Annotated in this window: 214 protein-coding genes, 1 tRNA gene, 4 pseudogenes and 1 riboswitch (2 of these 220 only partly in view); of the genes and pseudogenes, 105 read left to right on the top strand and 114 right to left on the bottom strand. The window is 70.7% G+C overall.

All coding sequences use genetic code 11. From position 1 onward, the window contains the following. Together KI385_RS27250 and KI385_RS27245 are read right to left on the bottom strand one after the other, a co-directional pair. Nucleotides 1–1410, bottom strand: the 5' portion of a protein-coding gene (locus tag KI385_RS27250) for an MFS transporter (RefSeq protein ID WP_238574812.1). Its footprint begins 18 nt before the window's first position; only the first 1410 of its 1428 coding nucleotides appear in the window; its start codon is at nt 1408–1410; the stop codon falls past the left edge of the window. A gap of 28 nt (nt 1411–1438) precedes the next feature. Then, on the bottom strand, nt 1439–1903 hold the full coding sequence (locus KI385_RS27245; RefSeq protein WP_128505212.1) for a MarR family winged helix-turn-helix transcriptional regulator: 465 nt from the start codon (nt 1901–1903) through the stop codon (nt 1439–1441). 132 nt (nt 1904–2035) lie between these two features. On the opposite strand from KI385_RS27245, the gene KI385_RS27240 reads away from it, so the two are divergent. After that, nucleotides 2036–2227: a ribbon-helix-helix protein, CopG family gene (locus tag KI385_RS27240; RefSeq protein ID WP_238574811.1), complete on the top strand. Its 192-nt coding sequence runs from the start codon at nt 2036–2038 to the stop codon at nt 2225–2227. Here the strand turns inward: KI385_RS27240 and KI385_RS27235 are convergent. Continuing rightward, nucleotides 2220–3692 (bottom strand): NCS2 family permease, encoded by a 1473-nt coding sequence (locus tag KI385_RS27235; RefSeq protein WP_238574810.1) that lies wholly within the window; start codon nt 3690–3692, stop codon nt 2220–2222. The genes KI385_RS27240 and KI385_RS27235 overlap by 8 nt on opposite strands. A 261-nt stretch (nt 3693–3953) precedes the next feature. Here KI385_RS27235 and KI385_RS27230 point away from each other — a divergent pair, with 261 nt between their 5' ends. Together KI385_RS27230 and KI385_RS27225 are read left to right on the top strand one after the other, a co-directional pair. Beyond that, nucleotides 3954–4211, top strand: a complete 258-nt coding sequence (locus KI385_RS27230; RefSeq protein WP_128505221.1) for a DUF2530 domain-containing protein — start codon at nt 3954–3956, stop codon at nt 4209–4211. Between the two features lie 78 nt (nt 4212–4289). After that, nucleotides 4290–6707 (top strand): HAD-IC family P-type ATPase, encoded by a 2418-nt coding sequence (locus KI385_RS27225; protein ID WP_238574809.1) that lies wholly within the window; start codon nt 4290–4292, stop codon nt 6705–6707. Between the two features lie 43 nt (nt 6708–6750). On the opposite strand, the gene KI385_RS27220 is transcribed toward KI385_RS27225, so the two are convergent. From KI385_RS27220 to KI385_RS27210, 3 genes are all read right to left on the bottom strand, one after another. Next, a complete protein-coding gene (locus KI385_RS27220) occupies nt 6751–7986 on the bottom strand; it encodes an IPT/TIG domain-containing protein (RefSeq protein WP_238574808.1) in 1236 nt (411 codons plus the stop codon). Nucleotides 7987–8072: 86 nt separating this feature from the next. After that, nucleotides 8073–8891, bottom strand: coding sequence for an IPT/TIG domain-containing protein (locus KI385_RS27215; protein WP_238574807.1), 819 nt, complete (start codon nt 8889–8891; stop codon nt 8073–8075). Nucleotides 8892–9065: 174 nt separating this feature from the next. Continuing rightward, the gene (locus KI385_RS27210; protein WP_238574806.1) at nt 9066–9647 is read right to left on the bottom strand and encodes a hypothetical protein; all 582 of its coding nucleotides are present in this window, start codon (nt 9645–9647) and stop codon (nt 9066–9068) included. Between the two features lie 484 nt (nt 9648–10131). On the opposite strand from KI385_RS27210, the gene KI385_RS27205 reads away from it, so the two are divergent. Then, on the top strand, nt 10132–10323 hold the full coding sequence (locus KI385_RS27205) for a hypothetical protein (RefSeq protein WP_238574805.1): 192 nt from the start codon (nt 10132–10134) through the stop codon (nt 10321–10323). A gap of 242 nt (nt 10324–10565) precedes the next feature. On the opposite strand, the gene KI385_RS27200 is transcribed toward KI385_RS27205, so the two are convergent. Continuing rightward, nucleotides 10566–13850 (bottom strand): sacsin N-terminal ATP-binding-like domain-containing protein, encoded by a 3285-nt coding sequence (locus tag KI385_RS27200; protein WP_238574804.1) that lies wholly within the window; start codon nt 13848–13850, stop codon nt 10566–10568. 240 nt (nt 13851–14090) lie between these two features. Beyond that, nucleotides 14091–14996 carry a DUF3027 domain-containing protein gene (locus KI385_RS27195; protein WP_238574803.1) on the bottom strand — a complete coding sequence of 302 codons (906 nt, stop codon included), beginning with the start codon at nt 14994–14996 and terminating at the stop codon, nt 14091–14093. Nucleotides 14997–15427: 431 nt separating this feature from the next. Between KI385_RS27195 and KI385_RS27190 the strand changes: the two genes are divergently transcribed. From KI385_RS27190 to KI385_RS27175, 4 genes are all read left to right on the top strand, one after another. Beyond that, complete coding sequence (locus KI385_RS27190) at nt 15428–16843, top strand: MFS transporter (RefSeq protein ID WP_238577854.1); 1416 nt, start codon at nt 15428–15430, stop codon at nt 16841–16843. Between the two features lie 70 nt (nt 16844–16913). Further along, on the top strand, nt 16914–17417 hold the full coding sequence (locus tag KI385_RS27185; RefSeq protein ID WP_238574802.1) for a hypothetical protein: 504 nt from the start codon (nt 16914–16916) through the stop codon (nt 17415–17417). A 46-nt stretch (nt 17418–17463) separates the two neighbouring features. After that, nucleotides 17464–18228 carry a futalosine hydrolase gene (locus KI385_RS27180; RefSeq protein WP_238577853.1) on the top strand — a complete coding sequence of 255 codons (765 nt, stop codon included), beginning with the start codon at nt 17464–17466 and terminating at the stop codon, nt 18226–18228. Continuing rightward, nucleotides 18225–19076 carry a 1,4-dihydroxy-6-naphtoate synthase gene (locus KI385_RS27175; protein WP_238574801.1) on the top strand — a complete coding sequence of 284 codons (852 nt, stop codon included), beginning with the start codon at nt 18225–18227 and terminating at the stop codon, nt 19074–19076. The genes KI385_RS27180 and KI385_RS27175 overlap by 4 nt, the downstream gene beginning before the upstream one ends. Nucleotides 19077–19117: 41 nt before the next feature. Here the strand turns inward: KI385_RS27175 and KI385_RS43995 are convergent, their stop codons facing one another. Beyond that, nucleotides 19118–19501 (bottom strand): cold-shock protein, encoded by a 384-nt coding sequence (locus tag KI385_RS43995; protein ID WP_281066906.1) that lies wholly within the window; start codon nt 19499–19501, stop codon nt 19118–19120. A gap of 196 nt (nt 19502–19697) precedes the next feature. Here KI385_RS43995 and KI385_RS27165 point away from each other — a divergent pair, with 196 nt between their 5' ends. Then, nucleotides 19698–19967, top strand: coding sequence for a hypothetical protein (locus tag KI385_RS27165; RefSeq protein WP_425356960.1), 270 nt, complete (start codon nt 19698–19700; stop codon nt 19965–19967). Here the strand turns inward: KI385_RS27165 and KI385_RS27160 are convergent. Continuing rightward, nucleotides 19913–20569, bottom strand: coding sequence for an HAD family hydrolase (locus KI385_RS27160; protein ID WP_238574800.1), 657 nt, complete (start codon nt 20567–20569; stop codon nt 19913–19915). The genes KI385_RS27165 and KI385_RS27160 overlap by 55 nt on opposite strands. A gap of 143 nt (nt 20570–20712) precedes the next feature. Between KI385_RS27160 and KI385_RS27155 the strand changes: the two genes are divergently transcribed. The 4 genes from KI385_RS27155 (at nt 20713) to KI385_RS27140 (ending at nt 24801) form a co-directional block, all read left to right on the top strand. Then, complete coding sequence (locus KI385_RS27155; RefSeq protein ID WP_238574799.1) at nt 20713–21717, top strand: FecCD family ABC transporter permease; 1005 nt, start codon at nt 20713–20715, stop codon at nt 21715–21717. After that, nucleotides 21714–22808, top strand: a complete 1095-nt coding sequence (locus KI385_RS27150; RefSeq protein ID WP_238574798.1) for a FecCD family ABC transporter permease — start codon at nt 21714–21716, stop codon at nt 22806–22808. The genes KI385_RS27155 and KI385_RS27150 overlap by 4 nt, the downstream gene beginning before the upstream one ends. 65 nt (nt 22809–22873) lie before the next feature. Further along, nucleotides 22874–23665, top strand: a complete 792-nt coding sequence (locus tag KI385_RS27145; RefSeq protein ID WP_238577851.1) for an ABC transporter ATP-binding protein — start codon at nt 22874–22876, stop codon at nt 23663–23665. Nucleotides 23666–23721: 56 nt separating this feature from the next. Further along, nucleotides 23722–24801, top strand: a complete 1080-nt coding sequence (locus tag KI385_RS27140; RefSeq protein WP_238574797.1) for an ABC transporter substrate-binding protein — start codon at nt 23722–23724, stop codon at nt 24799–24801. Nucleotides 24802–24850: 49 nt separating this feature from the next. Here the strand turns inward: KI385_RS27140 and KI385_RS27135 are convergent, their stop codons facing one another. Continuing rightward, nucleotides 24851–26077: a hypothetical protein gene (locus tag KI385_RS27135; protein WP_238574796.1), complete on the bottom strand. Its 1227-nt coding sequence runs from the start codon at nt 26075–26077 to the stop codon at nt 24851–24853. Nucleotides 26078–26253: 176 nt separating this feature from the next. Here KI385_RS27135 and KI385_RS27130 point away from each other — a divergent pair, with 176 nt between their 5' ends. The 3 genes from KI385_RS27130 (at nt 26254) to KI385_RS27120 (ending at nt 31513) form a co-directional block, all read left to right on the top strand. Then, complete coding sequence (locus KI385_RS27130; protein ID WP_238574795.1) at nt 26254–28791, top strand: helicase C-terminal domain-containing protein; 2538 nt, start codon at nt 26254–26256, stop codon at nt 28789–28791. A 582-nt stretch (nt 28792–29373) separates the two neighbouring features. Next, nucleotides 29374–29670, top strand: a complete 297-nt coding sequence (locus KI385_RS43990; RefSeq protein WP_281066988.1) for a CGNR zinc finger domain-containing protein — start codon at nt 29374–29376, stop codon at nt 29668–29670. Between the two features lie 190 nt (nt 29671–29860). Next, nucleotides 29861–31513 carry a DNA repair helicase XPB gene (locus KI385_RS27120; protein ID WP_238574794.1) on the top strand — a complete coding sequence of 551 codons (1653 nt, stop codon included), beginning with the start codon at nt 29861–29863 and terminating at the stop codon, nt 31511–31513. A 31-nt stretch (nt 31514–31544) separates the two neighbouring features. Here KI385_RS27120 and KI385_RS27115 read toward each other — a convergent pair whose 3' ends face one another. Further along, the gene (locus KI385_RS27115; RefSeq protein ID WP_238574793.1) at nt 31545–32840 is read right to left on the bottom strand and encodes a glycosyltransferase 87 family protein; all 1296 of its coding nucleotides are present in this window, start codon (nt 32838–32840) and stop codon (nt 31545–31547) included. Nucleotides 32841–33111: 271 nt separating this feature from the next. Further along, entirely contained in the window at nt 33112–33321 is a 210-nt protein-coding gene (locus KI385_RS27110) for a hypothetical protein (RefSeq protein ID WP_238574792.1), read from the bottom strand. A gap of 372 nt (nt 33322–33693) precedes the next feature. Here KI385_RS27110 and KI385_RS27105 point away from each other — a divergent pair, with 372 nt between their 5' ends. Continuing rightward, the gene (locus KI385_RS27105) at nt 33694–35784 is read left to right on the top strand and encodes a HelD family protein (RefSeq protein ID WP_425357097.1); all 2091 of its coding nucleotides are present in this window, start codon (nt 33694–33696) and stop codon (nt 35782–35784) included. Nucleotides 35785–35836: 52 nt separating this feature from the next. Here the strand turns inward: KI385_RS27105 and KI385_RS27100 are convergent, their stop codons facing one another. Next, entirely contained in the window at nt 35837–36175 is a 339-nt protein-coding gene (locus KI385_RS27100) for an ArsR/SmtB family transcription factor (protein ID WP_238574790.1), read from the bottom strand. A gap of 152 nt (nt 36176–36327) precedes the next feature. On the opposite strand from KI385_RS27100, the gene KI385_RS27095 reads away from it, so the two are divergent. Further along, complete coding sequence (locus KI385_RS27095) at nt 36328–37605, top strand: MFS transporter (RefSeq protein WP_238574789.1); 1278 nt, start codon at nt 36328–36330, stop codon at nt 37603–37605. Here KI385_RS27095 and KI385_RS27090 read toward each other — a convergent pair. Next, the gene (locus tag KI385_RS27090) at nt 37593–38315 is read right to left on the bottom strand and encodes a copper homeostasis protein CutC (RefSeq protein WP_238574788.1); all 723 of its coding nucleotides are present in this window, start codon (nt 38313–38315) and stop codon (nt 37593–37595) included. The genes KI385_RS27095 and KI385_RS27090 overlap by 13 nt on opposite strands. Nucleotides 38316–38534: 219 nt before the next feature. Here KI385_RS27090 and KI385_RS27085 point away from each other — a divergent pair, with 219 nt between their 5' ends. Continuing rightward, entirely contained in the window at nt 38535–39236 is a 702-nt protein-coding gene (locus KI385_RS27085; protein ID WP_238574787.1) for an HD domain-containing protein, read from the top strand. Nucleotides 39237–39413: 177 nt separating this feature from the next. Next, the gene (locus tag KI385_RS27080; RefSeq protein WP_238574786.1) at nt 39414–40679 is read left to right on the top strand and encodes a Cmx/CmrA family chloramphenicol efflux MFS transporter; all 1266 of its coding nucleotides are present in this window, start codon (nt 39414–39416) and stop codon (nt 40677–40679) included. A gap of 50 nt (nt 40680–40729) precedes the next feature. Here KI385_RS27080 and KI385_RS27075 read toward each other — a convergent pair whose 3' ends face one another. The 3 genes from KI385_RS27075 to KI385_RS27065 form a co-directional block, all read right to left on the bottom strand. Next, a complete protein-coding gene (locus KI385_RS27075) occupies nt 40730–41302 on the bottom strand; it encodes a pyridoxamine 5'-phosphate oxidase family protein (protein ID WP_238574785.1) in 573 nt (190 codons plus the stop codon). Between the two features lie 129 nt (nt 41303–41431). Beyond that, nucleotides 41432–41707 (bottom strand): DUF4031 domain-containing protein, encoded by a 276-nt coding sequence (locus tag KI385_RS27070; RefSeq protein WP_238574784.1) that lies wholly within the window; start codon nt 41705–41707, stop codon nt 41432–41434. Nucleotides 41708–41733: 26 nt separating this feature from the next. Next, the gene (locus KI385_RS27065) at nt 41734–42096 is read right to left on the bottom strand and encodes a hypothetical protein (protein WP_238574783.1); all 363 of its coding nucleotides are present in this window, start codon (nt 42094–42096) and stop codon (nt 41734–41736) included. 131 nt (nt 42097–42227) lie between these two features. Between KI385_RS27065 and KI385_RS27060 the strand changes: the two genes are divergently transcribed. The 6 genes from KI385_RS27060 to KI385_RS27035 all read left to right on the top strand — a co-directional run bounded on the left by KI385_RS27060 (nt 42228) and on the right by KI385_RS27035 (nt 49363). Further along, nucleotides 42228–43175 (top strand): MurR/RpiR family transcriptional regulator, encoded by a 948-nt coding sequence (locus tag KI385_RS27060; RefSeq protein WP_128506520.1) that lies wholly within the window; start codon nt 42228–42230, stop codon nt 43173–43175. A 28-nt stretch (nt 43176–43203) separates the two neighbouring features. Continuing rightward, entirely contained in the window at nt 43204–44142 is a 939-nt protein-coding gene (gene murQ / locus KI385_RS27055) for an N-acetylmuramic acid 6-phosphate etherase (RefSeq protein WP_238574782.1), read from the top strand. Between the two features lie 121 nt (nt 44143–44263). Next, the gene (locus KI385_RS27050) at nt 44264–45823 is read left to right on the top strand and encodes a PTS transporter subunit EIIC (protein WP_238574781.1); all 1560 of its coding nucleotides are present in this window, start codon (nt 44264–44266) and stop codon (nt 45821–45823) included. Nucleotides 45824–45962: 139 nt separating this feature from the next. After that, the gene (locus KI385_RS27045) at nt 45963–46232 is read left to right on the top strand and encodes a hypothetical protein (RefSeq protein WP_238574780.1); all 270 of its coding nucleotides are present in this window, start codon (nt 45963–45965) and stop codon (nt 46230–46232) included. After that, entirely contained in the window at nt 46225–46866 is a 642-nt protein-coding gene (locus KI385_RS27040; protein WP_238574779.1) for a DUF6879 family protein, read from the top strand. Before KI385_RS27045 ends, KI385_RS27040 begins: the two co-directional genes overlap by 8 nt. Before the next feature lie 256 nt (nt 46867–47122). Beyond that, the gene (locus KI385_RS27035) at nt 47123–49363 is read left to right on the top strand and encodes an ATP-binding protein (protein WP_238574778.1); all 2241 of its coding nucleotides are present in this window, start codon (nt 47123–47125) and stop codon (nt 49361–49363) included. Between the two features lie 95 nt (nt 49364–49458). On the opposite strand, the gene KI385_RS27030 is transcribed toward KI385_RS27035, so the two are convergent. The 5 genes from KI385_RS27030 to KI385_RS27010 form a co-directional block, all read right to left on the bottom strand. Next, nucleotides 49459–49638 carry a hypothetical protein gene (locus KI385_RS27030; protein ID WP_238574777.1) on the bottom strand — a complete coding sequence of 60 codons (180 nt, stop codon included), beginning with the start codon at nt 49636–49638 and terminating at the stop codon, nt 49459–49461. A gap of 270 nt (nt 49639–49908) precedes the next feature. Further along, nucleotides 49909–50211: a hypothetical protein gene (locus KI385_RS27025; RefSeq protein ID WP_238574776.1), complete on the bottom strand. Its 303-nt coding sequence runs from the start codon at nt 50209–50211 to the stop codon at nt 49909–49911. Nucleotides 50212–51082: 871 nt separating this feature from the next. Further along, a complete protein-coding gene (locus KI385_RS44240) occupies nt 51083–51364 on the bottom strand; it encodes a MerR family transcriptional regulator (RefSeq protein ID WP_342593472.1) in 282 nt (93 codons plus the stop codon). A gap of 332 nt (nt 51365–51696) precedes the next feature. After that, the gene (locus KI385_RS27015) at nt 51697–51978 is read right to left on the bottom strand and encodes a hypothetical protein (RefSeq protein WP_238574775.1); all 282 of its coding nucleotides are present in this window, start codon (nt 51976–51978) and stop codon (nt 51697–51699) included. A gap of 921 nt (nt 51979–52899) precedes the next feature. Then, on the bottom strand, nt 52900–53151 hold the full coding sequence (locus KI385_RS27010) for a hypothetical protein (RefSeq protein ID WP_238574774.1): 252 nt from the start codon (nt 53149–53151) through the stop codon (nt 52900–52902). A gap of 120 nt (nt 53152–53271) precedes the next feature. Between KI385_RS27010 and KI385_RS27005 the strand changes: the two genes are divergently transcribed. The 3 genes from KI385_RS27005 (at nt 53272) to KI385_RS26995 (ending at nt 55513) form a co-directional block, all read left to right on the top strand. Then, the gene (locus KI385_RS27005) at nt 53272–54111 is read left to right on the top strand and encodes a helix-turn-helix domain-containing protein (protein ID WP_238574773.1); all 840 of its coding nucleotides are present in this window, start codon (nt 53272–53274) and stop codon (nt 54109–54111) included. Next, nucleotides 54095–54373, top strand: coding sequence for a DUF397 domain-containing protein (locus tag KI385_RS27000; protein WP_238574772.1), 279 nt, complete (start codon nt 54095–54097; stop codon nt 54371–54373). Before KI385_RS27005 ends, KI385_RS27000 begins: the two co-directional genes overlap by 17 nt. A gap of 228 nt (nt 54374–54601) precedes the next feature. Next, nucleotides 54602–55513: a hypothetical protein gene (locus tag KI385_RS26995; RefSeq protein ID WP_238574771.1), complete on the top strand. Its 912-nt coding sequence runs from the start codon at nt 54602–54604 to the stop codon at nt 55511–55513. Here the strand turns inward: KI385_RS26995 and KI385_RS26990 are convergent. Then, entirely contained in the window at nt 55500–56975 is a 1476-nt protein-coding gene (locus KI385_RS26990; RefSeq protein WP_238574770.1) for an FG-GAP-like repeat-containing protein, read from the bottom strand. The genes KI385_RS26995 and KI385_RS26990 overlap by 14 nt on opposite strands. Before the next feature lie 199 nt (nt 56976–57174). On the opposite strand from KI385_RS26990, the gene KI385_RS26985 reads away from it, so the two are divergent. Further along, nucleotides 57175–58323 carry a winged helix DNA-binding domain-containing protein gene (locus KI385_RS26985; RefSeq protein ID WP_238574769.1) on the top strand — a complete coding sequence of 383 codons (1149 nt, stop codon included), beginning with the start codon at nt 57175–57177 and terminating at the stop codon, nt 58321–58323. Between the two features lie 8 nt (nt 58324–58331). On the opposite strand, the gene KI385_RS26980 is transcribed toward KI385_RS26985, so the two are convergent. The 6 genes from KI385_RS26980 to thrC all read right to left on the bottom strand — a co-directional run bounded on the left by KI385_RS26980 (nt 58332) and on the right by thrC (nt 64012). Next, nucleotides 58332–58697, bottom strand: a complete 366-nt coding sequence (locus KI385_RS26980) for a hypothetical protein (RefSeq protein WP_238574768.1) — start codon at nt 58695–58697, stop codon at nt 58332–58334. Between the two features lie 53 nt (nt 58698–58750). Continuing rightward, nucleotides 58751–59449 (bottom strand): DUF998 domain-containing protein, encoded by a 699-nt coding sequence (locus KI385_RS26975; RefSeq protein ID WP_238574767.1) that lies wholly within the window; start codon nt 59447–59449, stop codon nt 58751–58753. Between the two features lie 318 nt (nt 59450–59767). After that, entirely contained in the window at nt 59768–61390 is a 1623-nt protein-coding gene (groL, locus tag KI385_RS26970) for a chaperonin GroEL (RefSeq protein WP_238574766.1), read from the bottom strand. Nucleotides 61391–61741: 351 nt separating this feature from the next. After that, the gene (locus KI385_RS26965; protein WP_003986833.1) at nt 61742–61945 is read right to left on the bottom strand and encodes a cold-shock protein; all 204 of its coding nucleotides are present in this window, start codon (nt 61943–61945) and stop codon (nt 61742–61744) included. 422 nt (nt 61946–62367) lie between these two features. Next, complete coding sequence (locus KI385_RS26960) at nt 62368–62646, bottom strand: MoaD/ThiS family protein (protein WP_238574765.1); 279 nt, start codon at nt 62644–62646, stop codon at nt 62368–62370. An 82-nt stretch (nt 62647–62728) separates the two neighbouring features. Then, a complete protein-coding gene (gene thrC, locus KI385_RS26955) occupies nt 62729–64012 on the bottom strand; it encodes a threonine synthase (RefSeq protein WP_238574764.1) in 1284 nt (427 codons plus the stop codon). A 17-nt stretch (nt 64013–64029) separates the two neighbouring features. Further along, nucleotides 64030–64191: riboswitch (SAM riboswitch) on the bottom strand. A gap of 172 nt (nt 64192–64363) precedes the next feature. Between thrC and KI385_RS26950 the strand changes: the two genes are divergently transcribed. Next, nucleotides 64364–65326, top strand: a complete 963-nt coding sequence (locus tag KI385_RS26950; protein WP_238574763.1) for a glucosyl-3-phosphoglycerate synthase — start codon at nt 64364–64366, stop codon at nt 65324–65326. Between the two features lie 49 nt (nt 65327–65375). Next, nucleotides 65376–66815 carry an alpha,alpha-trehalose-phosphate synthase (UDP-forming) gene (locus KI385_RS26945; protein WP_238574762.1) on the top strand — a complete coding sequence of 480 codons (1440 nt, stop codon included), beginning with the start codon at nt 65376–65378 and terminating at the stop codon, nt 66813–66815. Between the two features lie 320 nt (nt 66816–67135). Here the strand turns inward: KI385_RS26945 and otsB are convergent, their stop codons facing one another. The 3 genes from otsB to KI385_RS26930 all read right to left on the bottom strand — a co-directional run bounded on the left by otsB (nt 67136) and on the right by KI385_RS26930 (nt 69957). Further along, a complete protein-coding gene (gene otsB / locus KI385_RS26940) occupies nt 67136–68044 on the bottom strand; it encodes a trehalose-phosphatase (RefSeq protein WP_238574761.1) in 909 nt (302 codons plus the stop codon). An 88-nt stretch (nt 68045–68132) separates the two neighbouring features. Continuing rightward, nucleotides 68133–68552, bottom strand: a complete 420-nt coding sequence (locus KI385_RS26935; RefSeq protein WP_238574760.1) for a DUF3263 domain-containing protein — start codon at nt 68550–68552, stop codon at nt 68133–68135. A gap of 133 nt (nt 68553–68685) precedes the next feature. After that, nucleotides 68686–69957: an extracellular solute-binding protein gene (locus tag KI385_RS26930; protein ID WP_483439808.1), complete on the bottom strand. Its 1272-nt coding sequence runs from the start codon at nt 69955–69957 to the stop codon at nt 68686–68688. Nucleotides 69958–70184: 227 nt separating this feature from the next. On the opposite strand from KI385_RS26930, the gene KI385_RS26925 reads away from it, so the two are divergent. The 3 genes from KI385_RS26925 to KI385_RS26915 all read left to right on the top strand — a co-directional run bounded on the left by KI385_RS26925 (nt 70185) and on the right by KI385_RS26915 (nt 73474). Continuing rightward, on the top strand, nt 70185–71141 hold the full coding sequence (locus KI385_RS26925) for an ROK family protein (protein WP_238574758.1): 957 nt from the start codon (nt 70185–70187) through the stop codon (nt 71139–71141). Beyond that, nucleotides 71141–72352: an N-acetylglucosamine-6-phosphate deacetylase gene (gene nagA / locus KI385_RS26920; RefSeq protein ID WP_238574757.1), complete on the top strand. Its 1212-nt coding sequence runs from the start codon at nt 71141–71143 to the stop codon at nt 72350–72352. Before KI385_RS26925 ends, nagA begins: the two co-directional genes overlap by 1 nt. A gap of 195 nt (nt 72353–72547) precedes the next feature. Continuing rightward, nucleotides 72548–73474: a 1-phosphofructokinase family hexose kinase gene (locus tag KI385_RS26915; protein ID WP_238574756.1), complete on the top strand. Its 927-nt coding sequence runs from the start codon at nt 72548–72550 to the stop codon at nt 73472–73474. Between the two features lie 212 nt (nt 73475–73686). Here KI385_RS26915 and KI385_RS26910 read toward each other — a convergent pair whose 3' ends face one another. Both KI385_RS26910 and cdgB read right to left on the bottom strand, forming a co-directional pair. Then, nucleotides 73687–74607 (bottom strand): CBM35 domain-containing protein, encoded by a 921-nt coding sequence (locus KI385_RS26910; RefSeq protein ID WP_238574755.1) that lies wholly within the window; start codon nt 74605–74607, stop codon nt 73687–73689. Nucleotides 74608–74849: 242 nt separating this feature from the next. After that, nucleotides 74850–76523: a diguanylate cyclase CdgB gene (gene cdgB, locus KI385_RS26905; protein ID WP_238574754.1), complete on the bottom strand. Its 1674-nt coding sequence runs from the start codon at nt 76521–76523 to the stop codon at nt 74850–74852. 312 nt (nt 76524–76835) lie between these two features. On the opposite strand from cdgB, the gene KI385_RS26900 reads away from it, so the two are divergent. After that, a complete protein-coding gene (locus tag KI385_RS26900; RefSeq protein WP_425356959.1) occupies nt 76836–77450 on the top strand; it encodes a flavin reductase family protein in 615 nt (204 codons plus the stop codon). Between the two features lie 41 nt (nt 77451–77491). Here KI385_RS26900 and arfB read toward each other — a convergent pair whose 3' ends face one another. Continuing rightward, nucleotides 77492–77920 (bottom strand): alternative ribosome rescue aminoacyl-tRNA hydrolase ArfB, encoded by a 429-nt coding sequence (gene arfB / locus KI385_RS26895; RefSeq protein ID WP_128510042.1) that lies wholly within the window; start codon nt 77918–77920, stop codon nt 77492–77494. Nucleotides 77921–78123: 203 nt separating this feature from the next. Between arfB and KI385_RS26890 the strand changes: the two genes are divergently transcribed. Beyond that, entirely contained in the window at nt 78124–78699 is a 576-nt protein-coding gene (locus KI385_RS26890; RefSeq protein WP_128510041.1) for a TerD family protein, read from the top strand. A 237-nt stretch (nt 78700–78936) separates the two neighbouring features. On the opposite strand, the gene KI385_RS26885 is transcribed toward KI385_RS26890, so the two are convergent. After that, on the bottom strand, nt 78937–79206 hold the full coding sequence (locus tag KI385_RS26885) for a helix-turn-helix domain-containing protein (RefSeq protein WP_238574752.1): 270 nt from the start codon (nt 79204–79206) through the stop codon (nt 78937–78939). 73 nt (nt 79207–79279) lie between these two features. Here KI385_RS26885 and map point away from each other — a divergent pair, with 73 nt between their 5' ends. Then, nucleotides 79280–80047: a type I methionyl aminopeptidase gene (map, locus tag KI385_RS26880; protein ID WP_238574751.1), complete on the top strand. Its 768-nt coding sequence runs from the start codon at nt 79280–79282 to the stop codon at nt 80045–80047. Nucleotides 80048–80344: 297 nt separating this feature from the next. Here map and KI385_RS26875 read toward each other — a convergent pair whose 3' ends face one another. Further along, complete coding sequence (locus KI385_RS26875; protein ID WP_238574750.1) at nt 80345–80929, bottom strand: GlcG/HbpS family heme-binding protein; 585 nt, start codon at nt 80927–80929, stop codon at nt 80345–80347. 470 nt (nt 80930–81399) lie between these two features. Here KI385_RS26875 and KI385_RS26870 point away from each other — a divergent pair, with 470 nt between their 5' ends. Further along, entirely contained in the window at nt 81400–82635 is a 1236-nt protein-coding gene (locus KI385_RS26870) for a sensor histidine kinase (RefSeq protein ID WP_238577849.1), read from the top strand. Then, nucleotides 82632–83375 (top strand): response regulator, encoded by a 744-nt coding sequence (locus KI385_RS26865; RefSeq protein WP_238574749.1) that lies wholly within the window; start codon nt 82632–82634, stop codon nt 83373–83375. Before KI385_RS26870 ends, KI385_RS26865 begins: the two co-directional genes overlap by 4 nt. Nucleotides 83376–83385: 10 nt before the next feature. Here KI385_RS26865 and KI385_RS26860 read toward each other — a convergent pair whose 3' ends face one another. Next, entirely contained in the window at nt 83386–84705 is a 1320-nt protein-coding gene (locus tag KI385_RS26860; RefSeq protein ID WP_238574744.1) for an SGNH/GDSL hydrolase family protein, read from the bottom strand. A 219-nt stretch (nt 84706–84924) separates the two neighbouring features. Here KI385_RS26860 and KI385_RS26855 point away from each other — a divergent pair, with 219 nt between their 5' ends. Continuing rightward, nucleotides 84925–85422 (top strand): hypothetical protein, encoded by a 498-nt coding sequence (locus KI385_RS26855; protein ID WP_238574742.1) that lies wholly within the window; start codon nt 84925–84927, stop codon nt 85420–85422. 41 nt (nt 85423–85463) lie between these two features. Here the strand turns inward: KI385_RS26855 and KI385_RS26850 are convergent, their stop codons facing one another. Continuing rightward, nucleotides 85464–86108 (bottom strand): pentapeptide repeat-containing protein, encoded by a 645-nt coding sequence (locus KI385_RS26850; protein ID WP_238577848.1) that lies wholly within the window; start codon nt 86106–86108, stop codon nt 85464–85466. 288 nt (nt 86109–86396) lie between these two features. Here KI385_RS26850 and KI385_RS26845 point away from each other — a divergent pair, with 288 nt between their 5' ends. Together KI385_RS26845 and KI385_RS26840 are read left to right on the top strand one after the other, a co-directional pair. Next, on the top strand, nt 86397–87584 hold the full coding sequence (locus KI385_RS26845) for an FAD-dependent oxidoreductase (protein ID WP_238574738.1): 1188 nt from the start codon (nt 86397–86399) through the stop codon (nt 87582–87584). A gap of 79 nt (nt 87585–87663) precedes the next feature. Then, nucleotides 87664–88677: a zinc-binding dehydrogenase gene (locus tag KI385_RS26840; protein ID WP_238574736.1), complete on the top strand. Its 1014-nt coding sequence runs from the start codon at nt 87664–87666 to the stop codon at nt 88675–88677. Between the two features lie 116 nt (nt 88678–88793). Here the strand turns inward: KI385_RS26840 and KI385_RS26835 are convergent, their stop codons facing one another. The 3 genes from KI385_RS26835 to KI385_RS26825 all read right to left on the bottom strand — a co-directional run bounded on the left by KI385_RS26835 (nt 88794) and on the right by KI385_RS26825 (nt 91400). Beyond that, on the bottom strand, nt 88794–89894 hold the full coding sequence (locus KI385_RS26835; protein WP_238574735.1) for an aminopeptidase P family protein: 1101 nt from the start codon (nt 89892–89894) through the stop codon (nt 88794–88796). 85 nt (nt 89895–89979) lie between these two features. Further along, complete coding sequence (locus KI385_RS26830; protein ID WP_238574734.1) at nt 89980–90618, bottom strand: DsbA family oxidoreductase; 639 nt, start codon at nt 90616–90618, stop codon at nt 89980–89982. A gap of 14 nt (nt 90619–90632) precedes the next feature. Then, nucleotides 90633–91400 (bottom strand): SDR family NAD(P)-dependent oxidoreductase, encoded by a 768-nt coding sequence (locus tag KI385_RS26825; RefSeq protein ID WP_425356958.1) that lies wholly within the window; start codon nt 91398–91400, stop codon nt 90633–90635. A 116-nt stretch (nt 91401–91516) separates the two neighbouring features. On the opposite strand from KI385_RS26825, the gene KI385_RS26820 reads away from it, so the two are divergent. Then, the gene (locus KI385_RS26820) at nt 91517–92539 is read left to right on the top strand and encodes a helix-turn-helix domain-containing protein (protein ID WP_425356957.1); all 1023 of its coding nucleotides are present in this window, start codon (nt 91517–91519) and stop codon (nt 92537–92539) included. A gap of 168 nt (nt 92540–92707) precedes the next feature. Here the strand turns inward: KI385_RS26820 and KI385_RS26815 are convergent, their stop codons facing one another. Continuing rightward, nucleotides 92708–93379, bottom strand: a complete 672-nt coding sequence (locus KI385_RS26815) for a class I SAM-dependent methyltransferase (RefSeq protein ID WP_238577847.1) — start codon at nt 93377–93379, stop codon at nt 92708–92710. 672 nt (nt 93380–94051) lie between these two features. Between KI385_RS26815 and KI385_RS26810 the strand changes: the two genes are divergently transcribed. Next, nucleotides 94052–95524 carry an amino acid permease gene (locus tag KI385_RS26810; protein WP_238574729.1) on the top strand — a complete coding sequence of 491 codons (1473 nt, stop codon included), beginning with the start codon at nt 94052–94054 and terminating at the stop codon, nt 95522–95524. Nucleotides 95525–95737: 213 nt separating this feature from the next. Here KI385_RS26810 and KI385_RS26805 read toward each other — a convergent pair whose 3' ends face one another. Then, nucleotides 95738–97096: an FG-GAP-like repeat-containing protein gene (locus KI385_RS26805; protein ID WP_238574728.1), complete on the bottom strand. Its 1359-nt coding sequence runs from the start codon at nt 97094–97096 to the stop codon at nt 95738–95740. Between the two features lie 808 nt (nt 97097–97904). Between KI385_RS26805 and KI385_RS26800 the strand changes: the two genes are divergently transcribed. Together KI385_RS26800 and KI385_RS26795 are read left to right on the top strand one after the other, a co-directional pair. Then, a complete protein-coding gene (locus KI385_RS26800) occupies nt 97905–98351 on the top strand; it encodes a hypothetical protein (protein WP_238574727.1) in 447 nt (148 codons plus the stop codon). A gap of 387 nt (nt 98352–98738) precedes the next feature. Beyond that, a pseudogene (locus KI385_RS26795) lies at nt 98739–98879 on the top strand (site-specific integrase); the annotation flags it as partial. A 91-nt stretch (nt 98880–98970) separates the two neighbouring features. On the opposite strand, the gene KI385_RS26790 reads toward KI385_RS26795, so the two are convergent. Further along, nucleotides 98971–99044 (bottom strand) — tRNA-Thr (locus KI385_RS26790). 179 nt (nt 99045–99223) lie between these two features. On the opposite strand from KI385_RS26790, the gene KI385_RS26785 reads away from it, so the two are divergent. The 3 genes from KI385_RS26785 to KI385_RS26775 all read left to right on the top strand — a co-directional run bounded on the left by KI385_RS26785 (nt 99224) and on the right by KI385_RS26775 (nt 101822). After that, complete coding sequence (locus KI385_RS26785) at nt 99224–100360, top strand: ABC transporter ATP-binding protein (protein ID WP_238574726.1); 1137 nt, start codon at nt 99224–99226, stop codon at nt 100358–100360. 286 nt (nt 100361–100646) lie between these two features. After that, a complete protein-coding gene (locus KI385_RS26780) occupies nt 100647–101063 on the top strand; it encodes a hypothetical protein (RefSeq protein WP_238574725.1) in 417 nt (138 codons plus the stop codon). A 30-nt stretch (nt 101064–101093) separates the two neighbouring features. Beyond that, entirely contained in the window at nt 101094–101822 is a 729-nt protein-coding gene (locus tag KI385_RS26775) for a nucleotidyltransferase family protein (RefSeq protein WP_238574724.1), read from the top strand. 872 nt (nt 101823–102694) lie between these two features. Here KI385_RS26775 and KI385_RS26770 read toward each other — a convergent pair. From KI385_RS26770 to KI385_RS26740, 7 genes are all read right to left on the bottom strand, one after another. Beyond that, a complete protein-coding gene (locus tag KI385_RS26770; protein WP_238574723.1) occupies nt 102695–104335 on the bottom strand; it encodes a DoxX family membrane protein in 1641 nt (546 codons plus the stop codon). 157 nt (nt 104336–104492) lie between these two features. Further along, on the bottom strand, nt 104493–105449 hold the full coding sequence (rlmB, locus tag KI385_RS26765) for a 23S rRNA (guanosine(2251)-2'-O)-methyltransferase RlmB (RefSeq protein WP_238574722.1): 957 nt from the start codon (nt 105447–105449) through the stop codon (nt 104493–104495). Nucleotides 105450–105577: 128 nt separating this feature from the next. Further along, nucleotides 105578–106972 (bottom strand): cysteine--tRNA ligase, encoded by a 1395-nt coding sequence (gene cysS / locus KI385_RS26760; RefSeq protein WP_238574721.1) that lies wholly within the window; start codon nt 106970–106972, stop codon nt 105578–105580. 117 nt (nt 106973–107089) lie between these two features. Continuing rightward, nucleotides 107090–107494, bottom strand: coding sequence for a PPOX class F420-dependent oxidoreductase (locus KI385_RS26755; RefSeq protein WP_238574719.1), 405 nt, complete (start codon nt 107492–107494; stop codon nt 107090–107092). A 124-nt stretch (nt 107495–107618) separates the two neighbouring features. Further along, nucleotides 107619–108158 (bottom strand): 2-C-methyl-D-erythritol 2,4-cyclodiphosphate synthase, encoded by a 540-nt coding sequence (ispF, locus tag KI385_RS26750; RefSeq protein ID WP_238574718.1) that lies wholly within the window; start codon nt 108156–108158, stop codon nt 107619–107621. After that, nucleotides 108145–108891: a 2-C-methyl-D-erythritol 4-phosphate cytidylyltransferase gene (gene ispD / locus KI385_RS26745; RefSeq protein WP_238574716.1), complete on the bottom strand. Its 747-nt coding sequence runs from the start codon at nt 108889–108891 to the stop codon at nt 108145–108147. The genes ispF and ispD overlap by 14 nt, the downstream gene beginning before the upstream one ends. Before the next feature lie 403 nt (nt 108892–109294). Continuing rightward, nucleotides 109295–109777 carry a CarD family transcriptional regulator gene (locus tag KI385_RS26740; RefSeq protein ID WP_003953493.1) on the bottom strand — a complete coding sequence of 161 codons (483 nt, stop codon included), beginning with the start codon at nt 109775–109777 and terminating at the stop codon, nt 109295–109297. An 887-nt stretch (nt 109778–110664) separates the two neighbouring features. Here KI385_RS26740 and KI385_RS26735 point away from each other — a divergent pair. Then, on the top strand, nt 110665–111327 hold the full coding sequence (locus KI385_RS26735) for a copper chaperone PCu(A)C (RefSeq protein WP_238574714.1): 663 nt from the start codon (nt 110665–110667) through the stop codon (nt 111325–111327). A 76-nt stretch (nt 111328–111403) separates the two neighbouring features. Here KI385_RS26735 and phoP read toward each other — a convergent pair whose 3' ends face one another. Next, the gene (gene phoP / locus KI385_RS26730; protein WP_465270440.1) at nt 111404–112075 is read right to left on the bottom strand and encodes a two-component system response regulator PhoP; all 672 of its coding nucleotides are present in this window, start codon (nt 112073–112075) and stop codon (nt 111404–111406) included. 5 nt (nt 112076–112080) lie between these two features. After that, nucleotides 112081–113349 (bottom strand): two-component system sensor histidine kinase PhoR, encoded by a 1269-nt coding sequence (gene phoR / locus KI385_RS26725; RefSeq protein WP_238574713.1) that lies wholly within the window; start codon nt 113347–113349, stop codon nt 112081–112083. A gap of 539 nt (nt 113350–113888) precedes the next feature. Here phoR and phoU point away from each other — a divergent pair. Continuing rightward, nucleotides 113889–114566 (top strand): phosphate signaling complex protein PhoU, encoded by a 678-nt coding sequence (phoU, locus tag KI385_RS26720; RefSeq protein WP_238574712.1) that lies wholly within the window; start codon nt 113889–113891, stop codon nt 114564–114566. A gap of 458 nt (nt 114567–115024) precedes the next feature. Here phoU and KI385_RS26715 read toward each other — a convergent pair whose 3' ends face one another. Together KI385_RS26715 and KI385_RS26710 are read right to left on the bottom strand one after the other, a co-directional pair. After that, entirely contained in the window at nt 115025–115273 is a 249-nt protein-coding gene (locus KI385_RS26715) for an SCO4226 family nickel-binding protein (RefSeq protein ID WP_128509943.1), read from the bottom strand. 1245 nt (nt 115274–116518) lie between these two features. Next, nucleotides 116519–117280, bottom strand: a complete 762-nt coding sequence (locus KI385_RS26710; protein WP_238574711.1) for a phosphoglyceromutase — start codon at nt 117278–117280, stop codon at nt 116519–116521. Nucleotides 117281–117516: 236 nt separating this feature from the next. Here KI385_RS26710 and KI385_RS26705 point away from each other — a divergent pair, with 236 nt between their 5' ends. Then, nucleotides 117517–118929, top strand: a complete 1413-nt coding sequence (locus KI385_RS26705; protein ID WP_238574708.1) for an MDR family MFS transporter — start codon at nt 117517–117519, stop codon at nt 118927–118929. 50 nt (nt 118930–118979) lie between these two features. Next, on the top strand, nt 118980–119309 hold the full coding sequence (locus tag KI385_RS26700) for a deoxyxylulose-5-phosphate synthase (RefSeq protein WP_238574706.1): 330 nt from the start codon (nt 118980–118982) through the stop codon (nt 119307–119309). Between the two features lie 44 nt (nt 119310–119353). On the opposite strand, the gene KI385_RS26695 is transcribed toward KI385_RS26700, so the two are convergent. The 3 genes from KI385_RS26695 to KI385_RS26685 are packed head-to-tail and all read right to left on the bottom strand — an operon-like array spanning nt 119354 to nt 123103. Then, a complete protein-coding gene (locus tag KI385_RS26695) occupies nt 119354–120559 on the bottom strand; it encodes an acyltransferase family protein (RefSeq protein ID WP_238574705.1) in 1206 nt (401 codons plus the stop codon). 25 nt (nt 120560–120584) lie between these two features. Next, nucleotides 120585–121262, bottom strand: a complete 678-nt coding sequence (locus KI385_RS26690; RefSeq protein ID WP_238574704.1) for a TetR/AcrR family transcriptional regulator — start codon at nt 121260–121262, stop codon at nt 120585–120587. Between the two features lie 59 nt (nt 121263–121321). Further along, complete coding sequence (locus KI385_RS26685; protein WP_238574702.1) at nt 121322–123103, bottom strand: glycoside hydrolase family 55 protein; 1782 nt, start codon at nt 123101–123103, stop codon at nt 121322–121324. 244 nt (nt 123104–123347) lie between these two features. Between KI385_RS26685 and KI385_RS26680 the strand changes: the two genes are divergently transcribed. Further along, a complete protein-coding gene (locus tag KI385_RS26680; protein WP_238574701.1) occupies nt 123348–124697 on the top strand; it encodes an alpha/beta hydrolase family protein in 1350 nt (449 codons plus the stop codon). A gap of 41 nt (nt 124698–124738) precedes the next feature. Here the strand turns inward: KI385_RS26680 and KI385_RS26675 are convergent, their stop codons facing one another. Continuing rightward, nucleotides 124739–125290 carry a type III secretion system chaperone family protein gene (locus KI385_RS26675; RefSeq protein WP_238574700.1) on the bottom strand — a complete coding sequence of 184 codons (552 nt, stop codon included), beginning with the start codon at nt 125288–125290 and terminating at the stop codon, nt 124739–124741. Then, nucleotides 125283–126653, bottom strand: a complete 1371-nt coding sequence (gene mshA, locus KI385_RS26670) for a D-inositol-3-phosphate glycosyltransferase (protein ID WP_238574699.1) — start codon at nt 126651–126653, stop codon at nt 125283–125285. The genes KI385_RS26675 and mshA overlap by 8 nt, the downstream gene beginning before the upstream one ends. A gap of 156 nt (nt 126654–126809) precedes the next feature. Between mshA and KI385_RS26665 the strand changes: the two genes are divergently transcribed. Together KI385_RS26665 and KI385_RS26660 are read left to right on the top strand one after the other, a co-directional pair. Beyond that, complete coding sequence (locus KI385_RS26665) at nt 126810–127658, top strand: class I SAM-dependent methyltransferase (RefSeq protein WP_238574698.1); 849 nt, start codon at nt 126810–126812, stop codon at nt 127656–127658. A gap of 221 nt (nt 127659–127879) precedes the next feature. After that, nucleotides 127880–128113: pseudogene (locus KI385_RS26660) on the top strand (chaplin); the annotation flags it as partial. 182 nt (nt 128114–128295) lie between these two features. Here the strand turns inward: KI385_RS26660 and KI385_RS26655 are convergent. Then, the gene (locus KI385_RS26655; RefSeq protein WP_238574697.1) at nt 128296–129195 is read right to left on the bottom strand and encodes a helix-turn-helix transcriptional regulator; all 900 of its coding nucleotides are present in this window, start codon (nt 129193–129195) and stop codon (nt 128296–128298) included. A 131-nt stretch (nt 129196–129326) separates the two neighbouring features. Between KI385_RS26655 and KI385_RS26650 the strand changes: the two genes are divergently transcribed. Further along, nucleotides 129327–130334, top strand: a complete 1008-nt coding sequence (locus KI385_RS26650; RefSeq protein WP_238574696.1) for an aldo/keto reductase — start codon at nt 129327–129329, stop codon at nt 130332–130334. A gap of 93 nt (nt 130335–130427) precedes the next feature. Here the strand turns inward: KI385_RS26650 and KI385_RS26645 are convergent. Together KI385_RS26645 and KI385_RS26640 are read right to left on the bottom strand one after the other, a co-directional pair. Continuing rightward, nucleotides 130428–130628 (bottom strand): annotated as a pseudogene (locus KI385_RS26645) (hypothetical protein); the annotation flags it as partial. A 26-nt stretch (nt 130629–130654) separates the two neighbouring features. Beyond that, complete coding sequence (locus KI385_RS26640) at nt 130655–131197, bottom strand: CGNR zinc finger domain-containing protein (RefSeq protein WP_238574695.1); 543 nt, start codon at nt 131195–131197, stop codon at nt 130655–130657. A gap of 196 nt (nt 131198–131393) precedes the next feature. On the opposite strand from KI385_RS26640, the gene KI385_RS26635 reads away from it, so the two are divergent. Further along, entirely contained in the window at nt 131394–132074 is a 681-nt protein-coding gene (locus KI385_RS26635; protein ID WP_238574694.1) for an alpha/beta hydrolase, read from the top strand. A gap of 560 nt (nt 132075–132634) precedes the next feature. Here the strand turns inward: KI385_RS26635 and KI385_RS26630 are convergent. Further along, nucleotides 132635–132859, bottom strand: a pseudogene (locus tag KI385_RS26630) (hypothetical protein); the annotation flags it as partial. 362 nt (nt 132860–133221) lie between these two features. On the opposite strand from KI385_RS26630, the gene KI385_RS26620 reads away from it, so the two are divergent. Further along, the gene (locus KI385_RS26620; RefSeq protein ID WP_238574693.1) at nt 133222–135006 is read left to right on the top strand and encodes a recombinase family protein; all 1785 of its coding nucleotides are present in this window, start codon (nt 133222–133224) and stop codon (nt 135004–135006) included. Here KI385_RS26620 and KI385_RS26615 read toward each other — a convergent pair. The 5 genes from KI385_RS26615 to KI385_RS26595 form a co-directional block, all read right to left on the bottom strand. Beyond that, nucleotides 134972–135403 (bottom strand): NUDIX hydrolase, encoded by a 432-nt coding sequence (locus KI385_RS26615; protein WP_238574692.1) that lies wholly within the window; start codon nt 135401–135403, stop codon nt 134972–134974. The genes KI385_RS26620 and KI385_RS26615 overlap by 35 nt on opposite strands. Before the next feature lie 77 nt (nt 135404–135480). Then, complete coding sequence (locus KI385_RS26610; RefSeq protein WP_425356956.1) at nt 135481–136884, bottom strand: CHAD domain-containing protein; 1404 nt, start codon at nt 136882–136884, stop codon at nt 135481–135483. Then, nucleotides 136847–139129 carry an RNA degradosome polyphosphate kinase gene (locus KI385_RS26605; protein ID WP_238574690.1) on the bottom strand — a complete coding sequence of 761 codons (2283 nt, stop codon included), beginning with the start codon at nt 139127–139129 and terminating at the stop codon, nt 136847–136849. Before KI385_RS26605 ends, KI385_RS26610 begins: the two co-directional genes overlap by 38 nt. A 313-nt stretch (nt 139130–139442) precedes the next feature. After that, complete coding sequence (locus tag KI385_RS26600; protein WP_238574689.1) at nt 139443–140498, bottom strand: ABC transporter permease; 1056 nt, start codon at nt 140496–140498, stop codon at nt 139443–139445. After that, entirely contained in the window at nt 140495–141646 is a 1152-nt protein-coding gene (locus tag KI385_RS26595) for an ATP-binding cassette domain-containing protein (protein ID WP_238574688.1), read from the bottom strand. Before KI385_RS26595 ends, KI385_RS26600 begins: the two co-directional genes overlap by 4 nt. 100 nt (nt 141647–141746) lie before the next feature. Between KI385_RS26595 and KI385_RS26590 the strand changes: the two genes are divergently transcribed. Then, nucleotides 141747–142352 (top strand): GNAT family N-acetyltransferase, encoded by a 606-nt coding sequence (locus KI385_RS26590; protein WP_238574687.1) that lies wholly within the window; start codon nt 141747–141749, stop codon nt 142350–142352. Between the two features lie 100 nt (nt 142353–142452). On the opposite strand, the gene mshD is transcribed toward KI385_RS26590, so the two are convergent. Further along, the gene (gene mshD, locus KI385_RS26585; protein WP_238574686.1) at nt 142453–143391 is read right to left on the bottom strand and encodes a mycothiol synthase; all 939 of its coding nucleotides are present in this window, start codon (nt 143389–143391) and stop codon (nt 142453–142455) included. 155 nt (nt 143392–143546) lie between these two features. Between mshD and KI385_RS26580 the strand changes: the two genes are divergently transcribed. Further along, nucleotides 143547–145358 carry a bifunctional metallophosphatase/5'-nucleotidase gene (locus KI385_RS26580; RefSeq protein WP_238574685.1) on the top strand — a complete coding sequence of 604 codons (1812 nt, stop codon included), beginning with the start codon at nt 143547–143549 and terminating at the stop codon, nt 145356–145358. A gap of 116 nt (nt 145359–145474) precedes the next feature. Here the strand turns inward: KI385_RS26580 and KI385_RS26575 are convergent, their stop codons facing one another. Then, nucleotides 145475–146401 (bottom strand): aminoglycoside phosphotransferase family protein, encoded by a 927-nt coding sequence (locus KI385_RS26575; protein ID WP_238574684.1) that lies wholly within the window; start codon nt 146399–146401, stop codon nt 145475–145477. 211 nt (nt 146402–146612) lie between these two features. Between KI385_RS26575 and KI385_RS26570 the strand changes: the two genes are divergently transcribed. Further along, a complete protein-coding gene (locus KI385_RS26570; protein WP_238574683.1) occupies nt 146613–147143 on the top strand; it encodes a DUF3995 domain-containing protein in 531 nt (176 codons plus the stop codon). Here the strand turns inward: KI385_RS26570 and KI385_RS26565 are convergent. Beyond that, a complete protein-coding gene (locus KI385_RS26565; protein ID WP_238574682.1) occupies nt 147122–147979 on the bottom strand; it encodes an NAD(P)H-binding protein in 858 nt (285 codons plus the stop codon). The two genes, KI385_RS26570 and KI385_RS26565, sit on opposite strands and share 22 nt — an antisense overlap. A 240-nt stretch (nt 147980–148219) precedes the next feature. Here KI385_RS26565 and KI385_RS26560 point away from each other — a divergent pair, with 240 nt between their 5' ends. Continuing rightward, nucleotides 148220–149590: an LmeA family phospholipid-binding protein gene (locus tag KI385_RS26560; protein WP_238574681.1), complete on the top strand. Its 1371-nt coding sequence runs from the start codon at nt 148220–148222 to the stop codon at nt 149588–149590. A gap of 16 nt (nt 149591–149606) precedes the next feature. On the opposite strand, the gene KI385_RS26555 is transcribed toward KI385_RS26560, so the two are convergent. The 7 genes from KI385_RS26555 to KI385_RS26525 form a co-directional block, all read right to left on the bottom strand. Next, nucleotides 149607–151064, bottom strand: a complete 1458-nt coding sequence (locus KI385_RS26555; protein ID WP_238574680.1) for a HAMP domain-containing sensor histidine kinase — start codon at nt 151062–151064, stop codon at nt 149607–149609. Nucleotides 151065–151075: 11 nt separating this feature from the next. After that, complete coding sequence (locus KI385_RS26550; protein ID WP_238574679.1) at nt 151076–151813, bottom strand: response regulator transcription factor; 738 nt, start codon at nt 151811–151813, stop codon at nt 151076–151078. 175 nt (nt 151814–151988) lie between these two features. Then, complete coding sequence (locus KI385_RS26545; RefSeq protein WP_238574678.1) at nt 151989–153032, bottom strand: S1C family serine protease; 1044 nt, start codon at nt 153030–153032, stop codon at nt 151989–151991. Between the two features lie 115 nt (nt 153033–153147). Further along, nucleotides 153148–154173, bottom strand: a complete 1026-nt coding sequence (locus tag KI385_RS26540) for a LacI family DNA-binding transcriptional regulator (protein WP_238574677.1) — start codon at nt 154171–154173, stop codon at nt 153148–153150. Nucleotides 154174–154197: 24 nt separating this feature from the next. Next, a complete protein-coding gene (locus tag KI385_RS26535) occupies nt 154198–155043 on the bottom strand; it encodes a response regulator transcription factor (protein ID WP_238574676.1) in 846 nt (281 codons plus the stop codon). An 813-nt stretch (nt 155044–155856) separates the two neighbouring features. Continuing rightward, entirely contained in the window at nt 155857–157758 is a 1902-nt protein-coding gene (locus tag KI385_RS26530) for an ABC transporter ATP-binding protein (protein ID WP_238577846.1), read from the bottom strand. 113 nt (nt 157759–157871) lie between these two features. Continuing rightward, a complete protein-coding gene (locus KI385_RS26525; protein ID WP_238574675.1) occupies nt 157872–159605 on the bottom strand; it encodes an ABC transporter ATP-binding protein in 1734 nt (577 codons plus the stop codon). A 212-nt stretch (nt 159606–159817) separates the two neighbouring features. On the opposite strand from KI385_RS26525, the gene KI385_RS26520 reads away from it, so the two are divergent. The 7 genes from KI385_RS26520 (at nt 159818) to KI385_RS26495 (ending at nt 164408) form a co-directional block, all read left to right on the top strand. Then, nucleotides 159818–160063, top strand: coding sequence for a MoaD/ThiS family protein (locus tag KI385_RS26520; RefSeq protein ID WP_281066987.1), 246 nt, complete (start codon nt 159818–159820; stop codon nt 160061–160063). 10 nt (nt 160064–160073) lie between these two features. After that, on the top strand, nt 160074–161339 hold the full coding sequence (locus KI385_RS26515; RefSeq protein WP_238574673.1) for a hypothetical protein: 1266 nt from the start codon (nt 160074–160076) through the stop codon (nt 161337–161339). A gap of 175 nt (nt 161340–161514) precedes the next feature. Then, entirely contained in the window at nt 161515–162216 is a 702-nt protein-coding gene (locus KI385_RS26510) for an LmeA family phospholipid-binding protein (protein ID WP_238574672.1), read from the top strand. A gap of 317 nt (nt 162217–162533) precedes the next feature. Continuing rightward, the gene (locus KI385_RS44650; RefSeq protein WP_425356955.1) at nt 162534–162641 is read left to right on the top strand and encodes a putative leader peptide; all 108 of its coding nucleotides are present in this window, start codon (nt 162534–162536) and stop codon (nt 162639–162641) included. Between the two features lie 166 nt (nt 162642–162807). Further along, nucleotides 162808–163653: a sulfurtransferase gene (locus KI385_RS26505; RefSeq protein WP_238574671.1), complete on the top strand. Its 846-nt coding sequence runs from the start codon at nt 162808–162810 to the stop codon at nt 163651–163653. Between the two features lie 37 nt (nt 163654–163690). Beyond that, nucleotides 163691–163978, top strand: coding sequence for a DUF1416 domain-containing protein (locus tag KI385_RS26500; RefSeq protein WP_030660503.1), 288 nt, complete (start codon nt 163691–163693; stop codon nt 163976–163978). Nucleotides 163979–164123: 145 nt separating this feature from the next. Next, the gene (locus KI385_RS26495) at nt 164124–164408 is read left to right on the top strand and encodes a DUF3099 domain-containing protein (RefSeq protein ID WP_238574670.1); all 285 of its coding nucleotides are present in this window, start codon (nt 164124–164126) and stop codon (nt 164406–164408) included. Between the two features lie 82 nt (nt 164409–164490). Here KI385_RS26495 and KI385_RS26490 read toward each other — a convergent pair whose 3' ends face one another. Then, nucleotides 164491–164856, bottom strand: a complete 366-nt coding sequence (locus tag KI385_RS26490; RefSeq protein WP_033266312.1) for a DsrE family protein — start codon at nt 164854–164856, stop codon at nt 164491–164493. Between the two features lie 286 nt (nt 164857–165142). On the opposite strand from KI385_RS26490, the gene KI385_RS26485 reads away from it, so the two are divergent. The 6 genes from KI385_RS26485 to ygfZ all read left to right on the top strand — a co-directional run bounded on the left by KI385_RS26485 (nt 165143) and on the right by ygfZ (nt 170422). Continuing rightward, nucleotides 165143–165730 carry a heme-binding beta-barrel domain-containing protein gene (locus tag KI385_RS26485; RefSeq protein ID WP_238574669.1) on the top strand — a complete coding sequence of 196 codons (588 nt, stop codon included), beginning with the start codon at nt 165143–165145 and terminating at the stop codon, nt 165728–165730. A gap of 235 nt (nt 165731–165965) precedes the next feature. After that, nucleotides 165966–167060, top strand: a complete 1095-nt coding sequence (locus tag KI385_RS26480; RefSeq protein WP_238574668.1) for a FecCD family ABC transporter permease — start codon at nt 165966–165968, stop codon at nt 167058–167060. Beyond that, the gene (locus tag KI385_RS26475) at nt 167060–167896 is read left to right on the top strand and encodes an ABC transporter ATP-binding protein (RefSeq protein WP_238574667.1); all 837 of its coding nucleotides are present in this window, start codon (nt 167060–167062) and stop codon (nt 167894–167896) included. Before KI385_RS26480 ends, KI385_RS26475 begins: the two co-directional genes overlap by 1 nt. Nucleotides 167897–167907: 11 nt before the next feature. Then, nucleotides 167908–168927 (top strand): ABC transporter substrate-binding protein, encoded by a 1020-nt coding sequence (locus KI385_RS26470; RefSeq protein WP_238574666.1) that lies wholly within the window; start codon nt 167908–167910, stop codon nt 168925–168927. Between the two features lie 45 nt (nt 168928–168972). Next, nucleotides 168973–169410: a Fur family transcriptional regulator gene (locus KI385_RS26465; protein WP_128509920.1), complete on the top strand. Its 438-nt coding sequence runs from the start codon at nt 168973–168975 to the stop codon at nt 169408–169410. 31 nt (nt 169411–169441) lie between these two features. Further along, nucleotides 169442–170422, top strand: a complete 981-nt coding sequence (ygfZ, locus tag KI385_RS26460) for a CAF17-like 4Fe-4S cluster assembly/insertion protein YgfZ (protein WP_238574665.1) — start codon at nt 169442–169444, stop codon at nt 170420–170422. A gap of 52 nt (nt 170423–170474) precedes the next feature. Here the strand turns inward: ygfZ and dtd are convergent, their stop codons facing one another. Beyond that, nucleotides 170475–170900 (bottom strand): D-aminoacyl-tRNA deacylase, encoded by a 426-nt coding sequence (gene dtd, locus KI385_RS26455; protein ID WP_128509918.1) that lies wholly within the window; start codon nt 170898–170900, stop codon nt 170475–170477. 174 nt (nt 170901–171074) lie between these two features. Here dtd and KI385_RS26450 point away from each other — a divergent pair, with 174 nt between their 5' ends. From KI385_RS26450 to KI385_RS26435, 4 genes are all read left to right on the top strand, one after another. After that, entirely contained in the window at nt 171075–171836 is a 762-nt protein-coding gene (locus KI385_RS26450; RefSeq protein ID WP_425356954.1) for an RsiG family protein, read from the top strand. Between the two features lie 50 nt (nt 171837–171886). Next, the gene (locus KI385_RS26445; protein ID WP_238574664.1) at nt 171887–172933 is read left to right on the top strand and encodes an asparaginase; all 1047 of its coding nucleotides are present in this window, start codon (nt 171887–171889) and stop codon (nt 172931–172933) included. A 399-nt stretch (nt 172934–173332) separates the two neighbouring features. Next, complete coding sequence (locus tag KI385_RS26440; protein ID WP_238574663.1) at nt 173333–173764, top strand: ankyrin repeat domain-containing protein; 432 nt, start codon at nt 173333–173335, stop codon at nt 173762–173764. Between the two features lie 120 nt (nt 173765–173884). Beyond that, nucleotides 173885–174451: an NADPH-dependent FMN reductase gene (locus KI385_RS26435; RefSeq protein WP_238574662.1), complete on the top strand. Its 567-nt coding sequence runs from the start codon at nt 173885–173887 to the stop codon at nt 174449–174451. 89 nt (nt 174452–174540) lie between these two features. Here the strand turns inward: KI385_RS26435 and KI385_RS26430 are convergent, their stop codons facing one another. Next, nucleotides 174541–175119, bottom strand: coding sequence for a TetR/AcrR family transcriptional regulator (locus tag KI385_RS26430; RefSeq protein WP_238574661.1), 579 nt, complete (start codon nt 175117–175119; stop codon nt 174541–174543). A gap of 134 nt (nt 175120–175253) precedes the next feature. Between KI385_RS26430 and KI385_RS26425 the strand changes: the two genes are divergently transcribed. Together KI385_RS26425 and KI385_RS26420 are read left to right on the top strand one after the other, a co-directional pair. Further along, nucleotides 175254–175667, top strand: coding sequence for a VOC family protein (locus KI385_RS26425; RefSeq protein ID WP_238574660.1), 414 nt, complete (start codon nt 175254–175256; stop codon nt 175665–175667). 90 nt (nt 175668–175757) lie between these two features. Then, entirely contained in the window at nt 175758–176180 is a 423-nt protein-coding gene (locus tag KI385_RS26420; protein WP_238574659.1) for a winged helix-turn-helix transcriptional regulator, read from the top strand. Here the strand turns inward: KI385_RS26420 and KI385_RS26415 are convergent. From KI385_RS26415 to KI385_RS26405, 3 genes are all read right to left on the bottom strand, one after another. Continuing rightward, the gene (locus tag KI385_RS26415; RefSeq protein ID WP_238574658.1) at nt 176162–176428 is read right to left on the bottom strand and encodes a hypothetical protein; all 267 of its coding nucleotides are present in this window, start codon (nt 176426–176428) and stop codon (nt 176162–176164) included. The genes KI385_RS26420 and KI385_RS26415 overlap by 19 nt on opposite strands. Nucleotides 176429–176601: 173 nt before the next feature. Continuing rightward, complete coding sequence (locus tag KI385_RS26410; RefSeq protein ID WP_238574657.1) at nt 176602–177432, bottom strand: class I SAM-dependent methyltransferase; 831 nt, start codon at nt 177430–177432, stop codon at nt 176602–176604. 37 nt (nt 177433–177469) lie between these two features. After that, complete coding sequence (locus KI385_RS26405; RefSeq protein WP_238574656.1) at nt 177470–177880, bottom strand: VOC family protein; 411 nt, start codon at nt 177878–177880, stop codon at nt 177470–177472. A gap of 202 nt (nt 177881–178082) precedes the next feature. On the opposite strand from KI385_RS26405, the gene KI385_RS26400 reads away from it, so the two are divergent. Next, on the top strand, nt 178083–178664 hold the full coding sequence (locus KI385_RS26400) for a TetR/AcrR family transcriptional regulator (protein ID WP_238577844.1): 582 nt from the start codon (nt 178083–178085) through the stop codon (nt 178662–178664). Then, a complete protein-coding gene (locus tag KI385_RS26395) occupies nt 178664–179038 on the top strand; it encodes a VOC family protein (RefSeq protein WP_238574655.1) in 375 nt (124 codons plus the stop codon). Before KI385_RS26400 ends, KI385_RS26395 begins: the two co-directional genes overlap by 1 nt. A 115-nt stretch (nt 179039–179153) precedes the next feature. Here KI385_RS26395 and KI385_RS26390 read toward each other — a convergent pair whose 3' ends face one another. The 3 genes from KI385_RS26390 to KI385_RS26380 all read right to left on the bottom strand — a co-directional run bounded on the left by KI385_RS26390 (nt 179154) and on the right by KI385_RS26380 (nt 181109). Continuing rightward, nucleotides 179154–180146, bottom strand: a complete 993-nt coding sequence (locus KI385_RS26390) for an aldo/keto reductase (RefSeq protein ID WP_238574654.1) — start codon at nt 180144–180146, stop codon at nt 179154–179156. 175 nt (nt 180147–180321) lie between these two features. Beyond that, nucleotides 180322–180693 (bottom strand): transcriptional regulator, encoded by a 372-nt coding sequence (locus KI385_RS26385; protein ID WP_238574653.1) that lies wholly within the window; start codon nt 180691–180693, stop codon nt 180322–180324. After that, nucleotides 180690–181109, bottom strand: coding sequence for a hypothetical protein (locus KI385_RS26380; protein ID WP_238574652.1), 420 nt, complete (start codon nt 181107–181109; stop codon nt 180690–180692). The genes KI385_RS26385 and KI385_RS26380 overlap by 4 nt, the downstream gene beginning before the upstream one ends. 218 nt (nt 181110–181327) lie before the next feature. Between KI385_RS26380 and KI385_RS26375 the strand changes: the two genes are divergently transcribed. The 3 genes from KI385_RS26375 (at nt 181328) to KI385_RS26365 (ending at nt 184492) form a co-directional block, all read left to right on the top strand. Continuing rightward, complete coding sequence (locus KI385_RS26375) at nt 181328–182446, top strand: DUF6461 domain-containing protein (RefSeq protein ID WP_238574651.1); 1119 nt, start codon at nt 181328–181330, stop codon at nt 182444–182446. Between the two features lie 73 nt (nt 182447–182519). Further along, nucleotides 182520–183230, top strand: coding sequence for a DUF6882 domain-containing protein (locus tag KI385_RS26370; protein ID WP_238574650.1), 711 nt, complete (start codon nt 182520–182522; stop codon nt 183228–183230). A 329-nt stretch (nt 183231–183559) separates the two neighbouring features. After that, the gene (locus KI385_RS26365; RefSeq protein ID WP_238574649.1) at nt 183560–184492 is read left to right on the top strand and encodes a putative protein N(5)-glutamine methyltransferase; all 933 of its coding nucleotides are present in this window, start codon (nt 183560–183562) and stop codon (nt 184490–184492) included. Between the two features lie 556 nt (nt 184493–185048). On the opposite strand, the gene KI385_RS26360 is transcribed toward KI385_RS26365, so the two are convergent. Then, nucleotides 185049–185927, bottom strand: coding sequence for a GNAT family N-acetyltransferase (locus tag KI385_RS26360; protein WP_238574648.1), 879 nt, complete (start codon nt 185925–185927; stop codon nt 185049–185051). Between the two features lie 357 nt (nt 185928–186284). On the opposite strand from KI385_RS26360, the gene KI385_RS26355 reads away from it, so the two are divergent. The 3 genes from KI385_RS26355 (at nt 186285) to KI385_RS26345 (ending at nt 187928) form a co-directional block, all read left to right on the top strand. Then, on the top strand, nt 186285–186731 hold the full coding sequence (locus KI385_RS26355; protein WP_128509903.1) for a helix-turn-helix domain-containing protein: 447 nt from the start codon (nt 186285–186287) through the stop codon (nt 186729–186731). Nucleotides 186732–186764: 33 nt separating this feature from the next. After that, a complete protein-coding gene (locus KI385_RS26350; protein ID WP_238574647.1) occupies nt 186765–187379 on the top strand; it encodes a hypothetical protein in 615 nt (204 codons plus the stop codon). A 204-nt stretch (nt 187380–187583) separates the two neighbouring features. Continuing rightward, a complete protein-coding gene (locus tag KI385_RS26345) occupies nt 187584–187928 on the top strand; it encodes a DUF2516 family protein (RefSeq protein ID WP_181923886.1) in 345 nt (114 codons plus the stop codon). A gap of 65 nt (nt 187929–187993) precedes the next feature. On the opposite strand, the gene KI385_RS26340 is transcribed toward KI385_RS26345, so the two are convergent. Together KI385_RS26340 and KI385_RS26335 are read right to left on the bottom strand one after the other, a co-directional pair. Then, nucleotides 187994–189418, bottom strand: a complete 1425-nt coding sequence (locus KI385_RS26340) for a PP2C family protein-serine/threonine phosphatase (RefSeq protein WP_238574646.1) — start codon at nt 189416–189418, stop codon at nt 187994–187996. A 295-nt stretch (nt 189419–189713) separates the two neighbouring features. Further along, complete coding sequence (locus tag KI385_RS26335) at nt 189714–190844, bottom strand: C40 family peptidase (RefSeq protein WP_238574645.1); 1131 nt, start codon at nt 190842–190844, stop codon at nt 189714–189716. Nucleotides 190845–191317: 473 nt separating this feature from the next. Between KI385_RS26335 and pstS the strand changes: the two genes are divergently transcribed. The 4 genes from pstS to pstB all read left to right on the top strand — a co-directional run bounded on the left by pstS (nt 191318) and on the right by pstB (nt 195687). Next, complete coding sequence (pstS, locus tag KI385_RS26330; RefSeq protein WP_238574644.1) at nt 191318–192442, top strand: phosphate ABC transporter substrate-binding protein PstS; 1125 nt, start codon at nt 191318–191320, stop codon at nt 192440–192442. A 175-nt stretch (nt 192443–192617) separates the two neighbouring features. Beyond that, nucleotides 192618–193616: a phosphate ABC transporter permease subunit PstC gene (gene pstC, locus KI385_RS26325; protein WP_238574643.1), complete on the top strand. Its 999-nt coding sequence runs from the start codon at nt 192618–192620 to the stop codon at nt 193614–193616. Between the two features lie 73 nt (nt 193617–193689). Further along, complete coding sequence (pstA, locus tag KI385_RS26320; RefSeq protein ID WP_238574642.1) at nt 193690–194772, top strand: phosphate ABC transporter permease PstA; 1083 nt, start codon at nt 193690–193692, stop codon at nt 194770–194772. 138 nt (nt 194773–194910) lie between these two features. Next, complete coding sequence (gene pstB, locus KI385_RS26315; protein ID WP_238574641.1) at nt 194911–195687, top strand: phosphate ABC transporter ATP-binding protein PstB; 777 nt, start codon at nt 194911–194913, stop codon at nt 195685–195687. 180 nt (nt 195688–195867) lie between these two features. On the opposite strand, the gene KI385_RS26310 is transcribed toward pstB, so the two are convergent. Together KI385_RS26310 and KI385_RS26305 are read right to left on the bottom strand one after the other, a co-directional pair. Next, a complete protein-coding gene (locus KI385_RS26310; protein WP_238574640.1) occupies nt 195868–196866 on the bottom strand; it encodes an inorganic phosphate transporter in 999 nt (332 codons plus the stop codon). Nucleotides 196867–196875: 9 nt separating this feature from the next. Further along, entirely contained in the window at nt 196876–197496 is a 621-nt protein-coding gene (locus tag KI385_RS26305; protein WP_238574639.1) for a DUF47 domain-containing protein, read from the bottom strand. 194 nt (nt 197497–197690) lie between these two features. Here KI385_RS26305 and KI385_RS26300 point away from each other — a divergent pair, with 194 nt between their 5' ends. Beyond that, nucleotides 197691–198107: a metal-sensitive transcriptional regulator gene (locus KI385_RS26300; protein WP_238574638.1), complete on the top strand. Its 417-nt coding sequence runs from the start codon at nt 197691–197693 to the stop codon at nt 198105–198107. A gap of 41 nt (nt 198108–198148) precedes the next feature. Here the strand turns inward: KI385_RS26300 and KI385_RS26295 are convergent, their stop codons facing one another. Beyond that, on the bottom strand, nt 198149–198370 hold the full coding sequence (locus KI385_RS26295) for a hypothetical protein (RefSeq protein WP_238577843.1): 222 nt from the start codon (nt 198368–198370) through the stop codon (nt 198149–198151). A 147-nt stretch (nt 198371–198517) separates the two neighbouring features. Further along, nucleotides 198518–199384: an SCO4651 family lipoprotein gene (locus KI385_RS26290; RefSeq protein WP_238574637.1), complete on the bottom strand. Its 867-nt coding sequence runs from the start codon at nt 199382–199384 to the stop codon at nt 198518–198520. 173 nt (nt 199385–199557) lie between these two features. Here KI385_RS26290 and KI385_RS26285 point away from each other — a divergent pair, with 173 nt between their 5' ends. Then, nucleotides 199558–199737 (top strand): hypothetical protein, encoded by a 180-nt coding sequence (locus tag KI385_RS26285; protein ID WP_238574636.1) that lies wholly within the window; start codon nt 199558–199560, stop codon nt 199735–199737. Nucleotides 199738–200000: 263 nt separating this feature from the next. Beyond that, entirely contained in the window at nt 200001–201620 is a 1620-nt protein-coding gene (locus KI385_RS26280) for an FAD-binding oxidoreductase (protein ID WP_238574635.1), read from the top strand. Nucleotides 201621–201734: 114 nt separating this feature from the next. Here KI385_RS26280 and KI385_RS26275 read toward each other — a convergent pair whose 3' ends face one another. Together KI385_RS26275 and KI385_RS26270 are read right to left on the bottom strand one after the other, a co-directional pair. Continuing rightward, nucleotides 201735–202478, bottom strand: coding sequence for a phosphatase PAP2 family protein (locus KI385_RS26275; protein WP_238574634.1), 744 nt, complete (start codon nt 202476–202478; stop codon nt 201735–201737). Nucleotides 202479–202683: 205 nt separating this feature from the next. Beyond that, nucleotides 202684–203682 carry a bifunctional lytic transglycosylase/C40 family peptidase gene (locus tag KI385_RS26270; RefSeq protein WP_281066905.1) on the bottom strand — a complete coding sequence of 333 codons (999 nt, stop codon included), beginning with the start codon at nt 203680–203682 and terminating at the stop codon, nt 202684–202686. Nucleotides 203683–203889: 207 nt separating this feature from the next. Between KI385_RS26270 and KI385_RS43985 the strand changes: the two genes are divergently transcribed. The 7 genes from KI385_RS43985 (at nt 203890) to KI385_RS26240 (ending at nt 211897) form a co-directional block, all read left to right on the top strand. Beyond that, nucleotides 203890–204012, top strand: coding sequence for a hypothetical protein (locus KI385_RS43985; protein ID WP_280525004.1), 123 nt, complete (start codon nt 203890–203892; stop codon nt 204010–204012). A 284-nt stretch (nt 204013–204296) separates the two neighbouring features. Next, on the top strand, nt 204297–204605 hold the full coding sequence (locus KI385_RS26265) for a hypothetical protein (RefSeq protein WP_238577842.1): 309 nt from the start codon (nt 204297–204299) through the stop codon (nt 204603–204605). A 511-nt stretch (nt 204606–205116) separates the two neighbouring features. Then, nucleotides 205117–205974: a DUF8175 domain-containg protein gene (locus tag KI385_RS26260; protein WP_238574632.1), complete on the top strand. Its 858-nt coding sequence runs from the start codon at nt 205117–205119 to the stop codon at nt 205972–205974. Next, nucleotides 205964–207277, top strand: a complete 1314-nt coding sequence (locus tag KI385_RS26255) for a hypothetical protein (RefSeq protein ID WP_238574631.1) — start codon at nt 205964–205966, stop codon at nt 207275–207277. Before KI385_RS26260 ends, KI385_RS26255 begins: the two co-directional genes overlap by 11 nt. Beyond that, entirely contained in the window at nt 207274–208836 is a 1563-nt protein-coding gene (locus KI385_RS26250) for an SCO6880 family protein (RefSeq protein ID WP_238574630.1), read from the top strand. Before KI385_RS26255 ends, KI385_RS26250 begins: the two co-directional genes overlap by 4 nt. Before the next feature lie 29 nt (nt 208837–208865). Next, a complete protein-coding gene (locus KI385_RS26245; protein WP_128509929.1) occupies nt 208866–210290 on the top strand; it encodes an ATP-binding protein in 1425 nt (474 codons plus the stop codon). Then, a complete protein-coding gene (locus tag KI385_RS26240; protein ID WP_238574629.1) occupies nt 210287–211897 on the top strand; it encodes a type IV secretory system conjugative DNA transfer family protein in 1611 nt (536 codons plus the stop codon). The genes KI385_RS26245 and KI385_RS26240 overlap by 4 nt, the downstream gene beginning before the upstream one ends. Here KI385_RS26240 and KI385_RS26235 read toward each other — a convergent pair. The 15 genes from KI385_RS26235 to KI385_RS26165 form a co-directional block, all read right to left on the bottom strand. Then, on the bottom strand, nt 211886–212587 hold the full coding sequence (locus tag KI385_RS26235; RefSeq protein WP_238574628.1) for a thioesterase II family protein: 702 nt from the start codon (nt 212585–212587) through the stop codon (nt 211886–211888). The genes KI385_RS26240 and KI385_RS26235 overlap by 12 nt on opposite strands. A gap of 79 nt (nt 212588–212666) precedes the next feature. Then, the gene (locus KI385_RS26230; protein ID WP_238574627.1) at nt 212667–213473 is read right to left on the bottom strand and encodes an SDR family NAD(P)-dependent oxidoreductase; all 807 of its coding nucleotides are present in this window, start codon (nt 213471–213473) and stop codon (nt 212667–212669) included. Nucleotides 213474–213483: 10 nt separating this feature from the next. Further along, nucleotides 213484–214230, bottom strand: coding sequence for a 3-oxoacyl-ACP reductase family protein (locus KI385_RS26225; RefSeq protein ID WP_238574626.1), 747 nt, complete (start codon nt 214228–214230; stop codon nt 213484–213486). Between the two features lie 84 nt (nt 214231–214314). Beyond that, nucleotides 214315–217197, bottom strand: coding sequence for an aminotransferase class III-fold pyridoxal phosphate-dependent enzyme (locus KI385_RS26220; RefSeq protein ID WP_238574625.1), 2883 nt, complete (start codon nt 217195–217197; stop codon nt 214315–214317). Between the two features lie 22 nt (nt 217198–217219). Then, a complete protein-coding gene (locus tag KI385_RS26215) occupies nt 217220–218542 on the bottom strand; it encodes a beta-ketoacyl synthase N-terminal-like domain-containing protein (RefSeq protein WP_238574624.1) in 1323 nt (440 codons plus the stop codon). Continuing rightward, on the bottom strand, nt 218532–219821 hold the full coding sequence (locus KI385_RS26210; RefSeq protein ID WP_238574623.1) for a beta-ketoacyl-[acyl-carrier-protein] synthase family protein: 1290 nt from the start codon (nt 219819–219821) through the stop codon (nt 218532–218534). Before KI385_RS26210 ends, KI385_RS26215 begins: the two co-directional genes overlap by 11 nt. After that, complete coding sequence (locus KI385_RS26205) at nt 219818–221011, bottom strand: beta-ketoacyl synthase N-terminal-like domain-containing protein (protein ID WP_238574622.1); 1194 nt, start codon at nt 221009–221011, stop codon at nt 219818–219820. Before KI385_RS26205 ends, KI385_RS26210 begins: the two co-directional genes overlap by 4 nt. A gap of 8 nt (nt 221012–221019) precedes the next feature. Next, on the bottom strand, nt 221020–222324 hold the full coding sequence (locus KI385_RS26200) for a beta-ketoacyl-[acyl-carrier-protein] synthase family protein (RefSeq protein WP_238574621.1): 1305 nt from the start codon (nt 222322–222324) through the stop codon (nt 221020–221022). A gap of 61 nt (nt 222325–222385) precedes the next feature. Continuing rightward, nucleotides 222386–222964: an acyl carrier protein gene (locus KI385_RS26195; protein ID WP_238574620.1), complete on the bottom strand. Its 579-nt coding sequence runs from the start codon at nt 222962–222964 to the stop codon at nt 222386–222388. Between the two features lie 593 nt (nt 222965–223557). Then, a complete protein-coding gene (locus KI385_RS26190) occupies nt 223558–224781 on the bottom strand; it encodes an NAD(P)/FAD-dependent oxidoreductase (protein WP_238574619.1) in 1224 nt (407 codons plus the stop codon). A 3-nt stretch (nt 224782–224784) separates the two neighbouring features. Further along, complete coding sequence (locus KI385_RS26185) at nt 224785–224976, bottom strand: ferredoxin (protein ID WP_238574618.1); 192 nt, start codon at nt 224974–224976, stop codon at nt 224785–224787. A gap of 37 nt (nt 224977–225013) precedes the next feature. Next, nucleotides 225014–225664: a cytochrome P450 gene (locus KI385_RS26180; protein WP_238574617.1), complete on the bottom strand. Its 651-nt coding sequence runs from the start codon at nt 225662–225664 to the stop codon at nt 225014–225016. Beyond that, on the bottom strand, nt 225634–226191 hold the full coding sequence (locus KI385_RS26175; RefSeq protein WP_238574616.1) for a cytochrome P450: 558 nt from the start codon (nt 226189–226191) through the stop codon (nt 225634–225636). The genes KI385_RS26180 and KI385_RS26175 overlap by 31 nt, the downstream gene beginning before the upstream one ends. 159 nt (nt 226192–226350) lie before the next feature. Next, entirely contained in the window at nt 226351–226998 is a 648-nt protein-coding gene (locus KI385_RS26170) for a TetR/AcrR family transcriptional regulator (RefSeq protein ID WP_238574615.1), read from the bottom strand. Then, nucleotides 226995–227093, bottom strand: the end of a protein-coding gene (locus tag KI385_RS26165; protein ID WP_238574614.1) for a saccharopine dehydrogenase family protein. The gene runs 963 nt beyond the window's last position; the window shows 99 of its 1062 coding nt (coding positions 964–1062); its start codon lies off the right edge, out of view — the gene reads right to left on this strand; it ends in the stop codon at nt 226995–226997. Before KI385_RS26165 ends, KI385_RS26170 begins: the two co-directional genes overlap by 4 nt.

The raw sequence follows: 227093 nt of genomic DNA, 5'->3' as shown, positions 1-227093 counted from the left end.
CTCCTTCTCCGTCGAGGGTGTGCCGTCCGCGACCCGTGGCACGAACGCGACATGCTGATGGCCGCGGCGTAGGTCGATCTTGAGGCGTAGGCCGCCCACGCGGGCGAGGATCAGGCCGATGAGGGCCGCGGCCGCCATCGAGATCGCGCCGCCGACGAGGAAGCCGACGCGGGCGCCGAAGGTGTCGGTGACCCAGCCGACCACGGGTGCGCCGAGCGGGGTGCCGCCCATGAAGACCATCATGAACAGGCTCATCACCCGGCCGCGCATCAGCGGGTCGGTGGCCATCTGGACGCTTGAGTTGGCGGTGACGTTGATGGTCAGGCCGACCATGCCGATGGGCGCGAGGAGCGCCGCGAAGATCCAGAAGGACGGGGCGGCCGCGGCGGTGATCTCCAGGGCGCCGAAGAGCATGGCCGCGCCGACCAGCAGCCGTAGCCGGGAGCTGCCGCGGCGGGCCGCGAGCAGCGCGCCGATCAGGGAGCCGGCCGCCATCAGGCCGTTGAACAGGGCGTACGTGCCGGCGCCGGCGTGGAAGACGTGGTAGACGAACGCGGTCAGCCAGATCGGGAAGTTGAAGCCGAAGGTGCCGATGAAGCCAACCAGGACGATCGGCCAGATCAGGTCGGGGCGCCCGGAAACGTACCGCAGGCCCTCCCGCAACTGGCCCTTGCTGCGCGGGACCCGGGCGACCTTGTGGAGTTCGGCGGTGCGCATCATCAGCAGGCCGGCGACCGGCGCGATGAACGACAGGCCGTTGAACAGGAAGGCCCAGCCGCTGCCGAAGGCGGTGATCAGGACACCGGCGACGGCGGGCCCGATCAGCCGCGCGGACTGGAAGTTGGCGGAGTTGAGGCTGACGGCGTTGCGCAGTTCGTCCTGGCCGACCATCTCGGAGACAAAGGCCTGCCGGGCGGGGTTGTCGACGACGGTGACCAGGCCGAGGGCGAAGGCGACCAGGTAGACGTGCCAGACCTGCACCTGGCCGCTGAGCGTGAGCACGGCGAGGGCGAGGCCGGTCAGGCCCATGGCGGACTGGGTGAGCAGCAGCAGCCTGCGCTTGGCGAAGCGGTCGGCGATGACGCCGCCGTAGAGGCCGAAGAGCAGCATCGGCAGGAACTGCAGCGCGGTGGTGATGCCGACCGCGGCGGACGAGCCGGTGAGGCTGAGCACCAGCCAGTCCTGGGCGATGCGCTGCATCCAGGTGCCGGTGTTGGACACCATCTGGCCGGTGGCGAAGAGTCGGTAGTTACGTATGCGTAGCGAGCTGAACGTGCCCTTGCGCGGTGTGGCGGCGGGGCCTGCGGCGATACCCGGGGCGGTGCCCGGTGTGGTCGCGGTCGCGTCGGAAACCGTGTCTTCTTGGGAGTTCGGTGCGGGGGCGGAGTGTGCTCCGGATCCCGTACTCAAAGTGGGTTCGCCTCCTCGGCCTCAGGTTCTACAACTGTGCGAGCTTCTCCAGCACGGGCGCGGCGGCCCGCACCTTCGCCCACTCGTCCTCGTCCAGCCCGGAGGCCAGCTCGGCGAGCCAGGCGTTGCGCTTGCGGCGGCTCTCTTCGAGCATCGCCTCGGCCTGCTCGGTCTGGGTGACGACCTTCTGTCGGCGGTCGTCGGGGTGCGGTTCGAGCCGGACCAGCCCCTTGGCCTCCAGCATGGCCACGATGCGGGTCATCGACGGCGGCTGCACATGCTCTTTACGGGCCAGCTCGCCGGGGGTGGCATGGCCGCAGCGGGCGAGGGTGCCGAGCACCGACATCTCGGTGGGGCTCAGCGATTCGTCGACCCGCTGGTGCTTGAGTCGGCGGGACAGGCGCATCACGGCGGACCGCAGAGCGTTCACCGCGGCCGCGTCGTCTGGGGGCACCTCCCGGCCGTCAGGCTGGGGGCGGGACAGTTCCGGCATGGTCTTTAGCATAACTCATTACCCTCTCTAAGGAAAGCCGAAGGGGAGTTCCCCTCCGGAGATCACCCGTATGAGTGAGGACGCGGTCGAAAGTGACACACCTGACCGCTTGAGGAGAGGACCGTTGTCCATATGGGATCGCGAGTGCTCAGCCTGCGCGTGGACGGGGAGCTGCTGGAGCGCCTTCAGCAGCACGCCGCAAAACGCGGAATGAGCGTCCAGGACTATGTGGTCCGGACGCTCATCCGCGAGGACTTCGACGAGCGGTTCAAATCGTCCGTCGACGAGACGGAGAAGCTGGGGGTCTGGTGGTCGGCTACTTGACTCCGAGCGCCTGCTCGATCGGGTTGAGCAGGAAGTAGACGAGGAAGCAGAGACCGACGACGTTCAGCAGCCAGGGAATCCCCTTGAAGCGGCCGGTGGCCGCGCGCAGGAGGATGAAGGCCAGCACGCCGATGCCGATGCCGTTGGTGATGCTGTAGGTGAACGGCATCGAGATGATCGTCAGGAATGCCGGGATGCCGACGGTGAAGTCGTCCCAGTCGATGCTCTTGACGTTCGAGGCCATGATCAGGAAGCCGACGACGACCAGCGCGGGCGTCGCGGCCTGCGCCGGGACGACGGTCGCCAGCGGCGTGAAGACCAGCGCGAGGAGGAAGAGGCCACCGGTCATCAGGTTCGCGAGGCCGGTACGGGCACCCTCGCCGACGCCGGCCGTGGACTCCACGAAGCAGGTGTTGGCGGAGGCGGAGCCGAAGCCGCCGCCCGCGACCGCGAGGCCGTCGACCATGAGGATCCGGCCCATGTTCGGCAGCTGGCCGGTCTCGTTGTTCAGCAGACCGGCCTCCTCGCCGACGCCGATGATGGTGCCCATCGCGTCGAAGAAGCCGGACAGCAGCACGGTGAAGACGAAGAGGCAGCCGGTCAGCACGCCGACTTCCTTGAAGCCGCCGAAGAGGCTGATGTGGCCGATCAGACCGAAGTCCGGCGCCCCGATGATCTTGTCCGGGACGTTGGGGACCGCCAGGCCCCAGGCCGCGTCCGGGATGTCGGCGACGGCGTTGATGATGATCGCGACAACGGCCATGGTGACCATGCCGATCAGGATCGCGCCCTTGGTCTTGCGCACGATCAGCGTGAACATCAGCACCAGGCCGATCACGAAGACCAGCACCGGCCAGCCCGTGAGCTGACCGCCCTGGCCCAGCCCCATCGGGACGGTGGTGTGCGCGGCGTCCGGGTTACGGGTCACGAACCCGGCGTCGACCAGGCCGATCAGCGAGATGAACATGCCGATGCCGATGGCGATGGCCCGCCGTAGACCGTTGGGGATCGCGTCCATCACCCGCTGCCGCAGACCCGAGGCGACCAGGATCATCAGCACCAGACCGGCGAGCACGACCATGCCCATCGCGTCGGGCCAGCTCATCTTGGGTGCGAGCTGCAGCGAGACAACGGCGTTGATGCCGAGGCCGGCGGCGATGGCGATCGGGACATTGCCGATGAGGCCCATCAGGACCGTGCTCAGTCCGGCCATCAGCGCGGTGGCGGTGACCAGTTGCCCGTTGTCGAGGTGGTGGCCGAATTTATCGACACCGGAGCCGAGAATGATCGGGTTCAGCACGATGATGTAGGCCATCGCGAAAAACGTCGCCAGGCCGCCGCGCAGTTCACGGCTGACCGTCGAGCCCCGCTCGGAGATCTTGAAGAAGCGGTCGAAGCCGTTCTTGGGGGGCTTCGGCGCTGGGTTCTTGAGGGTGTCGACCGGCGTGGTGGCCGAGGGGGACATACGGGGACCTCAGTCGGACGGGCCTGGAGCAGGCGCGGGGGCCCGAGGGCCCGGAGCACGTACAGAACATGAATATCCGGATCAGATTGGATGAATCGACGATCCAATCCGGTCAGATCCAGAAAGGTTCAGTATGAATAAACAATGCGTTGATCGCTATCTCCGCGCGTAGACCCTTGCGGCGCACGGTCCCGAGCACCCGCCCCGCTTCCCCGCGCACCCCTGCCGACGGCGACCGGCCGGGCCCGTAAGCTGAGCACCATGTGGAAGAAGTCCGAACTGCGCGAGGCCCCGGCGCCCCTCGAAGGCCCGGTCGTCGGCACGATCACCGGCGGCACGATCATCTGGTTCGTCCTCTTCCTCGGCCAGCTCCCGTTCTACGGCTGGTACGCCGACAACGGCCACGCCTGGTGGGTATGGACCTGCCTGGCCGGCGCCGGCCTGGGACTGCTGGGCATCTGGTACGTCCGCAAGCGCGATGCCGCGATCAAGCGCGCCGCGGCGGCCGACGCCTCCTGAGCGCACCGACCCCCACCGTCACCGACGGCCCGCCCGGCCAGCGGGTGAATTGCGCATTCCGCCCGTAACGTCGAGGGCATGACGGAGCGGGCACGCACCGAGATCGAGCAACCCGAACCGGGCGGCGAGCCGGCCGGACGGACCGCCCAGGCACCGGTCAACCCCGGACTGACCGCGGCCGAGGTCGCGGAACGGGTCACCAGGGGCGAGGTCAACGACGTCCCCGTACGGTCCTCCCGCTCGACCGTCGAGATCGTCCGCGCCAATGTCTTCACCCGCTTCAACGCCATCATCGGCGTGCTGTTCGTGATCATCCTGATCGTCGGTCCGATCCAGGACGGGCTGTTCGGCTTCGTCATCGTCGCCAATACCGGCATCGGCATCATCCAGGAGCTGCGCGCCAAGAAGACCCTGGACAATCTGGCCGTCATCGGGGAGGCCAGGCCGACCGTGCGGCGCGACGGGGCCGCCGCCGAGATCCTCACCTCCGAGGTGGTGCTCGACGACATCATCGAACTCGGGCCCGGCGACAAGGTGATCGTCGACGGCGAGGTGCTGGAGACCGACAGCCTGGAGATCGATGAATCGCTGCTGACCGGCGAGGCCGACCCGGTCGTCAAGAAGCCCGGTGAAGCGGTGATGTCCGGCAGCTTCGTCGTCGCGGGCGGCGGTGCCTTCACCGCGACCAAGGTCGGCCGCCAGGCGTACGCCGCCCAGCTCGCCGAGGAGGCGAGCCGGTTCACCCTGGTCCACTCCGAGCTGCGGACCGGCATCAGCCAGATCCTCAAGTACGTGACCTGGATGATGATCCCGACCGCGATCGGCCTCATCCTCAGCCATCTGCTGACCCTCGGACTGCCCGGCGACGCGGCCATCCGCCGGATGGTCGCCGGCATCGTGCCGATGATCCCCGAGGGGCTGGTGCTGCTCACCTCCGTCGCCTTCGCGATCGGCGTGATCCGGCTCGGCCGCAAGAAGTGCCTGGTCCAGGAGCTGCCCGCGATCGAGGGGCTGGCCCGGGTCGATGTGGTGTGCCTGGACAAGACCGGCACCCTCACCGAGGGCGGGATGGACGTCAGCGCGCTACGCGTCCTGGAGGACGGGGACGAGCGGTACGTACGGCAGGTGCTCGGCGCGCTCGGCGACTCCGACCCGCGGCCCAACGCCTCCCTCAAGGCGATCATCAACGCCTTTCCCTTGAACGAGGCCTGGCGCTGCACCCAGTCGCTGCCGTTCTCCTCCGCCCGCAAATACAGCGGCGCGTCCTTCAACGACCCGGACGGCGAGAGCACCACCTGGCTGCTCGGCGCCCCGGACGTCCTGCTGCCGGCCGGTGACCCGGGCCTCGCCGAGATCGACGACCTCAACGCGCAGGGCCTGCGGGTGCTGCTGCTGGCCCGTGCCGAACGGGAACTGGACGACCCGGACGTCGCACAGCGCGCCCGGCCCACCGCACTGGTCGTCCTGGAGCAGCGGCTGCGCCCGGAAGCCCCCGACACTCTGCGCTACTTCGAGGAGCAGGGTGTCCGGGCCAAGGTGATCTCCGGCGACAACGCGGTGTCGGTGGGCGCGGTGGCCGGCAAGCTGGGGCTGCCGGGCGCGGACGCCCCGGTGGACGCGCGCCGACTGCCCGGCGATACGGACGCGATGGCGGCCGTACTCGACAAGGGCGCGGTGTTCGGCCGGGTCACCCCGCAGCAGAAGCGGGACATGGTCGCCGCCCTGCAGTCGCGCGGCCACAACGTCGCGATGACCGGCGACGGTGTCAATGACGTACTGGCCCTCAAGGACGCGGACATCGGCGTCTCGATGGGCTCCGGCTCCGAGGCCACCCGCGCCGTCGCCCAGATCGTTCTGCTCAACAACAGCTTCGCCACGCTGCCTTCGGTGGTCGCCGAGGGCCGCCGGGTGATCGGCAACATCACCCGGGTCGCCACCCTCTTCCTCACGAAGACCGTCTACTCGGTGCTGCTGGCGATCCTGGTCGCCTGCTGGCAGATCCCCTACCCGTACCTGCCCCGCCATCTGACCCTGCTGTCCACGCTGACCATCGGCGTCCCGGCGTTCTTCCTCGCCCTCGCCCCCAACAAGGAACGTGCCCGCCCGCACTTCGTCCGCCGGGTGATGCGCTACGCGGTGCCGTCCGGCCTGATCACGGGCGCGGCCGCCTTTGCCACCTACCTGCTGGCGCGCGGCTACTACAGCGGACCGGGCGCGCTGTCCGCCGAGACCAGCGCGGCGACCCTGACGCTCTTCCTCGCCGCGATCTGGGTACTGGCGATCATCGCCCGCCCCTACACCTGGTGGCGGATCGGCCTGGTCCTGACGATGGGGCTGGCGTTTGTGGTCGTCCTGGTCACTCCCTGGCTGCAGGCCTTCTTCGATCTGCGCCTGGTCGGTACGACGATGCCCTGGGCGGCCGTCGCCATCGCGGTGGTGGCGGCGGTGCTGCTGGAGGTCACCTGGCGGTGGGTGGACCGGCGCTTCCCGGCCTGAGGCGTCTCCCGGCATCCGGTCGGCGCGCCGGCTTCCGGGAGAGTCACGGCAGATATTGATAGGTGACGCTGTTGCTGTTGCCGGCCGGGGTGTGGACGACGACGGAGGCGGGGCCGAGCACTCCCGGAGGGGCGGTGGCGACGACCTGGGTGTCGGAGAGCGCGGTGAAGGACGCCGGGACGCCGGCGAAGCGTACGTCGTCGGTGTAGGTGAGGCCGCTGCCGACGATGGTGACGCCGGTCCCGCCGGCGACCGGACCTTGGGCGGGTTTGAGAGTGCTGAGGGCCGGGGTGGGGAGGTAGCTGTAGTAGGAGCCACCGAGCCCGGCCGGGCTGGTTCCGCCGGCAGTGGTCACCGTGACGGAGACGGTTCCGCTGCCACTGGGAGCGATGGCATTGACCTGGCTGTCCGACACGACACTGGCGCCGGTCGCCGCGGTGGCGCCGAAGCGGACCACGCTGGTGAGGGTCAGATTGGTGCCGTAGACGGTGACGGTGTTCCCGCCCGAGGACGGCCCCATGGCGGGATCGACGCCGGAGACGGCCGGGGGCGCGATGTAGTAGTACGGCACCGGGGCGCTGGTGCCTCCCGGCGTGGTCACCGAAACGCTGACCGGAGCGGCCGGTGCGGCGGGGGCCGTCACCGTGATCTGGGTGGCGGTGTTGCCGGTGATGACGGCGGTGTGACTGCCGAAGTCCACCGAAGTGGCACCGGTGAGATTGAAGCCGTTGAGGGTGACCGAGTTCCCTCCGGCCGTCGAGCCCTTGTTGGGCAACACCGAGGTGAGGACCGGAGCCACGACATAGGTGTAGGTGACGCCGTTGCTGGTGCCTCCCGGTGAGATGACCGTGACGGCGACCGAACCCGCACCGGCCGGTGCGGTCGCGGCGATCTGGTTGTCGCCGACGACCGAGAACGACGCGGTGGCCGAGCCGAATTTCACCGAGGTGGCACTGGTGAAACCGGAGCCGTTGACGATGACCGAGGTGCCCCCGACGGCCGGCCCCTGAACCGGGCTCAGCGAGGTGATCACCGGGGCGGCGAGGTAGGTGTACGTCACGCCGTTACTGGTGCCGCCCGGCGTGATGACCGTGACGGCGACCGGACCCGAACCCGCGGGCGCCGTGGTGGTGATCTGAGCGTCACTCACCAGCGTGAACGACGACACCGCAACGGTCCCGAACTTGACCGAGGTGGCACCCGTGAAACCGGAGCCGCTGATAGTGACCGCGGTGCCGCCCGCAGCGGGCCCGCTGGTGGGACTGATACTGCTGATCACGGGGGCCAAGGTGACACTCCTTCACACTCGCGCGCCGATGGGTGCCCCGGCCGGCGCGCACCGGCCGGGGCGGACAGTCAGGAAGCTCAGACGACGGTGAACACATCACCGCCGACGACCGCGCTCGTCCCACCAGGGGTGATGACTTGGACGTCGTAGGTGCCGACGGCGAGTCCGAGGGGAACAACGGCGACGAGGTGGGCGTCGTCCGGGCCGACGTTGAAACTGTCGGCCGACGTCGCCGCGCCTCCGCCGGTCGGGGTGAAGGTGACATCGATGACGCTGACGAAGGACGTACCGGTCACGGTGGTGCTCGTGCCGACCGGCCCCGTCGCGGGGCTCAGGCCGGTGACCGTCGGCAGGTTGTAGTAGGTGAACTGGGTCTCGGCGCCGCCCGAGAAGCTGGCGCCGCCGGCGGTGGTGACGGTGATGTCGACGGTGTCCGTACTGATGCCGGCCCCGAATGCCGGGTGGACGGGCGGTGTGACGGTGAGGTGGCCGTCGTTCACGACGGTCACCGCTCCCCCCGTCACGGTGCCTACCGTGCCGAAGGCCACCCCGCCGCCGACCACGTTCGCGGTCGCCAGCCCGCTGCCGTAGATGTCGACCGCCCCGGGAGCGATCGGTCCGATGTTGGCGACGACGCCCGAGCAGTCCGGGGTGCCGATGTAGAAGAACGGCACGGAGTTGCTGGTCAGGGTCCCCTGCGTGACGCTGACGGGGTACGAACCGGCGCACAGTGTCGGGATGGTGCAGGTGACGGTGGTGCCACCGCCGCCGACCGTGCCGGTGACCGACTTGGTACCGAAGTTGACCTTCGCAGGGGCGACGAAGCCGGTGCCTGTGACGACCAGGCTCTGTCCGTTGTGCCCCTGTGTGGGGGCTATGGAGGTGATGGTTGGCATGAGCTGTCTCCTTCGTTGGTGTTACGGGTGAGGGGTGCACCGGTCCGCGTCCCCGCGCATCCGGGGGGTGGCGAAGTGATGCGCGGGGACGTGCCGGACACGGGTCCAAGGGCCGCTCACGCCGGTACCCGGGAGGCCGGTGCTCTGGGAGCGGGGCGGCTTGGCCGCCCCGCTTCAGCAGTCGGGCAGTGCGGGCGGGTTGGCGCCGCAGGTGTTCGGCGTGTTGCCGCTGAACATGTCCGCGAGCAGTACGACACTGCCGGCGTTCTTGTAGATGCCGCCGCCGTCGACGCCGGCGGTGTTGTCCTTGACGCCGGTGGCGATGAGCGTCAGCGCGGTGTCGGAGTAGATGCCACCGCCGTATGCGGCACTGTTGTTGTGGATCGAGGAGGAGGTGGCGGTCACGGTGCCGCCCAGGTTGGCGATCCCGCCCCCCACGCCGATACCGGCGTCACCGCGGCTGATGCCGACCGTGGTGAGGGTGAGCTGGCCGTGGGCCTCCGGGTTCTGTGACGGCCCGTCGACCTCGATGATCCGGAACGGGGCGACGCCCGGCGCCCGGGTGATGTCCGTGGCCAGCCCGGTCATGGAGATCGGCGTGGTGATGTTCGGGAGTCCCGCCGGCCCCCCGGCCCCGCCGGAACTGTGCGCGGAGGTCAGGGAGTAGGTACAGAACGGCGCGAGGATCAGATTGCCGCCGCCTGCGAGGTTGGCCGCTTTGACCGCGTCGACCAGCGCTTTCTCGCTGCACGTCACGAGCGTCGGCTCTACCGCCTGTGCAGCCGGTGCAGCGGCCACCGAGCACACAGCCATGGCACTGGCCGCAGCCAGTAAAGGGAGAATTCGGATGGCTCGCAAAACGCCTCCTTGGACGATTTGTGAGCTACCCTCACCGGCCGAGATCTCTGCACGAAGATCAGCAGCCGACGCCATCGGCCATCACAGCACCACAAAGACCCCGATAAAGGGCCCAAAACCGGGCCTGGCGGACCTGGTTGGCTGCCACTCTTCGCTCCTCGGCCGGAGGGATGGGCAGCCCACTGGTCAGATGCCGAAAGTAACGCATTCGAGTGACACGGCCCGCAAGGTAAATGTCGGAACATCACCCCTTCGGCCGAGCGTGCGCCACATTCACCCCCCTTTGTTTGCGGCGGCTGCGGCGGGCGGATCAGATGCGGACCGGTAACGGAGTCCGGCCGGGCGTGGCGGCATCGCCGTCTCCCCCTTATGGTCGGTGCCCATGGCATTCCACACGGGGGACCTCACGTACGAGGTACTGGCCGGCACGCATCACCACTACCACCACTACCACTCCGGTAACAGCTCCTACGGGGGCGGCGACGGCGTCTTCGACTGGTGGGAATGGCTGATCCTGATCGTCGGCGCGATCGTGGTGATCTGGGCAATCGCCAAGAAATTCAGCTCGGACTAGCCGGCGCCCTGCGACTCCACTCTCGCTCGGCCTGTGGAGGGCAGGAGATATCGCCGAGGACGACGATCCCCACGCGATAGTCGACGAACTTCTGAATGATCTCGCACATTGGCAGACGGCATCGCCGATGAAATTCAAAGGCATCGCGTTCACCGCCGATGACCTCGCCCTCGGCCCCGCAATCAGCCGAACGATCGGCCCCCGTCGCATCACGACGGGGGCCGATCTCCTTTTCCGCTCCGTCAGTCGAACCAGCGCGCCCGCGCCAGCTCGTCACCCCGCTCCGGGTCCTCCAGCAGTGCCGCGACCTCGAAGCGGCGTGGCCACTGGGCCGTTGCCCAGGCGAGGCCGGCGGCCACGCCCTCCAGGGTTGCGGCGTGCAGGGTGCCGTCGGGGGTCCAGCGCCAGTCGAGTTCGGCGGTGTCGTCGGGGCCGTCGCCGACGATCAGTTCCTCGTGTTCCAGGTACGACTCCGGGGTGGCGGCGCCGAGCAGTGTCCGTACGGTTTCCGGGACCTCGTGGCGGACGCCCTCGGAGCGGACCTCGGCGCTGACCGCCTCGCTCAGCCGGCGTACCTGCAACAGCTCCGCCAGTTCGGCGGCGCGGGCCGGGCGGACCGGCAGCAGGGGGAGGCCGGTGGCGAGGGGCATCAGGTCCGGGGCGTCGGCGACCACGGCGTCCGCGGCGTCCACCACCCGGGCCTCCTGGTCGAGTACGGTCCGCAGTTCGTCGGGCAGGGTCACCTGGTCGGGGTCCAGGTCGGCCAACATGCCGTAGAGGGCGTGCAGTTGGGCGGTGCCGACGGTCAGGTCCGGGTCGGCGAGCCGGGCCAGCAGTTCCGCCGCGCCGCCCGGCTCGTCCAGGAGCGCGGAGACCGAGGTCCGTACGCCGAGTGCCCGCAGGACCTGGGCGTCGACGTCACCGGCGTCCGCGGACTCGTAGAGGCCGGCCAGCAGGGAATCGCCGCCCGCCGCCCGCAGACCGGCGGGGCGGCGGCCGTCCAGCACCGGGTGGCCGCGCAGCCACCAGGCGGTGTACGGGCGTACGGACTCGGTGGTGCCGTCGGGGAGCAGTACCCGTACGGGGGCGGTCAGCGCGTCGCGCAGGGGTGGCTGGGACAGCATCTCCAGGACCTGCGGCCAGGCGTCGTCGTCGACCAGATCGAGGTCGCGGACGGCCACCAGTTCGGTGACGACCGGCGGCACCGGGGTCTCCGGCAGGGCGTCGAGGATGTCCTCGCACCACACGTCGACGGCGTCCAGCAGCCCGACGTCGTCCGGCTCGGCGAAGTCCCCGTCCCGCGGCTCCATTTCGTCCGGGTCCAGCACCACATCGGTGGCCCGTACGAGCGCGAAGGCGGCCAGCACACCGACCGCGGTCAGCGGCTGCTCGCCCCACCGGGCGGCCAATTCCGCGTCGCATGCCGCGAGTTCACCCTCCCGGATGACCCGTTCGAAGGCGCTTCCCGGGAACACCAGCTCACCCGCCGGCGCCAGCTCGCCGTCCTCGTCGGGCAGCGCGAGCGCGCCCAGCCACGGTTCGTCACCGGGCGAGAGATTGGCGTCCCGGACCAGCCCGAGCACGGTCTCCGCCAGCTCCTCGGCGCCCAGCGGGGCCCCCACTCCGGCGTCGAACTCATCGGCGAAGACGTCGTAGGCGTCCTCGTCCGCGTCCAGCGAGTTCTCCACGGCCGCCCGTACCTGGGGCGTGGTCAGCACCGCGCGCGGCGCGGCCGGGGTGGCCCCGAGCTTCTCCAGCAGCGGGTGCACCGCCTCGGGGTGGGCGACCTTCAGCCCGAGCCGGGCGAGCGTACGGTGCCGGGCCGCGGCCTCGCCGCCCTCCTCCGGACCGCCCCCGGGCAGCGGCAGCAGCACCTGACGCGGCCCGATCGTGGTGCGTACGCCGCCGTTCTCCCCGCCCGGCCCCTGGCCCGCCGTGCCCGCCAGCGGCACCGGCAGCCCGCTGAGCCGGTCCGGGTCGGTGCCGGCCAGCGCGTCGTAGAGCCGCCACCACCAGCGCGGCGACCGCTCGACGCCCGCCAGCCGGTCGATCATCTCGCTGAGCGGCACCCGCGCCACGCCCAACGCCCGCAGCTCCGGCCGCCGTTCCAGCCCGGCCGGCAGCAGGCTGGGGAAGAGCTCGGCCAGCACCCCGACCGTTGCCGCGCCGGCGCCCTCCACCACCTCGGCGTCGACGGGCCGCAGCACATAGCGCTCCACGCCGCCCTCGTCCGCATCCCACTCGTCCTCCGGCGGGGCCTTCGGCGCGCCCCCGGCCGGCGCGCCCGCGCTCGGCAGGAACCGCACCCGCGGCAGCAGTTCCAGCACCTGCCGGCGCAGCTCACCGTCCAGACCGCCCTTGCCCAGCGGTCCCGGCACCAGATCGAGGGTGCCGACCGACACCGGCTGCCAGTCACCCAGCAGCGCCGCGTACGTCGCGGCCGCCCGCCCCACCAGGAAGTCCGCCAGCGGCCCCGGCGCGACATGCCGACGGGTCGGCTCCAGCGGGAACGACGCGATCAGCAGCGCGGGCAGCCCCAGCGGCTCGTCGGTCGGCGTCGGCGCATGCACCACCGGCGCCGTCCCCGGGCGCACCGGCGCGCCCTCGTCGTCCACCGGCACCGCCCAGGTCACCGACCAGGCCGGCCGCAGCCGCTCCTCGACGGGGCGGTCGGCGAGCAGCGCCGGGTCCAGCGGCCCGCCGTCGCTCGCCACCCGCCACCGGGTGGCTCCCCGCTCGCTGTCCTCGATCAGGACGTAGGCGCCGTCCTGGCTGCGCCTCAACTCCCGTACGCCCTCGGGGGTCTCGACGATCACCTCGGCCAGCCCCGGCAGCGTCAGCAGCAGCGCCGCGTCGATCCCGGCCAGCAGCCGCTCGGCCAGGTCCTGCGCCGCGCCGTCGCGCAGCGGCAGGACGACGGCGGTGTCGTACCCGTCGGGTGCGGTGCCCTCCGCCGGCAGCGGCAGCCGCAGCAGCGGCACATGCCCGTCGCGACGGCGCAACTCGCCGCCCAGGCCGGGGCTGTGGGCGGCCACGTCCTGCGTCAGCGCCTGCGCCTCGACCAGCGACCAGCGGACGCCGCCGGTGCGCCCCACGAGCGCCGGCTCATCACTGACGGACAGCACCGCGGCGAAGCCCACGCCGAACCGGCCGACCGCGCCGGCCGCCACGCTGGGCTCCCGCTTCGCGGAGGCGCGCAGCGTCGACAGCGACTCGACGCCGGTCGCGTCCAGCGGCGCACCGGTGTTGGACGACACGAGCACGGCGGGCGCGCCCCCGTTGGCCGCGTGCAGGGTCAGTCGCAGCCGGCCGGGGACACCGGCGCGGGCCGCCGCGTCCGCGGCGTTCTGCGCCAGCTCCACGACGAGCCGGTCGCGGTAGCCGCCGAGCGCGAGGTCCTCCTCGGCGTTGGCGTCCTCCCGGAACCGGGCCGGCGAGGCGGCCCAGGCGTCCAGCACGCCACGCCGCAATCGGGCCGTCCCGAACGGGTCTCCGGCTGCGCCTCGCACCCACGACGTAGCTGTCACTGTCCGTCTCCCTTGAAGCGTGTGTCCGTGGGCCGACGGTATCGCCCCACGTCGGCGGCCGGCCCGCCGTGCGTGTCCCGCCTTCGGCGCGGGGTGGTGTGTGGGGTGGGGCCCCGGTGTGTGAGGGGTGGCGGGGCCACACCCTGGTGGGGGGTGAGGGAAGAAACAGCAGAAGCTCGGCTGCGTGCCACGACGCGACCGAGCTTCCGGTTTTTCACACCGTCACGCCCAACGAACCCCTCAGCTGTGGCCGAGCTCCTCGGCAGGCCCGGTCTCCTCCACCGAGCCACCGTCCCGCTCGGGCCGGAGCGACAACGGCTCCACCACCGTCTCGTCCAGAACCGGTTCGGCCGGCCGCGGCGGCTTCGGCATGACGGCGGCCTCGGAATGGGCGCCGCACCCGTACGCGAGCGAGACCACCCGCCCGTCCGCCGGGGCGAACTCATTGGCGCAGACGCCGAACGCCTGGCGCAGGGAGCCCGCCATCGGGGTAAGGAATGCGCAGGTCATGCAGGTGGCGGGGGCCGCCTGAGCCATCGGGGTCTTGGCTCCGTAGGACTCTTCCCAACGGTCGGCCGCGGCGTGCAGGCCGTAGCGGGACAGGACCCGGGCGCGGCGCATGCCCAGCTCCTCGGCGACCGCCGCGATACTGCCCCGCTCGGGGGCGGGCTGGACCGCCGGCGAGCCCGGGAGGACGTCCGCCTCCTCGGTGTCCGCGACCTCCGCGGCCATCCCCTCGGCGATCACGGAGTTCGGCGCCGGGGCTTCCGCGCCGGTGTAGCCGGGCTCCAGGCGCAGGTCGTCGGCCTCGGTGGGCAGCAGATCGCCGGGGCCCATGTCGCCGGGGCGCAGCCGCTCGCTCCAGGGCACCCACTCCGGCGCGAGCAACGCGTCGGGGCCGGGCAGCAGGACCGCCTCGTCGATCGTGACGATCTTGGCGCGGGAGGCCCGGGCGACCGTCACGCCCCAGCGCCAGCCCCGGTAGCCGGGCTCGTTGCAGGCGAAGAGATGGGTGACGACGCGGTCTCCGTCGGCGACGGCATCGATGTGCTCGCCGACCGTGCCGGGCCGTGCGGCTTCCTCCGCCGCCTCCCGGGCAAGGTCGACCGCCTCGGCGCACAGGCGGTCAGGGGTACGGCTTCGCATCGCAGCACTCACAAGAATCGATTCTCTCTTCTACGCCGTCTCACGAGTGCGCCAGCCGGAGCTGTCCTTGTCCTGTCCGGACGACCGGCGGGGCCGGGGCGGGCGGAGCGGACCAGGGGACCGCGTCGACGTCCGCGCCCGGTCGTTTCGGTCGAGCGCACCTCTTACGTCCTATTCTGCGGGATCGCGAGGAGGCACGCGGCCAAAAACAACCGCCGGTGGCGCGCTACACACGCTACCCCTTCAACGGTGTACGACCCCTCGGTGGGAGCGCCAAATGTCAGCGGCAGCGACTGCGGGCCGGTACGCCCCGCGCGGCAGTGCGGACAAAGTGCCCTCTCCTGGGCGAGTTGGGGCACTATGGCCAGGGAGCTACCGCACGGGCGTCAAAGGTGTCGAAGGTGGCGAAGGCATCGCGGAAGTCGTCAGGGATGTCGCGCGCATCGACGCGCGGCGGGTACGGAGAGCGCCGGGGCCGCCGGGCGGGCCGGGCCGTCGGCCGAGCGCTGCACCGGCCGTTCACCGGTGCGGCGCGGGGCTTACGGCGTGCGACGCATGCGCACGGCGCGGGCGAGTCCGGGCTGGGCAAGCTGATCGAGCTGCATGCCGTGAACTCCGCCGGCGACATGCTGATCACCGTCGCGCTGGCCTCGACGGTTTTCTTCTCGGTGCCGACGCACGAGGCGCGGGGCCGGGTGGCGCTGTATCTGGCGGTCACCATGGCTCCGTTCGCGCTGCTCGCACCGGTGATCGGGCCGTTGCTGGACCGGGTGCCGCACGGCCGCCGGGCGGCGATGGCGGCCGCGATGCTGGCGCGGGCGCTGCTGGCGCTGACGATGTCGGGCGCGGTGGCCACCGGCGGCCTGGAGCTGTATCCGGCGGCGCTGGGTGTGCTGGTGTCGTCGAAGGCGTACGGCGTGGTGCGCAGCGCGGTGGTGCCACGGCTGCTGCCGCCGCGGATTTCGCTGGTCAAGGCCAATTCGCGGGTGACGCTCGCCGGGCTGCTGGCGACCGGGGTGGCGGCGCCGGCCGGTGCCGGGCTGCATCTGATCGGGCCGAGCTGGCCGCTGTACGGGGCGTTCCTGGTGTTTGCGACCGGTACGTTCCTGTCGTTCTCGCTGCCGCACAAGGTCGACTCGGGCAAGGGTGAGGCCCGGGCCCGGCTGGCGTCCCGGGACGTGTCGGCGGGGTCGGCGGGGTCGGCGGGGTCGGCGGGGTCGGCGGACGCCGAGCGCAAGCCCGGCCTGCGTACGGTCGGCCCGTCGGTGCTGCACGGTCTGCAGGCCAACGCCTCGCTGCGGGCGCTCTCCGGGTTCCTGACGTTCTTCCTGGCCTTCATGCTGCGCGAGCACCCGCTGGGCGGGCTGAGCCCGGCGGCCTCGCTCGGGCTGGTGGTGGCGGCGGCCGGTATCGGCGGTGCACTGGGGACCGCGGTCGGTGCCTGGCTGAAGGCCCGCGGGCCGGAGCCGATCATCGCGGCGATGCTGGGGCTGGCGCTGTGCGCGACGGTGTGCGCGGCGGTGTTCTACGACGCGGTGGCGGTGGTCGTGGTCACCGCCGCGGCGGCCACCGCGGGGCTGTGCCAGGCGCTGGCCAAGCTGTCGCTGGACGCGATGATCCAGCGCGATGTGCCCGAGGAGGTGCGGACGTCCGCGTTCGCCCGGTCCGAGACGGTGCTGCAGATGTCGTGGGTGGTGGGCGGCGCGATCGGCATTTCGCTGCCGCTGATCGGCGTGGTGGGGATGTCGGTGGCCGCGGGGCTGGTGGCGCTGGGCGTGGTGCTGGCCGTACGGGGCCTGCTGAGCGCGGCCCGGCGGGGCGGTACGCCGACCCCTCGGGTGGCCTGACATCCGAGGGGCGGCGCGGCACGCCGCACCCGCGCGTGGCGTGGGCCGGGGCGCCAGATAGCCTGCCCGTATGACCGCTGCGTTGATCTCCTGGGGCAAGGGCCGCCGTGCCGCTGCCGCCATCGGTGCCGTGTCCCTGGGTCTCATCACCCTCTCCGCCTGCGAGAAGCCGACCGCGCTCGCGACCGTGACCGTCGGGTCGTCAACGGTCACGGCCGAGGCCACCCCCGGCTGTGACGGAGGCGGCGAGGTCCTCTCCAAGAAGGCCATCGCGGCTTGCATCACCAAGAAGGGTGGCAAGACGATCACCGTCCACCCCGGTGAGAAGGTGCGCGTCGGCGTCGACCCGCAGATCGCCAAGTCCGGCTGGATCGTCATCGGCGGCGGCCCGGTCATGCGGGAGCCCAGCAAGGAGACATACCGCAGCTTCGACGCGGACACCCTCTTCATGCAGCAGAACCCGCAGACCGGCCAGACCACGTACACCAAGGACGTCACCCTCCAGGTCGCGGAGCTCGGCGACGGCGACGGCCCCAAGACGATGTGGCACTTCACGCTGAAGCAGAAGGACTGAGTGCGCTGATCGACGAGGTCCGGTGGCAGGCTGCGAGGGCTGTCTGATGCGGGTCCTGGTCGTCACAGCGGTGGCCGCCGAGCGCGACGCGGTGTGTGCCGCGGCGGGGACCTGCGAGGAGGCGGTGCTGCCCGGCGAGTACGCACTGCGGCGCGCATCTGCGCGGCAGGTGGCGCTCGATGTGCTGGCCGCCGGTGTCGGTCCGGCCGCCGCGGCCGCCGGCGCGGCCACCGCGCTGACCGCCGCCGCGCTCGCCGGGCGGCCCTACGACCTGGTCGTCTCGGCCGGTATCGGCGGCGGCTTCGCGCCCGGCGCCCCGCTCGGCTCGGTGGTGGTCGCGGACGCGATCGTCGCGGCCGACCTGGGCGCCGAGACCCCCGACGGCTTCATCCCGGTCACCGAACTCGGCTTCGGGACGGTGGCGCACCGCCCCGACCCGGAGCTTGTGCGGGCGGTCGCGGCGGCGGCCGGCGCTGCGCGCGGCACCGTCGTCACCGTCTCGACGGTCACCGGCAGCGGTGCGCGCAGTGCCGAGCTGGCGGAGCGTCATCCGGGTGTGCTGGCCGAGGCGATGGAGGGTTTCGGCGTCGCCGAGGCGGCCGCCGCACAGGGCGTGCCGGTGCTGGAGATCCGTACGGTCTCCAACGCCGTGGGCCCCCGCGACCGCGCCGCCTGGCGCATCAAGGACGCGCTCACCGCCCTGACCGACGCCTTCCGTACGATCCCGGGAGCGCTGGCCGCCGGGGCGCGCCGTGCGGATCGCCCCGGGCCGGCTCCGGAACCGGCACCATCCCCGAGGAGGACCCCGTGACCCGGCCGCTGAACATCGCGTACTCGCCGTGCCCGAACGACACCTTCGTCTTCGACGCGCTGGCGCACGGTCGCGTCCCGGACGCGCCGGAGCTCGCGGTCACCTTCGCCGATATCGACCTCACCAACGGCATGGCCGAGCGCGGTGAGTTCGATGTGCTGAAGGTGTCGTACGCGGTGCTGCCGTGGGTGCTGGACGACTATGCGCTGCTGCCCTGCGGCGGGGCGCTGGGGCGCGGCTGCGGGCCGCTGGTGCTGACCAAGGAGCAGGGCACGGCCGCGGAGCTGGCCGGCAAAACGGTCGCGGTGCCCAGCGAGCGGTCCACCGCGTATCTGCTGTTCCGGCTGTGGGCCGCGGCGGAGGTGCCGGGCGGTGTCGGCGAGATCGTGGTGCTGCCGTTCCACGAGATCATGCCGGCGGTGCGCGACGGCAAGGTCGATGCGGGCCTGGTCATTCACGAGGCGCGCTTCACGTACCAGAACTACGGCCTGGTCCGCCTGGCCGACATGGGTGAGCACTGGGAGTCCACCACCGGCCTGCCGATCCCGCTCGGCGCGATCATCGCCAAGCGGTCGCTGGGCGAGCGGACGCTGCACGATCTCGCGGCGGCGATCCGCACCTCGGTCCGGATGGCGTGGGACGACCCCGAGGCCTCCCGCCCGTACGTCCTGGAGCACGCCCAGGAGATGGACCCGAAGGTGGCGGACCAGCACATCGGGCTGTACGTCAACGAGTTCACCGCCGACCTCGGCGAGCACGGCTATGCCGCGGTGCGCGGGCTGCTCACGCGCGCCGCGGCCGAGGGGCTGGTTCCGCCCCTCGGCCGCGATGCGTTGAATTTCGGGTGAGTGTGCCGGCTGGGTGAGCCGGCCTCTCCGGGCCGGCTCGCTCAGACGTCCAGCTGGTCGGCGACCGCGCGCAGCATGCCGGCGATCTTCCCGCCGTGCGCCTTGTCGGGGTAGCGGCCGCGCTCCAGCTGCTGGGTGACGTTCTCCAGGAGCGTGGTGAGGTCCTGGACGATCGAGGCGAGTTCGTCGGGCTTGCGGCGCTGGGCCGCGGCCACCGAGGGTGCGGGGTCGAGGAGCGTCACGGTCAGCGCCTGGTCGCCGCGCTGGCCCGCGACCACGCCGAATTCGACGCGCTGGCCAGGCTTGAGTGCGGCCACGCCGTCGGGCAGCACCGACGAGTGCACGAAGACGTCACCGCCGTCATCGCGGGAGAGAAAGCCGAAGCCCTTCTCGCTGTTGAACCACTTGACCTTGCCGGTAGGCACGTCTGTCCTCGTCCTCGTACTCGTTGGAAAAAACTGGGCTGGGTCTACTGCGGAATCTGCGGAAGAAAATCAGGTCTGGATAGCAATGCAGCGGGCCGCAGGACCCGCCTTCACCAAGGCTAATGGTCCCAAGGCCGGTGGCAAGACGCCGCCGGGTGGATCCTCAGTGCTTCTGGCCCGGACTTACCCTGGTCAGGTGTCTGACGAAACTCCCCAGGCCGGGGATCTGCTGGTCCGAATCGGCGCGATCATGTTCCTAGTTGGCGCAGTGGCCACTCTCGCCACGGTGATGCCGCTGTTCCTCGGGACCGATCCGCTGCCGTCCGTCTTCTACGCGGTCTGCATGCTGATGGGCGTCGGCTTCCTTGTCGCGGCGACCGGAGTGATCCGTTCCGCCGTCGCTCAGCGCCGTCAGGCGGAGGCCGCTTCGTCCCCTTCTCCCTCTTCCGCCTCTTCTGCGACATAGCGCTCCAGCCACGACGGAAAGAGCGTCAGGTCGTCGAGCACCACATCGGCGCCGGCCGCCAGCAGTTCGCGTGCGTCGCACGGGCCGGTGGCGACGGCGACGGACAGCGCGCCCGCGGTGTGCGCGCCCCGCACATCACCCGTGTGGTCGCCGACGTAGACCCGCGCACCGTGCTCACGCAGCGCATCGGCCTTGGCTTCCGCCCACAGTGAGCCGATGACCGCGTCCGGCTCGATGCCCAGGTGCGCCAGGTGCAGCTTCGCGTTCGGCTCGTACTTGGCGGTCACCACGATCGCCCGGCTCCCGGCGGCATGCACCGCGGCGATCGCCTCCCGGGCGCCCGGCATGGCCGGCGTGGGCGCGATCGCGTACTCCGGGTACAGCTCGCGGTAGAAATCGCTGATCTCCGCCACCCGCTCCTCGGGGAACCACCGGCGGATCTCCTCCTCCAGCGGCGGCCCGAGCCGGGTCACCGCGGCCTCGGCGTCGACGACGGCGCCGGTCCTGGCGGACAGCTCCTGATACGCCGCCTTGATGCCGGGACGGGAGTCGATCAGCGTCATATCGAGGTCGAATCCGACCGTCAGGGGGTGCGCAGCCATGCGTGCCATTGTGCCCGCGGCCGCAAGCGGGCCGGACGCCCGTCCGGGCGCCGCCCCTCGATCAACGGGCCACCGGCGGCTCCCGTACCGTTAGCCCTGCCTTACCTAACTTCCGGACATCCACCACGAAGAGCGACGTACACATGAAGCCCCGGACGCACAGCCGCCGGCTCGGCCTGACGGCGGTCGCGGTGCTCGCCCTGCTGCTCGCGGTGCTCTTCTCCCTGGCCCTCGGCAGCCGCCAGTTCGCGCCGTCCGAGGTGCTCGACGCCCTTGTCCACGGCGGCAACAGTGACGCCGCCCAGGTCGTCCGCTTCCTGCGGCTGCCGCGCACCGAGATCGGACTGATGGTCGGCGCCGCGCTGGCGATGGCCGGCACGGTCATGCAGGGCATCACCCGCAACCCGATCGCCGACCCCGGCATCCTCGGCATCAGCCAGGGCGCCTCGGCCGCGGTGGTGATCGCCATCGCCTTCGCCGGGATCCACACCCTGACCGGCTATGTCTGGTTCGCGTTCACCGGCGCCGGGATCGCCTCGGTCGCGGTCCACGCCATCGCCTCCCGCGGCCGTGGCGGCGCGACGCCCGTCAAACTCGCGCTGTCCGGCGCCGCCATCAACGCCCTCCTGGTGTCGGTGACGATGGCGGTCCTCACCACCAAGGCCGCGGCCCTGGACGAGTTCCGGTTCTGGCAGGTCGGCTCGCTCACCGGCCGGGACGCCGAAGTGGCCGCCCAGATCTGGCCGTTCCTGCTGGCCGGCACGGTGCTCGTACTGTCCGTCGCACGCGGTCTGGACGCGCTGGCGCTCGGCGAGGACGTCGCCAGGGGCCTGGGCCAGAAGGTCGCCACCGTACGGATCGTGGGCGGGCTCGGGGCGACCGTGCTGACCGGCGCGGGCGTCGCCGCGGCCGGCCCGATCGCCTTCGTCGGCCTCGCCGTCCCGCATATCGCCCGCGCGATCGTGGGCAGCGACCACCGCTGGGTGCTGCCGATGGCGGCGCTGCTCGGCCCGGTCATCGTGCTGGTCTCGGACACCCTCGGCCGGATCGTCTTCCCGCCGTCGGAGGTCCCGGCGGGCGTGATGACCGCGCTGATCGGGGTGCCGTTCCTGGTGACGCTCGTACGGCGCAAGGCGGTGGCGGCATGACGGCCTCTTCGACGGCGACGGCTCCCCGGCGGCCGATACGCCCCGCCGGCTACGCCCTGGTCCGCGCCGGCCGCGCCTCCTTCCTCCTGCACCGCCGTGCGGCCGGGACCGCCGCGGTACTCACCGTCCTCCTGGCCGCCGGCTGCCTCGCCTCCCTCTGCATCGGCGAAAGCCTTGTCTCCCCCTCCGACGTCATCGACGTCGTCCTCGGCAGACCGTCCTCCCAGGAACTGGTCGTCGGCACGCTGCGGCTGCCGCGGCTGACCGTCGGCCTGCTGGTCGGCGCGGCCTTCGGGGCCGCCGGCGCGCTGATCCAGACGGTGGCCCGCAATCCGCTCGCCAGCCCCGACATCATCGGCGTCACCCAGGGCGCGAGCGCGCTGACGGTCGGCGCGATGACCTTCGGCATCACCTCGTACACCGTCCTGCCGTATCTGTCGGTGGCCGGCGGCGTCCTGGCGGCCGGGCTGGTTTATCTCTTCGCCTGGCGCGGCGGTCTGCACGCCACCCGCTTCGTCCTCATCGGCATCGGCTGCGCGGTCGCGCTCCGCTCCGTCACCCACCTCTTCCTGACCAAGGGCGACTATCTCGTCGCCCAGCAGGCCCAGGTGTGGATGACCGGCTCGCTCAACGGGCGCGGCTGGGCGGAGGCGGCGCCCCTGGGCTGGGCGCTGTTGGTGCTGCTGCCGTGTGTGCTGTGGGCGGCGCGCGCCCAGCGGACCGTCTCGCTGGACGACGACACCGCGACCGCGCTGGGCATCCGGCTGGGCCGTACCCGCCTCGGGCTCGTCGCGGTCGGCGTGGTCCTGGCGTCGATGGCGACCGGCGCGGCCGGCCCGGTGGACTTCGTGGCGCTGCTCGCCCCGCAGATCGCCCGCCGCCTTGCCCGTACGGCCCAGATCCCGCTGCTCTGCTCCGCGCTGCTGGGCGCCCTGGTCGTCGTCCTGGGCGATCTGCTCGCGCGAAAGATCTTCGCGCCGACGGAGCTGCCCGTGGGGGTGCTGACCGCCGCCGTCGGCGCCCCGTATCTGATCTGGCTGATCGTCAGGGGCCATCGCGTCCGTGGCCGTGCCGCAGGAGGAAATGCGTGACCGAGACCGGCGAGAGCGTCGTACGGCAGGACGAACCGGGCCGCGACGCGGGCTTTGCGAGCAGGCTGACGGCGCGCGGTCTGACGCTCGCCTACGAGGACCGCACGGTCGTCGACGGCCTGGACCTGGACGTGCCGCACGGCGCGGTCACCGTCGTCGTCGGCCCCAACGCCTGCGGCAAGTCGACGCTGCTGCGCGCCCTGGGCCGGCTGCTCGGCCCGCGCCGCGGTGCGGTCCTCCTGGACGGTACGGATCTGGCGCGGATCCCCACCAAGAAGATCGCCCAGTCGCTCGGCTTGCTGCCGCAGACCCCCGTCGCACCCGAGGCGATCACCGTCGCGGATCTGGTCGCGCGCGGCCGCCAGCCGCATCAGCGCTGGTGGCAGCAGTGGTCGGAGGAGGACGAGCGCGCCGTCACCGAGGCGATGGCGCGTACGGACGTGGCGCAGCTGGCCGACCGCGCGGTGGACGAACTCTCCGGCGGCCAGCGGCAGCGCGTCTGGATCGCGATGGCCCTCGCCCAGGAGACCGAACTCCTCCTGCTGGACGAGCCGACCACCTACCTGGACATCGCGCACCAGGTCGAGGTGCTGGACCTGGTACGGCAGTTGAACCACGACCGGGGCCGCACGGTCGTCGCCGTACTGCACGACCTCAACCAGGCCGCCCGCTACGCCGACCACCTGGTGGCGATGAAGGCGGGCCGGATCGTCGCCCAGGGGCACCCCGGCGAGGTCGTCACCGCGGAGCTGGTCCACGAGGTGTTCGGGCTGGAGTCGGTCGTGGTGCCGGATCCGGTGACGGGGTCGCCGCTGGTCGTGCCGGGGCGGCCGTGGGAGCCGGCGCGTCAGTGCTGACCGGGGCCGTCTTTGCTCAGCCGATCTTCTCGCCGTCCGAGCCGAAAGGACATGTCATGTTCCGTTCCACCGCCGCCGGGCGCGGCAGCACCGCCGCCGGGCGTCGTACCGCCGTCGCCCCCGCCACCGCCGTGACCGCCGCCGGCGCGCTCGCCGCCGCCCTCCTGCTGTCCGGCTGCGGCTCCGGCGACTCCTCGGCGTCCGGCTCCGACGGCACCTTCAAGGCCGCCGACTGCCCGAAGCAGCCCACCACGTCCTGGGCCACGCCGGTGACCGGCGGCGGACGGCACACGGTCAAGACGGCGATGGGCGAGGTGACGGTGCCGAACGCGCCGAAGCGGGTGGTCGTCCTGGACACCGCCGAGCTGGACTCGGCGATCACCCTGGGCGTCAAGCCGGTCGGCGCCACCCGCTCGGACGTCGCCTCCGGCTTCCTGGACTACCTCCCCAAGGACAAGGTCACCGGCATCAAGGACGTCGGCAAGATCGGCGCCCCGAACCTGGAGGCGGTCGCCGCGCTCCACCCCGATCTGATCCTGACCAGCAAGGTCCGCGACGGACAGCGCTACGCCCAGCTCACCAAGATCGCGCCGACGGTGATGACCGAGACCACCGGCTACCCCTGGAAACAGAACTTCGCCACGCACGCCGACGCGCTCGGCAAGATCCCCGAGGCGAAACGCGCCGTGGCCGCGTACGAGGCACATGCGAAGCGGGTCACGACGGCGCTCGGCGGCCCCGCGAAGGCCGGCGCGCTCCGCACCAACATCGTCCGCTTCGTCGAGGGCGCCGACACCCGTATCTACGGCTGCCAGAGCTACATCGGCACCGTCCTCGCCGACATCGGCACCGGCCCCACCGATGTCGTCACCGGCGCCAAGGACGGCCTGATGACCGAGGTCAGCCCCGAACAGATCAACAAGGCCGACGCCGACGCCGTCTTCTACGCGTCCTACGGCAGCCCGGAGAAGTCCAAGGAGGCCCAGGTCACCGGCGGCGGCCTGTGGAAGAACATGCGGGCCGTCACGGGCGGCCGGTCCTTCCGCGTCGACGACCAGCTGTGGATCCAGGGCATCGGCTACACGGCGGCGGACAAGATCCTGGCCGAGGTGCAGCAGCGGCTCGTGAAGAAGTGAGCGGGGTGGGTGAGCCGTCGTATGACGAGCGGCGGCCCACCCACTCGCTTCACCGTGCCGCCCGCCGCATCCGCCACAGCAGGAACAGCGCCGAGGCGACGGCCGCGACCCGAGCCATCACCGGCAGCCCGGCGGCCAGTTCCGGCCCCAGCCGGCCCTGGGCGATCGGCTCGCCCCAGCGCCCGTCGAACCGGCCCCACAGCCACACCACCAGCCCACCGACGACGACCCCCGGCACGCCGAGCGCGGCGAACTTGGCCTCGGCCCGGCTCAGCCGCCGCGAGACGTAGGCGAGCGCCCAGCCGCCCGCCAGCGCGAACCACGACCCCAGCACCGCACCGGCCACCAGCAGCAGCACGGCCAACGTCAGGACCGGGCTGAGCCATGCGCGCAGCGGGACCGGTGCCGCGGCCTCCTCTTCCTGGACCTCGGCCGCGCCCTCGTCCTCGGCCGGCGCGTCGGCCACCGCGCCGCGCCGCCTGGCGAGCGCCCGCCGCAGCAGCCCGGGAAGCGGACGCTCCCCCTCCGCCGCATCTCCGTCGGCCGCGCCCTGCTCTTTCTCCCCCTCGGCCCCCTCCGCACCGTCGCCGACCTTCTTCAACGACAGCGGGCGCTCGCCCTTGGGCCGGTCCCATATCTCCGGGATCTCGATCCCGCCGACGAACCCCGGCACGGTCTCGCCCGCCCCGAACGGCGACGGCTCCACCCGCCACCAGTCGGGCGCATCGCTCGCCTCACCCAACTCGTCCGTGCCGGCGAGATGCGGCGGCAGGCCGACGGCCGGCGCGCTGTCCGCCGCCCCGTCGCGCGGCGCGGGCACCTTGCCGTTCGCCTTCGCCCTGCCGTTCGCGGACGCCTTGCCGGTCAGCCCGCTGCGCCGGGCCAGACTGCTGAGCTTCTCGAACGCGGTGGTCCGCGGCGGTGGCGGATCGGCCGGCCGCGACGGCTGCGTGGGCTGCGGGGCGATAGGCACCTCGGGCCCGGCGCCCGAGGCGGACGTCTTCGCCCGAGCCTGTCCCGCGCCCGAACCGGCCCGGGAGGCCCCCGGCACCCGGTCGTCCGCGCTCCCCGCGGCCGCGACCACCGCCTCCGGCGTCCCCAGCCGCGCCAGCACCCGCTTCACCCCGGCCACCGAGTCGGCCTTCTGCCCGTCTATCTCGGCCCGGAGTCTGCTGACCAGCCGCATACGCGTGGCGGAGGGCAGCCCCCGCTGCTGGGCCAGGTCGCCGACCCGGCTCAGATAGTCAAAGACGAGCTGATCGCTCTCGATCCCCACGAAATCCCCTGCGGCGTCCGCTGGTTGCTGCCTCGACGGTACCCCTTCCCCCTTCGACCGGGCGGCAGGCGGGCGGGGGTGGGGCGAGGCGGCGTACGGGTGTCATGGCCGCGATCTGCCGGCGCCGTGCCGCCACCCGGTCCCCCCGCTTCCCTCGCCCCGCTAACGTAGGACGAATGACCACCGGTACACCGCGCACCCTCGCCGAGGAGCTCAGGACCCGCACCGACAGCGGGCTGATCGGGCTGCTGCGGGCGCGGCCCGACCTGCTCAATCCGGTGCCGGGCGATGTGACTCAGCTGGCCACCCGGGCCGGGACGCGGGCGTCGGTCGTCCGGGCGGTGGAGCGGCTCGACCGGTTCGCGCTGCAGACCGCCGAGGCGCTGGCGGTGGCGCCGGACCCGTGCCCGTACGAGACGCTGGGCGCGCTGATGGGCGGGGACGCCGGGGACCCGGCGGTCGCCGCCGAGCTGCCGCGGGCGGTGGCCGAGCTGCGTGCGCAGGCGCTGGTGTGGGGCCTGGACGAGCGGCTGCGGCTGGTGCGTACGGCCCGTGAGCTGCTCACGCCCAGTGCCGCGCACCCGTCGCCGACCGGCCTGGGCCCGAGCGTCGCCGAGGCCACGGCCGGGATGTCGCCGGGGCGGCTGCAGGAGATCATCTCCACGGCCGGGCTGCCCACCACCCATGACCCGGTCACCGCGGTCGCCGCGCTGACCGCGCTCTTCTCCGACCGTGCCCGGATGGCGGCGCTGCTCGACACCGCGCCCGCCGAATCCGTCGCCGTCCTCGACAAGCTGCTGTGGGGCCCGCCGTACGGCGGTGTCACCGACCGTCCGGCCCCGCATCTGCAGTGGCTGCTGGACCGGGGCCTGCTGCTCCCGGCGGGCGCCCGCAATGTCGTACTGCCGCGGGAAGCGGCGCTCCATCTGCGTGCCGGGCGCGCCCACCGCACCCCTGAGCCGCTGCCGCCCACCCTCGCGCCCACCACGGAGCGCGATCCACAGCTTGTGGACAACGCCGCCGCGAGCCAGGCGTTCACCGCGCTGGCGACCGTCGAGGAGCTGCTCAAGGAGTGGGACCTGGGCGGGCCGCCCGTGCTCCGCGCCGGGGGCATGAGCGTCCGCGACCTCAAGCGCACCGCCGCCGCCCTGGACACCACCGAGCAGCTGGCCGCCTTCTGGCTCGAACTCTCCTACGGGGCCGGGCTGATCGCCCCCGACGGCGAGGCCGACGAGCGGTTCGCGGCCACACCGGCCGCCGAGGAGTGGCTGCAGCTGCCCGACCATGAGCGCTGGGCGGTGCTGGCGGCCGCCTGGCTGCCGGCGACCCGTACCCCGGGCGTGGTCGGCACCGCCGACGCCAAGGGCCGCGCGCTGGCCGTCCTCGGCCCGCATCTCGACCGCTCCCCGGCGCCCGAGGTGCGCCGCCGCGCCCTCACCCTCCTCGCCGATCTGCCGCCCGGCACGTCCGTACCGGCGACGGCGGTGCTGACCCGGCTGCGGTGGGAGCGCCCGCTGCGGGGGGCCGGGGTGGTGGCGGGTCCGGCCGCGGCAGCTGTCGGCGAGGGCTCCCCGAGCACGCCCTCCCTCGCCGGCTCCCCTTCCGCCCCCGCCGATGACCTCCGCTCGCGTCTTGCCCAATGGGCACTGGCCGAGGCCGAGTTGCTGGGCGTGACCGGACGCGGTGCGCTCTCCACCCACGGCCGCGCCCTGATCGCCACCACGTCGGAGGCCGGCGTCCCCACCGCCGCCGAAACCGACACCGCCGCGACCCACGCCGCCGCGCTGCTCGCCCCCCTGCTGCCCGAACCCCTCGACCATGTCCTCCTCCAGGCGGACCTGACCGCCGTCGCCCCCGGCCCGTTGCACCGCCCGCTCGCCGAGGCGCTCGGGGTGCTCGCCGACATCGAGTCCAAGGGCGGCGCCACGGTCTACCGCTTCACGCCCGCCTCCGTACGCCGCGCCCTGGACGCCGGCCGGTCCGCCGCCGAGCTGCGGGAGTTCCTCAGCACCCACTCGCGCACCCCGGTCCCCCAGCCGCTCGCCTACCTGATCGACGATGTGGCGCGTAAGCACGGCCAGTTGCGGATCGGCGCGGCCGCCGCGTACGTCCGCTGCGACGACGACGCGCTGCTCTCCGAGATCCTCGCCGACCGCCGCGCCGCCCCGCTCCGCCTGCGCCGCCTCGCCCCGACCGTGCTCGCCGCCCAGACCGCCCCCGACCAACTCCTGGACGGCCTGCGGGCGATGGGCTACGCCCCGGCCGCCGAGTCCGCCGCCGGCGATGTCCTGATCGCCCGCGCCGACTCCTACCGCACCGCCCCGCGCACCGCCCCCACCCCGGTCCCCGACGGCCCGCCGTCCCCCGACCGCACCCTCCTGGAAGCGGCGGTACGCGCCATCCGCGCCGGCGACCTCGCCGCCACCGCGGAACGCAAGCCGGTCCACGCCCCCGCCCAGGCCCCGGCCCCCGGTGCCCTCCCGCGCACCACCTCCGCCGAGACCCTCGCCACCATGCAGGCCGCGGTCCTGACCAACTCCGCGGTCTGGATCGGTTACGTCAACGCCGACGGCGCCGCCAGCCAGCGCGTGATCGCCCCCGTACGGGTCGAGGGCGGGTTTGTGACGGCCTACGACCACACCTCCGACGAGGTCCGTACGTACCCGCTCCACCGGATCACGGGCGTGGCGGAGCTGGCGGACGATTCGGTGTGAGGGACATGCCGGGCGGCGGCATGGAGATGACGGCGTGCCGGCGGTCTGCGGCCTGCGCACGCCGCAGATGTAATGGTTGAATGTGTTTGACCCATGACCGCACCCTGGCGGACATGGCACAAGTCCCAGATCTGCAGTGTGAATCGTGGTGGTGCCCGGCATGTGGCGTCTCCACCGAATCTTGCCGACCGATATCAGAACACTCCACGTCCGAAGGAATGGTGCGGTACCTGTGGTGCGACACCATTGGATGGATCATCGCCCGCTCCGACTTTCAGCTGATCCAGGTAAGCCCGAGCGGAATTGGCCAGACCGCTGACCGTGGGGTTTCGTAACACCCGAGAAGGTCATGTGAAGCAAAATCATTACGGCCGCCTGGGGGCTGTACTGGCAGCCGATCTGATCAATCTGCCCGAGACGAACTCCGCAAGCATCCAAAACCTTCTTGAGGCACACGAGATTCGTCGCCCGGAAGTCGTTGATGCCGATGTGGAAGGCTTTCGACGCTGGCGGGACCAACTGGCACGCGCGTTTCGTTCCGGAGATTCGGCCGAGCAGTGCTCAGCTGTGAATGACCTGCTGATGGAGGCGACAATCCGTCCATGGGTGACCACCCATGACGGCCTCCAACCTCATCTTCACTTCGTACCCGACTCGGCTGACGTGCTCTCCCGGGTCAAGGCGGTGACCGCTGGTGGTCTTGCCTTCGTCCTGTGTTGGGAAGGGGGAGCAAGGCTGGGGCGATGCATGCGCTCCGAGTGCTCCCGAGCGTATGTGGACACGTCCAGGAACGGGCGACGGCGGTATTGCACAGCGCGCTGCGGGAACACCGAAGCGGTGATGCGACATCGTTCCCGACACTCAGGCCTGAAGCCTTGAACATTCTCGGCACCGCCCCGCGCGAGGGCGGCTTCGGCGACGGCGTCGAGGGCCGGCGTGCGGAGGCATCTGAACCGGTCGCTAACGGGTCACGGCCGCGATGCGGCACACTGGACGTTTGGCCGTATGTGCGGTCGAGGTCTGCGGTCGATGTCTGTGATCGACGGCCGGGAAGCGAAAGGCGAGGCGCGTGAACGGACCCCTCATCGTCCAGAGCGACAAGACGCTGCTTCTGGAGGTGGACCACGAGCTGGCGGACGCCTGCCGGCGAGCCATCGCGCCCTTTGCCGAGCTGGAGCGGGCGCCGGAGCACATCCATACGTACCGGGTGACGCCGCTGGGCCTGTGGAACGCGCGGGCGGCCGGGCACGACGCCGAGCAGGTCGTGGACGCGCTGGTGCAGTTCTCGCGGTATCCGGTGCCGCATGCGCTGCTCGTCGATGTCGCGGAGACGATGTCGCGGTACGGGCGGCTCACGCTCACCAAGCACCCCGCGCACGGGCTGGTGCTGACCAGCACCGACCGCCCGGTGCTGGAGGAGATCCTGCGGTCGAAGAAGGTGCAGCCGCTGGTCGGGGCGCGGCTGGATCCCGACAGCGTCGTCGTCCACCCCTCCGAGCGCGGGCAGATCAAGCAGACGCTGCTCAAGCTGGGCTGGCCGGCCGAGGACCTGGCCGGTTACGTCGACGGTGAGGCGCATCCGATCGAGCTGCGCGAGGACGGCTGGGCGCTGCGGCCGTATCAGCAGCAGGCCGTGGAGGGCTTCTGGCACGGCGGCTCGGGTGTGGTCGTACTGCCGTGTGGTGCGGGAAAGACGCTGGTCGGGGCCGGTGCGATGGCTCAGGCGCAGGCCACCACGCTGATCCTCGTCACGAATACGGTCTCGGCCCGGCAGTGGAAGCACGAGTTGGTGAAGCGGACCTCGCTGACCGAGGACGAGATCGGCGAGTACAGCGGGACGAAGAAGGAGATCCGCCCGGTCACCATCGCGACGTATCAGGTGCTGACCACGAAGCGGAAGGGTGTCTACCCGCATCTGGAGCTGTTCGACTCCCGGGACTGGGGTCTGATCGTCTACGACGAGGTGCATCTGCTGCCCGCGCCGGTCTTCAAGTTCACCGCCGATCTGCAGGCACGGCGGCGGCTGGGGCTGACCGCGACGCTGGTGCGGGAGGACGGCCGGGAGTCGGATGTCTTCTCCCTCATCGGGCCCAAGCGGTTCGACGCGCCGTGGAAGGAGATCGAGGCGCAGGGGTACATCGCGCCCGCGGACTGTGTCGAGGTGCGGGTCAATCTGACCGACTCGGAGCGGCTGGCGTACGCGACGGCCGAGACCGAGGAGAAGTACCGCTACTGCGCGACCACCGCCAGCAAGCAGTTCGTGACCGAGGCGCTGGTCCGTCGGCACCAGGGCGAGCAGACCCTGGTCATCGGGCAGTACATCGACCAGCTGGACGAGCTGGGCGAGCATCTGAACGCGCCGGTGATCAAGGGCGAGACCTCCAACGCCCAGCGGGAGAAGCTCTTCGGCGCGTTCCGGGAGGGCGAGATCTCGGTGCTCGTCGTCTCGAAGGTGGCGAACTTCTCGATCGATCTGCCGGAGGCGACGGTCGCGATCCAGGTGTCCGGCACCTTCGGCTCGCGCCAGGAGGAGGCCCAGCGGCTGGGCCGGGTGCTGCGTCCCAAGGCGGACGGCCACGAGGCGCGGTTCTATTCGGTCGTCGCCCGCGACACCATCGACCAGGACTTCGCCGCACACCGTCAGCGCTTCCTGGCCGAGCAGGGCTACGCGTACCGGATCGTGGACGCGGACGAGCTGCTGGCGGCGGACGAGGACGTCTGAGGCAACGGCCCGGTGCGGTCCGCCGCCCGGGTCAGACCGCCCGCGACCGGGTGGTCAGCTCGTGGTCGAGGCGCGGCGACGGGATGCGGCCGCCCGGGGCGCCGGGGGTGTCCTCGGCATTCTTGGTCTGCCGCGTCCACCACATCAGCGCCCCCAGGAGCGCGAGCCCGAGCAGCGGGTACGGGGCCGCGAGCGGCTGCTGCCACCAGGAGTAGTGCAGGTCGAGGTCGCCGGCGTGCGGCACGATCCACATCGTGCGGACGGTGAAGGCGAGGGTGACGGCAGCCAGCAGCGCCCGGCGCCACGGGTGGCGCCGGGTGTGCGCGGCGAGCGCGACGATCAGCGGGACACACCAGACCCAGTGGTGGGACCAGCTGATCGGTGAGACCAGCAGCGCCGTGACGGACGTACACAGCACGCCCCAGGTGTCCAGGCCGCGCCGCAGATGGACGCGGCGGGCCACATAGAGGCCGGCCACCGCGGTCAGCAGCGCCGGCACCGCCCACAGGAGGCCTGGTTCGGGGTTGTGCAGCACCCGGCTGATCAGGCCCTGGAGGGACTGGTTGTCGACGATCCAGACCTTGCCGACCCGGCCGGTCTCGAACATCCGCCGGGTCCAGAACTCGATGCTGGCATCGGGCAGGACCAGCCAGCCCAGCAGCGCCGAGCACAGGAACCCGGCGAGGGCGGTGAAGGCGGCCTTCACCCGGCCGGTGATGAGGAGATAGACGGCGAAGATCGCGGGGGTGAGCTTGATGCCTGCCGCGATGCCGGTGGCGAACCCCTTGAAACGGGCGCCGTCCGGGCGCCCGAGGTCCCACAGGACCAGACAGGTCAGCGCGAGGTTCACCTGGCCGAAGACGAACGTCTGGAAGACCGGTTCGAGCCAGAGCCCGAGCGCGGTCGCGGCGAGGAGGACGGGTGCGGTGTGCGCGGCCTTGCGCAGGCCGGCGGCCTTGCAGGAGAGGTGGATCAGCAGGGCGAGAAGGGCTGCGTTGGCGAGGACGCAGACGACTTTGAGGGTGCCGAGGGAGAGCCAGGTCGTCGGGATGAAGAGCAGGGCGGCGAACGGCGGATAGGTGGCCGGAAGGTCCCACTTGGTGACCGTGAAGCCGTAGAGATCACCGCCGGCCGCGGCGGCCTCGCCCTCGGCGCGGTAGACCACTATGTCGGACATCGGCAACGGTTGGACCTTGTACAGCACCCACAGTCCGGCGAACGACGCCACCAGGAGCGCCGCGGCGAGTGCCAGGCGGCGGGGGCTGGTGGTGTTCTGGGCCCAGGTCTGTCTCCACGTCCACGTCCGCGTCCCGTCGGCGGCAGACACCCGTTGACCCCTCCTCGTCGCCCTGAGCGTGCCCTCTGCGGCGACGCTAGTGGATCGAGGCCGACCGTCCGTAACGGTTTCCGGTCATCCGGATGTCGACAGGGAGTCGGCCTCTCGCGCGTGATCGTGCCCGCTTTACGCATGCTTTGTACATGATCAATGTGCCCTCCTCGTCATGATTGTGCTCGTTGTGTGCGGACGGAGTCGTGTGGTGTACGCGCACGGCGACATGCGGCGGCCGTGCACCGGCCCGTGTCGCGGTGCCTGGTGATCAGCCGTCCGCGTACTCGCCCATGACGACGACGCTGAAGGCGGCCGTGGCGAAGACCTTGATCGCGCGGAGTGCGTTGCCCACGAAATAGCGGTGCTCGTGGACGGCTGCCGCACCACCGGCGGAGTCGGAACCGAGGGCCGTGGCGCCCTTGGCCGGGTGGAGGGAGACGGGGTGGAGGGGAGACGGAGGAATCGCTGCGCTGCTCATGTCTCCATGATGGATTTCACTCGATTGCCGCACATCGGTCCATGGTTCCATCCCGCACGGTCCGCACGTCAGACTCCAGGCCCACCCCGCCCCCTACGGGAGACGGACGGTTCTCAGGGTTGTCCACCACGGGTACGGCCGCCCGCATACCGTCGAAAATCCGTTGGCGCGCTCCTGAGCCGCTGACTACAATCGCGCGTCTGCCTGCCTCCCGCCGAGGAGTGCCGCCGCCCGGTCGGAAACCGGTCGGCCCCTCGCTTCACGCCGATGACCCGCGCAACGCATGACCTGCGCTACGCACCGATACCGGCCCGCCGCGCCCGCTCCCGACGGTGCGCGCCCGCCGCAGTACATGCCACCGGAGGCAACGCCGTGCCCTCGCACGTCCGCCCGTCAGCCGACCACCACCCCCGCCCAGGCGACGACGACCCCCTGGGGCGTGAACGCTCCCATCTCGCCGCCTCCCGCGCCGCCCTGCGCGCCATGCGCGAGGACGCCGAGGCGCTGAACATCGCCGACGTCACCGCGAACTGGGTCAACGCCGAGGTCCTCCAGGGCGAGATCGACGCCCGCATCAAGGCGCTCGCCGACCTCTCCCACACCCCCCTCTTCTTCGGCCGCCTCGACTACCTCCACGCACCGGGCATCGACCTCGCCGAAGGGGCCGACGGAGAGAACTTCTACATCGGCCGACGGCATGTCCACGACGCCGACGGCGACCCCATGGTCATCGACTGGCGCGCGCCCGTCTCCCAGCCGTTCTACCGGGCCTCCAAGAAGGACCCGATGGACCTCAGGCTGCGCCGCCGATTCGGTTACACGGCCGGCGAGTTGACCGCGTACGAGGACGAACACCTCACCGACCCGGCAGAGGCCGAGCAGACCAGCCGGCTCCTCCAGTCGGAGATCGAGCGCCCGCGCGTCGGCCCCATGCGGGACATCGTCGCCACGATCCAGCCCGAGCAGGACGAGATCGTGCGCGCCGGCATCGGCGGTTCGGTCTGCGTCCAGGGGGCGCCGGGCACCGGAAAGACGGCGGTCGGTCTGCACCGTGTCGCGTATCTGCTGTACGCACACCGCGAGCGGCTGGCCCGCTCCGGCACCCTCGTCATCGGCCCGAACCGCTCCTTCCTGCACTACATCGAGCAGGTGCTGCCGGCCCTCGGCGAGCTGGAGGTCAAGCAGGCCACGGTCGACGACCTGGTCGGGCATGTGGAGGTGCGCGGCACGGACGAGGCGGCAGCCGCGACCGTCAAGGGCGACGCACGGATGGCCGAGGTCCTGCGGCGGGCGGTCCGCTCGCACATCACGATGCCGCAGGAGCCCTGCGTGGTGGTCCGCGGCTCCCGCCGCTGGCGCGTCCCGGCGTATGAACTCGAAGAGATCGTCCAGGAGTTGATGGACCGCGACATCCGTTACGGCGCGGCCCGCGAGGCCCTGCCGCAGCGGATCGCCCATGCCGTCCTCGTCCGGATGGAGCAGGCCGGCGAGGCGCCGGACGACCGGGTGCAGGACGCGGTGGCCCGTAACGCCGCCGTGAAGGCCGCGGTCAAGGCGGTCTGGCCGCCGGTCGATCCGGCGAAGCTGGTGCTGCGCCTGCTGGGCGACGCCGAATTCCTGGCCGAGCAGGCGGCCGACATCCTCACGCCCGAGGAGCAGAAGACGATCCTGTGGACCAAGCCGGCCCGCAGCGTGAAGAGCGCCAAGTGGTCTTCCGCGGACGCGGTGTTGATCGACGAGGCGATGGACCTGGTCGCGCGCACGCACTCACTGGGCCATGTCGTCCTGGACGAGGCGCAGGACCTCTCCCCCATGCAATACCGCGCGGTCGGCCGCCGCTGCTCGACGGGCTCGGCCACCATCCTCGGCGATATCGCCCAGGGCACCACCCCGTGGGCGACCGACACCTGGGAGGAGGCGCTGGCCCACCTGGGCAAGCCCGGCTCGACCGTCGAGGAGCTCACCCAGGGCTTCCGCGTACCGCGTGAGGTCATCGCCTACGCGTCCCGGCTGCTGCCGGCCATCGCCCCCGACCTGACGGAAGCCACGTCGATCCGTGAGTCGGCGGGCGACTTCGAAATCCGTACGGTCGAGCCCACGGAGCTGACCGCCGCCACCCTGGCGGCCTGCGACGACGCGCTGACCAAGGAGGGCTCGATCGGCCTGATCGCCGCGGAAGCCCGTATTCCGACGCTGCGCGCGGCCCTGGAGGCGGCCGGTGTGACCTGCCTGGCCCCCGGCGAGGAGACCTCGGCTGAGTCCCGGCTGACGCTGGTGCCCGCCACGCTCGCCAAGGGTCTGGAGTACGACTACGTGGTCCTGGACGAGCCGGCCGCGATCGTCGACGGCGAACCGGACGAACGGACCGGGCTCCGCCGTCTGTACGTATGCCTGACCCGGCCGGTGTCCGGCCTGACGGTGATCCACGCGGCACCCCTGCCGGACCAACTCTCCGACCACTGACGCGGATCAACCGGGACCGCCGGAGTCGGACACCTACCGATCCGGAACTCCCCTATTCCTCAAGGGACTTGAGAAGCGCATCCAAGAGGCCGGGAAACCGCGCGTCGAGGTCGGCGCGGCGCAGCTGCACATAGCGGTTGCGTCCGACGACCCGCGTGGAGGTGATCCCGGCCTCTCGCATGATCCGCATATGGTGCGACACCGTCGACTTGTGCAGATGCCCGAGCCCCAGCCGCTCCGACGAGCAGTCGTACTGGTCCCCGCTCGCGTAGATCCGCAGCAGATGCAGCCGCGTCGGATCCCCGAGCGCATGCAGCACCTTCACCAGCTCGATCTCCCCACTGCCGGGCTGATCCAGCAGCGCACCCGCATCGTCACCGTCGCCGCTCACCACAGCCTCCTCGCCCTCATGCGCCCCTCACTCACCCACCCACTCTATTTCCAGCAAACTGTTTGACATCCATCAAACATTCCCTATTGTTTGACGCACATCAAACCTACCTCGCCGCCTACCCCGTCACGCTCGTACCGGGAAGGACACCCGTGCGTCTCCGTCTACTCCTCCTCGCCCTCGGCACCTTCGCCGTGGGCACCGATTCCATGGTGATGGCCGGGATTCTCGGCCTCATGGCCCGCGACCTGGACATCTCCGTCCCCGCGGCCGGCCAGATGGTCACCGTCTTCGCCCTGTCCTACGCGGTGCTCGCCCCGGTGCTCGCCACCGCCACCGCCCGGTTGCCGCGCCGCCGTGTGCTGCTGACCGCGCTCACCGTCTTCACCGTGGCCAACGCCCTGAGCGCCGTGGCGCCCAACTACCCGGTCCTGCTGGCCACTCGGGTACTCGCGGCGGCCGGCGCCGCGCTCTACACCCCGACCGCCAACGCCGTCGCCACCACCCTCGTACCGCCGGAGCGCCGCGGCCGCGCGCTGGCCACCGTCCTCGGCGGCATGACCGTGGCCACCGCACTCGGCGTCCCCCTGGGCACCTACATCGGCCGTACGGACTGGCGGCTGACCATGTGGCTGGTCGTCGCCCTGGGAGCCGCGGCGTTCCTCGGCCTCGCCCTCCTGATGCGCGGCCTCCCCGCGCCCACCGCCGCGCCCGACCTGCGCACCCGCCTCACCCCGCTGCGCAACCGCCGCGTCCTGGGTGCCGCGACCACCACCCTGGTGTTCTTCCTGGCCATCAACACGGTCTACATCTACCTCGGCACGGCGGTACGCCCCGCCACCGGCGGCGACACCGGGCGGCTCAGCCTGATCATGCTGGTCACCGGCGTCGCCTCGGTCGCCGGCAACTGGCTGGGCGGCCGGGCCGTGGACCGCCTGGGCACACGCGTCGTCCTGCTCACCGGCGGCACGGTGTCCGCGGCGTTCTCCTTCGCCCTCCCCTGGGCATCCACGACGATGACCACCGCACTGATCTACGCCGCGATCTCCCCCCTCGCCGGCTGGGCCGTCGCGGTCGCACTGCCCCACCACCTGGCATCCATCGACGCACCCAATACCCCCCTGCTGATCTCCCTCAACAGCAGCGCCCTCTACCTGGGCGTGGCCTCCGCGGGCGGCGTCGGCAGCCTCGCCCTCACCGTCCTCGGCGACCGCTGGTTCCCCTTCGCGGCGACCGCACTGACCCTCGTGGCACTCACCCTGGCAGCACTCACCACCCGCCACAGGCCGCCCACACCCCACGCCGCAGCGCAGACAACCCAGCCCACCCCAACCACACCACCCGCACCGCGGCCGTCCGCCGCCCCCACGGCGCCAGCCACGTCCGCACCCACCCCCACCCCGCCCACACAATCCGCTCAGACCCGCTGAACCACCGGCAGATCCAGGGCCTCCCGCCACTCCCGTACGGCTGCCGCCTCCACCGGGGCGGACCAGCCGGCAGGCCGGGCGGCGCCCCCGATGTGGAACGCGTCGAGACCGGCCGCACGCAACGCCGGCACATGGCCGAGCCCGAGCCCACCGCCGACCAGGATCCGCGGCGCATACCCGGGCTCGCCCGCCGCCGTACGCGCCTGCTCGGCCAGCAGCGTGGACAGCCCCTCGTCGACACCGCCCGCGGCACCGGCCGTCAAATACGTGTCGAGCCCCGCGGTGCCCGCCGCCCCCGCCAGCTCCTTCCGCAGCGCGTCCCGGTCGGCGGCCCGGTCGATGGCCCGGTGGAAGGTCCACCGGCAGCCGTCGATCACCTCGGCCAGCGCGCGCACCGCGGCAAGATCCGGCCGCCCGTCCGGCGTCAGAAATCCGAGGACGAACTCCTCGGCACCCTCCGCCCGCAGCGCCGCGGCCCGCTCGCACAGCGCTGCCACGTCACCGGCCGCGAACCCGTCGGCGGCCCGCAGCATCACCCGCAGCGGAATGTCGACGGCTGCCCGGATCGCCGCGAAGGTGGCCCGGGACGGTGTGAGCCCATCGGCCGCCATATCGGTGACGAGTTCCAGCCGGTCGGCCCCGCCGGCCTCGGCAGCGACCGCATCCTCCGGGCCGAGGGCGATCACCTCCAGCAGCGCGCGCTTGCTCATATGACCCCAATCCTTCGGTGACGACGTAACGAGAGATGGCACAGACGACAACAAGAGGTCTAGTCCAATATCCCAGCCTAAGGCCGCCCGGCACTCCGGGGGCCATATCACCACCCGCCCGACCGAAATCCGCCCATACGCCCCACCTACCCGGCCACCGCACGCCCAGCACCCCGTAGGCCACACCCGTCCCCCCGCCCCCAGGGCACAATGTTTCGCATGACCCCCGCGTCCCGTACGGCAGACACCACCGACCCGGCACCGGAGCTGCACCGGCGCTGGGCCGCCACCGTTGCCGAGGCCCGCGGCTCCAGGAAGCCCGCGGCCCCCGGAGGCGCACCGGCGCCCGACCCCGCCCCGTACGCGGACAACCTCCTGTCCCGATGGAGCGAGCCGCACCGCCGCTACCACACCGTCGAGCACCTGACCGCGGTCCTCGACCGCATCGACGAACTGGCCGATCACGCCGACGACTTGACGGTCATCCAGTTGGCGGCCTGGTTCCACGACGCGGTCTACCGGCCGGACCGCTCCGAGAACGAGGAACGCAGTGCGGCCCTTGCCGAGCGCGCGCTGCCCGAGCTGGGCATCGGGGCGGCCCGTACGGCCGAGGTCGCACGCCTGGTACGGCTCACCGTCACGCACGATCCGGCGCCCGACGACCCCGACGGCGAGGTGCTGTGCGACGCCGACCTCGCCGTACTCGCCGGTTCACCCGACCAGTACGCGGCCTACGCCGCCGCGGTCCGCACCGAGTACGCCTTCGTGCCCGACCCCGCCTTCACCACCGGACGCTCCGCCGTACTACGCCAACTCCTCGCCCTGCCCCGTCTGTTCAGAACCCCCATGGGCTACGACCTCTGGGAACACACGGCCCGCCGCAACCTCACCACCGAACTGGATCTGCTGGGCGGGGCGTAGCCGGGGTAGCGGGGTCGCCGGGTTCCGCGGGGTGCCGGAGGGGGCTGGAGGGGCCGCACCGGCCCCGGCCCACCAAGCGACAGCGCACCCGGCCCCGGCCCCGAACAACCGGCCCCGGCCCCGAACAATGCGACACCCCCGGGAATGTAAGGCCTCCTACCGTTGTTAGTAGCTGACATGCCAGCCCCACCCCCTCCCACCCCGGCCCCCACCCGCCTCCCCATAGCCGTATACGTCCTCGGCCTCTCGGTCTTCGCGCTCGGCACCTCCGAGTTCATGCTCTCCGGCATCCTCCAGCCCCTCGCCCGCGACCTGCACGTCTCCATTCCGCAGGCCGGTCTGCTGGTCTCCGCATTCGCCATCGGCATGGTGATCGGCGCACCGGTACTCGCCGCGGCAACCCTCCGCCTCCCCCGCCGTACGACGCTGATCGCCCTGCTCGCCGCCTTCGGCCTCGGCCAGGTGGCCGGCGCACTGGCGCCGTCCTACGGCGTGCTGTTCGTCTCGCGGATCGTGAGCGCACTGGCCTGCGCCGGCTTCTGGGCGGTCGGCGCGGCGGTAGCCGTCTCGCTGGTGCCGGTGACCGCGCGCGCCCGCGCGATGGCCGTGATGGTCGGTGGCCTGAGCATCGCCAACATCGCGGGTGTCCCGGCCGGCGCACTGCTCGGCCAACACGCCGGCTGGCGCGCGGCCTTCTGGGCGGTGGCCGGACTCGCCGCGATCGGCCTGGTCGGCGTGATCGCCCTGGTGCCGCGTACGGCGGTGCCCACCGGCGACGACCGCCCGCAGCTGCGCCGCGAGCTGACCATCTACAAGGACAAGCAGGTCTGGCTGGCGCTGACCGCCACGGCACTGAACGGCGCCGCGGTCTTCGCACTGTTCTCGTACCTCTCGCCACTGCTGACCGACACGGCCGGCCTCGCCGAGAGCTGGGTGCCGACGGTGCTCGCGCTCTTCGGCGTAGGCGCGCTGATCGGTACGTTCATCGGCGGCAGGATCGCCGACGCACACCTCTTCGGGACGCTCTTCGGCGGCATCTCCGCGTCCACCGCCGTGCTGGCCGTCCTCGCGCTGACCGCACACAGCCCGATCGCCGCCGTCGCGCTCTCGCTGATGCTCGGGGTGACCGCGTTCACCACGGCTCCGGCCCTCAACGCCCGGATGTTCAACGTGGCGAACGCCGCGCCGACGCTGGCCGGCGCGACCACCACCGCCGCGTTCAACATCGGCAACACCCTCGGCCCCTGGCTCGGAGGTCTGGCCATCGGCGCGGGTTGGGGCTACCCGTCCGTGGCCTGGACCGGCGCGGCGCTGGCAGCGGTGGCCGTCCTGACCACCGCCCTCGCCTTCCGTCTGCACCGCGCGACGAGCCACTCCCGGCTCATCGCCTCATCGGCACCCAAGGCGGCCACCCCCGCACCGGAGGCCGCGGAACAACACTGAGAACCGAATGAACGCCCACTGGGCCCCACGAGGGGCTCCTCACTCACTCCTCAGTGACTCACTCCCCGCTCGCTCCCCGCTCGCTCCCCGCCGTCGAACTTCCACCGCGTCTGGCTGTAGGTCTCACCACGCCCGAACCCGAAGGCCGTGACGGGCTCGACGCGGAAGACGATGGCGCGGTCGCCCTGCCCGTAGAACGCGCCGTCGCGGACGTCGAACCGCCAGTCGCTGCCGTACTTCTCGACGTACAGATCGGCCAGCCGGCGCAACGTCGGCTCGTCGTCGACCTGCACCGCATCGCCCTCGACGACCACATCGAGCCCGGCGTGCAGATCGTTGCCGCCGGCCGTGGACGTGGTGAGCACGCAGTGCGCACTGCTCCGGAGGTTCTTGGCCTTGCGTTCGCCGGGGCCGGTGCAGAAGTGGAGCGCGTCGTCCACCCATACGGCGAGCAGTGGGGTGACATGGGGGCGGCTGTCGGGCCGGACGGTGGTGAGCCAGAAGATGTCCGCCTCGGTCATGCCGCCGACGGCCGCGGCCCATGCGGTCGGCTGGGCGCCCTCACTGCTGTAGGCCGGGTCAAGCTCGGTGACCGGTTGTCTGCCCGGTGCGCTGGCTGACATGACTGTCCCCTTTCGGTACGCCGGTTCGGCACGCCGCGCGGTCAGGGCCCATCGTGCTGGGGCGCGCCGCCCAGCCCCCGCTACGACGCGCCACAACAGGCCGTCCGGGGGCACACCCACGGCCCGTCCTTACGGTTCGGGCGCCGGACGGTGCTTGGGGCGGCGCAGACCCGCGGCGGTCAGCCGGCGCACCAGCTCCTTGCTGCCGACCTCCACCGCCCCGGCACGCACCGCGTCGCCATACCGCTCCGCCGGCAGGTCGTAGTGGTCGCGCTCGAACGCCCCGCGCGGCACGCCGATCCGCGCCGCGAAGAGATGCAGTTCGTCGAAGGACACATCGCTGACCAGATGCGACCACATACGGCCGTGCCCAGCCCAGATGGGCCGGTCGATATAGATCGCCACGTCAGTCCTCCGCGCAAAGGTCCACGTCAGCCCTCCATGGGGGCACGAAGGCTACCGACCCGGGCCACCGCGACCGCCGTCTTGGGGCACACCCAATGGGGGTCGGGCCCCAACTCCGGCTCGACATCGAGCGCGTGGGGATCGCCCGATTCCGTACACACGGGGCACAGCGGCCAGCGGCCGTACCGGTCGAGGAGGGCGTCCTGAACGTCCTGCGCTATGAGTCCCGCGACGAATGCCGCGCCTTCAGGCCATTGCTCCACCCACCACCGGCGGTGAGCGACCGCGTCCTCCACGAGCGAGACGATGTCGGCGTCGGCCACCTTGTCCGCCATCAGGTCGGCGAGCACCAGCGCCCGCGCGGCGTGCAATGACTGTTCCAGCTCCATGTCACCCATTGTCTCCCGACCGCAAGCCGGTGCCCGGCGTTGTCCACAGCCCTCGACGATGATCATGATCGCTGTCCACAGCCCTCACGGAGGGTATTGACGCGAGAGGCGGATGAAATTACTTTTCAGACGTGAGCAGCAGCGTGAAGGAAACTTTCAAGGACGCGGCCGTCGAGACCCGACCGGCCCCGGCCCCACCCGCCCCCGCGGCGCTGGCCGCCAAGGTCCGCACCCTCGCGCCGACGATGACCCGCTCCATGCAGCGGGTCGCCGAGACCGTCGCGAGCGACCCGGCCGGCTGCGCCGCCCTCACCGTCACCGGCCTCGCGGAGCGCACGGGCACCAGCGAGGCCACCGTCGTGCGGACCTCCCGTCTGCTCGGCTACCCGGGCTATCGCGATCTGCGCCTCGCCCTCGCCGCACTCGCCGCGCAACAGGCCGCCGGCGGCGCGCCCGCGGTGACCGCGGACATAGCGGTCGACGATTCCCTCGTCGATGTCGTCGCGAAGCTGGCGCAGGAAGAGCAGCAGTGCCTGGCCGACACCGCCGCCGGGCTGGATGTCACCCAGCTCGAAGCCGCCGTCGCCGCGCTCTCCGGAGCCCGCCGCATCGATGTGTACGGCATAGGGGCCTCCAACCTCGTCGCCCAGGACCTCGTCCAGAAGCTGCTGCGGATCGGCCTGATCGCGCACGCGCACGCGGACCCGCATCTGGCCGTGACGAACGCCGTGCAGATGCGGACCGGTGACGTCGCCATCGCGATCACGCACTCCGGGCGGACCACCGACGTCATAGAGCCACTGCGGGTGGCCTTCGACCATGGCGCGACGACGATCGCCATCACCGGGCGCCCGGACGGCGAGATCGCCGCCTACGCCGACCACATCCTGACCACCTCCACCGCCCGCGAGAGCGAGCTGCGGCCGGCCGCGATGTCGTCCAGGACGAGCCAGCTCCTGGTCGTGGACTGCCTGTTCATAGGCGTCGCGCAGCGTACGTACGAGACCGCGGCCCCCGCGCTTTCGGCCTCGTACGAAGCCCTGGCCCACCGCCACTCGCCGCGCAGCACCCAGCGCTGACGCCCGCCCCTGGAGAGAGCCGCCCGTCATGACCTCCACCGCCGACTACGCCAACCTGCGCGCCGAGTTGGACACCCTCACCACCGAGGCGTTCCGGCCCGACCTCGCCGAGATCGACCGCCGCTCCACCCTGGACATCGCCCGCACGATGAACGGCGAGGACGCCACCGTCCCCGCCGCCGTCGCCCAGCGGCTCCCGGAGATCGCCGCCGCCATCGACGCCACCGCCGCCCGGATGGCCCGCGGCGGCCGGCTGATCTACGCGGGCGCCGGCACGGCCGGCCGCCTCGGCGTGCTGGACGCCAGCGAATGCCCGCCGACCTTCAACACCGACCCGTCCGAGGTCCTCGGGCTGATCGCGGGCGGCCCGTCCGCGATGGTCACCGCCGTCGAGGGCGCCGAGGACAGCAAGGAGTTCGCGGCCGAGGATCTGACCGCCATCGACCTGACCGACCGGGACACCGTCGTCGGTATCTCGGCCTCCGGCCGCACGCCGTACGCGATCGGGGCCGTCGAGCACGCCCGCGCCCTGGGCGCGCTGACCATCGGCCTGTCCTGCAACGCCGGTTCGGCGCTGGCCGCGGCCTCCGAGCACGGCATCGAGATCGTGGTCGGCCCCGAGCTGCTGACCGGCTCCACCCGCCTCAAGGCGGGCACCGCCCAAAAGCTGGTGCTCAACATGCTCTCGACCATCACCATGATCCGGCTGGGCAAGACCTACGGAAATCTGATGGTCGACGTCCGCGCGTCCAACGAAAAGCTACGGGCCCGCTCGCGCCGTATCGTCGCGCTCGCCACCGGCGCCACCGACCTGGAGATCGAGACGGCGCTCAGCATGACGGACGGCGAGGTGAAGAACGCCATTCTCACCCTCCTCGCCGACGTCGACGGGCCGACCGCCGCCCGCCTCCTCGAAGCCTCCAACGGCCATCTCCGCGCGGCACTTGAGGCCACCAAGCCCCACTGAGCCCCGAACCACACCACCCCGCCACCCACCGCCCCCTCACCCTCCCCCTGCCCCTCGCCCTCCCCCCCTCGTCCTCGTCTGTCTGCACAGCAAGGCACCGCACATGTCCGAAGAACCGCACATGTCCGAAGACAAGAACCGCGCCACCGCCGCCGCGATCCTCCCTCTCGTCGGCGGCGCCGCGAACCTCAGCTCCATCGCCCACTGCATGACCCGGCTCCGCCTGGGCATCCGGGACCGCTCGCTGGTCCAGGACGAGGCCCTCAAGGCGCTCCCGGCCGTGATGGGCGTGGTCGAGGACGACACGTACCAGATCGTGCTGGGCCCCGGGGCGGTCGCCCGGATCACCCCCGAGTTCGAGCGCCTGGCCGAGGAGGCCCGCGCGACGGAGCCGGCCGCCGAGCCCCCCACCACCGCCGACGAACTCGCCGCACAAGGTGCCGTCCTGAGAGCCCGACAGAAGGCCAGAAACACCACACCGGGCAAGCTCTTCCTGCGCCGCATCGCGAATATCTTCGTCCCGCTGATCCCGGCCCTGATCGGCTGCGGCATCGTCGCCGGCATCAACGGTCTGCTCACCAACCTCGGCTGGCTGCCATCGGTCGTCCCGGCGCTCGCCGCCATCGCCTCCGGCTTCATGTCACTGATCGCCGTCTTCGTCGGCTACCACACCGCCAAAGAGTTCGGCGGCACGCCCATCCTCGGCGGCGCGGTCGCCGCGATCATCGTCTTCCCGGGCGACGCGAACATCACCGCCTTCGGCCAGAAGCTCTCCCCGGGCCAGGGCGGTGTGCTCGGCGCGCTGGCCGCCGCGCTGCTCGCCGTCCAGGTGGAGAAGTGGTGCCGCAATGGGGTCTCCCCCGGTCGAGGGAGGTCGAGAGCTTGGGGAAGAGTCCCCGAGGCACTGGACGTGCTCGTCACCCCCACCCTCACGGTTCTGATCAGCGGCCTGGTCACGGTCTTCGGCCTGATGTACGTCGCGGGCGAGGTCTCCGCCGACATCGGCGAGTTCGCCAACTGGCTGCTCGCGCACGGCGGCGCCTTCGCCGGCTTCGTCCTGGGCGGCCTCTTCCTCCCCCTCGTCATGCTGGGCCTCCACCAGGCCCTCATCCCCATCCACACCACCCTCATCGAGCAGCAGGGCTACACGGTCCTGCTCCCGATCCTCGCCATGGCCGGCGCGGGCCAGGTGGGCGCCGCCCTCGCCGTCTACCTCCGACTCCCCCGCAACCGCTCCATCCGTACGACCATCAAGTCCGCCCTCCCCGCAGGCTTCTTGGGCGTCGGCGAGCCGCTGATCTACGGTGTCTCGCTGCCCCTGGGCCGCCCCTTCATCACCGCCTGCATCGGCGGCGCGTTCGGCGGCGGCTTCGTCGGCCTCTTCAACCAACTCGGCGACGCCGTCGGCTCCACCGCCATCGGCCCCTCGGGCTGGGCCCTGTTCCCCCTGGTCAAGGGCGACCAGGGCATCGTCACGACCGTCACCATCTACGCCGTTGGCCTGGCCATCGGCTACCTCGTCGGCTTCCTGGCCACGTACTTCTTCGGCTTCAGCAGACAGATGCGGACGGATCTCAACGACGACGACGCCGTCAGTCATAGCGCCCCCGGCACCGTCCCAGCAGCCAGTGCACCTCCGGCCACATCCGGAACGTCGACCAAACTGGAATCAGCGCAGTGAGGTAGCGCCAGCGACCTCACTTCTCTATACGGCTGGTTACCGACGCCTTCATTCCGTTGCCCTCCGCTGTCGCCACTTGTACACTCAGTGACCGAAAACTGGACTCGCCGAGTGGTGCGTCAACGGTCGGAGGAGAACGATGACTCGTCGTTGGGATGCAGACCCTGCCGCTTCCCTGGTGCGTCGCTTAGGAAAGTCGCCACGCGAACTCGGAACCACGAACGACGAAAGCGATTGCCCCGATGTGTGGCAGCTCGACAATGGTGATATTGCGGTGATTGGACGCGATCTCACGGACGAGTACAGGTCACGCCTTCCCGAGGGCGTCCACATTTCCCGGGGTGAGCGATTGGTCATCATCCCCGGCAAGACGCTGGCTTCCGCGAAACCGGACATCCCAGATGCCTGACGTCGAAAAGCCCCGTCTTGATGTCTCGCAGGGCGAACGGCTCTCTATTGATGCCTACCGGCAGCACTTCCGGGAGCGGCGGTGGTCGGCCGACGGGCGGGACTCCTGGAAACTGGAGAGGCAGCAGGATTTTCAGGAGCCCGGGAACGAGAGCTGGCGAGCTTTTTCCCGAGGTGACTGGGGTGAGGCGCTACGCCTCATCGACCAGGGGCGCGACGCTCATCTGGAACTTTCACGCAAAGCGGAGACACACCGATCCCACTTCTTCCGCGTGCGCGTGGTCGAAAAACCGCTCACACCCTATCTGAAGTGGGAGCTCACCTCCCTGCGGCTGCGGGCGGAGGTCCTGGGCAAGATCAGGGTCTGGGAGCCAGGAGGAATTTCCGGGCTGACGGGGCTGGAGCAGCTGGAGGAATCCGGGCCCCTGCCGGAAATTGTGACACTGGGCGGGCATACGCTCTACAAAGTTCTCTATGACGATCGTGGCATTGCCGAGGGCGCAGTGCGGTTTACGGATTCTGAACTCGTCGCGCACTGGGAACGTTTCATTCAGGCCCTCTACCGCGAGGCGGAAGATCTGCTCTCCTTCTTCGAGCGGGAAGTAGCTCCCCTCACATCGCTGCGATCGCGGTGAGAAGCAAGAAGTGAAGAGCAAGAAGTGAGAAGCAAGCAGCAAGGGGAGTAGGGAAGGTAAGGCCATCGAGAAGGACGGCTCGCCGCAGCAACCCGGCACTCACTCACATTTGTCGGGGTCGGCCGACAACGTCGTACAGGCCGGACATGTGAGTGGCGGGGTGCATTTCCACGGCCTTGGAGGCGATCCGTCCGCCCTCCAGGTCCCCTCCGCTGCCCGGGTCGAGAGCACGAAACCGCGCCAGCTTCCTGGTGATGTGCGGGGGTTCGTCAACCGCACGGAAGAGCTGGAGCGGCTCAACGCCATTCTCACCGGTGATACCGGCGAGCCTCTCGTCGTATCCATTTGTGTCATCGCCGGAACTGCCGGAGCCGGTAAGACATCCCTGGCGCTGCGTTGGGCACATCAAGTGCACGAGTACTTCCCCGACGGGCAGTTGTATGTGAATCTGCGTGGCTATGACCCCGGCGCACCGGTCACCGCGCAGGAAACGCTCCACCGCTTCCTCGCGGCACTGAATGTGCCCGCCACCGCAATTCCGGCCGACGCGGAGTCGGCCGGCGCGCTCTATCGCTCATTGCTGGCCGGGCGGCGGATGCTGATCGTGCTCGACAACGCCGCCACAGTAGGGCAGGTCCGGCCCCTCCTGCCGGGCACAGCAGGCTGCCTGGTCATCGTCACCAGCCGAAGTCGGCTGTCAGGGCTGGCCGTTCGGGATGGAGCACACCGTCTGACCCTCGGCACCCTGCCCGAGCCGGAGGCCGTCGCCCTGCTACGGACCGTCACCGCCGAATACCGCCCCGAGGACGACACGGACAAACTCATCGACCTGGCCCGGCTGTGCGCCCGCCTTCCGCTGGCCCTCCGCATCGCGGCGGAACGCGCGGCCGGCCGCCCCCACATGAGCCTGGACGACTTGATAAGGGACCTTCGCGACGAGTCCTCTCTCTGGGATGCTCTGACCGTTGGGGACGACGAGGAAGCCGAAGCGGTACGTACAGTGTTTGCCTGGTCCTATCGGGCGTTGCCCGCAGAAGCCGCGCGTTTCTTCCGGTTGCTCGGCCTACATCCCGGCGCCGAGTTCGGCACCTCGGCCGCCTCCGCGCTCGCCGGCCTCACCACCAGCCGCACACAGCAATTGCTGGACGTACTCGTCGGCGCACACTTATTGATGCAGACCGCCCCCGACCGCTTCGAATTTCATGATCTGCTGCGGGCCTACGCGGTGGACCAGGCCCAGCGCGAAGAGCCCGTCGAAAGCCGCGACGCCGCAATGCAACGCGTCCTGTCCTGGTACGTCCATTCGGCCAACGCCGCACGAACCCGCTTCAAGGCGACCGAGCCGCCCCTCCCCCTCGACCCGCCACCCGACGGTGTCGAGCCGCTGACCTTCGCTGATTACGACGCCGCCCTGCGCTGGTACGAGCAGGAGCGCGGCAGCCTGTTGGCGGCCGCTCAGACCGCCGAGAAGGCTGGACGGGATCGCCTCGCCTGGCAATTGCCTGCCTTGCTGCGCCCCCTGCACGCCCGCCTCAACACCTTCGACGAGTGGTTCGCCATGGGCGAGATCGGCCTACGGGCCGCCCGCAGGGAGGGCGACCGAACCGGACAGGCCGAACTGCTGACCAGCCTCGGCAAGGCATACACCCAGTCACACCGCCTCACGGAAGCCGCGGAGCATCACGAAGGCGCCCTGATGCTCCGCCGCGAACTGGGCGACCGGCTGGGCGAAGGGCTCGCCCTGAACGCCATCGGTTTGATCAGGCTCCGCTCTCGCCAACTGGACGCCGCAGAGGCCAAGTTCACCGAGTCACTGGCCCTCTTCCAGGAGCTCGGATCCGCTCAGCGGCGCCGGTGGGAGCCGACGCTGCTGGCCAATCTCGCCACGGTGAGCTACGAGGCGGGCCGCCTCGACGAGGCCCTCGACCGCATCCAGCAAGCGCTGGCAGGACACCGCGAACGAGGCGATCAGGGCGGCGAAGGCAACGCCCTGCACATCTTGAGTGCCATTCAGCGCGAACGAGGCGATTCGCAGGGCGGCCTGCAATCCGCGCAGAGTGCCGTGGCCATCGCCCTGCGGCATCGCAACCGTGCATGGGAAGGCTACTGGCTGCTGGACCTCGGCAAGGCCCAGCAGGCCACCGGAGAGGCGGACGAAGCCCTCGTCTCCTACCAGCGCTCGGCCGTACTGCACCGCCAACTCGGCGACCGTATGCGCGAGGCACGGGCCTGGCACCACACCGGCGAGGCGTACGGACAGCTGCACCGCTTCGACGACGCGGCCGCGTTCCATCGACGCGCGGCGGCAACACAGCGCGAGTTCAACGACCCCTGGCAGCTGGCCATGGCACTCGACGGCCTTGCCACGGCACTCCATCAGGCAGGGGCGGAGGACTCGGCCCGGCAGCACTGGTCCGACGCCCTGGACCTGCTCGCCGGCTTCGACGACACCCGGGCGGCCGGGATGCGTACGCGCCTCACCACTGTCTTGCGGTGAGTGACTGCGGTCGGTCACGGCAGGCGGCTACGTGGCCGGTGACCCGGCCGATACGCCCGTCCCGCCGTCCAGCGCGTAAGTGCCCGGCGCCGGGATCACGGCCGCTGCCCCTCCGGACTGTGCCCCGGGACGGCCGCCTTGGCAAAGTCGGCCAGTACGTTGGCGAGCCGCTGAGCGGTGTCCGGATTGCAGCGCCCCAGCTCGACCAGCGGCGCGATAGAGCCGCTCGCGCACGACACCGGGCCAACGCCGAGCTGGGGCAGGGTGATCCTCACCGTTCGCGCATCGGCCGGACATGCGGCTTGGGGGAGCGGCGATTCCGCTGGGGTGCCTGCGTGAGCTGTTCCTTGAGGAAGAGGTGGCCGGGGAGCCGAAGGAGCGGAAGGACGCGCTGTGGGACGTGCTGTGGGACGTGCTGTTCTGGTTCAGGCCGTCCTCGTACGCACACGTGGGGGCGCTCCTCCAGCGGATGGGCATGGTCTCTCGGGGGGAACGAGGAACCTCCCTCCGAACCAGCCCCCTGGCCCTCAGAAGCCCCACCCTGTTCACTCACTGGGAGTCGTGGACTCCGTGGCGCCCTGCGAACCGGCGTCCGAGCCCTGCGAACCGGTGTCCGGGCTCTCAGGAGCCGTCCCCTGCCCGGTCTCGTGGGTGGTAGTCACGGACTCCGTGGTGCCCTGCAAACCGGCGTCCGAGCCCTGCCCGGTCTGGGTGGGAGTCGTGGGCTCCGTGGTGCCCTGCGAGCTGGTGTCCGGGCCCTGTCCAGTCTGGGTGGGAGTCGTGGACACGGTGGTGCCCTGCGAACCGGTGTCGTGGCTCTGCCCGGTCTGGGTGGGAGTCGTGGACACCGTGGTGCCCTGCGAGCTGGTGTTCGGAACCTGAGGAGCCGTCCCCTGCCCAGTCTGAGTGGGAGTCGTCTGCCCGGTCTGGGTGGGAGTCGTCTGCCCAGTCTGGGTGGGAGTCGTCTGCCCAGTCTGAGTGGGAGTCGTCTGCCCAGTCTGAGTGGGAGTCGTCTGCCCGGTCTGGGCGGGAGTCGTCAAGGCTGGAAGCACGGGCTGCTCGTTCTTCAGCCGCTCGATCTTTACTGCGGCGTTCATTTGCTCTCTGTACCCTGCCATCGCAGCGATCATTGACTGCCTTACCGCAAAAGCCGAAACAGCTTCGGGTGGCGATGGAGTGGCGTTGTACCCCTCAACGAAGCCCGTGTAGTAATCCCCCTGCTTGACAGTGTGGCCTGCGGCAGGGGGGATCGGAATGGCGCTGCGGGGCTTGCCGGCTGCAGCTGCCGCCACGCCGGCGTGGTAGCCGTTGTTGTAGCCGGAAGGGTAAGGGGCGGGAGGGGCTGCTTGTCCGACGGGGCCGGAGATACTCGGGGCTGCCACTGCTACCCGCGCCGGAGCCGGGGCGGCCGATGCCGCTGCGGCGATACCCGGCGAGAGCACCAGGGAGGCCACGAGTCCCGGACCGAGCACGATGAACACTCGCTTGGCACGCATGGCGGTCTCCTTCCAGGACATGCGTCCATCGAAGGCGGTGCGTCCAACCAAGCCGTGTCGCTGAATGATTCCCCTGTGACCTACATGATCAATTGAGGGCGGCACACGTATTTGTCACTACAAGACCGGCAACGCACTGCCGAGCCGCTGCTCAATCCACCAGCCGCCCGGTTTAACCACCAAAAAGGTGTCCCGTTTAACTAGCGATAGAGGATATTCCCTGTTACTCAGCCTTGCGCACAACAGCACACAAGACAAGGCTTGTAGCAGATCGATACGGCGCACACCGCCGTTGGTTTGCTGCGTTCTCGATGGCGGCGATCGTCTGGCGCAGAAGGCGGCGCGCGGTCTCCAGGTCGGCGGCACGCTGGTCGAGGACCTGGCGGATGATGCGGGTGGGCAGGCCGGCGGCCAGCAGGGCGCGGATGCGCCGCACCGTCTCCACCGTCTGGTCGTCGTACTCGCGATAGCCGTTGGCGCGGCGCGCTGAGTGGATCAGCTCCATCCGCTCGCAGTAGCGCAGCAGGGCTCACTGACTCCGGCACGACGCGACAGTCAAGACGCTTGACCGGCATGTCCGGTTCCGGCCGTATCGGTTACGTTTCGGCGGCCGGCGACGAGCCGGCCAGGTGCAGCGGCTCCGCGATCCGCGATCCGCGATCCGCGAAGCAGGTTGCGGGGCATCAACTACGGCTATGAGCTGGGCAGTTCAGCTCCTATCAGCGCACCACCCGCCGAAACGGCCGCTGTCAGTTGGCGCCCCCGCAGCGATCGAATGGCCCCTGAGGCACAGCCGGAGAACTCCCCGCAGCGTCTGCTTCGGTAGTCCCACCCTGTTCACTCACTGGGAGTCGTGGACTCCGTGGCGCCCTGCGAACCGGCGTCCGGGCTCTCAGGAGCCGTCCCCTGCCCGGTCTCGTGGGTGGTAGTCACGGACTCCGTGGTGCCCTGCAAACCGGTACCCGAGCCCTGCCCGGTCTCGGTGGGAGTCGTGGGCACCGTGGTGCCCTGCGAGCTGATGTCCGAGCCCTGTCCAGTCTGGGTGGGAGTCGTGGACACGGTGGTGCCCTGCGAACCGGTGTCGTGGCTCTGCCCGGTCTGGGTGGGAGTCGTGGACACCGTGGTGCCCTGCGAGCTGGTGTTCGGAACCTGAGGAGCCGTCCCCTGCCCAGTCTGAGTGGGAGTCGTCTGCCCGGTCTGGGTGGGAGTCGTCTGCCCAGTCTGGGTGGGAGTCGTCAAGGCTGGAAGCACGGGCTGCTCGTTCTTCAGCCGCTCGATCTTTACTGGGGCGTTCATTTCCTCTGTGTACTTCTGCGTCGCAGCGATAAATGACTGGTCTATCGCAAATTGCGTAGTGGCTTGGCTTGGCGTCTGAGCCATTTCGTACCCGTCGATGAAGCCCGTGTAGTAATTTCCCTGACCGACAGTGTGGCCTGCGGCAGGCGGGATCGGAATGGCGCTGCGGGGCTTGCCGGCTTCACCTGCCGCCGTGCCGGCCTTGAAGCCGTTGCTGTAGCCGGAAGGGTAAGGGGCGGGAGGGGCCGCTTGCCCGACAGGGCCGGAGATACTCGGGGCTGCCACTGCTACGTGCGCCGGAGCCGGGGCGGCCGATGCCGCTGCGGCGATACCCGGCGAGAGCACCAGGGAGGCCACAAGTCCCGGACCGAGCACGATGAACACTCGCTTGGCACGCATGGCGGTCTCCTTCCAGGACATGCGTCCATCGAAGGCGGTGCGTCCAACCAAGCCGTGTCGCTGAATGATTCCTCTGTGACCTACATGATCAATTGAGGGCGGCACACGTATAAGTCACTGCAAGACCGGCAACGCACTGCCGAGCCGCTGCTCAATCCACCAGCCGCCCGGTTTAACCACCAAAAAGGTGTCCCGTTTAACTAGCGATAGAGGATATTCCCTGTTATTCAGCCTTGCGCACGACAGCGCACAAGACAAGGCCTGGAGGAGATCAATACGGCGCGCACCGCCACGCCACCCACCCCACGCGCACGGCCACCGGATGCACAGCAGGTCGAGACGGAATCACGGCCGTCGCTCCCCCCGATCGTGCCCGGGAGCGGCCGCCCTGGCGTAGTCGGCCAGTACATGGGCGAGCCGCAGGGCGGTGTCCAGATTGCAGCGCCCGAGCTCGACCAGCGGCGCGAGGTAGCCGCTCGCGCACGACACCGGGTCGACGCCGAGCGAGGGCAGGGTGATCCCCACCATCCGTAGCGCGGACTGCAGTTCCGCCGTCACGGCCTCGGCCGCCCGTACCCGCTCACTCGCCGTCAGCATCCTCATCATCACCTTTCACACTGAGTGTGCTCGTTGTGCACACAGCGTGGCGTTTGCGGGTCTAGCCTGGCCAGAGGCGCAGACCCAACAACAGATCGTGTGTGACAGGGAGTTGCTGCGATGCCCGGACCGAAACCCCTCGACCCGTCCTCCTCACCCCGCGCCATGCTCGGCGCCGAATTACGACACAAGCGGGAGGAGGCGGGCCTCACGCAGGAAGAACTCGGCCGCCCTCTCTTCGTCAGCGGCTCGTTCATCGGCCAGCTGGAGGCCGGGGCCCGGCGGATGCAGATGGAGTACGCCGTGAAGATGGACGAGATCCTGGAGACGGACGGCTACTTCGCCCGTAACTGCGAAGCCGCGACGAAGTCGAAGTACCCGGATCACTTCGCGGAGGCGGCGGAGGCGGAAGCCGTTGCGATCACCATCAAGGAGTACGCGCCGCAGCTGATTCCAGGGCTGCTGCAGACGAAGGCATACGCGTGGGCAGTCTGCCGCGCGTACCAGCCGACGGCGCCGGAGGACGTGATCAACGAGACGGTCACGGCACGACTCGAACGTGCGCACCTCCTCGACCATCCAACAACTCCGTTGTTGTGGGTGGTCCTGGACGAGGCTGTACTACGCCGCAGGACCGGCGGCCCGACAGTGATGGCGGAGGTGCTGTGGCACGTGGCCGGGCTAATCCAGAACCACCGAGCCATCGTGCAGGTGTTGCCATTTTCGGCAGGTTCCCATGCGTCGATGAATGGCGCGCTCAAGTTGATGAGCTTCGAGGACGCCCCCACGCTCGCCCATCTCGAAGTGCTGAACGCAAGCAAGTTGGAGGACGACCCAGCGACCGTCGCCCGTCACGAACTGACTTACGATCTGCTCGGGGCCAGCGCACTGTCACCCCAAGATTCCCTGGTCCTGATCGAGTCAGTGGCGGAGGATTACGCCCATGAAGATCAGCCCTGAGTACGACCTGAGCGAAGCTATCTGGCGCAAGTCCAGCTACAGCGGCGGCGAGGGCGGCAACTGCCTTGAGGTAGCGACCTGGCGCAAGTCCAGTTACAGCGGCGGCAGCGGCGGCAACTGCCTCGAAGTAGCCGACAACCACCCCGGCGTCGTGCCCGTCCGCGACTCCAAACACCCGCACGGCCCGGCGCTCGCGTTCCGGGCTCCGGCCTGGTCGGCGTTCATCGACGGCATCAAGTCCGGTGCGCTGCACGGCGCCTGACGTTCACTCGGGGTCCGGGGCTCAAGCCTCGGACCCCGAGCCCTCTTTCCAAGGAACGGGCGGACGGAAGTAACCCACCCACCCTCCCCCGGCAGCGCGGATGACTTTCCGTGACCGGCTTGCCACACCACGTCGCGCCGGTCTAGCGTGCGCAACAACAAACAACCCCGGCAGGTGCTACCAACACCGACCGGGGTCTGACCATCAAGATCGTAAAGGCCCGATCTCATGGCTAGTGAAGACTTTAACGCTGCCCCGTGCGCGTCCGCACTCCCCCACCCCTCCGCCGCCCCCGGCTACGGCAAACGCAGCGCCCCCGATCAACAACGTTCCCGCCCCGGCGACTTCGCGCACCTGCCCCGCCGCGAGGCCTCCATCGCCGCCTACCTCGACCGGCTGCCCGAAGGCGCGGACATCTCCGTGAAGACGCTGGCCAAGGTGCTGCCGGACTACGGCCAATGCGCCCTGCGGACCGCGCTGCGGCGCCTCTCGGAGGCCGGTCATCTGCGGCGCGTCACCGAGCACCACATGAGTGACGGCGGCAGCCCGCTCTGGGTGACGCGTACGTACTTCTCGCGTACGGCCCGGGACGACGCCTGGTGGATGGCCTTATGTGCCGGGAACGTTCCGATGACCGACGACGGAGAAACCCCCGCCGCCGATCCGCCACGCCAACCACGCCCGCACAGCCGCGCCTACGCCACCCTCGCCGCCCTCGGCCGCACCGAACCCCGTATGACGCTCTCGGCCGCCAACTGCGCGTCCCTCGAAGCGTTCGCCGAGGAGTGGCTGGCGCGTGGTGCGACCCCCGATCAGCTGCTGGCCGCCCTGACCTGCGGGCTGCCTACGGCCATCCACCACCCGGGCCGCCTCGCCCGCTCCCGTCTGCTCGCCAAGATGCCGCCCGTAGCCGCTGAGCCAACGAGCCCCATGCCATCGACCAAGCCGGCTCCGCGCCTGCGCATCATGGAGTGCACCGTCTGTCGCGCTCCCGGCCGCGCGGAATCCCTCCCGGGCGGCGTCTGTGGCCCCTGTCGTGGCGAGGCCCCGCCGGACCACGGTCCGGCGGGGCCCACGGCCGCACAAGTTCGCGCCCACGTACGGCAGTTGCGCCGTACGGTCGCCGTCAGCCGGCCATGATGGCGCCGAACTGGGGCGCGCCCGCCGTCGAGACGCCGACCGTCGACGGTGAGATGTAGCGGGAGCCCGTGGTGGTCAGGCGGGTGCCGTCCGAGGGGAGGGTGATGATCGCGCCGTCGCCGCCGTCCTCGTAGGTGGCGCCCACGGTCAGATCGGCCTTCTTGTCGCCGTTGAGGTCGGAGAGGAAGACCTCACCGCCGAAGAAGTCGTTCGCCTCGTCGGTGCCGGGGACTCCCGGGGAGTTCTCGTGGAAGTACTGGACGTTGTGCGAGGTGTCGATGCCGGAGGGCGAGCCGCGCAGTACGGTCACCGCGCCGGCCTTGCTCGCACCGTCGATGGTCTCCTCGGCGACGCCGATGGCGAGGTCCTGGAGGCCGTCGCCGTTGATGTCACCCAGGGAGACCTCGTAGCCGAACTTGTCGCCCTTCTCGGAGCTGCCGGGTATCGCGCCGGACTCCTGGGTGATGGTGTCGATCTGGTCCACGCGCGGGCCGTCGGCGGAACCGTGGATGACGTTGACCTTGCCGCCCTTGGTGCTGCCGGGCACCTGGTCGTCGAAGAGCATGCCGGTGACCAGGTCGCCGAAGCCGTCGCCGTTGACGTCGCCGATGGCCGTGATGAAGCCGCCGGGCAGACGCTTGATGCCGGCGCCGGACAGGCCCGATGACGTGCCGGGCAGGTAGTAATTGGTGCTGTAGTAGGGCTCGTTCTTGTCGTAGGCGCTGACGACGAGGTCGGCGTAGCCCTGGTCGGTGACCTCGCCCGACGTCAGCTGGATGATGCCGTTGCCGGCCCCGCCGAGGATGGGCAGGGCGACGGCCGAGTGGGCGCCCGGGGTTCCGGTCTTGCTGATGCCGCCCTTGAAGACGTGCAGGGTGGCGGAAGAGGTGCCGGTGGCCAGGTCGGCCTTGCCGTCGCGGTCGAAGTCGCCGGCGGCCAGTGCCGCGCCGAAACGGTCGTGCTGCGAGGGGGCCGGGTCGGCCAGGGTGGCACTGCCGAAGCCGGAGAGGCCGCCGGACGCGCCCCACAGGATCTGTACGGTGCCGCCGTCGGCGTCGCCCGCGACATCCTCGTACGGGGCCGCGACGGCGAGGTCCGCGTAACCGTCGGAGTTGAAGTCGCCGGCGGCGAGGCTCGCGCCGAAGAGGTCATCGGCCTCGGCCGCGCCCGGGACGCCCGGGGAGTTCTGGGTCAGCGTGGTGCGCCGGGAGGCGTCCACGCCGTTCGCCGAGCCGTAGAGCACGGTGACGGCGCCGGCGCCCTTCTTGCCGTCGACGGTGGCGGCGGGCGCGGCGACCGCGAGATCGCGGTAGCCGTCGCCGTTGAAGTCGCCCTGGCGGCCGCCCGCGGCCGGCGCGGCGTTGTCCGCGGCCGAGGCGGTGCCGGTGGCGGCCGTCAGCAGCCCGGCCGCCAGCGCGGTGGCGGCCGCGGTGGCCAGGGTCGTACGGAGATGCTTGGGCATGCGGGGCTCGTTCTCCCTTTGTCCGCAGGACAGTTGGTGAAGAAGAGACCCGCGGAGGGAGGGGATGGTTGTAGCGGAGAGGTGAAGGAGAGGAGAAGGAGATGTATCTCCGGCACGGTCAGCGCTCCGCGAACGTCGTCGTTGCCGGGTTCACAACATGTTGCCGGGTTCACAACATGGGGAACGAGACGGTCACGGCATGAAAATCACCGCACGGGAACTCAACCGCGCCACGCTCGCTCGGCAGTTGCTGCTGCGCCGGGAGACGCTCGGCGTCGCCGACGGCGTACGGCGTGTGGTCGCGTTGCAGGCGCAGCACGCGGCCTCGCCCTACCTCGCGTTGTGGAACCGCCTCGCCGACTTCGACCCGGCCGATCTCGATGCCGCCTTCGCCGACCACACGGTCGTCAAGTCGACCCTGATGCGGATCACGCTGCACGCCGTCCACACCGACGATTTCCGGGCCTTCCGCGAGGCCGTGCAGCCTTCGGTGCGTGCCGCCAGGCTGGGCGACCGCTTCACGGCGTCAGGGCTGACCACCGAGGACGCCGACGCGCTGGTTCCGGAACTGCTGGCCTTCGCCGATCAGCCCCGGACGACTGCGGAGTACGAGGCGTGGCTCGCGCAACGACTGGGTGCGCCGGCGAAGCCCGGAGCGTGGTGGGGGTTGCGGCACTATGCGCCGCTGCTGCACGCGCCCACCACACCACCGTGGTCGTTCGGCCACCAGCCCTCGTACATCGCACCCAGGACCAGGCCGGTGCTGGCGGACCCGGAGGTGTCCGCCACGTCCCTGCGAACGCTGGTCCTGCGTTATCTCAAGGGGTTCGGGCCGGCGTCGGTGGCGGACGTGGCGCAGTTCGCGTTGGTCCAGCGTGCCAGGGTCAGGACGACACTGCAGGCTCTCGCCGGCGACGGCGACATCGAGCGGCTGGCAGGGCCGGACGGCGAGGAGCTGTTCGACACCCCGGGCGCACCGCGTCCGGACGAGGACACCCCGGCGCCGCCCCGGCTGATGGCCATGTGGGACAGCATCCTGCTGGCCTACTCCGACCGCAGCCGCGTCATCCCACTGGCCCACCGCACGCTCGTCACCCGCAGGAACGGTGACGTGCTGCCGACCCTGCTGGTCGACGGGTACGTCGTCGGCGTATGGCGCCCGGCCGAGGGGGGAATCGAGGCAACCGCCTTCCACCGTCTACCGGACGAGGTCTGGGAGGAGCTCGCCGCCGAGGCCCGGTCGCTGACGGCGTTCCTCGCCGACCGCGAACCGGAGGTCTACCGCCGTTACGACCACTGGTGGAGCAAGCTGCCGAGCGCCGAGTCCCGGTTGCTCCCCGGGGACTGAGGGGCAGCTCATCCGGCGTCGGAGGCCCCCGGGGCCAGAACCGCACACCCGACGTCGGATGGCCAACTGGGCCGGAAGCGTTCCACGAAGTCGGCGAAGTCGTCACACAGATACTGAGGATCGGACGGCTTCAACCGGATCTGCTTCCGGCTGTCGGCCCACCAGATCTCGAATTCGGTGACCGTGCCTTCGGTCGGCCAGCACTCGCTCCGGTGGGGCAACAGCACGACATCGACGAAGCCTCCGACGCTCAGGCCGATGTCCACAAAGATCCCGATCGCACCGGGACGGGGCACCCTCACGACAGTGCCTTCAACCACCTGCCCGAAGCGCAAGCCTTCCCGAATCCGACTCCACTGTGCGTCTGTCACCACGAACGCATCATCGCACCAAGGCCAGGACCACGAGCGGACGAAACCGGGCCGGCTCAGCCGCCGTCGGCGGCGGGCTGCGCCACCTCTGGGACCCGCTCGCGCCCCGCCCCCGGTCCTCGGGCCGTTTGCCGGGACGAGCCGGCCAGTTCGGCGGCCAGCAGCGCGAACCACACGCCCACCAGTGTCAGATGGGCCCGTTGCGGGATGCCGTGCCAGCCGGGCCGGCCGATCAGCGGGCCCACCGTGCACACGGCGGTCGGCAGCGCCGGCGCCAGCACCCATGTCCCCCAGCGGCGGATCAGCGGCATACGGGGCGCGTCGGTCGCGGCCGCCCGGCCGAGCAGGGCCATCGAGGCGAAGACGAAGAAGTGGGCGAGTGCGCTGGTGGCCGTGTGCCAGGGGTGTACGGCCTCGCATCCGGGTTCCACCGAGGGCGCGCAGCGCATGGGCAGGTAGACATCGGCCAGCGAGGACAACGCGAGGCCGAGCAAGGCCCACCAGCCGGACCGCGCCCACCAGTCCGCCCGCGACCGGATGCCCGTCCGCGACCGGATGCCGGACGCCGCGCCGCCCGCCAGCAGCGCTCCCCCGCCCACCAGCACGGCGCAGACGCTCTCGATCCCGCCGAAGAGCCATCGCAACGGCTGGTCGGCGGCGTACAACTCGCTGACGTAGGAGTGGCGCGGATCCAGGCCCGTCGGCAGCACGAACTCCAGGAGCCAGCCGTTGTAGAGCAACGCGGCCGCGGCCAACAGGAGCGCCGCGACGCGCCGGCGCCCCTGTGCGGCCCGGTCGTGTCCCTGCGTGCCCCGGTTCGTACGAACACCCCATCGCCTTGATCGCGCAGGGTGCATCCACCCCAAGATCCACATTGATGACCGGCCGCCTGCCGTCCACATCGGAGTCGGCACAACGTCATCGTCATCATTACGCGGTCGGCGGCGCGCCCCGCCGGGGCACGCCGAAGGCACGGAGAACGCCGTCGGGGCGGCACCCCCTGGGAGGAGGGTGCCGCCCCGACGAACGTGTGGACGTGTGATCCCGGAGGATCAGCGCTCTGATCCAGAGGATCAGAAGTCCATGTCACCGCCCGGCATACCGCCCGGAGCGGCCGCGGCGGCCTTCTCCGGCTTGTCGGCGATGACGGCCTCGGTGGTGAGGAAGAGCGCGGCGATGGAGGCGGCGTTCTGCAGCGCAGAGCGGGTCACCTTCGCCGGGTCGATGATGCCTTCGGCGATCATGTCGACGTACTCACCGGTCGCGGCGTTCAGGCCGTGGCCGACGGGCAGGTTGCGCACCTTCTCCACGACAACGCCGCCCTCAAGGCCGCCGTTGACGGAGATCTGCTTCAGCGGGGCCTCCAGGGCCAGCTTCACAGCGGCGGCACCGGTGGCCTCGTCACCCTCGAGCTCGAGCTTCTCGAAGACCGAGGAAGCCTGGAGCAGGGCGACGCCACCGCCGGCGACGATGCCCTCCTCGACGGCCGCCTTCGCGTTGCGAACGGCGTCCTCGATGCGGTGCTTGCGCTCCTTGAGCTCGACCTCGGTGGCGGCACCGGCCTTGATGACGGCCACGCCGCCGGCCAGCTTCGCCAGACGCTCCTGGAGCTTCTCGCGGTCGTAGTCCGAGTCGGAGTTCTCGATCTCGGCGCGGATCTGGTTGACGCGGCCCTGGACCTGGTCGCTGTCGCCGGCACCGTCGACGATGGTGGTCTCGTCCTTGGTGATGACGACCTTGCGGGCGCGGCCCAGCAGGTCGAGACCGGCGTTCTCCAGCTTGAGGCCGACCTCCTCGGAGATGACGGTGCCACCGGTGAGGATGGCGATGTCGCCGAGCATGGCCTTGCGGCGGTCACCGAAGCCCGGAGCCTTGACGGCGACGGACTTGAAGGTGCCACGGATCTTGTTGACGACCAGGGTCGACAGGGCCTCGCCCTCGACGTCCTCGGCGATGATCAGCAGCGGCTTGCCGGACTGCATGACCTTCTCCAGGAGCGGCAGCAGGTCCTTCACGTTGCCGATCTTGGAGTTGACGATGAGGATGTACGGGTCGTCGAGCGACGCCTCCATACGCTCCATGTCGGTGGCGAAGTACGCCGAGATGTAGCCCTTGTCGAAGCGCATACCCTCGGTGAGCTCCAGCTCCAGACCGAAGGTCTGGGACTCCTCGACGGTGATGACGCCTTCCTTGCCGACCTTGTCCATGGCCTCGGCGATGAGCTCGCCGATCTGGGTGTCGGCGGCGGAGATGGAGGCGGTCGAAGCGATCTGCTCCTTGGTCTCCACGTCCTTGGCCTGCTCCAGCAGGGCGGCGGAGACAGCCTCGACGGCGCGCTCGATGCCGCGCTTGAGAGCCATCGGGTTGGCGCCGGCGGCTACGTTGCGCAGGCCCTCGCGGACCAGAGCCTGGGCCAGGACGGTCGCGGTCGTCGTGCCGTCACCGGCGACGTCGTCCGTCTTCTTCGCGACCTCCTTGACCAGCTCGGCGCCGATCTTCTCGTACGGGTCCTCGAGCTCGATCTCCTTGGCGATGGAAACACCATCGTTGGTGATCGTGGGGGCGCCCCACTTCTTCTCGAGGACGACGTTGCGGCCCTTGGGGCCGAGGGTGACCTTGACGGCGTCGGCGAGCTGGTTCATCCCGCGCTCGAGACCGCGCCGTGCCTCCTCGTCGAACGCGATGATCTTGGCCATGTGAAGTGGTCCTCCCGGACAGGGGTGGCGTTCTTCGTGGACCGCGCCGGTGCCCGCGACGGACGGCCTGCAACCCTTGTGGTTCCTTGCCCCACTCGGCCTGCGGACCTCACTGACCCGATCCAAGTTCTGTCACTCTCACTGGGAGAGTGCTAACGCAATGATTAGCACTCGACCCCCGAGAGTGCAAGCGGCTCCACAAGGAGCCCCCTTTAGGGGTGGCGGTCGGGCGACGGGAGGGCGCAAGCGGCTTGGGCCGGCACCCCCCGCGCGGAGGACGGCGGAAGACAGCAGAAGGCCCGTATCCCCTCTGGGATACGGGCCTTCACCACGCAGCAGTCGGTCGGCGCCTCAGCCGGCCACCCGGACCATGTCCGCCTGCGGCCCCTTCTGGCCCTGCGAGATCTCGAACTCGACCCGCTGGCCCTCCTCAAGGGTGCGGTAGCCGTCCATCTGAATCGCGCTGTAGTGGACGAAAACATCCGCACCACCGTCGACCGCGATGAAGCCGTACCCCTTCTCCGCGTTGAACCACTTGACGGTGCCCTGAGCCATGCCTAACTCCCCTATTACTGGCCCTTGCGCAGGACCGCACTCCGCGGACCCGGGTCAGACCTCACCCCGCGAAAGGCCCGTGGGGTGTGCGCCGGAACGCGTCGACCGCCGCTGAATGTATCTGCACAGATGCCCAGCGCAACAGGTCAATCGGACGAGAATTCTGGCGTCGGAGAATCGGCAATATCCGCTGAAGTCCCGGTTCTCCGGGGCAAGTCGGGCCAGGCATAGCGCACCTAAGCGACAAATGCCGCCCACACTTTGGACACAACTCTCCCCGTTCTCATATGCGTTCGGCACGCGCGCGGAGATATGCGGAGGGGGATCGCCCCAATGGTATCCCCTTTCACTAAACGGAATTGCCCCGTCCGATTTCAATGGACGGGGCAATTCCGGTCAAGAAGGTGAAGAGATGGCGCAAATTAGCACCCGCCGGCGACCGCCGGAATGATCGAGATACCCGCGCCGTTCGGAGTCGGCGTCTCCAGGCCCTGCTCGAAGCGCACATCATCGTCATTGACGTACACATTCACGAAACGGCGCAGCTTGCCGGCGTCGTCCAGTACACGGGCCGCGATGCCCTGGTGGTTCTTCTCCAGGTCGGCGATCACCTCGGAGAGGGTCGCGCCCTCGGCGGTGACCTCGGCCTCGCCGCCGGTGTACGTGCGGAGGATGGTGGGGATGCGGACCTTGACGCTCATGGTTCTGCCTTCCGGGGACAGGGGTTACGGAGTACGGGTTCGGGGCTGCGGCGCGGCCTCGTGCGCGGACCGGCCGGCGGCCTCAGCCGGCCAGGCCGGCCGCGCGGAACGCGTCCAGGTCCGGACGGATGGTGGCCGTGGGCCCGGAGGTCGGGGCGACGGCGTCAAGCGTCTTGAGGCCGTCACCGGTGTTGAGGATGACGGTGGTCAGGGTGGGGTCGAGCAGACCGTCCTCGATGAGCTTCTTGGTCACGCCGACGGTCACTCCGCCCGCGGTCTCCGCGAAGATGCCCTCGGTCCTGGCCAGCAGCTTGATCGCGTCCACGACCTGCTCGTCGTTGACATCCTCCACCGCACCGCCCGTACGGCGCGCGATGTCGAGCACATACGGCCCGTCGGCCGGGTTGCCGATGGCCAGCGACTTGGCGATGGTGTTCGGCTTCTGCGGGCGGACGACGTCGTGCCCGGCCTTGAAGGCCGTGGACACCGGCGAGCAGCCCTCCGCCTGGGCGCCGAAGATCTTGTAGGGCTTGTCCTCGACCAGGCCGAGGGCGATCAGCTCCTTGAGCCCCTTGTCGATCTTCGTCAGCTGCGAGCCGGACGCGATCGGGATGACGATCTGGTCCGGGAGCTGCCAGCCGAGCTGCTCGCAGATCTCGTACGCGAGGGTCTTGGAACCCTCGCCGTAGTACGGACGCAGATTGACGTTGACGAAGCCCCAGCCCTCACCGAGCGGGTCGCCGATGAGCTCCGAGCAGAAGCGGTTGACGTCGTCGTAGTTGCCCTCGATGCCCACCAGGTCGCCGCCGTAGACCGCGGCCATGACGACCTTTCCGGCCTCCAGGTCGTGCGGGATGAAGACGCAGGACTTGAAACCGGCGCGGCGGGCCGCGGCGCCGACCGCACCGGCGAGGTTGCCGGTGGAGGAGCAGGAGAGGGTGGTGAAGCCGAAGGCGCGGGCGGCCTCGACGGCGATCGCGACGACGCGGTCCTTGAAGGAGTGCGTCGGGTTGCCGGAGTCGTCCTTGACGTACAGACCGCCGGTGACGCCCAGCTCACGGGCGAGGTTGTCGGCCTTGACGAGCTTGGTGAAGCCCGGGTTCAGATTGGGCTTGTCGGCCACGTCGGTGGGGACGGGCAGCAGCGGGGCGTAGCGCCAGATGTTGTTCGGGCCGGCCTCGATCTGCTTCCGCAGGCTCTCGGGATCGCCGCTCGGCAGGTCGTAGGCGACTTCGAGCGGCCCGAAACATTCCTGGCACGCGAAGATCGGACCGAGGTCGAAGCGCGTTCCGCACTCGCGGCAGGAGAGCGCGACGGCAGGACCCAGAGCGACGGCGGGAGTGGTTTCGGTGACTTGCACAGCCATGGAGGCGAGGCCCTTTCTCCTCATCTTCCTCGCGGCGCATCTCGCCACGAGACGGATTTGGCACCTTCCCTAGCCGGGAGCCTCGCGCACGCGGGACGTTTTGCGTCCTGGCGGCAAGACCGGCTGGAGGGTTGCCGGGGCTTCAACGGGCCGTATCCCTCTGCCCCTCTGGATGAGCGGTATGGCACTGGGACGAAACCCAGGCGTTTGTGCGGCGGCGACCCCGACATGCGACGGTCATCCGCGTTGTTCAAGACTGTAACCGAAGGCACTGACAGTTGAGATAGTCGTCCGAACCGCGAGATGGATCACACGGGCCGCTGATACGGCGGCCACCGAGGAGTCGTAGACGTGCTGGAAGAGGTGGAGCGCTGGCTCAGCAGCCGCTCCTGGTCCGCCGCGGACCGTCCCCTGGGGCAGCTGGTGGAGGCCAAGCGCCAGACGGGCCGTACGGTCAGCGTCGTACTGCCCGCGCTCGACGAGGAAGCCACCGTCGGGGCGATCGTCACGGTCATCCGCGAGGAGCTGATGACCGACGCGGTCCCGCTCGTCGACGAGCTGGTGGTGCTGGACTCCGGCTCCACGGACCGCACCGCCGAGGTCGCGGCGGCGGCCGGCGCCCGGGTCGTCCACCGCGACAGCGTGCTGCCGCGGCTGCCCGCGGTGCCCGGCAAGGGCGAGGTGCTGTGGCGCTCACTGCTGGCCACCAGCGGCGACATCATCTGCTTCATCGACGCCGACCTGCGCGAATTCTCGTCCACCTTCGTCTCGGGGATCATCGGGCCGCTGCTGACGGATCCGGACATCCAATTCGTCAAGGCGATGTACGACCGTCCCCTGGAGACCGGCGGTGCCGGCTCCGGCGCCGGGCAGGGCGGCCGGGTCACCGAGCTGGTCGCCCGCCCGCTCCTCAATCTGCACTGGCCGCAGCTGGCCGGCTTCGTCCAGCCCCTGGGCGGCGAGTACGCGGCCCGCCGCTCCCTCCTGGAGCGGCTGCCGTTCCCGGTCGGCTACGGCGTGGAGCTCGGGCTGCTGGTCGACGCGCTGCACACTGTTGGTCTGGACGCACTCGCCCAGGTGGACGTCGGCGTGCGCAAGCACCGCCACCAGGGCGGCCAGGCGCTGGGCCGGATGGCCGCCGCGATCTACCGGACCGCCCAACTACGGTTGGCCCGCGGCCACTTGGTGCGGCCCCGGCTCACCCAGTTCGACCGCGGCGAGCAGGGCTTCGTGCCGCGCACGACGGACGTGGACACCGAGGAGCGGCCCCCGATGGCCGAAATTCCGGAGTACGCGGCGCGACGCGCGGCCTGACCGGCGCTCCGTACGTTTGCGCGGATCGGTGGCGGGTTAATGTCGCGACATGGTCTCCGAGCGCAGTGCGGTCCAGACAGGTGCCGAGGTTCTTGTCGCCTCCAATCGCGGTCCGGTCTCTTACGCCCTGGGGGAGGACGGCGCGCTGACCGCCAAGCGCGGCGGTGGCGGGCTGGTCTCCGGGCTGTCGGCCATCGGGCCCGACACGGACGCGGTGTGGGTGTGTGCCGCGCTCGGTGACGGCGACCGGGAGGCCGTACGGCAGACGGGTGGTGCGCTGCATCCCGGCGACACCGGCGGACAGCGCGTCCGGATGCTGGACATTCCGGCCGAGGTGTATGCCGCCGCCTACAACGGCATCGCGAACTCCGTGCTGTGGTTCGTCCACCACATGCTGTACCAGACGCCGCTGGAGCCGGCCTTCGGCGCGGAATTCCGGACGCAGTGGTCGTCGTACGAGGCCTACAACCGCGCCTTCGCCCAGGCGCTCACCGACGAGGCCGCCGAGGGCGCCGCGGTGCTGGTGCAGGACTACCACCTGGCCCTGGTGCCGGGCATGCTGCGGGAGCTGCGGCCCGACGTACGAATCTCCCATTTCTCGCACACTCCGTGGGCGCCGCCGGAGTACTTCCGGATACTGCCGGACGACATCGCCGAGCAGCTGCTGCGGGGGATGCTGGGCGCCGACCAACTCGGGTTCCTCACGCACCGCTGGGCGGACGCCTTCGCCGGATGCTGCGCCGCGGTGGTCGGCGGCACGGGGAACACCCGGATCGCCGTCCACGGGCTCGGCGCGGACGCCGAGTTCCTGCGGGAGCGGTCGCGGCGGGCGGATGTCGACGAGCGCCAGGCCACCCTGCGCGAGCAGATCGGTACGGATCCCGACGGCGCGCCCCGCAGGACCATCGTCCGGGTGGACCGCACCGAGCTGTCGAAGAACATCGTCCGGGGGCTGCTGGCCTACCGTCAGCTCCTGGTGGACCACCCGTCATGGCGCGAGCGCGTGGTGCATGTGGCCTTCGCCTATCCGTCGCGCCAGGACCTGGCCGTGTACCGGGAGTACACGGCGGAGGTCGGGCGGGTGGCCGAGGAGATCAACTCCGAGTACGGCACGCCGAGTTGGCGGCCGGTCGAGCTGCATGTGAAGGACGACTTCGCGCGGTCGCTGGCCGCGTACCGCCTGGCGGACGTGGCGCTGGTCAATCCGATCCGGGACGGGATGAATCTGGTCGCGAAGGAGATCCCGGTGGTCTCCGAGCAGGGCTGTGTGCTGGTGCTCTCCCGGGAGGCCGGCGCCCATGAGGAGTTGGGCACGGACGCCCTCACGGTCAATCCGTACGACGTCACGGGCACCGCGCGGGCGCTGCACGAGGCGCTGTCGATGGACGCCGGCGAGCGCGACGCACGCACGCAGCGGCTGGCGGCGGCGGCCACGGCGCTGCCGCCGGCGCAGTGGTTCCTGGAGCAGTTGCGGGCGTTGAAGGAGTGAGAGGGCAGTCCCGTCGGCGGGCACCGACCCAGGCGTCGGCCTAAGGGCTGTCCCGTAATCCCTGGCGGGCGCACGACGACAGCTACGGCACTCCCCCAGCTAACGCTGGGAGGTGCCCCCACGCCGCGTTGTCGGAACATCCGGATACACCCAGTATCCGGACGTCCCTCCGCCTTGCGATGCAGCTCGGCATCCGTACAGCGAATGAAGAGCCGAGACGGAGTGAGCGGTGGGGGCCCCTCCTGCGCCCTTAAGGCGTGGGGGAGAACGCAGTGCATCTGACGCCGTGCGCTGATCCACCAGGGATTACGGGACAGCCCTTAGCTGCCGGCCCGGGTTTCGGCGAGGCGGTCGGCCAGGGTGCCGAGCAGTCCCACGACGCCGGTCGGGCCGTCGACCACCAGGTCGGCGCGTTCGGCGAGTTCGGTGACCTCGTCGCTGCCGCTGCACACCAGGACGCCGGTGAGGCCGTCCGAGCGGAGCTTTTCGACGGCGGCGAAGGCGGCCAGGTCGCCGAGGTCGTCGCCGGCGTAGAGGACGGTGGCGGCGCCGGTCTCGCGGACCCATTCGGCGAGGGCGACGCCCTTGTCCATGCCCGGGGGGCGCAGTTCCAGGACGAAGCGGCCCGGTTCGACGATCAGGCCGTGGCGTTCGGCGAGCGCGGTGAGCGGGCGGCGCAGCCGGTCGAAGGTGCCCTGGGGGTCGGCGGCGCGGCGGGTGTGTACCGCGATGGCGTGGCCGCCCTTGCGCTCGATGGCGGTCTCGACCCAGGTGCCGTGCCAGACGCCGGAGGCGTCCAGGACGCCGGGGAGTTCGGCCTGTATGGCGGCGATGCCGGGGTGCGGGGCGGGGGCGTGGACGGTGCCGGTGGCGGCTTCCCAGCGCTCGGCGCCGTAGTGGCCGAGGACGGTGAGGTGGGCCAGGCCGGGGTTGTCCGCGAAGCCGCCGAGGCGGACCGCGACGGTGGCCGGGCGGCCGGTGATCACCGCGGCGGCGCGCAGCCGCGGGACGAGACGGGCGAGTGCGGCGACGGCGCCTTCATGGGCGCGGGCCTTTTCCGGGTCGGGGACGATATCGGCGAGGGTGCCGTCGAAGTCGAGGGCGACGACGGTGCGTTCCGGGTGCGCCAGCAGCGCGGCGAGGCCTTCGCGGCCGGCGGCGGTACGCGGTGTCGGCACGGATTCGGGTGTCGGCTGGGACTGCGGCGCGGCGTTCGGGGGGCTGCCCATGGCGCCGACCTTACCGGCGCCGGGCGGGCGTTGGGGGTAGCCGGGAGAGGGTGTACGGGCGCATCGGGGCGGCGGTCGGGCGCCGCCGTCACCGGCGGGCGCGGCGGGCGTCCCGTATCCGGCGCAGGCGGTTGACGGTGACGGGGTCGTGGGCGAGCGCGCGGGGGTCGTCCAGCAGGGCGTTGAGGAGTTGGTAGTAGCGGGTCGGGGAGATGCCGAGCTGCTCGCGGATGGCGCGCTCCTTGGGGCCGGGGCCCGGCCAGGAGCGACGCTCGACGGCGAGGACGGCCTCGTCGCGGGCGGAGAGGCCGGCGGCGGGCTCGCGGGTCCCGGGCTCGTCGGCCGAACCGGTGGCCGGAGCGCCCGGACCGGCGGCCGGAGCACCTGTACCGGCCGGAGCACCCGAACCGGCCGGAGCACCCGGAGCACCCGGACCGGCAGAAGCGCCCGCACCGGCCGAGGGGTCCCTGCCCTCCGCCCCGCCCGTGTCCTGCGTACCGCCCGCCATCACGCTTCCACGATAAGCGCACGGTCGGACAATGCCCGGCACGTCGCCCCGGCCGCCGTACGCCCGCGCACCTGCCCGTACACCCTCCCCCGGCTCTCGCCGGGAGGTACCGCCGGCATCCGTCCGCACACCGTCATTGGGCGGCGTTGTCGGCCGTGTCCGCCATGTTCTGGAGGTCGGTGAGCACACCGGCCGGATTGCCCTTCGGGCCGACCGCGGCGCCCATCCTGGCCTTGATGTTCTTGGAGACCATGGGCCAGGAGGTCTTGTTCGCGGGGTAGAACTCGGCGGTGGCGAGCTGCTTGAGGAAGCCGTGCAGCTTGCTGTACTTGTCGTCGGCGAGCATCGCCTGGGAGGCGGAGGCGGTGACCGGCAGCAGGCCGTATTCGCCGGAGAACTCCTCGACGTTCTTCGCGCTGTAGACGAAGTCCAGGAACTTGCCGACCTGGGTACGGTGGCCGCCCTGCTTGAAGGCCATCATCCAGTCGGCGACACCCATGGTGGCCTTGGCCTTGCCGTTGATGCCGGGCAGCTCGACGGTGCCGTAGTCGATGCCCTTGTCCTCGGCCTGCTTCATCAGGGTGGGGTGGCCGTTGAGCATGCCGACCTTGCCCTCGGCGAAGCCCTGGAAGGCGTCCTCGCGGTTGAGCTTGGCGGGGTCGGTGCCGGTCAGGCCCTTGCCGACGAGGTCGTCCTTCAGCCAGTTGAAGGTCTTGACGTTCTCCCGGGAGTCGATCCGGTACTTGCCGATGCTGTCGATGTAGCCGCCGCCACCACTGAGCAGCCACATCAGCGTCTCGGCCTGGGTCTCCTCCGGGCCGAGCGGCAGCGCGAACGGCATCTTCACGCCGTGCGCCTTCAGCAGCTGGGCGTCGCGGGCGATGTCGTTCCAGCTCTGCGGCGGGGCGGTGATGCCGGCCTGGGTGAACAGCTTCTTGTTGTAGAAGAGCCGCCGGGTGCTGGCGCCGAAGGGCATGCCGTACTGCACCCGGTTGTACTCGCCGGCCTCCGCGAGGGAGGTGGTGAAATCGGCCTGGGTGGGGATGGAGAGCAGCTCGTCGGCGCTGTAGAGCTTGCCCTTGGCGGCGTAGTCGGCGTACGCGCCTATCTGTGCGAGGTCCGGGGCGTGGCCGTCCTCGACCAGGTTCTCGACCTTCTTGTCGACGTCCGTCCAGCTGTAGACCTCGACATCGATCTTGATGTCGGGGTTCTTCTTCTCGAAGGCGCGGGCGAGCTGGTCCCAGTAGTGCTGGGAACCGTTGGACCTGCTGTCGCCGTAATCCGCCGCGATCAGCTTGAGGGTGACCTCGCCGTCGCTGCCCGAGCCGCTGCCGCAGCCGGTAAGAGTCAGTGTCATGGAGGTGGCGATTGTCGCCGCCGCCAGGCTCAAGTACCGCCGCTGCACCGCTTTTGCCGCCTTTTGTGCCGAAATTACGTGTTCTTGCCGGGGCATGCCCCGCCGTCTCGGGGATCGCCCTCGATCGGCATGAACAGCGAGTCTCTCCCGCGTTCTTTACAAGGTCTACACCACCCCCCCTCTTCCCCCGGAATCGACCTTCCCGCAGGTCCCCGGCACGATCCGCACGGTGAGTGGACTAGACCTTTCAGGGCGGATCGCGCGAAACTGTTCCCGTGAGACACGTCATCGCCCTTGATGTGGGCGGCACCGGGATGAAAGCCGCCCTCGTAGGGGTGGATGCCGCGCCGACCGGAAGGACGCCCCCCGTTCTGCTGTACGAGGCGCGGCGCCCCACCGGCCGCGAGCGCGGCCCCGACGCGGTCGTCGAGGCCATCCTCGACTTCGCCGACGAGCTCCGCGACCTCGGCACGGCACGCTACGGCGCCCCCGCCCTGGCCGCCGGCGTCGCCGTCCCCGGCATCGTCGACGAGCGGTCGGGCACCGCCGTCTACGCCGCGAACCTCGGCTGGCGGGACGTACCGATGCGGGCGCTGCTGTCCGAACGGCTCGGCGGGGTGCCGGTCGCCCTCGGCCACGACGTACGCACCGGCGGCCTGGCCGAGGGCCGGATCGGCGCCGGCCAGGACGCCGACCGCTTTCTGTTCGTGCCGCTGGGCACCGGCATCGCGGGCGCCATCGGCATCGGCGGCCGGATCGAGGCCGGTGCGCACGGCAGCGCCGGCGAGATCGGCCACATCGTCGTACGGCCCGGCGGGCGGGCATGCGGCTGCGGGCAGCGCGGCTGTCTGGAGACGCTGGCCTCGGCCGCCGCGGTCGGCCGTGACTGGGCGGCGGCCTGCGGCGATCCGCAGGCCAGCGCGGCGGACGCGGCCAAGGCCGTGGAGTCCGGCGACGCACGCGCCCACACCGTGTGGCACAACGCGGTGGACGCGCTCGCCGACGGTCTGGTCACCGGGCTCACCCTGCTCGACCCGAAGACGCTGATCATCGGCGGCGGGCTCGCCGAGGCGGGCGACACGCTGTTCACACCTCTGCGGGAAGCGGTCCGCCGACGCGTTACGTTCCAGCGGCTCCCCTCGATCGTTCCGGCGGCCCTGGGGGACGCCGCCGGGTGCCTGGGCGCAGGACTGCTCGCCTGGGATCTTCTCTCCACGGAGGTAACCGCCTGATGGCACAACAACAGTCCGCGCAACGGCCCTCGGACCCCCGACGCACCGTCCTGGCCGGCGCCCGGATCGCCCGGCCGTCCGGCGTTGTCGAGACCGGCCGGTTGACCGTCGAGGGCAGCCGGATCGCCGCCATCCGCAGCCGCGACGCCGACCTCGAAGAGAGCGGCAGCGAAAGCGTCGTGGATCTCTCGGGCCATCTCATCGTGCCCGGCTTCGTCGATATGCACGTCCACGGCGGAGGTGGCGGCTCCTTCTCGTCCGCCGACCCCGACGAGTGCATGACCGTCGTCGACACCCACCGCAGGCACGGCACCACCTCGATGCTCGCCTCCACCGTCACCGGCGAGCTGGCCGACCTCGCCCGGCAGGCCGCGGTGCTCGCCGAACTCGTCCAGCAGGGCGAGCTGGCCGGGATCCACTTCGAGGGCCCGTTCATCTCCCCGGACCGCTGCGGCGCCCACCAGCCGGGGCTGCTGCGCGAGCCGGACCCGTCCGACGTCCGCAAGCTCATCGACGCCGCGCACGGCACCGCGGCGATGATGACCCTCGCCCCCGAACTGCCCGGCGGCCTGGAGTCCGTACGGCTGCTCGCCGACGCCGGCGTGATCGCCGCCGTCGGCCACACCGACTCCTCCTACGACGCCACCCTCCAGGCCATCGACGCGGGCGCCACCGTCGCCACCCACCTCTTCAACGCGATGCCCGCACTGGGCCACCGCGCCCCCGGGCCGGTCGCCGCCCTCCTGGAGGACGAGCGGATCACCGTCGAGCTGATCAACGACGGCACCCATCTACACCCCTCGATCCTGCAGTTGGCGGTCCGCGAGGCGGGCGCCGAACGGGTCGCCTTCATCACCGACGCCATGGGCGCGGCCGGCATGAACGACGGGATGTACCCGCTCGGCCCGATGCGGGTCGAGGTCAAGGACGGCGTCGCACGGATCAGCGACGGCCCGACGGCCGGCTCCATCGCCGGCTCCACGCTCACCCTGGACCGCGCCTTCCGACGTGCCGTCACCGTCGACGGCCTGACGATCGACCAGACCGTACGCGCCCTCTCGGCCAACCCGGCCCGCCTCCTGGGCATCGACGACCGGGTCGGCTCCCTGCAGACCGGCAAGGACGCCGACCTGGTGGTGCTGGATCCGGCATACGACCTGGTGGGCGTCATGCGCCGGGGCGAGTGGCTGGTACGCCCCCCGGGTGCGTAACGCTCCGCGACCACAGCGGAACAACTACGCAGCCTGCCGCCCCTCCAGGTAGCCGTGCGTCACACGGTGGTTGGCCCGGGTCTGGGCCAACCACCACCGGCGATGGCATGATCGCTCGCGCACTTGTCCGTATGCCGCCGCGCGCGGTTGCCACACCGACGGCCGCCCGGCCATGACTTGCCCGGAGGGGCGACCATGATCCTTACGGTCACGCTGAACGCCGCCCTGGACATCACCTATCGCGTTCCCCGGCTCCGTCCGCACAGCACGAACCGGATCACCGAGGTGTCCGAACGCCCCGGCGGCAAGGGCCTGAACGTCGCCCGCGTGCTGGCCGCGCTCGGCCACCGTACGGTCGCCACCGGCTTCGCGGGCGGCGGCACCGGCGACGCACTGCGCGCCCTGCTCGCCGAGACCGACGTCACCGACGCCCTGGTCCCGGTCGGCGGCGCCTCCCGCCGCACCGTCGCCGTCGTCGACGAGACCACCGGCGACACCACCCAGCTCAACGAACCGGGCCCCACCGTCTCCCCCGCCGAATGGGACACCTTCCTCGGCACCTACCGCGAACTGCTGGGCGAGGCACGGGCGGTGGCGTTGTGCGGCAGCCTCCCGCCGGGCGTCCCGGTCGATGTCTACGCCCGGCTGACCCGCGCCGCGCGCACCGCCGGTGTCCCGGTCCTCCTCGACACCAGCGGCGAGCCGCTGCGCCGCGGACTGGCCGCCCGCCCCGACCTCGCCAAGCCCAACGCCGATGAACTCGCCGCCCTCACCGGCAGCACCGAACCGCTGCGCGCCGCCCGCGACGCCCGCCGCCGCGGCGCCCATGCCGTGGCCGCCTCGCTGGGCCCGGACGGCATACTCGCGGTCACCGCCGACGGCACCTGGCAGGCCGCCCCGCCGTGGCACATCGCCGGCAACCCGACCGGCGCCGGCGACTCGGCGGTCGCCGGTCTGCTCTCGGGCCTGGTCGAGGAACTCCCCTGGCCGGACCGGCTGACCCGCGCGGTGGCCCTCTCCGCCGCGACCGTACGGGCCCCGGCCGCGGGCGAGTTCGACGTGGCGACGTACCAAGAGCTGCTGTCACGTGTGGTGGTGACGGATCATCCGGCGGCGGCGTGACGCGGGACGGCGGCCGGGCCATCCGGGCGCGGACGCCCCGGCCGCGGCGTCATCATCCCCGGACAGCAATGCTCTTGACCGGCCGCGGGGCCTTGGCCGAGTAGTGACCATCGGTCAGGTCGAAGTGCTCGCCGTAGCACCCTGAATCGCTGTAGAAGGTCGACTTCGGGGAGGGGACGTGCCCACCCGAGCCCCGAAGTGGCAGTCGCTGCCTACTGCTTGGTGCCACCCTGCTGCAGCCACACCTGATCCAGGTTGGCGTTGCACTGGTTGCCCTGCCCGCAGGAGATCTCGATGGTGTTGGTGCCCTGGTTCAGGGTGACGGGTGCCCAGGTGGTCTGCCAGCCCTTCTTCCAGTCCCCCTTCGGCGAGTGGATGAAGTTCTTCAGGCCGAGCGGCTGGTTGTTGGGCTTGCTGTTGACCACCAGCGTCGCATTGGCGTCCTCGCCCGGGATGCCGTAGCGCACGTACAACCGGTAATCGCCCGCTTGCGGGGCATCCACCGTCCACTGCACCTTCGCCCCGACCTGATTGAAGCCGGCGACGTACGAACCGCTCGCCGAGTGGGCGCCCTCGATGTCCTTGGCGGTCGTCGCCCCGCCGTCCAGACGCAGGCTGCCCGCGTCCTCCTTGGGCAGCTCGCCGGGCTTGGGCTTACCGGTCGGCTTGTCGGTGGGCTTGACCGTGTCACCGGCCGTCGGCCCCGGCTTGCCCGCGTCGGTGTCCTTGGCATCGTTGCCGTTGGTGAGCATCGCGACACCGATGCCTATGCAGACCACCGCGACCACCGCGACGGCGCCGACCAGCAGGCCGTTGCGACGGCGGGGCTCCTGGCCGCCGTGGCCCGGGGCCGTGACGGGCCGGGTGCGGTCGCCGCCGGGCAGCGTCTCGGGGGCGGCGTAGTGGGCGTTCTGCTGGCCGTAGGTGATCTGCTGCGGGGCCTGCTGGCCGTACTGGCGCTGGCCGACCGCGCGCACCTGGTTGTAGGACGTACGCGGAACCCCCGGCTGCCGCGCCGCCGCACCGTCGCCCGCCGAGCCCGGTGCGCCGCCTTCGCCGCCTTCCGAGCGGTAGAGATAGGCGAACGGGTCGTCGTTCTCCGGCGTGTCCGCGCCGTTGTTGCCGGCCGTCATTCCGTGTCACTCCCAAGCGATCTGTGCGCGTCATGTACGCGTCCGTACGCGTCCGCAGACATCTGCTGCGCGAACTGTCTTCGGGCCCCCGGCGGCGCGCGCCGCATCGGCGCAGCCTACCCCCTCGGGGCCTTGGCACACCGAGCCCGAAGTGCCACAAGATCGCTACAGATCGGTGAACTGCTGGTGCGGCGGCCGGCGGGCCGCGGATGTGAGATACGCGGCACCGCTGCGGGGACCGCTCAGCCCGCCGCCCGCCGATTGGCCTTGGACCGGGACCGCTTCTCGACGTACATCCGCTGGTCGGCCGACTCCAGCACCTCTTCGGCCGACATTCCGCAGCTCGCCCAGCCGATGCCGAAGCTGGCGCCCACCCGGACGGCCCGGCCCTCCACCCGGATCGGCGGGATGATCGCGTTCCGCAGCCGGACCGCGAGGTCCTGGGCATCGGCCGTGCCGAGGCCGTCGGCGAGCACCACGAACTCGTCACCGCCGAGCCGGGCGACCGTATCCCCGTCCCGGACACCGCTGGTCAGCCGGCGGGCGACCTCGATCAGCACCGCGTCACCGGTGTTGTGCCCGAAACGGTCGTTGATCGACTTGAAGCCGTCGAGGTCGCAGAAGAGGACCGCGAGCCCCTTGGAGCCGTCGTCGGCCGGCCCGTCCGGGGGTGCGACGAGGTGGACATGGTGATCGAACGGGACCGGGGCCTTGCCCTCGAAGCCGTCGATCCCGTCGAACGGCTCCCTCCCGTTCGCGCGGAAGCCGTGCGGATCACGGGGATCTCCGGCGCCGGCCGCGGAGGCGTACGCATCCGCCATCGAGCCCGCCGGACGGGAGCACAGCCGGGCGCCGAGCCGGGCCCGCAGCTCGGCACTGTTGGGCAGCCCGGTCAGCGAGTCATGGCTGGCGCGGTGCGCGAGCTGGAGCTCGTGCCGCTTGCGCTCCTCGATGTCCTCGACGTGGGTGAGCAGGAAACGGGGGCCGTCGGCGGTGTCGGCGACGACGGAGTTGCGCAGCGAGACCCACACGTAGGTGCCGTCCCGCCGGGCCAGCCGCAGCTCGGCACGGCCGCCCTCGGCGGAGGTGCGCAGCAGCGTGCCGATGTCCTCGGGGTGGACGAGGTCGGAGAAGGAGTAGCGGCGCATCCCGGACGCCGGGCGGCCCAGCAGCCGGCACAGTGCGTCGTTGGTGCGCAGCAGCCGTCCGTGCTGGTCACCGCCCATTTCGGCGACGGCCATCCCGCTCGGCGCGTACTCGAACGCCTGGCGGAAGCTCTCCTCGCTGGCGCGCAGTGCCTGCTGCTCACGCTCCAGCCGGACCAGTGCGCGCTGCATGTTCGCCCGCAGCCGGGCGTTGCTGATCGCGATGGCGGACTGGAAGGCGTACATCTGCAGGGCTTCCTGGCCCCAGGCGCCGGGCCGCCGGCCGTTGCGCGGCCGGTCGACGGAGATCACTCCGAGCAGCTCTCCGCTGCCGTTGGCCGCCGTGTACATGGGCGCGAAGAGGCGGTCCATGGGGTGCCACTCGTCGGGGAACCGGGGCGCGGGGCCGGCCGTGTGCCACTGCGGCACGTCGTCGTCGTCCAGCACCCAGCCCTCGGTGTGCGGGATGAAGCACAGGTCGCCCCACCGCTCGCCCATGGACAGCCGGCGTTCCCAGGAGGACCGGGAGCCGACCCGCCCGGCCATCAGCGCCTCGGCACCCGCGCTGCCGGCGACCGCGGCGACGACGAGATCGCCGTCGGGACGGACGAGATTGACCGCAGCCAGCTCATAGCCGAGCCCGTTGATGGCGCCGTCGGCGACTGTCTGCAAGGTGTCCGCAAGGCTACGTGCGGTATTCAGCTCGGCGACCACTTGGTGCAGCTGCCGCAGGGTCGCAAGACGGACGTATGGCTCCGACTCGGTCTCCATCGCTCGCTCTCCCTGAGACCTCGACAGCAAACTCCACGATTCTTTGTCGTCCGATTCCACGCTCACTGAATCACAGTGAGCTGTTCACTCGGTACACAGGGTCAACAATTAGCGCCTGCTGTGACTCAAGTCACAGACCGTGAGCGAGCGTTGCTGGTCCCCCGCGGGCCCGCCACCGGAGCGTGCCTTCACTCTTTCTACACTTCCTGAACGCAAATTCCGAGAGTTGGGGACCTCCGTCGTCAGACCTAGGACGCGAGTGGTCCCAGGGCCCGATGCGAGCCGGGGGCGGTCGAAGTTAGCGTGCATGGCGTGTTCACGAGATTCCCCGCCGAGACGGCGACCGCCGGACCCGCCACTCAAGCCACACCCGTCGTCGCCCCCGCATCCGTGCCGGGCGACGCATCGATCCCGCATTCTGTTGGGGTGAGTGACGACGAGTTCCGTGCCGCCTTGTCCCGCCTAGCCGCCGGCGTGGTGCTGATCACCGCCCACGACCCGGACGACGGGCCGCGCGGCGAGGACGTCGGCATGACCGCCACGGCGTTCCTGTCCGTATCCCTCGACCCGCCGCTCGTGATGGTGAGCGTTCGCAACGACTCACGGATGGACGACCTGCTGGAGCTCCAGCCACTGTGGGCCGTATCGGTACTGTCGGGGCACCAACGGCAGATTGCCGGACGATTCGCAATGAAGGGCCGCATCAGCGACCGACTGCTCTTCGAGGACATTCCTCATGTACGGGGCGAAGCGTCCGGGGCACCGCTCATCGGCGGCGCGCTGGCGACCCTGGAGTGCCGCACCGAGCAGCGGGTCGCGGCCGGGGACCACACGCTCGTCATCGCGCGCGTACTTGCCACCACGATCCCGAACGACGACGACGGACCGCTGACGTATTTCCGCGGGAAGTACCGGCAGTTGGGGTGAGGGGTGGGGCGGCGGGTGCGGGGGGCGATGGCGACCCGGGCTCAGCCCCAGTCGCGGCCCGAGCGGCCGCGCTTGGTGTCGCCGCGCTGCTTCTTCTCCCGCAGCCGCCGCTCATTGATGCCCCGTGGGATCCGCGATTTGCGGCGCGGCTTGGGCGGCGGCGCGGTGGCCTCCGCGAGCAGGGCGGTCAGCCGGACGGCCGCGGTCTCGCGGTTGCGCCACTGGGAGCGGTGGTCGGAGGCCCGTACGGACAGCACACCGTCGACCAGCCGACCCGCCAGCCGCTCCAGGGCGCGCTCCTTCCACACCGGCGGCAGCGCCTCCGTCTTGAGAAGGTCGAAGCGCAGCTCGACCTGGCTGTCGCTGGTGTTGACATGTTGGCCGCCCGGACCTGAGGACCGCGAGAAGCGCCATACGAGCTCGGCCTCTGGAAGGACGACCGAACCGCGGATGACATAGGGCCCGGACATGAGTCCTATGATCCCGCGTGCCAAGGCGCCCCGTCACCCGCTTTTCGGGGCTCTTGGGGTGCCGTCCGCATCAGGATTCGGCAAAGAGAGTAAAGACAGCTGGAACCTCGCGGTCCCCTGATGGCGTTGTGGTGGGTGACGGTAGCTTCGTACGCGGTACGGAGCCCGACGCTTCGACGAGTCGACAAGGAAAGGGACATCCCATGGCTGTAAGCCTGTCCAAGGGTGGCAACGTCTCGCTCACCAAGGAGGCACCGGGCCTGACCGCCGTCACGGTCGGCCTTGGCTGGGACGTCCGCACCACCACCGGCACGGACTTCGACCTCGACGCGAGCGCGATCGCGGTCAACCCGAGCGGCAAGGTCTACTCGGACCAGCACTTCGTCTTCTTCAACAACAAGGCCACGCCGGACCAGTCGATCGTCCACACGGGTGACAACGTCACCGGCCAGGGCGAGGGCGACGACGAGCAGATCAACGTCAACCTGGCGGCCCTGCCGGCCGACATCGACAAGATCGTGTTCCCGGTCTCCATCTACGACGCCGAGAACCGCAGCCAGAACTTCGGCCAGGTGCGGAACGCCTTCATCCGCATCATCAACCAGGCCGGCGGCACGGAGATCGCCCGCTACGACCTCAGCGAGGACGCGGCCACCGAGACCGCGATGGTCTTCGGTGAGCTCTACCGCAACGGCGCGGAGTGGAAGTTCCGCGCCGTGGGCCAGGGTTACGCGTCGGGCCTCGTCGGCATCGCGCAGGACTTCGGCGTCAACGTCTGAGGTCTGAAGTCTGAGTACTGCCGGAGCAGCGCCTGAGTAGCGCTGGGCTCCGGCGCATTCAGCGCAGCGGAGGGTCGGTCCCCAATGGGGGGCCGGCCCTCGGCGCGTTTCAGGGGCGCGGCGGCTCGGGGCGGCCTCGGTCGGACGGCCTCGGTCGGACGGCCTCGGTCGGACAGCCTCGGTCGGACGGCCTCGGTCGGACGGCCTCGGTCGGGCAGCCCGCTCAGCCTGCCCCGCTCAGGCCACCGCGTCCTCGGCCGCTTCGGGTGGCGTGGCCAGCACCGCCACCTCGTCCAGCGACAGGCCGAGCGCGGCGGCCAGCGCAGCGACCGTGAAGAACGCCGGGGTCGGCGCCCGACCGGTCTCGATCTTCCGCAGCGTCTCGGCGGACAGTCCCGCCACGGCCGCGATCTCGACCATGCTCCGCCCGCCGCGCGCCGCACGCAGCAGCGCGCCGAGCCGCTCACCGCGTTCACGTTCCCAAGGGGTCAGTGGAGTTCGCACCATGCTCGTGATACTAATACCGGTAAACAAATACCGGTAAACAAATACCGGATACTGGTGGGTGGAGGACGTACTCATGGTGGAGATCAAGACGGATGCGGCGCTGGACGCGATGCGAGTGGCCGGCCGGGTCGTCGGCGACGCGCTGGCCGCGGTACGTGCCGCGGCCGCCCCCGGCGTGCGGCTGCTGGAGCTGGACGAGGTCGCCCGCACGGTTCTGGACGAGGCCGGCGCCACCTCGCCGTTCCTCGGCTACCGCCCGTCCTTCGCCCCCACCCCCTTCCCCGCCGTCATCTGCGCCTCCGTCAACGACGCGATCGTGCACGGCATCCCGGACAACACCCGGCTGCGCGACGGCGACCTGGTCAGCATCGACTGCGGCGCCGTGGTGGACGGCTGGGCCGGTGACGCGGCCGTCAGCTTCGCCGTCGGCACCGCACGCCCCGAGGACCAGCGGCTCATGGACGTCACGGAACAGGCGCTGGCAGCGGGCATCGCGGCCGCCGTGGTCGGCGCCCGGATCGGCGACATCTCCCATGCGATCGGCGGCATCGGCCGCGCCGCCGGCTACGGCATCCCCGACGACTTCGGCGGACACGGCATCGGCCGCCAGATGCACGAGGACCCGCCGGTCCCCAACAAGGGCCGCCCGAACCGTGGCTTCGTCCTGCGCCACGGCCTGGTCATCGCCATCGAGCCGATGTTCCTCGCCGGCGGCACGAACGGCTACTACACGGACCACGACGGCTGGACCCTGCGCACCGTGGACGCCGGCCGTGCCGCCCACTTCGAGCACACGGTGGCGGTGACGGATGAGGGGCCGCGGGTGCTGACGATGCCGTAGGGGCGCCGTAGGGGGTGGATGCCGTACGGGGCGTGGGGACGGGGGTGCGCTGCCGGCCACCGGCTTCCGGGCTCGGACTCGGGCTCGGGCTCGGGCTCGGGCTCGGGCTCGGACTCAGGCTCGGACTCAGGCTCGGACTCAGGCTCGGACTCAGGCTCGGACTCAGGCTCGGACTCAGGCTCGGACTCAGGCTCGGACTCAGGCTCGGACTCAGGCTCGGACTCAGGCTCGGACTCAGGCTCGGACTCAGGCTCGGACTCAGGCTCGGACTCAGGCTCGGACTCGGACTCAGGGCGGCTACTCGGCGAGTGCGTGCGCGCCGGCCTGGGCGAACTGCTCGTCCAGGGCTCCGCTCGGGGCGCCCGCGACACCGATCCCCGCGATCGGCGCGCCCTGGGCCTGGACCGGGGCGCCGCCCGCCAGGAAGAGGGTGCCCGGGATGTCCTTGAGCGTGGGCGCCTGGTCGAGACGCTTGACCAGCTCGGAGGTCGGGGCATTCCAGGAGACGGCGGTGAACGCCTTCTTCACGGCCGACTCGTACGACTGCGGGCCGGCGCCATCGCCACGCAGCTGCACGAGGGTGGTGCCATTGCGGTCCACGACGGCGACCGAGACCTTCTGGCCCGCCTTCTTCGCGGCGTCCAGGACTGCCTGGGCGGCCTTGGTGGCGGCGTCGAGGGTGAGGTGGGTGGTGCGGGTGAGGTTCTTGCCGCCGGCGTCGGAGGCGGCGGCCCCGGCGGTGGCGGGCTGTGCGGCGGCAGCCGGCGAGGGGGCGGCGGTCGCCGAGACGGCGCCGAAGGTGCCCGCGCCGACCAGCGCGAACGCGGCGGCACCGGTGACCACACGGGCGCGGAAGGACATCTTCTTCGTGAGGGGCTGCATGACCTGGGCTCCTTGAGGCGGGGAGAGGTTGGGGAGTGGGTAACGGCTGGGGGTGAAGGACGGCGAGGGCAGTGCCTTCCAGCGGGCTCGCTGCCTTCCGGCGCCTCGCTGTCCGTCCCCATCGTCGAAGGAGAGCAGGCCCGCGCGGGTCGGCGATCCGGCCCCGATGGCCGTGCATGATGGGGGATACCGGTGTCGGCCGATCGGTTGATGCGGGTCGCTCTCCGCCCGGGTTACGACTACGGGGTCATCGCCGCGGGTTACGGCTGAGGGGCGGGTCGCCGACCGCGGGCCCCGTCACGAGCCCGGGCGCACGGCCGAACCCGGAACCCGGCTCACCGGAGAGCCCCAAGGAGATCCACGTGCACACCAGCCAGCAGCCCCCGTCGGCGGACGGGCCGCAGGGCCCGCGCCGGGATCCGGCGGCGGACAGCGGCACACACCAGGGCCCGACTGCGGACAAGGGGCCGATGGGGGGCCCGGCCGACCGGGACCCGAATCCGGACGCCCGCTGGCTGGGCCCGGTCATGCACCTCGCGTTCTTCCTGCTGCTCGGCGCCTCGCTCTCCCGTTTCCTGATCCGGCACCCCGGCGAACCCCGCACCCCGTGGATCATCGCCCTCAGCCTCGTGCTCGCCCTCCTCTACGTCCTGGGCCCGGCCCTCGGCTCCCGTCCACACGACGAACCGCGGCCCACCGCCCGCCGGCTGCTCTGGCTGGGTGCGGTCGTCGCGACCTGGGTCGTCCTCGTACTCCTCGCGCCGAGCTTCGCCTGGTGCGCGGTGCCGCTGTTCTATACGGGCCTGCGTACGCTGCCGGCCGGCGCGGCGTCGCTGCTCGTGGGCTTGCTCACCGTGTTCGTCGTGGTCGCTCAACTACGGCTGTCCACCGGCTTCGACCCGAATCTGGTGCTGGCCCCGCCGGCCGTCGCCGCCCTCGCCACCGCCGTGTTCGTCCATATGGAGCGGCAGGCCGCCCGCCAGCGCGCATTGATCGACGATCTGATCCGCACCCGTCGCGAACTGGCCGCCACGGAGCGGCGCGAGGGCACACTCGCCGAGCGGCAGCGGCTGTCGATGGAGATCCACGACACCCTCGCCCAGGGACTGTCCAGCCAGCAGATGCTGCTGCAGGCCGCCGACCGTATCTGGGACTCCGCCCCGGCCACCGCCCGCGGCCATATCCGTACGGCCACGGAGATCACCGCCCGCAACCTCGCCGAGGCCCGCCGCTTCGTCCACGACCTGGCCCCCGCCGACCTCGCCGACGGCACCTCCCTCCCCCAGGCCCTCCGCGAACTCGCCACACGGACGAGCGAGTCGGGGGCGGCGCTGAGCGTCCGCTTCCACCAGGACGGCACGCCCGCTCCGCTCCCCGACCGGGTGCAGTCCGCGCTGCTGCGTATCGCCCAGGGCGCGCTCGCGAACGTCCGTGAGCACGCCGCCGCGACCACCGTCACCCTGACCCTCACCTACCTCGGCGACCAGGTCGTGCTGGACATCGCCGACGACGGCCGCGGTTTCACCCCGCCGCCGGCCCCCAGCGCCCCGGCCTCCCCACCCGCCTCCGGGCGGCGCGTACGCGGTCATGGCCTGCCCGCCATGCACGCCCGGATGCGGCAGCTCGGCGGCACGCTCACCATTGAATCCGCGCCGGGCGAGGGCACCGTCCTGTCCGCCGCCGTCCCCCTGGAGCGCAACCCATGACCCCATCCGCCGCCGAACCCACGTACTCCCCCGTACGCGTCCTGCTCTGCGACGACCATGCCGTCGTACGCGCCGGGCTGCTCGCCCTGCTCAGCAGCGCCCACGGCATCGAGGTCATCGGCGAGGCCGGCAACGGCGAGGAGGCCGTGGTGATGGCCGCCAAGCTCCGCCCCGACGTCGTCCTGATGGATCTCCAGCTCGGCTCCGGCATCGACGGCATCGAAGCCACCCGACGGATCACCGGCCTCAGGACGGACCACCCCGAGACGGAACGTCCAGAGACCGGCCGCCCAGAGACCGGTCGCCCCGAGACCGGCCGGGCCGCCGCCGACCGCGACCGCACCACCCCCCATGTCCTCGTGCTGACCACCTACGACACCGACGCCGACATCACCCGCGCCATCGAGGCCGGTGCCACCGGTTACCTCCTCAAGGCCGAGCGGCCGGAGGAGCTGTTCTCGGCGATCCGTGCCGCGGCCCAGGGCCGCAGCACGCTCTCCGCTCCGGTCGCCCATCGCGTCCTGGCCCAGATGCGCAGCCCGCGCCCCACCCTCACCGACCGGGAACTCGACATCCTCGGCCAGCTGGCGCGCGGGCTGAGCAACCGCGAGATCGCCCGCGCCCTGTTCATCAGCGAGGCCACGGTCAAGACGCACCTGGGCCGCATCTACGACAAGCTCGGCGTGGACACCCGCGCCGGCGCGGTCTCCGTCGCCAAGGAACAGCGACTGCTGCCCTGAGGCGGACCCGTCAGAGCGTGCCGAGGTCGACCGCCTCGGCCATCGCGCGATAACCGGCGTCGTTCGGGTGCAGATGGTCGCCGACGTCGTACGCGGCCGCCATCCGGTCCCGGTCGGCGGGGTCGGACAGTGCGCGGTCCAGGTCGAGCACCCCGTCGAACTCACCGGAGGTGCGTATCCAGTCGTTGAGCGCATCGCGCTTGATCTCGCCGCGCTCGGTGTAATACGCGGCCCCCTTGAACGGCGTCAGTGTCGCGCCGATCACCTTGATGCCCTTGGCGTGCGCTTCACGTATCAACTCGCGCTGTGCGGCGATCAGTTGCTCGACCGAGACGTCCGGGGTCGGGCCGCCCGGGAAGTCCGGCCATTCGCTCGCGCCGATGTCGTTGATGCCTTCCAGCACGATGACCGTGCCCACGTTCGGCTCGTTGAGTACGTCCTTCCGGAAGCGGGCCACGGCCTTCTCCCCGGCCCAGCTCGTGTCATTGGTGAGCTGGTTTCCGCTTATCCCCTGGTTGACGACGCTGCGCGGCCGTCCGGCGGCGGCGAATCGCTCGGCCAGCTCGTCGGGGTAGCGGTTGTCGGTGTCGGGCGTGGCGCCGTAGCCGTCGGTGATGGAGTCCCCGAAGGCCACCACGCCGTCGCGGTGCGTGGCGGACCGGCCGCCCGCGACCTCGACGCCCGAGAGGTAGTACCAGGACCGCGAGGTCTCGGTGAAGGCCTCCGCGCCGAGGTCCGAGCGGTGGTCGCCGGCCGCGCGATAGCTCGTGGCCCCGGCCTGGGCATGGAAGGTGGCCGGGCCGGTCGGCGCGTCCAGGTAGAGCGTGACGGTCAGCGACTCCAGGGCGCCGACCTTCAGCCCGACGCCGTCGCTGAGCAGCTCACCGCCCACCGGTACGGTCGCCGACCGCCCGCCCCCGAAGGACAGCGCGCGCACCGACCCGGCCTGCACCGATGCCCCCCGGCCCGTACGCGCGATCGTCGCACCGGCCACCTTCAGCGGCGTACGGCCGTAGCGGTTGGACAGCTCGATACGGGCCCGCGAGCCGCCGGTGCTGACGCGGACGACCTGGCGGACCGTCTGCCGTGCGAAGCCGGTCTCGGACCAGTTCTGGCCGAACACCACGTTCGACGACTGCGGCGAGGCCGCCCAGCCACCGCGCCACCGGCCGGTGCCGTGCTGCTGGGCGTGCCCGCCGCCCGCCTCCGCCGCGTACGCCGTCGCCCCCTGATCGCCGGGCCCGCCCGACAGCACCGGCAGGGCCGCCAGCACCGCCGCCGAGAGCAGCGCCACACCCGAACGTCTCACCGTGGAACCCGACATGTTCATCCCCGCCCCTCTGGTCACCGCGCTCCGACCGGCCCACACCGGTCGATCAACAAGCGCCGTGTGCTCCGCGATCGCCGCGCAGTCCGCGAGCGCCGCATCATCAGCGGCCGCCGCGCACATGCGCACTCCGTGCGATCTGCCTTCCCCTGCTGACCGGCGCCTGGGCCGGCCGACCGGTGCGGACGATCGTCCGCCGCACCGGCGTGACACCATCAAGACGTGATCGACCTCGGCTATTCCCTCTCCCGCCGCTTTCCGGATCCGCCGCAGACGGACTACCGGACCGCGGACGTGCGCACGCTGCGCCATGACCTCTTCTGCGGCGACGTCTACATCGCCGACACGAAGACGGACCGCGAGCTGTCCACGGCCTGGGGCTGGGTGCCGGTCCTCGACTTCGCCTGGGCGCTGTGCGACATCGTCGAGCAGCTCGACACCGACCCCCGCGGCAACCGCTCCGCCCGCCCGATCCACGCCGAGCTGGACTTCACCGAATCCGCCGACCGGCTGCTCTTCGAGCGCCGCTTCGGTTGGGTGGACATCGACGCCGACTGGATGCCGGCCGACGAGGCCCCACTCAACTTCAACCACGCCGCACTGCGCCGCGAGGCCCGCGACTTTCTGCACGACCTGATCGCCGACCTCACCGATATGCACGACGGCCTCGGCGACAACCCCGCCATCTGGGACCTCCAGGCCCGCTTCCCCCGCGTCTGACCGCCACGGCACACAGCACACGGCACACGGCCGAAGCGCCCTCACTCCACCCGTACGCCTATCTGCGCCGCGAACGCCGGTGCCAGATCCATCAGTTGGGGCGCGCTGATCACCGCGCCCGACAGCCGCTCGATCCCCCGCGCGATGTCCACCGCGGCCGCACCGCGCAGATCGACGTCCTTCATCCGTGCCTCGCTGAAGTCGATCCGCGCCAGGGTGCAGTCGTCGAACGTGACCCGCTCCAGCTCCGCCCCCGCGAAGTCCGCCTCGACCAGCACACACCCCTCGAAGGCGACATCCCGCAGCTTCGCCATCCGCAGATTCGGGAAGTCGATCTTCCCGCCGCGCACCACGACCCGCTCCAGCACCGCGCCATGCATCTGCACCCCGCCGAGCCTGGCGTCCACCACCTCCACATCGCGCAGTGACGCCTGGGACAGATCCGTCCCGACCCCGCGCACACCGCTCAGCACGCTGTCGATGATCCGGGCCCGGCCGAGCACCGTTTCGTCGAGCGTGCACCGCCGCACCGCGCAGTCCATGAAGCGCGCGCCACGCGCCGACTGCCCGGCCCAGTCGGCGTCCGCGAACTCCAGCCCGTCGTAATCCCCTTCGGGCTCCAGCTCCCCGCCGTCGTACGCCACCAGCTCCGGCAACCGCACCTCCGGCCGCCGCACCGCCCGCACCGTCCCCTTACCGCGCCCTGCCACGCGATCACCGCCTTCCGTCCTCGTGCGCCCGCGTCACGTCACGTCCTCGCCCGCGCCTGCACCACCCATCGTGAACCACGCCACTGACAACACCCCCGGCACGCCGCTGACCTGCGGAAACAACCAACCCGTCGGTCGCATGTCACATCCCGCGGCAGCTCACCCGTCCAGTCCACGAACACACCACACAACGCCCACGCACCTGCACACCCGCTCACGCACACACACCCGCACACCCGCACACCGACCGAAGGAGCACCCGTCATGACCCGCCAGATCACCGTCATCGGAGGCGGTTTCGCCGGCCTGACCGCGGCCATTTCCGCCGCCGAGGCCGGCGCCGCCGTCACCCTGTACGAGGCGCACCGCACCCTCGGCGGCCGCGCGCGCACCGCCGACGCCCCCTACCGCACCAACGAGGGCCCGCACGCCCTCTACAACCGCGGTCCGCACTGGGCCTGGCTCAACCAGCGCGGCCTGCTCAAGCCGCTCGCCGCGCTGCCGCTCCGGGAAGCCACCAGGCTGCGCTTCTTCCACCGCGGCAGCCTGCACCGGCTGCCGCCGCTCGGCATCGTGAAGCTGCGCGGCCGCCGGCACGCCCCCGTCGACCAGGACTTCTTCAGCTGGGCGAGCGCGCAGGTCGGCGCATCGGCGGCGCACGCCGCCGCCCAGTTCGTCGGCGTCGCCACCTTCCACCACGACCCGGGCACGCTCTCCGCCGCATTCGTCCAGGAACGGCTGCGCCGCACCACCAGTCCGCTGCCCGAGGCCCGCTATGTCCGCGGCGGCTGGAGCGCGCTGATCGCGCGGATGGCGGAGCGCGCGCGTGACCTCGGCGTACGCATCGAGACCGGCGCCCGCGTCGACACGCTCCCGGAGGAGAACCCGGTCATCGTCGCCATGCAGCTCGACTCCGCCCGCGCGCTCCTGCGGGACGACAGCCTCACCTGGAGCAGTGCGCGTACGGTCCTGCTCGACCTCGCCGTACGGTCCCGGCGCGGCGATCCGTTCGCGCTGTCCGGGCTCGACTTCTCCGGCTGGATCGAGCGGTTCACCTGCCAGGACCCCGACCTCGCGCCGCACGGCGAGCACCTCCTCCAGGGCCAGATCGGGATCGCGCCGGAGGAGCGGCGCGCCGACGGAATCGCGCGCGCCGAACGCCTCTTGGACGCCGGCTTCCCGGACTGGCGCGAGCGCACCACCTGGCGCCGTGAGGCGCTGAGCACCGGCCGTACGGGGGCGGTGGATCTGCCGGGCACCACCTGGCGCGACCGGCCGGCCATCGACCGCGGATACGGCGTCTACCTGGCGGGCGACCAGGTAGCGGCGCCCGGCGTACTGAGCGAGGTGTCGTTCACCAGCGCCATCGAGGCGGTCTCGCTCGCCCTGGGGACCGGCGCGGCACACGCCGCGTCCGTACGAGCCGACGCCCGTACGACACGAAGGAGTTGACCTCAACCTCGCTTGAGGTAACACAGTGGCGGCGGATACCCACCCACCGATCCTCCCCGCCTCCCAAGGAGACACCGCCATGCACGCGATACGGCTGCACACCTTCGGCCCCGCGGAGAACCTCGTCCACGAGACCGTCGAGGACCCCCGGCCGGGGCCCGGTGAGGTCCGTATCGCGGTGGCAGCGGCCGGCGTCCACCTCCTGGACACGGCCCTGCGCGAGGGCAGACCGGGCGGGCCCGCACCGCTCCCCGCGCTACCGACCGTGCCCGGCCGCGAGGTCGCCGGCACGGTGGAGGCCCTCGGCGAGGGCACCGACCCCGCCTGGCTCGGCCGGCGCGTCGTCGCCCACCTCGGTATGGTCCCCGGCGGCTATGCCGAACTGGCCGTCGTCGCCGCCGACCGGCTGCATCCGATCCCCGACGGCCTGGACGCCTGCCAGGCCGTCGCCATGATCGGCACCGGCCGCACCACCATGGGCATCCTGCTCTTCGCCGACCTCACCGCCGACGACATCGCGATCGTCCCCGCGGCCGCCGGCGGCATCGGCACCCTGCTCGTCCAGCACGCCAAGAACACCGGCGCGACGGTCATCGGCCTGGCCGGCGGCGCCGCCAAGGTGGCACGGGTCCGCGAACTGGGCGCCGACCTCGCCGTCGACTACACCGACGACGACTGGCCGTCCCTGGTCCGTGCCTTCCTCGACGGACGTGGCGCGCCCGGCGCCACCCTCGTCTTTGACTCGGTCGGCGGCGCACCCGGACGCGCGGCCGTCGACCTCCTCGCCAAGGGGGGCCGCCATCTGATCTTCGGCTGGTCCTCCGGCGGCCTGCTCAAGGGCGGCCCGCTGGAGTTCGCGGACGACGAGCTCGCGGCCCGCGGGATCACGTCCCAACCGGTCCTCGGCCCGCCGATGCTGGCCAAGGCCGGCGGCGACAACCCGCTCCGCACGCTGGAGACCGCGGCGCTCGCGGAGGCGGCGGCCGGCCGGCTCGTACCGGCGGTCCAGCGCTTCCCCCTGGCCGAGGCCACCGCCGCGCACCGCGCCCTGGAGTCGCGCGGCACGATGGGCAAGGTGGTCCTGGTGCCGTAGGGAGCGGGTGCCTGGTGCCGTAAGGAGTGGGCGTCCGATGCCGTAAGCAGCGGGCGTCCGATGCCGTAAGGAGCGGGTGGGGGCCGCAGGACAGCCCCACGCCCTCACCCCTCCCCCTACTGCACCACCGCCATCTCCCGCCCCGTCTGATTCAGCCGCCGTCCGCCCGACTCCGTACACGTCACGATGTCCTCGATCCGCACACCGAACCGCCCCGGCAGATAGATCCCCGGTTCGATCGAGAAGCACATCCCGGGCACCAACGGCAGATGCTCGCCCTCGATCAGATACGGCGGCTCGTGCGTGGTCACCCCGATGCCGTGCCCGGTCCGGTGGATGAAGTACTCGCCGTACCCCGCCGCCTTGATCACCTTCCTGGCGACCCGGTCGATGTCCTGGCACGCGACGCCCGGCCGCACCGCCTCGAACGCCGCCTGCTGCGCCTCCCGCACGATGTCGTGCACCTTGCGCTCCTCGGCGCCCGGCTCCCCGACGTGCACGGTCCGCGTCGTGTCCGACCCGTAGCCGTCCTTCAGGCCGCCGAAGTCGAGCACCACCATGTCCCCGTCCTGGATGACCCGGTCCCCCGCCTCGTGGTGCGGATTGGCGCCATTGGGGCCCGACCCCACGATCGTGAAGTCCACCTGGCTGTGCCCGTGCTCGATCAGCAGCCGTGCCAGGTCGGCCGCCACCTCGGACTCCCGCCGTCCGCCGAAGCGCACCCCGAGGATCCGCTCGTACGTCGCATCCGCTGCGGCCCCGGCCGCGGCCAGCAGCGCCACCTCATGGGCGTCCTTGACGGCGCGCAGCATCGGCAGCGACTCCGTCAGGGCGACGTACCCGCTGCCCGGCAGCGCCCGCTGCAGGCCCAGCAGATGCAGCGCCCACGTCGAGTCGGACACCCCGTAACGCCCGTTCGGCTCAACCCACTTGGCGATCTCCGCATACGGATCCGAGCCATCGGTCCACCCCGACACCTCCAGCGCCCCGGCCCCGGAGGCGCGCTCCGCATCCGGCCGCTCCAGTACGGGCACCAGCAGTCGCGGCCGCCGCCCCGGCTCGATCACCAGAGCGGTCAGCCGCTCGGACGCGGTCGGCCGGTAGCCGCACAGCCATCCCAGGTCCGGCCCCGGCGTCACGATCAGCCCGGCCAGCCCGGAATAGGCGGCGGCCCGGCCCGCCCGCTCCATGCGCCGGTCGTAGTCCTCTTGCGTCATCGAAGTCACCATGCCGGTGAACTTACGCCGATATGCCCCCTCCGGCGCGTCAAAATCCGTCTCCCACACGCCCGTTCAGCCCACTTCATCCCTCCAGTGCCGCATGGAAGCACTCTTCGGACGCGGCGTCCTCCCCCACAAGGACGGGCCCGTCGTCGAAACGGAAGGCCGGCACCGACGGCAGTCCGAGCCGCCGCACACGGTCGAGCTCGGCGCGCAGCCGCTCCCTGCCGCGCTCGTCGCCCAGGGCCCCCGGGTCCCCCGGGCCCCCCATCGCCACCCCCACCTCACCGGCCAGTCGCCGCAACGTCTCGGCATCGGCGATATGCAGCCCGTCGGTGAAGTACGCCCGGAACAGCCGCTCGGCCATCCGTTCGCCCTTCCCCTGGGCGGATGCCCGGGACAGCAGCAGATGGGCATCGAAGGTGTTGGTGAACACGGCGCGCCCGAAGTTCAGTTCCAGGCCGTCCGCCGCGCCGATGGACGTGTCCGCCGCGACCGCGCGGGCGAACGCCTCACCGCGGTCCCGCTTGTGCTCCTCGAACAGCGGCTCCCCGGCGGCCGACGCATCCGGCCGCAGCTGGTAGGGCCGGAACACGGTCACCACCTCGCCGCCGCCGTCCCGATAGCGCCGCGCGGCCCGCAGGAAGCGGGTGAACCCGAGATACCCGTGGACACACACAAGATCCGCGACGATCTCCACCCGCCGACGCGGGCGCCGCACGGCGCTCCCGCCCTTCACCACGGCACCGGCCCGCCCGCCGCGAAGTACCCGCCACTCGGCCCATCGGCACCGATCAAGGCCATCCGCACAATGATCTCGGCGCCCTCCTCGACGGTCTGCGGACCCGTATGGCCGTTGAGGTCGGTGGCGGTGTGTCCGGGGTCGACGGCGTTGATCCTGACGGTCGGGCAGGCATGGGCGTACTGCGCGGTGAGCATGTTCAGCGCCGCCTTGGACGAGCTGTACGCCGGCACCGGGAGCCACGTCGGCACGACCGCCGCATGGCCCGCCGGATCCGCGGTCACGGCCAGCGACCCCAGCCCGCTGCTGACATTCACCACCACAGGCGCCGCCCCCTCCTCCAACAAGGGCAGAAAGGCGTGCAGAACCCGAACGACTCCGAACACATTGGTGTCGTACACCGCCACCATCTCGTCCGCGGTGACCTCCCGGGCCGGCCGACCGGACCCGGCAACACCCGCGTTGTTCACCAGCACATCGAGCCGCCCCGCCTCCTCCCGTACCCGCTTCGCGGCCTCCATCACGGACGCCTCGCTGCTGACGTCCAGCAACAACGGACGCGCACCGATCAGCCGCGCGGCCTCCTCCCCGCGCCGCGCATCCCGCGCCCCCAGATAGACCTCGTGCCCGGCCTCGACCAACCGCCGCCCGGCCTCCAGCCCCAGCCCCTTGTTTCCCCCGGTGACCACCGCGACCCTCCCGCTCCCACGGCCACCGTCGCCGCCCCACGCCCCACCGACACCCTCAGCACGTCCCGTCATCGTCATGCCCCCACCCTCTCCACCCCGCCAACGGACAGGAAGGACACGGCTCTTCCTAGGAACGCCGATACCAGGCGGGCCCCGCCGCCCCCTCCCACCGCCGCGATACTGAACCCATGACCGGCAGCCGGAGCGCACCCGAGAACAACGGCGACACCCTCGCCGCCGCCCTACGCCTCTGGCGCACCCGCCTCGCCCCCGACACCACCGGCCTCCCCACCGCCCCCGGCAGCACCCGCCGCACCTCCGGCCTACGCCGCGAGGAACTGGCCCTGCTGGCCGGCATCTCGGTCGACTACATCGTCCGCCTGGAACAGGGCCGCGCGACCTCCCCCTCGGCCCAGATCCTCACCGCCCTCGCACGGGCCCTACGGCTCTCCGAGGCGGAGCACCACCACCTGTTCCTCCTGGCCGGACAGCCCCCACCCGCCCACGACCGGATCGAGGCCCGGCTCACCCCCGGCCTCCGCCGCCTGCTCGACCAGATGTCCGGCACCCCCATCGGCGTCTACGACGCGACCTGGACCCTCATCACCTGGAACCCGCTCTACGCCGCCCTGGTGGGCGACCCCGCCGCCCTCTCCGCACGCGAACGCAACATCCTCTGGCGCCACTTCACCGGACTCCCCGACCGCATCAGCCACACCCCCGAACAGACCGCCCGCTTCGAAACCGCCACGGTCGCCGACCTGCGAGCGGCCACCGCCCGCTACCCCGCCGACCCCACCCTCCGCGCCCTGATCACCGACCTCCGCCGGCTCAGCCCCCGCTTCGCCGACCTCTGGGCCTCCCACATCGTCGGCACCCACTCCGCCGACACCAAAACCGTCCACCACCCCACCCTCGGCCCCCTCACCCTCGACTGCGACCTGCTCACCGCCCCCGACAGCGACCTCCGCCTGGTCCTCCTCACCGCCGCCCCCCACACCGAAGCCGCCATCAAACTCGCCCGGCTCGCCACCACCCCCACCACCCCCGACCAGGGGTATTCGTTCATGCCGGAGGGTGCTGTGCTGTCACGGTGCCCCGTCCACAACGGCGGCGACAAGGGAGGCGGTCAGCCGGTGCCGGTGGCGGGCGCCGTGGATCATCGTGTGGCCGCCGCGGGGCATGGCGAATGCGTGGACCCGGGCGCCTGACTGTCGGACCTGCTGGTCCGCAGGCCCGGCGGTGAACTGCGCCGCTACACGGGCGAATGCGCGGACGGCGCCTCACCTCGTCGAGCTCGTACACCACCCTCGGCACGGGCCGGGACCGCCGTTCGTCAGCCACTTGGCTGGAGCAGCTTGGCTTGTCTTTCCACCGGATCACCGGGACTTGGTCCCCTTGACCGCCAGTACGGCCGGCGTGGGTGCCCCGCTCTCGGCGAACTGATCGAGCGTCAAGCCTGCGTCGAGGAACGCGTGCAGCAGTTCAGGCAGTGGACGATGGGTGGCGCCGACCTTGTCGCGCACGCCCTTGTCCGTCCAGGACGCCTTGGTCCAGTGGCCGTCGAGATAGCCAGGGCGGATGACCACCGCATCAAGGTCGCCGCGGTCGGCGAACCCGCCGCAGAAGCAGGGGTGGACCCCGATGTGCACGAACACGCCGCCCGGACGCAGGACCCGGGCGGCCTCACGCAGCACCTCCGGATATCGGGGCATGTCCGTGTGGACCATCACGGCGACGACGGCCGGCAGAGAACCGGACCGGACCGGCAACTGCCCGGCGTCAGCCTGCGCGACCGGCAGCCGGTCACGCGCATGGCGCAGCATCCCGCCGGATAGGTCGACGCCGACCGGGGTCCAGCCCAGCGCGCGGAGCCGGTCCGCATGGACGCCGGTGCCGCAGCCGATCTCCAGGCAGGTGCCGCTGCCTTCGCCGAGAAGATCGTCCAGCAGCACGTCAAGGCCCAGAGGGTGACCGTCCCCCGTGCCGGCGCGCGGGCGGGCGAGGAACTCGGTCTCGTACCAGTCAGCAATCTCGTCGTATGCCGCCATCGACACCGTCTCCACCTCCGCGCCCCGGCCCGACCGCCCGGGGACCTGGGCAGCCGCTCCTGCAATGGCTGCCCACACGAGCCGACCCTGCTCGGGATTCCGCCCGAGGCGGAACCGCTCGGCTCGGTTTCGGCCTGCCGCTCATCCCGAGGTGACGGCCGTCCGCCCGCCGGAGTCGAACCCGCCGACCTCTGGACGTCCAGGTCTCGTAAACGTCTAGATCTGGCCACCGGGGACGCGCCCCTGCGCCCCGGCCGACGACTGCCGACCCCACTCCATTGGTCACCCTGCGTCACCTCACCGTCACGTCGACCAGCAATGCGCCCGACATGATCAACAAAGCCCGTTCCGACCGACGCGGAGCATCGGCGACGCCTCGACGTTCGCTCAGCGGGTTGCTCGGATCGAATAACGATTCCATTACCCCCATCGGCAATTTGCTTGGAGATGGGAGATTGTGACGGATTTGCCCTGTGACCTGCGCCATGCTGGCCGATTTTCACCCGTGGTACACCTTCACAACCGCCTGACGGACGTCACCCATGTCCGCGTAGGGGGCGCTTGAGTCGGCCGATCGCCGGCATGCAACTCCATCAGCATCCGGGGGGATCGAAACCCGATCCGTCGCCAAGCGAGGCGCGGGTCGGCATGGAGCGGAAAGGCGCACCACACATGACCTCAACGCAGGTCGACACGAACCTCGGCGACGGCAATGGGGCCTCGGGCACCACACCGGAAGAGGGCTACGAGCGGGGTCTCGGCAGCCGTCAGGTCCAGATGATCGCCATCGGCGGCGCCATCGGCGTCGGCCTCTTCCTGGGCGCGGGCGCGAACATCGCGAAGGCCGGCCCCAGCCTCATCCTCATGTACGCCCTCGCCGGCGTGATCGTCTTCTTCATCATGCGGGCGCTCGGCGAGCTGCTCCTGTACCGCCCTGTGTCGGGTTCCTTCGCGGAGTACGCCCGCGAGTTCCTCGGTCCGTTCTTCGGGTTCGTGACGGGCTGGACGTACTGGCTCATGTGGGTCGTCACAGGCATGGCCGAGCTGACGGCCGCCGCGATCTACGTGAACTTCTGGTTCCCGCACGTCCCTCAATGGGTCACCGCGCTGGTCTTCCTGGTCGTGCTGTACGTGGCCAACCTGATCTCGGTGAAGATCTTCGGTGAGATCGAGTTCTGGTTCTCGATGGTCAAGGTCACCGCGCTCGTCGGCATGATCGTGATCGGTCTCGGCGTCGTCACCTTCGGCTTCAGCCAGGCGGGAGACACCGCTGCGGTCTCCAACATCTGGGCCCACAACGGGATCTTCCCCAACGGCATCGGCTCCAGCCTCATGACCCTCCAGGGCGTCATGTTCGCCTACCTCGCCGTCGAACTCGTCGGTGTCACCGCGGGTGAGTCCGAGAACCCGGAGAAGACCCTGCCCAAGGCCATCAACACGCTGCCGTTCCGCATCATCGTCTTCTACGTCGGTGCGCTGAGCGTGATCCTGATGGTCGTCAAGTGGACGGAGTTCCAGCCGGGCGTCAGCCCGTTCGTGGCCGCCTTCGCGAAGATCGGCATCCCGGCCGGTGCGGCGATCATCAACTTCGTCGTACTGACCGCCGCGCTGTCGTCCTGCAACTCGGGTATGTACTCCACCGGGCGCATGCTCCGCGACCTCGCCGCCAACAGCGAGGCCCCGAAGGCGCTCGGCAAGCTGAGCTCCACCAAGACCCCGGCCATCGGCATCACCCTCTCCGCCGCCCTCATGGGCATCGGCGTGATCCTCAACTACGTCGTTCCGGAGAAGGCGTTCGGCTACGTCACTTCGGTGGCCACCGCGGCCGGCATCTGGACCTGGCTGATGATCCTCGTCAGCCACATCCTCTACCGCCGCGCGGTCGTCGCCGGGCGTCTGCCCGCCTCGTCCTTCCCGGCGCCGGGCGGCACGGTGTGCAGCTGGATCGCGGTGGCGTTCCTGCTCCTGGTGACCGGGCTGATCGCCATCGACCCGGACAGCCGTGTGTCGCTGTACGTGGGTGCCGGCTGGGCCGTGTGCCTGGCGATCGGCTGGGCCGTCCTCAAGTCGCGCAACCCGCACATCGCGGCGAAGGTGACGCCCGAGGACAAGCAGCTGGAGACCACCGGACAGCCCCGCGGCTGAACGGAACCGGCTCCTAAGGTCCCGGCAGACGGCCCTTGCCGCCGTCACATGCCCTGACGGGGCGCCCAGGCACAGCAGCCTGGGCGCCCCGTCGGCTTTGCACGGCGGCCCCGCGAGGCGCACAGCGGCGGGGGCGTGGGCAACGAGCAGACGCAGCGCCTCGACGGTGATCGCCTGGACAACGCCGTAAGCCGCCCCCCCCCCCCGGCGTTCCTACTGGAGCATGCCCTCGATGAGTTCCGTGTTCACCGAGGAGACGCCGGTCGTGGTGATACCGGACGCCGTGCCGGGGAGACGGAGCGAGCCGTCGACGATGCCGGTGACGTACAGGTCGGCGTGGCCGTCACGGTCGGTGTCGCGGAGGCGGACGGTGGAGCCGAAGCAGTCGTTCCACGCGACGGAGCCCGGTACGCCGGGGGTGTTGCGGGCGAACCACTGGGAGCCGGTGCCGGTGATGCCGTTCGCGCTGCCGCGCAGGACGTGGACGCCACCCTCGGTCGTCTGCTCGTTGATCTTCTCTCCGAACGCGCCGATCGCCAGGTCCTTGTAGCCGTCGCCGTTGACGTCGGCGGCCGAGAGGGAGGAGCCGAACATGTCGCCGGCCTCGGGTGTGCCGGCGACGCCGCTGGTGGCCTGGGTGATGCGGGCGCTGGTGGCGGGGCCGGTGGAAGAGCCGTACCAGAGCGACACCCGGCCCTGGTTACCGCCGTACATCATGGTGCCGACCGCGAGGTCCCCGTAGCCGTCCTTGTTGAAGTCGGCGATCACCCCTGCCTCTTCGCCTGCGTCCCCGTAGTTCGTGACGAGGCGCAGGGTCTTGCCCGAGGTCAGCGTGGAGCCGCCCTTGATGAACCAGGCGTCCGTACCGAAGTCGTCCGGGGCGTCGACGAGCCCGATGATCACCAGATCGGTCTTGGAGTCACCGTTCATGTTGCCGGCGACAAGGGACCTGGAAGCGAAGCTCGACGACGACTTGTCGAGGGTGGAGACCGGACCGGCAACACCGGCAGGGGTGATGGAACCGCGGTAGACGTAGGTCTTGCCCGCGCTGATCGCGGCGAGGTCCTTCTTGCCGTCCCCGTTGAAGTCTCCGGCGGCGAGGTCCCGGCCGAAGTGGCCGTCGGACTGTTTGGCGCCCATGTTGGGGATCGCGGTGCCACCGGTGAGGCCGCCCGCACTGCCCCACAGGACGGTGACGGAGCCCTGTTCCGTACGCCCGTCGATGTCCTCGCCGTACGCCGTCACCGCCAGGTCCGCGTATCCATCGGCGTTGAAGTCGGCGGGGGCCATGACACCGCCGAACAGGTCGCCGTCCTCGTCGGCGCCGGGGACGCCTGGGCTGGACTGGTCGATCACCTGGGTCCGGGTGCCGGGCCCGGTGGCGGTACCGAAGGTGACCAGGACGCCGCCACCTGGGCTGTGGCCAGGCGAGTAGGTGGCGTAGTCGCGGTAGCCGTCGCCGTTGAAGTCGTCCACGTACTTGGCAGCGGCCGCGCTCGCGACGGGTGCCGTGAAGACGGGGACAAGGGCCGCCACGAGGAGCGCCGCGCAGGCCGCGGGGCGAATACGCATGAAATGTCTCTCCCGATATTTCCGTGCGACCGCCCGTGCGCCAGGAGATGCCCCAGGGACACGAGTCGGTTGACGAACAGGAGACAGCGGGCGAGGAGGGAAGGTTGCAGAGGGAACGAAGAAATGTTCGTGGCTGGAGGGGCCCGGCATCCGCCATCCTCGGCCGCGATCTGCGCCACGGCACCGCGACGCTCACTCACACGCCCCGGACGAGGATTCCGGGACCGACCAGAACGCTCCCGCGGAAAGAACCCCAGCTCACAGCGTCCCTGAACAGAGCCCCCTGTCGGATTCGAACCGACGACCTTCGCTTTGCAAGTTCGATCCGGACGCAACCACGGCCCCAGCTCTGGAGACGAGTGGCCCCGCCCAGAACCGCTTAGAACCGCTCAACTCCGCTGGTTTTCACCGCTGTAGATGTCAGCTGTAGATGCCAGCGGCCTTGATCGACCGGCTCGATGACATCGGCCCGGACACGCGTGGACCACGGGTTTCCATTCACTCCAAGCCGTGCGGCCACCACATCGTCAAGGAAGCGGTGGAACAGGTCAGTTGACCCCTACCGGCCACGCCGCGCACGACTGCCCAGCGCAGGTCCGCGGTGCCCGGCTCCGGCCCGCCGTCCACCCCGACATCCACCACTGAACAACCGCCCATCGGTTCGGAATTCGGGATCGACGCCCCGCTTGTTAGCCTGACGGGCGCCTGTCAACAACACTGCGAGCGCGCGGCCGGTCACATACTGGACACCATCCGGGCGTACGCACATACCTCGGCCCGATATGGCCGGTCACTTCGGGGGAACAACGTGAACCGTCGTCATGTCCGTACCGCAGCCGTTTGCGGACTGGTGGTCGTCGCCTTGACCGGCGCCGGCGGCTGCGCCCTCCTCCCGAAGCCCCCGGTCGCCGCCCCCAAAAGCTTGCCGACTTCCGGGACGGTCACCGAAGCCGAGTCGGACATCACCATCACCAGCTGTGGCGTCGACGTCGCATTCGGCACCCTGGAAGCCAAGCTGAGCGTGCACAACGGCAACTCCCGGAGCCGCGCGAACTACCACGGCGCGGTGAAGTTCAGGGGCGAAACCGGTGGCGACGTCGGCACGGTGAGCTTTTCCGTGGACGGCGTAGGCGCCGGCGAGACCCGGCCCGTCCCGGTCTCCGACGAGTACGACGGACTCGAACGCGACAGGCCGAAGCACGCCAAGTGCAAACTCGACCTGCTCTTCAAGACCAACGACGAGGTCAATGGCTGAGGCCACACGACGGGAGCCTTCATGATCACGTCGCCCGGTACAGCTCCTCGACCGACCCGCGGCCAAGACTGAACCCCTCATCTTGAAACTGTCGTGGCGGCAACGTCACCGTGGGTTGAAATCCCACAGCCTCCACCGACGAGGTAACGAAACCGGCTCGTGACCAGCAATATTGGTCAGGGGCCGGTTTTCTGCGCACGGCCCGACGATGCCCCGGGTTCCCCGTGCTCCCCGTGGTTCCCGTGGTTCCCGTGGTTCCCGTGGTCCCCGTGGTTCCCCGTCCGATCGGGCACGGATGGGGCACGGATGGGGCACGAGCGTCTCTGCCACGACGGTGGGGAACTGAGCGGATCGCCCATAACGGGCTGAGCCACATCGCGGCAGCAGCCGCGCGTGCTGATGGAGATCCTCGGGCACGGCCAGATCAGCATGACCATGGACGTCTACAGGCACGTGGCACAGGACACCCAACGGGAAGCGATCAACCACATGGACCGGCTGCCGAAGCGGCGGATCGCTCGTGAGTGATCCCGGCTGACCGCCCCCGTTGATGTCATCCGTAGATGTCAGAAGCCCCAGGCCATCACCGGCCCGGGGCTTCTTCCCTGTTCAAGCTGAGAGCCCCCTGTCGGATTCGAACCGACGACCTTCGCTTTACAAGAGCGGTGCTCTGGCCAGCTGAGCTAAGGAGGCGTGCGTGAAGAAGTGTACCCAGGCGCGCCGGGTGCCGGTCTCACGAATTCGTGAGTCCGGGGCTACTGACACGGGCGCCTGCCCCAGGTAGCGTCACGCGGAGTCCACATCGGTGGACCACATCACTCCTTTTACTCGGATCGTCCGGCACGTTCCTGCCGGTGAAGGGACTCATCACCATGGCTACGGTCACGTATGACCAGGCAACCCGTATCTACCCGGGTTCCGACAAGCCCGCCGTCGACAAATTGGACATCGCGATCGAGGACGGCGAGTTTCTCGTCCTGGTCGGCCCCTCCGGATGTGGCAAGTCCACCTCGCTGCGGATGCTCGCGGGGCTGGAGGACGTCGACGGAGGCGCCATCCGCATCGGGGACCGCGATGTCACCCACCTTCCGCCCAAGGACCGGGACATCGCCATGGTGTTCCAGAACTACGCGCTCTACCCGCACATGACGGTCGCCGACAACATGGGCTTCGCGCTCAAGATCGCCGGCGTGCCGAAGGCCGAGATCCGGCAGAAGGTCGAGGACGCGGCCAAGATCCTGGACCTGACGGAGTACCTGGGGCGTAAGCCCAAGGCGCTGTCCGGTGGTCAGCGGCAGCGCGTCGCGATGGGCCGGGCGATCGTGCGGGAGCCGCAGGTCTTCCTCATGGACGAGCCGCTGTCCAACCTGGACGCGAAGCTGCGCGTGCAGACCCGTACGCAGATCGCGGGGCTGCAGCGCCGGCTCGGGATCACGACGGTCTACGTCACGCACGACCAGGTCGAGGCCATGACGATGGGCGACCGGGTCGCCGTCCTCAAGGACGGGCTGCTGCAGCAGGTCGACTCACCGCGGAACATGTACGACCGTCCGGCGAACCTGTTCGTGGCGGGCTTCATCGGGTCACCCGCCATGAACCTGGTGGAGGTGCCCATCACCGATGGTGGTGTGAAGTTCGGCAACAGCGTCGTGCCGGTCAACCGTGAGGCGCTGTCCACGGCCGCCGACAACGGTGACCGGACGGTGACGGTGGGCGTGCGCCCCGAGCACTTCGACATCGTCGAGCAGAACGGCGCCGCCGCGAAGGCGCTGTCCAAGGAGACCGCGGACGCGCCGGCCGGTCTGGCCGTCACGGTCAATGTCGTCGAGGAGCTCGGCGCCGACGGCTATGTGTACGGCACCGCGGAGGTCGGCGGCGAGGTCAAGGACCTGGTCGTACGGGTCAACGGCCGCCAGGTCCCGGCCAAGGGCACCCAGCTGCACGTCGTGCCGCGGCCGGGCGAGACGCATGTGTTCTCGACGTCGTCCGGGGAGCGTCTCACCGACTGAGGCGGGTGTGCCAACCCATTGAGGTGGGCGTACGAACCCGCTGAGGCGGGTGGGCGACCCCACTGAGTGGATGTGGGAGTAGAGCGGCGGCGAGGCGGGTAGTTACCGCCCTCGCCGCCGCTGCGTTTCCGGGGAGCGTCCGGCGAACGCATGGTCGCCGACGTAGGGACAGAACCGGCTTTTCGTACCAGTGCGTCAACATCACAACCGCACCGACTAGCCATTACGTCCCCCGATAAGGTGACCAAATGTCGCCAAATCATCACTCCTCGCTACCATCTCGACCGTGAACTCCGCAGCCCGCCACATTGGCAGAACTCTCGCCCTCGTCCTCCCCGTTGTCCTCGTGCTGTCGGGAACCCTCGCGGTCACCCGGGTCCCATGGGCGTCGACGGCCACCGACTCGCAGGTGCTGACCGCGTCCTCCGGCACGGCCGCCACCAAGGCGAGCCCGCGCGCGCCCGAGGAGGCCCTGCGCCGGCGCCTCCTCGTCGAGCTCCAGAAGGAGGATCCCGGCGTCGCCCTGACCCACCTCCAGGAGGCGACCACCAAGCGGCCCTCACTGGCCAAGCACTGCGTCTCCATCGCCCGTGACCTCGGCCGTGCCGCGGTCGCCAAGTACGGTGCCGCACACCGCGCCCAGGCCTACTCCCGCCCGGTCTGCGACACCTCCTTCGCCACCGGCGTCGCCGCGGCCCAGTGACCCCCACTCGCACCGCATAGGGTGCGAACCATGACAGGCGCCCCGCATCCGTACCCCACGCAGGCCGTGGTCCTGGCCGGTGGCCAGGGCTCACGTCTCCGCCCGTATACCGACGACCGCCCCAAGCCGATGGTCGAGATCCCCGGCACCGGGACCCCGATCATCGGCCATCAGCTGAACTGGCTGGCCGAAGAGGGTGTCACGGACGCCGTCGTCTCCTGCGGCCACCTCGCCGAGGTGCTCCAGGACTGGCTGGCACAGGCCCAACTGCCGTTGCGCGTCACGACCGTTGTCGAGACCGAGCCGCTGGGCCGCGGCGGCGGCCTCAAGTACGCCGCCGGCTCACTCCCCCGCCCGGACGAGCCCTGGTACGCCACCAACGGCGACATCTGGACCCGCTTCCCGCTCCGCGAGATGGCCGCCTTCCACTACGAACGCGACGCCGAGGCCACCCTCGCGCTGGCCCGCCCCCGTATCCCCTGGGGCGCCGTGGAGACCGACGCGTTCGGGCACGTCCTGGACTTCATCGAGTCGCCGCCCTCGCCGTATCTGATCAACGCCGGCGTCTATGTCTTCTCCGCCGCCTTCAGGGATCTGCTCCCCACCCGCGGCGACCACGAGCGCACCACCTTCCCGCGCCTCGCCCGCGAACGCCGACTGGCCGGCTTCCCGCTCCCCCAGGGGGCCTACTGGCGCGCCATCGACACGGCGAAGGACCTCACCGAGGCGGCCAAGGAGCTGAGCGCGCAGGGGCGTTGAGGGGCGGTGGCGTTGAGGGGCGGTGGGCCGAGTCCGGCGGCCGGAGGGGCTGAGGGCTGAGGCGCCCTGGAAGCCCGTGTGAGTCCCGTACGTCGTTGCCTGGGGCTGAGAGGCCTTGTGGTGCCCCGACGCCGACACTGAGCCGGTGAGGCCCCCGCACGTCGTCCCTGGGATCCCTGCGAGCCTCCGGCTCCGTACGGCGCGGAGCCGCCACGTACGGGCGGCGGAGGCACCGTACGCGGCCTCCCCACACGCCACCGTAGGCCGTCGGCTCTCGCCTGCCCGGCCCGAAGGTGACCTCCCCGGCCGCCCGTCCGGCCACCCGCCCGTCGCGAGGTCGTGCGCTGCTGGCCGTCGGCCTGAGGGCTTCCGCCGCTGCCTGCCCCGAACGCGGAGCCACGCGCCACGCCGACGACGTACTACGCCTGCGCGCCACGCCGACGACGCACTACGCCCGCGCGTTACGCCGTCGACGTACTACGCCGACGACGCACTACGCCCACGCGCCACGCCGACGACGCACTACGTCCGCGCGCTACGCCGACGCACACCGCCCGTCCACTACACCCACGTACCGCACCCGCTCACTACACCCGCCCACCCCCCGAAGGGGGGTGGGCGGCGGGGAAAAAACATGGGGGGGGTGGGCGGCGGGGCAAACAGGCGGGGGGGCAGCGGGGCAAACAGGCGGGGAGGGTGGGCGGCGAGGAAAACAGGCGGGGGGTGGGCGGCGGAGCAAACAGGCGGGGGCGGCGGGGAAAGGATGGGGGCGACGGGCCAAACAGGCGGGGTGGGGTGAGGTAGGGCAGGAACCGCACAACAACCAGCGAGCCCTCACACCCCACACCCCACACCCCACCCTCCCCCACCCCTCACCCCAAAAGCCCGCCCAGCGTGTTGCCGCTGCCGGAGTCGCCTCCGGAGCCGTTGCCGGTGCTGCCGCTGCCGGTGGTGCCGCCGCCGGTGCCGCCCGCTGTGGTCGGCACATGGGTCGGTGCCGAGTGACGGGTGGGCACGGTCTGCTGCGGGGCGCTGGTGGTCGCGCCGGGCTGCTGGGCGAGGCCGCTGGTGCTGCCCGTCGAGCGGCCGGTGCCGGGTGTCGACGCGGACGGCTTGCCGGGCTTGTGGGCCTTGTGCGAGGCGTCCGCGGAGGGCGTCCCGGGGCGTGGTGAGGTGCTGCCGGAGTGCCGCTGGCCGGGCCGGGTGGCGCTCTTGTCGGGGCGGGGCAGCGGCGAACCGGGCAGGTTGTTGATCGCGGGCTCGCCGGGCCGCGGCACGGTCGCGACCGTCGCGGACCGTACGGCGCCGCCGAGCAGCGAGCCGATGAGCAGGGTCAGTCCGGCCACCACCGTGGTCATCACGGCGCCGCGGCGCAGCACCCGGCGTCGCAGGTCGGCGACCTCGACGCGCGGGCCGAGCCGCCGCCATGCCTCGCCGGCCAGCCGCCCGTCCATGGAGTAGACCGGTGCGCCCGCGATGATCAGCGGGCTCCAGGCTGCGAGGTAGATGATGTCGGGGGCGTCGTAGGCGGGGACGGTGCGCCAGCTGACGGTCATCAGCAGCGCCGCGGAGAGCAGCGCGCCGATGGACGCGGCGACGCGCTGCCACAGTCCGCAGATGGTCAGGACGCCGACGACGACCTGAAGGAACGCGACGGTCAGGCCGGCGCCCACGGGGTGCGAGACGGCGAAGTCGCGCAGCGGGACGGCCAGCCCCCAGGGGTCGAGCGACAGCAGCCACTTGACCATCGAGCCGCGCTCGCCGCCGTCGAAGTAGACGGGGTCGCAGAGCTTGCCCATGCCGGCGTAGACCGAGATCAGGCCGAGGAAGATGCGCAGCGGGAGGAGGACGACGCCGAGGTTCATACGGCGGCCGGGGTAGTACGCGTGCCGCACGGTGTCGGCGCCGCGGCGCTTGCCGCCGGAGTCGTAGCGGTCCCGGGCCTCGAAGTGGTCGTCGTCGTAGCCGTCGTCGGCGTGGCCGCGATCGCCGTACGGGGTGTTGCGGTAGGCGGTGTCGCTGTAGTTGTCGCCGTATGCGCTGCCTACGGGGCGTACGCCGCGCAGCAGGGGGCTGTCGGACGGGGTGGGGCCGCGCTGGCCGATCACGGTCCGGGCGGGGGCGGTGTCGTCGAGGCGGACCCGGGGCAGGACCTGGGTCGTGCCGACGTCCTCGCCCGGGCCGCCGTCGAGGCCGATGCCCGCGTTGCGTACCGCGTGCAGGAGTTGGGTGGTGGCGCCGGCCGTGCCGCCCGGTTCGGTGCGGCCGCTCCACACCACGGGCGCCCGGCGTCTGGCGCCGGCGGCCGAGCCCCGGACGGCGGGGATGCGCGCGGTGTCTTCCATGACGTTGTCCGCCACGGGCGCGGCGAGCTGTACGCGGAAGCTGGCGTGGTTGACGATGACCTGCGCGGGATCGCACGGCACCTTGACCGAGCTCAGGCCCGGCTCGTCATCGAAGCCCGGCGAGCGTCCCCCCGTAGGCGTGCGGGGTGTTCTGGTGTCCACGCTCATCTAACCGAGTGACCCGCGTTTAAGACACTGCCTTGACCGGGCCGATCTGTCCGAGACCCGTCAAAAGATCACGGGATACGGCGAAGTCGTACGGAGGGTCAGGCCTTGCCCCGGGGTGTGGCACGCCTCCGTACCGACCGCCCCGGGGCACACGAACTCAGGCGCGGCGGCGCGCCGCCTCCCAGAGGACGACACCGGCCGCGACACCGGCGTTCAGCGACTCGGCGCCGCCCGGCATCGGGATCCGCACCCGTACGTCACAGGTCTCGCCGACCAGCCGCGACAGGCCCTTGCCCTCGCTGCCGACCACGATGACGACCGGGCCGTCCAGCGCCTCGACGTCCTGCAGCTCCATCTCGCCGTCCGCGGCCAGACCGACGACCGTGAGGCCGGCCTTCTGGTACGACTCCAGGGTCCGGGTCAGGTTGGTGGCGCGCGCGACCGGTGTACGGGCCGCGGTGCCCGCCGAGGTCTTCCACGCACCGGCCGTCATCCCGGCCGCCCGGCGCTCCGGCACGACCACGCCGTGGCCGCCGAAGGCGCACACGGAGCGGACCACCGCGCCGAGGTTGCGCGGGTCGGTGACGCCGTCGAGGGCGACGATCAGCGGGTCAACGCCGTCGTCGAAGGCGGCCGCCGCGAGGTCCTCGGGGTGTGCGTAGTCGTACGGCGGGACCTGCAGGACCAGGCCCTGGTGGTTGAGGCCGTTGGTCATCCGGTCCAGCTCGGGGCGCGGCGCCTCCATCAGGTTGATGTCGCCGCGCTCGGTGGCGAGCTGCAGTGCGGCGCGCACCCGCTCGTCGGTGTCGATGAACTGCTGCACGTAGAGGGTCGTCGCGGGCACGCCGTCGCGCAGCGCCTCGAAGACCGGGTTACGGCCGACGACGAGCTCCGCGGTGCCCTTGGCACCGCCACGCCGCGGGGCCGGGCGGCGGGCCGCAGCCTGCTTCGCCTTGGCGTTGGCGACGCGGTTCTTGACGTGTCCCTTGCGCGCGGAGGCGGGCGGGGTCGGGCCCTTGCCCTCCAGGCCCCGGCGCCGCTTACCGCCGCTGCCGACCTGCGCGCCCTTCTTGTTGGACGTGCGGCGGTTCCTGCGCTGGCTGTTGCCGGCCATGGGTCACCTGTTTCTTCACTGCTCTCGACGTCTCGCGACGTGGAGTGGGTACGTACGTATGGAATGAGTGTCGCCCGCGGCCACCGGGAAGGGCGAATCCGGGTGGCTGCCCCGGGGCGGGACGGGGGTCAGGACAGCGACCAACGGGGACCGGACGGGGTGTCCTCGATGGCGAGACCGGACTGCTGGAGCTGGTCGCGGATGGCGTCGGCGGTGGCGTAGTCCTTGCGTGCGCGGGCCGACTGGCGCTGGTCGAGGACCAGGCGTACCAGGGAGTCCACGACGCCGTGCAGGTCCTCGCCGCGGTCCGTGCCGCTGCCGGACCAGCGCTCGTCGAGCGGGTCCAGGCCGAGCACACCGAGCATCGTACGGAGCTCGGCCAGCCGGGCCACCGCCGACTCCTTGTCGTCGGCGGTCAGCGCGGAATTTCCCTGCCGGACGGTGGTGTGCACGATCGCCAGCGCCTGCGGGACGCCCAGATCGTCGTCCATCGCCTCGGCGAAGGCCGTCGGCACCTCGGCCGCCGGCTCGACGACCCCGGCCTTCTCGACGACCCGCTGGATGAAACCCTCGATCCGCGCGAACGCGGACTCGGCCTCGCGGAGCGCTTCCTCGCTGTACTCGATCATCGAGCGGTAGTGCGGGGTGCCCAGGTAGTAGCGCAGCACGATCGGGCGCCAGCGCTTGACCATCTCCGAGACGAGCACGGAGTTGCCCAGCGACTTGGACATCTTCTCGCCGCTCATGGTCACCCAGGCGTTGTGCGACCAGTACGCGGCGAAGTCGTCGCCGAAGGCCTTGGCCTGCGCGATCTCGTTCTCGTGGTGCGGGAAGACGAGGTCGACGCCGCCGCCGTGGATGTCGAAGGCGCGGCCCAGGTACTTGTGGGCCATCGCCGAGCACTCCAGGTGCCAGCCGGGGCGGCCGCGGCCCCAGGGGGTCTCCCAGCTGGGCTCACCCTCCTTCGCCGCCTTCCACATGGCGAAGTCGCGCGGGTCCCGCTTGCCGGTCTCGCCCTCGCCGGACGGCTGGAGGAGGTTGTCCAACTCCTGGTTGGACAGCTGGAGATACCCCGGGAAGGACTTCACGTCGAAGTAGACGTTGCCGTCGGCGGCGTAGGCGTGACCGCGCTCGATCAGGCCGCGCATCATCTCGATCATCTCGGGGATGTGGCCCGTGGCACGCGGTTCGTAGGTGGGCCGCAGGCAGCCGAGAGCGTCGTACCCCGTGTTGAAGGCGACCTCGTTCTCGTAGCCGATCGACCACCACGGACGGCCCTGTTCGGCCGCCTTCTTGATGATCTTGTCGTCGATGTCCGTCACATTGCGGACGAACGTCACGTCGTAGCCGCGGTACTCGAACCAGCGGCGCATGATGTCGAAGTTCAGCCCCGACCTGATGTGCCCGATATGGGGGGCGGCCTGCACGGTCGCACCACACAGGTAGATCGAGACGCAGCCCGGCGTGAGCGGGGTGAAGTCGCGAATCTGCCGGGCGCTGGTGTCGTACAGGCGAATCGTCACGGAACCAGGGTAGTCGGAAGGAGGCAGTGCCCCGCGACGCATTGGCCACAGGGACACAGATCTGCCATAACCGTCCGAATTGCCGGAAATATCGGCGGCCTGTCCCGGGCCGCTCCGTCAGATGCGGCCTACCACCTTGCGCGGGGTGATCCGGACGACCACCCGCTCGGCGTCGTTGGCCGCGTCCGGGTTGAATGCGGCGTACGGCTTGCCGGTGAACTTGCGCGACAGCACATTGATGAGCTCCTGCCCGCCCTCGGTGGTGAGCGTCGCGGTGCCACGGACCTCTGCGTACGTATAGGGGTTGTCGAAGGGCTGGACCACTACGGAGACACGGGGGTCGCGGCGGAGGTTCTTCTCCTTGCGGCGGCCGATGGTCGTAGAGATCAGCAGATCGTCGCCGTCCCGCTTCACCCAGACCGGAGACGCCTGGGGACTGCCGTCGGGCTGGAGGGTCACCAGGGTCACAAAGACCGGAGTATCGAGGAGCTTCTTGAGGTCGTCGGACAGGGTGGCAGTCACGAAGAGTCCTTCCTGCGGGCCGTTCCGATGGACACGAGCACTCCGATCCTCCCCCAACACCCGTGCGGCGCCCGGCATTCCCGCGCCATACGGGGGAATGCCGGGCGCCGCAGCGCGCTTCGCGTCAGGCCGTACGGAAGACGATCGCCGTGGCGACCGCGGCCAGGCCCTCGGCGCGGCCGGTCAGCCCCAGCCCGTCCGAGGTCGTCCCGGACACCGAGACCGGCGCCCCGACGGCCGCCGACAGCGCCTTCTGGGCCTCGTCCCGCCGCTTGCCGACCTTCGGGCGTACGCCGATGACCTGCACCGCGACATTGCCGATCGTGTAGCCCTCGGCCCGGACGATCCGCGCGGCCTCGGCCAGCAGCGTCACTCCGGAGGCGCCGGACCACTCGGGGCGGGAGGTGCCGAAGTGGGCGCCCAGATCGCCGACGCCGGCCGCCGAGAACAGCGCGTCGCAGGCGGCGTGCGCGGCCACATCGCCGTCGCTGTGGCCGGCCAGACCGTAGCCGTTACTCTCCGCGGCGTCCCAGAGCAGCCCGGCACACCACAGCTCACGGCCCTGCTCGAAGGCGTGCACATCCGTGCCGATGCCGACGAGGGGGACGAGTGGGGCCAGGGGGGCGCCGGGGAGCCCGCCGTCGGTCGACTCAGACGTAGCCATCGGTGGCCCTCCTACGGGCGAGTACGGCCTCGGCCAGGACCAGGTCCAGCGGCCGGGTCACCTTGAACGCTTCCTCGTGGCCGGGGACGACCACGACCGGCGCCCCAAGCCGTTCGACCAGCCCGGCGTCGTCGGTGGCGCCCTCGCCCTCGACGACGGTGTCGTGCGCCTTGCGCAGGGTCTCCAGATCGAAGCCCTGCGGGGTCTGTACGGCGCGCAGCAGGGCCCGCTCCGGGGTGCCGACCACCGGCTCGGGGGTGCCGTGAGGCTGTGGCTCGACCTGCTTGACGGTGTCGGCGAGCGGCAGCGCGGGGACCACGGCGGCGGCACCGGCGCGTACCGCGGCGACCACCGCATCGACGGTGTCGACCGGGACCAGCGGGCGCGCGGCGTCATGCACCAGCACGACGTCGATGGTGTCGGGCAGCGCCGCCAGACCGAGCCGGACGGATTCCTGGCGGGTCTGCCCGCCGGCGACGACCACCAGGTCGGTGCGGTCCGCGAGCGGGTACTCGCGGAGCAGGCGGTCGACCTCGGTGGCGCCGTCGGGCGGGGCGACCACGACGATGAGGGAGACGGCACGTGAGGCGGCCATCGCGCGGACGGCGTGCACCAGCATGGGGGTGCCGCCCAGCGCGCGCAGCGCCTTGGGGGTGCCGGGACCGAGCCGGACACCGCGGCCGGCGGCGGGGATCACCGCGGCGGTGCGGATCGGGCGGGAGGGATCTGACATCGATGGCTCCGGAGTCCGGGGCGCGCCCGGAATTGGCGCAGACAGGTTTGTTTCCTCGGGCGAGGTGGGTAAGGCCTGGGGGTACCCCCTGCTCCTGGAGCTTGGGGGAGTGCCGGGCGCGACGCCTTGACCGGACCCTTCCGTGACATCGGTCGAGGCGGCTGCCCGGGCCCGGCACGCCACAGGCGGGTCCGGCGCTCCGCCGATGCAGAGCCCATCCCGGCAGATCGCCGCTCCAGCAGCAGACGATTCACCGGCGGATGGGTCCAGCCCGGCAGGTGTGCCGTCCAGCAGATATGCCGCAGCGCCCGGCAACAGACCGTTCCACTGGGAGACGGTCGTCACTCGGGCACCGCGGCATTGCTACGTCGTCGCTGCGTTGGTACGTCGCCGTACAGCGTCGTCAGGACGCGAGGACCTCATCGAGCAGGGCCTCGGCCTTGTCTTCGTTGGTGTTCTCCGCGAGGGCGAGCTCGCTCACCAGAATCTGGCGCGCCTTCGCGAGCATCCTCTTCTCACCGGCGGAAAGTCCGCGCTCGCGCTCACGCCGCCACAGGTCACGAACCACTTCGGCGACCTTGATCACGTCGCCAGAAGCGAGCTTCTCGAGATTTGCCTTGTAGCGACGGGACCAGTTCGTCGGCTCTTCGGCATACGGTGCACGAAGCACCTCGAAGACCCGGTCCAGCCCGTCCTGACCAACCACGTCGCGTACGCCGACGAACTCCGCATTGTCCGCTGGCACACGAACAGTCAAGTCGCCCTGGGCGACCTTCAGCACCAAGTAGGTCTTGTCCACGCCTTTGATCTGGCGAGTTTCGATGGCCTCGATCAGCGCGGCCCCGTGATGGGGATAGACCACGGTGTCGCCAACCTTGAACGTCATGTGACAGGTACCCCTTCCGTGGCTATCCATGCTAACACGGGAACGGACCGTTCTGAATGGCGTTTTCGCAGGTCAGGGCATATCTCGGGGCTTGACAACAGCGCCCGGAACGTGCTTCGAGGGGCTCTGTGATGCGGGTATTCGCAGGTCGGAGGGGCTTCTCGGGTGAGCGGAAACGTGCCCGTCACATGCCGGGATCACCATGATCGACAGGCCGAACGTCCCGTTTTGCACGGATCCGCATGAGCGAGTTCCGCTACTCCGTTCGGCTGCTCGCGTGTCTCTACGGACCGTTTCTCGAATTGATCACCGTCCGGCGGGCGAAGAGTGTGATCAATTCCGCGAGGCCTTCACATTCCCTTCGAATACTGCTTTTCACCCGAGGAAACCGGCGGTCACCACCCGAACGGCTCTTGCCGAATATTTCATCCATGTTCTTGGTGAACGTTCTCGATGTACGTGCCGATCTGCGTGTCGATGTGTGTGTTGATGTGTGCGTTGATGTGCGTGTTGATGTGCGTGTTGATGTGCGTGTTGATCCGCGATCCGATCTTCGTTCTCCCGGATCGTTCTGCCGGCTGGTTCTCCCGGCCGTTCGTCGAGGATCTTGAACTGCGGTCAGTTTTACGTCCGGTATCCCGCGGGCGCGGCGTTGGACCGTACGCGGAAACCGCGCGGGGGCGTGGCCGACGGCGGTGCGATGCCGCTGGGGGCGGGTCGGGTGCGGCGGCGCGGGGACGGCTCGGTAACCTAGCGGCGCTGACACACCCTTAGGGCGGCTTTACGCACCCGTCGTCATGACGCGTACGCAGTGCCGCCCCAGCCGTCCATCCGCGACCGGGCACGAACGTTCGGCCGCCGTAGCTCGTCAAGGAGATGCCGCCGCCGTGAGCCGCAGCCTTCGACGCGGCGTCCTCGCCGCTACCGTCCTTTCGCTCTCGATCGCCACGCTGTCCGCGTGCGGGGCCGGGAACGACGCCCAGACGCTGCAGGTCAAGCCGGACAACGCCGCCACCTCCGCGGGCGACATCAAGATCCAGAACGCCTCCGTCATCACCCAGCCCGAGCTGAACGCCAAGGGCCCGGCCGTGATCGCCGTGACGGTGTTCAACAACGGCGTCGAGGACCAGAAGCTGACCGCGATCTCCGTCGACGGCACCGGCCAGTCGGCCAAGCTTTCGCGGGCCGGCGGCGGCGCGGGCCCGATCACCGTGCCGGCCGGCGGCTCCGTCGTGCTCGGTGGCCAGGACAACGCCTCGGCCGTCCTCGCCAGCGGCCGCGAGGCCGTCCAGGACGGGAACGTGCAGCCGCTGACGTTCACCTTCAGCTCCACCGGCAAGGTGGCGCTGGGCGCCTACGTCGTCCCGGCGAAGAGCTACTTCGAGGGCTACGGGCCGTCCCAGGTACCGCAGCCGTCCGGCTCGGCGTCCCCGTCCGGCTCCGGCAAGCCCTCGGAGACGGGCAAGCCGTCGGAGTCCGGCACGCCGACCGGTTCGGCCACGCCGACCGGCACCACCAAGCCCGCGGGGTCGGCGCACAGCGGTCACTGACCCCCTCGTCACGCGTCAGGGGCGCCCGTCCGATCCGGAGGGGCGCCCCTGACGCGTAGCGGTGAGCCGCGGCGGTTTACGGCTCGAACTTGTAGCCCAGGCCGCGGACCGTGACGAGGTAGCGCGGCGCGCCCGGGTCGGGCTCGATCTTGGCGCGCAGCCGCTTGACGTGCACATCCAGGGTCTTGGTGTCGCCCACGTAGTCGGCGCCCCAGACCCGGTCGATGAGCTGCATACGGGTCAGCACCCGGCCGGCGTTGCGCAGCAGCATCTCCAGGAGGTCGAACTCCTTGAGGGGCAGATCGACCTTGCCGCCGGAGACCGTCACGACATGGCGGTCCACGTCCATCCGGACCGGGCCGGCCTCCAGGGCCTGCGGGGTGACCTCCTCCGGCTCGCCGCGGCGGCGCAGCACCGCGCGGATGCGGGCGACCAGTTCGCGGGAGGAGAAGGGCTTGGTGACGTAGTCGTCGGCTCCTATTTCCAGGCCGACGACCTTGTCGATCTCGCTGTCCTTGGCGGTCACCATGATGACCGGGACGTTGGAGCGACCACGCAGCTGACGGCAGACCTCGGTGCCGGGCAGGCCCGGCAGCATCAGGTCCAGCAGGACGAGGTCGGCGCCGTTGCGCTCGAACTCGTCGAGTCCGTCAGGGCCCGTAGCCGCGATGGCGACCTCGAAACCCTCCTTGCGGAGCATGTACGACAGTGCATCGCTGAACGATTCCTCGTCCTCGACGACAAGCACTCGGGTCACGGAAGGACCTCCGGGGCTGGGTGAGCAGGGAGCGGATCGTTGAAGGTCTCGTACGGGCGGTCCTCGTCGTCGAGGCCCTCCGCGGAGAGGTCGGCGGGCCGTTCGCGGTCGCGTACGGCCCCGGCTTCCGGGAGACGAAGGGTGAAGGTGGAGCCCTGTCCCTCAGCGCTCCACACCGTGACCTCCCCGCCGTGCGAGGCGGCCACATGCTTGACGATGGCGAGGCCGAGGCCGGTCCCGCCGGTGGCGCGCGAGCGCGCCGGGTCCACACGGTAGAACCGCTCGAAGACGCGGTCCCGGTCCTTTTCGGATATCCCGATGCCCTGGTCGGTCACCGCGATCTCGATCAGGTCGCCGCCGGGCGCGGTGACCCGGCGCCCGGCGATCCCGACGCGGGTGCGCGCCGGGGAGTAGTTGACGGCGTTCTCGACGAGGTTGCCCAGGGCCGCGGCGAGCTGACCGCGATGGCCCCATACGTGCAGGTCAGCGGTGCCGCCGACGGCCATGGTGATCTGCTTGGCGCCGGCCTGCTGGCGGCAGCGGTCCATCGCCTCGGCGACCAGCTCGTCGACCCGGACGGGTTCGGCGTCCTCCAGCGGGTCGTCGTTCTGGACCCGGGAGAGGTCGATGAGCTCCTGGACGAGGTTGGTCAGGCGGGTGGCCTCGTTCTGCATCCGGCCGGCGAAGCGCTCGACGGCCTCGGGGTCGTCGCTGGCGTCCATCACGGCCTCGGAGAGCAGCGAGAGGGCGCCGACGGGCGTCTTGAGCTCATGGCTGACGTTGGCGACGAAGTCGCGTCGGACCGCCTCTATGCGGCGGGCCTCCGTGAGGTCCTCGACCAGCAGCAGGACCAGCCGGGAGCCGAGGGGGGCGACCCGGGCGGAGACCGCCAGGGCCTCGCCGCGGCCGGTGCCGCGGCGCGGCAGATCCAGCTCGACCTGGCGTATCTCGCCGTCCCTGCGGGTGTCGCGGGCCATCTGCATCATCGGTTCGACGGCGAGCTTGCCGCCGCGGACCAGCCCGAGGGCGTACGCGGCGGAGCTGGCCTTGACCACCGCGTCGGCCTCGTCGAGGACGACCGCGGAGGAGCGGAGCACCGAGAGCACGGTGTCGACCCCGGGGGGCAGCACGGCGTCCGTGTGCAGCGAGGTGCGGGTGGGTTTGGCCTGGTCGCGCTCGCTCCAGCGGAACGCCAGCATGGCGAAGACGCCGGTGCACAAACCGGCGATCGCTGCCACTGCGGCGACGGCCGCGTCCACGTTCATGACTCCAGGTTATGCGCCGGGTCGGACACTTCCCCAGCCGTGCGAGGCTCTGCTCGAACACCCGTCGCCCAGAGTTCACCGTGGCGTCCGCGCCGGTTCACTCCGGAGGCCGGTGAGGGGCGTCCGGCCGCCCGCCGGATGTCCCTAGGGGGACCGGCGCGAGCGGCCTGCCCCGCCGGCGCGTGGCCAGGTGAACGGCGGGGCCGACCTCGGGGCCGTGGCCATGTCGCCCAGAGTTCACCTTCACGACGGCGCCGGTTCACCCCCGGTGGGACCGCAGGTCGCGCTGTGCCCGCAGGGTGAGGGTGCGGGTGACGGATCGGTTCCGCACCGCCGCGCGACCGGCATTCGGAGCGACCGCGGGGCGATGGCCCCTCTGGAGCACCGGCACTGCGGAGTACCGGCTCCGCGGAGCACCGCCTCTCCGGGATACGGGCCGCGCGAGCACCGACCGTGAGAGCGTGGGCAGAGGTCAACTGAACCCCCTTCCACCTCCCACACCACGCCACTTCACCACTCGATGCGAGAGAAGGTCACAGATGCGGGACGCGTACCACGAGGAGCTGGATTCGATCGGCGAGGGCCTGGTCGAGATGGCCCGGCTCGTCGGCTCCGCGATCGGGCGCGCCACCACGGCGATACTCGACGCGGACCTCAAGCTGGCCGAGAACGTCATCGCCGCCGACGAGAAGGTCGATGACCTCCAGCGCGATCTTGAAGCCCGGGCGATCGCCCTGCTGGCGCGGCAGCAGCCGGTCGCCACCGACCTGCGGATCGTCGTCACCTCACTGCGGATGAGCGCCGACCTGGAGCGCTCGGGCGACCTGGCCCAGCATGTGGCCAAGCTGGCCCGGCTGCGCTTCCCGCAGACGGCCGTACCGCGCGATCTGCACGCCACCATCCTGGAGATGGGGCAGCTGGCGCAGCGCCTGATGGCCAAGGCCGCCGAGGTCATCATCACCAAGGACGTCGATCTCGCGCTCCAGCTGGAGCAGGACGACGACGCGATGGACATCATGCACCGCACCCTCTTCCAGCACCTGATGGACGACCGCTGGAAGCACGGCATCGAGACGGCCGTGGACGTGACCCTGCTGGGCCGCTACTACGAGCGCTTCGCGGACCACGCGGTCTCCGTCGCCAAGCGGGTCGTCTACCTCGTGACCGGCGAGCACGCCGACGAGATCGCTCCGCCGACGGCGGTCGACGGGTCGTAAGGGCGACGGCGGGAGAGGGGCGCCCAGCCGCCCCTTTCACCATCGTGCGCCGTTGACGCGTGCCTCTACGCGCCGTTGACGCGCCTCGTCGCATGGGCTTGCAATGGCGTCACCCGGGCTTGCAACGGGCACCAGGTGACCCCTAGGAGGCAATGCATGGCACCCATGGCGGACTCCCACAACCCCACGCCCCAGAACAACCCGACGGTCGTCGAGCGCCCTCGGCTCCCGCTGCTCGGCGCCTGTGGCTGCGGCTCCGGCTGCAGCTGCGGCTGCCAGTCGGGCGGATCGTGCCAGTGCGGCGGCGGCTGCTAGCGACCTCGACAGCACAGCGCCACAGCGGCCCCGACCGGGGTTCACCGGTCGGGGCCGCTGCCGTGTTCCGGGACGGCCGGGCCGTCCTGCTACGGGTTGACCGGGCCGCTCCCGTTACGGGCCGGCCCTGCCGCGAGGCCAGGTCACAGGCTGATCGTCAGCGGATGGATCTCGTCCGCCTTGTGGCCGGCGCGCTCGTGTATGCGTTGCACGGCTCCCGCCGAGGGTGCTTCCGACAGACAGAAGACATCGCCGGAGTCGGTGTCGGCCCACGCGTGTTCGAAGGTCACGCCTTCCTCACTCTGGATGGCGAGGTCGGCCTGGTGCGCCGCGTTGAGCTGGTCGGCCGTGAGGCCCTTCATACCGTGATGGATGTCCATGAACTTGGGCATCGGGCTCATCCTTCCGGTTGCAGACGACTGCGCCCCCTCTTCCATGCTGCATCCGCGCGGCCAGGCCGCATCCAGGGACAGCACGAAGGCCGCCGGCGCCGGGGGCGTCAAAGGTCCGCCTTCCGACGCGGCGTCCAGGCCGGCGAACTGGGTAGTTGGTGGTGCCGAGCAGCGGTTCGGCGGTGCGCTACGCGGTGTTGCAGCGCTGTCGCTGGAATACAAGCTGTCGCTGGAATACAAGCTGTCGCTGGAATACAAGGTGTGCCGCACTCGGATGCACCGCACAGACCACAGTGGAACACCCCAGCGCCATGGCAACGCCCGAGCTTGGCCCGACGCACCGCTCCCGACGGACGTACGTCCTTACGGAATACGTCCTCACGGAAGGAGACCGTCGTGCGTGCCAAGCGATCTTTCATCCTCCTCGGCCCCGGACTCATGGCCTCCCTGACGCTCTCGCCGGTCATCGCCGGTCATCGCCGGGCAGGCCTCGGCCGCCTCAGCTCCGGCGCGGGCGGCGGCGAGCATCTCCGACCATGTCGGGCAAACACCCCCTCCTGACCCCGACGCCAATGCAACCGACCCCAACTACAAAAAGGGCGTGGCAGCCGGCGCCGGCCAAGCCGCGAAGGACATCGCGAGCAAGACCCGCACCCCCGTACCGGTCCCCTCGGCCACAGGCCACACCTACGCGGATCTCCGCTTCCACCAGGGCTTCCGCGAGGGATACGCGTCGGCATTGGTCCGGCACGCGGCAACGGAGCTGACCTCGGCGTTCGCGGTGCATACGTCAACGCAGGCTGCGATGCAGCAGGGAACCGAGGCGATCGAGAAGCAACGAGAACAAGCAGATGCGGAATTCAGAATGCGCTACCTCAGGCCGCCCGAGACTGCGGTGCCTGCCCAGCCCCAGCCTGCGACTCCTGCGACTCCAGCAGCTCCTGCGGCGCCTGCAGCTCCTGTGACTCCTGCAGCTCCTGCGACTGGTTCGCTGCAAGGTCCCCGGAGGGGACGACCGACATGCATCAGGGCTCCACGGAGGGGGCGACCGACACGGGCTCCACGGAGGGGACGACTCCCACGCAAGAGCAGGCGCCTTGGACAGGAATCTTCGCGCGTGGCCACCGTGCACGCGCCCCGGCCCGATCATGCCCCTGACGGCCCAGAGACGGGCCCCGGAGAAACGCCAAGCCCCCCACTCGCGGGAAGACCGCAGGTAGGGGGCTTGATCAGGGCTGGCTACTTCTACTTCTTCTTGCCCTGGTTCTTCACTGCCTCGATGGCGGCCTTGGCGGCCTCCGGGTCGAGGTAGGTGCCGCCGGGCGTGACCGGGCGGAAGTCGGCGTCCAGCTCGTAGGAGAGCGGGATGCCGGTGGGGATGTTCAGGCCGGCGATGTCCGCGTCGGAGATGCCGTCGAGGTGCTTGACCAGGGCGCGCAGGCTGTTGCCGTGGGCGGCGACCAGGACCGTGCGGCCGGCGAGGAGGTCCGGGACGATGCCGTCGTACCAGTACGGCAGCATCCGCGTGACGACGTCCTTGAGGCACTCCGTGCGCGGGCGCAGCTCGCTGGGGATGCTGGCGTAACGCGGGTCGTCGCTCTGCGAGAACTCGGTGCCGTCCTCAAGCGCGGGCGGCGGGGTGTCGTACGAGCGGCGCCAGAGCATGAACTGCTCCTCGCCGAACTCCGCCAGGGTCTGCGCCTTGTCCTTGCCCTGCAGCGCACCGTAGTGGCGCTCGTTCAGCCGCCAGCTGCGGTGGACCGGGATCCAGTGCCGGTCGGCGGACTCCAGGGCCAGCTGCGCGGTGCGGATGGCGCGCTTCTGGAGGGAGGTGTGCACTACGTCGGGGAGCAGGCCGGCATCCTTGAGCAGCTCTCCGCCGCGGACCGCCTCCTTCTCACCCTTCTCATTGAGGTTCACGTCCACCCAGCCGGTGAACAGGTTCTTCGCGTTCCACTCGCTCTCGCCGTGGCGGAGGAGGATCAGCTTGTACGGTGCGTCGGCCATGGCGTCGAGCGTAATCGAAATCCGGAAAACGCCTTGCGCGGGTCCAGGAGCTGGGCTGCCCGTCGACGTTTGACGCGTCCCGTCAATTGAGTGGCGCCGGAAGCCGACCCGTCAGTAGGTTGCGATCGTCGCTTGCGCCACTTACCCACCCAGCGTCACCCACCGATTACGCACCCACCGCTTCCCACTTCCACTTCCCACTTCCGCGCGCCGCACGACCCAACGGGGGAACTGTCATGTCCGCATCCATAGCCGGTCTGAGGCGCGCAGCCGTGGAGAGCGTCTCCGGCCTCCCCCGGCAGTTCTGGTGGCTGTGGACCAGCACCTTGATCAACCGGCTCGGGGCGTTCGTCGCGACGTTTCTGGCTCTCTATCTGACTGTCGAGCGGGGCTACTCGGCCTCGTACGCGGGCCTGGTCGGCGCGCTCTACGGCCTCGGCGGTGTGATCTCCTCCATCGGCGCCGGGGTACTGACCGACCGGCTCGGCCGCCGGCCCACCATGCTGATCGCACAGCTGTCAACGGCAGCGTCCGTAGCGCTGCTCGGTTTCATGGAGCACCCGGTCGCCATCGCGGCCGTGGCGGGTGTGGTCGGTATGGCGACCAACGCCTCCCGCCCCGCCGTACAGGCGATGATGGCGGACATCGTCGCCCCCGAGGACCGCGTCCGCGCCTTCTCCCTCAACTACTGGGCGATCAACCTCGGCTTCGCCATCTCCTCCACCGCCGCCGGGCTCATCGCCCAACACGGCTATCTGGCCCTCTTCCTGGGCGAGTCCACGCTCGTACTGGCCTGCGCCCTGGTCGTCTTCTTCAAGCTCCCCGAATCGCGCCCCGCCGCGAGCACCCCGGCCGGCCCGGAGGACGCCGACGACGGTTCCGGCTCGGCCCCCGCCGCCGTCTCCATGCTGACCGTCCTGCGCGACGGCCGCTTCATGACCGTCGTCGGCCTCAACCTGCTGCTCGCCCTGCTCTTCCAGCAGGCGTACGTCTCCATGCCGGTGTCGATGGGTCAGGACGGCTTCTCCAGCGTGGACTTCGGCATGGTGGTCGCGGTCAACGGCGTGCTCGTCGTCCTGCTACAGATCCCCGTCACGCGCTTCATCGAACACCGCAGCCCGGCGATGCTCCTCGTCGGCTCGGCGCTGCTCGCCGGCTACGGCTTCGGGCTGACCGCGCTGGCGGGCTCGGTCGCCATGTACGCGGTTGCGGTCGCCGTCTGGACCCTCGGCGAGATCATCAACTCCCCCACACAGATGGGCCTGGTGGTCCGCCTGTCCCCTCTGCACGGACGCGGCCGCTACCAGGGCATGTACGCCCTGTCCTGGTCCATCGCCTCCCTGACGGCCCCTCTGCTCGGCGGCACGGTGATCGACCACTACGGCGCCGATGCGCTGTGGGCCGGCTGCGCGGCCATCGGCACGGTGGCCGCCGTGGGCTACGGGCTGCTGCTACGGAGCCTGCCGGGGCGGACGGCGGCGGTCGCGGCGTCGTCCCAAGGCGCGGACGCGGAGTCTTCGCAGAGCGCGGACGCGGAATCGTCCCAGGGCGCGGACGCGGAATCGTCGCAGGGCGCGGACGCGGGAACGTCCTCGCCTTCGGTCTCCCCTTCGGCCTCCCCGTCGTCTTCCCCCTCGGCCTCGGTGTAGAGCCCCGAAAACCCGTCGAGCCCTGCCCCCGTCACGGCTACGCTCCCCCCATGCCCCATGGGAAAACGTCGTACGTCTGCCTGCCCTGCCGGGCCTCGTACAAGCAGCCGTACGCCGGTGACCACGAACGACGCTGCCCGCGCTGCGCGAAGCCGCTGATCCATGTCGGTTCGGCCTTCGCACCGCCGCGTCGCCGCGACACCGCCGGCTGGCGAGTGCTCTCCGTACTGCTGAACGCGGGCATCCGCTTCCACAAGAGCTGCTGCGGCGGCCCCGGCTACCGCCCCCGGACCCTCGGCGAGGTCCGCGAGCGGATGGCGTACGCCAAGGCCACCGGCGAGCCGTTCGCCCGCGCGCTGATCCGGTACGAGGTGCCATAGGCCGTCCGTGTCCGGCGACCCTTCCCCTGCCTCGGCGAACGGCCTTACAGCACACGGTCGGCGCGGGGAAGGGAGCGGACGGCGTAGGCGATGCCCCAGCACAGCGGCAGGGCCAGGACGGCGACGAGTGCGAACTTGGCGGCCGCCGGGGCGTGCAGCCAACGGAAGGCGAAGCCGAGCCCGACGAGCACGGGCGCATGGATGAGGTAGACGGCGAAGGCGTGGCGGGAGAGGAACGCCGCGGTGCGTCCCTGGCGGTTGAGGCGTTCGCGGAAGAGGACGGTCAGGCCGAGAACGACACCGACGGCGAACGTCGACTCCCACGCGGCCGAGACCAGCGACTGCCAGGTGCCGTGCCCGCTGAGCGTGTCTTCCTTAGCGGTCATGACGACGGGGAGGTACGCGAGCGTCGCGACGAGGGCGACGGCCCAGCCCACGCGGCCCGCGACGCGGGAAAGGGTCTGCGGCCAGCCATGGCGGTAGGCGAACACGCCGAGGACGAAGAAACTCGCGTACTGCGGCAGGAAGCTGGGGGTGGGCAGGCCGAGGAAGGGGAGGTAACTGCCGCCCGGTACCAGGAAGCGCCACAGGTACGTGGCGAGGGCAAGGCCGAGGGTGAAGACGATGACGGCGAGCGGCCGCAGGGGCCGCTGGGCCCGCACCGCCGCGCGGCCGGTCTCTCCGGCGGAGGCGAGGAGGCGCCGTGCACCACGGCGGCGAACGAGGGCGTAGAGCACAGCGAACACGAGGAGCACCTCGACGAACCACATCGGGCCCGCGTCCCAACTCGCCACGTAGTAAATCCAATAGGGAAGCGATTCGCCGCGCTCGGCGAAGGTGGCCCGCAGGTCGGCGTACCCGCTGAAGTTCGTCAGCGGGCGTATCAGCAAGAGGAAGGCGAGCAGAGGAATGCCGAGGCGCTTGAGGCGGTCCCGGAAGAACGGCCGCGCACCCTTGCGGTCGTAGGAGGCCGGCGTGAAGTACCCGGCGATCATGAAGAAGAAGCCCATGAAGAACGCCTGGTTGAACATGACGAAGGCATCCAGGAGCAGCCCGGAGCCGTCCTCGGCGGGCTCGGTGTAGTACCAGACGGGAATGTTGCCGTAGGTGACGGCGGTGTGGTGCAGCACCACGAGCGCCGTCAGCGCGATACGCAGATTGTCGACATAGAGCAGCCTCGCGCGCTTCGGCCTCGCAGCGGTCGCCTCGGACGCGGCCTTCACGGCCGTGCGTTCCAGGTCGCCTGTCATGGAAAGTTCCCCCGTTGAGTGCAGTTCAGTGTTGGGCGGCCCTGCTGTCCGCGCGCGTGGCGTGCTCGAAGATGCCGGCGAGTTCACTGGCGTAAGCCGCCAGGTCGTGCTCGGGATGGACGCTCCAGTACGCGAACATGCTGTCGATCCCGGCCTGGAGGCTGACGGCCATCACGCGGACGTCGAACGCGCGGAACTCGCCGCTTTGCTGGCCCTTCAGGAAGACCTGCTCCAGTGCGGAGTAGAGCGGCTCGCTCGACGCGATGCCATAGCGCGGGGCTCCGTCAGCGGTACGGAAGTGGCTGAAGATCTCGCCGAGCGCGGTGAGCTGGGTCCGGTGGGTGTGCATGTACTCGGCGACCGATTCGACATAGCCGCGTAGCCACACGGTTGCCCCGGCCTGATCCTCCAGCCGGGCCGCGACAAATGCGCCGATCTCCCCATAGACCTGCTCGACGAGCCGCTCGATCAACTCGTTCTTACCTGCGAAGTGATACGAGATCACGCCCTTGCTGATCCCCGCCCGTTCAGCGATCTGCGCCAGCGAAGCCTTCGCGAACCCCCGTACCGCGATGGTGTCGACGGCGGCGTCGATGATCTGGGCGCGGCGCGCCTTCTCGATGAACGAGCGTTCCGGCTCCTGCGACTCCCGTTCACCCTTCCCGGCGCCGGACTGGCCGCTCGGATCATTTTTTGACCGCATGGCCAAAATATTAGCCCCTTGGCCAGTCGCCGTCCAGGGGACCCCGGGCCCGGGTGGCGTCAGCGGCGTAGCGCCCGCTGGGCCTCGTGGAGGTTGCGTGGGGTGAGGGATTCCGGCCGGCCGTAGGACTCGAGGCGGGTGTGGAGCGGACCCGTGAAGTCGGGCTTGTCCGTCTGGCCGAACTCGGAGACTTCGCTGATGGCGACGGTTGCGCTGTACGGGGCGATCTCGTCGAGCTTGATGCAGCCGGCGCGATGGTTGGTCACGGTGATGTTCCAGTGGGTGAAGCGGGCGCCGTAGAGGGGGCCGGCGCTGGCGTCGCCGCCGTGCGCACCGTCGTTGGTGACCGTGATGTCGGTGCGTACGTTGGCGAAAGGCAGCCCGCGGTGGGTGTCGAAGGTGCCCATCGCCATATGACCGCGGGACCAGACGTTGTAGCTGGACAGGCCCTCGACGTTGATGCCGTGGAGCTGGGTGCCCGCGGGTGCCGGGACCGTGCGTCGGTCGATGGTGAAGTCCTCGACGAGGTTGTCGTGGGAGCCCTCACGGCAGGCGTAGGGGTGGTGGCTGCCGCGGCCGGAAACGCGGGTGCGGCGCAGGGTGCAGGCCTTGGCGGCGACGAGCAGGAAGCCGTTGTCGACATGGCGTACGTGGACGTCGTCGACCCAGCAGTCCCAGGCGCATTGCAGGGCGACGCCGTTGTAGCCCTTGTCCAGAAGGTGCGGGGATTGCGGGGTCTCGGCCATCTCCAGGGTGAGGGACTCCACGCCGGATTCCGCCAAGGGGGCGATGTGGGTGGTGAGTTGGGGGTTCCAGGAGGGGCGGGTGTCCAGGGGGAGCGGGCGGTCGAGGGTGATGCGGTGGCGGCGCGGGTCGACGGCCGTGATGCGGCAGGGCCATTCGTAGGGGACGTAGGAGGTCAGCTTGGTCTTGTCGGACCAGGTGTAGGCCGATGCGCCGGGGAGGTCGCCGGCCATGTGCTGGAGGAGGGTGTGGTCGGCGTCGTCGGCCAGTTGGAGCAGGACCCGGTCGCCGGGGCGGAGGTGGCGGGTGTCCTGGACGGTGACGGTGCGGTCGCCCTGGCGGGCCACGGCCGTGAGGGGGGTCAGGGTGCGCCATTCGTCGCGACGGTTGCCGGTCCAGCCCTCGAAGGGCCAGGCCTTGGCCTTGATCGCGTCGGTCAGGGATTCCCAACGGGCGTTCGGGCAAAGCCAGATGAGGCCGCCGGCCCAGGACCAGCTGGACTTGTCGCCGCCGTAACGGCTGCCGTAGGGGCCGATGAGGTCGGTGAGGCTGCGGGTGGCGTGCAGGGTGGTGCGTCCGCTGCCCGCGCCGCGCAGGACGACGTTGTTGTGGCCGATGCGGATGATGTCGTCGATGCGGTAGGTGCCGGGTGGGACGAATACGGTGCCGCCGCCGCGGCGGCCCGCGTCCTGGAGGGCGCGGTTGATCGCGGGGGCGGCGTCGGCGGAGCCGTCCGGCAGGGCGCCGTAGTCCTTGACGATGTCGGCGACGACGCGGGGGCGGGGGAAAGCGGTGACGCCACCGCGGTAGCCCGCCCGGCCGATGTAGGGGATGTGGGGATGGGCGTGCGGGTTTCGTTTGAACTCGGCCCAGAGGGAGGGGGGTTGGGGGTGGGGCGGGGTGGCCGCCGTGACTGCGTCAGCCACGGTGGCCGCGGTGGCCACGGTGGCCGTGCCTGCCGGGAGGGCGGCGGCGGCCGCTGCGCCGATCGCGCCGCGAAGGAGCCGCCTTCTGTTGAATTCCGTGACCTCCGCACTCTCCGCACTTCCCGTGCTTCCCGCACCCTCCGTGCCGTGCGTCGATTTCGCGCGTTCCATGAGCCCGCCTTTCATGGATATGAACAATGTTCACATGGGAGACGACGTGAGGATGCCATGCCGGCCGGGTCCGGGGAAGGGGGTGCGCACAGGCGGGCCGTACGTGGTCGTGGTGGCCACACCCCCAAGACGGGTGGCTGCACGGTCGATCCGGGCCGTCGGTTCCGGGAGTCTGATGACGGCGCCGGCGGGCAACGTCCGGCCGGTGCCGCGTAGGGATCGGTCGAGCCGACGGGGAGATGTGATGACCGACGACGGTGTGCAACGACACGGGAGACGGCGGGCCGCGGTGATCGGGGGATTCGCGGCCGCGGGGGCGCTGGTGGTTGCGGGGGCACTCGTCTCGGGGCCGACCGAGGGACGGGGGGCGGTGGCCGGGTCGGGGGAACCGGCCGCCGCACCCGTACGGGCGTCGGGCGCCCCCACGCGCGCCGCGCCCATGACGCTGCCCGCGCCCACCGGGAGGCACCAAGTCGGCACGGTCTCGCTGCACTTGGTCGACCGGCAGCGCCGCGACCCCTGGGTCGGCGGGCAGACGCACCGGGAGCTGATGGTGAGCGTCCGGTACCCGGCGCGGGCGGACGCGGGGCGGTATCCGCGCGCGCCCCAGATGACGGCGCGCGAGGCGGCCGGGTTCGACGCGCTGAACAACTTCTCGGAGCAGGTGCCACGGGGGAAGGTGGATTGGGCGGCCACGCGTACGTATGCGCACAAGGGGGCGCCGGTGGCGGCGCGGGATGCCGGGCGGCGGCTGCCGGTGGTGCTCTACTCCCCCGGTGCGGGCGATCCGCGGTCCCTCGGCAGCACGCTCTGCGACGATCTGGCGTCCCGCGGCTATGTGGTGGTGAGCATCGACCACACCTACGAGGCGCCCGCGGTGGAGTTCCCCGGCGGGCGGGTGGCGCGCAGTGTGATGCAGGCGGAGATGGCGAAGGCCGGGAAGGCCGGGCGGATCACGGAGTTGATGAAGAAGGTCAGCGACGTGCGGGTGGCCGACACCCGGTTCGTACTGGACGAGCTGGCGAAGCCGGGCGCGGCATCCGCGCTGCCGGCCCGGCTTCGGGGGGCGCTGGATCTGGACGCGGTCGGGATGTTCGGGCAGTCGGCCGGGGGGTTCACGGCGGCGCAGACGATGCATGACGACCGGCGGATCAAGGCCGCGGTGAACATGGACGGCGTCATGGGCTACACCCAGCGCGACGACGATCCGTCGAACCCGTCGACGGTCGGGCTCGACGGCGTCGACCGGCCGTTGTTGCTGATGGGGATGGAGGGGGACAACCATCACACGGTCGCTTCGTGGGGCGCGGTGTGGCGGCACAGTACGGGTGCCTGGCTGCGGGATCTGACGCTGAGCGGCAGCCGGCATGCCAGCTATACGGACGCGGAGGCACTGATTCCGCAGATCGCCCGGCAATTGGACCTGCCCCGGGAGACGGTGACGAAGGTGATCGGCACGGTCGCCCCTGAGCGCGCTGCCGAGGCCCAGCGCGCGTATGTGTCGGCGTTCTTCGACCGGTGGCTACGAGGGCGGGACAGCGGGCTGCTGAACGGGCCGTCGGACCGGTATCCGGAGGTGCGGTTCGTGCGGTAGACGGGGCCGCGGCCCGGTCGCGCGCAGGACCGTGTGGGCGGCTACGCCCCGGTCGCGCTCCCCCGCGTCAGATGCGTGAACGCCTCCAGGTTGCGGGTGGACTCGCCGCGGGAGACGCGCCAGGCGTACTCCTTGCGGATGGCGGTGGCGAAGCCCATTTCCAGGAGGGTGTTGAAGCTGCCGTCGGCGTTTTCGAGGACCGTGCCGAGGATCCGGTCGAGTTCGTCGGGGGTGACGGCGGCGAGCGGGAGTTTGCCCACGAGGTAGATGTCGCCGAGCTTGTCGATCGCGTAACTGACGCCGTAGAGGCGGGTGTTGCGTTCGAGGAGCCAGCGGTGCACCGCCTCGTGGTTCTCGTCGGGGTGGCGGACGACGAAGGCGTTGATGGAGAGGGAGTGCTTGCCGACGATCAGGGAGCAGGTCGTGGAGAGCTTGCGGGTGCCGGGGAGCTTGATGACGTAACTGCCGTCGGAGGGGGATTCCCATTCGAGGCCGGCGTCGGTCAGGGTCCGCTCGATCACATCGCTCGGGCCCACGCCCGCCTCGGCCGTCCGGTTGTCCACCGCACCGCTCGCCTCTCGCTCATCACCCATGGAGGGATCGTAGGTGACGGCGGCGTTCCTGCATGGCGGCGGTGTACACCTCGCCGGTCGCCGCGGCGGCGGTGTCCCAGCCGAAGGACTGGGCGTGCCGGGCGGCGTCGGTGCCCATACGGGCGGGCAGGGACGGGTCCACGACGAAGCGGCGCAGGGCGCGGGCGTAGTCGGCGGGGTCGTGGCCGGCGACGAGGAAGCCGCTGACACCGTCGCGTACGGCCACCGGCAGGCCGCCGACCGCGGCCGCGACGACCGGGGTGCCGCAGGCCTGCGCCTCGATGGCGACCAGCCCGAAAGACTCGCTGTACGAGGGCATGACCAGCACGGATGCCGCGCGGTACCAGTCGGCGAGCTGTTCCTGGCCGACCGGCGGGCGGAACTGCACCAGGTCCGCGATGCCGAGCCGGGCGGCCAGCTTCTGCAGGCCCTCGGGCTTGGCCAGGCCGCTGCCGCTGGGCCCGCCCACCACGGGCACGACCAGCCGGGAGCGCAGCGAGGGGTCCTCGGCCAGCAGGGCGGCGGCCGCGCGCAGGAGGATGTCGGGGGCCTTGAGCGGCTGTATTCGGCCAGCGAAGAGCGGGATGACCGCGTCCTGCGGCAGGCCGAGACGGGCGCGGGCGGCCGCCCGGCTCTCGGCGACACCACCGCCGGTCGGCCGGAAGCGGTCGAGATTGACGCCGGGGTGGACGACGGCGACCTTGCCGGGGTCGGCCTCGTAGTGCCGTACGAGTTCGTCGGCCTCCTCGGCGGTGTTGGCTATCAGGCGGTCCGCGGCGCGCACGATCTGGGTCTCGCCGATCACGCGGGCGGCCGGCTCGGGGGTGTCGCCGACGGCCAGCGCGGCGTTCTTGACCTTGGCCATGGTGTGCATGGCGTGCACCAGGGGGACACCCCAGCGCTCGGCGGCCAGCCAGCCGACGTGCCCGGACAGCCAGTAGTGGGAGTGCACGAGGTCGTAGTAGCCGGGGCGGTGGCCGGCCCAGGCCTGCATCACGCCGTGGGTGAAGGCGCACAGCTGGGCGGGCAGCTCCTCCTTGGCCAGGCCCTCGTACGGGCCGGCGTCCACATGCCGTACGAGAACGCCGGGGGCGAGCTCGACGGCGGGCGGGAGGGTGCCCGTGGTGGCGCGGGTGAAGATCTCCACCTCGATGTTGATCGAGGCGAGCTTCTTGGCCAGCTCGACGATGTAGACGTTCATACCGCCGGCGTCGCCCGTACCGGGCTGGTGCAGCGGGGAGGTGTGCACGCTGAGCATGGCGACGCGGCGGGGGCGGCGGAGGCTGCCGGGCAGGCGCAGCCGGGCCTGTCCCGGGAACTGGCCATGGGGACGGCTGCGGAGCCGGGACACGTATTGGCTCACGTCGAGCTACCTCCTAGGCGGGGCGGGCGGCAGGCCTCCGACCCCCTGCAACAACAGACCCCGGCCATCCATTTCCGCCCGGACCGCTCTCTTCGCACTTTGCCAAAGCGTGACCAAGCGCGAAGGCCGGCCCCGCCACCCCATACCCTCGAAGCCATGGCCCGCCGCTCCGCCCCCTCCTCCACGTTCTCCACCGCCGCCCCGGCACCCGCGCCCTCCCGACCCGTCGGAAACGCCACCCGCGGGACCACCAACCCCAACCGGCTGCGCCGTATGGACCGCTGGATAGCGGCGGAACACGGCGCCGAGCTGCGCCGCGCCGCCGACCCCGTGGCGGTCGACCTCGGCTACGGCGCCGCGCCCTGGACCGCGGTGGAGCTGCTGGGCCGGCTGCGTACGGTCCGGACGGACGCCCGGGTCGTCGGCATCGAGATCGATCCGGCGCGGGTCGAGGCCGCCCGCCCGTACGAGCGGCCGGGGCTGGACTTCCTCCACGGCGGCTTCGAGGTGCCGCTGCCGGGCCAACGGGGGCGCGCGCCGGTCCTCATCCGGGCCGCGAATGTGCTGCGCCAGTACGACGAGGACGAGGTGGCCGCCGTGTGGGGGCGGCTGTGCGCGCGGCTGGCACCGGGCGGGCTGCTGGTCGAGGGCACCTGTGACGAGATCGGGCGGCGGCACGTCTGGGTGGCGCTGGGCCCCGAGGGGCCGCGCACGGTCACCTTCGCGACCCGGCTCGGCTCCCTGGACACCCCGTCCGACCTGGCCGAACGCCTCCCGAAGGCGCTGATCCACCGCAATGTGCCGGGCGAGCCGGTGCATGCCTTCCTGCGCGACTTCGACCGCGCCTGGGCGGCGGCCGCCCCGCTGGGCGCCCTGGGTGCGCGTCAGCGCTGGCGCGCCGCCGTACAGGCCCTGGCGACGGACTGGCCACTGACCGGCGACCCGCGGCGGCGCCGCCAGGGCGAGGTCACGGTGCGCTGGGACGCCCTGACGCCCCGCGGATAGTCGTCGATCGCGCAGACCCCGACCACGCGCCCGAACGGGTGACCACATGGGTTCGGCGAACACATGACTCGGCGGCCGCGTACCGCAACGAGCCAGCACTAAACCACATTTATTCCCTGAAAGAGTGAAATATTAGCAAATTCTCTCAACGTGGGGCCGCACGCGCCGAAGGGAAATACAGGAAGCGGCAGTGAGTCGCTTGGATCGATCGGGAGATTTTTATGTCACGGATCACACGGGTGACTGCTCTGGCCGCTCTCGCGGCAAGTACCGCCCTGGGTGGCATGTCGGCAGCGTTCGCAGACAGTGGCGCGGCCGGCGGCGCGGCCAATTCGCCGGGAGTGGTGTCGGGCAATGCGATTCAGATCCCGGTCGCCATTCCGATCAACGTGTGCGGCAACACCATTAATGTCGTGGGCCTGCTGAACCCGGCCTTCGGCAACACCTGCATCAACGGTTCCATCGTGCGCCGGGTGGTTGTCCGCCACCACGTCGTCAAGCACCACCACCACCACGTCAAGAAGGAGCACCCCAAGAAGAAGCACCACGTCAAGAAGCACCACGCCAAGAAGCACCACCACCACCGGCCGGCCGGTGGCGTGCACACCGGCGGCGGGGGCTTGGTCGACGCCGGTCGCTAGGCCGCCCCGGCCGAAGCCACCTGGGCCGGCCGCGCAGCCGCGGCCGGCCCGCCGGCCCTCGCCAGCTCCCGGAGCCGCCGTTCCGTCTCCGATCCGCGCGGGGCCGTGTACGTCACCAGGGCCTGGTCCGGGTCGGTGCTCAGCCGGAAGCTCTCGAAGGTGACCTGGAGCTCGCCGACGTGCGGATGCAGGATGCGCTTGGTGCCGCGCAGGCACTCGTGCACCGACTGCGTCTCCCAGATCCGCCGGAAGTCCGTGCTGCGGACGAGGAGTTCATTGACCACCTCGCAGATCCGCGGGTCGTCGGGGTGCCGGCCGCTGTCGGCGCGCAGATTGCCGACCACCTCCACGGCCTTCGCCTCCCAGTCGGGGTGCAGGGCCCGCGCCACCGGGTCGAGGAAGACCAGCAGTGCGGTGTTCCGGCGGTCCGGTGCGAGCGCCTCCAGGTCGAAGGCGACCCGGCCGCCGAGCGTGTTCCAGGCCAGGATGTCCAGGCCGCGGCCGATGACGAGGGCCGGGACGGTGCTCTCCATGGCATCCAGCAGCTGCTGGATCTCGGGCCGAACCGTCTGCCCGGTGCCGGGTACGCCGCAGCAGTCCGCCGCGACCCGGCGCCGGGGTACGGCGATATTGCGCAGATAGGTCACCTCGCCGTCGGACAGCCGCAGCGCCCGCGCGATCGCGTCCAGGACGGAGTCGGAGATGGCGGGCGCACGGCCCTGTTCGATCCGGGTGTAGTAGTCGACGCTGATGCCGGCGAGCTGGGCGACCTCCTCGCGCCGCAGCCCGCGCACCCGGCGGCGGTTGACCCCGCCGGGCAGGCCGAGGTCGGCCGGGTCGAGGGCGGCGCGACGCGCCTTGAGGAACGAGCTGATCTCGATTTCCGCGTGCAGCATCAGCCCAGTATGCGACGCACGGCCGGTTGGGTGGTTCCGCCGGACCCAGGCTGTGACGGGCCTGGTGCCCTCCGCGTACGGACAGCACGGTGGTGCTCCTTGAGAATTCGCCTTCCCATAAGGAGCAGCCCATGCAGCGCAGAATCCTCGGCGGTACCGGCATCTCGGTCAGCGAGTACGCGCTGGGCGCGATGATGCTCGGCGCCTGGGGCAACACCGATCACGACGACTGTGTACGGATCGTGCACCGTGCGCTGGACGCCGGTATCAACTTCGTCGACACCGCGGACATCTACGCCGCGGGCGAGTCCGAGGAGATCGTCGGCAAGGCGCTCAGGGGGCGCCGCGAGGACGTCGTCCTGGCCACGAAGTTCTTCAACTCGATGGGTCCGGACGCCAACCACGGCGGGAATTCCCGGCGTTGGATCATGCGCGCGGTGGAGGACAGCCTGCGCCGGCTGGACACCGACTACATCGACCTCTACCAGGTGCACCGCCCCGACCCGGCCACCGACATCGACGAGACGCTCTCCGCGCTCTCCGACCTCGTACGGTCCGGCAAGGTGCGGGCGATCGGCTCCTCGACCTTCCCCGCGGAGCAGATCGTCGAGGCACAGTGGACCGCCGAGCGCCGCGGCCATCTCCGCTTCCGCACCGAGCAGCCGCCGTACTCGATGCTGGCGCGGGGCGTGGAGAACGCGGTGCTGCCGACCACGCAGCGCTACGGCATGGGCGTGCTGACCTGGGGTCCGCTCAGCGCGGGTTGGCTGTCCGGGCGGGATCTGTCGGCCAGTTCGCGGGCCGGTCTGGAGACCTTGAAGTTCGACCTCTCGATCCCGGAGAACGCCCGCAAGGCGGAGGCGGTCGGCGCACTGTCCAAGGTCGCGGCCGAGGCCGGTCTGTCACTGCCGCATCTGGCGACCGGGTTCGTACGGTCCCACCCGGCGGTGACGTCCGTGATCATCGGTCCGCGCACCCTCGACCAGCTCGACAGCATGCTGGAGGGCTCCGAGGTGAAGCTCGACGCCGACGTCCTGGACCGCATCGACGCGATCGTGCCGCCGGGCACCGACCTCAACCGGGCGGACAACTACTACGTACCGCCGGCCGTGGCCGACCCGGCGCTGCGCCGCCGCTGAACCACGAGGGCCGGCCTCAGGCCAGGTGCAGCGCGGCGAGCAGCGCGTCGACCAGGGGCCGGTCCCGCTCCTGCGTGTCGGCGGCAAGGCCGATCAGCGGTTGGCGCCCTCCGGCCACAGCACCCGCACCGTGACACCGTTCCGCTCGGCGTACGCCACCACGTCCGCCGTGCCGCCATACCCACGCGCCGGATTCCCGTCCCCCACCGCGACCAGCTCGTCGACCGGACCCACGCCCACGAGAATCTCGCTGTCGGCCATGTGCGCCGCGGAGTCCGAGGCCGTCAGGGTGTGTCCGACAGGCGCGTAACGGGCGACGCTCAGGGCGCGTGTGTCTTCGCGTAGTGGCGGGAGGCCTTGGCGCGGTTGCCGCAGGCCGACATCGAGCACCAGCGGCGGGTGCCGTTTCGCGAGGTGTCGAAGAAGTGCAGGATGCACGCCTCGTGCGCGCAGCTGCGGATCCGGTCGGGGGCCGCGCGCAGGAGGTCCAGGTAGTCGCGTGCCGCGGTCCAGGCCGCGCCCCAGGTGGGATCCCCGAACTCGATCTCCTCGCCGGGGCCCTCGGCGGTCAGGGTGGCACGGATCCGGCCGTGGTCGAGCAGGGCGTTGACGCGCTCGATGCCGGCCGTGTCGCCGGGGCTGTCGATGGCGGAGAGGAGGGCCTCGCGGGCGAGCAGCAGGTGCTCCAGTGCTGCCGTGTCGGCGGGGAAGCGGCGGTCGAGACCGTTGCTCTCAAGCCAGATGCGCAGCCCTTCGGGACCGGTGAGCAGGTCCTGCCGTACGCCGTCCTGCATCCAGCGGGTGTTCAGCAGGTCCAGCGAGACGGGCTCCCCGGTCAGGGGGCGGGGGTCGAGCGTGGGCATCCCTGGCTCCTTGTCCTGTCCGCTTCCCCTCCGGGCTAACCACTCAAGCGTACGTGATCGGTTGCCTTCTCAACTTCTAACCCTTAAAGTTAAATTTAGTAGTTAGGTCGAAGGGTGAGGCCACGCTGGTCTCCGCCCACGACTGGCGCCGCATCCCGCGCCCGCACAGCTCTCCCGCTTTCCGGAGGTTTACGCCATGACCGCCATCGTCCTCGTCCACGGCCTGTGGGCCGACGGCTCCGCCTGGAGCGAGACCCTCACCGAACTGCGCGCACTGGGCCATGAGCCGGTGGCCGTCCAACTCCCCCTGGAATCACTGGAAGGCGACGTCGCGGCCGTACGCCGGGTCCTCTCCACCGTCGATGGACCCGTGCTGCTGGTGGGCTGGTCCTACGGCGGCGCCGTCATCACCAACGCGGCCATCGGCCAGGACCACGTCAAGGCCCTGTCCTACATCGCCGCCTTCACCCCCGACCAGGGCGAATCGGTCAGGGACATCGCGCACCGCCGCCCGGGAAGCCTGCTCCCCGAGCACCTCAAGATCACCGACGACGGATACTCCTACATCGACCGGCCCGCCTACGGGAAGGTCGTGGCCGCCGACGCCCCCACCGAACGCACCGCGCTCGCCGCGGCCGTGCAGAAGTTCCCCCGCCTGGGCATCGACGCCGCCCCCTCCGGCACCCCGGCCTGGCGCGACGTGCCCTCCCACTACCTGATCGCCACGCAGGACCGCGCGCTGCCCGCCACCACCCAGCGCGAAATGGCCGACCACATAGGCGCACAGACCACCGAATGGGACACCGGCCACGGCCCCATGTACGCCCGCCCCAAGGACCTGGCCGCTTATCTGGACACCCTCACGAAGGGCCTGTGACACACCCTGCGCTGGAGACTGGCTCGCAGGATCTTCTCGACCAACTCAACGTTGTCGTAGCCGCGTACGGCTCCTCCAACATCGCCCGCACCCGCTGCTCCACCTCGGTGCTCGGCCCACGGTGGCCAGTGATCCCTACGCGCATCGTTGCTCCCTTACAGGTAGACGCGTGGAAGCGCTCGCCGAAGTCGCGTACCACCTTCGTCGGCGTCGCGGTCGTAAGGGAACGACGCACGGTGCACGCCCGCTCCACGATCCGGCCGGAACGGTACTGGAGCACGGTGTCCAGGGCACGGGGTACCACCTTCCCAACCACCTGCCGATGCCATGAACGGGTGGACGGGAAAGGCCTCTTCAGGTCGGTGTAACAGATGACGGAGCTTGCGTAGAGACGGCCCGCGCCCTGGGGCGCGGGCCGTGACGGCGGCAGGACCGGTCAGCGCAGGTAGGTCTGCTGCCACTCGATGACCGGCGACCCGTTCGGACGTCACGGCCGATGCGGGGGGTGAGCGCGTCCATGGCTGGCCGGTCCCGCCCGTAGGTGCCGGCCGGAGAGCCGATCAGCGGTTGGCGCCCTCCGGCCACAGCACCCGCACCGGGACACCGTTCCGCTCGGCGTACGCCACCACGTCCGCCGTGCCGCCATACCCACGCGCCGGATTCCCGTCCCACACCGCGACCAGCTCGTCGACCGGACCCACACCCACGAGAATCTCGCTGCCGGCCATGTGCGTCGCGGAGTCCGAGGCCGTCAGTCCGGTCTTGTGGACGTCGGCGGCCTGGCGCATCAACTCGTTGCAGAAAGGGCACGGTCCAGCAGCCAGCGGCGAAGGGAACAGCTACTGCCCTATAGCTCTGAGCCGGCAGGAGCGGCCTCAGGCCATGTGCAACGCGGCGAGCAGCGCGTCCGCCAGGGCCGGTCCCGCTCATCGGTGAGGCGGCCGCGGGCGCCATCGGGCGACAGCCACACCAGGCGGTCGACCTCACTACTGGGCACAAAGGCGCCGGCGACCGCCTCGGCGGCCCAGTAACGAACCTGCTTGGCACAGCCGTTGGCACCACCTGGTCGTGGTCGCGCTTCAACTTCCCCTTGGGATGGAATCAGTTGTCGTCACATCACAAAGCACTGGGCAAGTAGCCTCGGAGTGTGATCGATACACGGAACCCGGCTCGATCGACCAAGACCTTCTCCCGCACTTACATCGCCCCCACCCTCCAGGCGTGGCTGGACGAGGGCGGAACTGTCGAGGGCTGGCTAAACGGACGCGCCCCTCTGATCTCCTACGCCCGTATCTCTGCCGACCGACTCAATGGCGACGCCATCGGGGTCGGACGCCAGCACAAGAACAACAGCAGGAACGCGGAACTGCATGGCTGTGCAGTCGTCTTGCACTACGAGGACAACAACGTCACCGCTGCCAAGCGCGAAGTCGTGCGGCCCGCGTTCCTCCAGATGTGCCGCGACATCACACACGGCCAAGAAGAAGAAACCGGGATACCCGTCCGGGGCTGCGTAGCCGTTGAGCAGGAACGGGTGTACCGCCTACCCCGTGACTTCATCGCGTTCCAGGACGCGTTGGTCATGGTCGGTGACGGCATCTTCATCGAAGGCAAGTCCTGCATGGACCTGGTCAACGACCATGGGACGACCATTGCCGGCCTGGTCACCTCAGGTACCGGCGATGCCGAGGTCAAGAAGATGCGGAAACGCACCGTGCGCAATGCCGCAGACCGAGCCGAGGAAGGGAAGGTCTACGGCGGGCCTCGACGCTTCGGCTGGCTGGGGGCGTCCAGAGATCCCTTCCGGCTGGGCAACAAGTACAAGGACAAGGCGGAGTGGGACTACCTGATCCTCATGATCAGGGCGCGCTACGCGGGGAGGTCATGGCGTGGCATCACGGGCGACATGAACAAGACGGGCGTTACGACTGCGCGGGGCGGGCGCTGGACGGAACAGGCGGTCAAGGGCCTCGTCACCAACCCGGCGTGGTGGGGTGGCCGCATCCTCGACGGTGAGCTCGTGACGGACTCCAACACCGGCGAACCGGTGATCGGGGAGTGGGACCACGCCAAGAAGGAGGACGGCGTGACCTACGAGATGTGGCAGAGCATCATGACCGGGGTCAATGCCAACCGTCTGCATCGGGGGATGCAACGCGGCGAGGCAGAGACTCAGCCCACAGGCGAGTTTCGCACACGGGCCTACCTGTTCTCCGGTGTCCTGCGGTGCGGGCGCATCAATGATCTCGGCGAGACCTGCTACGCGAAGCTCACTGGCAACAAGGCCACAGGCAAGAACGCCAAGTACGGCGACTACTACCGCTGCGGAGACGCCAACTGCAGGGGCATAGGCCGACGTGTGGTGCCGGTGGATGAGTTTCTGGAAGGGCTGACGCTGGCCTACCTGGACAAGCACTTCTCCGGCACCAAGGTCAAGACGATCCCTTGGCGCGGTAAGGAGAAGCTTGCCGGTCTCCGTAAGCAGCGCCGGGACATAAAGGAGTCCGTCGCTTGCGGTGAAGCGGACTGGAGCGACGTACATGACCTGCTCACTCGACTGAGCCGGAACATCAAGACCCTGGAGCAGGAAGAGAAGGACCACCTGAAAGCCGAAGCGAAGAGGAACCTGCTACGGGGGTGGAACCGAAGGAAGTGGGGCGGGATGGAGCTGGAGGAGAAGCGCGAGATCATCGCGCACATCCTCACGTCCGTTGTCGTTCTGCCGATCCCGGAGGGAGTAAGTGACAAGGCTCCATTCGACCCCACATTGCTCAAGGTCTTGTGGCGTAAGGACAGCCCTGCTACGAAGAGCAAGGGCGAGAGGGGCGCCAAGACTCCGGATCAAGATCAAGCAGTTCAGACTCGCCCACTCCACCCGGTGAGCTCTTGCGCTGTCGTCACAGCCCCTCCCCGGTCACATGAAGGGCGCTGAGCAGGGCGGCGACCAGCTCCTTGTCCCGCTCCTGCGTGAGGTAACGGCAGGCGGCAGCGGGCGGGAGCCACAGCATCCGGTCGACCTCCCGGCTCGGCTCGAACGAGCCGCCGGTGGCTTCGGCGGCCCAGTAGCGGACCTCTTTGGGGCGGTTGTCGACCAGGTATCGGAGGGTGGGCAACTCAGGTCCGAGTTCGCACGTCATACCGGTTTCTTCCAGCGTTTCGCGCATCGCTCCGTCCCGGGCCTCCTCCCCGCGCTTCAGCTTGCCCTTCGGGTGGGACCAATCCCTCCACTTCGGCCGTCTGATCAGGGCAAGTTCGATGCCGTCGCCGGACGGCGCTCGGCGCCACAGCACACAGCCCGCTGCCAGCACCGGTTTCTGAGGAACCGTCACGCCCTCATCCCTCTCCCGTTTCCCGGCTCTTCCGTCCCGTCGTTGCCGCACCTGTCCGATCATGCCTTCCGTCCCCCTCAGGCCGTCCGCTCCGCCACGCGCGCGAGCCATACCCGGCCGAAGGCGAACCGGGCCGCCTCCACCTGGTGCCGCTGATCGGCGTGCAGCACGCCCAGCGCGTACGCGGTGGCCGGCGCGATCCTGGGTGTACGGGCCGCGGCGGCGGCAGCGGCGGCGGCCTCCGCGGCGTCCCGGTGCCACTCCAGCGCCCGGCCGGCCTCCGCCAGCCGGTGATCCGCGTACTCCGCCGTGATCACCTCCTGGGCGTAGCGGCTCAGCCGCACCAGGAGCCGGACCTGGTGCCAGGGCGCGTCCTGGCGGTGGTCGGCGGACAGCGCCTCGGCGTTGTACGGGTACCCCGCGCGCGAGAGCGGCAGCCCGGCGACGGCCTCGGCGAGGCGCCGGTGCGCCTGCTCGGCGAGCGGCGGCAGCGCCTCGGCGGCCGGCAGATCCGCGGCCGTACGGGCCAGTGGCGCCTCGGAGGCGAGCACCGCCACGGAGTCGGCGACGGCATGGAAGCGGGAGGAGCCCAGCGCCTGGAGCGCGGCGGAGTGGGCGCGGGTGCGGGCGAGGGTGAGCTGGCGGTCCAGCAGCGCCCCGGCCCGCGCGGCGCCGGCCGACAGCGCGCCGTCGGAGTCGGGTTCGGCGGCGGAACCCGCACCGGAACCGGAAGACGAACCGGAAGACGAACGGGTGGAGGTCGTGGAGGCCGCGGACGGCGCGGAGGATGCGGCGGACGGGCCGAGCGGCGAACCGGCGTACGCACCGCGGGACGTAGCGGCGGACGATCCCGCGACCGGGCGCGCAGTCCTGCGGTCGCCCCGTTTCCCCCGCTCCCCCTTGTCCCCCCGCTCTCCCCGGTCCCCGCCGTCGCCCCGCTCGCCCCGTCCGGTCAGCCGCTGCAGCGCCGCCATCAGCCGGTCGCGGCGGGCCGCGCAGGCGTGTTCGCGGGCCAGTGCGCCGGACAACCAGCCCAGTTCGGACAGGAGTTGGTCGGCCCAGGCCTCCTCGGTCAGCGGCCGGAAGGTGTGCAGGGTGGCGCTGATCCGGCGGGCCGCGCGGCGCAGCTGGCGGGCGGCCTCACCGGCGCCCTCCGCGTCCGAGCCGCTCTCGCGGTGCAGCCGCAGGCTGCGCAGGAAGTCCGCGGACTGCTGGTGCAGATAGCCGGCGAGCACCTCCTCGGCCGTACGGGCGGCGAGTCCGCTGCCGCCGTCGCTGTCGTCCCGCATGCCCACCCCCTGTGGCCCATACGGAGCGCCACCCGGCCCGTATGTCCCGTCATCGCTTCCGTACGGCCCGTCCACCACCGCGGAACGGGCTCCGGGCGCCCCGCCGAGCTCGTATCCGATACCGATGAGACCGGCCGGCCCCCCGGTCGGCTGGTCATGTCGCTGGGCCACGCCGGCGCCTCCGGGCGTCAATGAGCATTTCCTGTACGTTGCGCAGCGGCTCGCCGTCCGCGTCCACCGCCTGCCGGGTCCAGTCGCCGTCCGGGCCCAGGTGCCAGGAGGACGTGGTGTCCGACATCCCCGTCTCCAGCAGCCGGTTGAGGGAGGCGCGGTGCGCCGGGTCGCTGACCCGCACCAGTGCCTCGATCCGCCGGTCCAGATTCCGGTGCATCATGTCGGCGCTGCCCAGCCATACTTCGGGCTCGCCACCGTTGCCGAAGGCGAAGACCCGGGAGTGTTCCAGGAAGCGGCCGAGGATGCTGCGCACGCGGATGTTCTCGCTCAGGCCGGGGACTCCCGGGCGCAGTGCGCAGATGCCGCGCACCCACACCGCGACCGGGACACCGGCCTGTGAGGCGCGGTAGAGCGCGTCGATGACGGCCTCGTCGACCATCGAGTTGACCTTGATACGGACGTAGGCGGGGCGGCCGGCCCGCTGGTGCGCGATCTCCTTGGTGATGCGCTGTACCAGGCCGTCCCGCAGCGACTTGGGAGCGACCAGCAGCCGGCGGTAGGTCTCCCGCCGGGAGTAGCCGCTGAGCCGGTTGAAGAGGTCGGAGAGGTCGGCGCCGACCTGCGGGTCGGCGGTCAGCAGGCCGAGGTCCTCGTAGAGCCGCGCCGTCTTGGGGTGGTAATTGCCGGTCCCCACATGGGAATAGCGGCGCAGCATCTCGCCTTCCTGGCGGACGACCAGCGAGAGCTTGCAGTGCGTCTTGAGGCCGACCAGGCCGTAGACGACATGGCAGCCGGCCTCCTCCAGCTTCCGCGCCCACTTGATGTTGGCCTGTTCGTCGAAGCGCGCCTTGATCTCGACGAGGACGAGGACCTGCTTGCCGGATTCCGCGGCGTCTATCAGGGCGTCCACGATCGGCGAGTCGCCGGAGGTGCGGTAGAGCGTCTGCTTGATCGCGAGCACGTCCGGGTCTCCGGCGGCCTGCTCCAGGAACGCCTGCACGGAGGTGGAGAAGGAGTCGTAGGGGTGGTGCAGGAGGACGTCCCGGGCGCGCAGTGCGGCGAAGATGTCGGGCGCCGAGGCCGACTCCACCTCGGCCAGGTCACGGTGGGTGCCGGCCACGAACTTGGGGTACTTCAGCTCGGGCCGGTCCAGCGCCCCGATGCCGAAGAGCCCGGTCAGGTCCAGCGGGCCGGGCAGCGGGTAGACCTCGGCGTCGGAGACCTTCAGTTCCTGGACGAGCAGATCGAGCACGGCCGGGTCGATGGACTCCTCGACCTCCAGGCGGACCGGCGGCCCGAAGCGCCGCCGCATGAGCTCCTTCTCCAGCGCCTGGAGAAGGTTCTCCGCGTCGTCCTCCTCGACCTCCAGGTCCTCGTTGCGGGTGACCCGGAACATGTGGTGCGCGCGCACCTCCATCCCCGGGAACAGCTCCTCCAGGTGGGCGGCGATGACGTCCTCGATGGGGACGTAGCGCTGCGGGGAGGCCTCCAGGAAGCGGGAGAGCAGCGGCGGCACCTTGACCCGCGCGAAGTGGTCATGACCGCTGACCGGGTTGCGTACGACGACGGCCAGATTCAGCGAGAGGCCGGAGATGTACGGGAACGGGTGCGCCGGGTCCACCGCCAAAGGGGTGAGCACCGGGAAGATCTGCTGACGGAAGAGGGTGAACAGGCGGGCCTGCTCCTTCTCGGTCAGGTCCGGCCAGCGGATCAGATGAATGCCCTGGTCGGCGAGCTCAGGGGCGACGTCCTGCTGGTAGCAGGCGGCGTGCCGGGCCATGAGCTCGCGCGAGCGCGTCCAGATCCCCTCCAGCACCTCACGGGGCTGGAGCCCGGACGCGGAGCGGGTGGCGACGCCGGTGGCTATCCGTCGCTTGAGTCCGGCCACCCGGACCATGAAGAACTCGTCCAGGTTGCTGGCGAAAATCGCAAGGAAGTTCGCCCGTTCGAGGAGGGGTGTGGCCGGGTCCTCGGCCAGTTCGAGCACCCGCTCGTTGAAGGCCAGCCAGCTGCGCTCACGGTCCAGGAAACGGCCGCTGGGCAGCTCCTCGCCGTCCGCGCCCACCACGCCCTCGTCCACGTACGCATCGGGATCGGCGTCCAGGTCGGGCTCCAGGCCGGGCACCGTCCCACGGACCGCGTGCGGGCGGTGCGCGGCGATGGAGCCCACGGAAGGCTGGGCCGCGGGGGCCTGGGCCTGCGGGGGCTTCGGGGTCGGCATCTCGGGCTGGACCTGTGCCTGAGCGCTGGGCTGCTGGTTCATGGCCTTATTCTTCCGCGTCCCGGGGGTTCCAGGCGCGTCAGGAGGCGGCGGCGCGAGGTGGAGCCTCGGGTTCGGGACGTTCGGCACAGCGGGCTGCATTCAGTGATGCTCGCAAGCAAGATTGAATCGCCGGTAACGCGGATATGGCGGACAGGCAAGCGGGGTACTACGGGCGAGGGGCCGTCCCGGGCCGGAGAGCGGCCGCCGCCGCGGAGGACCGGCTCCCGGTGCCTCCCCTCTGACAGCCATTGTGCCCCGCCTCGGGCCCTTGTCCACACACCGGAATTCCCGGAAGTGAATTCCGTGAACCGTCTCAGCCGTGCCGGCGCCGCAGCACCCGGAAGGCGATCACGGTCAGCACCACCGCGACCGCAAGGACGATCCCGGACTCGATCCACGCCAGCGGCCAGTGATGCGAGACCGGGTGCTGGTCCATGTACTGGCCGACCACATCGTGCCGGCGCAGACAGCCCTCGTAATCGCTGTACGGCTGGCACGCGGTGTCGGGCACCCGGCCGCCGGAGCCGGTGTAGCTCCCCTGCGCCACGAGCCAGCCGCTGTCCGGCAGCTGGGCCGACTCGCCACGGCCGAACCTGGTCGTGACGACCGGCATCAGATGCGGCCTGAGCTGCGTGAACGCAAACTGCACCACGGCGATGGCGGTCAGCGTGACGGCCATCGAGACCACCGTACGGCGCAGCAGCAGGCCGGCCAGCACACCGACCGCGAGGCCCAGCAGGGCGTAGGCGACGGGCACCGGGCCGAGCGAGCCGAAGCCGGCGGTCGAGTACCAGTAGGAGCCGGAGACCTCGTCGCCGCCGACCTGCCAGAGCCGGCCGAAGACCAGCGACAGCGCCGTGGTGGCGGCGAGCACCACCAGCGCGGGCAGCGCGATCTTCGCCGCCAGCCAGCGCAGCGGGCCGACCGACTGGGTCAGGATGAGCTTGTGGGTGCCGGCCTCCAGCTCGCGGGCGATCAGCGGTGCGCCGATGAACAGTCCGATCAGCGCGGGGAGCAACAGCAGCCCCATCTCCACCAGTTGCAGGGAGGATCGGTAGGCGGTGCGGAATTCGGTGACCGCCGCCTGGGTACCCGCGCAGCGCGGGACGAGGGAGATCTCCGAGCAGCCGGCGATGTGGTGGGCGTCGATGAACCCGGCCATCTGTCCGCGCAGCACCGCGCACCAGACCGCGCCGCCGACCGTGGCAGCGCACAGCACACCGAAGACCAGCCGGTGCTGCCGCCAGACCAGCCAGACCAGACCGCGCAGCGGTGCGCGTCCGGCGGCCGCCCGCTCCCCGTCCGTATCGCCCGCGTCGTGCGCGGTGCCTCCGCGCCCGCTCGCTCCGAGGTGTGCCGTGGTGCTCATGCCGCCGCTCCCTTGCCGCTGTGGTGGTCGTGCTGTGGGTGTGCCGCGCCGCCCGGCGGGCCGTGCCGGACGGGCGGCAGGTCCGGACGGGCGGACGGCCCGTTGCGCGGCATACCGGGGATGCCGGGCTTGTTGCCGGGCCGGCGGCGCAGCCGCGGTGAGACCGGCTCGGCGCTCGGCGCGATCAGCTCGGGTGCGTCGGGCGTACGCAGATACGCGAGCAGAAGTTCCTCCAGGGACGGCTCCACGGCCTCCCAGGGCCCGGCGGCGACCGTCCCCTGCCGCCGTACGACGGCAGTGAACTGACTGTCCGTCAACCGGGCCTCGACGACCGTGTGCGCGGCGATCTGAGGCGGCAGCGCATCGCCCCGGCGCGGCCCCATCACCAGGGTGTGCGCCCCGATGACGTCATCGACCTCGCCCGCGAGCCGCACCCGGCCGCCGCCCAGCACCAGCAGGTAGTCACAGACCCCGTCCAGCTCGGCGAGCAGATGCGAGGACAGCACGACGGTGGTGCCGTGCTCGGCGGCCCGGGCCAGCAGCAGCGCGGCGATCCGGTGCCGTAGGAGCGGATCGAGGTCGGACGGGGGCAGCCGCCCGGCCGCCGCCCGGGGCAGCCCCGCCCCTGCCCGTCCGGGGTAGGGGGGAAGCTCGTCGAGCAGCAGCAGTTCGGGGTCCTTGGCGAAGGCGAGGGCGAGCGCGAGATGAGTGCGCTGCTCGCCGGAGAGGGCGCCGACGCGGGCGTCCAGCGGCACCCGGCCGTCGTACACGATCCGCTCGGCGCACCGCCGGTTCCAGCGGCCGGGGTTGAGCTCGCGGCCCAGCCGCAGTGTCTCGGCGACCGTCAACCGGGGGTAGAGCGGCCGGCCCTGGGTGACATGGGCGACCCGGACGCGGCCGTCGGGGGTGGCCGGGCCCGCACCGCAGACGCGTACGGTGCCCTCGGTGGGGCGGGTCAGCCCGGACGCGAGCGCGAGCAGTGTGCTCTTGCCGGCGCCGGCGGGGCCGACCAGGGCGCAGATACGGCCGGCCGGCAGCCGGAAGGTGCAGTCGCGCAGCGCCCAACGGCGGCGGTACCGCTTGCCGAGGCCGATCGCCTCGATCGCGGTGCGCCCCGACGCCCGACCGGTCGCCTCACCCCTGTCCATCGGTCGCGCCCCCTCCCCCTGAGCCATTCCACTAATTAAGTAGTGAAAGGGTGAGGGAAGTGGGCTGCACCTGTCAACCTCCACTGCGTACGCTGACCGCGTGCCCACACCCTCCGCACTCACGACGCCGTCGCTGCCGTACACGCCCGACTACCCGATACGCACCGAGCGACTGGATCTGCGCCCGGTCACCCACGACGACTTCGCCGCGATCCACGCCTATCAGCGCCGCCCCGAGGTCTGCCGCTACCTCTACTGGGGCCCCTTCGACGAGGCCGGGTCACGGGCCTCCGTCGCCACCAAGTCCACCCGCACGACGCTGCGCGAGTCCGGCGACATCCTCCAGCTCGCCGTCGTCGTCCGCGAGACCGGCACCCTGGTCGGCGATGTCACCTTCGTCTGGACCAGCCGCGAACACCGCCAGGGCGGCATCGGCTATGTCTTCAACCCCGACCACGCCGGCCACGGCTACGCCACCGAAGCCGGCAGAGCACTGCTGAAGCTGGGCTTCGAGGAACTGCAACTCCACCGCATCCAGGCCGAGTTGGACGGTCGTAACACCGCCTCGGCCAATCTGCTGGAGCGGCTGGGGATGCGCCGCGAGGGCCATCTGCGGGAGAACGAGTTCCTCGACGGCGAATGGACCGACGAGGTCGTCTACGCGATGCTGGCGCGCGAGTGGCGGGCACAGCGGGAAGAGCAGTAGCGGGAGCCGGAGCCGGCTGACCCGCCGGAGCACGCACAGCGGGGCGGAGCCTCGTAGGCCCGCCCCGCGGTGCGTTGTCTCATATCCGCTCTCTGCGGTCTCACGTCTCCGAGCGGTACATCAGATCCGTCTCGTGCGTGACGAACTCCATCCGCTCGTACACGCTCACCGCCGCCACATTGTCCGCGTCCACGTACAGCATCGCCGTCGGCAGCCCCTGCCCGGCCAGATGACGCAGTCCGATCGAGGTCAGCGCCTTGCCCAGGCCACCGCCCTGCGCGCCCGGCCGCACCCCGAGCACATAGACCTCACCGAGGCCCTCGTCGGCGTGCACCTTGGTCCAGTGGAAGCCGACCAGCCGCCCGCCCTCCTCCGCCAGGAAGAAGCCCTTCGGGTCGAACCAGGCCTCCGCCTTGCGGGCGTCCAGGTCGCGCTGGGTCAGCGAGCCCTGCTCGGGGTGGTGCGCGAACGCCTCCGCGTTCACCTCCAGCCAGGCCGCGTCATCGGTACCCGGCTGGAAGGTCCGTACGGACACCCCTTCGGGGAGCACCGGCTCCGCCAGCTCCAGATCCGCCAGCGAGCGCCGCATCTGCCGCAGCTCCCGGAACATCGTCAGCCCCAGGGTCTGGGCGAGGTGCCGGGCGGCCGGATGCCCGCCGTGCGCCCAGACGCGCACCCGGCGCCCGGACTGCTCCAGCAGCTCGCAGCCCAGCGCCCGGCCGTGCCCGCGGCCGCGGTAACCGGGGTGCACCACCAGTTCGGCGGCCGGTGCCTCCACCGGGTCGGTGTCCTCCAGCTGGCCGTACCCGACCAGTGCCTCGCCCTCGTCCCCCGGGGCGTACACCAGCACATGGCACACGCCCTCGCGCTTCCCGCCCCGCAGCTGCAGCCGCCCCTGCTCGGACACGGCAGGCTGCCCGTCCGTACGCGCGGCCCGCTCGATCAGTTCGAGGACGGCCTCGGCCCCTTCCGGCGCCAGCTCGTCCACCACCTGGATCCTGCGGCCGGCCCGGCCCTTCTCCTGTGCAGCGTCAGTCATGCGTGAAGCGTACGACTCTGCCGGGCCCGGGCGCGTCACTCGGCGCCGCCGTCCGCCGATCCCCGGCAACCAGGTCGTAACCCGGCACCCCCTGTTGCGCTACGCGCGTCGACAATATGCTGCCGTCCGCTCAGGACCATCCAGGAGGGGAACAGATGACAGCGACACCGCAACGGCGCCGCAGAGTACGCAGATTGACGATCGCAGCCGCCGTAATGGCGGCAGCCGCCGGGGTCACCGCCACCGCACTGCCGGCCGGCGCCGACAGCAGCCACACCGACCGCGCCGGCCGCACCGTCGATGTGCAGCTGCTCTCCTTCAACGACTTCCACGGCAATCTCGAACCGCCCCAGGGCTCCTCCGGCGCGGTCGAGGAGCTGCAGCCGGACGGCAGCAAGAAGGCCGTCCCGGCGGGCGGTGTCGAGTACCTCGCCCAGTCCCTGCGGACGGCCCGCAAGGGCCACCCCTACTCGGTCACCGCGGCGGCCGGCGACTTGGTCGGCGCCAGCCCGCTCCTGTCCGGTCTGTTCCACGACGAACCGACCATCGAGGCCATGAACAAGCTGGGCCTGGATGTCACCTCCGTCGGCAACCATGAATTCGACGAGGGCCGGACCGAGTTGACCCGCCTCCAGAACGGCGGCTGCCACCCGAAGGACGGCTGCTACGAGGACGGCAAGAAGTTCCAGGGCGCCGGCTTCCCGTATCTCACCGCCAATGTCACCGACGAGAAGACCGGCAAGCCGCTGCTGAAGCCGTACACCGTCTGGAAGCACAAGGGCGTCAAGATCGGCTTCATCGGGGTGACGCTGGAGGGCACCCCGGACATCGTCAACGCCGACGGCGTCAAGGGCCTGAAGTTCCACGACGAGGTCGAGACGATCAACAAGTACGCCAAGGTCCTCAACCGGCAGGGCGTGAAGGCGATCGTCGCCCTCATCCACGAAGGCGGACTGCCCGCCTCCACCTCGTACAACTACAACTGCGACAGCCCCGGCCCGGGCGACGGCATCTCCGGCCCGATCACCGAGATCGCCAAGCACGTCACGCCTTCGGTCGACGCGCTGGTCACCGGCCACACCCACCAGGCCTACGCCTGCACCATCCCCGACCCGTCCGGCAGGCCGCGCACCGTCACCTCCGCCGCGTCCTACGGCAAGCTCTACACCGACACCACGCTGACCTACGACCGTCGCACCCGCGACATCGTGCGGACCAGCGTCAAGGCGCCCGGCGCGGTCAACCACATCGTCGACCGCACCCAGCCCAAGGCCGCGGACATGACGTCCCTGATCGCCCGCTGGAACAAGCTGGCCGCACCGGTCGCCGGCCGCACCGTCGGCCATATCTCCGCCGATATCGCGGGCCGCGGCGCGAACGCCCCCGAGTCACCGCTCGGCGATGTCATCTCCGACGCCCAGCTGGAGGCCACCAAGGCGGCCGACAAGGGCGGCGCCCAGCTCGCCCTGATGAACCCCGGCGGCATCCGCTCCGACCTCGCCTTCAAGGCGTCCGGATCGGAGGGCGACGGCGTGGTCACCTACGGCGAGGCGTTCACCGTCCAGCCCTTCACCAACATGATGAACGTCATCGACCTCACCGGCGCCCAGCTGCTGACCGGGCTCCAGCAGCAGGTCAGCGGCGCGAACCAGGCCTCCCCGAAGATCCTCCAGGTCTCCAAGGGCCTGACCTACACCCTGGACATGACCAAGTCCGGCGCCGACCGCGTCGTCAAGGACTCGGTCAAGCTGGACGGCGTCGCGATCGACCCGGCCAAGACCTACCGCGTCGCCATGAACGAGTTCCTGGCCGGCGGCGGTGACGGCTTCGCCGCCTTCAAGGAGGGCAAGAACAAGTACGTCGGCCCCTCCGACCTCGATGCCTTCACCGGCTACCTGACCGCCCACTCCTCGGCGGACGGCCCGCTCACCCCGCCGAAGGCGGACCGCATCACGGTCGTGAAGTAGCCCACCGCTACCGACCGGGGCTCCCTGTAGCCCACCGGGGCTTCCTCTCGTCAGCCGGCCGAGCCTTCACGCTCCGCCCGGCCACCACGAGAGGAAGCCCCGCCCCTCTCCTCCCCTCACCCCGCCCCGAACCAGGTCTCCGCGAGGGAGTCCAAGGTCGGCTCGGGCGGGGCGGGGAGTTCGCGGAGGTACCAGGGCAGGTTGCTGTAGACGTGCAGGAGGGTCAGGGCGAGGAGTTCGCGGGGGGCGAAGGTTTCGCCGTAGGCGCGGAAGATCCGGGAGAGCAGACGGGGGTCGGCGCGGGAGACGAAGAGGCCGGCCGCGACGAAGTCGTAGGCGCGATGGCCGATCATGGCGGGTTCGAAGTCGAGAAGGCCGGTCAGCCGCCAGTCGTCGTGTTCGTCGACGGTCAGATGCCGGCGCATGAACTCGGTGTGGAGCAGGGCGCCGGCAGGCTGGGCGGGCAGCGGCACGGAGTCGAGGAAGCCGGGGATCTGTTCCAGCCAGGGTTCCGGGAGGTGGTGGGCGCGCTGCTGGTCGACCGCCGCGGCGCGCTGCCGGTCGAGGAAGGCGCCCCAGTCGCCGGGCCCGAGGACATCGGCGAGCGGCGCCGGATCGAGGGCGTGCAGAGCGGCCAGGGTCTCGCCGGCCTCGGTGGCGATCCGGTCCTGGTCGGCGCGGGGGATGCGGGGCCAGATGACGGCCAGATCGGTGCCGCGCAGCCGGGACATCAGGACGTAGCGCCAGCCGTTCACATACTCCCCGGCGTCGTGGACGTAGGGGGTGGGGACGGGGAGCCGGCCCTGGAGGTGGGTGAGGACCCGGGCCTCGGCGATGCCGTCGTCGGCCGCGGCCGCCGGGAAGAGCTTGAGGGCGTAGCGGTCCCCGACGGCGTAGACGGGCTGGGAGCCGGTGGGGTAGCGGGTGAGCGGGGCGGCACGGAGCCCGAGCCGGTCGCAGAGCGCGGCGGCGCCCGGCCGCATCACCGCTTCGTCGGGGACGGTCGCGTCCCACTCGTCGTCCGTGTCCACGCGAGGCAGCATGCGCGGACGGTAAAGCGGGGCGGCGGGCGAGGGCAAAGGATTTTCGGCGGGGTGCGGCAGGGCATCGGGCAAGGCCGTAGGGGGAGTTGGGGGTCCGCCGTGCGGGGGAAGGGGTCGCGCCCCAAGGAGGACGCCCGGGGCCGGCGGGGTTCCTAGCGTGCCGGGTATGACTTGTGTGCGTAATACGGCCGCGACACGGGAGGCGGCCCCGGTGCGGGCTCTTCGGCGGCGGACGAGGTTCTGGGCGTACGCGGCCTTCGGTTGGCTGACGGCGTCGTTCGTCTGGCATCTGTGGATGGGCATCGACCACCGGTCGGTGAGGGGCGATGCCGACGACGTACCCGTGTGGGGGTTCCTCGCCTACGACGGGCTGATCACGGGGATGTCGGCGGCCGGCGCGGTCCTGGCGCTGGCAACGGTACGGCCCTGGGGCCGCCGGCTCCCGGCACCGCTGGTGCGGCTGCCGCTGTGGTTCGGGGCGGTCCTGCTGGTCGTACGGGGTGTGCCGGGCCTCGTCGAGAACCTCACGACGGCCACCGGGCTCACCCCCTACGGCCTGCTCGGGCTGGCGGACCGGCCGGCCGATCTCTCGTCCGGGGACTTCTGGACGGGGATGGCGATCAATACGTACTTCTTCGTGGGAGCGATGGTGATGCTGCCGCTGGTCGTGCTGCACCAGCGGGGCCTGCGGGCCGCCGGGGGTACCGGCGGCCGGCCCGTTCAGGAGAAGTCGGCGGCGTGATCCCGCGCCCACTGGGCGAACGTCCGGCCCGGGTGGCCGGTGACCCGCTCGACGACGTCCGAGACGGGGAACGACGGTGCGTCGACCATCTCCCCGAACCGCTTGACGAGTTCCAGCGCTGCCTCCTTGGGGAAGTGCGGCCCGGACATCGCCTCGGCCGCCTCCTCCTCGGAGATCCGCTCGACCCGGGTCTCGCGCCCGATCGCCCGGCCGATCTCGGCGACCTGCTCGGCGATGGTCACCACCTCCGGGCCGGTGACCAGATAGGCCTGGCCCTGGTGCGCGCCACTGCGGTCCAACAGGGCGACGGCGGCGACATCCGCGAGGTCGGCCTCGTGGACGGGGGCGCCCTGGGCGCCCGGGTGCGCATCGCGGACCACACCGGACTCGCGGATCGACGGGGCCCAGGCGAGCGTGTTGGTGGAGTAGTTGCCGCCGCGGACAAAGGTCCACTCCAGGCCGGAGTCGCGCACCGCGCGCTCCAGACCGGCGTGCATCCGGGCGATGTGGTTGGTGTCGTCGGCCGGCGTATCGGTCACCGCCATCGAGGAGTTGAGGACGACCCGTCGGACACCGGCCTTGACGGCGGCGTCGAGCACCGCCGTCGCGGCCCGGTCACCGCCGGCCGCGAGATTGAGGAACAGCGCCTCCGCGCCGGCCAGCAGCGGTGCGAGGTCGTCCGCGCCGGTGAGGTCGGCGCGGACCACCTCGGCCTCGGCCGGCAGACCGGCGCGCGCCGGATCGCGGGTCAGCGCGCGTACCGCGGCGCCCTCCGCGAGAAGCCGCCCGACAAGACTGCGGCCGATATTGCCGGTTGCTCCGGTTACCACGATCATGAAGGCCCCCTCGAAGAAGACGACCGTCCTCCGGTCGTCGTACGCATAAGACGGACAAGGAATGACGGACAGGACAAGGCGTATGCCACCCGTCCAGGTCACCAAGAGGTGTGACGGTAGTTCAGTTCGCCCCATAAGCGAGGCAATTTTTCGCCAAGACCGGCGGCGCGAGCATCGCGTATCTCACTTACCACCGGCTCAACTTGCGTTCAAGGGTCCTGCTCATGGTGGAATGTTCGGATGCGACCCCCCACCCGCATATCTTCACCCTCGCCCTCGCCCGCCGCTCAGTACCACCCCCATTCCCCCGTACCGGGCGCCCAGGACGACTCCCGCGGCGACACCAGAGACCTTCCGACGGTCAATCCGTACGCCGATCTGGCAGCCCTCGCCGACCCCGAGCCGGAGCTCGAACCCGAGCCGGAACACGGCGCGTTCGACGAATTCGGCGCCACCCGCCGCCGCAGCTACCTCAACGAGCGCGACGGCAGCGACGACCCGCTGGGCCTCGGACTGCGCCCGGACGACGAGGACGAGGCGTGGACACCGCCGAACCACCGGCGCAGAAAGCGCGGCGTCAGCCGCTTCGCCGCCGTCCCGCGCACCCTGAAACTGCTGGTCGCGGTCCTCGTCTGCACCGCGTTCCTGGCCCTCTTCGACCGGTTCGCGGTGCTGTACGCGCAGAACAAGGCCGCGGAAAAGCTCAAGGATTCCCTGCATCTGACCGCCACTCCGGAGGTCGACATCCGGGGATTCCCGTTCCTCACCCAGGTCTTGGACAAGCGCGTCGACCAGGTGAAGGTCACCATTCCCGACCTGGCCGCCGACCGCGTTTCGCTGGCGAAATTCGAGGCCACCGCGAACGACGTACGCATCGACGGCGATCTGCCCAGCTCCATCAAGGGCGCCACGATCGGCACGGTGCACGGCACCGTGCTGCTCGCCTTCGACGACATGAATCGCGAACTCGGCGCCTCACAGGTGAAATTCAGCGAAATGGGCCCCAACGCGGTCCGCGCGGTCGGCCAACTGCCCATCGCCGGACATGAATTGCGGGTACGCGCGGAGGCGCGCATCCAGCGGGCCGGCGAGCGCGGCATCTCCACCGACATCAGCCGGATGCGGCTGGACATCGGCGATATTGCCGTCTACCGGCCCGGCACCGGCAAGGAAGAGGGCCTGCGGCTGACCCGCAAGACCGCCGCCGAGCTCAGCCGGCAGGCCGCCAAGGTCAAGGCGATGCTGAGCATCCCGGCGATCGCACAGCGGATCGGCATCCCCCGGCCGTACATCGAGGAGGCGCTGCGCAGCGAGGAGAAGCTGCACGAGCTGACCGGGTCGCCGCGCTTCATCGAGCAGCTGATGCAGGTCAATCTCGTCGATGCGGTGACGGACCACCCCTGGCTGCTGGAGAAGGTCGGCATCGACCCGAAGATCCTCGGCACGCTCTCCGGGCTGACCAAGCCGGAGCTCGCGGACCGGCTGTCGCTCTCCTTCCAGCTCCCCAAGACGCCCGGCAACATCCGGCTGCGCAATATCTCCGTCGAGCAGGACGGCATCCGGGCCGAGCTGTCGGGGTCGGATCTGCCGTTCGGGGACGCGGCGAAGTAGGGGACGTCCCCGCCCGTCAGCTCCCGTCCTCCGTCGGCCGCGGCGGCTCACCCGGCAGCTGCGGCGGAGGCGTCGCCGCGCCCGGCAGGGTCAGTACCGCCTCCGTGCCGCCGAGGTCCGCGGACCGCAGCCGTACCGCGCCGCCCGCCTGCTCCGCCGTACGCGCCACGATCGACAGCCCCAGGCCGCTGCCCGGCAGGCTGCGCGCGGACGGCGAGCGCCAGAACCGCTCGAAGACATGGGGCAGTTCGTCCTGCGGAATGCCGGGGCCGTGATCGCGCACGGTCAGCTCGCCGCCCGTCAGCCGGACCTCGACGGTGCCGCCGGCCGGGCTGAACTTCACCGCGTTGTCCAGCAGGTTCACCACCGCCCGCTCCAGCGCGGACGGCTCGGCCCGTACGTACCAGGGGTCGAGGTCCGCGGTGATGGTCAGCGACGGGCCGCGCAGCCGGGCCCGCTCCAGCGCCGAGCCGACTATGTCGTGCAGCGCCACGACCTCGACGGCGCTCTGCCCGGGCTCCGGGGTCCGGGACAGCTCCTGGAGGTCGCCGATCAGCGCCGCCAGCTCCCCCATCTGCGCCTTCACCGACGCCAGCAGCGCCGTCCTGTCCTCGGCCGGGATCGGGCGCCCGGACTGCTCGCTGCGCACCAGCAGATCGATGTTGGTACGCAGCGACGTCAGCGGCGTACGCAGCTCATGGCCGGCATCCGCGATCAGCTGCTGCTGCAGATCGCGGGAGGCGGCCAGCGCCGCGGTCATGGAGTTGAAGGAGCGGGAGAGCCGGGCGATCTCGTCCTCGCCGTCGGCCGGGATGCGGATGGCCAGGTCCTGGGTGCGGGCGACGTGCTCGACGGCGTCGGTCAGCCGGTCCACCGGCTTGAGACCGGAGCGCGCGATGACCAGTCCTGCCGTGCCGGCGCCGACCACACCCAGTCCGGCGACCGCCGCCAGCAGCACCGCAAGGGTGTTCAGCGCGCTGTTGACCTCGGCCAGCGGGCGCGAGACGGACACCGCGAACTGCACGCCCTGCACGCCGATGTGCTTGGTCAGCACCCGGACGTCCGCGCCCTCCACGGTGAGCGCGTCATGCAGGGTGTCCCGCTGCACGCCCCGCGCCACCCCGAGATCCAAGCCCTGTACCTGTACGGGCCGGGAGTTGGGCCCCACACAGCGCGAGCCGTCGACCTGGACGATCTGGACGTTGTAGTACGAGGGCGGGGCGTTCTTGTTCTCGGTCGGGTCGGTGGGCCGGCAGTTGGCGTAGGTCACCTGCAGATACTCCGGCGGGACGCTGACGTTCCGCAGCGAGTTGTCCACCTCGTCGCGCAGCTGGGCCCGGGTGAGCAGCCAGCAGGCCAGCGCAGAGACCGCCACCGCCACCGCCACCGCGGCCGCGGTCAGCAGGGTCAGCCGCGAGCGCAGCGGCAGCCGCGCGAGGCGCGCGGCGAGCACGGTTCCGTTGCCCCCGGACATCCCGTTTCCGCTCATTCCGCGCCGCCGTCCGCCCGCAGGACGTACCCGACCCCCCGCATGGTGTGCACCAGCCGCGGCTCGCCGCCCGCTTCCGTCTTGCGGCGCAGATACATCACGTACACATCAAGGGAGTTGGAGGTGGGCTCGAAGTCGAAGCCCCATACGGCCTTCAGGATCTGCTCACGGGTGAGGACCTGCCGCGGATGCGCGAGGAACATCTCCAGCAGCGTGAATTCGGTGCGGGTCAGCTCGACCCGCCGGCCGCCCCGGGTCACCTCGCGGGTCGACAGGTCCATCCGCAGGTCGGCGAAGCTCAGCGTCTCGCCCTCCTCGGGCTGCGCGCCGGCCGCCGCGGCGTACGAGCTGCGGCGCAGCAGCGCGCGGATCCGGGCCAGCAGCTCGTCGAGCTCGAAGGGCTTGACCAGATAGTCGTCGGCGCCGGCGTCCAGCCCGGTGACGCGGTCGCCGACGGTGTCACGGGCGGTCAGCATCAGGATCGGCACGGTCACCCCGCTCGCCCGCAGCCGGCGGGCGGCGGTCAGCCCGTCCATGCGGGGCATCAGGACGTCCAGCACGATCAGTTCGGGGTCGTAGCTCGCGACCTTCTCGACCGCGTCCAGACCGTCGACCGCCTGCTCGGTCCCGTACCCCTCGAAGGCCAGCGAACGCTGTAGGGCCTCGCGGACCGCGGGTTCGTCGTCGACGATCAGGATGCGCGCGGGCTGATCACCGTGCTCGGCGGGGCTCATGTGCGTGGCTACCTCGGGTGGATGGGGGTACCTCCCATGCCGTTAAGGCATGGGGGAGGAACGAACGGCCGGTCTTCAGCCTTGCACGGCGGCGGGCAATCCGAGAGGGGTGACGCGATGGGGTCCCCCCGGACGAAGTCCGGCGGAGTCTCGTGCCGGGGGGACGGGTGGTGGGTCAGACGCCGCTGTTGCTGCCACCGCTCCCGCCGTCGCGCAGCGCGTCGAGATCGGCCTTGACGGTGTTGATCGGGATGGCGAAGCCGAGACCGACGCTGCCCGCCGTGCTGCTCGATGCCGAACTCGGGGAGTACATCGCGGAGTTGATGCCGATGATCTGTCCCTGCATATTGATCAGGGCGCCACCGGAGTTGCCCGGGTTGAGCGAGGCGTCGGTCTGGATGGCCTTGTACGAGGTCTTCGACGAGCCGGTGTCGCCGTTGTACTGGTTGCCGCCGAACTCGAACGGCCAGCCACCGCCGTCGTCCGGGTTGCCCTGCCGGCCCCGGCCCTGCCCCTGGCCCTCCTCCTTGGGGACGGTCACATCCCGGTTGAGGGCGGAGACGATTCCGCTGGTCACGGACCCGGTGAGGCCCTCGGGCGAGCCGATCGCCACCACCTGGTCGCCGACCGCGATCTTGTCGGAGTCACCGAGCGAGGCCGCGGTCAGGCCCTTGGCGCCGCGGACCTTGATCAGCGCCAGGTCCTTGTCGGGGTCGGTGCCCATGACCTCGGCCGTCTTCCGGCTGCCGTCGCTGAAGGTGACGGTCACCGTGGTCGCCCCGGACACCACGTGATTGTTGGTGATGATCTCGCCGCTGCCGGTGATGACCACGCCGGACCCGGTGGACTGGCCGCCGGTGGTGCGCGCCTTGATCTCCACGATCGCCGGGCTGACCGCCTTGGCCACCCCCGAGACACCGCTGCCGCTGCTCTTACCCGCATTGACGAGCGGTGTGGAGGCGGTGTTCTGGGTGGACCGGTCGGTGGCGCCGGCGATCAGCGCCGCGCTGCCGCCGCCGATGAGACCGGAGACGAGCGCCACCGCCGCGATCAGCGCGACCGGCCGACGGGCCCGGCGCCGCGGCTCGGGCGCGTACGGGGGCGGCGGCGGGTACGCCTGCCGGGTGGTGTCGTGGCCGTACGCGCTGCCGTAGGCATACGGACGGTCCTGTGGCATCTCAGGCACCTCATCGCCGCTTCGGCGGTAGCTCTCGGTCATGGAGATCACTCTGCGGCCGGTCCATGAGAACCGCCTGAGAACGCCCTGAGAGACCCAACAGAAGTGGGTATGCCCGGTATAAAGACGCCCGGCTCAGCAGCCGGCCCGGGTCACCTCAGCCGCCGCACCCGCACGACCGCCGCACCACCAGCCGCGACGGGAACTGCCGCAGCCGCTCCCGTCGGGAGCCGACCACCCGCAGGCCGTCGTCCAGCACCAGATCGACCGCGGCCCGCGCCATCGCCTGGCGGTCCGAGGCGACGGTCGTCAGCGGCGGGTCGGTGAGCCCGGCTTCCTTCACATCGTCGAAGCCGGCGACGGCCAGCTCGCCCGGCACATCGATCCGCAGCTCACGGGCGGCCCTCAGCACACCGATCGCCTGGTCGTCGGTCGCGCACATGATGGCCGGCGGCCGATCCGGCCCGGCCAGCAGCTTCAGCGCGACCTGATAGGCGTCGTAGCGGTTGTAGGGCGCCTCGAAGTAGCGCCCGTCCACCGGCTTCCCGGACTCCAGCATGGCCCGCCGCCAGCCCTCGACGTGGTCGGTGACCGGGTCGCCGGACTTCGGGGTCTCCTCCGTACCGCCGAGGAAGGCGACGTAGGGGTGGCCGTGCTCCAGCAGATGCCGGGTGGCCAGCTGCGCGCCCCAGATGTCGTCCGTCATCACCGCGACATCGTCGATGGCGTCCGGCCGGCGGTGCAGCAGCACCACCCGGGCGTCCCAGGCGTCGATCTCGGCGGCGGCATGCTCGCTGGGCCCCTGGCTGATCAGGATCAGGCCGGAGACCCGCATCCCGAGGAACGCGCGCAGATAGTGCACCTCGCGCTCGTCCAGGTAGTTGGCATTGCCGACCAGCACCATCTTCCCGCGCTCGGCGGCAGCCTGTTCCACCGCGTGCGCCATCTCCGCGAAGAACGGCTGCCGGGTGTCCGGCACGATCAGGCCTATGAGGTCGGTACGGCGGGACGCCATCGCCTGCGCGACGCGGTCCGGCCGGTAGCCGAGCTCCTTGATGGCGGCGAGCACCCGCTCGCGCGTGGCCGGGGCAACCGGCCGGGGTCCGTTGTTGATGACGTAACTGACAACGGCGGTGGATGTACCCGCCAGTCTTGCCACATCATCCCGCGTCACCTTGGCCACGCGCGGCAGTCTACGCGGGTGGTCCTACCGGTGGGCAGGCCGTACGTCCGAGGAGTCCGCACTCGTGGCGACCGCCTTCGCGGAGCCGTCGCCGCTCTCCGGTGCGCGCCCCGGCGCCGGCTGACCGCCACGGGAGGAATTCGCCGCCTTTGCGGCGTCCTCGGTGGCCTTGGCCTTGGCGTCCGACGCCCGCTCCGCCTTCTCCGGCGTCACAAAGCGGTAGCCGACGTTACGGACCGTGCCGATCAGCGACTCGTGCTCGGGGCCGAGCTTGGCGCGCAGCCGCCGGACGTGCACATCGACCGTCCGGGTACCGCCGAAGTAGTCGTAGCCCCACACCTCCTGAAGGAGCTGGGCGCGGGTGAAGACCCGGCCCGGGTGCTGCGCCAGATACTTCAGCAGCTCGAACTCCTTGAAGGTCAGGTCCAGGACCCGGCCCTTCAGCTTCGCGCTGTAGGTCGCCTCGTCCACGGAGAGATCACCGTTACGGATCTCCATGGGGCCGTCGTCGGTGGTGATCTGCTGGCGGCCCATCGCCAGCCGCAGCCGCGCCTCGACCTCGGCGGGGCCCGCGGTGTCCAGCATGACGTCGTCGATGCCCCAGTCGGCGGTGACGGCGGCGAGCCCGCCCTCGGTGACGACCAGGACCAGCGGGCAGCCCGGCCCGGTGGACCGCAGCAGCTGGCACAGCGACCGTACGTGCGGAAGGTCACGGCGGCCGTCGATCAGTATGACGTCGGCCCCCGGGGTGTCGATGAGCGCCGGGCCCTCGGCGGGGGCCACCCGCACGCTGTGCAGCAGCAGGCCCAGCGCCGGGAGCACCTCCGTCGACGGCTGGAGTGCGTTGGTCAGCAGCAGGAGCGAACTCACTTCCGATCACCTACCCGGTTTCCGGCGTGGTCCAGCCTCGGCTGCTCACGGTCCTGCCTGCTTCGCTCGCCCATGACGTCTGGTTCCTCCTCGGTCCCTGCGACGGGGGCACCTCCCGGCCCTGGCCGGGGGAGTCTGCGGCACTGCTTCGTACGGTCCTCGCAGCCGCGCATCGCGTGGCTGAAAGCACAAAAGGACCCGGGGGCAACGCTGCCCGGATCCTTCTTGTCCAGCAGAATAGCTCACCTGGCTTCCGGACCCGAGGCCGATTTTGCACCTTGTTGTGTTCCGTCGATCACTTCGAGTGGTCATCGCGTGTCTCTGTTGACGGCCGACGGGGTCCGGACCGAGGCCGCCCACACCCCCCGCAAGGCCCCATTTGAAGCCACTTACGCGCCCTTGGCCGAGGCTCCCCTCATCGTCCTCGCGCACGGCTTCACCGGCGCGCCGGAACTCCCCCAAGCTCTTAAGGAGCAGGGGGTACCCCCATCGCACCTCGTCGCGCCGCTGCCGCATTTTCCCAGCATGCGGACGTGATCACGTCCTCCATTCGTGGCCAGGGCGGATCCGGCGGGCGCTCCATGGTCGGCGAGCGCGGGTCGAGGACCCGGCCGCCGTGGTCCGCCGACCCGCTCCCTGGGGCACCGCTCTCCATGGGCGGCTCGGTCGTCCTGCGGCATGCGGCGCTTTACGGCCAGGGGCGGCGCTTTACGGCCAGGGAGCGCACGGGGAGCGCACGGGTGCGCACGCCGACACAGTCGTCCCGGTCAGCGCCCCCGCGCGGCCTGTAACGACGCGCCGCGGCGGGAAGGGCTACTCCGTCTCCGCCACCGCCTCGGCGAACTGGGCCGCGTACAGGCGGGCGTAGGCACCGTTCGCCGCCAACAGGGCGTCGTGGGAACCCTGTTCGACGATGGCGCCGTTCTCCATGACCAGGATGACGTCGGCGTCGCGGATGGTGGAGAGGCGGTGGGCGATGACGAAGCTGGTGCGGCCGGTGCGGAGCTGGGCCATCGCGTGCTGGATGAGGACCTCGGTGCGGGTGTCGACCGAGCTGGTGGCCTCGTCGAGGACCAGGATCGCGGGTTCGGCCAGGAAGGCCCGGGCGATGGTGATCAGCTGCTTCTCGCCGACCGAGACATTGCCGCCCTCCTCGTCGATCACCGTGTCGTAGCCGTCCGGCAGGGTGCGGACGAAGCGGTCGACGTGGGTGGCCTTCGCCGCCTCCACGATCTTGTCCATGGAGGTGCCCGCCGGGGCGCCGTACGCGATGTTCTCGGCGATCGTGCCACCGAAGAGCCAGGTGTCCTGGAGGACCATGCCGATGTGGGAGCGGAGCTCCTCGCGCGACATGTCGGCGATATCGATGCCGTCGAGGGTGATCCGGCCGCCGCGCACCTCGTAGAAGCGCATCAGCAAGTTGACCAGAGTGGTCTTGCCGGCGCCGGTCGGGCCGACGATCGCGACCGTCTGGCCGGGGCGGACGGCCAGCGACAGATCCTCGATGAGCGGCTTGTCCTGTGCGTAACGGAAGGAGACGGCCTCGAACTCGACCCGGCCCGCGACATGTTCGGGCCTGGCCGGGTGCTCGGAGTCCGGGTCCTGCTCCTTGGCGTCGAGGAGTTCGAAGACCCGCTCGGCGGAGGCGACACCGGACTGGACGAGGTTGGCCATCGAGGCGACCTGGGTGAGCGGCTGGCTGAACTGCCGGGAGTACTGGATGAAGGCCTGCACATCGCCGATGGACAGGGCTCCGGAGGCCACGCGCAGGCCGCCGACGACGGCCACCAGGACGTAGTTCAGATTGCCGATGAACATCATCGCGGGCTGGATGATCCCGGAGATGAACTGGGCCTTGAAACCGGCGGCGTAGAGGGCCTCGTTCTGCTCGCGGAACAGCTCGGCGGACTCCTTCTGGCGGCCGAAGACCTTCACCAGGCTGTGGCCGGTGTACATCTCCTCGATATGCGCATTGAGCTTGCCGGTGGTCTTCCACTGCTGGACGAACTGCGGCTGGGCGCGCTTGCCGACCTTCGTGGCGACGACGATCGAGACCGGGACCGTGATCAGCGCGACCAGGGCCAGCAGCCAGGAGATCCAGAACATCATGGCGAGCACGCCGACGATGGTCAGCAGCGAGGCCACGATCTGGCTGAGGGTCTGCTGCAGTGTCTGCTGGATGTTGTCGATGTCGTTGGTCGCCCGGGAGAGCACCTCACCGCGCTGCTGCTTGTCGAAGTAGCTGAGCGGCAGCCGGGCGAGCTTCTCCTCGACCTGTTCGCGCATCCGGAAGACGGCGCGCTGGACGACGCGGGTGGCGATCCGGGCCTGGACGAAGCCGAAGAGGGAGGCGCCGGCGTAGATCAGGGCGACCCAGAGCAGGACGACGCCCACCGCCCCGAAGTCGATGCCGTGGCCGGGCACGACCGGCATCGCGCCGACCATGTCGGCCAGCCCGCCCTGGCCGTGTGCGCGCAGCCGGTCCGCGGCCTGGGCCTTGGTGAGCCCGTCGGGCAGCCGGCGGCCGATGATGCCGGACATGATCAGGTCGGTGGCATGGCCGAGGACCTTGGGGCCCACCACCGTCAGCGCCACGCTCAGTACACCCAGCGCCAGCGCGCCGGACATGATGCCGCGCTCGGGCTTCATCTGGGCCAGCAGCCGCTTGCCGGAGCCCTTGAAGTCCATCGACTTCTCGGTGGGCTGGCCGCCCATCATCCGGGCCGGCCCCACCGCCGGGGCCGGGCCCCTTCTGGGTGCCGCCTGGGGAGTCTCCTCGGTGGCCGCCGGGGCTTCGGCCCGGTCGGCCGCCCCCTTGTCCGCGGTGGTCACGCCGCCTCCTGCTCGGTGAGCTGGGAGAGCACGATCTCCCGGTAGGTCTCGTTGTCGGCCATCAGCTCGGTATGGGTACCGGTGCCGACGACCCGGCCCTCGTCCAGCACGACGATCCGGTCGGCGCCGCGGATCGTGGAGACCCGCTGCGCGACGATCACCACGGTCGCGCGGTCCGTCTCGCGGGACAGCGCGGCCCGCAGCGCCGCGTCCGTCGCATAGTCCAGCGCGGAGAAGGAGTCGTCGAAGAGGTAGATCTCGGGACGGCGCACCAGGGCCCGCGCGATCGCCAGCCGCTGCCGCTGGCCGCCGGAGACATTGGTGCCGCCCTGCGCGATCGGGGCGTCGAGGCCGCCCTCCATCCGCTCGACGAAATCCCGCGCCTGGGCGGTCTCCAGGGCGTGCCACAGCTCGTCGTCGGTGGCGTCCGGATTGCCGTAGCGGAGGTTGGTGGCGACGGTGCCGGAGAAGAGGTACGGCTTCTGCGGGACCAGGCCGATGGCCTTGGCCAGCGTCTCCTGGTCGAGGGTGCGGACATCCTCGCCGTCCACCAGGACCGCACCGCCGGTCGCGTCGAACAGCCGCGGTACGAGCCCCAGGAGGGTCGACTTGCCGGCGCCGGTCGAGCCGATGACGGCGGTGGTCTCGCCGGGGCGGGCGGTCAGCGAGATGTCTTTGAGGACCGGCTGTTCGGCGCCCGGGAAGCGGAACTCGACGTGGCGGAGCTCCAGTTCGCCGTGCCGGCGCAGCTCGGTGACGGGGTTCTTCGGCGGGGTGACGCTGGAGTCGGTCGCCAGCACCTCCTGGATGCGCTCGGCGCAGACCTCCGCGCGCGGCAGCATCATCACCATGAACGTCGCCATCATGATCGACATCAGGATGTACATGAGGTAGCTGAGGAACGCCGTCAGCGCACCGATCTGCATGGCGCCGCTGTCGATGCGCAGCCCGCCGAACCAGACGACGGCCACGCTGGAGAGGTTCACGATCAGCATGACCAGCGGGAACATCATCGACATCAGCCGGCCGGCGCGCACCGATACGTCGTACAGATCGGTGTTGGCCCCGGCGAACCGCTCGCGCTCGTGCCGGTCGCGGACGAAGGCGCGGATGACGCGGATACCCGCGATCTGTTCGCGCAGTACGCGGTTGACGGTGTCGATGCGCTCCTGCACCCCGCGGAACAACGGACGCATCCGGCGCACGATCAATGAGACGAGCATCCCGAGGACCGGGACGATGACCAGGAGGAGGCCCGACAGCGGCACATCCTGATTGAGCGCCATGACGACGCCGCCGACGCACATGATCGGCGCCGAGACCATCATCGTGAACGTCATCAACACCAGCATCTGGACCTGCTGGACGTCATTGGTGGTGCGGGTGATCAGCGACGGCGCGCCGAATGTGCCCACTTCCCGGGCGGAGAAGGACTGCACCCGGTCGAAAACCGCGGCACGAATGTCCCGGCCGAGCGCCATTGCCGTACGGGCACCGAAATAGACGGCACCGATCGCGCAGATGATCTGCAGCAGAGTTACGGCGATCATGAAACCGCCGATGCGGAAGATATAGCCCGTGTCCCCCTTCACGACACCGTTGTCAATGATGTCGGCGTTGAGGGTGGGCAGATAGAGAGTTGCCAGGGTCTGGATCAGCTGAAGCAGCACGATCAGGGATATGGAGCGCCTATGGGGCCGCAAATGCACCCGCGCGAGTCGGACCAGCACAGAAGGAGCCTAAGCGAACACTTGCCTTCGGCAATCGAATTTCGTTGGTCCGCCCAGGTGGGCCGGTAGCCCTTTGCCAGAACTTGCCCGGAGCCGGACCGGCCGCCGCGTGCGCCATCATGGAGGCGGCAACGACGGGGCATCCGCCCACCACGGGCAGCCCCCCGACCGACCGACACGACGAAGAGGCCGCCGTGACAACTACTGGCACCGTGCGCTACTGGGCCGCGGCCAAAGCCGCCGCCGGCACGGCAGAGGAGCCCTATGCGGCGGCGACGCTCGCCGAGGCGCTCGACGCGGCGCGCGCGGCGCATGCCGCGAACCCCGAGTTCGCGCGCGTCCTGCTGCGCTGCTCATTCCTGGTGGACGGCGATCCGGTCGGCACCCGTGACCATGCGGCGGTGCCGCTGGCCGAGGGTGGCACCGTCGAGGTCCTGCCGCCGTTCGCGGGAGGGTGAACACCGGATCATGAGCGACAACCAGCCGCAGAACCACCGTCCGTACGAGCCGCGCGATCCCTACGCCCCGCAGGATCCGTACACACCGCAGGATCCCTACGCCCCGCAGGCGCAGCAGCCCGCGCATCCGCCGTACAACCCGCAGCCGGCGTACGGCGCCCCGTACGGGCAGCAGCCGTACGACCCCGCTCACCAGCAGCAGCCCCGGCACGACCCGTACGGGCGCGACCAGTACGGGTACGACGCGTACGGGCAGCAGCAGCCGCAGCAGCAGCCTCGGCACCAACAACACCACCAACAGCAGCACCAGCAGCAGCCGTACGGCCATGACGGGTACGGCACGCCGCACCCCGAGCCCACGCAGCTGCCCTCCCAGCACCAGTCCGCGCTGCCGGCCGAAGAGCCCTACGCCCGCCAGCACCCGCAGCAGGCCAGGCCCGCACCCGCGGCGCCCGCACCCTCCGCGCCCGCACCGGCCCCCACGGCGCCGGCTGTCACCACGCCGATCTCCGGGGCGCCGCTCGCACCCAACCAGCGCGCCCGTGCCGAGGGCCGCTCGCCGATCATTCCGCCCGGTATCCAGCCGGCCGCGCTGACCGCCGTGCTCGCCCTGCTGCTCGCGCTGACCGCGCCGCTCGCCCGCCCGGTGCTCGCCGTACCGGTGGCGCTGCTCCAGGCGGTCACGGCCGCCGGCTGGTTCCGGCTGAACGGCATGTGGCCGGCCCGCCAGGGCATCGCGCTCGCATTCCTGGCCGGGCTGACCACCGATGTCGCCCTGCTGGCCACCGACCGCGAGAGCGCGCCCCTGGTGGGCATCGGCACGCTCGGCGTGTGGTGTCTGCTCGTCCTCATCCTCCAGCTGCGCAACCGCAGCAGCGCGGACGAGCGGATGTACGCGCTGACCGCGGGCCTGACCTCGACCGCGCTGGCGGTGCTCGCCGCCGGCCACCTCGCGGCGAGCCCGCACGCCGTCGTGGTCGGCGCCGCCGCGGTCGCGGTGGCCACGCTGGCCCGTGCACTGCCGCTGCCCTCCCCCGCCTCGATCGGCGTCGCCCTGGTGGCCGCCGCGGGCGCCGGCATCGGAGCCGGCCAGCTGACCGGCCTCGGGGCGTCCGGCGCGCTGCTGGGCCTGGCGGCCGGCGGCTGCGCCCTGATCGGCCTGCGGGTGGCCAGCTACGACTACCCGTCCCGCTTCGTCCACATGACGGCCGGCGTCGCCCTGCCGCTGGCCCTGGCCGCGCCCGCGGTGTACGTCCTGGGACGGGCGCTGGGATAACCGCCCCAAGGCCCGTAAGGCATACGCGGCGGCCGCCGGACAGCGCACCTGCGCCTTCCGACGGCCGCCGCTCCCGTTCCCCCGACCCCGTCGTCTAGGCTCCCCGGAGCGCAGGCAGGGGGCCTGCATGGACGAATCGGCCGGGATCCGGCCCTTGTGTGGGGGAAGTGGTTCGATGCGTGCACTACGTGTGCTGTTGTTCATCGGGGTCATACTCGGGGGGCTGTTCGTGGCCGCCGACCGGGTGGCCGTGAATCTCGTCGAGGACAAGGCCGCCGACAAGATCCGCGCCAGCCAGGGGCTCGACAAGGCCCCGAACGTCTCCATCAAGGGCTTCCCGTTCCTGACCCAGGTCGCCGGCCGCAACCTCCAGGAGGTCGACGCCGACCTCGGGGGCATCGAGGCCAAGGCCGACGGGCGCACGCTGCGCGTGGACCAGCTGTCAGCGCAGTTCCACGATGTCGCGCTGACCAGCGACTACATGTCCATAGAGAGCGCCGCCTCGGCCACCGGCACCGCCCGGATCAGCTACGCCGACCTCACCAAGGCGGCAGGCGGCGACGTCAAGATCACCTACGGCGGCGAGAAGAACGGCCGCAGCCAGGTCAAGATCTCGCCGAACCTCCCGGTCCTCAGCTCGCTGGACGTGACCGGCTCCCTCACGATCGTCGGCGGCAACACCGTCCGGCTTCGCGCCGACGGACTCCCCGCGATGTGCCGGGCCCTCCCGGGCTGTGAGACCAAGGTGCGCGCCCAGACCGACCACGACTGGAAGCTGGACCAGCTGCCCGGCAACCTGAAGCTGGAAAAGGTCGTGACGAAGGCGGACGGTATCTCGATCTCCGCCTCCGGCAAGGACGTCAAGCTCCCCGGCTGACCCGGGCACCCACGGCGGGCCGCCCCACCGGCCCGCCGTCCCACCGCCCCACCGGCCCGCCGTCCCACCGCCCCACCGGCCCGCCGTCCCACCGCCCCACCGGCCCGCCCTCCGGCCCGATCGCCGCCCCCGGTCCGACCGCCGTCCAATCCCTGAGACACCCAAGTCCGTACGCCAGACCCCCCACCTGCGTACGGCCGCCGCCGGCCCGCCCGAGCCCGCCCTTCGCCGCAGCGCATCCCACATCGCGGACAAACGCGTCTCGCCATTCGACACGCCGGTGACATGCCCGGCTTCGCGTCCCTACGATCGGTGCCATGCAGAGCGCATTGAGCCGTCTCCGTCCGCGGGGACTGGCGGTACTCACGAAGCGGCGGGCAGTAGACCTGTGTCGCGTCGCCGCCATGCTCTGTCGCCCTGCCTGACGGGCCTTCAGCACCCGTCTTCCCCCGGCCGGCCCCCTCAGGCCGTGCCCCGCGCGTCGCCGCGCAGCGCCACCCCGGCCCCCGTCCGGAAGTCATCGGCGCGCACCCGGCGTACCCACGTGCAACTCCGCAACCGCCCCCCGCAACTGCCCCGGAGGAGAAGAACATGAGCCGTAGCGACGTCCTCGTAGACGCCGACTGGGTCGAGGCCCACCTCGAGGACCCGAAGGTCGTGATCGTCGAGGTCGACGAGGACACCTCGGCCTACGACAAGAACCACATCAAGAACGCGGTCCGCATCGACTGGCAGAAGGACCTCCAGGACCCGGTGCGCCGCGACTTCATCGACCAGGCGGGCTTCGAGAAGCTGCTGTCGGCCAAGGGCATCGCCAACGACGACACCGTCGTCCTCTACGGCGGCAACAACAACTGGTTCGCCTCCTACGCCTACTGGTACTTCAAGCTCTACGGCCACGACAGCGTCAAGCTGCTCGACGGCGGCCGCAAGAAGTGGGAGCTGGACTCGCGCGACCTGGTCGACGGCTCCGAGGTCCCCGGCCGCCCGGCCACCGAGTACAAGGCCAAGGCCCAGGACACCTCCATCCGCGCCTTCCGTGACGACGTCGTCGCCGCGATCGGCAGCCTCAACCTCGTCGACGTGCGTTCCCCCGACGAGTTCAGCGGCAAGCTGCTCGCCCCCGCGCACCTCCCGCAGGAGCAGTCGCAGCGCCCCGGCCACGTGACCGGCGCCCGCAACATCCCGTGGTCGAAGAACGCCAACGACGACGGCACCTTCAAGTCGGACGACGAGCTCAAGGCCCTCTACGAGGAGGAGTCCGTCGACCTCGCCAAGGACACCATCGCCTACTGCCGTATCGGTGAGCGCTCCGCGCTGACCTGGTTCGTGCTGCACGAGCTGCTCGGCCAGACCAACGTCAAGAACTACGACGGCTCCTGGACCGAGTACGGCTCCCTGGTCGGCGTTCCGATCGAGCTCGGCGCCAACAAGTAAGCAAGCTTCTCCCCGAACCCCTCAAGGAAGTACCCCTATGTGTGGAGCACAGGCCGGCGGCCCGGACGCCTCGACGATCAAGCCCGGTGAGACCACGATCCAGGGCAGCGTGACCCGCGACGGCCAGCCCGTCACCGGTTACGTCCGACTCCTGGACAGCACCGGCGAATTCACCGCCGAGGTTCCCACCTCCGCGACCGGACAGTTCCGCTTCTACGCGGCCGAGGGCACCTGGACGCTGCGTGCGCTCGTCCCGGGCGGCACCGCGGACCGCACCGTCGTCGCCCAGAAGGGTGGCCTCGCGGAGGTCGCCATCGCCGTCTGACACACGGCGCTTCAGTACGGCCGGAGGGCCGCACCCCAGAGGTTTGGACGCCTTGACCGGGGAGCGGTCCTCCGCGCTGTTCACGGGCCCGGACGGGGCGTGGTCACGACTTCTTTCCTGCCCCGCCCGGATTTACCGTTGTTTTATGTACGCGAACCGCCGGTCGCCCGCACAGCGCCGTCATCGCAAGTATTTCGTGCTGATGGGCGTGTGCCTCGTGCTGTTCGTGCTCGCCTGGGCCGTGGTGCGGCTGTGGTCGGTACCGGCCGCGGTGGCCATGTGCATCGTCGCCATGGTCATCCCGCCGATCGCGGCGATCATCGGCAACCGTCGGGAGCCCGGCGAGCGCTGGTGGGACGAGTCCGGCGACCCCGAGTCCGACCGCTGGTGGCGCGAGCTGGACGACCGGGACGACAAGCACACCCAGTAGACGGGCCGGACCCGCACCGGGGCACCCGGCACCCGCCCGTCAGTACGCCGCCGTCACCGTCAGCACACCGACGACACCGCCGTCAGTACACCAGCGCCTGTACGTCGTCCGGCATGATCTCGCTGACGAAGACCTGGGCGCCGGCGATCCCCGCCCCCTCGATCAGATCCTTCTGCTCGATGTCACGCCGGGCCGCGCACTGCGTGCAGACCGTGATCGCCCCGCCGCCCGCACGGATCCCGTCGATCAGCTCCGGCAGCGGCGCCGCATGCGGCAGCTCGAACTCCGCCGCCCGCCCCGGCAGCGCGAACCACACGGATTCCCCGGTCAGCCACAGCGACACCTCGACGCCGCTGGCCACCGCCACCGCCGCCACCGTGAACGCCTGCGAGCAGCGCTCGGGCGCATCGGCGCCCGCCGTCACCTTGATCACGAGCTTCTTCGCCATGGGGCAAGAGTAGGCGCGAACGGGCGGGGTGGGGGTGCTCCCTGCTCCTTATGAGCTTGGCGGCGGACCTCACAGCGCCGCTGTCACCGTCGCCGACTAGACTCGCAGGCGGTCCGTTACACCCTCACTCCGTCCAAGGAGCGCGCTCGTGCTTGAGGCATTCTTCACCACCCTGCTGGTTCTGGTCGGCATCGGCGTGATCGCGTTCGCCGGTCTGACCTGGAAGAAGCTGTACCAGGGCCAGCGCTGACCTCCGTAATTCGTCCACAACAGATCGCCTGAGCTGATGATCGAGATCCCGTCCGACCTGAACCCGGCCCTGGTGCCGCTCGCTTTCCTCCTCGGCAGATGGGAAGGCGCCGGCGTCTACGACTTCCCGGGCACCGAGAAGTGCAACTTCGGGCAGGAAGTCACCTTCACCCACGACGGCCGTGACTTCCTCGAATACACCTCGCACAGCTGGGTGCTCGACAACGAGGGCAAGAAGGTCCGCCCGCTGGAGTCCGAGAGCGGCTACTGGCGCATCGACGCCGACCGCAAGGTCGAGATCGTGATGGTCCGCGACCAGGGCGTGGTGGAGGTCTGGTACGGCGAGCTGGCCCACCAGAAGCCGCAGATCGACCTGGCCACCGACGCCATCGCGCGCACCGGTGCCGCCGGCCCGTACAGCGGCGGCAAGCGGCTCTACGGCTATGTCAACAGCGACCTGATGTGGGTCGGCGAGAAGTCCACCCCGGACGTGCCGCTGCGCCCGTACATGTCGGCGCATCTGAAGAAGGTCGCCGATCTGAAGGAGTGGGCGGAGAGCCTGCCCGACGACATGCCGGACGGGGTTTCCTTCTTCCGGCCGGACGGCACGCCCTACAACCCGTAAGCACGAGGGAGAGCACCGCTCTCCTGCCAGCGCCCCGCGGGGGAAGCCGGTCGAAGTCCGGCGCTGACCCGCAACGGTAGGCGGAAGGTCCTCTTCCGCGAGCCCGATTGCCCGCGGCGCGCAGCTTCCCGCACATCTCGCCGTGGACTGCGAGGGGACGCCGCCGGACCCCCGCGGTCCCGGGCCGCTCCTTGTACGTACGGACGCGGCCCGACACCGAGGCGGCCGACCGACCGTGGCGACGACCACCGCGCACCCCACGACACCCGGGACCGGCGCGCCCCCACCGCCCCGGCGGCTGCCCGTACCACCCCTGGTCGCCGCCCTCGGCGCCGTCCTGCTCGGCTCCCTGCTGTGCGGAATCGGCCTCGGCGCCGCCGGGGTGAGCTGGGCGCAGGTCGTCCACCATCTCGGCGCCGGGCTGACCGGCGGCAGCATCTCGCCCGACGAGGTCGCCGCGTACACCATCGTGTGGGAGCTGCGCTTCCCGCGGGCCGTACTGGCCGCGGTCGTCGGCGCCGGGCTCTCCGCCATCGGCGTCGCCGTCCAGGCGCTGGTCCGCAACGCCCTCGCCGACCCCTTCGTCCTCGGCATCTCCTCCGGCGCCGCCGTCGGCGCCAACGCCGTCCTGCTGTTCGGAGCGCTCGGCGCGCTCGGCATCTGGGCGCTGTCGTTGTCCGCGTTCGTCTCCGCGCTAATCGCCATGGCCCTGGTGTACGCGGCCGCCCGCACCGCCCACGGGCTCACCCCGCTGCGCCTGGTGCTGACCGGCACCGCCATGTACTACGGCTTCTCCGCCATCACCACCCTGATGGTGTTCACCGCCGACCGCGGCGAGGCGGCCCGCTCGGCGATGATGTGGCTGCTGGGGAGCCTGAGCGGGGCCGGCTGGAGTTCGGTGCCGATCGCCGCGGCCGCGGTGGCCGCCGCGCTGGCCCATCTGCTGCTCTCCGCCGGCCGGCTGAACGCCCTGGCCATGGGCGACGAGACCGCCGCCGCCCTCGGGGTGGACGCCGGACGGCTGCGCCGCGAACTGTTCGTGGTGGCCGCGGCCGTCACCGGCGCGGTGGTCGCGGTCAGCGGCGCGATCGGCTTCGTCGGCCTGATGGTGCCGCATGTGACCCGGATGCTGGTCGGCGCCGATCACCGCCGGGTGCTGGCCGTCGCCCCCCTGCTCGGCGCGGTGCTGCTGGTGTGGGTGGATCTGCTCTCACGGGTGCTGCTGGCGCCCGTCGAGCTGCCCGTCGGAGTGCTCACCGCCGTCATCGGCGTGCCCTGCTTCGTGCTGCTGATGCGGCGGCGCGGCTACACCTTCGGAGGCGGCGCCTGATGCGGATCGACATCACGGATCTGTCGGTGGAGGTGGCCGGGAACCGGCTGGTCCACGACATCACGCTACGGGCCGACAGCGGCCGGGTCGTCGGCCTGGTCGGCCCCAACGGCAGCGGCAAGTCGACCCTGCTGCGCTGCGTCTACCGCGCACTGCGCCCGGCCGCCGGGACCGTACGGCTGGACGGCGCCGATGTGCACGCCATGGACGCGCGGGAGGGCGCCCGGCTGCTGGCCGCGCTGCCCCAAGAGGGCGGTACAGACTTCGACTTCACGGTGTCCGAGGTCGTCGCGATGGGGCGGCTGCCGCATCAGCGCGGCTCGGGCCGGGCGAGCGCCGCGGACCTCGCGGTGTGCGAGCGGGCGCTGGCCCGGGTCGGCGCGGACCACCTGGCCGGGCGCGGCTTCCTCAGCCTGTCCGGCGGTGAGAAGCAGCGGGTGCTGATCGCCCGCGCGCTGGCCCAGGAACCGCGCGTCCTGGTGCTCGACGAGCCCACCAACCACCTTGACATCGCCCAGCAGTTGGAGGTGCTGGCGCTGGTCAGGGAGGGGGGCATCTCCCTGGGTGCACCCCCAGCGGTGGCCGGGGAAGAGTCCGGGGGACGGCTGACGGTGCTGACCGCGCTGCACGACCTCAACCTGGCCGCCATGCACTGCGACGAGCTGTACGTCCTCGCCCACGGCCGGATCGTCGCCGCCGGCCCGCCGTACGACGTGCTCACCCCGAAGCTGCTCGCCGAGGTCTTCGGCGTCCGCGCCCACCGCGTACGGCATCCCGAATCGGGCGCCGTACAGCTGCTGTTCGACCGTCTCGCCGCCCCCGCCGCCGCCTCGTAAGGACCGCCGCCATGCGCCGCCCCACCGCCCCGCTCACCGCCCTCGCCCTGACCCTCGCCCTGACCGGCTGCGGCGCGAAGGTCTCCGACGACGGCAAGCACGCCGCCAAGCCCTCCGGCCACTACCCCGTCACCGTCGAGAACTGCGGCACCCGCACCACGTACGACAAGGCCCCCGGCCGCGTGGTCACCAACGACGTCGGCATCACCGAGATCATGTTCGCGCTCGGCCTGGAGAACCGGATGGCCGGCTACGTCATGCCCGACAACGTGGGCAACCTCGACGCCGTCCCCTGGAAGGCCGCGTACGACAAGGTCCCCAGGCTCTCGAACAAGGCCATCACCAGGGAGATGGCCCTCGACGCCCGCGCCGATCTGGTCTTCGCGGGCTGGAACTACGGCTTCGGCGAGGACAACGGCCTCACCCCCGCCTCCCTCAAGAAACTCGGCATCGGCAGCTACGTCCTGACCGAGTCCTGCCACCACGGCGCGGACGGCAGCGCCCGCGGTGTGATGCCGCCCCTGGAGGCGCTCTACACCGACCTGGAGACGCTCGGGAAGATCTTCGACGTCGAGGACCGCGCGGCCGCCCTGGTGAAGAGGTACAAGAAGCAGGTCGCCGACGCCGCCGCCAAGGCCCCCGCACCCGCCGAACGCCCCTCCGTCTTCCTCTACGACGACGGCCGCGACAAGCCGCTGACCTCCGGCAAATACGCCGGTCCGCACGACATCATCACCAAGGCCGGCGGCGACCACACCATGAAGGACCTCAAGGACTCCTGGACCACCGTCGGCTGGGAGACCGTCGTCGCCCGCAACCCCGAGGTCATCGTCATCAACAACTACGGCGACACCTCCGCCGCCCAGAAGAAGGCCTTCCTGACGTCCTACCCGCCGCTCGCCAACGTCTCCGCGATCAAGCACCACCGGATCTACGTCATGGACTACGCCGATCTGGTCGAAAGCCCCCGCAATCCGGCCGCCATCAGCGACCTGGCCCGCTATCTGCGCGGCGTACGGGCAGCCGGCTGACGCGGCGCACATACGTACCCCCGTCCGCCCTCCTACACTGGCTGTGTGGTGACCACCGACTGGCAGAGCGACCTCCGCAGGCGCGGATACCGCCTGACCCCGCAGCGTCAACTCGTGCTGGAGGCTGTGGACAGGCTGGAGCACGCCACCCCGGACGACATCCTCACCGAGGTGCGCAAGACGGCGGGCGGGGTGAACATCTCCACCGTCTACCGCACCCTGGAACTCCTCGAAGAGCTGGACCTGGTCAGCCACGCACACCTCGGACACGGGGCGCCGACGTACCACCTCGCCGACCGCCACCACCACATCCATCTGGTGTGCCGGGACTGCACGGACGTCATCGAGGCGGATCTGTCGGTGGCCGAGCCGTTCACCGCGACGCTGCGCGAACAGTTCGGCTTCGAAACGGATATGAAGCACTTCGCGATCTTCGGGCGCTGTACGGCCTGCCGTACCAAGGCCGCGGAGGGCGACGGCTGAGCCTGCCCCCACCGAGTCGTAGGCTGGCCCCATGCTGCGACATTCATCCGCCAGCCCCCTGCTGTCGCTGCCCGGCGCCGTCCCCGCCGAGGCTCCCGACGAAGGCGTCGCCGCGCACTACGGCGACCTCTTCCGAGAGCAGCGCGCCCTCGCCGACGGCACCGGCTTCGTGGACCTCTCCCACCGTGGCGTGATCACCGTCACCGGCCCCGAGCGGCTGAGCTGGCTGCACCTGCTGATCACCCAGCACGTCAGCGAACTCCCGCCCGGCCAGGCCACCGAGGCGCTGATCCTCTCCGCGCACGGCCACATCGAGCATGCGCTCTACCTCGTCGACGACGGCGAGACGACGTGGATGCACACCGAACCGGGCAACCAGGAGGCGCTGATCGCCTACCTGGAAAGCATGAAGTTCTTCTACCGGGTCGAGGTCACCGACCGCACCGACGAGATCGCCGTCGTGCATCTGCCCGCCGGCTCCATCACCGAGGTGCCCGAGGGCGTCGTCGTACGCGAGAACCCGCACGGCCGCGATCTGTTCCTGCCGCGCGCCGACCTGGAGGGATTCGCCGCGGCACACGGCCCGGCGATCGGCATCCTCGCCATGGAGGCGCTGCGCGTCGAGGCCCACCGCCCGCGCCTGGGCCTGGAGACCGACCATCGCACCATCCCGCACGAGCTGGGCTGGATCGGCACCGCCGTACACCTCCAGAAGGGCTGCTACCGCGGCCAGGAGACCGTCGCCCGGGTCCACAACCTGGGCAAGCCGCCGCGCCGGCTGGTGTTCCTGCACCTGGACGGCAGCGAGGTGCATCTGCCGCCGCACGGCACCCCCGTACGCCTCGCCTCGGAAGGCGAGGAGGGCCGGCAGCTCGGCTTCATCACCACCTCGGTCCGCCACCACGAGCTCGGCCCGATCGCGCTCGCCCTGGTCAAACGGAACGTCCCGGTGGACGCCCAGCTGATGGCGGGCGGCACGGCCGCGGCGCAGGAGGTCGTCGTCGAGCCGTAGCGCCCGACAAGGCCGCCGGCGCCGCCGGCGCGGGCCTGGGGGCGGACGGGCCCTACACCTCCACCAGCACCGTGAACGGCCCGTCGTTCGTCAGTGACACCTTCATGTCCGCGCCGAAGCGGCCGGTCTCCACATGGGCGCCCAGCGCCCGCAGCTGCGCGACGACCTCGTCGACCAGCGGCTCGGCGACCGGCCCCGGCGCCGCGGCGTTCCAGGTGGGACGACGGCCCTTGCGGGCGTCACCGTAGAGAGTGAACTGGCTGATCACCAACAGCGGCGCCGCGGTGTCCGAGCAGGACTTCTCGCCCTGCAGAATCCGCACCGACCACAGCTTGCGGGCCAGCTGCGCCGCCTTCTCCGGGGTGTCCTCGTGTGTGACCCCCACCAGCACGCACAGCCCCTCACCGACGATCTCCCCGACCGTCTCGCCCGCCACCTCGACGCGTGCGCCGTCAACTCTCTGCACCACAGCTCGCATACCCGCCATGATGCCGGGCGACCAACCGGCTTCGGACAGCCGTGCCCCCACGGGGGCCGTTCGGGTGCCATGGCCCTGCAGAAGGACCGCCCAGAGTGGCACGATGCGTGCACGTGGTGCGTTTCATGGACAACATGCCCTGGACGCGGCCCGGACGAGGGGACGGAACGACTCATGAGCACTGCCGGCGCCGGACAAACTCCCGGTCCCGTACCACCCGCCCGTACGACACCGACCGGACGGACCGCACCAAGCGCCCCCGTGCCAGACACCGCACGTACGACACCCGCCGCTCCGGCGCCCCCCACCGCCCTCACGACGACCACCACCGCACTGACGACGACCACGGCAGCGGCTCGCGTCGAGCCCTCCGGCACCGAGGACGGCCCCATGCTCCCGGCAGGCCAGGCGCAGCACCCCCGCCCCCCGCAGCAGCGCGACCGCTGCCGCCCGGCCGCCACGCCCGATCTCTGCGGTCTGGGGCTGCCCGAGCTGCGGGTGGTCCGCCGTGATTCCCAGCAGGAAGAGGCCGATCTGAGCTATCTGCGGCGGCTGTTGCAGGGCCGGATCGACATCCTCCGGGCCGAGATCGCCCGCCGCACCGCCCAGCACTCTCCGCTGCTCGACCGGCTGCCCGAGATCCTCACCGATCTGCCGTCGCGGCACCGCTCCTCGGCCCGGCATGTGACGGTCGGCACGCCGCACAGCGAGGAATATCGCAGGCTCGCCGAGGAAATGCTCGGTGAGGTGGAACTGTCCGATCTCACCGCGCGTACGGACCAGGAGCTGCATGACGCGATGGGCCGGCTGATCCGCTACGAACGGCAGGTGTCGCTGCGTCGTCAGTCGCTGCAGCGCACCACCGACGATTGCAGTGCGGAAATCGCCCGCAGGTACCGTGAAGGCGAAGCACAAGTAGACGACCTGCTGTCCTGACCGGGCCACAAGCCTCCGGGGGGTGGCGGTCACTCCCCGGAAGGCCGCCGATGACCTCGCCCACCCCGATACCCCAGCCGACCCAGGGATCCCTCACCTCCCCGGATCCCGCGACGGCCGCGTCTTCTCCTGCTTCTCCCGCTTCTCCGGCCTCCTCCGTCTCCCCCGTCCTCGCCGAGGTCGTCCGCTCCGGCTTCGTCGAGGGCCGGCACCGTGGCTCCCTGGTGGTGCTCGCGGCCGACGGCAGCGTGGAAATGGCGCTGGGCGATGTGGCCGCCCCCGTCTTCCCCCGCTCCACGAACAAGCCGATGCAGGCCGCGGCGATACTGCGGGCCGGCCTGGAGCTGTCCGGCGAGCGGCTGGCGCTGGCCGCCGCGAGCCACTCCGGTGAGCCGTTCCACCTCGATCTCGTACGGACCATGCTGGCCGAGCACGGCCTGACCGCCGACCAGCTGCAGACGCCGCCGGACCTGCCGCTGGACCCGGAGGAGGCCGAGGCCTACCTCGCCTCGGGACGGGTCCGCGACCGCCTCACCATGAACTGCTCGGGCAAGCACACCGCGATGCTGGCCGCCTCCGCGCTCAACGGCTGGCCGCTCGCCTCGTACCTCGATCCGGCCCATCCGCTGCAGCAGCTGGTCGCCGACGGTGTCCGCACCGCAAGCGGCGAGGACGTCGCCCACATCGGCACGGACGGCTGTGGTGCGCCTCTGCTGTCGCTGTCGCTGACCGGTCTGGCCCGCGCCTTCCGGCACTTCGTACTGGCCGAGCCCGGCACCCCGGAGCGACGGGTCGCGGACGCGATGCGTGCCCACCCCGAGTACGTCGCCGGCACCCGCCGCCCCGACACCTGGCTGATGCACGCCCTCCCCGGCACCCTCTCCAAGATGGGCGCCGAGGCGGTCCAGGCCCTGGCCCTCCCCGACGGCCGCGCCCTCGCCTTCAAGATCGACGACGGCGCCACCCGCACCCTCGGCCCCATCCTCGCCCGCACCCTCCGCCTCATGAACATCGACGCCCCCGTCCTCTCCCGCCTGGAGGACGCGCCCCTCTTCGGCGGCGGCACCCGGGTGGGCGAAATCCGCGCGGCGTTCTGAGGCCAGTCGCGGGGCTGGGGCCTTGCGGTTTCCGTGTGTGCCGCTCGGTGGGGGCTGGGGGCCTGCGGGGTCGTCGCGTGCCGCGGGGGCCGGAGGGGCCGCACCGGCCCCTCCCCCAGCCTTCGGCCGGGAGGTGCCCGGGGGCACCTCCCGGCCGAAGGCTGGGGGAGGGTTACCGGGTGTCCGCTCCGGCCCACCCACGGTGCAGAGGCGAAGCGGCCCAGCCACGACACACCCCCGCCACAGAACCACACGCCCACCCGCCACCGCTGCCGCTGCCGCTGCCGCTGCCGCTGCCGCTGCCGCAACGACGACAGCCTGCCTAAAGTGGCGGTGACACAGTGCACTCGCGTGTGCGTGTGTGCACGCACCACCCACCACAGCAGGAGGCCGGCGACCATGAGCGACGCGAATCCCGAGCCGCGGGGGCCCGAGGCGATCGAGCACGCGCACGACCCCGAGGTGCTCCAGCTCGCGGCCAAGGTGTTCGACCTGGCGCGGCACGGTGACACCGACACCGTCGCCGCGTACGTGGACGCGGGCGTCCCCGCCAACCTGACGAACGACAAGGGCGACTCGCTCGTGATGCTGGCCGCCTACCACGGCCACCCCGCCACCGTAGAAGTCCTGCTGCACCGCGAGGCCGACCCCGACCGCCCCAACGACCGTGGCCAGACGCCGCTCGCCGGTGCGGTCTTCAAGGGCGAGGACGAGGTCATCAAGGTCCTGCTGGCGCACGGCGCGGACCCGGCGGCGGGCACGCCCTCGGCGATCGACACGGCCCGGATGTTCCAGAAGACGGAGCTGCTGAAGCTGTTCGGAGCCGAGTGACCCGGACGGCGGCCCACACCCACGGCCCTTGACCTCAAGCTCGCTTGAGGTCCTAGTGTCGAGTCCCGACGGCGGCACCGCCGCTCACCGACTCCCACGCCACGCCATGAAGGGCCCCACATGTCCGAGCACCCGTACCGCCTCGCAGTGATCATCGGCAGCACCCGGGAGGGCCGGTTCGCGCCCGTCATCGCGAACTGGTTCACCCGGCACACCGAGAACCACCCGCACATCGACGTGGACGTCATCGACCTGGACACCGTCCGCCCGTACGAACTCCGTTACGGCAGCGAGGAGTACGAGACCTTCGCGAAGCGCGTCGACGAGGCGGACGCATTCGTCGTGATCACCCCGGAGTACAACCACTCCTTCCCGGCCCCGCTCAAGCACGCCATCGACCTGCTGCGCCCCCAGTGGCAGGCGAAGCCGGTCGGCTTCGTGTCGTACGGCGGGATCTCCGGTGGCCTCCGCGCGGTCGAGCAACTGCGGCTGGTCTTCGCCGAGTTGCACGCCACGACGGTGCGCGAAACGGTGAGCTTCCCGCTCGCCGGCAACCTCTTCGACGACGCCGGACACCTGCACGACCCGGCCCCCGCCACCCAGGCCGCCGACGCCCTGCTCAACCAGCTGACCTGGTGGGCGGTCGCGCTCCGCGAGGCCCGCGCGACCCGCCCGTACGGCGGCTAGGGGCGGCCACCAACGGCCACCAGGGCCACGCCCACCGGCCCGCCACCGAGCCGGCCTACCACCCCACCGGCCCGCCGCCCACCGGCCCGTTACCCCTCCGGCCCGATCGCCCGGTCGACGAGCGCCGAGATCAGCCCATCGGCCTCCTCGGCCGGGACCACCCCCGGCAGCGTGAGCTGCTCCAGCATCAGCCCGGTCATCGCGAGATAGATCAGCACCACGGCGGTACGGTCCCCCGGCAGCCCGCCCTCCAGATGGAAGCGGATGTCCTCGTCGAGCGTCGCCCGAATGGCCCGGGTCAGCTCCGTCCGCAGCTCGGGCCGCCGGGTCGCCTCCAGGCGCAGCTCCAGCATCGCCAGATAGCCGGTGCGGTTCTCGGCCACCCGGCGGTTGATCCACCCCATCAGCTCGGCCACCAGCGCCCGGCTCGGCGGCGCCGCCATCACCGCGGTGACCTCGTCCGGGTCGGGCGCGATCCGCTGGTGGATCTGCCCGGTGACCTGGGCCAGCAGGTCGTCCCTGCTGGCGAAGTAGTTGGAGGCGGTGCCGTTGGGCACGCCCGCGGCCGTGTCGACGGCCCGGAACGTCAGCCCGCGCGCACCGTCCCGCGCCAGCACCTCGATCGCGGCATCCACCAGCGCCGCACGCCGCTCAGGGTTACGCACCATGCCGTCCACCTCTCTCCATACCGACCGCCTCCGTCTGCGGAAATCCAGAAAACCTCTTGCAACCACTACAGTCAAAGTACTACAACTGCAGTTGTTGCGGCGGGAGCGACCTGCCGCGAACAGAGAGGTTCACCATGCGCTTCACCAAGCTCGGCACCGCCCTGCTCACCGACGACGTCACCGCCAGCACCCGCTTCTACGTCGACCACTTCGGCTTCCGCCCGCTCGCGGAACTGGGCTGGTACGCCAGCCTCCAGCACCCCCAACACCCTGAATACACCCTGGACTTCGTCGAGCGCGGCCATGAGGCCATGCCCGAGGGGTTCCGCGCCCAGGAGACCGGCGGCGTACTCCTCGGCTTCCTCGTGACGGACGCCGCGGCCGAGGAGGCGGCACTGCGCGCCAAGGGCGTCTCCATCGCCGAACCCCTACGGGACGAGCCCTGGGGCCAGCGCCGCTTCAACGTCTGGGGCCCCGAGGGCACCCTGATCGAGGTGCTGCAGAACATCGACCCCGACCCGGACTGGATGGCCGCACAGGGCCTGTGAGTTGCCGACCTCGGGCCGAACTCCCTTGCCCGCCGGGCCGGTACGCGTCCGATACTTGCCCGGGAACGACGACGCAGGGGGAGCCACGCCATGAGCACACGCAGCGCAGACAGCACGGGCAGCACACACAGCGCGGGCAGCACGGGCAGCGCACACGCCGCACGCAAGGGGCCGTACGAGTGCGGGCTGGACGCCGCCGTGGATGTCATCGGCGGCAAATGGAAGGTCCTGCTGCTGTGGGCGCTGGCCCAGCGCCCACAGCGGTTCGGTGAGCTGCGCCGGGAGCTGCCGAAGATCAGCGAAAAGGTGCTGGCCCAGCAGCTGCGCGAGCTGGAGGCCGACGGCATCGTGCACCGCGAGATCTTTCCCCAGGTACCGCCGAAGGTCGAATACTCGCTCACCGACTTCGGCACCTCACTCAACGAGGCGCTGGCCCCCCTCGGCGCCTGGGGCCGCGCCCATATGGCACACCTGGAGGCCACCTACCCCCAGCGTCACCCCGCCGAGGCCTGACCACCGCCGCCACCATCGTCACCACCAGCGCCGTTGTCACCACCGGCACCGCCGACCTGCCGCGCCTCACGGGCGGCGGTCAGCGCCCGCTCGAAGCCGTGCTGGGTGGCGTCACACCACTGCATGAGGTCCACCAGCAGCTCCTGCAGATTCTGGCCCGGGCTCCGCCGCCAGCCCCCTTCGGACAGCGCATACGCCCGCAGCGCCTCCTCCGCCCGCGCCACCCGGTCATCGGCCCCAGTCGCCATGACTCCCCCACCTCACTCGTCAACCCACACCGATAGCCGGCACCGATCCGGGATCGACTCGACCGACCCGGTCGCCGCACCGCTCACTCCCGCCGTACGCATCGCGCCCGACACCCTCCGTACCAATGCAACCGCATCGGTACGGCGCCGGGCAACCGAATAACTTCCCCGGCTCAGCGGCCGCTCCGCACCGCCGTCGCGATATGCACCGTCATCGCGCACGGAATACGACCGTCCGGCAGTGCCGTCTCCGCCGACTCCGCCTCGAAGCGGACCCGCAGATCCGCGGTGACCGCGGGGTCCAGCGGCCCGAAGTCGTAGAAGCCGCCCAGGCAGTCCCAGATCCGTTCCGGCGGGCCGGTCAGATCGATCCGTACGGTCTCCCACTCCGCCGGCCCGAACCCGGCCGGGCCGAACACCGCGTCGAACCCCTCACGGGTCCGCAGCCGCCGGTCCCCGAGCGGCGGAATCCGCTGCTCCGCGGGCGCCGCCTTGAACAGCGGTACCGCAAGCCGCAGAAACCTCTCGTACGCCTCACCACCGGCCGCCCCACCGCCCAGGACGACGGCCAGCGTGCCGCCCGGATCCAGCACCCGCGCCAGCTCCGCCGCGACCCGTTCCGCATCGCTCATCAGCATCAGCGCCATATGGGATACGCAGCCGTCGAACCGGCCGTCCGGGAAGGGTAGTTGCTGCGCCCGTCCCACTCGCAGGTCGGCCCGGTCGACGCCCGGGCGGCGGCGCGCCAACGCCAACTCCTCGGCGGACAGATCGATTCCGGCGAGGGCACGGCCCGCCTTCCGCCCCTGCTCGCCGAGGAGTTCCAGCAGCAGCCCGTCGCCGCACCCGAGATCCAGCACCCGCGCACACCCCGACACCCGGTCCCGCAGGATCTCGTAACTGGACCGGCCGTCCTCGGCCCGCCCATGGGCCATCGCCCGCGCGGTCACTGCCGGATGCGCGGCATGAAAGGCGCGCAGAAATGCTTCCTCAACCGTCGTCATCCGCCGATCCTAGGAGCCTTCCGCGGCGCCCCGCCCGTCATTCCCCGGCCGGCCGCTCCTGCAGTGCCCAGCCGTTTCCGTCCGGGTCGCTGAAGTAGACGAACGAGTTCCACGCCCCGCCGGGGCCGTCGGCCATCGCCCCGTTCTCCACGTGCTGTACGGGGCCGGCCGCCACACCCCGCTCGACCAACTGCGCCCGGGCCGCGGCGATATCGGACACCACCAGCTGCAGCCCCTGCACCGAACCGGGCACCACCTCCGTGACGCCGGCGCCCGCGCCGATCACGATCGAGCAGCCCGAACCCGGCGGCGTCAGCTGCACAATGCGCACCTCGCCGCCGACGCACATGTCGTGATCGACGGCAAAGCCCATCTGCTCGCTGTAGAACCGCTTCGCCCGTTCCACATCGGTCACCGGAATCGGCACCAGTTCGAGCTTCCAGTCCATGGCGCGCCGCCCTTCCGTAGGGACGACGGCCCAGGAGCAGCGACCGTCGGCACCAGCCTTGTCACGCTGCAAAAAGTCTAGGGAGCGAAGGGCGGATGCGCGCATCCATTGACGGAGTGAGTACTCACTCCGTAGCTTCGATCCCATGACACCACCACCCCGCCGACGCGCCCCCGGTATGAGCGTCGAGGAGCGTCGGGCCATGATCGTGGCCGCCGCGCTGCCGCTCGTGGCGGAGTTCGGCGCGGCCGTCACCACCAGCCGGATCGCACGCGCCGCAGGCATCGGGGAGGCCACGATCTTCCGGGCCTTCAAGGACAAGGACGAGGTGCTGGACGCCTGTGTCGCCGAAGCGGTCGGCACGGACCACGTCCTGCGCGAGCTCGCCTCGATCTCCCTGACCGAACCGCTCGACGTACGGCTGACCGAAGCCGCCGATGCGCTGCGCGCGCACATGGAACGCATGGGCACCGTCGTCAGCGCCCTCTACGCCTCCGGTCACCGCCGCGGCCGCGAGCACGGCCCCGGCTCCCGGTCCGGCGACGGTCCGCCGCCGGACAGCCGGGCACAGTCCGTCACCGCCCTGCGCAACGGCATCATCGAGCTGCTCGAACCCGACCGGGTCGCCTTCCGCATGCCCCCCGAGAAGGTCGCCTCCGCTTTCCTGGGCCTGCTCTTCACCCGCCTGCAGACGCCGGCTCCGGAGGGCGACGCGAGCCTCACACCCGAGGAGCTCATCGCCGTACTCCTGCACGGCACCCTCAACCACCCTGGGAGCGCCTGATGGCCGTAACCCTCAACCACACCATCGTCCCGGCCGCCGACCACCGCGCGGCCGCCCACTTCTTCGCATCGGTGATGGGCCTGCCGGAACTCCCGCCGGCCGGCCGCCGGGGGCACTTCGCCCCCGTCCGCGTGAACGAGACGCTCACCCTCGACTTCATGGCCGTGCCGGACGCCGAGGGCCATCACCTCGCCTTCGACGTCGACCCCGAAACCTTCGACGCCGTCCTCGCCCGCATACAGGCGGCCGGCATCCCCTACGGCAACGACCCCACCGAACCGGACAACGGCCGCATCGACCATCCCCTGTGCCCCCGCGGCCTGTTCTTCCTGGACGACACCGGCAACCTCTACGAGGTCATGTCACCGGCGTAACCACCCACGCCGCCCTTCTCCCCCTCCCCCTTCCCCTCCCCCGGCCCTCAGCCCCCAGTCCCCTCCGGCCTCCGGTTGCTGCTCCCCCTCACCCGTCTCACCCGTCTCACCCGTCTCATCCGTCGACGAACGTCATGCTGACCTCGTCGTATCGCGTACCGGCGATCCGGCCGGCCGGTGCTGCGGCGTCGATCGCGGCGAGTTCGTCGGCGGACAGCTCTATGGCGAGCGCGCCGAGGTTCTCCTCCAGGTACTTCTGCCGGCGGGTGCCGGGGATCGGCACGACGTCGTCGCCGCGGTACTGCACCCAGGCCAGGGCGAGTTGTCCGGCGCTGACGCCCTTCTCTGCCGCGATGTCGTTGAGCTTCTCGACGATGGCCAGGTTCTGCTCCAGGTTGCCGTCGGCGAAGCGCGGCTGGCTCCGGCGGACATCGGACTCCGACAGCCCCTCCACGGAGGTGTAGCGCCCGGTCAGGAACCCACGCCCGAGCGGCGAGAACGGCACCAGGCCGATACCGAGTTCACGGCACACCGGCGCGATCTCGTGCTCCAGATCGCGGGTCCACAGCGACCACTCGCTCTGCAGCGCGGCGATCGGATGCACCGCATGCGCCCGCCGCAGCGTCGCCGCGCCCGCCTCGGACAGTCCGAGGTAGCGCACCTTGCCGGCCTCGACGAGTTCGGCCATCGCGCCGACCGTCTCCTCGATCGGCACGTCGGGGTCGACACGGTGCTGGTAGTAGAGGTCGATGTGGTCGACGCCGAGCCGGCGCAGCGACGCCTCGCAGGCCTGCCGTACGTAGGCGGCGTCGCCGCGGATCGCGGTCGGCTCACCGAACCGGTTGGCGAACCCGAACTTCGTCGCCACCACCACGTCGTCCCGCCGGCCGGCGATGGCCCGGCCGATCAACTCCTCGTTGTGGCCCGCCCCGTAGAAGTCGGAGGTGTCCAGCAGGCTGACACCGAGGTCGAGCGCCCGGTTGATGGTCGCGATCGACTGCTCGTCGTCCGAGTCCCCGTAACCGTGGCTCATCCCCATGCAGCCGAGCCCCTGCGCGGAAACCACCAGCTCGCCGAGGTGACGCGAGGGAATGTTCGTCGTGGTCATGCTGCTGCTCCTCCTGGACGTACGGCGGGACGGATCGTGAACCTCGATGTCCCGGCCCCGTGTTCATGTGCCTCGGACCTCGGGTCCCTGATCCCTGGGCCTTCATTTCGGGCCCGTCCCGTGATCCCGTCAGGACGGTATGAGTTGGAGCGCACTCCAAGTCAACAGAGCCGGCTCAGGCGTCATCTCCCGCTATCGCCCGCAAGGCTTGGCAGTGGGCGGCGAAGGCGGCGCGACCGTCGGCCGTCAGGGCGAGCCAGGTGCGCGGACGCTTGCCTACGTACCCCTTGGTGACGGCGACATAGCCGGCCTTCTCCAGGGTGGCGACCTGCCTCGACAGGACCGAGTCGCTCACCTCGACGGTATCGCGGACGAAAGCGAACTCGGCCTTGTCGGCGGCCGCCAGGGTCGCCACGATGGAGAAGCGGACCGGTGCGTGAATCACCTCGTCGAGTCCGTGGCGCGGATGGGATCCGTGACTCGGATCGGATCCGTGACTCGGATGGGATCCGTGGTGCGGACGGGTTCTGTCGTGCGGATCAGTCACCGCCGGGCCTCCAAGTAACCGCCTATCAGGCCGGGAAGGGCAACCACCACCGCGCCGGGCACCCACCACGCCACAACCCCTGGGAACCAGATACTCCCGGGCACCAGCACCGCGGCATAGAGCAGCCCCCAGGCGATGATCATGCTGGCATGCCACCGCCCGAACCCGCGCCGGGCAACGCGCTGCCGGGCCGAATAGACCGACAGCCCCGCGACCACGAGACCCCAGAAGCCGACGCCGATCGCCACGCCGTAAGGCCGGCTCAACAGCCCTATGGCGAGCACCACGACGGCTGCCGCGCAGCCGTAGACCACTTGGTACCGGACGTACCACTTCGCACCGGCCCGGACCGTTGAACTCAGCTCCTGCGCGCGGGCCAGCGCGGCCGCCGCGTCCTTCGCTGCGCACTCCGACATGTCAGTCCCCCTGCCTGATCCTGCTTGTCCTTCTCGGACTTGCTCCTGCTTCGCACCCTCATCGTGACAAGTACTTTCCAATCTGACAAGTACTTTCCAGTCAATCGATCGGGGGTGGCGGAGATGGACGGCGGGGACCGCGACAGCGGGGGGGCTGCGACGCCCGTCGGCGGATATCCCGATGCCCGGCGGACGATGGCGTGGCAAGCTCGCCGCCAATGGATACGCACGACAACGAGGCCGCCGTCGGCGCGTTGCTGCGCGGGCGGGGCCGGCGCGCATCGTTCACCGTCGCGGAGATGGTGGACCGGTGGAATTGGCTGGTGGATGCCGTGGAGCGCGGCTACTCCGACACCGTCGACGAGTACACCAACGACCTCTCCTGCCGTAACTGGCTGCACGAGGCCTGGCTGCTGCTCGACGAACACCTGCTGCTTCTCTGGACGCCGAGGATCAGGGCGCTGGACGACAGATTCGTGGCGGCGACGGTGGACGACGACGGCCAGGCGTTGGCGCGATTTCGCCGTCTGCCGCGGGCGGAGCTGTGGTGGTGGCGCCGCCATCCGCGCCTGCTCACCGGCTCTCTGGGCCGATCCCTCCGCGCCGCGGCGGCGCCCCCGTCGTACCGCGACCACCTGTGGTTCGAGGAACGCTTCCCGGACCTCGCGGAGGCGTACTGCATCACGCTGGCACACGGCCTGCCGCCCGCCGAGCTGCTGCGCCGCCTGGGCGGGCGGGAGGAACCGCTCTACGCGACGGGGCCGACCGGCACCACCGCTGTCGTCGACGCCGCGTTCGACCTCCTCGGACGCTCCGACGGCACTCGGCAGCTCATCGCCCTGACGACCGTCGGCCGCTGGACCGTGGCGATCGAGCCCAACGGCTACCTGGGCGTCACCGAGGAACGCGCACTACCGGCCTCCTCGGGCACCCGCTGGATCTCACACTTCGCCAACATCAACGGCGTCGACACCTTCCTCTGGGCCGAGGACACCACCAACCGCCTCTGCTTCGAGCCGACATTCCCCGAGAGCCGCGGCGGCAGCACCCCCGACGCGCTCCTGGACGTCATGCGCGGCATGGGCTTCCCGCTCGACCCGCAAGCCCGGGACGCCACGGAAGCCCCGCCGGCCCTGGAGGCCCAGGAGACCCAGGAGACCGGCGACTTCGTCGTCTCCGATCACTTCGACGGCTCGGAGCACGCCCTTCCGGCCGCCTTCGCCCTCGCCCAGCATCTGACCGGCGTCACCCTCACCCCGGAGCTCCTCCAGAACACCCCCTTCGTGTGCGGCAGCGCCCCGATCCGAGAGACGCCGCAGCTGGAGACGGCGAGATGACGGGCGGTCCGCAGCAGCGCGGACGGAGGTCTGTCGAGGAGCGCCTCCCCCGCACTCGCTAAGGTCGGTCCGCGTGAACTCCAACTCCCCTTTCAGCGACGCCTTCGTCCGCCTCACCGAGCCGCATGCCGCCTGGGGCGCCGAGCAGCTCGAAACCTTCAACGCCTTCCTGCCGACCGGCCCCTGGACCGCCGACCTGGATCGGTGCATCTACCGCCAGTCAGGCCGTGACCTGCGGATCTCCATCCTCGGCAGCTATGACGAGTCCGACGGCTCATGGCTGTGGGGATGGGCCAATCCCGGATTTCGGGACATGCCGGCGGTCGGCGCGGCCGAGGCGGTGCGGCAGTTCGGGCATACGCACGGCATCCGGGAGTTCACCGAGGAGCTCGTCGATCTGTCGGCGTGCGCGGACCCGCGGATGGCCGTCGAGACCCTCGCTTTCGGGGCGATGGGCGTGCTGGGCGCCGCCGGCTACATAGGCGTCCAGGCAAGTCCGGAGGCCCGGCTGTACCTGGTGCCGGACGACCCCCAGGTCCCCTGGGCGGCGCCCGACCCGGTGACACTGCCGCGGATCCTGCTCACCGGCGCGGGCGTACACGCCACTTCGGCACACGCGGTGGTGGCCGGCTACTTCGGCCACCACAAGCTCCCGCAGCGCCACGGCCCCGGCCGGATCAGCGCCGACCTGCCCACCGGCACGACGGTCGAGGTCTCCTTCGACGACGCCGGACGCATCGGTTCGGTCGAGGTCGGTGCCATCAGCGGGCCGGCGGCGCGCTGAGCTCCCAGGGAGCGCACGACACCGGTCTGTGTGCCGCGGCCCAGGTCAGGTAGTGTTGCCGAGCAGCAGAGGACCGACCGAGGAGGTGAGACCGATTCCCCGCCAGACCAGGCAGGTGCTCCCGGCTCACGTCGTTCGGTCAGACCGATTCAGGTGACCGCCCGACAGACGTGATCCGCGGAAGCGCCCCAGGCGCCCGAAAGGCTCACATGTCGTCATCTCACACGCCGTCGTCTCTCCACACGCCGTCGTCACCTCATACATCGCAGGCACCTCACACGTCGCAGGCACCTCACCCATCGCAGTCATCTCATCCATCGTCACCTCAGATGCCGCCCCACCCGTCACCTGTCTCCACCCCTCCCGCCGCTCCCCTCCCCTCGCCGCTCTCCCGCGCCGCCGTCATCACCGAACTGCGCGCCGCCGGCTGTGTCTTCGCCGAGGACGAGGCGGAGCTGCTTCTCTCCACGGCGCGTACGCCGGACGATCTCGCCGCCATGGTGGAACGGCGCGTTGGCGGTCTGCCGCTTGAACACGTCCTCGGCTGGGCGGAGTTCTACGGCCTGCGGGTCGCCGTCGACCCGGGCGTCTTCGTGCCGCGCCGCCGCACCGAGTTCCTCGTGGACCAAGCCGTCGGCCTCGGGCTCCGGAACGTCGGCCTCGGCCCCCGGAACGTCCGACTCGGGTCCCGGGCCACCGCCGCCCGTACGCACCGGCGCACGGTCGTCGTCGACCTGTGCTGCGGCTCCGGCGCGGTGGGCGCCGCACTGGCCGCCGGCCTGGAACAGGTCGATCTGTACGCGGCCGACATCGAGCCCGCCGCGGTCCGCTGCGCCCGCCGTAACGTCACCGCCGCCGGGGGCGAGGTCTACGAGGGCGACCTCTTCGACCCGCTGCCCGCCGGCCTCCGGGGCCGTATCGACATCCTGCTCGCCAACGTCCCCTACGTACCGACCGAAGAGGTCGGGCTGCTGCCGCCGGAGGCCCGCGAGTACGAGCCGATGGTGGCACTCGACGGCGGCACGGACGGGCTCGACGTCCTGCGGCGGGTGACCGCGGCCGCGCCGCAGTGGCTGGCGCCGGGCGGCCATCTGCTGGTCGAGACGAGCGAACGGCAGGTGCCGCACGCCGTGGAGGCCTTCACCCGCAACGGTCTGCTCACCCAGGTGGCCAGCTGCGACGAGCTGTACGCGACGGTCATCATCGGGACCCTGCCCGCCGAAGAGGGAGCGGGAGGGGATGAGGTGGCAGGGGCCTCATAAGGACAAGCCCCACCGGACGGCGGCCGGCCCACCACCCCTGTCCGTTCCCCATAGATCCGAATTGATGAGGCGCCTTTGAGCTGGGCTTTGTCAGTTCCGCCGGGACGGCTCGGGGCGGGTGGCCCAGTGGATCTGCAGGGCGGTGAGCCTGCTCGTGTGCGAGCTTGGCGTGGCCCACTTGTTCTGTCTGACGGCATGGCTGTGGCCTGGTGTTTTTCAGTTCCGGTGGGACTCGTCCCGTAGGGCGTCGTAGTCGTCCGGCGCTGTCACCGGCATCAGTGATCTCCAGTCGGCCCGGCGTCACGTGGTTGGCGGTGGCGAGGCGGTGCAGATACCAGCCGAGGACCTCCCCGTGGACCGGCGGCAGGGGAAGCGGCAGGAGCCGGACCGGGGCTTTCCAAGGCTCCCTCTCGCTCAGGCTGCCTTCGGTCTGCGGGCGCGCCGGCGCGGGGGCGATCAGGCTGGGGCTGCTGAGCGGCGTGGTCGAGCTCGATCGCGTCGAGCATGCGCTTGGTGATCTCGCTGCTGGCGTCCTGCACCCCAAGTTCGTTGGTTCTTAACCGACTTCCGGTGCGGCACATGCGAAGTCGTACACGGCATAGTCGGTAACGGGGACGTATCCGATGCGCTGGTAGAGGGCGTTGCTGGTGGGGTTGGCCGGGTCGGCGTACAGCACGACGTCCGTCGCGCCTGCGGCCAGCGCGGCCCTGCTCACCTCGACCGTCACGGCGCCCGCGTAGCCACGACCCCGGAGGTGGGCCGGGGTGTAGACGGGGTCCACCCGGACCATTCCGGCAATCATGGAGGTCACGGCCGCCATGGAGACGGGAGCGCCGTCCGGGGTCTCCCAGAACGTGAAGTGTCTGTCGGCGAAGCGCGAGCCGGCCCAGGAGGCGGCGTCCACGGCGGGGACTTCTCCGACGGTGTCGACGAACTCGCCGCACCAGCGTACGAGTTGCTCATGGTCCTGCTCGCCCACGACTCGGCCCCGGCCCTCTGGGCGCGGCTCCGGTGGGGTGAGTGTGCCGAGGCGGTACAGACGGATCCGCTTGCTGAGTGTCGGCGTCGCGCCTGTGTGCCGCTGCCATGCCTCGGCGAAAGCAGTGGCGGTGCTGTGGGCCGCGCTGACGTAGGGAAGGGAGTGTCCGAGGGCGGCCAGGTGGGCGGCGAGGGTGTCGGCATGCTCGGGGGTGAGGGGGGTGGGACTCAGGCCGCGGGACGGGAGGCGGTAGAAGGTGGCGCGGACCTTGCCCGCTCGCTCCAGTCGGCCGAAGACGGGGGCCTCGGCGCCGTATGTGTCCGCCCCGCCTGTTCGCAGTTTCTCGATCACTGTCAGCGGCGTGGTGTGCAGGGCGGGCCGTGAGCGCAGGAAGTCTCCGGCTCGGGCGAGGAAGTCGTCGACGTCTTCGGTCAGGTGCCAGTCATCCGGTCGCATGCTTCATGCTTCCCCATGCCGTAGGTGTGCCCCATGGTTTTCCGCCAGGGCGAGGCCGTGACCCGCCGGGGGCAGGTGGGGCTCGTATGACTCCTGGGTCGCGGCAAGGTACGAGGGCTCAGTCGCGGGCGACTGTAGAGGCGGACGCCGACAGCCAGACGGTGGACCTCGGAACCGGGCCGGGCTCAGCCCCGTGCCCAGGTTCGCCGGGTCAGAAGGCCGAACGACTCGGGAAGCCGCAGATATGCCAGGAAGGACAACAGGCCCCACCGGACGGCGGCCGGCCCACCACCCCGTCCGTACCACTTTTGCTAGCGCTTGCTTGCAATAGTTAGCACGAGGATGCAGTATCGAGTCATGGCATCACTCAACGTCGGCAATCTCGGCGAGTTCCTGCGGGAGCAGCGGCGCACCGCGCAGCTGAGTCTGCGGCAGCTCGCGGATGCCGCCGGGGTGTCCAATCCGTATCTCAGCCAGATCGAGCGCGGCTTGCGCAAGCCGAGCGCGGAGATCCTTCAGCAGCTCGCCAAGGCGCTGCGGATATCCGCCGAGACGCTGTATGTCCAGGCCGGGATTCTGGACGAGCGGCGTGGTCTGGACGGGGTCGAGGTGCAGACCGCGATACTCACCGACCCGTCGCTGAACGAGAGACAGAAGCAGGTCCTGCTGCAGATCTACGAGTCCTTCCGCAAGGAGAACGGGCTCGGTAGCGGCGGCGAGGACGGCGCTGCGAGCGGGCATGAGAACGGACGCGGTACGGACTCCCGAGAGACAGAGGCCGACGGCGGCCCGCACGCCACCTGAGCAACCGACTTCGTTTCCAGGAGGAATAACGTCATGGCCATCAACACCGATGACCTCCGCAAGGCCCTGACCGACGCGACCCCGCTGTACGCGCTGGCCGGCACCGTCGACCTGGCTGCCGAGAAGCTCGGCGAGGTGCCGCAGCTGGTCGAGAAGATCCGGAGCGAGGCGCCCAAGCGCTTCGAGTCCGTCCGCGGCACCGACTCCAAGGACGTCCAGGCGCTGGTCACCAAGCAGGCCAAGGACGCCCAGGAGAAGCTGGCCGAGCTGCTGGACTCGCTCGACGGCGACCTCAAGAAGTTCCGCGACCAGGCGCAGGAGCTGGCGCTGCAGGGCGTGGGCCGGGTCGCCGAGACCGCCGTGCGGGCCCGCGAGGGCTATGAGGAGCTGGCCGAGCGCGGCCGTGGCGCGGTGGCGACCTGGCGCGGCGAGGCCGCCAACCGGGCCGAGGACCTGGCGGTGGCGATCGAGCCGGAGCCGGCGAAGGCGGCGAGCAAGCCCGCCACGAGGACCGAGACCGCGAACGGGGCCAAGGCGGAGGCCAAGGCCACCCCCTCGACGCAGACCAAGCCGGCCGCGGCGAAGAAGCCGGTCGCGCCGCGCAAGCCGGCGCCGGCGAAGAAGAGCACCCCGCCGTCCGCGAAGTGAGGGCGAAGCGAGCGCCGGGCCGGGCCGCACTCGCGTACCGATCCGGAATCTGCTCGCTCACCTTTCGGTGAGGACGCCGTTTCACGGGCCGGGCCGGGCACACTTCAGGTGCCCGGCCCGTTGTCCGGGTACGGTGGGGCCCGATGGCGGCAGTGGACCGCCGAGGACCGATACGACACGGCTGGCGAACGGGCGGTGGATGGCGTGCTGATTTACGGGTTCCAGAGCATTCTGAGCTGGGTGCAGCTCGCCCTGGGTATCTATGCCGCCGTGATGCTGATCGACGCGGGGGTGCGCCGCGAGGACGCCTACCGCGCCGCGAGCAAGCAGACCAAGGGCATGTGGCTGATCTTCCTCGCCCTTGCCACGGCGCTGCTGTTCATTCTCCCGATCATGTCGTTCCTGCCGATCATCGGCGTCATCGCCGTGATCGTCTACACCGTCGATGTGCGTCCTGCGCTGCGGGAGGTCTCCGGCGGTGGCCGCGGACCGCGTCGCGGCGGCTCCAGCTCGGACGGGCCGTACGGGCCCTATAACGGCGGGCGCTGAGAGGGCGCGGCGGGGCCACCGGGAGCCGGTGGCGCCGGGCCGCACCCGCAGGGACGTGCGTCCCGTTACCGCCGGTCCAGCAGCAGTACGGCCACGTCGTCCGTCAGCTCGCCACCGTTCAGGTCGCGCACCTCTCTGACCGACGCGTCCAGCAGCTCCTCACCCTGGAGACCGGCCGCCATCTGGCGGCTGACCAGTTCGGCCATGCCGTCCTGGCCCAGGCGCTTGTTGCCGTCACCGATCCGGCCCTCGATCAGGCCGTCGGTGTACATCATCAGGCTCCAGGAGCCACCCAGTTCCACCTGCCGGCGCGGCCAGCGGGCGTTGGGCAGCAGGCCGAGCGCCGGGCCGCCGAATTCGTACGGCAGCAGCTGCGGCTGCTCACCGGCGCGGGCCAGCAGCGGGGCGGGGTGGCCCGCCAGGCAGAGACCGGCGCGCCGGCCGTCCGCGGAGATGTCGACGGTGCACAGCGTCGCGAAGATCTCGTCGTCCGCGCGCTCGTGCTCCAGGACCTTCTGGAGGGTGGCGAGCAGCTCGTCGCCGGACAGCCCGGCGAAGGTCAGCGCGCGCCAGGCGATCCGCAGCTCGACGCCGAGGGCGGCCTCGTCCGGGCCGTGGCCGCAGACGTCGCCGATCATCGCGTGGACGGTGCCGTCCGGGGTGCGGACGGTGTCGTAGAAGTCGCCGCCGAGCAGCGCGCGGCTGCGGCCGGGGCGGTAGCAGGCGGCGAACCGCAGATCCGAGCCGTCGAGCAGCGGCGTGGGCAGCAGACCGCGCTCCAGGCGGGCGTTCTCCTGGGCGAGCATCCGCGACTCGGTGAGCTGGCGCTGGGCGAGGTCGGCGCGTTTGCGTTCGACGGCGTAGCGGACCGCGCGGCTGAGCACCGCGCCGTCCAGCTCGTCGCGGAAGAGGTAGTCCTGGGCGCCGACGCGTACGGCATCGGCGGCGCGCTGGGCGTCCGTCTCGTAGGTGAGCACCAGCACGGCGTGCGAGGGCGCCAGCCGCAGGACGTCACGCAGCATGCCCAGCTCGTCGCCGGGGGTCCCGTCGTGTCCCGTGTCACGTTCCGCGCGGCCACCGGGCTCGGCCGGGGGCAGGTCGAGCAGGATGCAGTGCACGTCGTCGGTGAGCAGCCGCTCGGCCTCGGTGAGGTTGCGGGCGGTGCGCAGGCGGACCTTGCGGCCGGCCCAGTCCCACATTTCGGGGACATGGCTGTTGGGGTCCTCGCCGATGAGGAGCAGGGTCAGGCCCTGATGAGTCGATCCATGGTCGGCCGAAAGTCGCTGTTCGACCAGGTGCGGCTGCTCGGGCTCCTTGAGGCCCTGCGGCGCCTGGCCGGCGGCGTGCGCCGGGACGCTCGTGCCCTGGGCCGTCACGTCCCCCGCGCCCGGCGCGCCGACGACCCGCGCGGTCTGCGCGCAGGCGTCGTCCGCCGGTCCTGCCTGATGCGGCAGCACGACCGCCCGCTGGTGCGGTACGGGTACGGGCATTGGTCTGCTTCCTTCCCTCCCCCCGAGGGGTACGGCGGGCGCCGACCGGCGCTCCACCGTGCCCGGTTCCATGTCGCTCGTCGGTCGAATGAGCGGGGCACACACCGGGCACTGAGAGGCGACCATAGCGTCAGTACAGAGCGGTATGGAATGGCCGACGGCAATCGGCCATCGTCATATGCCGCACCCGATAAGCCATTTGACCTGGGGAGGGCGGAATGCGGAATGACGAACATCACCCCGCTTGAGTGCATTCAGCTACGCACCGACAACCCTCCGATAGGAAACAATCCGGTCATTTATTGCCCGAGTGATGTGCGTCATCGTGGCCGGCGTCACCATCGGGCCGTACGACGCCGAGGATCGGCATCGAACCGGCGCCGGTGATCGTCACCTGCCGGCCGGGCCGCGGCGCATGCACGATCGCGCCGTCCCCGATGTACATCCCGACATGGCTGGCGTCGGAGAAATAAATGATCAGATCGCCCGGCCGCATGTCCTTCAGATCGACCCGGTGCAGCTGCCGCCACTGCTCCTGCGAGGTCCGCGGAATCGTCCGGCCGCCGGCCTCCCACGCCCGCAGGGTCAGCCCGGAGCAGTCGAAGGTGTCCGGCCCTTCCGCGCCCCACACGTAATCCTTGCCGATCTGTGCGGTGGCGTACGAAATCGCCTTCTTGCCGGGGGCCGATGCTTTGTTGCTGATCTCTTTCAGTACGCCCGAGTCGAGCCACTTCTGCTGCTGCTTGAAGGCCAGCTCGTCCTCCAGCTTCTTCAGCCGGTCCTTTTCCTTGGCGGCCAGCCGGGATTCCAGCTTCTTTGCCGCTTCGATCTTTTTCTTGATGTCCCGCTGGGCGCTTTCCTTCTTCTTACGGTTCGCCTCCAGTCGCTCCCAGCGGTCCGTGGCGGAGTCCGAATAGCTCTCCAAGTCGCCCTTGAGATTCGCGAGTTGACTCATCACGCGCCTGGCGGCCTGCTGTCCCTTACGGGCCAGGGTGGCATTGTCGAGAAAAGCCTCCGGGTCGGCGTTGAGCATCAGCTTCGCCTCGGAGGGCAGCCCGCCGCCGCGGTACTGCGCACTGGCCAGCGCGCCCGCCTGCCGCTTGAGGGCGGCCAGCTTCTGCTGGGTGGAATCGATGGTGCGCGCCAGCTTGACGATCTCCTTCTGCTGGAGCTCGACCTGTTCCTTGGCGGCGTTGTAGGCGTCGGTGGCCTGCTCCGCCTTGCGGTAGAGGGCGTCGATCTTCTTGCGTACGTCGTCCAGGTGCTGGGCGTCGGAGTCCGCGTCATCCCGGGAATCCGTGGACGGTCCGGAGTCCGCGGTCCGCCCCGGTTCCGCGGCCGGGTTCTTCGGGTCATCGGCGTAGGCCGCCGTCGCCGTCCCCCCGAGCAACCCCATCGCGCACAGCACGACGGCGGTGCATGCCACCACCCGGCCGCCCCGTATACCCCATACGCCCCATGCGCCCTGTACACCTCGTACGCCCCGAACGCCCTGCCGTGCCCCCTGGCTCCCCACCAGCCACCTCCGGTCGTTCCGCACCGATTCGTGTGTTCCTCAGGCGCGGATGCTGCCATACCGACCGGTAATTCAACAGGGCGACGGGCCGTTTAGCGCCTGCCGGGCGGACCGGCCGCGATCCGCCCGGGAGGCCTCTTGGTACGAGCGTGCGAGCGACTCGCGGCCCGCACCCATCTGATGGCCGAGGTTCACCGTACGTTCACTCTCCTCCATCGACCGCTTCACCTGATCTGCCTAATTTCGGCCGTACCGAGTGCGCGTCACGCCCAAACGGCAAGCGCGACACGGCTAGCTGACACCGCACCCCCACGGCGGTCACCACAGACCTCATCACCTCGCACGCCGACGAAGCGGCGCGCCCCAGGAAGGAATTCCCGACAGTGAAGCTTCAGCGCAAGAACCGGGTTCGCGCCCTCGCCGTTGGCGCTCTCGCCGTCTCCGGTGCCCTGGCCCTGACGGCGTGCGGCTCCGACGACACCGCCGGCGCCAGCGGCGGCGGCGGCTCCGCCAAGGCCTCGAACATCAAGTGTGAGGGCAAGGGCAAGCTGCTCGCGTCCGGCTCGTCCGCGCAGAAGAACGCCATGGACGTCTGGGTGCAGAACTACTCGGGCGCCTGCAAGGACACCGAGATCAACTACCAGCCGACCGGCTCCGGCGCCGGCGTGACCACCTTCCTTCAGGGCCAGACGGCCTTCGCGGGCTCGGACTCGGCCCTCAAGCCCGAAGAGGTCACCAAGTCGAAGCAGCTCTGCAAGGGCGGCCAGGCCATCGACCTGCCGATGGTCGGCGGCCCGATCGCGGTCGGCTACAACGTCCCCGGTGTGGACAACCTCGTGCTGGACGCCCAGACCCTGGCGAAGATCTTCGACTCGAAGATCACCAAGTGGAACGATGCCGCGATCAAGAAGCTGAACCCGGACGCGAAGCTCCCGGACCTCAAGATCCAGGCGTTCCACCGCTCCGACGACTCGGGCACCACCGACAACTTCACCAAGTACCTCAAGGCCGCGGCCCCCGGCGACTGGAAGCACGAGCCGGCGAAGAAGTGGGAGGGCACCGGCGGCCAGGCGGCGTCCGGCTCGGCCGGCGTCTCCTCGCAGGTCAAGCAGACCAGCGGCGCGATCTCCTACTTCGAGCTGTCCTACGCGACCTCCGGCAAGATCCCCACGGCCAAGCTGAACACCGGCGCCAAGGAGCCGGTCGAGGCCACCGTGGACAACGCCTCCAAGGCCATCGCCGAGGCCAAGCAGGTCGGCAAGGGCGATGACCTGGCCCTGCAGCTCAACTACACCACCAAGGCCGAGGGTGCCTACCCGATCACCCTGGTGACGTACGAGATCGCCTGCGACAAGGGCAACAAGGCCGAGACGCTGCCCGCCACCAAGTCCTTCCTGACCTACGTCTCCAGCAAGGACGGCCAGGCCGCCCTGAAGGAGCTGGGTTACGCCCCGCTGCCCACCGAGATCGCCGACAAGGTCCGCGCGACCGTCGCCAAGATCTCCTGAGCATCCGGGTGGCGGCCTGAGTCCTCGCCGTTGGACCTGAGGGGCCCGCTACAGCGGCCCGAGCAGTCGCCACACGGCCAAAGGGGCCCCTTCACAAGGGCCCCTTTCGGGCCGCCACCCGTCCGGTGCACCGCCGCGCCAGGAGCCCTCACCGGCTCCGCAGACCGGAGAATCCATGAACACAGCTTCCTCGATAACCGATACACCCCCGCCACCACGGAACGACGAGCACTCCGCCGTCTCCGGCAAGGCGGTCCGCCCCGGTGACCGGATCTTCCTCGGGCTCTCCCGGGGCTCCGGTATCGCCCTCCTGGTGATCATGGCCGCGATCGCGGTCTTCCTCACCTACCGGTCCGTGCTCGCCATCTCGGGCGACAAGGCCAACTTCTTCACCACGCTCGACTGGAACGCCACCGGCCTGGACCCGAAGTTCGGCATCGCGGTGCTCGCCTTCGGCACCCTCGTCAGCTCGGTGATCGCGATGGCCATCGCGGTCCCGGTCGCGGTCGGCATCGCGCTGTTCATCTCGCACTACGCGCCGCGCAAGCTGGCCTCGCCGCTCGGCTACGTCATCGACCTGCTCGCCGCGGTGCCCAGCATCATCTACGGCCTGTGGGGCGCGCTCTTCCTCGTCCCGCATCTGTCCGGCTTCTACAGCTGGCTGAACGACTACCTGGGCTGGACCGGGATCTTCAGCTACTCCCAGGGCGCCGCGCGCTCGCTGTTCACCGTCGGCATCCTGCTCGCGATCATGATCCTGCCGATCGTGACCAGCGTCAGCCGTGAGGTCTTCCTTCAGGTCCCCAAGATGCACGAGGAGGCCGCGCTGGCCCTCGGTGCCACCCGCTGGGAAGTCATCCGGATGTCGGTGCTCCCCTTCGGCCGCTCCGGAGTCATCAGCGCCTCCATGCTGGGCCTGGGCCGCGCGCTCGGCGAGACGATGGCCGTCGCCACGGTCCTCTCGCCCAGCTTCCTCATCAACACGAGCCTGCTGGACCCGGGCGGCGGCACCTTCGCCCAGAACATCGCCAGCAAGTTCAGCGAGGCCGATGAATTCGGTCAGGACGCCCTGATCGCCTCCGGCCTCGTCCTCTTCGTGATCACGCTGCTCGTCAACGGCGCGGCCCGCCTGATCATTGCCCGTCGCAAGGAGTACTCGGGAGCCGCTGCATGAGTGAGCGAAGCGAACGAATCAACAAGAGGTGCGTGCTTCGCGAATGCGATGCCTCGCGAAGCGAGGTGGCGGCATGAGTACCGTGACTGACCGCCGACCGGTCGCCAATGGCGGCGCTCCCCTCCCGGTCTCCCTCAAGCAGGCCCGGCTGCCCCGCTGGACCCCACCGGTCCTCGCGCTGGTCGCGGCCGGCGCGGGCTGCGGCATCGGACTGGGCGCCGGCCTGGACAGCACCGTCCAGTGGGGCCTGATCGCCGTCCTGATCTTCATCCTCGGTACGTTCGCGCTGGCCGCGGGCGTCGAGGGCACCCGGCAGGCCAAGGACCGGCTGGCCACCAGCCTGGTCTGGATCGCCTTCCTGCTCGCCGTCGTACCGCTCGCCTCCCTCCTGTGGGAGACCGTCGCCCGCGGCAGCAAGGTCCTGGACGGCTACTTCCTGTCCCACTCGATGGGCACCCTCCCGGACGCGATGCCCGGCGGCGGTATCTACCACGCGATCATCGGCACCCTGGAGCAGGTCGGCCTGGCCACCCTGATCGCCGCGCCGCTCGGTCTGCTCACCGCGATCTACCTCGTCGAGTACGGGCGCGGCAGGCTCGCCAAGGTCGTCACCTTCTTCGTCGACGTCATGACCGGTATCCCCTCGATCGTGGCCGGCCTGTTCGTCCTGTCCGTATGGATCCTGATCCTCGGCTTCGGCCCGTCCGGTTTCGCCGGCTCGATGGCCCTGGCGATCTTGATGATGCCCGTCGTGGTCCGCTCCACCGAGGAGATGCTCAAGCTCGTCCCGAACGAGCTGCGCGAGGCCTCCCTGGCCCTCGGCGTTCCCAAGTGGCGCACCATCCTCAAGGTCGTTCTGCCGACGTCGATCGGCGGCATCACCACCGGCGTGATGCTCTCCATCGCCCGTATCACCGGCGAGACGGCCCCCGTGCTGCTCCTGGTGTGGGGCGCGAAGACGATCAACAACAACCCCTTCGAAGATGCCCAGCAGTCGCTTCCGCTCTACGTTTTCCAGCAGTGGCAGCAGGGTTCCGAGGCCTCGTACGACCGCGCCTGGGCGGCGGCTCTGGTCCTCATCGCCTTCGTCATGATCCTCAACCTGGTGGCCCGCGGCATAGCCCGCTGGAAGGCCCCACGCGGAGGACGGAGTTGAGCTGCAGCGGAGGTTGGGGGTCGCATCCGAGGAACGAGGGTGCGGCACCCGGCCGGAGCGGAAGCGAAACGAAGTCCGACCATTTGACGCAGTCCGGCCGCTGACCAAGCCCGGCGACAGAAAGAAGCAGTGATTTCCATGGCCAAGCGAATCGACGTCAGCGGCCTCTCCGCGTACTACGGCAGCCACAAGGCCATCGACGACATCTCGATGACGGTCGAGCCGCGCTCCGTGACCGCCTTCATCGGCCCGTCCGGCTGCGGCAAGTCGACCTTTCTGCGCACCCTGAACCGTATGCACGAGGTCACCCCCGGCGGCCGCGTCGAGGGCAAGGTGATGCTGGACGACGAGAACCTCTACGGCTCCGGGGTCGACCCGGTCGCCGTCCGCCGCACCGTCGGCATGGTCTTCCAGCGCCCCAACCCGTTCCCCACGATGTCGATCTTCGACAATGTCGCGGCCGGTCTGCGGCTGAACGGCTCGTTCAAGAAGAGCGAGCTCAAGGACATCGTCGAGAAGTCCCTCAAGGGCGCCAACCTCTGGAACGAGGTCAAGGACCGCCTGAACAAGCCCGGCTCGGGCCTGTCCGGCGGCCAGCAGCAGCGGCTGTGCATCGCCCGCGCCATCGCGGTCGAGCCGCAGGTGCTGCTGATGGACGAGCCGTGCTCGGCGCTCGACCCGATCTCCACCCTCGCCATCGAGGACCTGATCGGCGAGCTGAAGGAGCGCTTCACGATCGTCATCGTGACGCACAACATGCAGCAGGCGGCGCGCGTCTCGGACCGTACGGCGTTCTTCAACCTCGCCGCTGTCGGCCAGCCCGGCAAGCTGATCGAGATCGACGAGACCGAGCGGATCTTCTCCAACCCGTCGGTCCAGGCCACGGAGGACTACATCTCCGGCCGCTTCGGCTGAGCCGGCCGCACGGCGGCCCCGGCTGCGGCCGGGCCGCCCCACCCACGTCCTGCGGTGCTGCATGGCGGTGCCACCGCAAGACGAAGGGCCCGCCCCTCCTTCCCGGGGGGCGGGCCCATTCTTGTGCTCAGCGGCTGCCGGCTTCTGGTGCCCGGCAGCTGTCGGCTCGTGCGGTGATCGTCAGCCGAAGGCCAGTCGTACGAGCCAGTACGAAAGCGCCGCGACCAGCGCCGCCGCCGGCATGGTGATGAACCAGCCCATCACGATGTTCTTGGCGACGCCCCAGCGCACCGCGCGCGAGCCCTTGGTGGAGCCCACACCCATGATCGCGGAGGTGATGACATGGGTCGTGGAGATCGGCGCGTGGAACATGAACGACGCGGTGTACATGACCGAGGCGGCCGTGGTCTCCGCGGCGAAGCCCTGCGGCGGGTCCAGCTCGATGATCCGCCGGCCGAGCGTACGCATGATGCGCCAGCCACCCGCGTACGTACCGAGCGACAGGGTGATCGCACAGGCCAGCTTGACCCAGATCGGGATGGCCTCGTTCTTGCCCTCGACATCGGCGATGACCAGGGCCATCACGACCACACCCATGGTCTTCTGCGCGTCCTGCAGACCGTGGCCGAGCGCCATACCCGCGGCGGAGACGGTCTGGGCTATGCGGAAACCACGCTTGGCCTTGTGCGGGTTGGCCTTACGGAAGATCCACAGGATCGCGACCATCACCAGATAGCCGAGCACCAGGCCGATGACCGGCGAGATGAACATCGGCAGGACGACCTTCTCGATCACCCCGGACCAGATCACCGTGGTGCCACCGGCGAGCGCCGCACCGACCATGCCGCCGAACAGCGCGTGCGAGGACGACGAGGGCAGCCCGAAGTACCAGGTGACGAGGTTCCAGACCACCGCGCCGAGCAGCGCGGCGAAGAGAATGCCCATCCCCTTGCTGCCATGGGGAGTGGCGATCAGTCCTTCGCTGACCGTCTTGGCGACCCCGCTGCCGAGGAAGGCACCGGCGAGGTTCATCACGGCGGCCATCGCCAGCGCCGCCCGCGGGGTCAGTGCCCGTGTGGAGACGGAGGTCGCGATGGCGTTCGCGGAGTCGTGGAAGCCGTTGGTGTATGTGAAACCGAGCGCGACCGCAATGGTCACGACAAGCGCGAAGGTGTCCATGGCCGGGGCTCAGGACTCCTTTACCGCGATGGTCTCGACCGTGTTGGCGACGTGCTCGAAAGCGTCCGCCGCCTCCTCCAGGATGTCCACGATCTGCTTGAGCTTGAGGACCTCGATGGCGTCGTACTTGCCGTTGAAGAGGTGCGCGAGCAGCTTGCGGTGGATCTGGTCGGCCTGGTTCTCCAGGCGGTTGACCTCGATCCAGTACTCGGTGAGGTTCGACATCGTGCGCAGATTCGGCATGGCCTCGGCGGTCAGCTCCGCCGCCCGCGCCAGCACCTCGATCTGCTGGTCGATGCCCTTGGGCAGCTCCTCGACCTTGTAGAGGACGACCAGATCGACGGCCTCTTCCATGAAGTCCATGATGTCGTCGAGCGACGAGGCGAGGTTGTAGATGTCCTCGCGGTCGAACGGCGTGATGAACGAGGAGTTCAGCTGGTGAAAGATCGCGTGTGTCGCGTCGTCACCCGCGTGCTCAGCCGCCCGCATCCTCTCGGCGATCTCTGTCCGCGCGGAGGCGTCGGCCCCGAGCAGTTCCATCAGGAGCTTGGAGCCCGTGACGATGTTGTCCGCGGAGGCGGCGAACATGTCGTAGAAGCTCGTCTCCCTGGGGGTCAGACGAAAGCGCACGTGAAATCCTCGGGGTGCATCGGATTCGGTCGAGTTGATGCTAGGCGCATCATCCAGCCACTGCTAACCGGCATTCCTTCAGTGTCGCCCATCGGGCAGCATGCTCTGCACGGGGTACCTCAGGTGCCCGCAAAGTTCGGTACCATATACCCACCAGGGGTATACAGATCGCCTAGATACCACGGGAGACGGCCATGACGACCACGGACGCCGACACCACCGGCAGCACCGCAGCCGCCGCGGCCGGCCACACCTCGCAGCCGAAAACCGACCCCCGAGGCGGGGCCCAAACCGTGACGGATCACGCAGCGACTTCCCCGGTAGCCGGCATGCACGGCTACGCAAAGCAAAAAGACGCGCACATCAAGCGACTGCGCCGGATCGAGGGCCAGATCCGTGGACTCCAGCGGATGCTCGAAGAGGATGTCTACTGCATCGACATACTCACCCAGGTCTCGGCCAGCACGAAGGGCCTGCAGTCCTTCGGGCTCCAGCTCCTGGAGGAACATCTGCGGCACTGCGTCGCCGACGCTGCCGTCAAGGGCCCCGAGGCCATCGACGCCAAGGTCCAGGAAGCGACCAAGGCGATCGAGCGGATGCTGCGCACCTGAGGCGCTACGGGGCGTGCCGCGCCCGATCCGCCGGAGCGGCCCTAACCAGGGGAGCGTCTCGGGGACCTCGGCCACGACGACAGCCGGTCCGCGCCGTCGCCGTCCGCACCCTCCACGTCCAGTACCTCGTCGATACGGTCCGGGCTGAGCCGATCCTCGCTTGCGGCCGCGGCCGCGATCATCAACTCACCAGTCAGGTCGATCTCGACGAGGGCTACGTGGTCCTGAACCGTCGTACGGCGGTGCCCGGGCACGTACAACACCTCCTCCTCCGAGCGCCTTCCCACGTCTCTGGTGGTTACCCTCCAGCGTAAAGACGGGGCCACGCCCCGCGCATGGCACGGATGGACCATTTCCGCCATTCGGCAAGCACCCCCGTCACATGCCCGGCCACACCGCGACGCCCGGCCCTACGGCGCGGCCGAAGCGATCTTCCCCGCGTAGATGTCGCGCTCGTCCGGCAGCCGCACCGCGACCCACGCGCCGAAACCGGACAGCTCCGTCGTGGAGATCACCGACGCCCCGTTGGGCGCACCGTTCGCGAAGTGGAACCACTGACGCACCTTGCGCAGCCGCCCGGCCTCGTCCAGATACGCGTCGAACGGCACCGCGTCGGTGGTGAACCCCTTTTCCGCGGCGACCAGCGCGGACCGGGTGCGCGGCGACGCCGCCTTGGCGGCCGTCCCGATGTCCGTCGTGCCGCGGTAGTGCCGCACCACGGCACCGTCCAGCCGCTCCTCGCCCTGATACGTCACTTCCCGTGCGCCGCGCAGCAGTTCGGCGGCGGCCAGCGGATCGGTCGCGCCGCCGGTGACCAGATTCCCGTCGGACAGCGAGGCGGTGTCCACCCGCACCCACTTGTCGGCGGGCACCCCCGCCCCGCGGTTCTTCATGTAGAGCGCGCCCGGCGCGAGGATCTCGGTGATCGGCTGATGGCCGCCGCTGGGCTTGCCCGCAGGGTCGGGGAGTACGACGCGCAGCCGCCCGCTGCTGGTGGCGAAGTCATAGCCGCCGGTGCCGCGGATGGCGACGCGGGTGCCGCCGCTGACCGTCTCCATGGCCGTACGGACCCTGGCCGAGCCGGCCCGCACCAGTGCGTCGGCGCTGCCCCGTACCGTCGCGGCGGCAGCGGGGGCGGCCCGGCCGGACGGCTCCTGGTCGTCGGCCGCGGCACCCTCCGGGGAACAGCCCGTCGCCAGCAGCCCGACCGCCAGACCCGTCCCGCACGCCATGGCCACGGCGGCCGCGCCGCCGCCTCGCCTGTCCTGCACCACCATCGCGTACGAGCCCCCTCGGCCGCTGTCTTCGGGAACGGCCTGGGCCGGCCGGTCCGCTCGGGAGGGTCGGACGTTCCGCCAACGCCGCACCTGACGTTCCGTCGACCGATCCGTTCAACGACCGTTGACGGGGCTCGTCACGCATCGGCGTCCGGGGCGCGTAGCGTGGCCGGGTGCCCGACCGAGCTCCCCATGCGACCTCCACCACCGAACGTGGTTCCTTCTGTACGGCCCGCTGTACCTGCGGCTGGCGGGGACCGGCCCGGCGCGCCCGCTCACAGGCGCGTACGGACGCGGAGCGCCATCTGGTCGACGCCGGCGCCGGATCCGGCCCCGGGTGCCCCCTGGAATGAGGGAGTCCGTTCCGGGAACCCCCAACGCCCCTACCGCATCTGGGTAGTGGGGAAGGCAACAGCGCCGCGCTGGTAACGGACTTCAAGGACGTCACCGGACAGTGCGGAGCAATACCGGGCACAGCGGGCGGGGGGAAGCGCGCCGCCGCACCCGCCCGGAGCTGTGTTCCCGGCACGTGCCCCGCGAGCACCGGCGCATCGACCCGCGCCAGGCGATCGGCAGGCGGGGCAGGACCGTACGACATCGAGGGGGATTCATCCCAGTGAAGCGGCGCACACTCCTGCAGGCCGGCGGCGGACTGGCGGCGACCTCGGTCGCCTGGGCCACCGGCTGCGACACCAAGACCGCCGGGGCGGGCACGGCGTCCTCCGGATCCGCCGCCGGGGCGGCCACCGGCGCCGACACCGTGCAGACCAACGCGGCCTCCGCCCCCGCCGGCGCCGCCAGGGCCCGCGCCACCCAGTCCTCCTGGGCCGCGCTGGGCAAGAGCCTCGACGGGCAGCTGATACGGGCCTCCGACGCCGCGTACGCGACCGCCCGGCGCCTCTACAACACCCGCTACGACACGCTGAAGCCGTCGGCCATCGCGTACGTCAAGCACCCGTCCGACATCGCCGAATGCCTCGCCTTCGCCCGGCGTTACGACGCCCCGGTCGCCATCCGCAGCGGCGGCCACTCCTACGCGGGCTGGTCCAGCGGCAACGGCAAGCTCATCATCGACGTCTCCGCCCTCGCCAAGGTCGGCGCGCCGTCCGGCGGCATCACCCGCATCGGCGCCGGCGCCAAGCTCATCGACGTCTACCAGGGCCTCGGGGCGCACGGCGTGACGATACCCGGGGGCTCCTGCCCCACCGTCGGCATATCCGGCCTCACCCTCGGCGGCGGCCATGGCGTGGTCTCCCGCGCGTACGGCCTGACCTGCGACAGCCTCGTCGGCGCCACCCTGGTCACGGCCGACGGCAAGACCGTCGACTGCGACAAGAACCAGCACGCCGACCTCTTCTGGGCGCTGCGCGGCGCCGGCAACGGCAACTTCGGTGTGGTCACCGAACTCCGCTTCCGTACGCATCCGGCGCCCCGCGCGGTGATGGCGTACATGACCTGGCCGTGGGCCAAGGCGGCGAAGGTCGTGGCGTCCTGGCAGAAGTGGGGCCCGGTGCAGGCCGACGAGATATGGTCCGCCTGCCATCTCGACGCGCGCCCCGGCGGCACCCCGGCGGTCTCCGTCGCGGCCTTCTCCCTGGGCGGCTACCGCGAGCTGCAGAACGCCGTCGACAAGCTCGCCGACCAGCCCGGCGGCCCCGGTCCCGCCACCACCGTCCGCCTCACCCCGATCGGCTATCTGGACGCGATGGAGACCTACGCCGGCTGCTCGTCCAAGTCCACCGCCCAGTGCCATATGCCGGGTTCGCTGCCGGGCCACACCGGCGCCGGCCAGTTGGGCCGCGAGACCTACGCCGCCCGCTCGCACTTCTTCGACCGCTCGCTGTCCGCGACCGGTATCCGCACGCTGATGGACCAGATCGAGAGCGGCGGCCGCAAGGGCGTCAACGGCAATGTGGCGCTGACGGCGCTGGGCGGCGCGATCAACCGCGTCGGCCGCACCGACACCGCCTTCGTCCACCGCGGATCGCGCTTCCTCGCCCAGTACTTGACGTCCTGGCCGTCGAACAGTTCGCCCGGCACGCGCACAGCCTGGCTGAATTCCTTCCATGACGCGATGCGCCGTCACTCCTCCGGCGCCGCCTACCAGAACTACACCGACCCCGGCCTGACCGACTGGAAGTCCGCCTACTACGGCGCGGCCGCCGGCCGCCTGGCCACGGTCAAGCGGACCTACGACCCGCAGCGGCTGTTCAGCACCTTCCCGCAGGCGCTCTGAGACCGCCCGGAACACCGGCGGACACACGGACGGCCCGGCCCCCGCGAGGGGCCGGGCCGTCCGCATCCGCCAGGTCGTGGTTCTTTCCCGGAGATGTGTCGGGGAGCCGTCCGGTCAGGCCGCCAGGTCCTTGTCCCGCTCCTTGTGTCCGCGCGGCATCGCGGCCCCTGTGGCCACCACCCGGCTGCCCTCGGCGCCCTGCCCCGCACGGCCGCCCGCGACCGCGCCGTCCGCCGCCTCGACACCCGGCGCCCGCACCAGCCACGCCAGCCGCGAGCGGCCGATCGCCGTCGTCAGCGGCACCAGCAGCGCCTGTGCGAGCGGCGCGAGCAGCAGCGCGACGGCTGTGCCCAGCGCGAAACCGCCGACCACATCGGTCGGGTAGTGAACGCCCATGTAGACGCGGCAGAAGCCCTCCGCGAGCGCCAGCAGGATCCCGATCAGGCCGTACTTGCGGTGGGCGATGAACAGGCCGACGCCGACCGCCATGGTGAGCGTGGCGTGATCGCTCACGAACGAGAAGTCGCTCTTGCCGGGGATCAGCACTTCCAGACCGGTGTGGTCCTTGAACGGCCGCGGCCGCTCGACGAACGCCCGGATCGGGATGTTGGCCAGCAGCGCGATACCGGCGGCCAGCGGCGCCCAGACCAGACCCGCGACGGCGGACGGCGCGCCCGGCCTGTGGCGCGCGGACCACCAGGCGATCAGACACAGCACCGCGAGGCCGGCGATGATGCCGTACTCGCCGATGTACTCCATGGCCTTGTTGACCCAGTGGGGGGCATGCTTCGCGAGGCCGTTGATGCCGTCGAGCACGTCGACGTCGGGGTTCGGCCCCTCGAGTGCGAGTCCAGCCATCTGCCGCGACCCCTTATCTTTCGCGCGCGCGAGCGCCTACGTGTGGTGCCAACCCCCGTGGTCGTCGAGCGTGTGCTGCTGCGAGCTCTGCTACGCCCCCACGCCAAGGAAACGCGATGCCCGCCCCTGGCGTTCCACTCTCCACCGGATGATCACCAGGACGTTATCGAAGCTTGACTCATCGCCGCAGTTCAGGGCCCTATGTTCACGCAGCGTTCGTGCCGGGCAGCGCTTTTGCGCCATCCGAGGTGACGCGGGTCGCGCCGATGTAGTCCGGCGTATCGATCTTGTCGAACCGGATCACGGCCCCGGTGTACGGCGCGTTGATCATGTACCCGCCACCCACATAGATCCCCACATGGTGGATCGACCGCGGATCGTTCAGGTCGTACGCGAAGAACACCAGGTCACCCGGGAGCAGCTCGTCCCGCTTGGGATGCGGTCCGGCGTTCCACTGGTCGTTCGCCACCCGCGGCAGTTCGATACCGACGGAGTGGTACGCGGCCTTGGTCAGCCCCGAACAGTCGAACCGCCCGCCCTCCTCGGGCGTCCCGTTACCGCCCCACTTATAGGGCGTGCCCAGCTTGCCCTGAGCGAAGTAGATGGCGCCCGCGGCCTGCTTCGACGGCGCCACCGGCCCCGCCGGCGCCTCGAAGCTCTTCGCCAGCGTCGTGATCGTCTTCACATAGTTCTGGGTCTCGCGATACGGCGGCACCCCGTTGTACTGGATGACCCGGTACGCCCCGGCGTTGTACGCGGCGAGCATGTTGTGCGTGGCATCGCCCGCCGCGCCCTTCACATAGCTCGCCAGCTCACAGTCGTACGAGGCCGCCGACGGAATCGCGTCCTCCGGGTCCCACACATCCTTCTTGCCGTCGCCGTTCCCGTCGACGCCGTGTGTCTGCCAGGTGCCCGGGATGAACTGCGCCATCCCCTGCGCGGACGCCGGACTCTGCGCCTTCGGGTTCCAGCCGCTCTCCTGATAGAGCTGCGCCGCCAGCAGCGAGGGGCTTATCGCCGGGCACAGCGTCCCCCACTTCTGCACCAACGACTGATACGCGGCCGGCACCGCGCCCTTCGCCAGCCCGACCGCCCGGCCGCCGACCAGTCCGGCCGCCGCCGTGTACGTACCGATCACAAGCAGCCCGAGCAGGCAGAACACCAGCCCCACACCGAGCCCACCGGCCACCCAGAATTTCCGCACCCCACAACCCTCCCCCATTCAGGCGCGGTTCACTGCCTTTTTCCGGCCGCTCCCCGCGCGTTGCGCCGTGCTCCCGGCCACACGGCGGCGCATGACGCGGCGCACGGGGCGCTTCCGGCGGGGTGCGATCTCGCTCACGGCGGCGCCCGGCGCACCGCCGTATGAGCGACACTGCACAAGGCACCCAAGACAGGACGAGGCAGACCCATGGACCCGAACAATCAAAAGCAGATGAACCGGCACCTGTGGTGGCGCGTCGCGTATTTCCTGTTCGCCATCCACCTCGTGGCGCTCGTCATGATCTTCGCCATGTCGCACGCCCCGAAGTAGCCGCCCCGCGCACCATCGCCGCACCCGGAGGCTTCACCGACCCATATCACTGCGCCGCCGCCCCGATGATCATTGCTCAGGGTTATCCCCCGTGATACACACAGTGAGACTAGTCGGTTCAATGGACGGCGTGCGCCCTCACATACACGCCACTCCCACGGGATCCGTCGAAGAAAGGCGCCAAGTCGACGACTGACGGTCTGTTTGTCAGCGAAGATAGAGGCTGGCCCGTGTCGAGCCGACGCGGGCGCACAACTACCCACAAAGGGGCGGTGAGTTCACACATGTTCATTGCGGCCGAAAAGGGCGACATCACCACCATCATCGGCGGAATCGCCCCGGACTGGGGGCCGTTCGGGAGCCTGGGCAACGAAGCCCGCGTGATGATCGAAGTGGTCATGGCGGTGGCGATCCTGCTGTGCCTCGGCCTCGCGATCTGGGGCGCCGCCAAACAGCGCATCGGCGCCACCGCGCTGCGCGACACCTTCAGCGCCGAACAGGGCAAGGGCCTGATCGTGGCCGGCCTGACCGGCGTCTTCATCATCGGTTCCCTGGGGACGCTGTTCACCATCGTCTACGGCATGGCGGTCTAGGGCGCGCCCGTACCCCTCGCGCGGCCGCCACCGCGGCATCGCGCACCCTGGCACGCGCCCGTCCCCGCGCCGCCCCCCATGCGCCCCCGCCCACCATCTCTCCGCCGTCCCATGCCCCCACTCGCTCCCACTCGTCCCCACCGGCGCCACCTCTCCTGCCGAGGCCCCATGCTGACGCCCACTCACCCCGGCCCCGACGCCCCTGCACCGCACCGCCGCCACCCCCGGCCACCAGCGGACCGATTGGGCTGCCCGCTGCGCGGGGACAGGTGGATCCGGAGACAGAAGGCGCAAGAAGGCGCAAGAAGGCGACAGCGAACCGCGGAGCAGGCGATGCGTACAAATAACCCAGAGTCCCCCATTCGCCTCTACCGCACCGCATCTGAGGACCCGTCACGGTGAGATGTACTCGTACCACTGCGCCCGAGCCGCCGCCCGCGCGGCTACGGTCATATGAGGGCGGCACAACTACGGCACGGACGGCGACGGCGGCAGAGGGGGCACAGGCGCGATGAGTCTCAGTGACGACGGCGGCTACGGCGGCGAGGGCCACCGTAGTCCCGAGGCGGGCCAGACGCGGACCAGACTTCCCGAGAGCGACGGCGAGCTCTACGGCTCGGGACGACGGTCCCGGGCCGGCCTGTCCAGCCGCAACCTCGTCACGATCGTCGGCGTGATCGTTCTGCTGCTCGCGGCGATCGCCTTCGCCAACCGCGGCGGAAGCGGAAACAACGAATCCGCCTCCAACGACTCCCCCAAGGACACCGGCCCCGCCGCCCGGCCCACCACCCCCACCGGCACCAAGCCGGTCACCGGCAAGAACGGCACCATCGCGTCGGGCTTCGCGAAGACGGAGCAGGGGGCGGAGTCGGCGGCGGCGAATTATGTGGTCGCGCTCTCCAGCGGCGGTATGTACAAGTCGGACCAGCGTGATGCGATCGTCGACGCCGTCTACACATCGTCCGCGGCCGCGGCGCGCAAGGAGAGCTTGCGCAAGGTCTATACGGACCCGAAGTTCCTCGGCCGGATCGGCCTCAAGCCGGATGGCAACGCGCCGACCGGCATGACCTTTGTGTCCCGGGCGAACCCGGTAGGGACGAAGGCCGAGAAGTTCGAGGGCACCACAGCCACGATCGCGGTCTGGTACTCCACCTTGTTCGGCATCGCCGGCCAGGGGTCCCAGAAGCCGGTCGTGGAGAGCTGGTACACGTCCACGATGCAGATGCAGTGGGTGAACGGCGACTGGAAGCTCGCCGACTTTACGCAGAAGGCCGGGCCGGCTCCGATCGGCGGCGACCAGACCGCTGCGACCGCCAAGGACATGTCCAAGGCCGTCCAAGGGTTCGGAGGGTTCACGTATGCCAGGTAACAACCGACGTCGCGCCCTCGCTGTCGTCTCGGCGCTGACCGGTCTGCAGGCAACTCTGGTGGTTCTCTCGACCCGTGCGTTCGCGGCTCCCTCACCGAAGCCGAGCGAAGGCCCTTGCGATCTCCTTGCGGACAAGGCCAAGGAGCTCTGCGAAGAACGGGGCAATGACGGTGGCGGTACGTCGAATCCGGGCGGCGGCCTCACCGACGCCAACCCCCTCGACCCCCTCGAATCCCTGGCCAAAGGCTGCGCGAAGGCCGCCGCATGGATTGTCGACAAGTTGTCGGATGCGGTGCATGCCACCTCGCAGGTGGACTTCACCAATGCGGCGTTTCTGCGGCAGTACGCCGTCGTCTTCGCCGCGTCCACCGTTCTGACGCTTGTGCTCTGGCTGCTGGCCGTCGCCAAGCGGGCCGTGCGTGGGGGGCGGCTCACGGAGGCGATCAGTGAGGCGATCGGGTTTTTGTGGTTGACCGTGCTGGCGTCCGCCTTCACACCGCTGATCCTGTACACCATCGTCTCGGCGACGGACGGCGTCACCGAGATCATCGCGAAGGGGACCGGGGCGCAGACCGATACGTTCTTCGGGGCGTTCTCGCAGGCGCTCACGAAGGGCACGGACATCGGCGGCGGCCCGATCATGCTGATCGTGGTGTCGCTGGTCTCGGTGCTCGCCGCCGGTGTGCTGTGGCTGGAGCTGGTGATCCGGGCCGCGCTGCTGTACGTCGGCGCGCTGCTGGGCACGGTCGTCTATGCCGGGCTGGTCGACAAGAACATGTGGGGGCACGTCCGGCGCTGGGCGGGCATCATGATCGCGGTGATCATGGTGAAGCCGGTCATCGTGATCGTGCTCGGCATTGCCGGTGCGCTGTCGCACGACAAGGGCCCGGACGCCATCTCGGCCGTGGTCTCCGGTCTCGCAATCATCCTGCTGGCCATCTTCGCCAGCGCTGTGATCTACCGCTTCGTCCCCGGCTTCGGCGACGAGATCGCCGCGTCGCGGAACAACCGGATGAGCCGTGGGGCGGAGAATGCCGCGGCTGCGGTACTCAGTTCCCCGGCCGCGCTGGTGTCCCAGGGCATCAAGACCCACAGCACCCGCACGTCCGGCGACGGCGGCCAGGCGCAGGGCGCGCAGGGCGGCCAGTCCCGGCCGGCCGATGCGGTGGCCGGTGGTGTCGCCGCGCACAGCACCCGTTCCGGCGGCGGCCGCACCGCCACCCCCGCGCCCCGTACCAACCCCGGTCCCGGTTCGAGCAGCAGCGCCCGCTCCGGCAAGACAGCAGGAGGTGAGGGGCGTTGAGCACGCAGTCCCACCCGATCGCGCCGCGTCGCACGTATCTGATCGGCCGCGCCCGGCCCAATGCGATCGTCGGCAAGAACCGCGAGACCGGTGAGATCGCGTTGATCATCGCGGGCGCCTTCCTCGGCATGATGTGCGGGCTGCTGGTGCCCATGCTGCCGCTGCGGATCGTGTCGCTCACCGGCTTCCCGATGCTGGGGCTGGCCGCCGTCTACGTGCCGTACAAGGGCCGGACGTTCTACAGGTGGTTCGAGATCCGACGCAGCTTCCGCCGTACGGTCCGCCGCGGCGCCACCTACCGCTCCGGCGCCGCCGAGGCGGGTATCCGGATGGACGGCCGGGAGGTCGAGATCGGCCCGCCGCCGGGCATCGGGCGGATCAACTGGCTGGCCGCCCCGTTCGGACCGGACGAGATCGCGGTACTGCTGCACGCCGACCGCCGTACGGTCACCGCCGCCATCGAGATCGAGGGACCGGGCGTCGGGCTGCGGGACAGCGAGGACCAGGAGGCGCTGGTCGACCGTTTCGGGACGCTGCTCAAGCATGTGGCCAACGGGGACGGCTTTGTGACCCGGCTGCAGATGCTGGCGCGCACGCTGCCCGCCGACCCGGACGCGCACGCCAAGGACGTCGCCCAGCGCGGCGACCGCTCCTCCCCGGTCTGGCTCCAGGAGTCCTACGACCAGCTCCAGTCGATGGTCTCCACCTCCTCCGAGCAGCACCGCGCCTACCTCGTCGCCTGTATGCACTACACCCGCGAGCTGGCCCAGGAGGCGCAGACCATGGCGCGTGCCGCCCGGATGCACCAGGGCGGGCTGCTGCGCAAGAAGCTGGACCGGGACGCCGGTCTGGCGGTGGTCATGGCCCGTGAGCTGACCGATATCTGTGCCCGGCTCGCCGAGGCCGACATCCGGGTACGCCAGCCTCTCGGCCAGGCCCGGCTCGCCTCCCTCGTGCACTCGATGTACGACCCGGACCACCCCATCGACCACATCCAGGCGATGAGCAAGCGGAACACCTGGCCGGCCGAGCTGGATGCGATGGAGCCGACGTATCTGCAGGCGAAGACGCGTGAGTCGTCGACCCGCGCGCCGTGGTGTCACGCCACCGCCTGGGTCAAGGAGTGGCCGCTGACCCCGGTGGGCGTCAACTTCCTCGCGCCTCTCCTGGTGCACACCCCGGACGTGATCCGTACGGTCGCGGTCTGCATGGACCTGGAGCCCACCGAGGTCGCCATCGAGCGGATGCTGACGGAGAAGACCAATGACGATGCGGAGGCCAGTCGCGCGGCGAAGATGAACCGGGTCGTCGACCCGCGGGACGTCGCGCACCACGGGCGGGTGGACCAGCGCGGTGAGGACCTGGCGTCGGGTGCCGCCGGGGTCAATCTCGTCGGCTACATCACGGTCTCCTCCCGCTCGCCCGAGGCGCTGGCCCGCGACAAGCGCACCATCCGTGCTTCCGCCGGCAAGTCCTATCTCAAGCTGGAGTGGTGCGATCGCGAGCACCACCGGGCGTTCGTCAACACCCTGCCGTTCGCGACCGGGATCCGCCGCTAAAGCCGCTGGGAGGCGCGTACGTCATGGCCATGATCGATCCGCTCGGAGCGCTCACCGACGCGTTCACCAGCTTCCTGTTCGGGAAGGTGGAGACGACCCGGCTGCCCGTACGCACCTCCACCGGCCAGGCCCAGGCCGTCTATCTGCCCACCGCGGCCCCCGGCCTCGGCGACTCCGGCGTGATCATCGGCCGTGAGGTCTACAGCGGCAAGGGATACATCTACGACCCGTTCCAGCTCTACGGACAGCAGTTGCCCGCCCCGCACTGGCTGGTCCTCGGCGAGTCCGGCAACGGCAAGTCCGCGCTGGAGAAGACGTATGTCCTGCGCCAGTTGAGGTTCCGTGACCGGCAGGTCGTCGTGCTGGACGCACAGGGTGAGGACGGCGTCGGCGAGTGGAATCTCATCGCCCAGGAGCTGGGGATAACCCCCATCCGTCTGGACCCGACCGCCGCCCTCAACGGCGGCATCCGCCTCAACCCCCTCGACCCGTCGATCACCACCACCGGCCAGCTGGCCCTGCTGCGTACGATCATCGAGGTCGCGATGGGCCATGGCCTGGACGAACGCGCCGGCTTCGCGCTGAAGGTCGCGCACGCCTTCGTCAACGAGACCATCACCGACCGGCAGCCCGTCCTGACCGACATCGTCGAGCAGCTGCGGCACCCGGAGGCGGAGTCGGCGGAGGCCATGAATGTCGATATAGACGACGTACGGGCCTGGGGTCTGGATGTGGCGCTGGTCCTCGACCGGCTCGTCGACGGTGACCTGCGCGGCATGTTCGACGGGCCGACGTCGGCGGGCATCGACCTGGACGCGCCGCTGATCGTCTTCGACCTGTCGCACATCGACCGCAACTCCATCGCGATGCCGATCCTGATGGCGATCGTGGGCGTGTGGCTGGAGCACACCTGGATCCGTCCCGACCGGAAGAAGCGGATCTTCCTGGTCGAGGAGGCCTGGCACATCATCAACTCGCCCTTCGTGGCCCAGCTGTTCCAGCGGCTGCTGAAGTTCGGGCGGCGGCTCGGCCTGTCCTTCGTGGCGGTCGTGCACCACCTCAGCGACGTGGTGGACGGTGCGGCCGCACGGGAGGCCGCGGCGATCCTGAAGATGGCCTCGACACGGACCATCTATGCGCAGAAGGCCGACGAGGCACGGGCCACGGGGCGGGTGCTCGGCCTGCCACGCTGGGCGGTGGAGATCATTCCGACCCTCACCCCCGGCATCGCCGTCTGGGACGTCAACGGCAATGTGCAGGTCGTCAAACACCTCATCACCGAGGCCGAACGCCCGCTGGTCTTCACCGACCGGGCGATGACCGAGGCGTCCGCGATGCCGACCGACGAGGCGCGCGCCCTTGAGGCGGCGGCCGACGCCGAGGCCGAGGCGCGCGCCGAGGCGATGGCGATGGAGCGTCAGTGGAGAGACGAGTCGAGCGAGACGGTGGCGTGAGGCGCGGATACGACAACGAACGAGGCGGCCGGGGCTACCGCGACACACCCGCCGGCCGGGGGCGCGGAATCCCCGACTCGCTGCTGGTCGGGCTGCTCGCCTTCCTGCTGGGCCTGACCCTGCTGGTGTGGACCGCGACCGGGCTGGCCGGACTGTTCGCGCACGGCGCCTGGCCCGAGGGCGTCAGCTACTCCGGTACGCCGATGGCCCTGCGCCATCTCGTCTCGGCGCCGCACGACATGGCCGCGGCCTGGCCGGGCGCCCCCAAGGGCCAGCTGTCCGGCTACGGCCTGTTCTGGGGCATCCTCATCGGCGAGCTGATGGTGCTGCTGGTCCTGACGATCTTCGCGTTGGGGACGGTCACCCGCTATCGCGCCGTACGGGCGACGCGGCGGGCGAGGGCCAGGGAGGCCCGCGAGGCGGCCTGGGAGGCGCGGGAGGCCGAACGGGATGCCGAGCGGGAGGCGCGGGACACGCGGAAGGCCCGGGAGACGGGGGCCCGGCCCGTCCGGGAGGCCGCGGCGCCCGCCGAGGACGTGCCGGCCGTCCCGGCGACTCCCGCCCCACCGGCGACCCCGGCCGTGCCCCTGCCCGTCGAACCCGCCGCCACCGGCCCCGTACCGGAACAGCGCACCGCCTCCCCGGTGGCCGCCACCACCCCGCTCGGCGAACCGACCCTGCCCCGGGTGGAGTTCGTCACCGACCGCGGCACCACGCTCGCCGCCGCCATCGCCACCGCGGCCGCCGCCCCCGGCCCACTGATCGTCGCCACCACCGACCCCGCCCTCTGGTCCGAGACCAAGGACGCCCGCGCCAAGCTCGGGCCGCTGCTGACCTACGATCCGACGCACCGCCTCGACACCCCGGCCCGGCTGCGCTGGTCACCGACCTCCGGCTGTACGGACCTCGCCATCGCCACCGCCCGGGCCACCGCCCTGCTGGCTCCGGTACGCCCGGCCGCCGCCGTGGACTCGGCCGTCGCGGAGGCCGCCCAGACCCTGCTGCGCTGCTGGCTGCACGCCGCCGCGGTGGACGGCCGCCCGTTCCGCCAGCTGCACCGCTGGGCCCATGCCACGGGCGCCGCACAGGAGCCCGTACGCATCCTGCGCACCAGCCCGAAGGCGTCCGGCGGCCAGGCCGGCGAGCTGGAGTCGGTGCTCACCGCGCATGCCGAACGCCGCGAGGCGGCCAAGGAGTTGGTCGGCCGGGCGCTCACCGCCCTCTCCTCGATCCATATCCGGGATGCCTGCAATCCACTTCGAGCGGATTCGGTCATCCTTGAATCATTCATCGATGAGGGGGGAACGCTTTACGTGGTAGGCGACCCCATCGAGGATCCGCGTACCGACCCGGGTGCGATGCCCCTGCTCACCGCACTCCTTTCGAGCGTGGTCGAGCACGGCCGCCGCATGGCCGAACGGTCATCTGACGGTCGGCTCGACCCACCACTCACCCTCGTGCTGGACGACATCGCCGCGCTCGCGCCGCTGCCCGCGCTCCCGGGCCTCCTGGAAACCGGCCGTACGCGCGGCCTGCTGACGCTGGCGACCATGCGCTCCCGGGAACAGGCCCGCGCCCGCTGGCCCCATCACTCGCTACCGGTCTGAGCCCTCACCGATCCGTTCCGCGAGGTCCGGCCAGTGTCCGGTGAGGTAGAAGTGGTCGCCGCCGGGGAAGATCCGCATCCGGAAGTCCCCGGTGGTGTGCCCGCGCCATGCGGCCGCGTCCTCGACGGCGACCAGGGGATCGGCGTCGCCGAGCAGCGCGGTGACCGGCGTCCGCAGCGGCGGCCCCGGCCGGTGACGGTAGGTCTCCACGGCCTTGTAGTCGCTGCGCACCACGGGCAGGGCCAGGGCCAGCACCTCCCGGTCCGCCAGCAGTCTGGGGTCGGTGCCCCGGGTCCGCCGGATCTCCTCGACGAGGCCGTGGTCGTCCCGTAGGTGGACGGTGCCGTTGGTGACCCGCGACGGGGCCCAGGCGCTGGAGACGATCAGCCGGACGGGGGCGGCGCCCTCGTGCTCCAGCAGCCGGGTCACCTCGTACGCCACCAGCGCGCCCATGCTGTGCCCCAGCAGCGTCAGCGGCCGGTCGGCGAGCGGTGCCAGCGCCTGGTACGCCCCGGCCGCCAGCTCCGTCAGATCCTCGATCCGCTCCTCGTGGATGCGGTCGTGGCGGCCCGGGTACTGCACCGCCAGCACCTCGTACGGGCGGGCCCGCTCGGGGCGCGAGGCGGCGACGGCCTTGGCGAGCGGCCGGAAGGCGCCCGCGCCGCCGCCGGCGTGCGGAAAGCAGATCACGCTCCCCCAAGCTCTTGAGGAGCAAGGGGGAACCCCCGTGGCCCCGGCCGGACGCCGCCCCAGCCGGCGCAGCCAGGGGCTACATCCCACGGGTGTAGCCCCCGTCGACGGTCAGGCTCTGCGCCGTGATGGCGGCCGCGCGGTCGGACACCAGGAACCCGATCAGCTCCGCGGCCTCCCGCGCCTCGACGAGCCGGCGCAGCGGGATGCTCTTACGGGCCTGGCGCAGCATCCGCGCCGGGTCCGCGCCGATCTCGTCGGCCTGGGCGGCGAGTTCGCGGCGGAGCATGGGGGTGTCGATCCAGCCGGGCAGCACGGCGTTGACCGTGATCCCGCGGGCGGCGAGGTCGAGGGCGAGGCCCTTGGTGTAGCCGATCAGGCCGTGTTTGGAGGCGCAGTAGGCGGTGTTCCGCATCTTTCCGGCCTTGCCGAGGATGGAGGACACATTGACGATGCGTCCCTTGTCGACGAGGTGTTCCAGGCAGGCGGCGGTGACCGCGAAGGTGCCGTGCAGGTTGATGTCGAGCACCCGCAGCCAGGTGGTCTCGTCGTCGGGGCCGTTCTCGTCGGCCACTCCGGCGTTGTTGACGAGAATGTCGAGCTTGCCGGCGGCCCGGAGTTCGGTGCGGAGCCGGGTGCGTACGAGGTCGCGTTCGCGCAGGTCCACGGGGACGGGCACGGCGACCGCGCCCAGCTCGCCCACTTCCTTGACGACGGTGTGCAGTTGGGCGGCGTCCCGGTCCAGCAGGATGAGCCGCGCGGCGCCGGACGCGGCCAGGAGGAGGGCGACCTCGCGGCCGATGCCCTGGGCCGCGCCGGTGACGACGGCGGTCCGGCCGGCGAATTCGCCGGGCGCCGGGGCGTGGTGTGCGTCGTGTTCGCTCATGACCGGCCTCTCACGCCATCTTCAGTCCGCCGTCGACGTGGAGTACCTCGCCCGTCGTGTACGTGTTGCGGGGGCTGGCGAGGTAGGCCACGGCGTCGGCGATCGTCTCGGGTTCGGCGTAGGACTTCACCAGCAGCCGACGCATGATCTCGTCCTCGCCATGGCTGCGGATGGCGTCGGTCATCTCGGTGTTGATCACGCCTGGGGCGACCGCGTTCACCAGGATCCCGCGGGAGGCGAGTTCCACGGCCATCGCCTTGGTGAACGCCTCCAGACCGCCCTTGGCCGCCGCGTAGTTGGACTGGCCCCGGCCGGGCTTGGAGGCGGCGGACGAGGAGATATTGACGATCCGTCCGTACCGCTGACGGAGCATGACGGGCGCCACGGCCTGCACGGTGAGCATCGGGGCGATCAGGTTGGTGGCCAGGACCTGCTCGATGTCCTTGAGGCTCTGGTTGACCAGCAGTTCGTCACGGGTGATCCCGGCGTTGTTGACGAGCACATCGAGCCGCCCGAAGGAGGCGCGTACACCGGTCACGATCGTGTGCGGCACATCGGGGTCGGAGATGTCCCCCTGGTAGAGCGCGACCTTGCGGCCCAGCCCGGCTATCCGCTCGGCGACCTGTTCCGCCTCCGTCGTGGCGCTGCGGTAGTTGAGCGCGATATCGCACCCGGCCTCCGCGAGCCGTACGGCGATCGCGCGGCCGATGCCCCGGCTGCCGCCGGTCACCAGCGCCACCTGGCCTTCGAATTCCATGGCGTCCTCTCGAATCTGTGGGGAGGGCAGGGGTCGGGGAGGGGCGGGTGCCGCGCACGGCCCACCGTGCGCGGCACCCGCGGCTCACACCGAGTGCGCGCTCTTGTAGTCGGCCAGCCGCAGACCGTGCGCCTCGGCCAGCGCCGCGATGTCGATGACCTGTTGGCGGGTGATGTTCCCGTAGGAGTAGTGGTGGTCGATGCCGGCCAGGCCCATCAGCGCGGTCTCGGCCATGCAGGCGAACAGCTGGCCCGCCTCCAGGAAGGCGCGCGCCGAGGGGTGCAGGCTCTCGCCGTTCGGCGTGGCGACGATGCCGCCGAGCATGTACGCCAGGTCGGGCCGTTGTGCGGCCAGTCCGGGCACGGCGTTGTTGGGTACGGCGATATCGCAGATCACCGCGTCCGGCGCGAAGTGCTCGCCGGTCAGGAACGGCTCGGGGTTGTTCGAGGCACACAGCACCAGCTGCGCCTCGCGCAGGGCCGCACCGTCCTGGGTGACCGTCAGGAACGGGTCGGTACCGTAGCGCTCCTCCAGGTACTCGGCGATCGCCCGGCCCCGGCCCGCGTCATCGGCCGACCCCTCGGCCAGCCACTTGGTGATCAGCGGCTCCTCGGCCAACCGCGCCGGAATCCCCGCCAGTTCACCGCCGGCCGTGATCCGCGACCAGCACTCCTGGTAGATGCCGTGCACGGTGTTCCGCAGCCGCCCGGCCGAGCCGTCCCGGCGGCTGCCGACCAGCACGATACGGCGCAGCCGCTCGGCGAACAGCTGGCTGTAGACCGAGGCGATATTGCCGGCCGCGCCGACCACGGCCAGCGTGGCGTCCTCGACCCGCCGGCCGCGGTCCTTGGCACCCCGCTCCATCGCCTGCACGCCCATGGCGACGGTCAGCGCGTTGCCGGAGGTCAGCGCGATGCCCGGGACCTTCAGCGAGGTGCAGTTGTGGGTGACGATGGAGGTGTACATCCCCAGGCCCGCGACCTCGCAGCCGTCCTCGCGTGCCGCCCGCACCCGCTCCTCGATGTCCGCGCGGATCCCCGCGACATCGCCGGTGGCCAGGTAGCGGCCCATCTGCTCGGACCCCACCATCAGCGGGTAGAGGGAGAATTCGACGGCGCTGCCGAGCGGTGAGTCGATCCGGACGCCGGGATAGGGCGCCGCCTTCTTCACCGGGTCCATGCCGAGCACGAAGGAGCGCAGCGCCGCATCGCTCAGGTCGGCCAGCGCCGGGTCCACCTGCCGCAGATGCGCGGGCTCGATGAGGTGGTTGAGGAACGCGACCTTGCGGGTCGGTCCGGTCACCTGGCGCCGCTCGCCCTGCTCGTACCCGGCCACCGCGCCCCGGAAGTCCTTGATCTCCGCGCGCGGTTTGGCGATCCTGCGGTCGCTGGCCGGGTGCACCAGATGCAGGGTGTCCTCGTAGCGCAGGATGCGGCAGAGCCGGTCCAGCGCGCCGCGCAGCCGCTCGATCTCCTCGTCCGTGAGGTACGCGGACGGCTGGATGCGCAGCACATTGCCGGCGCTGCCGGTCGGCGCGATCCGGATGCCTTCCTGCCGCAGCAGATAGCCGGACAGCAGATAGCCGAGCGAGCCGGTGTAGGCGCTGCCGCGCAGCACCATGGAGCGGGCCTGGGCCTGGTCGCGCAGCTGGACGCCGAGGAACAGGCCCTTGCCTCGGACGTCTTCGATGATGTCGGGGTAGGCGGCCTGGAGGTCGGTGAGCATGCCGGTGAGCCGTGCGCCGCGCTCGGTGACCTGCCGGTAGACCTGGCCGTCGTCGGCCTCCAGCATCTCGACGACCTTGTGCGCGATCGACGAGGAGAAGTCGTCCATGGCGAACGTCGAGCTGTGGATCAGGTCGAACTCGCCCTCGTAGAGGGACCGGCGCACCAGCATCGCGGAGATCTTGGCGAGCCCGCCGCCGAGCGATTTGGACAGCGTGTAGTAGTCGCCGCGCAGCCCGATGAGCGAACTGGCCAGGAACGCGCCGCAGCGCCCCATGCCGCTCTGCACCTCGTCGAGGATCAGCGCGGTGCCGACCTTGTTGCAGAACAGCCGGATGGCCCGGCCCTGCTCCGTCGTCAGCGCATGGATTCCGCCCTCGCCCTGCACCGGCTCGACCAGGAACGCGGTGATGGCCGGGAAGTCGCGCTCGACGATCCGCACCCGCCCCTCGTCGATCTCGGTGTCGAGCAGCACCACCCGCTCGTCGTCGGCGATCCGGTCCAGCAGCTCGGGCCGGTCCATGGGCACGAAGCGCACCCGCGCACCGAGGTTCTGGAACGGGGCGCGGAAGCCGCTGTTGTAGGTCAGCTGGACGCTGCCGACGAGCTTGCCGTGGAAGGAGCGCTCCAGCGCCAGGAACAGCGGCCGGGTGCCGATCGCCGCCGCGTTGTGCGCCTCGACCGCGGCCAGCAGCCCGTCGATGCCGTCGGCCTGCGGCGCATGGGCGAGGACCGCCGGCAGCCGGCCGGCGTCCGGGTCGAGGCGGGCCTCGCCGCGGCGTACGGCGTCCCGGGCGGCCTCGGTGTGCGCGGCGATCTCGTCGGCGAGCGCCATGGCCTTGCGCACCCGGACGAGTTCGGCGTGTTTGACGGCCGCCTCGACGGCCTCGGCGCCGCTGTTGCCGAAGGTGGCGAGGTAGGGCTCCTTGACCGAGGTCTCCCGGCGGACGACCTCGCTGAGCGCCGCGCCGAGCCGCCCGGCCTCGCCGCGCAGCGAGAACTGGGCGTGCACGGCCCGGTTCCCGTCCAGCAGGGACCGGGCGTGGGCGACGATCTCGGGGTGGTTGTGGCCGAAGATCAGGGAGCCGTAACCGCCCATCAGGTCGAGGACCGGGATGTCGGCGCCCTGCTCGTCGAGGTGGTAAAGGGTGTTGCCCTCGGCACGGACGTATTCGACGTCCAGCCCCAGCGCGGCGAAGATCCGCCCCATCTCGGGCTGCACGAATGCGGTGAACTGCGACATGGTGTGTGGTCCCCTCGTGGCCCTATGGCGTGTGCGGCCGCTGGACGAGCACGGCTCCCGCGAATCCGTTGAACGTGCTGTGCAGACTCAGTACGGAGTCGATCCGCCGCTTCCTGGGCGTGCCCATGACGAAGTCGGTGCCGTCGTCCGGCGGCGTCCGCAGATGCGCGATCGGCGGCAGCTCGTCCGCCTCGAACAGGGCCGGTGCGAGGGCGAGTTCCGCCAGCGGTCCGGCGGCGCCCAGGGTGCCGGTGACCGGGCGCAGCGAGGCGACCGGGACACCGCTGTCCTTCAGCAGCGCCCGCAGCAGCTCGGCCTCGGCGGCGTCATGGTGGACCGTGCCCTTGCCGTCGGCGAGCACGGCCCCCAGCGTGTCGGGGGTCAGGCCGTGTGCGGCCAGCAGACCGCGGGGCCCTTCGGCGAGGGTGGACGGGCCGATGCCGCTGTCCACCGCGGGCCGCAGCGCGGCGCCCAGGATCTCCACCAGCGGCCGTGCGCCGCGCCGTGCGGCGTCCCCGGCCCGCTCCAGTACGAGCGCGACCGCGCCCTCGGCGAGGACCGTACCGTCCCGTTCGGCGTCGAAGCTGCGCAGCGCCGCGCCGCCGCGGCCGCCCGCGCTCAGATGCCCGGCGCGGTACTGCGCCGCCAGCTTCAAGGGCTCGTTGAAGCTGCCCGCGCCGACCACCAGGGCGGTGTCGCAGAGGCCCTGGCGGAGGGTGAAGGCGGCCCGCTGCAGGGCACCGAGCGCGGCGCCGGCGTCCTGGACGAACGCGGCGCAGTCGCCGCGGAACCGCTGGGCGATGCTGATCAGCGCGAGGGTGTTGTTGTTGAGCGCCCTGATGACGGTGAACGGATTGAAGGTGGCCGCGTTGCCGAACGCCTCCGCCACCAGGCGCTGCAGATCCACCCCCGCCTGCGCCGACGGGTCCGAGCGGGCCTTGTCGAGGGCCTTGTGGAAGGCCGCGGCGCTCAGCTCCGTGGAGTCGTCCTGGGCGACATAGAGCCCGCGCCGCTCCTCGGGGATCGCCTGCCAGCCCTCCCCCGCCGCGTCCATGGCGTCCTGCGCGGCGAGGACCGCGTTGAAGGTGAACGGGGTGCCGAACTTCCGCAGTTTGTGGGGGACGCTGTCCCGGCTCTGCTGCTGGAGTTCGTCGGGGACATGGCCGAAGTGGGTGATCTTCCGGGTCCGTACGTAGGGGTCCCGGTAGGGGGAGAGCGCCGGCTGCGCCTCCCGCCAGGCCGACCACAGGGCCTGCGGGCCGCGCCCTGTGGGCAGCACCGCACCGATGCCGGTCACCACGATCGCGTCATCGGAAGGGTTCGTTGTCGGGATGTCAGTGCTCATAACCACGCACCACCAGACTGGCGTTGAGACCGCCGAAGCCGAAGGAATTGCTCACTGCCACCGACACCTCCTGGTGCCGGGCCTTGTCAGGGACGTAGTCGAGATCGCAGGCCGGATCCGGGTTCTCCAGATTCAGCGTCGGGGGCACGATGCCGTCCCGTACGGACAGCACGGTGGCGATCAGCTCGGGCGCACCGGCGGCGGCGATCAGATGGCCGAGCATGGTCTTGTTGGCGGTGACCGCCAGCTTCCGGTAGTGCCCGCCACCGGCGAAGACGTCCTTGATCGCACGGGTCTCGATCGGGTCGTTCAGCGGGGTCGAGGTGCCGTGCGCATTGACCGAGTCCACCTCGCCCGGCTCCACCGCACCGTCGGCGAGCGCCCGGCTCATCGCCAGCGCGGCGCCCTTGCCCTCCGGATGCGGGGCGGTGACCTGGTACGCGTCGAGGGAGCTGCCGAAGCCGGCCACCTCCGCGTAGATCTCCGCGCCGCGCCGCCGGGCGCTCTCCTCGCTCTCCAGCACCAGCATCGCCGCGCCCTCCGCGGCCACCAGACCGCTGCGGTCCCGGTCGAAGGCGCGGCACAGCCGGTCCCCGAACAGCTCGGACGTCGACGGCGCACCGAGCAGATGGAGGCCGGTCATGGTGGGCAGATTCAGCACCGAGTCGGCGCCGCCCACCAGCATCGCGTCCACCTCACCGCGCCGGATCATGCGGAATCCATGGCCGATGGCGTGGGTGGCCCCGGCGCAGGCGGTGCTGAAGTTGAGCGCCGGCCCGCGCAGCCGGTGACGGGCCGCGATCCCGGTGGCCGGCGCGTCATTGGTGCAGAACAGGCCGCTGGCGCGGTCGAGTTCGGCGCGCCGGGCATAGAGCGCCTGCCAGCTCGGCCGGCCGTCCTCGCCGAAGGCGGCAAGGAGTTCGTAGGGGTCACGCTCCGGTACGCCCGAACCGACGGCCGTGCCGACCCGCCCCACCGGGCGCCCGGCGCCGGCAGCGGTGTCGATGCCGGCGTCGGCCAGCGCCTGCCCGGCGGCCGCCAGCCCGAACCGCATCCGCCGCTCCATCGGCCGGTCCAGGCCGTCGTCGGCGCCGTGACGCAGCGCGAACGCCTCGTCGTCGACCGGCGCCGCATAGCGCACCGGGAAGTCCTCGATACCGGGCAGCTGCCAGGCGCGGATCGCCGAGCGCCCCTCGCGCAGCCCCTCCCACATGGTCTGCCAGTCGAGCCCCAGTCCGCAGACGGCGCCCAGTCCGGTCACCACGACGCGGCGGGTCATGTCCCGGCTCCTTCCAGTACGACGGCGCACACCTGACCGCGCGCACCACAGGCCAGCACCAGCGCCCGGGGGACCGGCAGCGCCTCCTCCCGCACCGCGCCGCCGTCGGCCGCCAGGCGCCGGCCGCCGGCCAGGCCGTGGAGTGCCAGCAGCACATGGGCCAGCGGGTGGGCGGGTCCGAGCACACCGGTGGCAGGCTCGGTGCCGATCACCGCGGGCCGCTCGGCGGCACCCGCGAAGACCTGGTCGAGCGCGGCGCGCTGGGCCTGTTCACCGGCCGCCGTCCACACGGCGTCCGGCAGCACCCAGCCGATGCCGTCGGCGTCGGTACGGGCCATCTCCAGCGCCGTGTGCACGGCCTCGGCGATCGCCGCCGTACGGTCCGCGCCCTCCGCGCCGAACGCCCGCCCGTAGCCGGCCAGCCGGACCGCTGCCGTCCCGCCGTGCTCCGACACGTCCTGTAATACGGGCACGTCCTCGGCCCGCGCGGCGAGCAGGAAGGCGGCCCCCTCGCCCGGTGTGGCGCCGTTCCAGCCCAGCTCCTCGTACTGCGGGAACAGCAGCGGATGCACCTTGGGGCTGACCGCTCCGACGACGGCCGCCTCGTTCTCACCTTCGGCGACCGAGAGCACCCCGTCGATCAGTGCCTCCAGCCCCGCGTCGGAGAACGGCGAGTACGCGGCCATCGCCCCGGTCAACCCGAAGGCGGCCGAAATATGGGCGGCGGCGGTGCTGTTGAGGTGGGAGAGCCCGCTGAACGGCGGAACCTCCCGGGCGTAGAGCGCCGCCACCCGGTCCGGTGAGCCGGCGGCCGCGCGCAGCCCGTCGAGCGCCGTGAAACGCAGCAACTCCTCGTCCACCGTTGGCAGTCCGAGATAGAGCCCCCAGCGCTCACCGCCCACCGGACCGCGCCCGGCCGGCCCGGCCAGCGACAGCCGGGCGCCGTAGAGCGCCATCCGGGCCTGCTTCTCCGAGGTACGCAGCACCCTTCGGTGCACGCCCAGCGTGGCGGCATCGGGGTCGTCGACGAGGAAGACGGTGTCCGTCCCGGGCCACGGCCCGGAGGCGACCTCGTACGGCCGGCCGGTGTCCTTGCCGGCCACCAGGGCCTCCCACAGGGACGCCGGATCCACCCCCGCCGCCGTGTATAAGCCGGGTGCGGTCAGCCGCACCGCATCAAGATTCGTCATCGGTGCGCTCACCCCGCCTGGGCCAGGATCAGGGAACAGTTCTGGCCGCCGAAGCCGAAGGAGTTCGACAACACGGCGGTCACCGGCGTACTGCGCTGCTCGGTGACGATGTCCAGCCCGCGCGTCACCTCGTCGGGTTCGGCGAAGTTGAGGGTCGGCAGTACGGACTGCCGCTGCAGACTGAGCACCGAGAGCACCGCTTCCGCCGCGCCGCTGTTGGCCAGGGAGTGCCCCATGGCCGACTTGTTGCCGGTGACCGGGATACCGGCGGCCCGCTCCCCGAACACGAGGTGCAGGGCCGCGGCCTCGCAGGTGTCGTTGGCCTCGGTCGAGGTGCCGTGCGCATTGACATGGTCGATGTCGCCCGGGGTGAGCCCGGCGTCCGTGAGGGCGGCCCGCATGCACTCCGCGTAGTCCGAGCCGTCCCGCGAACTGGACGTCATCTTCACCGCCTCGGTCACCCCCGCGTAGCCGGCGACCCGGGCCAGGATGCGGGCGCCGCGGGCCTCGGCGTGCGCCCGCGACTCCAGCACCAGGAACGCGGCGCCGTCGCCGATGACGAACCCCGAGCGGTCCTTGTCGAAGGGGCGGCTGATCCGCCCGGCGTCCTGCCCGTCGGCGGGTGCGAGCGCGCCCACCCCGTAGAAGGCGGTGACGGAGGTGAGCGTCGTCAGGCTCTCGGCGCCGCCGGCGAGCGCCACATCGAGCGCGCCGCTGCGGATGTAGCGGTAGGCGCTGCCGATCGCCATCCCGCCCGCGGCGCAGGCGTCCGCATGTGTCTCCAGGACACCGGCCGCGCCGAAGTAGTCGGCCAGCCGCACGGTGGCGGTGTCCGGCTGGATCCGCTCGTAGCGCTCGGCGTCGGGCCCGTCCGCGTCCAGATAGCCGTCCAGGTCCAGTGCGCCGGCCGCGAAGTTCACATGGCCGGCCAGGCCGGCGAGTTCGGCCGGCTCCATGACCATCCGGTTGCAGGCGAGGAAGACGCCGCCGCGCTCGGTGTCGAGCCGCCGCGGCAGCCCGCTGCGCTCCCAGGCCTGGGCGGCGGCGTGCCAGGCGAGGGTGCCGGCCGGTCCCAGGGATCCGGCCTCCTCGGGCACCGCGTCCTCCAGGGCCGTCCTGACCCCGGGGTCGATATGCGCCGAGACGGCGCAGGGCACGCCCCACTCCTTGTGGAGCGGGTGCTCGGTGATGAGCGTGTGCCCCTGCGCGAGATGGTCGAACAACGACTCGGGGTCGGTCAGCCGGCCGGCGACCAGGCCGATGCCGGTCACCACGACCTCCTGGCCGTCCCCGGTGGGTATGTGGGGGTTCACTTGTTGCTTTCCTTTCGCACGACTCGCACGACAAGCGACGCCTTCCGCACAGGCATCCGCGTCAGCCGACGGGCTGGGCGTGCCCCAGCACCTCCAGCGCCGTACGGACACCGTCGGCCATCACCTCGTCGCCGGTGGCCGGCTCCAGCGCGGCACCGCAACCCGCGCACTGGGCCTTGCCGGAGACGGCGATCTGCGCCTTGTCGGCGGCGCACTCGGTGCACGCCTCGGGGAGGTGGTCGAAGATCGTGTGGGTGAAGGCGGCCCAGTGCGCGCTGGTGGCCGCCGCGGCGACCTCGTACGGACGCATACCGGCGTGCACCTGCTCCACGGAGTAGCCGAACGCGCTGCGCCGCAGCACCGCGGCAGCCAGTTCGGAGATCCCGCCCCGGTCGTCGTAGAGCTGCTCCGAACCGCCGAGCGCCGTCGCCAGCAGGTCGAGCACATTCGACTTGGGCAGCGCCACGCCGAGCTTGGTCTCCATCTCGAAGCGGAATTCGACCAGGTCGAGCGATTCGGCGCCGAGGTCGGCGACAAGGGTGGCGTCCGGGGTGATCTCGTCGGTGCTGCTGCCCAGCACCTGGGCCAGGCCCTCTCGCACAATCTCGTGGATCTGCTCTGTCTCGAAGGGGTTCTGCATGGTTCTCTCCTCGTTTCTGAGCACTCGGAAGCCACCTTTTACCAGCCATGGAAAAGGCTGGAAAACGGCAGCAGAAAATGACATCACGAAAGGCTGGAAAACCGACGGCAAAGGAAACCGGACACGGCAAAGCCTGTCCACGCAAGCCGTTCAGAAATTCACTTCAGGGACGCCGGAGCCGACTACCGGCCGGTTCCCGACGCATGAGTTGAATGAGTTGACGAACGCCCGTCAAAGGTCACAAGTCGCCGTTGTGCCAGCGCACTCGACCTACGGGCACAGAAGACCGGGACACACTTCCACACAGCGGGAGGTCCCGTTTTCAGACACCGATGAAGCCGCTACACATGCCATCCCCCGTAGCAAATGATCCCCCGATACCTGCATTCACAGGAACAGGCCACATTTATTCGGCGAGCACCTCGTCGTACTCCCCCACAAGGCCTGCACCGCCCCCTCGGGAGGCGCGATAAAAACGTTACCAGAGCCACATAGGGGCGTCACGAGAATGTGCGATAGGTCACGTGACCAAGTCGCCTCCCGAAGGGGTCAACGACAAAAGTTCCGTGGTATTGGAAAACTTAACGGGGGATTCACATTCCGGCGGTTTTGTTTCCCCGGCCGACCATCCGCTCGTCTTGCAACCGCCGCGCATACGCCGACAGCAACCGCCCCTGATTCACACTCACCGCACCGACCAGCCGCCCCTCGCGGTAGTGCGCCACCAGCACCGCATCGACGGCCGGATCCCCCGCCTCGACCACCGTCCGGTCCCCGGTACCCGGCAGACCGACCGACTTGATCCGCAGCCCGAACGCCGCCGTCCAGAACGAGGGGACATGGTCGTACGGCTCGGCCGCCGCCGGCCCGGCCAGCAGATTGCGCGCGGCCAGCTCACCCTGCGCGGCCGCATTGCTCCAGTGCTCCAGCGCGACCGGCCCGTCCGCCGCCCGCACCGCATCGCACCACGCGGCGTCCCCGGCCACCACCACACCCGGATCCGGCGCGCCCGCCCCGCCCGCGGTCCGGGCGAACAGCCGCTCATCACAGTGGATCCGGCCGGCCGGCAACGCCAGCCCCGACCCCGCCAACCAGCCGGTCGCCGGCACCATCCCGATCGCCACCACCACCAGCACCGCCGGCAGCACACTCCCGTCGACGAGCTCCACAGCCGCGACCCGGCCACCGTTGTCGCGAAAACCCCGCACCCCGGTCCCCAGCCGCACCACGACCCCCGCCCGGCCCGCGGCCTTTGCCACCACCCCGGAAACCGTCCCGCCCAGCGCCCGCAACGGCCGGCCGAACGGCTCCACCAGCGTGACCCGCACCCCGAGCCCGCTCAGCGACGACGCCAGCTCCACCCCGACGAACCCCGCCCCGACGATGACCACCTCATGGGCCCCACCGTCCACCGCGGCACGCAGCCTCCGGACATCATCGAGCCCCCGCACCGTCAGCACCCCGGCCGGCGGCACCGCCCCTGACCAGGCCCTGGCCTTGGCCCCGGGCGCCAGCACCACCCCGTCGTACGGCAGCTCCACACCATCGGCCAGCCGCACCCGGCGCCGCTCCCGGTCCAGACCGACGGCCGCGGTCCCCCGGATCCAGCGGGCGCCGAAGTCCTCGGCGCCCGCCAGCCGGATGTCGGACTCCGACATCGTCCCGGAGAGCACCTGCTTGGTCAGCGGCGGCCGGTCGTAAGGCAGTTCACGCTCGTCCGACACCACCGTCAGCCGGCCGGAGAACCCCTGCGCCCGCAGCGACTCACCGGCCCGCACGCCCGCCAGACCCGCCCCCACCACGACGACCTCGCGCAAGGTTCAGGACTCCTCGACCGAAATGGCCCGCACCGGGCACGCCCGCGCCGCGGCCGCCACCTTGCCCGCCAGCTCCCGCGCCGGCTCCGGCGCCACCACCAGCCGCTCATCGTCATCGAGCGCGAACACCTCGGGCGCCACCAGGGCACACTGCCCCAGCCCGTCGCACAGCTCGTCATCCACCGTGATCTTCATCTGTCCCCCCCACTCCCTTACGGCAGAACCCCGATGCTCAGCGCGCGTACCGCAGCGGCAGCTCGACCGGACCGCGGATCGCGTCCGACGGCAGCCAGCGCACCTCATCGGCCGGTACCGCGAGTTCAAGCGTGCTGAAGCGCTGCAGAATCTCCGTCAGCGCGATCGTCGCCTCCTGGCGGGCCAGCCGCTGCCCCAGGCAGAAGTGCGGCCCCATCCCGAACGCGACATGCTGCGCGGTCGCCCGGCCGATGTCGAAGGAGTGCGGATCGGCCCGCACCTCGGTATCGCGATTGGCCGCGTTCAGCAGGAAGCGGACCAGCTCCCCCTTGCGGATCGTGACGCCACCGGCCTCGATGTCCTCCGTCGCGACCCGGTTGACCGTGGTCATGGCCGAGCCCCGGAACCGCAGCGCCTCCTCCACCGCCGCGCCGACCAGCGACGGATCGCGGCGCAGCGCGGCCAGCTGCTCGGGATGGGCCAGCAGATCGTGCAGCGCATTGGCCAGCAGATTGGTGACCGTGTCATGGCCGGCGATCAGCAACACCGCGGCGAACGACGACAGTTCCGCATCGCTCAGCGCACTCCCGTCGTCGAACCGGGCGGCGATCAGCTCACTGAGCAGATCCTCGGTGGGCCGCTCCCGCTTGGCACCGATCAGCCCGATGCAGTAACTGAACAGCTCCACGGCCGCCGCCTGCATCGCCTCCCCGACGGCGCGGCAGAGATGTCCATCGCCCACTTACGGAACGGATCCCGGTCCTCCGCCGGTACCCCCAGCAGCTCACAGATCACCTCCAGCGGCATCGGATAGGTGAACTCCTCGATGAAGTCCGCCGTACCGCGCTCCCCCAGCTCGTCCAGCAGCTGCCGGGTGATCTCCACGATCCGCGGCTCCAGCTGCCGTACCGCCCGCGAGGCGAACGCCGCGCTCACCAGCCGGCGGTTTTGGGCATGCCCGGGGTCGTCCTGCTCCAGGAGCATCACGGCCATCCCCGGGACCAGCGCCCCGTGCGGCGCATGGGTGTGCACATCGTTGGACAGCCGCGGATCGCTCAGCAGCTCACGCGTCAGCGCCGCACCGAGCACCGTCCAGGTCTCCTGCTGATTCAGCTGACGGGTACGGATGATGCCCTGGCTCTTGGCGAGCCGGTCGAGCTCCCGCTCCAGCCCCGCCGTCGCGGCGAGCTCGGCCAGGTCCACTACCTCGGTCATACAAGATCCCCCCTAAGTGAATTCACCTCTGACGGCGCACCGACGGGCCCGCCGTACGGCACGGACCGGACCGCCGTACGACACCGACCGGACCGCCGTACGACACCGACCGGACCGCCGTACGACACCGACCGGACCGCGCCCCCGCCCGCCCGGCGCTCAGTCCCGGAGCAACCGCACGGCAAACTGCGCGAGTTGCGCATCCATCGCGGCCGACCGGCTGCCGGCGATACCCGACCGCATCAAGGCCGCCCCTTCGACCAGCGCGACAAAGGTCTCGGCCCTGGCCCGGCAGAACTCGCCCGACCAGTCCGGCCGCCCCTGCTGGACGAACGCCTCCACATGCGCGACGTACTTCCGGTAGAACTCCCGGACCACCGTGGCGATCTCGTCATCCCGCGCGGCCAGCGCCCACACCTCGACATAGAGCCGCACCAGCTGCGGATCCTCCTGCTCGGCGAGGACCACCGCCACCACCTCGTCAGGGTTCGCCGGCCCCTCCGGAGTGCCGATGGCCGACGGGTCGTCGCGCACCATCCGCAGCCCCGTCGTCTCGGCCAGCCGCTCCAGCGAACGGTCCAGCGCCCGCTCCAGCACCGCCTTGATCAAATCGGCCCGGGTCGGGAAGTAGTGCTGCAGATGCCCGACCCGCACCCCGGCCTCACCGGCGATGGCCCGCAGCGAGGCATCCGCCCCCTTGGCCACCAGCACGGCCTCGGCCGCATCCAGCAGACTCGTCCGCCGAATGCTGCCCTGCCGCGTCAGCGTCGAGCCCTTCCCGGCGCCCGGCTCCTTCTCCTCGCTCATGCCACCTCGACCTTGACGCCCGCCTTCTCCAAGACGGGAACGACATCCTGCGGCACCGGCGTCATCTCGGGGAACACCACCCCACGAGGCGCCTT

The sequence above is a fragment of the Streptomyces inhibens genome (assembly GCF_022221585.1).
GTDB lineage: Bacteria > Actinomycetota > Actinomycetes > Streptomycetales > Streptomycetaceae > Streptomyces > Streptomyces inhibens.
The sequence above is the reverse complement of the archived record's forward strand: the minus strand, read 5'-3'. Positions and strand labels throughout refer to the sequence as shown.

Bases quoted from the DNA above. Each gene is read 5' to 3' on its own strand.
- KI385_RS26425 (WP_238574660.1), top strand. From the start codon at position 175,254: ATGCGCTTCACCAAGCTCGGCACCGCCCTGCTCACCGACGACGTCACC.
- pstC (WP_238574643.1), top strand. From the start codon at position 192,618: ATGAACACAGCTTCCTCGATAACCGATACACCCCCGCCACCACGGAAC.
- KI385_RS26810 (WP_238574729.1), top strand. From the start codon at position 94,052: ATGACCTCAACGCAGGTCGACACGAACCTCGGCGACGGCAATGGGGCC.
- KI385_RS26220 (WP_238574625.1), bottom strand. From the start codon at position 217,197: ATGTCGCAGTTCACCGCATTCGTGCAGCCCGAGATGGGGCGGATCTTC.
- KI385_RS26405 (WP_238574656.1), bottom strand. From the start codon at position 177,880: ATGGACTGGAAGCTCGAACTGGTGCCGATTCCGGTGACCGATGTGGAA.
- KI385_RS26575 (WP_238574684.1), bottom strand. From the start codon at position 146,401: ATGCTGCCTCGCGTGGACACGGACGACGAGTGGGACGCGACCGTCCCC.
- nagA (WP_238574757.1), top strand. From the start codon at position 71,141: ATGGCACAACAACAGTCCGCGCAACGGCCCTCGGACCCCCGACGCACC.
- ygfZ (WP_238574665.1), top strand. From the start codon at position 169,442: ATGCTGCGACATTCATCCGCCAGCCCCCTGCTGTCGCTGCCCGGCGCC.
- KI385_RS26500 (WP_030660503.1), top strand. From the start codon at position 163,691: ATGTGTGGAGCACAGGCCGGCGGCCCGGACGCCTCGACGATCAAGCCC.
- ispD (WP_238574716.1), bottom strand. From the start codon at position 108,891: ATGTCAGATCCCTCCCGCCCGATCCGCACCGCCGCGGTGATCCCCGCC.
- KI385_RS26225 (WP_238574626.1), bottom strand. From the start codon at position 214,230: ATGGAATTCGAAGGCCAGGTGGCGCTGGTGACCGGCGGCAGCCGGGGC.
- phoR (WP_238574713.1), bottom strand. From the start codon at position 113,349: ATGAACGTGGACGCGGCCGTCGCCGCAGTGGCAGCGATCGCCGGTTTG.
- KI385_RS27230 (WP_128505221.1), top strand. From the start codon at position 3,954: ATGTGGAAGAAGTCCGAACTGCGCGAGGCCCCGGCGCCCCTCGAAGGC.
- murQ (WP_238574782.1), top strand. From the start codon at position 43,204: ATGACCTCCACCGCCGACTACGCCAACCTGCGCGCCGAGTTGGACACC.
- KI385_RS26170 (WP_238574615.1), bottom strand. From the start codon at position 226,998: ATGAGCGAGGAGAAGGAGCCGGGCGCCGGGAAGGGCTCGACGCTGACG.
- KI385_RS26715 (WP_128509943.1), bottom strand. From the start codon at position 115,273: ATGCCCAAGTTCATGGACATCCATCACGGTATGAAGGGCCTCACGGCC.
- KI385_RS26300 (WP_238574638.1), top strand. From the start codon at position 197,691: ATGACGACCACGGACGCCGACACCACCGGCAGCACCGCAGCCGCCGCG.
- KI385_RS26840 (WP_238574736.1), top strand. From the start codon at position 87,664: ATGCACGCGATACGGCTGCACACCTTCGGCCCCGCGGAGAACCTCGTC.
- KI385_RS26815 (WP_238577847.1), bottom strand. From the start codon at position 93,379: ATGGCGGCATACGACGAGATTGCTGACTGGTACGAGACCGAGTTCCTC.
- KI385_RS26595 (WP_238574688.1), bottom strand. From the start codon at position 141,646: ATGGACAGGGGTGAGGCGACCGGTCGGGCGTCGGGGCGCACCGCGATC.
- KI385_RS26910 (WP_238574755.1), bottom strand. From the start codon at position 74,607: ATGACGGCCGGCAACAACGGCGCGGACACGCCGGAGAACGACGACCCG.
- KI385_RS26310 (WP_238574640.1), bottom strand. From the start codon at position 196,866: ATGGACACCTTCGCGCTTGTCGTGACCATTGCGGTCGCGCTCGGTTTC.
- KI385_RS26445 (WP_238574664.1), top strand. From the start codon at position 171,887: ATGACCTCGCCCACCCCGATACCCCAGCCGACCCAGGGATCCCTCACC.
- KI385_RS27190 (WP_238577854.1), top strand. From the start codon at position 15,428: ATGTCGCGCGCATCGACGCGCGGCGGGTACGGAGAGCGCCGGGGCCGC.
- KI385_RS26260 (WP_238574632.1), top strand. From the start codon at position 205,117: ATGAGTCTCAGTGACGACGGCGGCTACGGCGGCGAGGGCCACCGTAGT.
- KI385_RS27085 (WP_238574787.1), top strand. From the start codon at position 38,535: ATGACCCCCGCGTCCCGTACGGCAGACACCACCGACCCGGCACCGGAG.
- KI385_RS26450 (WP_425356954.1), top strand. From the start codon at position 171,075: ATGAGCACTGCCGGCGCCGGACAAACTCCCGGTCCCGTACCACCCGCC.
- KI385_RS26770 (WP_238574723.1), bottom strand. From the start codon at position 104,335: ATGAGCGTGGACACCAGAACACCCCGCACGCCTACGGGGGGACGCTCG.
- KI385_RS26885 (WP_238574752.1), bottom strand. From the start codon at position 79,206: ATGGTGCGAACTCCACTGACCCCTTGGGAACGTGAACGCGGTGAGCGG.
- KI385_RS26740 (WP_003953493.1), bottom strand. From the start codon at position 109,777: ATGACGTTCAAGGTTGGCGACACCGTGGTCTATCCCCATCACGGGGCC.
- KI385_RS26635 (WP_238574694.1), top strand. From the start codon at position 131,394: ATGACCGCCATCGTCCTCGTCCACGGCCTGTGGGCCGACGGCTCCGCC.
- thrC (WP_238574764.1), bottom strand. From the start codon at position 64,012: ATGGCTGTGCAAGTCACCGAAACCACTCCCGCCGTCGCTCTGGGTCCT.
- KI385_RS26695 (WP_238574705.1), bottom strand. From the start codon at position 120,559: ATGACAGGCGACCTGGAACGCACGGCCGTGAAGGCCGCGTCCGAGGCG.
- KI385_RS26435 (WP_238574662.1), top strand. From the start codon at position 173,885: ATGTCCGAGCACCCGTACCGCCTCGCAGTGATCATCGGCAGCACCCGG.
- KI385_RS26805 (WP_238574728.1), bottom strand. From the start codon at position 97,096: ATGCGTATTCGCCCCGCGGCCTGCGCGGCGCTCCTCGTGGCGGCCCTT.
- KI385_RS26605 (WP_238574690.1), bottom strand. From the start codon at position 139,129: ATGAACCAGCAGCCCAGCGCTCAGGCACAGGTCCAGCCCGAGATGCCG.
- KI385_RS26505 (WP_238574671.1), top strand. From the start codon at position 162,808: ATGAGCCGTAGCGACGTCCTCGTAGACGCCGACTGGGTCGAGGCCCAC.
- KI385_RS27205 (WP_238574805.1), top strand. From the start codon at position 10,132: ATGGCATTCCACACGGGGGACCTCACGTACGAGGTACTGGCCGGCACG.
- KI385_RS26380 (WP_238574652.1), bottom strand. From the start codon at position 181,109: ATGTCGGAGTGCGCAGCGAAGGACGCGGCGGCCGCGCTGGCCCGCGCG.
- KI385_RS26495 (WP_238574670.1), top strand. From the start codon at position 164,124: ATGTACGCGAACCGCCGGTCGCCCGCACAGCGCCGTCATCGCAAGTAT.
- KI385_RS27065 (WP_238574783.1), bottom strand. From the start codon at position 42,096: ATGGAGCTGGAACAGTCATTGCACGCCGCGCGGGCGCTGGTGCTCGCC.
- KI385_RS26515 (WP_238574673.1), top strand. From the start codon at position 160,074: ATGAGCGACAACCAGCCGCAGAACCACCGTCCGTACGAGCCGCGCGAT.
- KI385_RS27150 (WP_238574798.1), top strand. From the start codon at position 21,714: ATGACGGCCTCTTCGACGGCGACGGCTCCCCGGCGGCCGATACGCCCC.
- ispF (WP_238574718.1), bottom strand. From the start codon at position 108,158: ATGGCTACGTCTGAGTCGACCGACGGCGGGCTCCCCGGCGCCCCCCTG.
- KI385_RS26650 (WP_238574696.1), top strand. From the start codon at position 129,327: ATGCAGCGCAGAATCCTCGGCGGTACCGGCATCTCGGTCAGCGAGTAC.
- pstB (WP_238574641.1), top strand. From the start codon at position 194,911: ATGGCCAAGCGAATCGACGTCAGCGGCCTCTCCGCGTACTACGGCAGC.
- KI385_RS27080 (WP_238574786.1), top strand. From the start codon at position 39,414: ATGCCAGCCCCACCCCCTCCCACCCCGGCCCCCACCCGCCTCCCCATA.
- KI385_RS26775 (WP_238574724.1), top strand. From the start codon at position 101,094: ATGACAGGCGCCCCGCATCCGTACCCCACGCAGGCCGTGGTCCTGGCC.
- KI385_RS26990 (WP_238574770.1), bottom strand. From the start codon at position 56,975: ATGCCCAAGCATCTCCGTACGACCCTGGCCACCGCGGCCGCCACCGCG.
- KI385_RS27185 (WP_238574802.1), top strand. From the start codon at position 16,914: ATGACCGCTGCGTTGATCTCCTGGGGCAAGGGCCGCCGTGCCGCTGCC.
- KI385_RS26375 (WP_238574651.1), top strand. From the start codon at position 181,328: ATGGATACGCACGACAACGAGGCCGCCGTCGGCGCGTTGCTGCGCGGG.
- KI385_RS26210 (WP_238574623.1), bottom strand. From the start codon at position 219,821: ATGACCCGCCGCGTCGTGGTGACCGGACTGGGCGCCGTCTGCGGACTG.
- KI385_RS43990 (WP_281066988.1), top strand. From the start codon at position 29,374: ATGGAGGCGACAATCCGTCCATGGGTGACCACCCATGACGGCCTCCAA.
- KI385_RS26865 (WP_238574749.1), top strand. From the start codon at position 82,632: ATGACCCCATCCGCCGCCGAACCCACGTACTCCCCCGTACGCGTCCTG.
- KI385_RS26365 (WP_238574649.1), top strand. From the start codon at position 183,560: ATGCCGCCCCACCCGTCACCTGTCTCCACCCCTCCCGCCGCTCCCCTC.
- KI385_RS26835 (WP_238574735.1), bottom strand. From the start codon at position 89,894: ATGACGCAAGAGGACTACGACCGGCGCATGGAGCGGGCGGGCCGGGCC.
- KI385_RS26870 (WP_238577849.1), top strand. From the start codon at position 81,400: ATGGGGGGCCCGGCCGACCGGGACCCGAATCCGGACGCCCGCTGGCTG.
- KI385_RS26655 (WP_238574697.1), bottom strand. From the start codon at position 129,195: ATGCTGCACGCGGAAATCGAGATCAGCTCGTTCCTCAAGGCGCGTCGC.
- KI385_RS26360 (WP_238574648.1), bottom strand. From the start codon at position 185,927: ATGCGACCGGATGACTGGCACCTGACCGAAGACGTCGACGACTTCCTC.
- pstA (WP_238574642.1), top strand. From the start codon at position 193,690: ATGAGTACCGTGACTGACCGCCGACCGGTCGCCAATGGCGGCGCTCCC.
- KI385_RS26230 (WP_238574627.1), bottom strand. From the start codon at position 213,473: ATGAGCGAACACGACGCACACCACGCCCCGGCGCCCGGCGAATTCGCC.
- rlmB (WP_238574722.1), bottom strand. From the start codon at position 105,449: ATGGCCGGCAACAGCCAGCGCAGGAACCGCCGCACGTCCAACAAGAAG.
- KI385_RS27010 (WP_238574774.1), bottom strand. From the start codon at position 53,151: ATGCTGACGGCGAGTGAGCGGGTACGGGCGGCCGAGGCCGTGACGGCG.
- KI385_RS26600 (WP_238574689.1), bottom strand. From the start codon at position 140,498: ATGAGCACCACGGCACACCTCGGAGCGAGCGGGCGCGGAGGCACCGCG.
- KI385_RS27180 (WP_238577853.1), top strand. From the start codon at position 17,464: ATGCGGGTCCTGGTCGTCACAGCGGTGGCCGCCGAGCGCGACGCGGTG.
- KI385_RS27160 (WP_238574800.1), bottom strand. From the start codon at position 20,569: ATGGCTGCGCACCCCCTGACGGTCGGATTCGACCTCGATATGACGCTG.
- KI385_RS26415 (WP_238574658.1), bottom strand. From the start codon at position 176,428: ATGGCGACTGGGGCCGATGACCGGGTGGCGCGGGCGGAGGAGGCGCTG.
- KI385_RS26945 (WP_238574762.1), top strand. From the start codon at position 65,376: ATGGTCTCCGAGCGCAGTGCGGTCCAGACAGGTGCCGAGGTTCTTGTC.
- KI385_RS27040 (WP_238574779.1), top strand. From the start codon at position 46,225: ATGCCTGACGTCGAAAAGCCCCGTCTTGATGTCTCGCAGGGCGAACGG.
- KI385_RS44650 (WP_425356955.1), top strand. From the start codon at position 162,534: ATGCAGAGCGCATTGAGCCGTCTCCGTCCGCGGGGACTGGCGGTACTC.
- KI385_RS26185 (WP_238574618.1), bottom strand. From the start codon at position 224,976: ATGAAGATCACGGTGGATGACGAGCTGTGCGACGGGCTGGGGCAGTGT.
- KI385_RS44240 (WP_342593472.1), bottom strand. From the start codon at position 51,364: ATGGAGCTGATCCACTCAGCGCGCCGCGCCAACGGCTATCGCGAGTAC.
- KI385_RS26205 (WP_238574622.1), bottom strand. From the start codon at position 221,011: ATGACGAATCTTGATGCGGTGCGGCTGACCGCACCCGGCTTATACACG.
- KI385_RS26275 (WP_238574634.1), bottom strand. From the start codon at position 202,478: ATGGCTGGACTCGCACTCGAGGGGCCGAACCCCGACGTCGACGTGCTC.
- KI385_RS26340 (WP_238574646.1), bottom strand. From the start codon at position 189,418: ATGCCCGTACCCGTACCGCACCAGCGGGCGGTCGTGCTGCCGCATCAG.
- KI385_RS26685 (WP_238574702.1), bottom strand. From the start codon at position 123,103: ATGGAACGCGCGAAATCGACGCACGGCACGGAGGGTGCGGGAAGCACG.
- KI385_RS26265 (WP_238577842.1), top strand. From the start codon at position 204,297: ATGTTCATTGCGGCCGAAAAGGGCGACATCACCACCATCATCGGCGGA.
- KI385_RS26875 (WP_238574750.1), bottom strand. From the start codon at position 80,929: ATGCAGCCCCTCACGAAGAAGATGTCCTTCCGCGCCCGTGTGGTCACC.
- KI385_RS26705 (WP_238574708.1), top strand. From the start codon at position 117,517: ATGTCCGCATCCATAGCCGGTCTGAGGCGCGCAGCCGTGGAGAGCGTC.
- KI385_RS26470 (WP_238574666.1), top strand. From the start codon at position 167,908: ATGCGCCGCCCCACCGCCCCGCTCACCGCCCTCGCCCTGACCCTCGCC.
- KI385_RS26485 (WP_238574669.1), top strand. From the start codon at position 165,143: ATGATCGAGATCCCGTCCGACCTGAACCCGGCCCTGGTGCCGCTCGCT.
- KI385_RS26700 (WP_238574706.1), top strand. From the start codon at position 118,980: ATGCCCCATGGGAAAACGTCGTACGTCTGCCTGCCCTGCCGGGCCTCG.
- KI385_RS26555 (WP_238574680.1), bottom strand. From the start codon at position 151,064: ATGTCCGGGGGCAACGGAACCGTGCTCGCCGCGCGCCTCGCGCGGCTG.
- KI385_RS26675 (WP_238574700.1), bottom strand. From the start codon at position 125,290: ATGGGTGATGAGCGAGAGGCGAGCGGTGCGGTGGACAACCGGACGGCC.
- KI385_RS26820 (WP_425356957.1), top strand. From the start codon at position 91,517: ATGACCGGCAGCCGGAGCGCACCCGAGAACAACGGCGACACCCTCGCC.
- KI385_RS26710 (WP_238574711.1), bottom strand. From the start codon at position 117,280: ATGGCCGACGCACCGTACAAGCTGATCCTCCTCCGCCACGGCGAGAGC.
- KI385_RS26565 (WP_238574682.1), bottom strand. From the start codon at position 147,979: ATGATCGTGGTAACCGGAGCAACCGGCAATATCGGCCGCAGTCTTGTC.
- KI385_RS26215 (WP_238574624.1), bottom strand. From the start codon at position 218,542: ATGAGCACTGACATCCCGACAACGAACCCTTCCGATGACGCGATCGTG.
- KI385_RS26245 (WP_128509929.1), top strand. From the start codon at position 208,866: ATGATCGATCCGCTCGGAGCGCTCACCGACGCGTTCACCAGCTTCCTG.
- KI385_RS26995 (WP_238574771.1), top strand. From the start codon at position 54,602: ATGGCTAGTGAAGACTTTAACGCTGCCCCGTGCGCGTCCGCACTCCCC.
- KI385_RS27110 (WP_238574792.1), bottom strand. From the start codon at position 33,321: ATGAGCAGCGCAGCGATTCCTCCGTCTCCCCTCCACCCCGTCTCCCTC.
- KI385_RS26390 (WP_238574654.1), bottom strand. From the start codon at position 180,146: ATGACCACGACGAACATTCCCTCGCGTCACCTCGGCGAGCTGGTGGTT.
- KI385_RS27050 (WP_238574781.1), top strand. From the start codon at position 44,264: ATGTCCGAAGACAAGAACCGCGCCACCGCCGCCGCGATCCTCCCTCTC.
- KI385_RS26640 (WP_238574695.1), bottom strand. From the start codon at position 131,197: ATGCCCACGCTCGACCCCCGCCCCCTGACCGGGGAGCCCGTCTCGCTG.
- KI385_RS27225 (WP_238574809.1), top strand. From the start codon at position 4,290: ATGACGGAGCGGGCACGCACCGAGATCGAGCAACCCGAACCGGGCGGC.
- KI385_RS26860 (WP_238574744.1), bottom strand. From the start codon at position 84,705: ATGAACATGTCGGGTTCCACGGTGAGACGTTCGGGTGTGGCGCTGCTC.
- KI385_RS26935 (WP_238574760.1), bottom strand. From the start codon at position 68,552: ATGGCGGGCGGTACGCAGGACACGGGCGGGGCGGAGGGCAGGGACCCC.
- KI385_RS26965 (WP_003986833.1), bottom strand. From the start codon at position 61,945: ATGGCTCAGGGCACCGTCAAGTGGTTCAACGCGGAGAAGGGGTACGGC.
- KI385_RS27130 (WP_238574795.1), top strand. From the start codon at position 26,254: ATGACCACCGGTACACCGCGCACCCTCGCCGAGGAGCTCAGGACCCGC.
- map (WP_238574751.1), top strand. From the start codon at position 79,280: ATGGTGGAGATCAAGACGGATGCGGCGCTGGACGCGATGCGAGTGGCC.
- KI385_RS26530 (WP_238577846.1), bottom strand. From the start codon at position 157,758: ATGGGCGGCCAGCCCACCGAGAAGTCGATGGACTTCAAGGGCTCCGGC.
- KI385_RS26665 (WP_238574698.1), top strand. From the start codon at position 126,810: ATGGCCCGCCGCTCCGCCCCCTCCTCCACGTTCTCCACCGCCGCCCCG.
- KI385_RS26545 (WP_238574678.1), bottom strand. From the start codon at position 153,032: ATGACCGAGAGCTACCGCCGAAGCGGCGATGAGGTGCCTGAGATGCCA.
- KI385_RS27195 (WP_238574803.1), bottom strand. From the start codon at position 14,996: ATGCGAAGCCGTACCCCTGACCGCCTGTGCGCCGAGGCGGTCGACCTT.
- KI385_RS26785 (WP_238574726.1), top strand. From the start codon at position 99,224: ATGGCTACGGTCACGTATGACCAGGCAACCCGTATCTACCCGGGTTCC.
- KI385_RS26890 (WP_128510041.1), top strand. From the start codon at position 78,124: ATGGCTGTAAGCCTGTCCAAGGGTGGCAACGTCTCGCTCACCAAGGAG.
- KI385_RS26560 (WP_238574681.1), top strand. From the start codon at position 148,220: ATGCGACCCCCCACCCGCATATCTTCACCCTCGCCCTCGCCCGCCGCT.
- KI385_RS26350 (WP_238574647.1), top strand. From the start codon at position 186,765: ATGGCCATCAACACCGATGACCTCCGCAAGGCCCTGACCGACGCGACC.
- KI385_RS26420 (WP_238574659.1), top strand. From the start codon at position 175,758: ATGAGCACACGCAGCGCAGACAGCACGGGCAGCACACACAGCGCGGGC.
- KI385_RS27000 (WP_238574772.1), top strand. From the start codon at position 54,095: ATGAAGATCAGCCCTGAGTACGACCTGAGCGAAGCTATCTGGCGCAAG.
- KI385_RS27090 (WP_238574788.1), bottom strand. From the start codon at position 38,315: ATGAGCAAGCGCGCGCTGCTGGAGGTGATCGCCCTCGGCCCGGAGGAT.
- KI385_RS26475 (WP_238574667.1), top strand. From the start codon at position 167,060: ATGCGGATCGACATCACGGATCTGTCGGTGGAGGTGGCCGGGAACCGG.
- KI385_RS26355 (WP_128509903.1), top strand. From the start codon at position 186,285: ATGGCATCACTCAACGTCGGCAATCTCGGCGAGTTCCTGCGGGAGCAG.
- KI385_RS27245 (WP_128505212.1), bottom strand. From the start codon at position 1,903: ATGCCGGAACTGTCCCGCCCCCAGCCTGACGGCCGGGAGGTGCCCCCA.
- KI385_RS26255 (WP_238574631.1), top strand. From the start codon at position 205,964: ATGCCAGGTAACAACCGACGTCGCGCCCTCGCTGTCGTCTCGGCGCTG.
- KI385_RS26440 (WP_238574663.1), top strand. From the start codon at position 173,333: ATGAGCGACGCGAATCCCGAGCCGCGGGGGCCCGAGGCGATCGAGCAC.
- KI385_RS26580 (WP_238574685.1), top strand. From the start codon at position 143,547: ATGACAGCGACACCGCAACGGCGCCGCAGAGTACGCAGATTGACGATC.
- KI385_RS27240 (WP_238574811.1), top strand. From the start codon at position 2,036: ATGGGATCGCGAGTGCTCAGCCTGCGCGTGGACGGGGAGCTGCTGGAG.
- KI385_RS26410 (WP_238574657.1), bottom strand. From the start codon at position 177,432: ATGACGACGGTTGAGGAAGCATTTCTGCGCGCCTTTCATGCCGCGCAT.
- KI385_RS27140 (WP_238574797.1), top strand. From the start codon at position 23,722: ATGTTCCGTTCCACCGCCGCCGGGCGCGGCAGCACCGCCGCCGGGCGT.
- KI385_RS26175 (WP_238574616.1), bottom strand. From the start codon at position 226,191: ATGACCGAGGTAGTGGACCTGGCCGAGCTCGCCGCGACGGCGGGGCTG.
- KI385_RS27155 (WP_238574799.1), top strand. From the start codon at position 20,713: ATGAAGCCCCGGACGCACAGCCGCCGGCTCGGCCTGACGGCGGTCGCG.
- KI385_RS26680 (WP_238574701.1), top strand. From the start codon at position 123,348: ATGACCGACGACGGTGTGCAACGACACGGGAGACGGCGGGCCGCGGTG.
- KI385_RS43985 (WP_280525004.1), top strand. From the start codon at position 203,890: ATGGACCCGAACAATCAAAAGCAGATGAACCGGCACCTGTGGTGGCGC.
- KI385_RS26490 (WP_033266312.1), bottom strand. From the start codon at position 164,856: ATGGCGAAGAAGCTCGTGATCAAGGTGACGGCGGGCGCCGATGCGCCC.
- cdgB (WP_238574754.1), bottom strand. From the start codon at position 76,523: ATGGAGACCGAGTCGGAGCCATACGTCCGTCTTGCGACCCTGCGGCAG.
- KI385_RS27235 (WP_238574810.1), bottom strand. From the start codon at position 3,692: ATGTCCCCCTCGGCCACCACGCCGGTCGACACCCTCAAGAACCCAGCG.
- KI385_RS26915 (WP_238574756.1), top strand. From the start codon at position 72,548: ATGATCCTTACGGTCACGCTGAACGCCGCCCTGGACATCACCTATCGC.
- KI385_RS26510 (WP_238574672.1), top strand. From the start codon at position 161,515: ATGCGTGCACTACGTGTGCTGTTGTTCATCGGGGTCATACTCGGGGGG.
- KI385_RS26290 (WP_238574637.1), bottom strand. From the start codon at position 199,384: ATGGTGGTGCAGGACAGGCGAGGCGGCGGCGCGGCCGCCGTGGCCATG.
- arfB (WP_128510042.1), bottom strand. From the start codon at position 77,920: ATGTCCGGGCCCTATGTCATCCGCGGTTCGGTCGTCCTTCCAGAGGCC.
- KI385_RS27215 (WP_238574807.1), bottom strand. From the start codon at position 8,891: ATGCCAACCATCACCTCCATAGCCCCCACACAGGGGCACAACGGACAG.
- phoU (WP_238574712.1), top strand. From the start codon at position 113,889: ATGCGGGACGCGTACCACGAGGAGCTGGATTCGATCGGCGAGGGCCTG.
- KI385_RS27005 (WP_238574773.1), top strand. From the start codon at position 53,272: ATGCCCGGACCGAAACCCCTCGACCCGTCCTCCTCACCCCGCGCCATG.
- KI385_RS27075 (WP_238574785.1), bottom strand. From the start codon at position 41,302: ATGTCAGCCAGCGCACCGGGCAGACAACCGGTCACCGAGCTTGACCCG.
- groL (WP_238574766.1), bottom strand. From the start codon at position 61,390: ATGGCCAAGATCATCGCGTTCGACGAGGAGGCACGGCGCGGTCTCGAG.
- KI385_RS26430 (WP_238574661.1), bottom strand. From the start codon at position 175,119: ATGGTGCGTAACCCTGAGCGGCGTGCGGCGCTGGTGGATGCCGCGATC.
- KI385_RS26825 (WP_425356958.1), bottom strand. From the start codon at position 91,400: ATGACGGGACGTGCTGAGGGTGTCGGTGGGGCGTGGGGCGGCGACGGT.
- mshD (WP_238574686.1), bottom strand. From the start codon at position 143,391: ATGACTGACGCTGCACAGGAGAAGGGCCGGGCCGGCCGCAGGATCCAG.
- dtd (WP_128509918.1), bottom strand. From the start codon at position 170,900: ATGCGAGCTGTGGTGCAGAGAGTTGACGGCGCACGCGTCGAGGTGGCG.
- otsB (WP_238574761.1), bottom strand. From the start codon at position 68,044: ATGGGCAGCCCCCCGAACGCCGCGCCGCAGTCCCAGCCGACACCCGAA.
- KI385_RS26550 (WP_238574679.1), bottom strand. From the start codon at position 151,813: ATGAGCCCCGCCGAGCACGGTGATCAGCCCGCGCGCATCCTGATCGTC.
- KI385_RS26960 (WP_238574765.1), bottom strand. From the start codon at position 62,646: ATGAGCGTCAAGGTCCGCATCCCCACCATCCTCCGCACGTACACCGGC.
- KI385_RS26690 (WP_238574704.1), bottom strand. From the start codon at position 121,262: ATGCGGTCAAAAAATGATCCGAGCGGCCAGTCCGGCGCCGGGAAGGGT.
- KI385_RS26845 (WP_238574738.1), top strand. From the start codon at position 86,397: ATGACCCGCCAGATCACCGTCATCGGAGGCGGTTTCGCCGGCCTGACC.
- KI385_RS26195 (WP_238574620.1), bottom strand. From the start codon at position 222,964: ATGCAGAACCCCTTCGAGACAGAGCAGATCCACGAGATTGTGCGAGAG.
- KI385_RS27045 (WP_238574780.1), top strand. From the start codon at position 45,963: ATGACTCGTCGTTGGGATGCAGACCCTGCCGCTTCCCTGGTGCGTCGC.
- KI385_RS26400 (WP_238577844.1), top strand. From the start codon at position 178,083: ATGATCGTGGCCGCCGCGCTGCCGCTCGTGGCGGAGTTCGGCGCGGCC.
- KI385_RS26985 (WP_238574769.1), top strand. From the start codon at position 57,175: ATGAAAATCACCGCACGGGAACTCAACCGCGCCACGCTCGCTCGGCAG.
- KI385_RS26395 (WP_238574655.1), top strand. From the start codon at position 178,664: ATGGCCGTAACCCTCAACCACACCATCGTCCCGGCCGCCGACCACCGC.